This is a genomic window from Sphingobacterium pedocola, from assembly GCF_015209965.1.
Classification (GTDB): domain Bacteria; phylum Bacteroidota; class Bacteroidia; order Sphingobacteriales; family Sphingobacteriaceae; genus Sphingobacterium; species Sphingobacterium pedocola.
Genome location: NZ_MU158689.1, coordinates 1,621,522 through 1,812,301 on the forward strand (window position 1 = coordinate 1,621,522; position 190,780 = coordinate 1,812,301).

Annotated in this window: 164 protein-coding genes, 2 tRNA genes and 2 pseudogenes; 63 read left to right on the forward strand and 105 right to left on the reverse strand. The window is 41.4% G+C overall.

Translation table 11 applies throughout. The annotated features are described in order from the left end of the window. The 4 genes from C4F40_RS06835 to C4F40_RS06850 all read right to left on the reverse strand — a co-directional run. On the reverse strand, nucleotides 1-6,266 hold a 6,266-nt coding region (locus C4F40_RS06835; protein WP_196938597.1), incomplete at its 3' end, for a beta strand repeat-containing protein. Between the two features lie 71 nt (nucleotides 6,267-6,337). Continuing rightward, nucleotides 6,338-6,637 carry a hypothetical protein gene (locus C4F40_RS06840; RefSeq protein WP_196938598.1) on the reverse strand — a complete coding sequence of 100 codons (300 nt, stop codon included), beginning with the start codon at nucleotides 6,635-6,637 and terminating at the stop codon, nucleotides 6,338-6,340. A gap of 516 nt (nucleotides 6,638-7,153) precedes the next feature. Beyond that, nucleotides 7,154-8,059 (reverse strand): NAD(P)/FAD-dependent oxidoreductase, encoded by a 906-nt coding sequence (locus tag C4F40_RS06845; RefSeq protein ID WP_196938599.1) that lies wholly within the window; start codon nucleotides 8,057-8,059, stop codon nucleotides 7,154-7,156. 74 nt (nucleotides 8,060-8,133) lie between these two features. Continuing rightward, a complete protein-coding gene (locus C4F40_RS06850) occupies nucleotides 8,134-8,769 on the reverse strand; it encodes a class I SAM-dependent methyltransferase (protein WP_196938600.1) in 636 nt (211 codons plus the stop codon). Nucleotides 8,770-8,947: 178 nt separating this feature from the next. Between C4F40_RS06850 and C4F40_RS06855 the strand changes: the two genes are divergently transcribed. Beyond that, the gene (locus C4F40_RS06855) at nucleotides 8,948-9,331 is read left to right on the forward strand and encodes a Fur family transcriptional regulator (RefSeq protein ID WP_196938601.1); all 384 of its coding nucleotides are present in this window, start codon (nucleotides 8,948-8,950) and stop codon (nucleotides 9,329-9,331) included. Between the two features lie 182 nt (nucleotides 9,332-9,513). Here C4F40_RS06855 and C4F40_RS06860 read toward each other — a convergent pair whose 3' ends face one another. Together C4F40_RS06860 and C4F40_RS06865 are read right to left on the reverse strand one after the other, a co-directional pair. Beyond that, complete coding sequence (locus tag C4F40_RS06860; RefSeq protein ID WP_196938602.1) at nucleotides 9,514-10,800, reverse strand: sugar porter family MFS transporter; 1,287 nt, start codon at nucleotides 10,798-10,800, stop codon at nucleotides 9,514-9,516. Nucleotides 10,801-10,824: 24 nt separating this feature from the next. Next, on the reverse strand, nucleotides 10,825-11,679 hold the full coding sequence (locus tag C4F40_RS06865; protein ID WP_196938603.1) for an ROK family protein: 855 nt from the start codon (nucleotides 11,677-11,679) through the stop codon (nucleotides 10,825-10,827). Nucleotides 11,680-12,311: 632 nt separating this feature from the next. Here C4F40_RS06865 and C4F40_RS06870 point away from each other — a divergent pair. Beyond that, nucleotides 12,312-13,493 (forward strand): glycoside hydrolase family 76 protein, encoded by a 1,182-nt coding sequence (locus tag C4F40_RS06870; RefSeq protein WP_196938604.1) that lies wholly within the window; start codon nucleotides 12,312-12,314, stop codon nucleotides 13,491-13,493. A 177-nt stretch (nucleotides 13,494-13,670) separates the two neighbouring features. On the opposite strand, the gene C4F40_RS06875 is transcribed toward C4F40_RS06870, so the two are convergent. Further along, nucleotides 13,671-14,660: a LacI family DNA-binding transcriptional regulator gene (locus tag C4F40_RS06875; RefSeq protein WP_196938605.1), complete on the reverse strand. Its 990-nt coding sequence runs from the start codon at nucleotides 14,658-14,660 to the stop codon at nucleotides 13,671-13,673. 221 nt (nucleotides 14,661-14,881) lie between these two features. Here C4F40_RS06875 and C4F40_RS06880 point away from each other — a divergent pair, with 221 nt between their 5' ends. From C4F40_RS06880 to C4F40_RS06905, 6 genes are all read left to right on the forward strand, one after another. Further along, nucleotides 14,882-15,481: a hypothetical protein gene (locus C4F40_RS06880; RefSeq protein WP_196938606.1), complete on the forward strand. Its 600-nt coding sequence runs from the start codon at nucleotides 14,882-14,884 to the stop codon at nucleotides 15,479-15,481. Nucleotides 15,482-15,826: 345 nt separating this feature from the next. Beyond that, nucleotides 15,827-16,648, forward strand: coding sequence for an AraC family transcriptional regulator (locus C4F40_RS06885; RefSeq protein WP_231389951.1), 822 nt, complete (start codon nucleotides 15,827-15,829; stop codon nucleotides 16,646-16,648). A gap of 73 nt (nucleotides 16,649-16,721) precedes the next feature. Then, nucleotides 16,722-17,435, forward strand: coding sequence for a siderophore-interacting protein (locus C4F40_RS06890; RefSeq protein ID WP_196938608.1), 714 nt, complete (start codon nucleotides 16,722-16,724; stop codon nucleotides 17,433-17,435). A 125-nt stretch (nucleotides 17,436-17,560) separates the two neighbouring features. Continuing rightward, complete coding sequence (locus C4F40_RS06895) at nucleotides 17,561-18,397, forward strand: SDR family NAD(P)-dependent oxidoreductase (RefSeq protein WP_196938609.1); 837 nt, start codon at nucleotides 17,561-17,563, stop codon at nucleotides 18,395-18,397. A 32-nt stretch (nucleotides 18,398-18,429) separates the two neighbouring features. Further along, a complete protein-coding gene (locus C4F40_RS06900) occupies nucleotides 18,430-18,705 on the forward strand; it encodes an Atu4866 domain-containing protein (protein WP_231389952.1) in 276 nt (91 codons plus the stop codon). Between the two features lie 18 nt (nucleotides 18,706-18,723). Continuing rightward, nucleotides 18,724-19,638, forward strand: a complete 915-nt coding sequence (locus C4F40_RS06905) for a helix-turn-helix domain-containing protein (protein ID WP_196938610.1) — start codon at nucleotides 18,724-18,726, stop codon at nucleotides 19,636-19,638. Between the two features lie 184 nt (nucleotides 19,639-19,822). Here the strand turns inward: C4F40_RS06905 and C4F40_RS06910 are convergent, their stop codons facing one another. The 9 genes from C4F40_RS06910 to C4F40_RS06950 all read right to left on the reverse strand — a co-directional run bounded on the left by C4F40_RS06910 (nucleotide 19,823) and on the right by C4F40_RS06950 (nucleotide 32,810). After that, nucleotides 19,823-20,245 carry a secondary thiamine-phosphate synthase enzyme YjbQ gene (locus C4F40_RS06910; protein WP_196938611.1) on the reverse strand — a complete coding sequence of 141 codons (423 nt, stop codon included), beginning with the start codon at nucleotides 20,243-20,245 and terminating at the stop codon, nucleotides 19,823-19,825. Then, entirely contained in the window at nucleotides 20,242-20,898 is a 657-nt protein-coding gene (locus tag C4F40_RS06915; protein WP_196938612.1) for an NAD(P)H-binding protein, read from the reverse strand. The genes C4F40_RS06910 and C4F40_RS06915 overlap by 4 nt, the downstream gene beginning before the upstream one ends. A 288-nt stretch (nucleotides 20,899-21,186) precedes the next feature. Then, nucleotides 21,187-22,329, reverse strand: coding sequence for a TlpA disulfide reductase family protein (locus C4F40_RS06920; RefSeq protein WP_196938613.1), 1,143 nt, complete (start codon nucleotides 22,327-22,329; stop codon nucleotides 21,187-21,189). Between the two features lie 2 nt (nucleotides 22,330-22,331). Next, nucleotides 22,332-23,954: a S41 family peptidase gene (locus C4F40_RS06925; protein WP_196938614.1), complete on the reverse strand. Its 1,623-nt coding sequence runs from the start codon at nucleotides 23,952-23,954 to the stop codon at nucleotides 22,332-22,334. A gap of 22 nt (nucleotides 23,955-23,976) precedes the next feature. Beyond that, nucleotides 23,977-25,980 (reverse strand): TlpA family protein disulfide reductase, encoded by a 2,004-nt coding sequence (locus C4F40_RS06930; RefSeq protein WP_196938615.1) that lies wholly within the window; start codon nucleotides 25,978-25,980, stop codon nucleotides 23,977-23,979. An 87-nt stretch (nucleotides 25,981-26,067) separates the two neighbouring features. After that, nucleotides 26,068-27,441, reverse strand: a complete 1,374-nt coding sequence (locus tag C4F40_RS06935; RefSeq protein WP_196938616.1) for a RagB/SusD family nutrient uptake outer membrane protein — start codon at nucleotides 27,439-27,441, stop codon at nucleotides 26,068-26,070. An 11-nt stretch (nucleotides 27,442-27,452) separates the two neighbouring features. Next, on the reverse strand, nucleotides 27,453-30,989 hold the full coding sequence (locus C4F40_RS06940) for a SusC/RagA family TonB-linked outer membrane protein (protein WP_196938617.1): 3,537 nt from the start codon (nucleotides 30,987-30,989) through the stop codon (nucleotides 27,453-27,455). Between the two features lie 22 nt (nucleotides 30,990-31,011). Further along, nucleotides 31,012-32,040 (reverse strand): FecR family protein, encoded by a 1,029-nt coding sequence (locus C4F40_RS06945; protein WP_196938618.1) that lies wholly within the window; start codon nucleotides 32,038-32,040, stop codon nucleotides 31,012-31,014. Between the two features lie 158 nt (nucleotides 32,041-32,198). Beyond that, on the reverse strand, nucleotides 32,199-32,810 hold the full coding sequence (locus C4F40_RS06950; protein ID WP_196938619.1) for an RNA polymerase sigma factor: 612 nt from the start codon (nucleotides 32,808-32,810) through the stop codon (nucleotides 32,199-32,201). Nucleotides 32,811-33,353: 543 nt separating this feature from the next. Between C4F40_RS06950 and C4F40_RS06955 the strand changes: the two genes are divergently transcribed. Together C4F40_RS06955 and C4F40_RS21545 are read left to right on the forward strand one after the other, a co-directional pair. After that, a complete protein-coding gene (locus C4F40_RS06955; protein ID WP_196938620.1) occupies nucleotides 33,354-33,566 on the forward strand; it encodes a DUF4287 domain-containing protein in 213 nt (70 codons plus the stop codon). Between the two features lie 81 nt (nucleotides 33,567-33,647). Next, complete coding sequence (locus C4F40_RS21545; protein ID WP_231389953.1) at nucleotides 33,648-34,769, forward strand: ankyrin repeat domain-containing protein; 1,122 nt, start codon at nucleotides 33,648-33,650, stop codon at nucleotides 34,767-34,769. A gap of 58 nt (nucleotides 34,770-34,827) precedes the next feature. On the opposite strand, the gene C4F40_RS06965 is transcribed toward C4F40_RS21545, so the two are convergent. The 8 genes from C4F40_RS06965 to C4F40_RS07000 form a co-directional block, all read right to left on the reverse strand. After that, nucleotides 34,828-36,141: a Gfo/Idh/MocA family protein gene (locus tag C4F40_RS06965; protein WP_196938621.1), complete on the reverse strand. Its 1,314-nt coding sequence runs from the start codon at nucleotides 36,139-36,141 to the stop codon at nucleotides 34,828-34,830. A gap of 105 nt (nucleotides 36,142-36,246) precedes the next feature. Then, entirely contained in the window at nucleotides 36,247-38,256 is a 2,010-nt protein-coding gene (locus C4F40_RS06970; RefSeq protein ID WP_196938622.1) for a glucosidase family protein, read from the reverse strand. Between the two features lie 9 nt (nucleotides 38,257-38,265). Then, nucleotides 38,266-39,609 carry a M60 family metallopeptidase gene (locus C4F40_RS06975; protein ID WP_196938623.1) on the reverse strand — a complete coding sequence of 448 codons (1,344 nt, stop codon included), beginning with the start codon at nucleotides 39,607-39,609 and terminating at the stop codon, nucleotides 38,266-38,268. Beyond that, nucleotides 39,606-41,288, reverse strand: coding sequence for a right-handed parallel beta-helix repeat-containing protein (locus C4F40_RS06980; protein ID WP_196938624.1), 1,683 nt, complete (start codon nucleotides 41,286-41,288; stop codon nucleotides 39,606-39,608). Before C4F40_RS06980 ends, C4F40_RS06975 begins: the two co-directional genes overlap by 4 nt. Nucleotides 41,289-41,308: 20 nt before the next feature. Next, complete coding sequence (locus tag C4F40_RS06985; protein ID WP_196938625.1) at nucleotides 41,309-42,016, reverse strand: DUF4998 domain-containing protein; 708 nt, start codon at nucleotides 42,014-42,016, stop codon at nucleotides 41,309-41,311. A gap of 27 nt (nucleotides 42,017-42,043) precedes the next feature. Beyond that, nucleotides 42,044-43,237, reverse strand: coding sequence for a DUF5000 domain-containing lipoprotein (locus C4F40_RS06990; protein ID WP_196938626.1), 1,194 nt, complete (start codon nucleotides 43,235-43,237; stop codon nucleotides 42,044-42,046). Between the two features lie 35 nt (nucleotides 43,238-43,272). Then, entirely contained in the window at nucleotides 43,273-45,180 is a 1,908-nt protein-coding gene (locus C4F40_RS06995) for a RagB/SusD family nutrient uptake outer membrane protein (protein ID WP_196938627.1), read from the reverse strand. Nucleotides 45,181-45,227: 47 nt separating this feature from the next. Beyond that, nucleotides 45,228-48,371, reverse strand: a complete 3,144-nt coding sequence (locus tag C4F40_RS07000; RefSeq protein ID WP_196938628.1) for a SusC/RagA family TonB-linked outer membrane protein — start codon at nucleotides 48,369-48,371, stop codon at nucleotides 45,228-45,230. 376 nt (nucleotides 48,372-48,747) lie between these two features. Between C4F40_RS07000 and C4F40_RS07005 the strand changes: the two genes are divergently transcribed. Then, a complete protein-coding gene (locus C4F40_RS07005) occupies nucleotides 48,748-52,692 on the forward strand; it encodes a hybrid sensor histidine kinase/response regulator transcription factor (RefSeq protein ID WP_196938629.1) in 3,945 nt (1,314 codons plus the stop codon). Nucleotides 52,693-52,986: 294 nt separating this feature from the next. On the opposite strand, the gene C4F40_RS07010 is transcribed toward C4F40_RS07005, so the two are convergent. Continuing rightward, nucleotides 52,987-53,181: a hypothetical protein gene (locus tag C4F40_RS07010; protein ID WP_196938630.1), complete on the reverse strand. Its 195-nt coding sequence runs from the start codon at nucleotides 53,179-53,181 to the stop codon at nucleotides 52,987-52,989. 1 nt (nucleotide 53,182) lies between these two features. Beyond that, entirely contained in the window at nucleotides 53,183-53,683 is a 501-nt protein-coding gene (locus C4F40_RS07015; RefSeq protein WP_196938631.1) for a hypothetical protein, read from the reverse strand. Nucleotides 53,684-53,940: 257 nt separating this feature from the next. Between C4F40_RS07015 and C4F40_RS07020 the strand changes: the two genes are divergently transcribed. Then, on the forward strand, nucleotides 53,941-55,131 hold the full coding sequence (locus tag C4F40_RS07020; RefSeq protein WP_196938632.1) for an exo-beta-N-acetylmuramidase NamZ family protein: 1,191 nt from the start codon (nucleotides 53,941-53,943) through the stop codon (nucleotides 55,129-55,131). 34 nt (nucleotides 55,132-55,165) lie between these two features. Continuing rightward, on the forward strand, nucleotides 55,166-57,580 hold the full coding sequence (locus tag C4F40_RS07025; protein WP_196938633.1) for a TonB-dependent receptor domain-containing protein: 2,415 nt from the start codon (nucleotides 55,166-55,168) through the stop codon (nucleotides 57,578-57,580). Nucleotides 57,581-57,607: 27 nt separating this feature from the next. On the opposite strand, the gene C4F40_RS07030 is transcribed toward C4F40_RS07025, so the two are convergent. Continuing rightward, nucleotides 57,608-58,189 carry an NAD(P)H-dependent oxidoreductase gene (locus tag C4F40_RS07030; RefSeq protein WP_196938634.1) on the reverse strand — a complete coding sequence of 194 codons (582 nt, stop codon included), beginning with the start codon at nucleotides 58,187-58,189 and terminating at the stop codon, nucleotides 57,608-57,610. Nucleotides 58,190-58,252: 63 nt separating this feature from the next. Next, nucleotides 58,253-58,819 carry a Crp/Fnr family transcriptional regulator gene (locus C4F40_RS07035; RefSeq protein ID WP_196938635.1) on the reverse strand — a complete coding sequence of 189 codons (567 nt, stop codon included), beginning with the start codon at nucleotides 58,817-58,819 and terminating at the stop codon, nucleotides 58,253-58,255. Between the two features lie 1,427 nt (nucleotides 58,820-60,246). Here C4F40_RS07035 and C4F40_RS07040 point away from each other — a divergent pair. Further along, the gene (locus C4F40_RS07040) at nucleotides 60,247-60,819 is read left to right on the forward strand and encodes a Crp/Fnr family transcriptional regulator (RefSeq protein WP_196938636.1); all 573 of its coding nucleotides are present in this window, start codon (nucleotides 60,247-60,249) and stop codon (nucleotides 60,817-60,819) included. 4 nt (nucleotides 60,820-60,823) lie between these two features. Here C4F40_RS07040 and C4F40_RS07045 read toward each other — a convergent pair whose 3' ends face one another. Beyond that, nucleotides 60,824-61,114, reverse strand: a complete 291-nt coding sequence (locus tag C4F40_RS07045) for a hypothetical protein (protein ID WP_196938637.1) — start codon at nucleotides 61,112-61,114, stop codon at nucleotides 60,824-60,826. A gap of 195 nt (nucleotides 61,115-61,309) precedes the next feature. Here C4F40_RS07045 and C4F40_RS07050 point away from each other — a divergent pair, with 195 nt between their 5' ends. Together C4F40_RS07050 and C4F40_RS07055 are read left to right on the forward strand one after the other, a co-directional pair. Continuing rightward, nucleotides 61,310-61,588, forward strand: coding sequence for a hypothetical protein (locus tag C4F40_RS07050; protein WP_196938638.1), 279 nt, complete (start codon nucleotides 61,310-61,312; stop codon nucleotides 61,586-61,588). A 171-nt stretch (nucleotides 61,589-61,759) separates the two neighbouring features. Further along, nucleotides 61,760-62,092 (forward strand): hypothetical protein, encoded by a 333-nt coding sequence (locus C4F40_RS07055; RefSeq protein WP_196938639.1) that lies wholly within the window; start codon nucleotides 61,760-61,762, stop codon nucleotides 62,090-62,092. 62 nt (nucleotides 62,093-62,154) lie between these two features. Here the strand turns inward: C4F40_RS07055 and C4F40_RS07060 are convergent, their stop codons facing one another. The 3 genes from C4F40_RS07060 to C4F40_RS07070 are packed head-to-tail and all read right to left on the reverse strand — an operon-like array spanning nucleotide 62,155 to nucleotide 69,291. Then, complete coding sequence (locus C4F40_RS07060) at nucleotides 62,155-63,537, reverse strand: RagB/SusD family nutrient uptake outer membrane protein (RefSeq protein WP_196938640.1); 1,383 nt, start codon at nucleotides 63,535-63,537, stop codon at nucleotides 62,155-62,157. A gap of 10 nt (nucleotides 63,538-63,547) precedes the next feature. Next, the gene (locus tag C4F40_RS07065; protein WP_196938641.1) at nucleotides 63,548-66,748 is read right to left on the reverse strand and encodes a SusC/RagA family TonB-linked outer membrane protein; all 3,201 of its coding nucleotides are present in this window, start codon (nucleotides 66,746-66,748) and stop codon (nucleotides 63,548-63,550) included. Continuing rightward, nucleotides 66,745-69,291 carry a thioredoxin domain-containing protein gene (locus C4F40_RS07070; protein ID WP_196938642.1) on the reverse strand — a complete coding sequence of 849 codons (2,547 nt, stop codon included), beginning with the start codon at nucleotides 69,289-69,291 and terminating at the stop codon, nucleotides 66,745-66,747. The genes C4F40_RS07065 and C4F40_RS07070 overlap by 4 nt, the downstream gene beginning before the upstream one ends. A 617-nt stretch (nucleotides 69,292-69,908) precedes the next feature. Here C4F40_RS07070 and C4F40_RS07075 point away from each other — a divergent pair. Then, nucleotides 69,909-70,313, forward strand: coding sequence for a helix-turn-helix domain-containing protein (locus tag C4F40_RS07075; protein WP_196938643.1), 405 nt, complete (start codon nucleotides 69,909-69,911; stop codon nucleotides 70,311-70,313). Nucleotides 70,314-70,337: 24 nt separating this feature from the next. Then, nucleotides 70,338-70,727: a helix-turn-helix domain-containing protein gene (locus C4F40_RS07080; RefSeq protein ID WP_196938644.1), complete on the forward strand. Its 390-nt coding sequence runs from the start codon at nucleotides 70,338-70,340 to the stop codon at nucleotides 70,725-70,727. Nucleotides 70,728-70,926: 199 nt separating this feature from the next. On the opposite strand, the gene C4F40_RS07085 is transcribed toward C4F40_RS07080, so the two are convergent. Beyond that, entirely contained in the window at nucleotides 70,927-71,460 is a 534-nt protein-coding gene (locus C4F40_RS07085; protein WP_196938645.1) for an alpha-ketoglutarate-dependent dioxygenase AlkB, read from the reverse strand. Between the two features lie 56 nt (nucleotides 71,461-71,516). Between C4F40_RS07085 and C4F40_RS07090 the strand changes: the two genes are divergently transcribed. Together C4F40_RS07090 and C4F40_RS07095 are read left to right on the forward strand one after the other, a co-directional pair. After that, a complete protein-coding gene (locus C4F40_RS07090) occupies nucleotides 71,517-72,104 on the forward strand; it encodes a hypothetical protein (protein ID WP_196938646.1) in 588 nt (195 codons plus the stop codon). Then, the gene (locus tag C4F40_RS07095) at nucleotides 72,104-73,066 is read left to right on the forward strand and encodes a hypothetical protein (RefSeq protein ID WP_196938647.1); all 963 of its coding nucleotides are present in this window, start codon (nucleotides 72,104-72,106) and stop codon (nucleotides 73,064-73,066) included. Before C4F40_RS07090 ends, C4F40_RS07095 begins: the two co-directional genes overlap by 1 nt. A 61-nt stretch (nucleotides 73,067-73,127) precedes the next feature. Here C4F40_RS07095 and C4F40_RS07100 read toward each other — a convergent pair whose 3' ends face one another. The 6 genes from C4F40_RS07100 to C4F40_RS07125 form a co-directional block, all read right to left on the reverse strand. Beyond that, nucleotides 73,128-74,087 (reverse strand): AlbA family DNA-binding domain-containing protein, encoded by a 960-nt coding sequence (locus C4F40_RS07100; protein WP_196938648.1) that lies wholly within the window; start codon nucleotides 74,085-74,087, stop codon nucleotides 73,128-73,130. Then, the gene (locus C4F40_RS07105) at nucleotides 74,080-76,755 is read right to left on the reverse strand and encodes an N-6 DNA methylase (protein ID WP_196938649.1); all 2,676 of its coding nucleotides are present in this window, start codon (nucleotides 76,753-76,755) and stop codon (nucleotides 74,080-74,082) included. Before C4F40_RS07105 ends, C4F40_RS07100 begins: the two co-directional genes overlap by 8 nt. Before the next feature lie 63 nt (nucleotides 76,756-76,818). After that, nucleotides 76,819-79,833: a type I restriction endonuclease subunit R gene (locus C4F40_RS07110; RefSeq protein WP_196938650.1), complete on the reverse strand. Its 3,015-nt coding sequence runs from the start codon at nucleotides 79,831-79,833 to the stop codon at nucleotides 76,819-76,821. A 35-nt stretch (nucleotides 79,834-79,868) separates the two neighbouring features. Beyond that, nucleotides 79,869-81,161 carry a restriction endonuclease subunit S gene (locus C4F40_RS07115; RefSeq protein WP_196938651.1) on the reverse strand — a complete coding sequence of 431 codons (1,293 nt, stop codon included), beginning with the start codon at nucleotides 81,159-81,161 and terminating at the stop codon, nucleotides 79,869-79,871. 2 nt (nucleotides 81,162-81,163) lie between these two features. Further along, nucleotides 81,164-82,168 (reverse strand): virulence RhuM family protein, encoded by a 1,005-nt coding sequence (locus C4F40_RS07120; RefSeq protein WP_196938652.1) that lies wholly within the window; start codon nucleotides 82,166-82,168, stop codon nucleotides 81,164-81,166. Between the two features lie 3 nt (nucleotides 82,169-82,171). Beyond that, nucleotides 82,172-84,511: a type I restriction-modification system subunit M gene (locus C4F40_RS07125; RefSeq protein WP_196938653.1), complete on the reverse strand. Its 2,340-nt coding sequence runs from the start codon at nucleotides 84,509-84,511 to the stop codon at nucleotides 82,172-82,174. Between the two features lie 402 nt (nucleotides 84,512-84,913). Here C4F40_RS07125 and C4F40_RS07130 point away from each other — a divergent pair, with 402 nt between their 5' ends. Then, nucleotides 84,914-85,972 (forward strand): hypothetical protein, encoded by a 1,059-nt coding sequence (locus tag C4F40_RS07130; protein WP_196938654.1) that lies wholly within the window; start codon nucleotides 84,914-84,916, stop codon nucleotides 85,970-85,972. Between the two features lie 321 nt (nucleotides 85,973-86,293). Here the strand turns inward: C4F40_RS07130 and C4F40_RS07135 are convergent, their stop codons facing one another. The 8 genes and pseudogenes from C4F40_RS07135 to C4F40_RS07170 form a co-directional block, all read right to left on the reverse strand. Continuing rightward, nucleotides 86,294-86,638, reverse strand: coding sequence for a hypothetical protein (locus C4F40_RS07135; RefSeq protein WP_196938655.1), 345 nt, complete (start codon nucleotides 86,636-86,638; stop codon nucleotides 86,294-86,296). After that, nucleotides 86,628-86,822 carry a hypothetical protein gene (locus tag C4F40_RS07140; protein WP_196938656.1) on the reverse strand — a complete coding sequence of 65 codons (195 nt, stop codon included), beginning with the start codon at nucleotides 86,820-86,822 and terminating at the stop codon, nucleotides 86,628-86,630. Before C4F40_RS07140 ends, C4F40_RS07135 begins: the two co-directional genes overlap by 11 nt. Then, a pseudogene (locus C4F40_RS07145) lies at nucleotides 86,797-86,931 on the reverse strand (hypothetical protein); the annotation flags it as partial. The pseudogene C4F40_RS07145 and the gene C4F40_RS07140, both read right to left, overlap by 26 nt. A gap of 127 nt (nucleotides 86,932-87,058) precedes the next feature. Then, entirely contained in the window at nucleotides 87,059-87,547 is a 489-nt protein-coding gene (locus tag C4F40_RS07150; protein WP_196938657.1) for a hypothetical protein, read from the reverse strand. A 7-nt stretch (nucleotides 87,548-87,554) separates the two neighbouring features. Next, entirely contained in the window at nucleotides 87,555-87,737 is a 183-nt protein-coding gene (locus C4F40_RS07155; protein ID WP_196938658.1) for a hypothetical protein, read from the reverse strand. A 164-nt stretch (nucleotides 87,738-87,901) separates the two neighbouring features. After that, entirely contained in the window at nucleotides 87,902-88,219 is a 318-nt protein-coding gene (locus tag C4F40_RS07160) for a hypothetical protein (protein WP_196938659.1), read from the reverse strand. A gap of 160 nt (nucleotides 88,220-88,379) precedes the next feature. Beyond that, on the reverse strand, nucleotides 88,380-88,850 hold the full coding sequence (locus C4F40_RS07165; RefSeq protein WP_196938660.1) for a hypothetical protein: 471 nt from the start codon (nucleotides 88,848-88,850) through the stop codon (nucleotides 88,380-88,382). 477 nt (nucleotides 88,851-89,327) lie between these two features. Next, the gene (locus tag C4F40_RS07170) at nucleotides 89,328-89,816 is read right to left on the reverse strand and encodes a helix-turn-helix transcriptional regulator (protein WP_196938661.1); all 489 of its coding nucleotides are present in this window, start codon (nucleotides 89,814-89,816) and stop codon (nucleotides 89,328-89,330) included. Between the two features lie 204 nt (nucleotides 89,817-90,020). Here C4F40_RS07170 and C4F40_RS07175 point away from each other — a divergent pair, with 204 nt between their 5' ends. Then, on the forward strand, nucleotides 90,021-91,289 hold the full coding sequence (locus tag C4F40_RS07175; RefSeq protein ID WP_196938662.1) for an ATP-binding protein: 1,269 nt from the start codon (nucleotides 90,021-90,023) through the stop codon (nucleotides 91,287-91,289). Nucleotides 91,290-91,417: 128 nt separating this feature from the next. Here C4F40_RS07175 and C4F40_RS07180 read toward each other — a convergent pair whose 3' ends face one another. Continuing rightward, the gene (locus C4F40_RS07180) at nucleotides 91,418-92,242 is read right to left on the reverse strand and encodes a class I SAM-dependent methyltransferase (RefSeq protein WP_196938663.1); all 825 of its coding nucleotides are present in this window, start codon (nucleotides 92,240-92,242) and stop codon (nucleotides 91,418-91,420) included. Nucleotides 92,243-92,523: 281 nt separating this feature from the next. Here C4F40_RS07180 and C4F40_RS07185 point away from each other — a divergent pair, with 281 nt between their 5' ends. Beyond that, on the forward strand, nucleotides 92,524-93,921 hold the full coding sequence (locus tag C4F40_RS07185; RefSeq protein WP_196938664.1) for a Gfo/Idh/MocA family protein: 1,398 nt from the start codon (nucleotides 92,524-92,526) through the stop codon (nucleotides 93,919-93,921). A 333-nt stretch (nucleotides 93,922-94,254) separates the two neighbouring features. Here C4F40_RS07185 and C4F40_RS07190 read toward each other — a convergent pair whose 3' ends face one another. The 5 genes and pseudogenes from C4F40_RS07190 to C4F40_RS07210 form a co-directional block, all read right to left on the reverse strand. Further along, nucleotides 94,255-95,046, reverse strand: a complete 792-nt coding sequence (locus tag C4F40_RS07190; protein WP_196938665.1) for a hypothetical protein — start codon at nucleotides 95,044-95,046, stop codon at nucleotides 94,255-94,257. Then, nucleotides 95,033-95,995 carry a hypothetical protein gene (locus C4F40_RS07195; RefSeq protein ID WP_196938666.1) on the reverse strand — a complete coding sequence of 321 codons (963 nt, stop codon included), beginning with the start codon at nucleotides 95,993-95,995 and terminating at the stop codon, nucleotides 95,033-95,035. The genes C4F40_RS07190 and C4F40_RS07195 overlap by 14 nt, the downstream gene beginning before the upstream one ends. A 346-nt stretch (nucleotides 95,996-96,341) precedes the next feature. Then, entirely contained in the window at nucleotides 96,342-96,482 is a 141-nt protein-coding gene (locus tag C4F40_RS07200; RefSeq protein WP_196938667.1) for a hypothetical protein, read from the reverse strand. Nucleotides 96,483-96,691: 209 nt separating this feature from the next. Then, a pseudogene (locus tag C4F40_RS21755) lies at nucleotides 96,692-96,892 on the reverse strand (hypothetical protein); the annotation flags it as partial. Nucleotides 96,893-96,991: 99 nt separating this feature from the next. After that, the gene (locus tag C4F40_RS07210; protein ID WP_196938668.1) at nucleotides 96,992-97,228 is read right to left on the reverse strand and encodes an addiction module protein; all 237 of its coding nucleotides are present in this window, start codon (nucleotides 97,226-97,228) and stop codon (nucleotides 96,992-96,994) included. Between the two features lie 487 nt (nucleotides 97,229-97,715). Here C4F40_RS07210 and C4F40_RS07215 point away from each other — a divergent pair, with 487 nt between their 5' ends. Beyond that, nucleotides 97,716-98,144 (forward strand): nuclear transport factor 2 family protein, encoded by a 429-nt coding sequence (locus C4F40_RS07215; protein ID WP_196938669.1) that lies wholly within the window; start codon nucleotides 97,716-97,718, stop codon nucleotides 98,142-98,144. A gap of 548 nt (nucleotides 98,145-98,692) precedes the next feature. Here C4F40_RS07215 and C4F40_RS07220 read toward each other — a convergent pair. After that, nucleotides 98,693-99,607, reverse strand: a complete 915-nt coding sequence (locus C4F40_RS07220) for an Rpn family recombination-promoting nuclease/putative transposase (RefSeq protein WP_196938670.1) — start codon at nucleotides 99,605-99,607, stop codon at nucleotides 98,693-98,695. Nucleotides 99,608-100,152: 545 nt separating this feature from the next. Between C4F40_RS07220 and C4F40_RS07225 the strand changes: the two genes are divergently transcribed. Continuing rightward, on the forward strand, nucleotides 100,153-101,235 hold the full coding sequence (locus tag C4F40_RS07225) for a M23 family metallopeptidase (RefSeq protein WP_196938671.1): 1,083 nt from the start codon (nucleotides 100,153-100,155) through the stop codon (nucleotides 101,233-101,235). Nucleotides 101,236-101,505: 270 nt separating this feature from the next. Next, entirely contained in the window at nucleotides 101,506-102,474 is a 969-nt protein-coding gene (locus C4F40_RS07230) for an alpha/beta fold hydrolase (RefSeq protein ID WP_196938672.1), read from the forward strand. Nucleotides 102,475-102,890: 416 nt separating this feature from the next. Here C4F40_RS07230 and C4F40_RS07235 read toward each other — a convergent pair whose 3' ends face one another. The 3 genes from C4F40_RS07235 to C4F40_RS07245 all read right to left on the reverse strand — a co-directional run bounded on the left by C4F40_RS07235 (nucleotide 102,891) and on the right by C4F40_RS07245 (nucleotide 105,470). After that, nucleotides 102,891-103,958 (reverse strand): pectate lyase family protein, encoded by a 1,068-nt coding sequence (locus C4F40_RS07235; RefSeq protein WP_196938673.1) that lies wholly within the window; start codon nucleotides 103,956-103,958, stop codon nucleotides 102,891-102,893. 223 nt (nucleotides 103,959-104,181) lie between these two features. Beyond that, a complete protein-coding gene (locus tag C4F40_RS07240; protein WP_196938674.1) occupies nucleotides 104,182-105,096 on the reverse strand; it encodes a hypothetical protein in 915 nt (304 codons plus the stop codon). A gap of 173 nt (nucleotides 105,097-105,269) precedes the next feature. After that, entirely contained in the window at nucleotides 105,270-105,470 is a 201-nt protein-coding gene (locus C4F40_RS07245) for a hypothetical protein (RefSeq protein ID WP_196938675.1), read from the reverse strand. A gap of 240 nt (nucleotides 105,471-105,710) precedes the next feature. On the opposite strand from C4F40_RS07245, the gene C4F40_RS07250 reads away from it, so the two are divergent. Further along, nucleotides 105,711-106,109: a GlcG/HbpS family heme-binding protein gene (locus C4F40_RS07250; RefSeq protein ID WP_196938676.1), complete on the forward strand. Its 399-nt coding sequence runs from the start codon at nucleotides 105,711-105,713 to the stop codon at nucleotides 106,107-106,109. Nucleotides 106,110-106,392: 283 nt separating this feature from the next. Here the strand turns inward: C4F40_RS07250 and C4F40_RS07255 are convergent, their stop codons facing one another. Further along, nucleotides 106,393-107,046 (reverse strand): hypothetical protein, encoded by a 654-nt coding sequence (locus tag C4F40_RS07255; protein ID WP_196938677.1) that lies wholly within the window; start codon nucleotides 107,044-107,046, stop codon nucleotides 106,393-106,395. A 71-nt stretch (nucleotides 107,047-107,117) separates the two neighbouring features. On the opposite strand from C4F40_RS07255, the gene C4F40_RS21665 reads away from it, so the two are divergent. The 10 genes from C4F40_RS21665 to C4F40_RS07300 all read left to right on the forward strand — a co-directional run bounded on the left by C4F40_RS21665 (nucleotide 107,118) and on the right by C4F40_RS07300 (nucleotide 113,047). Then, nucleotides 107,118-107,252 (forward strand): hypothetical protein, encoded by a 135-nt coding sequence (locus tag C4F40_RS21665; RefSeq protein WP_262894808.1) that lies wholly within the window; start codon nucleotides 107,118-107,120, stop codon nucleotides 107,250-107,252. Between the two features lie 442 nt (nucleotides 107,253-107,694). Beyond that, entirely contained in the window at nucleotides 107,695-108,123 is a 429-nt protein-coding gene (locus C4F40_RS07260) for a nuclear transport factor 2 family protein (protein WP_196938678.1), read from the forward strand. Between the two features lie 178 nt (nucleotides 108,124-108,301). Further along, nucleotides 108,302-108,499 carry a DUF1835 domain-containing protein gene (locus C4F40_RS07265; protein ID WP_196938679.1) on the forward strand — a complete coding sequence of 66 codons (198 nt, stop codon included), beginning with the start codon at nucleotides 108,302-108,304 and terminating at the stop codon, nucleotides 108,497-108,499. Nucleotides 108,500-108,713: 214 nt separating this feature from the next. Continuing rightward, complete coding sequence (locus C4F40_RS21760) at nucleotides 108,714-108,962, forward strand: DUF3658 domain-containing protein (RefSeq protein ID WP_196939287.1); 249 nt, start codon at nucleotides 108,714-108,716, stop codon at nucleotides 108,960-108,962. 564 nt (nucleotides 108,963-109,526) lie between these two features. Beyond that, the gene (locus tag C4F40_RS21550) at nucleotides 109,527-109,604 is read left to right on the forward strand and encodes a DUF2200 family protein (protein ID WP_231390003.1); all 78 of its coding nucleotides are present in this window, start codon (nucleotides 109,527-109,529) and stop codon (nucleotides 109,602-109,604) included. Between the two features lie 84 nt (nucleotides 109,605-109,688). Next, entirely contained in the window at nucleotides 109,689-110,066 is a 378-nt protein-coding gene (locus C4F40_RS07280; protein WP_196938680.1) for a DoxX-like family protein, read from the forward strand. A gap of 4 nt (nucleotides 110,067-110,070) precedes the next feature. After that, entirely contained in the window at nucleotides 110,071-110,808 is a 738-nt protein-coding gene (locus tag C4F40_RS07285) for a DUF2071 domain-containing protein (RefSeq protein WP_196938681.1), read from the forward strand. Continuing rightward, nucleotides 110,799-111,548, forward strand: a complete 750-nt coding sequence (locus tag C4F40_RS07290) for a methyltransferase domain-containing protein (protein ID WP_196938682.1) — start codon at nucleotides 110,799-110,801, stop codon at nucleotides 111,546-111,548. The genes C4F40_RS07285 and C4F40_RS07290 overlap by 10 nt, the downstream gene beginning before the upstream one ends. Nucleotides 111,549-111,550: 2 nt before the next feature. Next, nucleotides 111,551-111,946: a hypothetical protein gene (locus tag C4F40_RS07295; protein ID WP_196938683.1), complete on the forward strand. Its 396-nt coding sequence runs from the start codon at nucleotides 111,551-111,553 to the stop codon at nucleotides 111,944-111,946. Nucleotides 111,947-112,618: 672 nt separating this feature from the next. Beyond that, nucleotides 112,619-113,047 carry a nuclear transport factor 2 family protein gene (locus C4F40_RS07300; RefSeq protein ID WP_196938678.1) on the forward strand — a complete coding sequence of 143 codons (429 nt, stop codon included), beginning with the start codon at nucleotides 112,619-112,621 and terminating at the stop codon, nucleotides 113,045-113,047. Nucleotides 113,048-113,145: 98 nt separating this feature from the next. Here the strand turns inward: C4F40_RS07300 and C4F40_RS07305 are convergent, their stop codons facing one another. The 4 genes from C4F40_RS07305 to C4F40_RS07320 all read right to left on the reverse strand — a co-directional run bounded on the left by C4F40_RS07305 (nucleotide 113,146) and on the right by C4F40_RS07320 (nucleotide 115,732). Next, entirely contained in the window at nucleotides 113,146-114,543 is a 1,398-nt protein-coding gene (locus C4F40_RS07305) for a hypothetical protein (RefSeq protein WP_196938684.1), read from the reverse strand. Between the two features lie 31 nt (nucleotides 114,544-114,574). Next, on the reverse strand, nucleotides 114,575-115,120 hold the full coding sequence (locus tag C4F40_RS07310) for a hypothetical protein (RefSeq protein ID WP_196938685.1): 546 nt from the start codon (nucleotides 115,118-115,120) through the stop codon (nucleotides 114,575-114,577). Between the two features lie 64 nt (nucleotides 115,121-115,184). Beyond that, nucleotides 115,185-115,382, reverse strand: a complete 198-nt coding sequence (locus C4F40_RS07315) for a hypothetical protein (RefSeq protein WP_196938686.1) — start codon at nucleotides 115,380-115,382, stop codon at nucleotides 115,185-115,187. 2 nt (nucleotides 115,383-115,384) lie between these two features. After that, nucleotides 115,385-115,732, reverse strand: coding sequence for a hypothetical protein (locus C4F40_RS07320; RefSeq protein ID WP_196938687.1), 348 nt, complete (start codon nucleotides 115,730-115,732; stop codon nucleotides 115,385-115,387). Between the two features lie 202 nt (nucleotides 115,733-115,934). Here C4F40_RS07320 and C4F40_RS07325 point away from each other — a divergent pair, with 202 nt between their 5' ends. Then, entirely contained in the window at nucleotides 115,935-116,417 is a 483-nt protein-coding gene (locus C4F40_RS07325; protein WP_231389954.1) for an HD domain-containing protein, read from the forward strand. A 220-nt stretch (nucleotides 116,418-116,637) separates the two neighbouring features. On the opposite strand, the gene C4F40_RS07330 is transcribed toward C4F40_RS07325, so the two are convergent. Continuing rightward, nucleotides 116,638-117,219, reverse strand: coding sequence for a YdeI/OmpD-associated family protein (locus C4F40_RS07330; RefSeq protein WP_196938688.1), 582 nt, complete (start codon nucleotides 117,217-117,219; stop codon nucleotides 116,638-116,640). A 407-nt stretch (nucleotides 117,220-117,626) separates the two neighbouring features. Between C4F40_RS07330 and C4F40_RS07335 the strand changes: the two genes are divergently transcribed. Then, the gene (locus C4F40_RS07335; RefSeq protein ID WP_196938689.1) at nucleotides 117,627-118,814 is read left to right on the forward strand and encodes a GAF domain-containing sensor histidine kinase; all 1,188 of its coding nucleotides are present in this window, start codon (nucleotides 117,627-117,629) and stop codon (nucleotides 118,812-118,814) included. Nucleotides 118,815-118,897: 83 nt separating this feature from the next. Here the strand turns inward: C4F40_RS07335 and C4F40_RS07340 are convergent, their stop codons facing one another. The 6 genes from C4F40_RS07340 to C4F40_RS07365 all read right to left on the reverse strand — a co-directional run bounded on the left by C4F40_RS07340 (nucleotide 118,898) and on the right by C4F40_RS07365 (nucleotide 128,830). After that, nucleotides 118,898-119,707, reverse strand: a complete 810-nt coding sequence (locus C4F40_RS07340) for a response regulator transcription factor (protein WP_196938690.1) — start codon at nucleotides 119,705-119,707, stop codon at nucleotides 118,898-118,900. A gap of 390 nt (nucleotides 119,708-120,097) precedes the next feature. Beyond that, the gene (locus C4F40_RS07345; RefSeq protein WP_196938691.1) at nucleotides 120,098-121,993 is read right to left on the reverse strand and encodes an alkaline phosphatase; all 1,896 of its coding nucleotides are present in this window, start codon (nucleotides 121,991-121,993) and stop codon (nucleotides 120,098-120,100) included. Nucleotides 121,994-122,057: 64 nt separating this feature from the next. Further along, nucleotides 122,058-123,590 carry a SusD/RagB family nutrient-binding outer membrane lipoprotein gene (locus C4F40_RS07350; protein WP_196938692.1) on the reverse strand — a complete coding sequence of 511 codons (1,533 nt, stop codon included), beginning with the start codon at nucleotides 123,588-123,590 and terminating at the stop codon, nucleotides 122,058-122,060. Between the two features lie 83 nt (nucleotides 123,591-123,673). Further along, the gene (locus tag C4F40_RS07355; protein WP_196938693.1) at nucleotides 123,674-126,931 is read right to left on the reverse strand and encodes a SusC/RagA family TonB-linked outer membrane protein; all 3,258 of its coding nucleotides are present in this window, start codon (nucleotides 126,929-126,931) and stop codon (nucleotides 123,674-123,676) included. Nucleotides 126,932-127,003: 72 nt separating this feature from the next. Next, entirely contained in the window at nucleotides 127,004-128,116 is a 1,113-nt protein-coding gene (locus C4F40_RS07360; RefSeq protein WP_196938694.1) for a FecR family protein, read from the reverse strand. 99 nt (nucleotides 128,117-128,215) lie between these two features. Next, nucleotides 128,216-128,830: an RNA polymerase sigma factor gene (locus C4F40_RS07365; protein ID WP_196938695.1), complete on the reverse strand. Its 615-nt coding sequence runs from the start codon at nucleotides 128,828-128,830 to the stop codon at nucleotides 128,216-128,218. A gap of 289 nt (nucleotides 128,831-129,119) precedes the next feature. Here C4F40_RS07365 and C4F40_RS07370 point away from each other — a divergent pair, with 289 nt between their 5' ends. From C4F40_RS07370 to C4F40_RS07380, 3 genes are all read left to right on the forward strand, one after another. Beyond that, nucleotides 129,120-130,355 carry an SH3 domain-containing protein gene (locus C4F40_RS07370; RefSeq protein ID WP_196938696.1) on the forward strand — a complete coding sequence of 412 codons (1,236 nt, stop codon included), beginning with the start codon at nucleotides 129,120-129,122 and terminating at the stop codon, nucleotides 130,353-130,355. 199 nt (nucleotides 130,356-130,554) lie between these two features. After that, nucleotides 130,555-131,391, forward strand: a complete 837-nt coding sequence (locus C4F40_RS07375) for a hypothetical protein (RefSeq protein WP_196938697.1) — start codon at nucleotides 130,555-130,557, stop codon at nucleotides 131,389-131,391. A gap of 350 nt (nucleotides 131,392-131,741) precedes the next feature. Beyond that, nucleotides 131,742-132,833 (forward strand): SGNH/GDSL hydrolase family protein, encoded by a 1,092-nt coding sequence (locus C4F40_RS07380; protein ID WP_196938698.1) that lies wholly within the window; start codon nucleotides 131,742-131,744, stop codon nucleotides 132,831-132,833. A 97-nt stretch (nucleotides 132,834-132,930) separates the two neighbouring features. Here the strand turns inward: C4F40_RS07380 and C4F40_RS07385 are convergent, their stop codons facing one another. The 3 genes from C4F40_RS07385 to C4F40_RS07395 form a co-directional block, all read right to left on the reverse strand. Then, complete coding sequence (locus C4F40_RS07385; protein WP_231389955.1) at nucleotides 132,931-133,812, reverse strand: sugar phosphate isomerase/epimerase family protein; 882 nt, start codon at nucleotides 133,810-133,812, stop codon at nucleotides 132,931-132,933. 30 nt (nucleotides 133,813-133,842) lie between these two features. Then, the gene (locus C4F40_RS07390; protein WP_196938699.1) at nucleotides 133,843-135,681 is read right to left on the reverse strand and encodes a carbon starvation CstA family protein; all 1,839 of its coding nucleotides are present in this window, start codon (nucleotides 135,679-135,681) and stop codon (nucleotides 133,843-133,845) included. A gap of 113 nt (nucleotides 135,682-135,794) precedes the next feature. Then, entirely contained in the window at nucleotides 135,795-136,055 is a 261-nt protein-coding gene (locus C4F40_RS07395; protein WP_196938700.1) for a hypothetical protein, read from the reverse strand. Between the two features lie 228 nt (nucleotides 136,056-136,283). Between C4F40_RS07395 and C4F40_RS07400 the strand changes: the two genes are divergently transcribed. Then, the gene (locus C4F40_RS07400; protein WP_196938701.1) at nucleotides 136,284-136,730 is read left to right on the forward strand and encodes a hypothetical protein; all 447 of its coding nucleotides are present in this window, start codon (nucleotides 136,284-136,286) and stop codon (nucleotides 136,728-136,730) included. A 48-nt stretch (nucleotides 136,731-136,778) separates the two neighbouring features. Here C4F40_RS07400 and C4F40_RS07405 read toward each other — a convergent pair whose 3' ends face one another. From C4F40_RS07405 to C4F40_RS07425, 5 genes are all read right to left on the reverse strand, one after another. After that, nucleotides 136,779-137,195, reverse strand: coding sequence for a thermonuclease family protein (locus tag C4F40_RS07405; RefSeq protein ID WP_196938702.1), 417 nt, complete (start codon nucleotides 137,193-137,195; stop codon nucleotides 136,779-136,781). A gap of 159 nt (nucleotides 137,196-137,354) precedes the next feature. Beyond that, entirely contained in the window at nucleotides 137,355-138,683 is a 1,329-nt protein-coding gene (locus C4F40_RS07410; protein WP_196938703.1) for a MutS-related protein, read from the reverse strand. A 188-nt stretch (nucleotides 138,684-138,871) separates the two neighbouring features. After that, nucleotides 138,872-139,930, reverse strand: a complete 1,059-nt coding sequence (locus tag C4F40_RS07415) for a DUF748 domain-containing protein (RefSeq protein ID WP_196938704.1) — start codon at nucleotides 139,928-139,930, stop codon at nucleotides 138,872-138,874. 215 nt (nucleotides 139,931-140,145) lie between these two features. Continuing rightward, nucleotides 140,146-140,874 carry a nitroreductase family protein gene (locus C4F40_RS07420; RefSeq protein WP_196938705.1) on the reverse strand — a complete coding sequence of 243 codons (729 nt, stop codon included), beginning with the start codon at nucleotides 140,872-140,874 and terminating at the stop codon, nucleotides 140,146-140,148. Next, entirely contained in the window at nucleotides 140,871-141,179 is a 309-nt protein-coding gene (locus C4F40_RS07425) for a putative quinol monooxygenase (RefSeq protein ID WP_196938706.1), read from the reverse strand. Before C4F40_RS07425 ends, C4F40_RS07420 begins: the two co-directional genes overlap by 4 nt. Nucleotides 141,180-141,405: 226 nt before the next feature. On the opposite strand from C4F40_RS07425, the gene C4F40_RS07430 reads away from it, so the two are divergent. After that, nucleotides 141,406-142,635 (forward strand): DEAD/DEAH box helicase, encoded by a 1,230-nt coding sequence (locus C4F40_RS07430; protein ID WP_231389956.1) that lies wholly within the window; start codon nucleotides 141,406-141,408, stop codon nucleotides 142,633-142,635. A gap of 40 nt (nucleotides 142,636-142,675) precedes the next feature. On the opposite strand, the gene pepF is transcribed toward C4F40_RS07430, so the two are convergent. Then, the gene (pepF, locus tag C4F40_RS07435; RefSeq protein ID WP_196938708.1) at nucleotides 142,676-144,550 is read right to left on the reverse strand and encodes an oligoendopeptidase F; all 1,875 of its coding nucleotides are present in this window, start codon (nucleotides 144,548-144,550) and stop codon (nucleotides 142,676-142,678) included. 298 nt (nucleotides 144,551-144,848) lie between these two features. Here pepF and C4F40_RS07440 point away from each other — a divergent pair, with 298 nt between their 5' ends. Then, a complete protein-coding gene (locus tag C4F40_RS07440) occupies nucleotides 144,849-145,247 on the forward strand; it encodes a barstar family protein (protein WP_196938709.1) in 399 nt (132 codons plus the stop codon). A 31-nt stretch (nucleotides 145,248-145,278) separates the two neighbouring features. Here C4F40_RS07440 and C4F40_RS07445 read toward each other — a convergent pair whose 3' ends face one another. Next, the gene (locus tag C4F40_RS07445; protein ID WP_196938710.1) at nucleotides 145,279-146,745 is read right to left on the reverse strand and encodes a magnesium chelatase; all 1,467 of its coding nucleotides are present in this window, start codon (nucleotides 146,743-146,745) and stop codon (nucleotides 145,279-145,281) included. 25 nt (nucleotides 146,746-146,770) lie between these two features. Continuing rightward, nucleotides 146,771-147,892, reverse strand: a complete 1,122-nt coding sequence (locus C4F40_RS07450; protein WP_196938711.1) for a vWA domain-containing protein — start codon at nucleotides 147,890-147,892, stop codon at nucleotides 146,771-146,773. A 177-nt stretch (nucleotides 147,893-148,069) separates the two neighbouring features. On the opposite strand from C4F40_RS07450, the gene C4F40_RS07455 reads away from it, so the two are divergent. Further along, entirely contained in the window at nucleotides 148,070-148,762 is a 693-nt protein-coding gene (locus C4F40_RS07455; protein WP_196938712.1) for a hypothetical protein, read from the forward strand. Nucleotides 148,763-148,970: 208 nt separating this feature from the next. Here the strand turns inward: C4F40_RS07455 and C4F40_RS07460 are convergent, their stop codons facing one another. Together C4F40_RS07460 and C4F40_RS07465 are read right to left on the reverse strand one after the other, a co-directional pair. Continuing rightward, a complete protein-coding gene (locus tag C4F40_RS07460; protein ID WP_196938713.1) occupies nucleotides 148,971-150,539 on the reverse strand; it encodes a RagB/SusD family nutrient uptake outer membrane protein in 1,569 nt (522 codons plus the stop codon). A 48-nt stretch (nucleotides 150,540-150,587) separates the two neighbouring features. After that, complete coding sequence (locus tag C4F40_RS07465) at nucleotides 150,588-153,572, reverse strand: SusC/RagA family TonB-linked outer membrane protein (protein WP_196938714.1); 2,985 nt, start codon at nucleotides 153,570-153,572, stop codon at nucleotides 150,588-150,590. Nucleotides 153,573-154,221: 649 nt separating this feature from the next. On the opposite strand from C4F40_RS07465, the gene murQ reads away from it, so the two are divergent. From murQ to C4F40_RS21675, 5 genes are read left to right on the forward strand one after another with little or no spacing between them, the layout of a single operon-like run. Beyond that, nucleotides 154,222-155,037, forward strand: coding sequence for an N-acetylmuramic acid 6-phosphate etherase (gene murQ, locus C4F40_RS07470; protein ID WP_196938715.1), 816 nt, complete (start codon nucleotides 154,222-154,224; stop codon nucleotides 155,035-155,037). Nucleotides 155,038-155,050: 13 nt separating this feature from the next. Then, nucleotides 155,051-155,662: an RNA polymerase sigma-70 factor gene (locus C4F40_RS07475; protein ID WP_196938716.1), complete on the forward strand. Its 612-nt coding sequence runs from the start codon at nucleotides 155,051-155,053 to the stop codon at nucleotides 155,660-155,662. Nucleotides 155,663-155,685: 23 nt separating this feature from the next. Beyond that, a complete protein-coding gene (locus tag C4F40_RS07480; RefSeq protein WP_196938717.1) occupies nucleotides 155,686-156,699 on the forward strand; it encodes a FecR family protein in 1,014 nt (337 codons plus the stop codon). 5 nt (nucleotides 156,700-156,704) lie between these two features. Then, entirely contained in the window at nucleotides 156,705-158,678 is a 1,974-nt protein-coding gene (locus tag C4F40_RS21670) for an outer membrane beta-barrel protein (RefSeq protein ID WP_196938718.1), read from the forward strand. Next, nucleotides 158,675-159,325, forward strand: coding sequence for an outer membrane beta-barrel protein (locus tag C4F40_RS21675; RefSeq protein WP_196938719.1), 651 nt, complete (start codon nucleotides 158,675-158,677; stop codon nucleotides 159,323-159,325). The genes C4F40_RS21670 and C4F40_RS21675 overlap by 4 nt, the downstream gene beginning before the upstream one ends. Before the next feature lie 67 nt (nucleotides 159,326-159,392). Here the strand turns inward: C4F40_RS21675 and C4F40_RS07495 are convergent, their stop codons facing one another. From C4F40_RS07495 to C4F40_RS07510, 4 genes are all read right to left on the reverse strand, one after another. Then, nucleotides 159,393-159,794, reverse strand: coding sequence for a VOC family protein (locus C4F40_RS07495; protein ID WP_196938720.1), 402 nt, complete (start codon nucleotides 159,792-159,794; stop codon nucleotides 159,393-159,395). Between the two features lie 11 nt (nucleotides 159,795-159,805). After that, nucleotides 159,806-160,255 carry an SRPBCC family protein gene (locus C4F40_RS07500; protein ID WP_196938721.1) on the reverse strand — a complete coding sequence of 150 codons (450 nt, stop codon included), beginning with the start codon at nucleotides 160,253-160,255 and terminating at the stop codon, nucleotides 159,806-159,808. 66 nt (nucleotides 160,256-160,321) lie between these two features. Further along, nucleotides 160,322-160,696 (reverse strand): DoxX family protein, encoded by a 375-nt coding sequence (locus C4F40_RS07505; protein WP_196938722.1) that lies wholly within the window; start codon nucleotides 160,694-160,696, stop codon nucleotides 160,322-160,324. 23 nt (nucleotides 160,697-160,719) lie between these two features. Further along, nucleotides 160,720-161,142 carry an SRPBCC family protein gene (locus tag C4F40_RS07510; RefSeq protein ID WP_196938723.1) on the reverse strand — a complete coding sequence of 141 codons (423 nt, stop codon included), beginning with the start codon at nucleotides 161,140-161,142 and terminating at the stop codon, nucleotides 160,720-160,722. Nucleotides 161,143-161,392: 250 nt separating this feature from the next. On the opposite strand from C4F40_RS07510, the gene C4F40_RS07515 reads away from it, so the two are divergent. Beyond that, on the forward strand, nucleotides 161,393-162,370 hold the full coding sequence (locus tag C4F40_RS07515) for a GlxA family transcriptional regulator (protein WP_196938724.1): 978 nt from the start codon (nucleotides 161,393-161,395) through the stop codon (nucleotides 162,368-162,370). A gap of 101 nt (nucleotides 162,371-162,471) precedes the next feature. Continuing rightward, nucleotides 162,472-162,600, forward strand: coding sequence for a hypothetical protein (locus tag C4F40_RS21680; protein WP_262894809.1), 129 nt, complete (start codon nucleotides 162,472-162,474; stop codon nucleotides 162,598-162,600). A gap of 64 nt (nucleotides 162,601-162,664) precedes the next feature. Here the strand turns inward: C4F40_RS21680 and C4F40_RS07520 are convergent, their stop codons facing one another. The 8 genes from C4F40_RS07520 to C4F40_RS07555 form a co-directional block, all read right to left on the reverse strand. Then, nucleotides 162,665-163,111, reverse strand: a complete 447-nt coding sequence (locus tag C4F40_RS07520; RefSeq protein ID WP_196938725.1) for a DUF1801 domain-containing protein — start codon at nucleotides 163,109-163,111, stop codon at nucleotides 162,665-162,667. A gap of 3 nt (nucleotides 163,112-163,114) precedes the next feature. Next, nucleotides 163,115-163,675 (reverse strand): YdeI/OmpD-associated family protein, encoded by a 561-nt coding sequence (locus C4F40_RS07525; protein WP_196938726.1) that lies wholly within the window; start codon nucleotides 163,673-163,675, stop codon nucleotides 163,115-163,117. Between the two features lie 93 nt (nucleotides 163,676-163,768). Next, nucleotides 163,769-164,161, reverse strand: coding sequence for a DUF1801 domain-containing protein (locus tag C4F40_RS07530; RefSeq protein WP_196938727.1), 393 nt, complete (start codon nucleotides 164,159-164,161; stop codon nucleotides 163,769-163,771). A 354-nt stretch (nucleotides 164,162-164,515) separates the two neighbouring features. Further along, entirely contained in the window at nucleotides 164,516-166,381 is a 1,866-nt protein-coding gene (locus C4F40_RS07535; protein ID WP_196938728.1) for an MGH1-like glycoside hydrolase domain-containing protein, read from the reverse strand. A gap of 45 nt (nucleotides 166,382-166,426) precedes the next feature. Continuing rightward, entirely contained in the window at nucleotides 166,427-167,965 is a 1,539-nt protein-coding gene (locus tag C4F40_RS07540; RefSeq protein ID WP_196938729.1) for a glycoside hydrolase family 43 protein, read from the reverse strand. Nucleotides 167,966-168,101: 136 nt separating this feature from the next. Further along, nucleotides 168,102-169,400, reverse strand: a complete 1,299-nt coding sequence (locus C4F40_RS07545; RefSeq protein ID WP_196938730.1) for a dicarboxylate/amino acid:cation symporter — start codon at nucleotides 169,398-169,400, stop codon at nucleotides 168,102-168,104. A 187-nt stretch (nucleotides 169,401-169,587) separates the two neighbouring features. After that, complete coding sequence (locus C4F40_RS07550) at nucleotides 169,588-169,842, reverse strand: hypothetical protein (RefSeq protein ID WP_196938731.1); 255 nt, start codon at nucleotides 169,840-169,842, stop codon at nucleotides 169,588-169,590. 205 nt (nucleotides 169,843-170,047) lie between these two features. Continuing rightward, complete coding sequence (locus tag C4F40_RS07555; protein ID WP_196938732.1) at nucleotides 170,048-170,407, reverse strand: bleomycin resistance protein; 360 nt, start codon at nucleotides 170,405-170,407, stop codon at nucleotides 170,048-170,050. A gap of 467 nt (nucleotides 170,408-170,874) precedes the next feature. On the opposite strand from C4F40_RS07555, the gene C4F40_RS07560 reads away from it, so the two are divergent. Then, nucleotides 170,875-171,255 (forward strand): DUF1304 domain-containing protein, encoded by a 381-nt coding sequence (locus tag C4F40_RS07560; protein ID WP_196938733.1) that lies wholly within the window; start codon nucleotides 170,875-170,877, stop codon nucleotides 171,253-171,255. Between the two features lie 75 nt (nucleotides 171,256-171,330). Here C4F40_RS07560 and C4F40_RS07565 read toward each other — a convergent pair whose 3' ends face one another. After that, complete coding sequence (locus C4F40_RS07565) at nucleotides 171,331-171,831, reverse strand: hypothetical protein (RefSeq protein ID WP_196938734.1); 501 nt, start codon at nucleotides 171,829-171,831, stop codon at nucleotides 171,331-171,333. Between the two features lie 135 nt (nucleotides 171,832-171,966). Continuing rightward, nucleotides 171,967-172,605, reverse strand: a complete 639-nt coding sequence (locus C4F40_RS07570; RefSeq protein ID WP_196938735.1) for a hypothetical protein — start codon at nucleotides 172,603-172,605, stop codon at nucleotides 171,967-171,969. Between the two features lie 118 nt (nucleotides 172,606-172,723). Between C4F40_RS07570 and ychF the strand changes: the two genes are divergently transcribed. Continuing rightward, the gene (ychF, locus tag C4F40_RS07575; protein ID WP_196938736.1) at nucleotides 172,724-173,824 is read left to right on the forward strand and encodes a redox-regulated ATPase YchF; all 1,101 of its coding nucleotides are present in this window, start codon (nucleotides 172,724-172,726) and stop codon (nucleotides 173,822-173,824) included. Nucleotides 173,825-173,886: 62 nt separating this feature from the next. On the opposite strand, the gene C4F40_RS07580 is transcribed toward ychF, so the two are convergent. After that, entirely contained in the window at nucleotides 173,887-174,201 is a 315-nt protein-coding gene (locus C4F40_RS07580; protein ID WP_196938737.1) for a hypothetical protein, read from the reverse strand. Nucleotides 174,202-174,308: 107 nt separating this feature from the next. Here C4F40_RS07580 and mazG point away from each other — a divergent pair, with 107 nt between their 5' ends. Next, nucleotides 174,309-175,118, forward strand: coding sequence for a nucleoside triphosphate pyrophosphohydrolase (gene mazG / locus C4F40_RS07585; RefSeq protein ID WP_196938738.1), 810 nt, complete (start codon nucleotides 174,309-174,311; stop codon nucleotides 175,116-175,118). A gap of 14 nt (nucleotides 175,119-175,132) precedes the next feature. On the opposite strand, the gene C4F40_RS07590 is transcribed toward mazG, so the two are convergent. After that, nucleotides 175,133-175,822 carry a hypothetical protein gene (locus C4F40_RS07590; RefSeq protein WP_196938739.1) on the reverse strand — a complete coding sequence of 230 codons (690 nt, stop codon included), beginning with the start codon at nucleotides 175,820-175,822 and terminating at the stop codon, nucleotides 175,133-175,135. A 78-nt stretch (nucleotides 175,823-175,900) separates the two neighbouring features. Between C4F40_RS07590 and trpS the strand changes: the two genes are divergently transcribed. From trpS to kdsB, 3 genes are all read left to right on the forward strand, one after another. Continuing rightward, entirely contained in the window at nucleotides 175,901-176,899 is a 999-nt protein-coding gene (gene trpS, locus C4F40_RS07595; RefSeq protein ID WP_196938740.1) for a tryptophan--tRNA ligase, read from the forward strand. A 7-nt stretch (nucleotides 176,900-176,906) separates the two neighbouring features. Then, nucleotides 176,907-177,521 carry a deoxynucleoside kinase gene (locus tag C4F40_RS07600; RefSeq protein WP_196938741.1) on the forward strand — a complete coding sequence of 205 codons (615 nt, stop codon included), beginning with the start codon at nucleotides 176,907-176,909 and terminating at the stop codon, nucleotides 177,519-177,521. Between the two features lie 154 nt (nucleotides 177,522-177,675). Beyond that, nucleotides 177,676-178,419 carry a 3-deoxy-manno-octulosonate cytidylyltransferase gene (gene kdsB / locus C4F40_RS07605; protein ID WP_196938742.1) on the forward strand — a complete coding sequence of 248 codons (744 nt, stop codon included), beginning with the start codon at nucleotides 177,676-177,678 and terminating at the stop codon, nucleotides 178,417-178,419. Between the two features lie 24 nt (nucleotides 178,420-178,443). Here kdsB and C4F40_RS07610 read toward each other — a convergent pair whose 3' ends face one another. Genes C4F40_RS07610 through C4F40_RS07620 form a run of 3 tightly spaced genes read right to left on the reverse strand, consistent with a single transcriptional unit; the run spans nucleotide 178,444 to nucleotide 180,999 of the window. Then, the gene (locus tag C4F40_RS07610; RefSeq protein ID WP_196938743.1) at nucleotides 178,444-179,349 is read right to left on the reverse strand and encodes an aldo/keto reductase; all 906 of its coding nucleotides are present in this window, start codon (nucleotides 179,347-179,349) and stop codon (nucleotides 178,444-178,446) included. Beyond that, nucleotides 179,339-180,010 (reverse strand): FKBP-type peptidyl-prolyl cis-trans isomerase, encoded by a 672-nt coding sequence (locus C4F40_RS21560; protein ID WP_231389957.1) that lies wholly within the window; start codon nucleotides 180,008-180,010, stop codon nucleotides 179,339-179,341. Before C4F40_RS21560 ends, C4F40_RS07610 begins: the two co-directional genes overlap by 11 nt. A 2-nt stretch (nucleotides 180,011-180,012) precedes the next feature. Then, nucleotides 180,013-180,999 carry a glycosyltransferase family protein gene (locus C4F40_RS07620; protein WP_196938744.1) on the reverse strand — a complete coding sequence of 329 codons (987 nt, stop codon included), beginning with the start codon at nucleotides 180,997-180,999 and terminating at the stop codon, nucleotides 180,013-180,015. Nucleotides 181,000-181,118: 119 nt separating this feature from the next. On the opposite strand from C4F40_RS07620, the gene C4F40_RS07625 reads away from it, so the two are divergent. Further along, complete coding sequence (locus C4F40_RS07625) at nucleotides 181,119-182,060, forward strand: zinc dependent phospholipase C family protein (RefSeq protein ID WP_196938745.1); 942 nt, start codon at nucleotides 181,119-181,121, stop codon at nucleotides 182,058-182,060. A gap of 63 nt (nucleotides 182,061-182,123) precedes the next feature. Here C4F40_RS07625 and trxA read toward each other — a convergent pair whose 3' ends face one another. Both trxA and dnaE read right to left on the reverse strand, forming a co-directional pair. Next, nucleotides 182,124-182,444, reverse strand: a complete 321-nt coding sequence (trxA, locus tag C4F40_RS07630; RefSeq protein WP_196938746.1) for a thioredoxin — start codon at nucleotides 182,442-182,444, stop codon at nucleotides 182,124-182,126. Between the two features lie 97 nt (nucleotides 182,445-182,541). After that, nucleotides 182,542-186,960 (reverse strand): DNA polymerase III subunit alpha, encoded by a 4,419-nt coding sequence (gene dnaE / locus C4F40_RS07635; RefSeq protein WP_196938747.1) that lies wholly within the window; start codon nucleotides 186,958-186,960, stop codon nucleotides 182,542-182,544. A 181-nt stretch (nucleotides 186,961-187,141) separates the two neighbouring features. On the opposite strand from dnaE, the gene C4F40_RS21765 reads away from it, so the two are divergent. Then, nucleotides 187,142-187,324, forward strand: coding sequence for a PLDc N-terminal domain-containing protein (locus C4F40_RS21765; RefSeq protein ID WP_390881626.1), 183 nt, complete (start codon nucleotides 187,142-187,144; stop codon nucleotides 187,322-187,324). A gap of 141 nt (nucleotides 187,325-187,465) precedes the next feature. Here C4F40_RS21765 and C4F40_RS07645 read toward each other — a convergent pair whose 3' ends face one another. Together C4F40_RS07645 and C4F40_RS07650 are read right to left on the reverse strand one after the other, a co-directional pair. After that, nucleotides 187,466-188,032 (reverse strand): OmpA family protein, encoded by a 567-nt coding sequence (locus C4F40_RS07645; protein WP_231389958.1) that lies wholly within the window; start codon nucleotides 188,030-188,032, stop codon nucleotides 187,466-187,468. After that, nucleotides 188,025-190,232 carry a glucoamylase family protein gene (locus C4F40_RS07650; RefSeq protein WP_196938749.1) on the reverse strand — a complete coding sequence of 736 codons (2,208 nt, stop codon included), beginning with the start codon at nucleotides 190,230-190,232 and terminating at the stop codon, nucleotides 188,025-188,027. Before C4F40_RS07650 ends, C4F40_RS07645 begins: the two co-directional genes overlap by 8 nt. 184 nt (nucleotides 190,233-190,416) lie before the next feature. On the opposite strand from C4F40_RS07650, the gene C4F40_RS07655 reads away from it, so the two are divergent. After that, nucleotides 190,417-190,489 (forward strand) — tRNA-Gly (locus C4F40_RS07655). Between the two features lie 5 nt (nucleotides 190,490-190,494). Then, nucleotides 190,495-190,579: transfer RNA gene (locus tag C4F40_RS07660), tRNA-Leu, on the forward strand. The last annotated feature ends 201 nt before the right edge of the window (nucleotides 190,580-190,780 follow it).

The following is a 190,780-nucleotide window of genomic DNA, read 5'->3' on the forward strand; positions in this document are numbered from 1 at the left end:
TGAGTTCCCACATCCGTGCGGCTGTTAGTCGTGTAGGCGACGCTTGTTCCAGTAGGCAGTGTACCTGTAATCGCAAGCGATTTCGCAGTGCCGTCATAGACAAACGAATCATCTCCGAACGTTATACCAGTGATTGTAGCTGGCGTAATCTCCAAGTCGGCTGTCAGCAACAGCTGAGTATAGTTGCTTCCTGTAATTGTTGCTGTCACTTCCTGCGTTCCTACATCCGTGCGGCTGTTAGCCGTGTAGGCGATGCTTGTTCCAGTAGGCAGTGTACCTGTAATCGCAAGCGATTTCACTGTACCGTCGTAGACAAAACTTCCGTCTCCTAACGTGATGCCCGTAATCGTAGCCGGTGTGATTGTCAGGTCAGCGGTCAACACCAGCTCGGTATAATTGCTTCCCGATATCGTAGCCGTTACTTGCTGTGTTCCCACGTCCGTGCGGATGTTGTTCGTATAGACGACAGCAGTTCCGTTTGGTAGCGTACCACTGATCGCGAGCGACTTCACTGTACCGTCGTAGACAAAGCTTCCATCTCCGAACGTGATACCCGAAATACCTTTTGATACAATTACAAAATCAGTACCTGTGAAATTGATAATATAGTTCAAACCTGCGCTTAGGCTTCCCAATTGGATTACGTAAGCTCCAACGTCCTCACCTGCTTCTCGGGTCAATAATCCGCTGAGTACGGCATTCGTATCGCCGTTTTCAAATCCTGTCGTCGTGTAGGTCAATATCGGATCAACAGATCCGAACACTTTGTTTTGACCTGCGTTTGCAGTTACTTCCAGTGTTGCTTTGCTGATCTCAAAGTCTGCAGGCGTGAAGTTGATCGTGTAATTACCTCCTGCACTTAGGCTTCCCAGCTGGATTGCGTAAGCTCCCACGTCCTCACCGGCTTCTCTAGTCAATGCTCCGCTGAGGATTGATTCGTCGTCACCGCTCGTAAAACCAGTTGCCATGTAGGCAAAGACTGGATCGGCACTACCGAACACCTTACTTTGACCTGCATTTGCAGTCACCTCCAGTATTGCTTTGCTGATCTCAAAATCGGCAGACGTAAAGTTGATTGTGTAGTTACCTCCAGCAGACAAATTTCCTTGGCTGATTGCATAGAGCCCTACATTTTCTCCCGCTACTCTGCTCAATGCTCCGCTGAGTACAGCATTCGTATCGCCGTTTTCAAATCCTGTGTATGTATAAGTCAATTCCGGCTCGGTATACCCGTACACTTTGGTTTGGCCCGCATCTGCGATGATGGCTAGTGTGGCCGGCGTGATGCTGAAGTCCGCACTCACATAACTCAAAGAATAGCCCGAACCAGGGATGGTACTCAGCGTTCCTTGCTGGATAATATAACCTCCGACATCTTCTCCGATTTCCCTGCTTAGGGCACCTGTCAATACGCTGGAGATATCATCGCCAGGATTCAATCCCGTGTATGTATAGGTCAATACCGGATCGGTATCTCCGTATAATTTGCTTTGGCCGGCGTCTGCGGTAACATTCAATACGGTAACATCTGAAGTCGTGAAACTTACTTCATTTCCATAGACCGTGACACCATTGCTATTGGTAGAATAGGCTTTGGCATAATAGGTCGTAGTCAGCGCCAAGCCAGAGATTACTTCGCTAAATTCACCTCCGACGACAGTCATTACCTCCTTCGAATCTGTCAAATCCGGATTAGGGGAAGTGGAATAGACCACACCTGTTTCAGAAGCGCAGCCAACGTCACCGGAGGAAATAGTGCCTCCCAGCGTTGCGCTAGAGAATGCCACACCGGTGACCGGAGCTGTTGTAAGACTTGCTGTAGCTGGTTGTGTAATGGTCACGTTCAATACTGTACTACAGCCGTTAGCGTCAGTAACAGTTACACTGTATGGCCCAGCGGCAAGACCTGAGGCAGTTGCGCCGGTTCCTCCTCCGCCAGTCCACTGGTAGTCAAATGGTCCAAATCCTTCTTGCACCGTTACCGTCGCGCTTCCATCATTTCCGCCAAAGCAGCTGACATCGGACTGCGAAGTAGTAGCGTTAAGTATGAATGCTCCGCCGATCGTAAAGTTTTTAGTTAGTTCACAGCCGTTCATATCTGTGATAAGTACACTATGATTGCCAGCTGTCAAATCCGTAACGATGGAACTCGTACTGCCCGTCGACCATAAATAGGTGTATCCACCCGTACCACCCGAAGGAGTTACACTGGCTGCTCCTCCGACTCCGCATACGGCATCAATTTGCGAAGTTGAAGCTACCAATGCCGTTGGCTGAGAAATGTCAAATGACTGGGATGCGCTACAGCCGTTAGCGTCCGTCACAGTTACCGTATACATTCCAACTGTCAATCCCGACGCCGTGGCTGTGGTACCCCCCGAGGGTGACCATGAGTAGGAATATTCGCCTGTCCCTCCGGACACCGATACGGTGGCACTTCCGTCGTTTCCGCCAAAACAGGACACATCAGTTTGACCGCCTACAGCGATCAGCAAAGCATCTGGCTCGGTGATAGTAGCGGAAGCCGTAGCTATTTGTCCATTCCCATCTGTCACCGTCACGGAATAGCCTCCTGCGAATAGACCGATCAAATCGTTGGTAGTAGAAGAGGTGCCGGCCACGATAGTACCATTGCTCCACGAGTAGGTATAATCTGCCATACCCCCAAATACCTCCACGGTCAAACTACCCGTATTATAACCGTTGCAAGCCACATCGGATTGAGCTGTGATTGTGGCAGTTATCGGAGCAAGTTTTTGACTCGTATGCGACACTTCGTCGCCGATGTTTCCACTGGGATCGGTGAGGGAGGCATTAAGTGTTATTGTTCCGATAGCTAGGCCGGTCAAATCAATCCCTGCTACCTGTTGTGTCGCAGAGGCAACTGTGCCGCTACCGGACACATTTGTCCCGCCTCCACTGCTGGAGAAAGAATAATTGAATGTCGCCCCTACTTCTGCTCCTGCAAAAGTGAAGCTCACTGCCGTCTGATTTGTGGTAATGATCGGATCTTGATCTATTAGCACCGAATATCCGGAAGGCTTAACTGCGTCTATCACCAACGCTTTATTTGCTCCCAATGATCCGGCAGCTCCAGGGCTTGGCAAGGTAAGAATTACATCATCTCCTGGAATATTTCTGAGCGTAGCTCCGTTCAGCGAAAGCGCTGATGTGGATTGATAATCGAGATCTGAGCTTGCGTCACCAGCAACTACCGTGTAGGTAAAAAGCAGCGTTTCGGTCCCACTTCCAGAGGAATAGGTTGCTTCTCTATCAGTGGCACCAGTTTCCAGCAACAACTTCGGTAGTCCGCCTGCTGTGTTTACAAGGATATTTTGACTAAAAGTGACAGCGATTACAATAGGGCTGTCGACACCATAGGTTCCGTTTACGGTAGTGCTACTCACGTCGGTCACAACTGGATTGACCGAATTGACCATGATCTGAATCTCGTCGGTGTCGGTTAATGATCCGCCGCTTCCGCTATTTCCCAGATCATTCGTCGAGATTTGAACTGCTGCTGCTCCATAATAGCCTGATGTAGGACTAAAGATCAGCCCGTTCAGTGCATTGTTTATGGCGGCAATTGAGCCTACCATCTCCATGGAAGGGTTTGATGTTCCGTCACCATCCGTGAAAACAAGTCCTCCGGTTCCAGAGAGTGTTAAAGCGCCATTAGTTGCGGTAAGCGTTACCCTCACGCTGGATGCTCCTGCGTCCACATCGCTGATGCTGATCTGGTTTCCTCCTCCACCACTAAATACAAGCGGTGCGTCTTGGCCAGTCACTTGTGGGCCAGGTACCGAGTTTACCGGTGCATCATTGACAGCAGCAACGACGATATCGAACTCATCGAATGCAGTTTCGCCAGATCCGTCACCTGCGGTGACGTTGATACTCACCGTTCCCAGGTCTGCGCTCGTTGGTGTGCCAGAGAAGGTTCGCGTGGCTCCATCAAAAGACAGCCAAGCAGGAAGCGCTCCACCACCGACAAGCGCCGCTGTATAGGTCAGTGTGCTTCCCATATCTACATCTTCGAAGGTATTCGCCGCAAACTGGAAGTTGAAGGCAACATCCTCCTGGGCAGTCTGGTGGGGGATCGGGTTGGAGACGACTGGTCCGTCGTTTAAAGGTGTAATATTTACATTGACAGTGCCGACTACTACATCATTTCCACCACCTGCTCCAGTATTCCCATTGTCATTTGCGGTGAGGGTTATTGTTACAGCATTCGGCCCGCTTAGGTTATCCGGCAAAATCAGCGCTATATTGGTATTTATAGTTAAAAAAGACTCAATGTTGGCTGCCGGTCCAGTCAGCGTCAGCGTTGGCGTGTTATGGCCAGACTGACTGACTCCATAGCCAGCCGGATTAGATATCCCAAGAACGCCTTGAGAAGTAACTATCGTCAATGAAACATCATTTGATCCAGCATCTATATCTTGAAATAGGCCTGAAGAAAGCGCATCTCTCAAGTAGGCTGGATATTCATCTTCCACTACGGTGATTGAATTTATTATGCCTGCAAAAGTAGGGTCATCATTCACTCCAGCTATATCAAAAGTCACCAAAGCTGTATTGGAATTAGCCGTACCATCATTTGAGACAAAGGAGATGCTACCCGCATTGGCTCCATACAAATTTGCAATTGGTGTGAAAGTCGCTGCATCCAGTGCGGTATTGATGGCTGCCAAAGTGCCGGAAGCGGTAAAGCTTGCCGATCCGTTGCCCGCGCCACTAAATGTAATACCACTGGTCCCCAACGTCAACGTTCCTCCGGTAACCGTAAAGGTGACCGTTTGGTCATCGCCGTCCACATCTGTAATCTGAATATCATCTGGCAAGCCTGCGTTAAATTCATCCTCATTTACCGCGGGAGCTGAGGGTGCAGTCGCGACGGGCGCGTTATTTGGCAAGGATGGAACAGCCTCGCAGAAGATAAAATTATCGATGGCTAAATTTACAAATCCACCACTGATTGTAAACACGAGTTCATCTACATTGGTATTTTGATAGTTACCAGCACCATCCGTTGCAAAATTTATCGTAAAAAAGCCCCCATTGCTCGCCGTACTGGTAGGGAAGCCGGTGTTTTTGGAGATTGTAAATTGATCCGAACCACCTTTTTTTCCTGTGATTACAATCGTGCCTGAGGCGGTAGGGATTTCTCCATTTGGCTGATCTGAAAGAAATAGATCGACATTACTCATGGTGAATTCTGTCGCGCTAGTTAGGGAAAATGATCCAGTCGTATTGTTATTGGTCACAAAGCCAGCTGAACCACCTGCGCCGAATCCACTTCGATTTTCAATTTCTAATCCTGCGCCTAACGAAAAATTAACTCCGTTACCACTGAAATTAGTGGCGGCATCGGTTTCTGTTTCAAATGTCTCCACAAAGCAAGCTGATACCACGTGGGGCTGACCAGATGTGAAACCCGGAGTTCCTTGGATATCATCTTCGTTGGCGATATTCGTTCCGTTTTTCAGATCCAGGCGGATGGTACCTTCTCCTGATATTCCGTTTACTGCAACCGTATAGCTGCTTCCCGATCCTGAGACGGAGGCAATCGTTCCAGCGGTTCCCGCGGTGGTAAGGACAAAGTCATCACTGCTGACGTTTTTGGCAGTTTTCGAAAAGGTCACCAAGAAATTTACAGAAGTAGCTGTAGACAGGGGAACGCCTATAGGGGAAATGCTGGTAACTAAGGCCGGATCAGAATCCACGGGTATCAGAGCGGGTGCAAAAGCAAAATTATCGATGTAGATATAAATATCCGTGCCTTCTATCGTTACTTCATCTATATCATAAAAATCAGGATTTGAGGCGAAGCTTTTCGCTCCATCAAAGGTGACATTCACAGTTGTGCCTACCTGGCTGCCACTTTTGTATGCCTTTACCGTCCCAGACGCAGACGCATTGATATCCCCCCTTAGTAACCACATGCTGATTAATTGAAAGGGTGAGCCGTCTGTTTTTTTGATTTTCCAGCCAGTGACGCCTCCAATAGATTGATTAATGTCATCTAATGCTCTGGTGCCATTAAATCCATTGTTTGTCGAGCTGACGAAAGCATTTGTATTACTTCCAGAGAAAATTTCAAACGTTACTCCAGAGTTGTTATAGATTCTTGTACCATTCAAAGAGAGGGCAGTGCTTTCAGTTAATTCATTGAATGTAACAGTAGATGTCTGTGCATAGCTGATACTGCAGGAAATCAACAACAGCGCTGTTAAAAAATATTTCATTATAAATAATACTCTCATAATCAAAGTGTTTAAAACTAAAGGGGGAATACAAAAGAATACAACCAACCGGGAATGTTAGTTTTTATAGATCATCCATCTCTCGAAGGAAAAACACCAAATAGGAAAATGATATAATTCAATGCCAGAGAAGGGCTATTCGACAAACCATATTTAGGAAAAAGCACAAAGTCTCCACCGCTGCCGTCCGGCGTAACCAAAAAATTAAACTGTACTCCTCCAACAGTGCGGTTTAAAGACGGTACCCGCGTGGAATTACTTCCGTCAAACGTCTCGATATCGCTTTGTCTATAAGCATTTGCTGAAAAGAAAAATGCTGTTATGAACAATATGAGTTTGACGGCTAGATCGGTTCTGTAAGAATTTTTCATAGTTTAAATTATTGTGATCAGCAGATCAGGGAAGAGTGGTCAATGCTTTTAATTGGTTCAGGAGAAACTGTAGCGTACGTCCGTACAACAATCGTCTTTTCGTCAGAAACGGGAGCGGATGTAACAATATCTCCGTTTTCCTATGGTTTACATATTGGATTTTTATATTCATAGTTCATAGGTCAAAAAAGAAAAGACGACTAGTAAGTGTACACTAGGTAAAATGCAGACTACTCTAAATAACAATTCGACCTCTTTATCAGCAGAATGTTAGCAATTGGCGTCGTCAATCCATTTTTATGTAAATGATAATTCTACCCAATATTCGGGGTATTTATTTGAAAAATCAAGAAATAATTTAATATTATTCAAATAACGGCCCAATTACCATTTGTTGTGGCATTTCTATAGCATTTTTTCAACGGAACATCATGAAAATAATTCCTTATATTAGTTTACGCAAATTATCATAATAGTTGTCAGTATTTCTTCTTAAGAAAATTACCTCAGAGGAAACTAAAACTGTTCAGTCGTTAGCTCACTATTTGCCATGGCTCCGGCCATGTTTCCCGTTGCGACCGCATTTGCGACCGAGCGCATTCCCGAATTATCGCCACAGGCAAAAATCCCGTAAACCGAAGTTTTTTGAAAGCTGTCCACCTTAATGTACTCTTCCTCCGTCAATTCACAGCCCAATTCAACCGGAATGTCTATCTGTTTCTTAAACGGGATGGCTGCATACACGGCATCAAAATCCATTTTGTTACCATCTTCGAAAATCATCTCTTTGATATTTCCGTCCTCATGCACTATTTCCGAAATTTTCTTATCGATTACGTGGATGTTATGTACCTTGAGTTTTTCCAATTGTTCTTCAGTAAATTCCGCTTGTCCTGAGGTCAATATGTCTAAGTTACCAGTCAGGTTATTCACCAAACCACTAAGGTGAAAAGCTCGCTCTCCATTTGCCATTATGCCTGTCTTTTTATCCCGAAATTCATAGCCATGGCAATACGGGCAGTGGATAACTGAGATGCCCCAGCACTCTGCAAATCCCTTGATCTCGGGCATGATATCCTGTAACCCTGTGGCAAAGATAATTTTCTTCCCCACAAATTTTTCTCCGGCCTGCGTCGCAATCGAAAAACCGTCTTCCGTTTTCTTTCCACTAACTGCCAGTCCTTCGTGAAACTGTACCGTCTCATATTTAAGTACCTGCGCTTTGGCTTTCTCCGCAATTACCGCAGGCTTTTCCCCGTCGTGCGTAATGAAATTATGCGAATGCGGCGTCTGCCGATTGCAGGGCATTCCGCTGTCGATAACCAGTACATTGCGCAGCGAGCGTCCTAGCGCCATTGCGGCCGAAAGTCCTGCGTAGCTTCCCCCGATTATGATTACGTCAAAGTTTGTCGTGTGTTTCATAGTATTTAATTTTATATGGAGCTATTGCCCGATGCGTTATCCGAACAGAGCCCTTCACGTCACTGCATCTTGCTTTAAGCCCTTGTATTACTGTTTGTTTTATTACATCTTATAACGTAAAACGGGTAGCTTTCGTTCACTTCTTTTATTTCGATCAAGCCGAATTTCGCAAACTCGCTCTGAACAGACTCCTTATCATAGAAGAATATCTGCACGCCGCCAAACATTTCAAAACGGTCTTTGCTAATCCGCTTTCCCTTCCCATATGTGTGCGCTTCTTTTGTGATCATGGTAAAGACCATGCTTCCAACTTCGGTAAGCTGATCATAGCAATGTTGGATCAGCTTTGCTCGTTCTATTTCGTCTAGGAGATAAATCAAGCCATGACAAAATACGCCATCGTAATGCTTACTGTCAAAAGGCATATCAGTTACCGAACCATGGTGTATCGTCATATCCGTTCCGTAGTGCTTTCTGGCTAATGCGATAGCCGTTTCCGAGATTTCAATTCCCGTTACGTCCATACCATTCTCCCTAAAAATCTGCGCATTTCGACCGTAGCCGATTCCAGGAATAAGTATACTTTTTGCAGCGCGCTCGACGAAGAAGTCTTTTGCCCATACAGCAGACTTCGCCGGCTCAAAACCCCACATTTCCTGTTTGTCTATAAAGCTAGCTTCCCAAAACTCCTTTTTATTATTGTCTTTCATCGTGTTCTCTGTACTATAACTCCATTCAATTATCCTAGAACGCTACCCACAGCAGCTACACCTATCAATCTGCACTAACTTTTTCAAATATAATAAAAGCTTTTTACTATTGCGACTATATCGCAATAATTTAATGCGATTTATTTGCATTAACTTTGTAACGGAAAAAACAGGAATAATGAAACGCAGGAATACCCCATCGAAAGAAGCGATATTAGATTTATTGGCCAAGACCAAAAAGGCCATGAGCCAGGATGCTATTGAGGAAAAGCTAACGATAGCTGTCGACCGCGCTACGATTTATCGGGTCTTAAACCGTTTCTGTGACGACGGACTAGTACATCGGATTGTGGCAGAAGATGGGAAGCAGTACTTCGCGGTATGCATGAAATGCGATGAGACTAAATTAGCCGCCAATCATTTTCACTTTCGCTGCACACGCTGTGAGACCATTGAGTGCTTGCCCGTACCCGTACATTTCGCCATTCCAGAAGGCTATCAGGTTGAAAACGTGAATTGTGTGCTTACGGGAGTTTGCAACGATTGTTCGGTAGCTACATAGATGTGCCTGTAACCTTTACTTATTGACTTCAGCAACGGGGATTTCACCATGCAAAACATCCCCCTCAGCATTTTCACTGAGGGGGATGTTTTTAAAGAAGTAGTCTGCCTAGTCCAGTTTATCCAGCACCGACCTTAGTCGTCCATCTGCCAGCAACACGAGGCCGTGCCGAAGAGCATTAGTTAATGAATCACGCCTTTGATATCTTCTAACGATTTACCCTTCGTTTCCGGTATGAATAGAATGAACACAAAAGATAACACCACCATTATGGCATAAAAAAGGAAAACATAAAATCCTCCCTGCGGTATACTTTCTACAATTACTGGAAAAATCCAAGATATCAGCGCCGCAAAGATCCAATGTGTCGTACTACCCAAAGAGGATCCCTGTGCCCGCACTTCGTTTGGAAAAATTTCGGCCAGAAACACCCAGATCACCGCCCCTTGCGATAATGCGAAGGAGGCTATGAAACCAAGGATATAATACAGCAGCATATCCGAGTTATCTCCTTTCAATCCATAAGCTGTCAATAAAAGAAAGAAAAACATCCCTACAGCTCCTGATAAAAGAAGCTTTTTTCGTCCTATCCGATCAATAATGCTCATACCGATCAATGTAAAAAACACATTGGTTCCACCGATAAATATGGGTTGCAGGTAGCTGAGCTGCGCATCGTATCCAGCCATTTCGAAAATACGGGGTGCATAATATAATATGGCGTTGATCCCTGTCATCTGATTAAAAAAAGCGAGCAAGACCGCAAATAGAATGGGCTTTGCATACCTCAATTGAAACAAAGCCGTTTTTGTATTGAGGTTTTCATTGCTTGCGGATGATCGCGCTTCCTGACCCAAAAATTCAAAAACAGACCTAGCCTGATCCATTCCCTTGTGTAAGGCCAGCCAGCGTGGGCTTTCCGGTATTTTTTTTAATAAAATATAGAATAATAACGCCGGAAGAGCCATAATGCCCAACATGTAGCGCCATGCATCTTCGCCTATACCTGCAAAAAGAAAATTAGTGAGGTAGGCTACGAAAATACCCGTCACAATCATCACCTGAAAAAGCCCCGTGAGCTTTCCTCGGTCCTTGGATGGAGCTATCTCCGAAATATAGACCGGTCCGACAACAGAACTGATCCCGACCGCTAGCCCGCCGAGAAAACGAAACAACAAAAAGACAGACCAATACGTCGATACTGCGCAGCCAACTGCTGAAAACAGATAGAGTAATGCAATAGCGATCAATATCGGTTTACGGCCATACCGGTCTGAGAGACGCCCCGCGACCACCGCACCGATAATCGTACCGATCAGCGATATTGATACGGTGAGACCATGCCAAAAAGCATCCAAAGCCCATAAGCGCTGAATGATCTGCTCCGCACCAGATATTACTGCGGTTTCAAAGCCAAATAGAAAGCCTCCTAAAGAGGCGATCAAGGCAAATTTCCAAACGTTTTTCATCAAAATAATTTTTCAAATTTTAAACTAATCATTTAAATTCCAAGTGGAGGCCATTCCCAAAAAGAGGTTCATTTCATCCATGGATGCTATTTTAACAGGTATAGATTGCCTTTGCTCCAGTTCTTCCAAAAAAAGCCCGTGTGCCTTCGCGATACTTCCCCCTAAGACAATCACATCTGGATACAGCGGCGCAATATACATCCCGATAAAATCCAGTAAGGCAACTGTCAGAAAGGCAAAGGCAGCTGTTCTTTCCTTTTCCTTCCCCCTCTCCTGTACCACTTCTTTCACATTCTTAAACCTGTAGTCGGTTTGTGTACTAAGAAAGTCAAGCACACCGCGCGTAGAAATGTAATCTTCAGCAATTCCATCTCGAAATTTAGCAGAACCATAATTCAAATCCTTCAGCCCCAGCGGACCGTATAGCGCTGATCCTAGTCCCGTACCGAGTGTAAGTCCCACTACCGTTTTATCCCGCCAGCCATAGTGGTACACCTCTCCAAGCAAAAATGCGAGGGCATCATTGAAAAAGAAGACTGTCTCGGGACGGAAACCATACCGGTCAGCGAAATAACTTTTGACATCCATATGCAGCAGCGACTGGTATTTGTGCATGCCATCCATCAGACAAATCCCTCGCTCATAATCAAATGGGCCCGGAATAGAAACAAACACAGCCTGTATTTTGTCTCCAGCCCGATGCAGTGCCTCCGTAATCGCGAGATCCCATTCCATAAGGATATTTTCTTTGGTACCCTGACTATCCACCTGTTCGTGAGCCAGTGCGCCCTTGTGCAAACTCATCGATTGTCTATCCAACACAGCAGCTGTAATATGCGTGCCGCCAATATCTATACAAAGTATCAAGTTATTGTCCATGCGTGTTAGTTTGATTGGCTACCCTTTTTCCCCTATCATTTAGCTTCATAAGCGTATGATTCAGGAGTGCACACTATGGCACAAACAATATAGCTACACAGCGTTCCCAAATAAATTGAAAATTTAAATTTTGACATAAACGACTTATAATGGTTATAAAAAACTATTTGCAAAACCGGTTTTGCAAACAACGTAAAAATATATCATAAAACGTTAACTTCCAAATTTATTTTTTTAAGTGCACTTTGTAGGTCTATTTACAGTAAGATCGCCAAAGCTTCGTATCTAGGCTTCGCGATGACGACGATATTACTATCACAACGACGTTACTACTTACTCGTCAGAACGAGGAACACAACGCGGCAGTCTTTTCACAAAGTATAACGGTAAGATTGCTTCTTCGCTGCGTTCAGCGCGATGACGACGAGAGTACGGGCTCATCGCGATGACGGAATCGTAGTACGGGGCATTAAACCAAATTATTCTTGGAAATATTGATAATATGTCTATTTTTGTTAATATGGCATATTTGCATTGCTAATACGGTTTTGCTTTCCATATATAGATTAAGTTATAAACTTGCGACGCTGTGTGAAAGTCTGGCGTTATTTGACAATAAAAAATAAATATAAATGAATAAATTAGTGGGTTTAGGGATTGCGATGGTAATTACAAGCAGTATCCTAGCACAAGAAATAACCAAAAAATCATTTCTCAGTAAAGCCTCGGAAACGCTTTCCCATATCGAACAGAACTATGCTGTTGAGGATGGCCAACAGCTTTTTCGGGAAACGTATCCGTACGACAATAATTACAATGCCAGCTATCTAGGCGGTGGAGAGAATTCAACTAAATCCAACCTCTACTCTTATCTCTGGCCATTTTCGGGAAGTTTATCCGCTTACGTAGCGGTACTCGAAAAGACCGACGCCCGCAAGACCAAAGCACACATTGACAAATCCGTATTGAAAGGACTTGAACAATATTACGATAAGCGACAACCTGCGGGCTATGCCTCTTATGTGAATAGCGCACCCCAATCGGATCGGTTTTACGACGATAACATCTGGTTGGGCATCGATTTTGCCGACCTATACTTACATACCCGCGAAAAGCGGTATCTGGATAAGGCATTGGAAATATGGACCTTCGTAGCCAGTGGTATGGATGACAAACTCGGTGGCGGCATTTACTGGTGTGAACAAAAGAAAGAATCGAAAAACACCTGTTCCAATGCCCCGGCCGTTGTATACCTATTGAAGTTATACGAAGCAACCAAGCAGAAAACGTATCTCGACGACGCCATAGAACTGTATACCTGGACGAAAAAGAATCTGCAGGACCCGTCCGACAAGCTTTATTGGGATAATGTCAGTTTGAGCGGAAAAATAAGTAAAGCTAAATATCCTTACAATACCGGACAGATGATCCAATCCGCTGCCTTGCTTTACAAGATCACAAAGGAAAAACGGTTTTTAGAAGAAGCACAGGAATCCGCCCAATCCGGACTGGATTATTTTTTCACTGCACCAAACAGCGCGAAGAACAACAGCAGTTACCCTGTTTTAAAAAGAAGCGACAACTGGTTTATTGCCATTATGCTGCGCGGCTATATTGAGTTGTACCATCAGGACAAAGATCGGCGCTATATTGATGCATTCCAGTCCAATCTAAACCATGCGTGGCATGCTATGCGCGACGACAACGGACTGTTTGGAAAAGATTGGTCGTCTGCTACCGCTACTTCCAAGCAAAAATGGCTATTGGATCAATTTGCCATTGCCGAAATGTATGCCCGGCTCGCCGGATTATAATAGTAGATATACCAAAAATGAGGCGGTATCATAAGTCATAAAATCCGTCATTCCGATTGAAGCGTAGCGGAACAGAGGAATCTATAGTTTTGAATTACAAATATTTAGATCCCTCCACTACACTTCGTTCCGGTCGCGATGACGTAAAAAAGTTCTTTTTGATACAGCCTCATTTTGTTATTGAGAGCTATGCCTAATCACTAAATCAGAAGGAATAATCGTTTCGCGAAATGCAGCATCAGGGTTATTAATCTGCGTCATAAGTGTTGTGACCACCTCTTTTGCGATCGCTTCCAGCGGTTGTCTCATACAGGACACCGTCGGATTCAAAAGCTCAAATAATTCATGGTCATCAAAAGATAACATGCCATAGGCTTTATCTTTCTGCAATGACTGAACCACTTTTAGGGTCGATACACACAGGTAATTGGTGCTAAAATACAAGGCATCAAGCTGTGGATTATCAACAAGAAACTGCTTTATACTTTCCATGCGTTCCGCTAGCACCATACGATAAGGCAAGGTAAGTATCGATTTTTCCTTTTGCTGTAATTCGACAATCTCATGATACCCACGTAGGCGGTCTCGCATCTGAGGCTGCTCCGAATCAATCGTAATCATGCCAATTTCGGAAAAACCACGATCAAGGAGATGTTCAACAGCCTTTTTACTGGCCGTATAATTATCGGTACCCACGTAATTCGTCGGTATTTGTGGAATACGCCGATCAAAAATCACCAGTGGCGTCTTACTGCCCAACAGCTGCAATACCTGATCCTCCTGTCCCATCGCGGGCGCCAAAATCAACCCTTCCAATTTCTTGTCTACCATTGCGGTCAGAATTGTACGTGCAAGATCCAGATCGCCCAATGTACTGCTGTACAGCACATGATATCCATAAGGGCGTAAATACTCTTCTATATATAGCGCTATGGGGCCAAAGAAGGAGTCGCCAATATTTTCAACAATCAATCCGATGGTATTAGACCGGCCGGTAGCCAGGCTTTTTGCAAGCGCATTGGGTTTATACCCAATCTCTTCCACATAGTCCAAAATACGTTTAGCCAACGACTGGCTAATACGCGCCTGCTCTGCCTTCCCATTAATGACGAGGGAGACCGTAGACTTCGAAACCTTTAAATGCTTTGCAATTTCATTAATGGACATACCTTCTTAGCAACAAACGAGCTACAAATATAATTAAAACTGTCCACTTGAAAGTTCACTATTTGCCATGGTCCCGAGTGTACAACAGAATGTTTTTTTTCCTTATTCATTTCTTTCCATAAGGCAAGCCTACCCCCTACTATATTGTTTACTTTTGCTAACAGATTAGTCGCACTATGGAATTGCTTTTTATTTGTTTCTCGTTACTAAGTATCACTTTCTTGTATTTATCAGGGAGCATACAGTGGAAGAATATGCTGATTTTTATCCTTTGGCAGATCGTCGTCGGTCTTATCGCCTATTATGAACTGTTTATCGCCACGCCGCCGATCCTCCTAATTGCCATAATACTGTCCATCTTTATAAGCTATCGTTGGTTACTTCGCCGCGCGTCACCCATACTGAATATACGTTGGCTTTTGGCGATCCATCTGATTCGAATACCTGTTGAACTTGTTTTATACCATCTCTATTTAGCGCAGCAAATCCCATCGATCATGACTTTTACCGGCTGGAATTTCGACATCCTTATCGGCCTGAGTGCAGCGATCATTCTCCTATTATCTTTTTTCAACAAGATGATATTAACACATAAGGTCCTCTTCATCTGGAATATTATTGGGTGTCTGTTTCTGCTATTTATTGTTGGTTTAGCCATCCTGTCGTCCCCATTGCCTATTCAACAGTTGGGATTCGACCAGCCCAATATAGCGGTTCTCCAATTTCCATATTGTTTACTACCGACCTGCATCGTACCCATCGTTTTCCTCTCCCATCTACTCCTTATGCGCCCTTATTTCACACGCCATCAAACAGGGTAGTTAACGGATCAGAAAGTCATTCCCTATACTTTTCTAGCTACTTTACTCGTTGTACTGTTATGAGAAGGCCAAAGTTTTTAGCGCGGATGAGCAAAAGGCAATACTTTGCCTTTATCTGGTTTTTTGTCGTTCCATTGAGTATCTTTTTGATCGGGCGATTGATCATGCTTATTGTTCTGCTCTATTTTTAGCATTCTAAGCCTCGTCTGCTATCTTCAAGCTGGCTTCACGAAAACACAATTTGGTACTCGTTATCCTAGACGAGTTGCCGTAAAATCATTACCTTTAACCTCCATATCGTAAAAGTAAGTGGCTCAGAAAAGAAACCCCATTCCGGTACGGTCAATGTCAGAAGTATCCGATCAAAGCATTGTCGTTACCAAGGTCTCTCCCGATAGTTTCGGGGCAGATGAATCCCTGCACCACGCACATCGGCATGATTATCATTTTTTCGTATTGCAGGAAAAAGGTATTACGGTTACCGAGATTGACTTCGAACGCTATGTGATCCAAAAACCCAGCATACTTTACCAATCACCCAATCAGGTACATCGCGCCCTGAAGGTAGAGCAACTAGAGATGTATTTATTGCTGATCAAGGACGAAGACCTCCATCCCGAGTACCTAAAACTGTTATCGACTATTTCGCCTGCCAAACCATTGGAACTCGAAGCAGGAGATCTGCCGATTATTCAACAGGCCTTTTCGCTGTGTACCGCTATTTATGAAAAAACAGCTGATAAGCTATATTTTTCCCTCCTTAAGGACAGTTGCAACACGGTTGTTGCCTTGTTGCTATCACAATACCTCAAACGATCCACCCCCCAATCCAAACCATCCCGCTTTGAAACCGTTGAAAATGCCTTCACCCGATTGTTAGAAGCGCAGTTTACCACCATGAAGCGAGCCGGAGATTACGCGCAGCAATTGCATATTTCCGTTTCGTATCTGAATGAATGTGTCACGAACGTCACCGGATTCTCCGTATCACATCATATACAGCAACGTATTATCCTCGAAGCCAAGCGAGAGCTCTATCATTCGGATAAGTCGGTCAAAGAAATAGCAGCTGTGCTAGGCTATGCCGATTTTGCCTATTTCTCACGCCTATTCACCAAAATAGCCGGCATGTCGGCACTTGCCTTTCGCAGTAGAAACCGCGATTAGTCCAATACCTACACCGCTCCTTCCATTGTTCTGCGCGAGCGTGCCCTATAACTTTGTATAAAATTTAAAGCTTATGCCAAGCGCACCAAAATGGTTATTCGATGTCGTAGATAGGTTGTGGCCAAAATTGCCTATCATGGAAGTATCCGACACGCAACTTCTTTCACCTAGGGTTAAACGGATTAGCTTCACAGGTGATCTTACCGACGTGGTATCCAAACCCGGGTCTTTTATCGACTTTCGGGTGAACGACACGGAAGCCAGGCGATACACTGTATCTGCTATAGATGTTAAACAAGGCGTTATCGAATGCGTCGCCCACCTGCACGGTAACGGACCAGGCAGTCAATATATGAATAAGCTTCAAATCGGCGATCAGCTCCAGATGAATCAGCCCCGCCCCTACAACTACTATCAGGAATCGATTCCCAAGTACATTATTTTTGGCGATGAAACCTCCTTAGGCCTTGCTTGCTCTTTGCAGCCTATATTAAAAGAAAACAAACAGCTCTTCCAGTTCTATTTCGAACTGGATGAAGAAAACAGGTGGGTTCCGAACCTACTGAGACTGGAAAACTATACCCTATTTCCCAAAGATGGCTCCTTTCGGAACGAGGAATGGGTAAGCACTCTACCGCTATTCCAGAAGATCGACTGGTACGACGCCCATTTCATCCTGACCGGAAATGCAAAATCGGCACAGACCTTTCGGAAAGTTATCAAAAAAAACAGCAGCGGCAAGGTCAATCTGCACGGATATTGGCTGGAAGGAAAGAAAGGCCTGTAGTTGATAAAAAAAACTACAAAAACCCGGCATCCACGATTCGGCTACAACCTTCGCGGATTCGAACACATCGGGCAACGGCGTAATGTCCAACTTTGTTTCATCAAAATAGATAAAACAAATTCGTTATGGAAACAAAAAAAGTATGGTTCGTTACTGGCGCTTCAAAGGGTTTAGGTCTTACCCTGGTCCACGAACTCTTAGCACAGGATTATCACGTTGTGGCTACTTCAAGAAGTCAACATGCATTGCTCGAGGCAATAGGCGAGCACACTCACTTTCTACCGCTTGAAATGGATATTACCAACGATAGTGACGTGGCCAAAGCCGTAGAAATTGCGGTAGACACCTTTGGAAAAATTGATGTAGTCGTTAATAATGCAGGCTATAGCCAAATCGGCACACTGGAAGAACTTACCGACGAGGAAGCCAGACGGAATTACGATGTGAATGTTTTTGGGTCGTTGAATGTCATCCGGCATACCGCTCCGCATCTTCGCCAGCAACAATCCGGGCACATTTTCAACATCGCTTCCATCGGCGGCCTGGTAGGAAGCTTTCCTGCTTTTGGCATCTATTGCTCCACCAAATTTGCCGTTGCCGGTTTCACCGAAGCCCTCGCTGTAGAAATGGAACCCTTTGGTGTGCACACCACCTTGGTCTATCCCGGCTACTTCAGGACTGATTTTCTGTCCAAAGGTTCGGTGCAGACGCCTGCAAACCCTATCGATGCGTATACGGCTGCCAGAGCATCCGAAGCCGCACATTTGGATCAAATCAATGGCAATCAACCTAACGATCCACAAAAAGCAGCCGAGCTGTTTATTCAACTGAGCAAGCTGGATCATCCGCCCGTGCATTTCGTGATGGGAGAAGATGCCCATGGCATGGTACAGGATAAAATTCAGTTATTAACACAAGAATCCGAAAAATGGAAAGCCTATTCCCTATCCACCGGCTATTAATTTTCACCCTGATCACCTCGAACATAAGCTGTATGAGCTCGAAAAAAACGATGATGAACGAAACGATAGCCGACACCAAAGCCTATATCGGCATGTGGGTAACCGAAGATGGATACATCCGGCACGAACTCTTGCCTAATAACCGGTATGACGAAGCGCGGGGTAACCGTAAGCATGCTTACCAGGGAAGTTATCAGGTCACCGGCAATCACATTGATTACAAAGACGACACCGGTTTTACAGCCGATGGCGAATTTAAAGACGGAATACTATATCACGCCGGTATGATCTTGTATAAGGAAAATTAATGCCTTAAATTAGCACCAATGGAAAACACCTTTCGCTTTCATTCGCTCACCGAGTTTCACACCTTCTGTGGTCTGCCCAAGCCGGAGCATCCGCTCATTAGCTTGATCGATTACAGCAAGGTAAACTATCCCCTAAACGATATCGAACTGAAATGGATCCAACATTTCTATTCCATCGGTTTGAAACGGAACGTAAATGCCCGGTTCAACTACGGCCAACAACAATACGATTTTGATTCGGGTGTGCTCTGCTTTGTGTCGCCCGATCAATTTTTAAGAATCGAGGTCAACCCCGAGGCCCAGGTTGAACCAACCGGTTGGCTATTGCTTATTCATCCCGATTTTTTGTGGCATACCGATCTGGCCACCAAGATAAAGTCGTATGATTTTTTCAAGTATGCAGTCAATGAAGCATTGTTTCTTTCCGATAAAGAAGAGGAGACCGTAGTAGATATCCTTCAAAACATCGAAAAAGAATATCAATCCCATATTGATAAGTTCAGTCAGGATCTGATTATAAATCAGGTAGAGCGCTTATTGATCTATGCCGAACGGTTTTACGAGCGACAGTTTATCACCCGAAAAAAATCTACTCAGGAACTGGTGGTTCGGTTTGAACAGCTCCTTGCACAACATTTCACAGCAGAGAAGCTCGGCGAGCATGGCATACCTACCGTAACCACTCTTGCTGCGCAATTAAACATTTCGGCAAACTATTTGGGCAGTCTGCTCCGCATCTACACCCAACAAAATACGCAGCAGCATATCCAGAACAAAGTGGTCGACTATGCTAAAACGCGGTTAAGTACCACAGCACTGTCGGTTTCGGAAATTGCGTACGAGCTCGGGTTCGAACATTCCCAGTCCTTCAGCAAAATGTTTAAGGCAAAAACCAGTCAAAGTCCGCTTGAATTTCGGGCGGGGTTAAATTGAATACTTTTTACTCGTCAGAACGAGGATTACGACGCGGCAGTCTTCAATTAATACGCGGTAAGATCGCCACACCTTCGTGCCCCAGGTTAGCGATGACGATGATGTTACTATCGCAATGAACGAAGAGCGTGCTGGCTCATCGAGATGGCGACAATGTTAATACTTGTTTCGCGATAAACGACCTTTAGCTTCCCCATGCAGTGACCACAAGATGTCTAGCACCGCCATAATTGCGGTGTTCGCACAGGTAGATGCCTTGCCATGTACCCAAATTCAACCGGCCATCGCTAATGGGTATGGTTAATGAGCAGCCTAAGAGCGCGCTTTTGAGGTGGGCCGGCATATCGTCCGACCCTTCGTAATCGTGCATATAGTCGGGATCGTTTTCCTTGACGGTCTTGTTAAAAAAAGTCTCGAAATCGGCACGGACGGTTGGGTCTGCATTCTCGTTGATGGTGAGCGATGCCGATGTATGCTGTATAAACACCTGACAGATTCCCATCGAGATCGACTCGATCCCGGGAAGCGCTTTCACCACCTCGTTGGTAATCAGGTGAAATCCCCTAGGCTTGGCTGTGATCCGAAGTGTTTCTTGGTATATCTTCATTTCAATAGCTCTTTGGATTCTTTTATAATCCTTCCAGAACCTACAATCGTGTAGCCTATTGGCGGGCTGATACTATAGCGCACCATCAATGCCGCCAAGCGCCTTACCGGCAGGGGCGCCATGTTGCGAAATAGGCCAATTTTATTGAAAAAAGAAATAACCGAAACACCTATCTTTTCACCCTTACGGTCAGATTGCGGCCTTACTAACGCTCCGGGACGAAACGCAAGGAAGCTTTCGAAGTTTAACCCTTCAATCTCTCGTTCCAATTGCCCCTTCATTCTCGAATAAAAAATCCACGATTTCGGATCGGCGCCCGAAGACGAGATCAGTAAAAAAGTAGAGACGCCGTTCTTTTTCGCCAATTTTGCAAACTCTTGCTGATAATCGTGATCCACCTTAAACTGCGCTTCCTTACTGCCTGCATCTTTTAATGTTGTACCCAGACAAGATAAAGCCACATCACCCTGTATAACGTCACTCCACCGCGACAGATTATCAAAATCAACCACTACCGCGCGGAGCTTTTCATGCGCTATTGCCAGTGGCTTACGAACCAGTGCCACCACTTCCGTAAATTTTTCATTGGCAAGCAGCAGATCCAATACCTCTTTGCCCGTTGCTCCCGTTGCACCTATTAGTACTGCTTTCATATGTATTTATTATTAAAATAAAGTTGATACGTTCGATTTATACTTAATAATGAAACATTCAACCGTCGAATTAGTTTCCATGTATGACCATAATCCACCCGATTTTAACAAAATCGGAAAAATATCGGATACATCAAATCTTATAAGTAGAAACGCGGAACCAAAACGGCCACTCGTTAACCTGGAAAGCAGCCGGAGAAGCGCTTCCTAAACGAAAACGCCGGGGAGCACACGCTATAGCATGTGCTCCCCGGCGCCCGGCAACCTATTCATGAAGTCGGTCTGGTGTTATTCTCCGAATATTTCGTGGAGCTTTTCATCGAGTTCCTCTCCGCGCAAATATTTCGCAATGATCTTACCTTCCGGATCAACCAGAAAGTTCATCGGGATTGCTTTGATATCATACAATACGCCAGCTTCATTATCCCAGCCCTTTAAATCACCTACCTGTTTCCAGGTTAGGCCATCGTCCTGAATCGCTTTTAGCCATTTCGCCTTATCAGCCGCCTTATCCATAGAAACTCCCAAAATTTCAAATCCGTTTTTTTGGTATTTCGCATACGATTTAACCAAATTCGGGTTCTCCCGACGGCAGGGTGCACACCAGGACGCCCAGAAATCGATGAGTACATATTTACCTCGATAATCCGACAAGCTCACCGGGTTACCGTCCACATCTGGCTGCGTGAAGTTAGGTGCCTCTACGCCATCCTGTGTTTTCTTTACCGTAGCGATCCGCGCTGCGAGCTCCCTGCCCAATATGGTATTCTGTATAGCAGGATCCAATGTAGCAAACACCTTCTCCGCAGCCAACGCGTCAAACTCGGGCGGTAAGGTCGAATTAAAAGCCATCAACGCCATGTAACTGCCCGGATTTTTAGCGACAAATGCCATTTTCGCATCAACAGTCTCCTGCTGGATGATTGCCGCACGCTCCTCTAATGTCTGGATGTACTTCGGATCTTGCTGATCCGCCAGCGACTTCGATTTATATTCCGCATCTAGCGCATCGTACTGCGCGTAGATCGGTTTAAGCATGGCATTTACCGCTTCATTTTCGGCATTTAATGGCGAACCGGATATGATCGCATTTTGTATCGAATCCTTAGCCACAAACTTGATCGCTTTCCCTTCGATAAAAAACGGTAAGATATCCTGTTTCATCGGCTTCGCGGGATCAAACGGTTTGTCGTCGTGTATAATCCGCAAGTGTGCCTCCATTGGCGATTGGATCGTCCCTTTAAACGTAAACTTACCTTTATTCATCTCTACCGAGTCGATATGCTCTTTGCCATCGTACTTCAGGCGCAAATAAGCCTTTGCTGGCTTATCCAGCTTCCCCACTTGCCCTTGGAGGGTATAATCTTGCTGTGCCACCGCGAACGTCGGTAAGGCACATGCGAGCATCCATGCCCATGTCATCTTCTTCATCTTCATTTTGTTTTTTGTGTTAATTTCTCTCCAACAGTCCCTACCTGCAATAACGCGCTGTACAGCTTATCGTCGCGCAGCACACGCAGGGCTTCGTTAAAACTCTGGTTAGCCTCGTTTCGAATCCGCGCCATATAATCGCCACCCGTATACAATAGCGAGCCCACCTGTGCTTTAAATTCCACGTCAATCGCGGCATGCGCTGCCGTCTGCTCTTCCGTAGGGATCTCAATAGACAAATTGCGCGCGTAGTCTACGAGTTGCCTGTGCAATTCGACAGGCACCTTAAAACGGCTATGGAACTGATCAAAGTCGGGATAGCTCTGTAATAATGCCTCCCTGTTTTGCTGCACAAATTCAAAGCCGCCCTTGGATACGACACCGTTAGTCATCAGCTGTGACATCCAATTGCTGTATTGGTTGGTGTCGATCGGCACGAAACGATCGGGCATGATTCCGCCCCCGCCATAGACAATTCTTTTGGTACTTAGCGTCGTATATTTCAGCGAGTCCGGAAACTGTACGTGCCCTTCCTCCAAGAGTTCCTTCGATTGCAACCTTCTATTGAAGTCTTCAAAATAGTCTTCCTTTCCGTTACCATAGGGCTTCTGGATCGACCGACCCGAAGGCGTATAGTAGCGTGCGCCGGTCAGTTGCATTTCAGATCCATCCGAGAGCGGCACGGGTCTTTGCATCAACCCTTTTCCGAAGCTACGTCGCCCAATGACCACCGCGCGATCCCAGTCTTGCAAGGCACCCGTCACAATTTCGCTCGACGAGGCCGTAGACTCATCGATCAATACCACCAATGCGCCGTCGTAAAACCGACCATAGCCACCCGTGGCGTAATAATCCCGTCCACCTTCATTTGGGACCGAATAAAACACCATTTTATCTTTTGGTAAAAATTCATCTACCACACCTATCGCCGATTCCACATATCCACCGCCGTTGCTCTGCAAATCCAGAATGAGTTTTTTCATCCCTTGCTCCTGCAGCTTTTTTAAGGCGGCATCGATCTCCGGTCGCGTCGTGCGGTTAAAGATCGACAGTGCGATATAGCCAATCTCCTGGTCTACCATATAGCTTTCACGCACCGACTTTTCCAAGATATTTTCGCGTACGATACTGATCTCCTTTGACACGGTGCTACCCGGCGATACAATTTCTAACACTACGGGCACATCTTTATCTCCACGCAGCTTCAGCATAATCTCCTTGTTCCCAAGTTGTTCACCAACAATAGATTCCCCATCGATGCTGTTGATTTGATCGCCTACACGTATCCCCGCCCGCATGGCCGGCCCGTCGGGATTCACCATGGTAACATACGTTTTATCTGCATTTTTCAAGAACTGGATGCCGATTCCGGCAAAGCTACCACTCATCGCCTGGCGCATCGCCTCCGCTTCCTCCCTACTGGTGTAATGTGAGTGCGGATCCAGATCCGAAATCATGGCTTTTATCGCCGCATCCACCAGATGTTCCTCATTTACCTGATCCACATAGTTCGCTTGAATGAGCTTTAGCGCTTCTTCAAACTTGTATTTCGGATTCATCTGCGCCTGGGTTGCAAAAGCTAGGCCGATCATCCCCACGAGTATTCCCGTTGTTTTTCTATTCATACCCCTTTATGCCAAATGGCTTTTAGTTTTCACTCTTTAATGTTTCAATGGCTAATGACAGTTCGTCCATCAGTTTACTCGGGCTACCCGAATAGCCGCCCGAGCAGTACCGCACGCGTCCATCTTTTACCACAATCTTACGTGGGATAGAAGAATCCCCGAAGAGCGGGACCAATTGCCTGAAGACGAAATCCTGCTCGTTGGTTGCCGGGTTTACCGCGTCGTGTAGTAAATTAAACCGGTATCCCTCACCATGCACGAAGTTGACCGATTTACCTTTGTAATCGCCGGTTTGCATGGTACCAACCATGTATACCGCCACCGAATCGTCTTTTGCGTACTTATCGACCAAGAGCTGCATACCGGGGAATGCCATAATACAGGGCCGACACCAAGTCGCCCAAAAATCGACCACCACAATTTTGCCTTTCCAGTCTGCCGGCGTAACGAAAGACCCGCCCGCATCTTCTAAGCGAAAATCAGGCATCGGATGGTTTACCCAGTGCTGATCGACGTAGGCTTTCATTTCTGCCTTTTGCTCATTAGACTTTAGGCTCGAGAGGTAGTCTTCATAGCCTGCTGCTTCTCTATTATGCTGTGCCAAATATATCGCGTGCAGTGTATCAAACATTCTTGGTGTCATGGCGTTCTGCCGCGCACTCATCTCCAGTAAGGGCAAAATCTGTTTCCGATCGTCCAATCCTTCCAGCACCTGCAGGTTAATTTCATTCAGTTCCGCGTTGCTGTACTTTCCGTCATCGGATAATTCGTAGAAATACGTTCTCGCTTCCTTGTATTTTTTTAGGTCGTTCAACAACGAGATGTGTGTAAATAAGCGATCGTCCAATTGCTTCATCCTATTGGCGTCCGCCATCGCCTTGTCGTCGAAATCACTTAGATAAGAACCGTCGTCTTTTCGCGCGATGAGCTTCGGTAGAATAGCTTCAGCAACCTGATACAAGGTATCTTGCCCTACCAACTTAAACATATAAGCGCGCATGATATTCCAGCGCATCAACTCATTACCCGTGCGAAAATCGATATCATCATACAAGGCAACAAACTTGTCGAACTGCTTTGCATCAAAGTAAGAGGACCCCAGTCCCCGGTAAACCGCATAATAGATGAACCCTTGCTTATTAGGCTGCTTGCGCCATTCTGCTATCGGGAAACGGTGTAGAAAATCTTCGTACGAAGCAATCGCTTCCGCCCGATCCGGGCTACTTCCTTTTGTGTTGTTGTAGGCGACAAAACGCGCTGTGGTCCCCTTCGGAAACTCCTTCCCGATGCGCGTCTCGATGGCAGCCGCCAGCTGTTCATCTTTGAGCCGAAATTTAGTATACTGATAGAGGTCGCCAAGGGCATCCTCGTCCAAGTTTTTATCGGCAAGATACGTTTGTAGCGTTTTGGTCGCATACGCGGGGAAAGCGTCGCCCAAAACCAGCTCTTGCAACTTCATGTACGATTCGAAGAACTTCAGGTACTGCTGTCCAGACAAGCGCATTTCGTTTGCTGCAAGCGTTTCCAGGTCGGATTTAGCTAAGGGTTTCGGCTCTTCGGCATAGTAACCATAAAGCCCCCCAGTCGAAATTCCCGGCACCTGAAAAGACGCTTCGCCCAAATACGCACCAGCCTTGGCATTGCCCTTTGCATCCGCTAAGGCCACGCCATATCCCTTCCCTTCATTATTGTCGAATACATCGGGCTGGTTTATATCACCCTGAAAAAACTTAACCGCTACGAATGCGACCTGTGGCGTTACCGCAAGCGACGCGGTCCATAGTCCGTCCGTATTTTTTTCCATGGGCAGGAGATGACGCTTCCATTCAAAGTTTTCGTATACATACAGCGCGGCCTGTACCTCATCGCTGAATTCTAAATCCTTGTTGCGCGCATCGTACAGGATTTGAAGGGCATTTACGCCTTTTGGCTGTCTCGGCTTAAAAATACTACCGTCGAACCGGGGTTGCGCATACAATGCAACCTGCATAGCTAACAGTAGTATGATAATCATCTGCTTTTTCATCAACTCTATATTTATTTTTAATAACGTAAATATTCATATACACCTATATTCCAACTATCTACGACAGACACGATCCTTTCTTGCACATTATCTCGGACTTTGCCCGATTTCGGGATTAAACTGCAAATACTTATTTGCAACGGGGTAGATATACCGATTGCTGTTAATTGCTAAGACATGTTCTTGATTTTTGAACGATCTCCTGTATTCTTTGGCCAAATCGGCATCGAGGTTAAATCGACGCATATCAAGCCAACGGCGCCCTGAAACAAAGAATTCTCTTCGTCGCTCATTGACGACGGTAAGTAAGGCCTGCTCTGCCGTGTTGGCCGATAGCGCCACGTAATCTTCGGCCTTATATCGTTTCTTGCGGAGCGTATTGACGGCTTCCATGGCGAGTTCAACGTTTCCTGAACGTGCATCGACCTCAGCCTTAATCAAAAGCATTTCAGGTACACTAGGTCCCGCTTCTATACCCGATGCGCCCGTCTGCATAATCGTATGCTTTCTAGATATCTTTGCACCAACGGGCATCTGACTACTATTAAACGGTGTCTGGGTAAATACCGTACCGCGAAGATCAGTGGCATCAAATAACGCCAAAAGCACTGGATTCAGTTGTTCATTGTATTGCTGCCCCACCAGTTTCGAAAAATAAGTTTCGGGATTCGCAAATGTGAGCGGATAGCCAGCTACAGATGTCGCATAGTTTTGGAGATCTAACAGTTCGCTATTATACTGTAGCGCTTCCTCCGCATGGCTGCGCGCTGCAGTAAAATTGCGCATGTGCAAATTAACAATCGCTAACAAAGCATAAACAGCGGCTTTATTGGGGTGTCGCTTATTCGCCACGGTTGTCGGAATATCTACCAGCCCTTCTTGCAGATCCTTTACAATTTGCCCATAAACGTCGGCTACGGACGAACGGTCTAACGGAGCAAATAAAGTAGGTGTTAACAGTAACGGAACACCGATCGCCTCTGTCGCTGTCTCCGGGTTGTATATCGCGCCATATAAATTCACCAATACAAAGTAGTTATACGCACGTTGTACTTTTGCTTCAGCTAACAAGGCCTTCTTTTGCGATTCGGTGCCATCGACACTTTCCATTACACCAGCAATAACTTCATTTGCCGTATAGATCTGTTGGTAAGGACGCGACCAGTTCAAATCTTCTAACTCGTCGTTCACTAATTGTGTAGACCACGTGTAGGCCCAGCCCACAAAATCAGTCTGCTGTTGCTGATAGGCTTCGTTGCTGTACACCAAATCATCACCAGACAAAACTGGCGTATGATATGTCTGGCCAAAAACCGTATTGTTGTTTAGAAGGTATCCATAATCTGTTGTATACTTCAAATTACGCACATTAAATTGTTCAACTTCTACATAATTCCGGCAAGCGTTAAAACTAACACATGACGATCCTATCGCGACTAATAATAAATATTTAGCTTTCATGTTTCTTCTCGTTAAAAAGTGGCATTAATTGTCAAAAAATAATTTTTGGTAGGCGCCAAATTATTATAGGTATTATCACGTACGTACAGTGGATCAATCCCCATCTCATTGGCCTTCCATATGATGCCAAGATTTCGTATGGCGGCATTCACACCCAGTGATTTGAACGGCGTATGCTTTACCATGCTGGCAGGAAGATTGTAGCCTAGTGATATTTGTTGCAGACGGATATGACTTGCATCAATAACATTCAATTCCGAATCCCTATATCTGTTGAAGCTGTTGGTGTTTATATTTTTTAGCCCGGGTATATCAGTTGTTGCTTCATCACCTGGATTTCGCCAGCGATCCACTTGCAACGTATTGGTACCTATTACGCCATACTGTGTGCCTTGATACTGCGGATAATTCGCTAAGGACTGTAACCTTTTAACGTGTCCCGCCTCATACGAAATTCTTACCCCTAGGTTGATCCCTTTGTACGTGAAGGTATTCATAAATCCGCCATAGTACGGAGCCGTTGTGCGTCCCACATAAACTAGGTCTTCACGCTCAAAAAGACCTCTTCCACCTTGTGTACTTTTTATAATATCGCCATTTGCTTTCGCTACTTGCGCTTGTCCTGTCTCATCAAGCCCTGCCCACGCATACGCGTATAAATAGTCGACAGGCATTCCTTCTATATAACTACCATTGATATATTGACTTACATCGGTAATTACAAACCTGGACTCCGTCACCTCATTGGTATTGTACGAGAAATTAAACATGGAATTCCATCGAAAATTTTCCTTTCGTATAATTTCTCCGGAAACACCTAAGTCTATACCATTAGACTGCATCGTACCGCCGTTGAATTGCACAAAGGTCCAACCATAAGTCGAATTAAACGGGAAATTATAAAGGATATCCTTGCTATGTTTTTTATAGATGTCGAAATTAACGTTCAACCGATTATTCAAGATAGAAAAATCCAGTCCATAGTTTTGGGTATATACCTTCTCCCATCCTACCTCAGGATTGGCCGGATTAGCGATAGATGCTGGAATATCACCCGTCTGGTTGTCCCTTCCTTCGATATTTATAACCGTAGCATTAGAACCTCCCGCCGGAATCGTCCCTCCGACACCATAGGTTACCCGAAGGTTTAATGCACTAAGCCATTGCTGTTGCGCTAGGAATTCCTCTGCTTTCAAATTCCACTTTGCGCCAGCGGACCAAAGCGGTCTTGCTCTTTTGGCCCTAGAAATACCCACCATCGTCAAATCGTCGAAACGCGCACTACCAGAAACGATATATTTTCCGTTAAGAAAAGACAATGCGGCATTGGAATAATATGACATCTTGCGTAAGTTAGGCCTTCCAATTGACCCATCAGATACAGAAATACTTTGCTCCCATCCCTCAATCCCCATAAAACTGCCTATTTGATTATAAGAAGCGGAGGTGTACGTGTCTTCGTTAAATCCATAACGTGTCTGCTGATAGTTAATCCCGGTCTGTGAACTTATTTCTCCCCCAAAAAGCATATTTAAGTTTACGAAGTCACCCCAAGATTTATCGATGTTCCCTTGAAGACGTAGATTATACAAGGTAGAATTTTCATTACGCATGACCATTCGTCCTCCCTGAACAAAATTTCGCGTAAACGTATCATCCTGAAAATTCACTGTAGTATAATAATTTAAGAAGTCGCGCATGCTATAGCTGTTCAGTTCGTCTAGTTGACTACTTTCAGCTAGGGTTCTTTGCAACATACCAGACAAGCTGACACTTGCCCAACTATTGACTTTGGCATCCAATTGCGAATTAATACGAAATCTGTTATCACCCGTATTATACCCGTTATAATCCAACTCATCTATCGCATTATACGTCCAATCGTATAAACCTATTTTATAAAAATCAGCTGCTACCGCATCTGTAAATTTTAAGGATCTGCGCATCCTATTTCCATTTGCATCTACCAACAGTTCATATGGTCTTAACGCTTCAGGTCCGTTTCCCAAGGTATTGGCCGCTACTTGATTGGAATAATTCTTAGTATATGTGTAGTTCACCCCAGTAGATAGACGGAGTCGTTGATCCCAAAAATTAGTCGTTACGTTAGAATTCACAAAAAATGATTGTGCTTTATTCGATTTAAAGACTGGTACGTCATTCGAATAATTACCGGATATCATATAAGTCGTGCGTGCATTTCCACCTGATACCGATAGATTGTGTTGCTGCGTAACCGCATTCCGTAACAAGTACTTTCCTATCTGAGAAGTATTATCGATATTAGATAGCCTTTCTAGTTCCGTATCTAACTCTTGTGCGCTAATCTCGTTTTTCTGCGCTTTGTACATCCATTGTATCGCTTCACTGGTAGGTCGATTTGAATTAAATTGCTGCCAGCTGGGGTACCAGATTTCGGGATCCTGCATCCAACCGTATTCGAAGAGTTCCTTTTCGAAATCCACGTAATCTCTGCTCGACATCCTATTGATATTACGTAAATCGGCAGGAGAAGATATACTCAAATTGGTACTAAAAGAGATAGTAGGTTCACTGATGCGTCCCTTTTTTGTCTCGATTACAATAACACCGTTGGCTGCTTGCGCTCCCCAAATAGAAGCTGCTGCTGCGTCCTTTAGCACGGTAATACTTTCGATATCTGCCGGATTGAATCGATTTAAAATGGAGTTATTTGCAAACTGTGTTGTATTTTCAACGAGATTTTGGTCAATTGCGGGAAATCCGTCGATAACAATCAAAGGATTTCTGACATTATTACCTGATCCAAATGTATTAACCCCTCTCACTGTAATGCTATTTTTTACTAAATCAACCTGTACACCTGGAATCATGCCCTCGATGCGCTCTAGAAGATTCACCGCAGGAACCTCTTTTAGTTCCTTTGCCGTAATCTGTCCGAAAGCTCCTGTAGCCCTTTCCTTCGATAATTTCTGATATCCAGTAGACAGCACTTCAACCTCCTCCAATTGATTTATCACCTGTCCCATGGAGACATCAATCTGCGTATCGTTGCCGATCACGCGTCGCTGAGGCTGTAAGCCTACCGAGGAAAACGTAAGCGCCTGTGCTGGCAGCGTTAAGCGCAGCGTATACCGGCCGTCGCTGCTTGTGGACACGCCACTACGGACACCAACCCCGTCCGGGAGAACCGTCACCCCTACTAACGGTTTACCGTTGCTATCTTTCACCGTACCCGTGATTACCTTCCAATACCGATTACCTTCCCCGTCATCTTTCGAACGGCTGTCTCGGATAATGGTATAGTAGTCTCTCTGCACATATAAAAATAAAAAGCCACTGGGGTATAAAATTTCCTTTAACACCGACTCGACAGGCGTATTTTTATTTTTCGGGAGTAGCTCAGCATTTACCTGCGCATCACGTAATAACCCTTCCTCATAGGAAAACTTCGTTCCATAGATCCGGGTTACCTCGTTTAACGCTTGTCCAAGGCTCACCTTCCTTTGGGCATATCCACCGCTGCAGACCAGCAGGAAGATAAAAAGCATCAGTAATTTTGATTTCATAAATGTTAATTAATTGTACTTATTATTTTGAATTGATGGTTATTTCCTTGTCCTTAACACGGATATTGACATCCATCGTGTGCTTCAACACGAAAAGAATATCTTTCACGTTGGTCATCGGAATCGTACCCGTGAGCCTTTTTTCCAACAGGCCGGAATCCGCTAGCACAACCTTATACCCGTAGTTATCTTCGAGCACTTCCACAATATTGGACAAGTTGGCGTGTTCGATATCCAGTTCTCCCCGAGTCCAAGACGATACCTTGGCCACATCTTTCTCTAGCACTGTTTCGGTTTTAGCAGATCTATCGTATACAAATGTTTCACCGGGTTTCAATATTTTTTCGAGGCCATTTCCTCCCGTAATCTGCAAACTTCCTTCGATGAGTGTTACCTCCACGCGACCACGGCGTTCTTTGACATTAAATTTCGTTCCCAGAACGGTAAGAGATAGATCGGCCACTCGCACCACGAATCGATCATTTTCCCGTAGGCGATTGCGCACGGCAGTATGCTTCACTTCAAACATGGCTTCACCGGTGAGCCATACCTCCCTCGGTTTATCCGATTTCCAGTCCCGCACATACGATAGAGTCGAATTGCTATTCAAATCGATCAGGGATTCGTCTGGCAAAAGCACTTCCCGACGTTGACCGAAGCTCGTTTTCGTGCTTTTGGTACCAAATTGATTTACTTCATAAAATAGCATCACCGCGAGGAAGACCGCTGCTGCGGCTGCAGACCAACGTATTACCGTCTGTATACGCTGTACCCTGGCCTGTCGACGTGCATATTGCGGTATCCGATCTTGAATCCCCCGCCAGCACAGCTCCAAGCTACCTTCAGCACGCTTCACGGGCTGCTGTTTTATCAGTACGATCCAGCTTAGCGCCCGGTCCATTTCGGGAAGAAGTTCCGGATAAGCAACGCCCAGCTCTTGCCAGAACTGCTGATCCTCCTCGCGCGGTGATCCTGCGCTTGCGGAAAAAAATTCATCCTGAAAAAAGTCTATCGCTTTAAAATTCTGATATGTCGAAAACGTGGCTTTCATGTGCTGCTTTATTATAGTATACCTGAATGATGAAAATTACCCCAATGAATTTCAATTATTTTTATTTTTTTTCTACGAACAGTAAAAGAATCTCAACGTATCTGACAAAAGATTGTCAAACAGCAAAATCGTAGCATAGTAAGAAGCAAAGTGGAAACCTAAGATTTCAAGATATTCGTCGCCTTCAGATGGCCGATAAGCGCAAGAAGGGCAAGCAGATTTACCTTACCGATGTATTTGCGTAAACTATCCATCGCACGATAAAAAAGTTTGTAGGTGTCTTTGACAGAGAGTCCCATCACGTCCGCAATTTCTTCGTACGTCATTTCTTCAAAATACCGGAGGTGGATTATTTCCCGTTGCCTCGGCGACATTTTATCCAACGCTAGGGCAAGTTGCTGCTGTATTTCGGCGAGCCGCTCCTTTCGCATCAAATCTACATCGACGGGCAGTTCGATGTCAAACGGTAGCTTTTCAGACGTTAGCGTGTTTATGCTGAAGAAACGGTTAGCCCGCTCCAGTTTACGGGATAGCATACGGCGAAAGGATTTAAATAGGTAATTTTTGACCGAGGCCGTAGCGCCTAGTGTCTCCCGGTTATACCATAGCTTTACAAAAAGCTCCTGTACGCAATCATCTATTAGGTTTTCATCCTGCGTAAACTTATAGCCGTAGTTGAACAATAGCGATTGATACCGCTCAAAAATACGTTTGAACGATGTTTCATCGCCCATGCGAAACATTTCCCACCACTGTGATTCATCTTCCATTTCGAAAGTCTAGGACACCCCAATAATTTATTATGATCAGATGATGGTCCATCAAGCCAGCATCTTTTCCTTGTATACGGTTGTTCAAACATATAAAAAATGCTTTGTATTTACGAATTCCGTCTCAGAAAAACAGCAGTTGGGCTACACCTTACCGTGCAACGATCCGTCTAGCACCGTCGGTGCAGGTGTCGTTACCACCAAAAAAAAGCCGTTATCACTTTCGCGACCAGCGTTCTAGCCTGCGGTCAGCTTCCCCATGCGGTAACCACCAGTTGCCGGGCACCTCCATGATCCCAGTGTTCGCACAGGTAGATGCCTTGCAGGAAGAATCTCCACCACATTTTTAGTAATCAGGTGAAATCCCCTGGGCTTAGCTGCGACCCGCAGTGTATGTTGGTATATCTTCATATCGAGTTCTCTGTTTACTTATCTAAGATCGACAAATTTAGAGCGCTCCAAAGCAACAATGACAAACGACATTTAAAAAAATATCTCGTATATTTACTATTACGAATCAAACAACACCAAACATAAATTACAATGTCATTTCAAGCGTATATTGACAACATTCAGAAAAAAACTGGAAAGTCTCCGGAAGACTTCAAAAAACTGGCCGAAGAAAAAGGATTTCTGGAAAATGGCGATCTGACGGTAAAAGCAACACAGATCACCAATTGGCTAAAAGAAGAATTTGAATTGGGACACGGACACGCCATGGCCATCTACGCTTCACTCAAAGGCAAGACCGAGTAGCGCGAACGATGCCCTTCGTTGCCAAACGGACCTGAGGTTTTCAAGGCATACATTTAGTTTTGCATTACGATAATAAGTTTTATGATAGCAATGGCTTCCATCTTCAAAAAAAACAGTACACATAAGATCATGTGCCTCTTTGTGGCGCTGATCGCATCGTCGTATGCTACTGCACAGCTAAAAGATTCAGATAAGGCACATTTCGTTGATACAGCTACATTTCGCGGCCCGTTTTACATTAACTTTTTGAATACCACAGTGGCCGAGTATGTAGAAAGATTAAAGAAAACCGATATTGAAGGAACTGCCGTTGCCATCAACCTCTTGTCGTTAGTTAACCAGGCTCCCAGCAGGTGGATCCAGAAAAAGGAGCTGGCGTACTTGATGAAACTTATCGACAGTGAAGAACCGGCCAAATGCGCCGTCAGCGTACTTGCTTCAACACTGCCTTTAAAGGATTCAGCGACAATTGGTGGTCATGCCATGGATTTGATTGATGCCTACCGATTAGGAAAAAAATACCCCGCTTTCCTAACCAGCTGCCCTAAGACAGATTCGGTGCGAAAAGCCGAAATAAAAACCTGGTGGGAAGCAAAGTTTAGTAACCAAAAACAAATCGCGATGAACACAGCCGAAATTATAAAACTCGTTGAGACCAACGATCTAACTGCCGTACAAAAAGCACTGGAAAACCGTGTAAATGTCAACACAACAGACAATAGCCAACGTTCGCTTTTATTGATCGCTACCAATAACCGACTTGTCGATATGGCCGAGCTACTGGTCGCACATGGCGCTGACGTCAATCAGCAGGCAGACAATAAGGACAGTCCATTTCTATACGCAGGTGCCAGCGGGCAAACCGAGTTGGTACAGTTGTATCTGGAAAACGGGGCTAAGTTTAACGTATTCAACCGTTACCATGGCTCGGCACTTATTCCGGCCTGTGAACGTGGTCATGTAGAAACCGTTCGCTTGCTTGCCAATACCAAAAACTATCCGATTGATCATATCAACCGGTTAGGCTGGACGGCATTATTGGAGGCGGTGATCCTGGGAGATGGCGGTGCCACTTACCAAGAGATCGTACAGATCCTTAAAGATGCAGGCGCTAAGCTGGATATACCGGATCACGATGGCGTCACTTCACTCCAACACGCGCATCGCAAAGGTTTTACGGCTATTGCCAAATTGCTTCAGTAGTACACCGCGCAGGAAGGCTTATTTCCCTCTTACCCAGGTTTGCGTAGAGTTTCGTTCTTTAAATGAATGGCTCTGTGACGATACCAGGCTTTGCCACAGGATAAAAGCCATTTTCATCAGGCAGAACCTTAGGATTAGCCGTCCAGGCATACACATCAGGAGAAAGGTCTATGTTGGATTGCAGAGCTTGATCCCAATTGATCACTTTACCCGTATAACAAGCCAATCGACCAATAATACCTGTCAATGTGCTGTAAGCTGAAAATTCGATATCTTGAAACCTATGCTCTCCTTTCGCGATGGCATCAAATAACTCTACGTGTTCTTGTGCGTACGGATTTGGATCGCCTTTCGCGTTATGTCTGAAAATTTCATTTCCTTTGTCATCCCATAAAATAGCTTGATTACCAGCGGATATATAGGCACGGCCCCTCGTCGCTTGAAAAGTTTCATCTACTCGATTATGTATCCCCTCAAAATGACGGCATTGACTGTACATAACAGAACCATCATCATATGTCAACTCTATCGCAAAATTATCATAAATCTCGCCATATTCCTTACCTGTGCGATGTGCCCTTGAACCCGTACCTTGGATCGAAACCGGATACTTCTGTTTGATCCAATTGGCAACATCCAACTGATGCACATGCTGCTCAACGATATGGTCACCACATAACCAGTTGAAATAATACCAATTTCGCATCTGATATTCCATCTCCGTTTGCTGCGGTTCACGGGGCCTCACCCATACTCCTCCACTATTCCAATACACCTGGCCTGCCACTACATTACCTATTAATCCATCGTGTATTCTTTTTACAGCTTCCTTATAATTATTTTGGAATCTTCGTTGTAAACCAACCACCACGTTCAGCTTTTTCTGTTTCGCCACCTTTGCAGCTTCTAATACGCGACGTACCCCCGGGATATCAACTGCCACAGGCTTTTCCAGGAACGCGTGCTTTCCCTGTCGCACCACCTCTTCAAAATGTAGAGGCCGAAAACCGGGAGGAGTAGTCAATATAACCACATCAGCATCCTGAATAGCGGACTTATATGCATCAAAACCTACATACTTTCTTGAATCGGGAACATCAATCTTGTCACCATACTTCTTTAAAAGGTTGTCGTAAGATGTTTTGATATTTTCCTGAAAAGCATCCGCCATCGCAACCAATTTGACACGTTGGCCAGACTCGAATGCGTTGACGACGGCACCCGTACCTCGTCCCCCGCATCCGATCAATGCTATTTTAATGTGATCATCCACACCTGACAACACCGAAGGTATCGATGCTGTCCCTGTTAGCGATATCCCTGCCATGATAGAAGACGATTTGATAAAATCACGGCGATTAAATTCTTTCATATTGAATAACTTATTTTTTAAAATAACTTTTATTAATCTTGAATACGAATGTTCTGCACTATTTTCACCGCGCCCGAAACACAGTGTGTATCGCAGAGACAAAATTTAAAATGTCACGACAACCTCTTTACCGGCGATACTGCTATAGGTTTTCGTAGGCTTGCCTACGCCAGAGATTATAATTTTCAATCCATTTTTAGTTGTTCTCACCACCTCTATATCATATGGACTATCCGAACAGGCCCACACGTTTTTCAAACTAATGTTGTCCCAGTCCTCCGGCAATTGCGGATTAAGTGTAAAACTGCGAAAACCTGTGGGACGAAAACCGAACATCCCTTCCGTGATGACGCGACAGTATAATCCACTTTCGGCAGACAAATGCCTTTGGCTACCTTCAGGCCAGGCCTCTATGGCATACGGCACGTGATCTCCGAGAAGCCTTTCCGTAGAATAGTGTTTGAGATAAGCCGTTGCAGTATCACTTTCGCCAGCACTATATACCCCACGGAGTGCATACAATGTCGAACGATCCCAAAATGTTTCCGTTCCTGCTTGCGTCAGCAACCCATTTTTTGTCCACAACCGCGGTGAGAACAACGCCTGTATAGACCCCTCTTTACGTTCATTAATTCCAACAGTCAGGGGCACACAAATCCAGGAGCGTAACACCGTATTTCCATCATAATAACGATAGGTTTCAAATCCTTCCACATTGCTTCCAAAGTATTTTTCGATATTTTTTCTCAACGCTACAGCTTCCTGCAGATATCGCTTGGCATATGTCTTAGGCTTTCCCAATTCCTTTGCGAGGTAAGAAGCAGATATCAACGCATCGTAATATAGACTAGAGGTAGACAAGTTTGCCTGCCCTGCAGGAAACCGCCCTTCGAGTTCATCGCTATCCGATGCCACCACCCCATCTTTCGTTATTTTCCGTTTACAGAATTCTAAACACCATTCGATCAAACTCCATAATTCCGCAGCTTCAGCCCTATCTGCCCGCTCCAGTGCGTACCGGGCTGCACCATAGGCAATCATCGCTCCATCGCCCCGGTCGCCCGCCCCGTGCCAAATATCATCTCCCTCAGCAATAATAGAGCTCGGGATGGGTCGATAATCTGTATTCATAAATCGAGCAAAGTGACGAAAGGAATTGATGGCAGATAAATTTGCCGTTCGATACCCCATGAACGGAAAAAGAGGATTTACATACTCTGCCTGATCATTGGCCCATATCGCCGCATAATAAGCCTCACCTCCGGGACCGTGCATGTAGCCTCCCTTGGTCTTAAATATACTTTCTGCCGCTCTGATCTTGGCAAACGCAAACATGGTATTTATCACTTCATCCGGAGAAGTGAATACAAGATTATCCCACATTTGCCGGACAAACGCTTCTCTTTTTTGTTCCTCAACCCCATTGTCTATTTCATCTTGGGCCTGCCCCTCTTTATAAGCACCCACCGAGGTCTCTATAGTAACACTTTCGCCGGCCTTTAATGTATATACACCCCCATTATGAATGGATAAGATCTGGGTATAGATGCCATCTACCCCGTGTTCATTTGGACTTTTGTAAACCCGCTTTTGCATAGGGACTGATAGCATCATCTCCTTATTCGTGATATTTTTGACAATTATACGGTGACATAATACCGGTAAGGTTGTCGATGGAAAGTATCGCTGTACAATCTCGACGCTGGGCTTCTGCTCATTGCCTATGTAAAACTCACTTAAAGCCGTCAATCGTCCATCCAACGAAATAGACTTCACTTTCTCCCGAGAAAACAACTTTCCATCCACGGTAAAGGATGCAGGATAATCTGTCGTATATTTCTGCATCAAACTACCATGTGTATTATTTGGAATTTTACGCAGCAGGGGCCACACCAGCGACATTTCCATTTTAAGCGATCCATCCTCACGTACCCCGTACCTTAATACGGTAGAAACCTGCTCTCCGCTCATCTCAATATGGTCATAATGTGGAATTCGCTCATCTACTTGCCATACAATAGATTTATCATCAGCTATTTTCCATCGTAAATCTTGGGCAGATAACGATAAAGTCAGACAAAAAATCAGAATGAAAACTATGCTATTTTTATACATTTCTAGGTCTTATATATTGTCTTTAATCACCTGCAATTCCTGCTCTGAATACGTTTCCTTCACATCCCTCTCTGCATATTTGCTAAGCGTTTCCAAAAAGATATTGAACTTTTTCCAATTCGTCACGTTGTTAGGATTGGGTTTGGAATAGAACTCCCTGAAGGCCTTTTCAAAAGGCGCCCAGCCAATTTGATTTTGTAGACGTATCAGCGTGTACATCACCGCATCATGCGAATATGTCCCGCGGGCTATTGTATTATCATACGAGTCGCCTCCGTCCGTTTTGAAATATTCAATGGCTTGGGCTCCGTCATAGTATTTTCCCCCATTAGAAAAACGGCCATTTAGTTTATCTAGCGCGTAGTACAATCGGAAGTTGGCAAACATCTCATCATTCCAGTTCCAGTTCGCATCAGATCCATTATACTTTCCATCACCCGAATTAAAGTTATGCCCGATTTCGTGCATCATACCAAAACTCCAGTCATTGTGATCTTCAAAATTACGCAGCATCGGTACCACACCGTTTAATGTCACCCGGATTGGATTACCGGCCAATCCCCAGGCTCCAATGCTTGGATAAGGCGCATAGATGTTTGTTTTTGTTTGACCGTACGGATTAGCTCCAACCAATTCGACATACTGCTCATACACCCTGTCCATCGTTGCCAGCCAAGCATCAATCGAACCCGCCTTGACCGAATTGGCATGTTCGCGGCTGATCCGTAATCGCATGTATTTAGATTCTTGAGCAATATAATCTGCTTCTGCAACCTTAAGATTGCTAAAGTAAACCGTTCCAGATGAGGTCTGCCCATTGATGCCTAAACTAACACACAACCGAGCTACACCGAGATGATCCGTTAGGAATGTTCGCGATACATTAGTCTTTTGTTGCGTACCCTTAACATACTCTGCTGTGTCCCACCATTCGCCCATCAGTGTGATAGTCGCTCCTTTGTCACCAGTTACCCCTAACGTACGGATGTCAGCAGAAAAACGATAAACCGTGTTGGGTTTCAACGTTACCGACAACCAAGAGTTAGAACAGACTGATCCTTTTATCGTCGATACTTTTAATGTTAAATCTTCTGGCGTTTTCTTTTCATTACTCCAAATATACTCGGCTGTTCCACCGTTAAATGTCTCATGTTTCCACTGCTCACTCGAGTAGATCCACACCAAATCCGGATAGTTCTCCGGTGTCATTTCCTTTGTATCCGGCGGTTTTGGTGGAGGCGGCTGCGGTATTTCCGTATCGTTCTGAGGGGTAGATTTTGTACAGGCCGACAGCCCACTTGTTAAAAAGCTAATCGACCATAAGGCATTTATAAAAAACAATAAAACTCTCATTTCTTTTTAATTTTTATATCATTTGATGATTTAATATATACATCCATTTCACAGTTTGATACTGTATTTCCTGTAAGCAAGGCTCCGCTCGTATTACCGATATATATGCCGCAGAGATTCCCTGATCCGACAATCACATTATTTTCGATACGAATGTTCTTATGCAAAAAAGTTCTGCGCGTATTCTTTGCATCAATAATAAACGCGATTCCCGAAGCGCCGCCCTGCGTACCGGCAAAACCACACCCACTGATGACATTATCTCTGATAACTACATTTTCGGAATGCGTACCTTCATTCCACCACGATTCCGCACCAACGTGTATGGCTGTGTTTGAACAGCCGTTGAAACGGTTATTTTCGATCAGTACATCCCGCGTCTTCACGAGTATACCGCGTGCCAGATGACTGTTGATAACAGAATTAACAAACTCCAATCGCGGCAATTTTGAAATATTCATTACAAAATAGTTGGCAGGATCAATTTCAAGTCGACGATCTAAGGTAAGCGTATTGATCAACATCTGCTTGTCTTCAGCAGCATGCTGCACGGTGAAGGTGTCTACCACCTCAAGAGTTTCTCTATTCACGAGTTCCAGGCGATCTCCCACACGTGGGAGATCTATTACCTGGATGTGTGTAAACGTTGGCGCTTCCAGCTTCGTCGTAATTTGATTGTCTTTTGCTGTCAGCACCGTATGGTAATACCCATGTACATTTGTTGCATCATCACCCTGCGCTTCGAAATAGCAGTTGTCAAATCTTAAGAGCCCATCACAACTCGCAAAGTGTGTAGCATCCGTATTCGTCGATTGATAATACCCCGGCGCCGGACGGACTTCTAATTTTTCCAGCAGTATATTACGGCTGTCAAACCCTACTACACCCATCCCTGCCTGTGCATGAATGGTGACATTCCGAATGACCGTATTTACGCTGCGATGTATCAATATAGCTGGGCGAAAGTGAAAGCAATGCAAAACGTTCGCAATTTGCCCCACTGTTTCTGGACTTATTTTTGCGTGAAACCGAACCCTATTATCCCCCAGGAGCTCTCTTTTAGGGAAATAAAGAACATCCGGCGTGAGCTTATCTTTTTGCAGGTCCCAAAATGTCATTCTGCCCAGTATCATCTTATCATCGATGATTCTTTCTTTCGAAAACTGAACTTCAAAATCATGAGGCGATACCTTAACAACCTTACCCGAAGAAAAGGGCTTTTCTGGGTAATCTATCGTTAAACCTTCTACCGTAAAATCGACACAGTCTTCAATAGATATGGGTTCCATCCATCCATAACAGTTAATCTTAGCACCGTTTCCCTCTATGGTAATGCATTGTGAACCCGAAAAATCCATCCCTATTCCATAGGGATAATAAGGTGTAAAAATTACGCGCTCTGGGTTATCTCCCATTTCTCCCCTCATCGCTGCACGTTCCGTTTCGATACCTTGTGTGTTTTTCAGGATATACGCTCCAGGCGAAAAAACCAACACCGTCCCCGGATTATCGCGACAATACTGAGCAGCTTTAGCGAGGGCCTTCGAGTCATCTTTTGCATCATTTGCCATTGCACCAAATTCCGCTATATCTACCCGTTTTTGCTCCAATCCCGACGCCCTGAATGGTAAGCTCCACATCAGCAATAAGAATGGCGCCAGCCATAAATTTATTTTCATGGTTATATTCAATTAGAAAACTATTTTGCTGGAGGTAATTTTATCGGTTCAGACCATTCCGTGTAAAATAAGTCGAGCGCATTTTCTTCAGGCAAGAAATAAGAACGGTAGACAAATTCATCATCCCGCGCCTTGGCATAAGTTCCTACATTTTCAATGTCCCTGACAACTGATAGTTCATTTCCGAGCGCATCAATGTATTTCAATTCTACCTTAACCAGTTGATCCGATGGTGCAGCCCACTCAATTTCAAATCGGTCATCAAAATGTGCTAAACTTTTTATACTTCTATTGAGAATCGAATTTTGAAAATCCGCGCCATACGAATTCCCAAAGGTACTCACCTCCAAAGACCGGTTGCCATGTGAGTCATAGTTAACAATGTAAAAAGAATACGCCGATTCAACTAAATCAGGTATCGTCACCTCGATCGAATCAAGTCCTGCCGAAATATCATATTGCTCCAGATCAACTTTTAAGGAATCATGCTTATCATTCCAATAAATGGTACTGTGCTTGAGATTGTGGCCGTTAAAATACCTCAGCTTCATGGTCACCTTTCCTTTACCGGCAAACACGGTCACCGAATCCACTATAGGAGCATATACACGCTCTCCATCTTTGATATACTCTTGGTGTATATCCATAAAGTTATCACAAGACAAGCTTATTACCAGACATAGCGCAATACCAACTGTACAAACTATACGTGTTATTTTATTTTTCATCACTATTTCTTCATTATAAGTTATTAATTAATTTCCCATTCCCTGACCAAAGAAATCTACTTCAGCCGGGTGGCAAAAGGTCGTCACACTCCAGGTTCCCGTTACCTTCAACCTGAAATATCGAAAAGCTTGCATTTCGAAGGGCACTTCGAAATCAAAAGCTATTCCAAATGCGATATCTTCCGGTGTCACATCAGTTCCTCCTATACCTGATGGCTTGATGATTTCACATTCTTTAGGCGTCTGCAGGGGTGTCCATTCGTCCCAATTACCGTCTGCCGAAGGAGCGTCCACGCGTCCGTATACTTCAAACGTTTTGATGTTGCCCCAGGAGAAAGCATGCCCCCAGTACTCACGATTGGTTACTACAAACCGGCTCATCTTAACCCGCTGTCCCATATCGACGGTAAACGAAGCCGGCATCGTCCCATTGTTCGAATGGCCAAATGTCCGCCAATCGTCGTCAATTAGATATTCCACCCTTCCGCCATGAAAATTAAAATCAGTGTCGTTGTTCAACACGATCATGCGCATGCTGCCTTTAGGTATTTTTTCTTCAAACAGGGGTGTCAATGTTTTTCCGCCCGCTGGATAAATGGTATCGGTAAAATTGTTATACCTGTCTCTTAAAACAATGGCTACCGGAATTTCCTCATCCGGATAGCCCCGTATGGTATGACTCATTTGTTCCGAAGAACTGACCATTATTTTTGAAAGCCTCAGTACACCTGTCGAATCCGGTGCGTACATCTCAAAAGTTATGGGCGCTCTATCTACATTACGCCATTGAAACCGAGGGCCACCGAAGTCTGGAATGATCTGTACCGTTTCTTTTACCGATGTGATCGGAGACTTTTTAGGTGTAAACGAGATGGCAACAGGCTCCGACTCTTCTAGGGCTCTATTTACGGTAATCAACCGTGCCGCCTGTGTCTCTTGGTTATCATACCCCTCCAACACAATGACATTGTCGTACACGGACACAAATGTAGACACCTCTTTACCATTTCTATCGTATACCGCTTTGACGCCCAGTATATTATTGTCATCCGGCATCTTAAACCTCACCTCTGCACCGCCCGGCATCGGTTTTACGGACACATCAGAAACCGAGCCCGGCTTGCCTGTACTCGCTGATATCGGCAGGTTTTCTTTCTTTGCACACCCTGAAAAAGATAAGACTATCAAGGTTAGAAATAAATATATGATTATACTTTTCATACTCAATGCTATTTAAAATTAAAACTTATACCTAACTACCATCCTGGATTTTGCACTAATTTCGGATTGTTTATAATTTCATATTCCGGCACCGGTGCAAAGTAATCCTTGTGTGCGAACTTCTGATTAAACAAGGTTTGCACCTCGTAATATTCTATAGCCTCCTGACGTAGCACGTTCCATCCTTTGAGCGAACGATTATAATCTCTTATCGCCGTTTTCCATCTTCGCGCATCCCAATAGTTCTCGCTTTCCAGGGCCAATTCAATATTTCTTTCGTGTTGTATGATCTCCCGCATGCCGGCTTTGCTCGACGGCTTATTCGGATTTTTGCTATAAAGCCGCCAGCTTTCTTCTACAGAGCGGAGGCCTGCACGGTCCCGCACCAAATCTATCCATTGATACACCTCTGCATCAGGGCCTGATTTAGATTCGTTCAGTGCTTCGGCGTACAGTAAGTAGAGGTCCGAGAGTCTCATCTCCGGATACCCGTAGGATTCGGCCGCAAACCGGTGTTGCTCCGTAAATCCAGAGTTTACGGAAACTAGCTTTTTAGCAAAATACCCCGTAGACGAATAATTATTTGGGTTGTACATCGACGAATATTCATTATATCTGGCTTGGATCGTTGGCGCATTTTCGTCCGATTTTTCCCAATCATTGTGGCCCACGAAATTATACCACTTGCCCCTATCAAAGCCCAACGATGCGTAAAACCTGTTCTCCCGGTAGTAATTCAGCTTAGCTGTTTCCCCGCCGCCGGCGATATTGTAGGTTTTCCATGAAGAAGAATTTGACATTCTTTCAAATCGGCCTTCATAATCAAAATTTGTATCTTCAGAAATAGGAACACCATTCTCGGTATAAAACATCTCGGCAACATTAATCGTCGGCGAATACCATCCCGAGGTAACTCCCTGAGAAACCTGTCTTAGGTGAGGAATCATATAGTCTTGATACGTACCGTTAATTAGGCTCTGCGTATTAGTCCATATGACTTCATGGTTAAATCTTAGGCTCACGGCACTGCGATAAGCCATCTGAATTTTACTATCATCCGATAACGAAAAATTATTTACCACATCATTTGCCATGTATAAAGCGTGCCCCGCATGATGGCAAATATCGATGGCCTCTCTACAGGCATCTGCCGCTCTGTTCCACAGTTCTGGTCTAACCTGTTGATTGAAGAATGGCCTTCCCTCCGAATCTTTAAAGTTGGCGTAATCTGTATTACCATTAAACAACGGGCTTGCCCATGTTACCAGTACCTTTGCACGCACAGCCATGATGACAGGCAACGTTATTCTTCCGAGCTCTTCCCTGGGATTGCTGATCGTGGTGGGCAATGATTTTTCTTCCGCCAATCGATCTAAGATGCCTAGGATATATTCAAAGCATTCATCCACCGTCTGCCGCTCTTGACGAACGACATCGGTATCCTCCGAAACATCCATAAAACTATCTACGGTATGGATCGGCCCATAATACCGTAGTAAAAAGAAGTGATAGTATGCCTTCAGAAATTCGACTTCGGCAATCCATCGTTTTCGCTCTGCATCTGTCAGGTCCATTACTTTATGGATGTTTGCCAGAAAAACATTGCAATTGTTAATGCCATCCCAAAGCTTCTTACCGCCATTTCCACCTCCCCACATATTTATCTGATGATTGGCAGCAGTCTGTGCGCCGCGTGCAATTAGCATACTCGTTTGAAGCATGGCCCTTTGGTGCATAAACTCCCCGGACCCCATATAAGCCGGACTAGCATTTGGGTTTGCCGAGCTTGGCATATACCAATAGCAATTGCCTAAAAAACTTTCAGCTGTATATCGATCAGAGAAAGCATGATCTATTGTAGCAATATTGTCGGGTACCACCTCCAAATAATTGCAGGAAGAACTATACACCAATACGGAGCATATCACTATAAATTTATACATTCGTTTCATTGTAAATATTTTAATATTATGTTGTCAATTATAAAATACTAGAATCCCACGCTAACCCCTATATTGATGACTCGCTGCACCGGATATCCCAATCCATTTCCAGCCATCTCCGGATCCCACAGCTTGAACCTACTGAACGTCAACAGATTCGTTCCATTTGCATACACCCGGAAAGTCTCCATCTTAAGTCTTGAGAGCAGGCCAGGGGGCAACGTATACCCTATTTCAGCAGATTTTAAGCGGATAAACGATGCATCCTGCATGAACCAAGTGCTCCTTCTATTGTTATTTTCGACAACGGTACTAGACAGCCTAGGCCATAAAGCGTATACATTCCTGTTATCTTCCGACCAGTGGCTATCGGCAAAAGCATTTAGTAAAGCATTGCTTCCTGTAGCTCCTTCCGCGTTATTTATAAAGGGAGACACGTTGTTAACATCGATCCAGAACGACTGTCGGCCTGACCCTTGAAAAAACACCGAAAAATCCCATTTTTTATTACCCGTCGAGATACCGAAACCATAGTTAATTTCAGGAGAGTTCGGATGACCGATAGGAACCATATCCAGATCTGAAATTTTTCCATCGTTATTTACATCACGGTATCTAATATCCCCCGCCATATATTCACCAAATTGTACCGGCGAGTTTTTGACCTCATAATCATCCACAAATAAACGCTCGGCAATATGTCCCCACTCCTGTCCAATAGGTTTTCCAATCCGGGAGCGCCATGGCGTGTCGGCATAGTCCGGTTCTTCCCACTTGCTTACTATGGCTCGGGCAAACGTAAAAGTACCGCGCCCGGTAATCCACCAGCTAGGCGTGATATTGTGTTGGTAGTTCAGCTCCATATCCATCCCTTTAGATGTCGCCTCTCCAATATTTGCTTTCACTGCAGGCTCTATGCCCAACGCACCGGGCATAATCCGGGTTAACAAAATATTGCTTCGGCGTTCGGTAAAATAATCTGCAATAACCGTAAAATTGTTTTTGAGTCCCAGCTCCAGCCCAAGGTTCATTTTATATGCAACTTCCCATCCTATGCGCGGGTTAGCGTAGCGAAGCGTCGTTACACCATCGGTGCCGTAGTCCAAATCTCTTCCGAACAAAGCGCCCTTGTCTGGATCATTCATCTTAACACGGGACAGGTAATAGAACCTATCGTCGGCACTACCAATCTGTTCGTTTCCGACAAGGCCATACGTACCCCTGAGCTTTAACATATTGATACCGCTGTTTAGCTTATTAAAAAACTGTTCGTTAGAAACAATCCAAGCCAAACCGAAGGAAGGAAAGAATCCCCATCGATGCTCTTTGGAGAAACGTTCTGAACCATTATAGCCAAAATTTGTCTCTAGAAAATAGCGTGAATCATAGTTGTACGTAAATCTACCCGACAAACCCAAATTACGGCTTGGCAGAGACTTTTGAAGGTCATCGTCATTATTGGTTGTCAGATAATCCCGCATAATAAAGACCAACAGCCCGCTCACATTATGTTTATCTGCGATGGTCTTATTATAATTTGTTGCCGTTTCCAAATACGTCGTACGATTGATAAATCGAGAGCCATTACTATAATCTATCCACTCGCTTCCATCTCTAGGATTTATCCTTAGTAACTCATATTCACCCGTCATTTTATTATACCTTTTATCACTCATGGAATAAAAGAAAGGCTTATACTGTCGCGAAATATCAAATTCTGAGTATCGATTTGTATTAAAAAGAAGCCGGGCAGATAGCCCTTCTGTCCAAGCGCTCAAATCTTGCTTTAATTCCAATTGCGCCGACATCAACGTTTTACTATAGTTTTTGTAACCCTTCAACATTTCTGCATACGGGTTCAAGAAATTTCCTTCGCCATAGTTTCCAAAGAGAATGTGATTGGTGCTTCTATTTGCTGCGTCAGGTTCGTAATATGGCTTAAAAAAAACGGGATTGGTCCGTAGCACATTTCGGTATACTTCCGCCCCGCCCGTTAATGGCCCCGTGTAATCATCAAACGTGCCACTCATCCGCAATACCGCTTCCGTGGTCTTCGTGAGATTCATATTTACATTTGAGCGTAGGGTATATTTTTTAAGGTCGATATTCGAATTGAAATTGTTTCTGGAATCCATCCTAAGATTACCATTGTCTTGCATAAACGATCCCGCAACATAATATCGTGCTATTTTTCCACCACCACTTATACTGGCATTTACGCGTTGGTTCATCGTGACCGGCTTTAGCATGGTCTCGTACCAATCGGTAACCGGGTATAGGTCAGGGTAAAGGCCGCGTTCGGTCATTGTGATCTGTTCCTGATGATAAGGAAGAACAGCGAGCGGATCCCGTGTTGACACAGCTTCATTCCCTAGTCTCATATAGGAGATCGGGTCTGCTAAACCAATTCGCTCTGTAGGAGCCGACCAAGAGTTTTCCATCCTTATATTGAGTTTTGCCTTCCCCTCCTTGCCTTCTTTGGTGGTGACCAGTATAACTCCGTTGGCGCCACGTGCACCATACAACGCTGTCGCGGCAGCATCTTTCATAATAGAGAAACTAGCAATATCGTCCACATTTAGGCGCCCCAGATCATCAGCCCCCAGCTCGACATTATCAATCAGTATCAGTGGGTCTTTCTTCGATTCCGCACCAAACGATGTGATGCCCCGAATAAAAAAGCTCGCATTGTCTTGCCCAGGTTCTCCGCTTTGTTGATAAGAGATCATCCCTGCTATTCGTCCCGAAAGTGCTGTTGTTAAGTTGCTTGAAGGAACCCTCAGCTCTGAAGGCCGAATAGTTGTGATAGCCGATAGCACCGACTCCTTTTTTTGCTTTGCAAAGGCTACAACGGTTACATCTTCGAGTTCATCCGCCTTTTTTTGCATAACGATCTGAAGGGTCCGTTGGTTGTTGACCGGCATTTGTACGGTCTCCAGTCCTAAAAACGTAAACTCCAAAACGGCATTTGGAGAAAGCCTTTCTAAAACAAATTCCCCTTTTACATTTGTCACCACGCCCCCAGATTCACCTTTTGTAATAACTGTTACCCCGTTTAATGGTTGACTATTTTCGTCCACAACTCTTCCCGCTACACGTATCGTTCCTTGCGCCTGTGCTTTTGAAAACTGTAAAAATAGTCCAATCATAGTCAGCCATAGAACTAGCCAACACGATAAATTTCTTTTCATCTTTGATTACTTTTTGGTTAAAATTGTTCACATTAGATCACAGCACCTCTAAATAAGGTACTTTACCAAATCAAATGAATACCTTGTATCCACCCTGATTCTTATACTACATTATCATTCATTCTGCATGAGCTTTTTTTCTCTTGTGAGAATACTACGTGTGGAAATAGGTGTTCTTTCATCATGTTTATTTTAGTTAGTTATCCAATTGGTTATTGCAGAGGTGCATCCTCATGGTTACAAAAGTCCCGATTATTTACATGAATTACGTTCAATATCATCCAAGAATATTGTATTTTCTTCCAAAAAGCAGTATCAAAGGTTATAACAGGACAGATATTATATATATTTGCCGTTAACCAATGAAAATTATGATATGATTAGAAACCTGTATCTATTAATCTGTTTTGTGCTGCTATTTTTAAATCAAAGCACCGCTCAACAATTTTTCCCTAGGTTCAGATACCTTACATCGGATGATGGGTTATTTGCCAATATGATACATTTTATCACACAAGACCAACGTGGCTATATGTGGTTTGCAGCGTATAATGGAATATCGAGATATGATTCGAACAAATTCATCAATTATCTCGACATCGACAGTCACAACGGTGCGCCAACTCATATTTCAACAATTAGCACGATAAACGGGGATTTATGGATAGGATCAGCAGGCTTTCTGTACAAGTTCGATTATATCAAATCCAGTTTCGAACGCCTAGATGTGCATATGCAATCGCTCGGATTTATATCTTCTATTGTGACGGACTCGTCTGGCAACATCTGGATCGGTTCAGAAGACAAGGGGTTATGGAGTTACCATATCAAGTCAAAAAAGCTCACGCATTATGCTGACATAAAAGAAGTACAAAAAGTACTCTGTTACGGAGGGAACGAAGTACACGTTATTTCGCGCAAGGGCAACATCTACATTTTCAAGAGACAACACAGTTCGTTTGAGGAAATTTACAAGATTAACACGCCTACTCCCACGATCACTTCTGCTTCATTAGATCGGCATGGCAATATCTGGCTGGGTGATAAAACGGCCGGAGTCTTTTGTTACCGTCAATCCGACAACAAACACATTCACTACCCTTTAAAAAATAACGGGGTACCCATAGAACGAATCCATTCGATCATCGAGTACGACCAAAAACAAATCATGATCGGCTCAGATGATGGAATAACGATCCTAGACAAAAGTACGGGCAGTCATTTTACGGTAGGTGACAACAGTAAGGCCAATCAATCCCTGGCACTCAATAACCGGTTTGTCTATCCGCTATATAAAGATAAAGATGATGGTGTTTGGATAGGGACGTATTTTGGTGGCGTAAACTATTTAGGATCCAATAAGAATAATTTTTACACCCTATCAAAACAAAAGGCCAGTGAAATAAATATGGGGCAGGTAATCAGTCGCTTTTGTGAAGATGCTAAAGGTAATATCTGGATCGGAACAGATGATGGCGGACTTTACCACTTTAACCCCAAGAGCCATCACTGTCAACGCATATATATTGGCGGACAGAATGAACCACTTAATATCCATGCGCTTTATTGTACGGAAAACACATTATGGGTCGGAACCTATCAGCGTGGGCTTTACAAATACGACATTAAAAGTGGCACCACACAACACCATGCCCAACCAGAGAGCATATACTCTATTGCCGAAGACCGCATGGGACGCCTCTGGATCGGCACCCCGCAGGGACTTTACTTTTTAAAAGACGGGCAAAACCAATTTATCGCTGCTTCAGCTCCAAATGAATTAATCTATGTCGACAATCTCAAAACAGATGAGCAAGACCGTATATGGATGGTATCTGATAACCGCGGGCTGTCAGCCTTAGATATCCATACGCTCCAAATCACTCATTATGACCAAGATCTAAAGGAATATACAAAAAGTTTGGTTGACGTGCAGACGATTCATCATCTGGATGATAAGTTATGGCTCGGTATCGATCAGAAAGGACTAGCTTTCATGGATTTAAAAACGATGAAAATCAGTTCCATTAAATTACATTCGCCCGCTTTTGCCCATGCCTCTTTTCAATATATCACCTCTTCCGACAAGAATAAGTTATGGATCACTACTTCTTCTGGATTATTTCGCTATAAAATCGACAAGAACACCCTCGATCTGTTTAACAAAGATGATGGGTTAGAAACGGAACGCTTCAATCCCAATGCCGGTTTACGGACTGCAGACGGAACCATATACATAGGTGGCTATCAAGGTTTTAATTACTTCCATCCTAAAAAAATCGTTGAAAACGCCGTATTTCCCAAGGTTCGCTTCACCGATTTCCAACTCTTAAACACCGCAAAAGGAGAAAAAAGCCCCTTGCTCAATGAACACATTGTATTGCGAAATACACAGACCATGTTCAGCATCGACTTCTCTTCCATGTACTACGCCTCCCCTTCTAAAATACGGTACAAATACATGTTGGAAGGCTTTGATAAGCAGTTTATTGAAGTGGATCAGGGAAGAGCTCACTATACCAACGTTGCACCAGGAGATTATGTCTTCAAGGTAGTAGCCACAAGTAGCTATGGCCAATGGGATGAGAATTACACTACCATGCGCATTACGGTGCTGCCCCCCTGGTGGAATACACTCTCTATGCGCATCTTATATATTGTTATATTATTGACGTTGGCTTCTTTTTTTATCATCAATAGACAAAAAAAGATAAAAAAACGCAACGACGAGCAACTCCATAAACTACAACAGGAACACGATCAAAAGATCATTGAGTCAAAGATGGAGTTTTTCACAGCTATCGCCCATGAAATCAGAACGCCTGCCACCCTGATCTCCACCCCGATCGAGGTCATCATGAATACCAGTGATCTTCCTTCCGTGATACGCGAGGACATGGAAATCATCTATAAAAACAGCAACAGGCTCATCCAATTGATTAATCAGGTATTGGATTTTCGTAATATTGAATACGGGTACAACCTCATCAACTATACCCAAGAAGATATCGGCAAGTTCATCTCCGAACAATTGGATCAATATAAAAAATACTGTGAGAATCACAAAATTGCGCTTAATCTCTATTTGCCAGAAAAGGATGATCATCTGATCGGGTTCATAGATCAAGATATTGTCGCCAAGATTTTTAACAACCTGCTATCTAATGCCGTTAAATATACCAAAGATACCATTGATGTCTTCTTGGATGACTATGACAGTGGATTTACACTGAGTGTACATGATAATGGAAAAGGCATTGCACGTAAAAATCTTCATCGGGTCTTTGAGCCTTTCTACACAACTTCTACCCAAAAGAGAAGTACTTCCAAGGGGTTTGGGATAGGTTTATCGCTCGTCTCGAAACTCATCGAAAAAATAGGGGGAGAAATTCACCTGGATTCGCAAGAAAACCTGTATACTAGATTTACCGTGATCATACCCTTTGGTACAAGTAGCACTGATAGCGTTGAAAACACAGCACTTAATCTAGAAATAGCGTCGCTAGCGGAGAATCCGACCACCCCATTTGAAGAACAGGAAAACGCTGTTGTATACCCGGATTCGATAAAAAACGAAACGATACTATTGGTTGAAGATGATGAGGATCTCGCATTATATCTAGAAAAACAGATTGGCAAGCGTTATCAGATTCTACGTGCCGAGAACGGTAGAAAAGCACTTGAGATCCTATCAAATCATCCCGTAAACTTGATTGTCAGTGATGTATCCATGAACGAAATTGACGGTTTTGAATTATGCAAAAAAATCAAAGAAGACATCAATTTATGCCACATTCCTATTATTCTGTTAACAGCACAGACAGACGTACACTCTCAAATTAAAGGCGTCGAAAGCGGGGCGGATGTTTACCTTACCAAACCCGTGTCCCTCAGCTTTCTGTATGCGCAGATAAATGGAATGCTACAGAAACGCAAGCAACTCATCGAATTACTAACCAGCAACCCGAAAACAATCTTACAAAGTATTGTTGGGCACGATGAGGACAAGAAGTTTATCAACCGTATGGAAGAAATCATTATCGACAACTTATCCAATACCAATTTTTCGGTCAATGAGCTCGCTCAACAGATGTACGTCAGTAGGTCAAGTCTGTATACCAAGGTAAGCGCCATATCAGATTTAACACCTAACGAGTTTATTAATCTGATCCGACTTCGCAAAGCAGCACAGTATTTAAGCAAGGGAGAGTACAAAATTAACGAGATATGCTACTTGGTCGGATATAACAGTCCCTCCTATTTTACGCGGTGCTTTGTGAAGCAGTTTGGTATTTCACCCAAAGAGTATAAAGCGACATAATCGTACCAGGTCGATCATTTCAAGATCTTGGGAGATGGAGGTACTGTACTCCTTATTTCCTTCTGCCCCAGGCTACGAATGCCGCAAGGAGCAAGACGATGTTACTACGATGTCGCAGATACTTACACGTCAGAACGCCGATTACGACGCGGCAGTCTTTTCACAAAGTATAGTAAGATCGCCACACCTTCGTGCCTCAGGTTCGCGATGACGACAATGTTACTACGATGTCGTTACCACTTGCTCGTCAGAACGAGGAATACGACGCGGCAGTCTTCCCGTCTAAATAAATGTTTATTTCCGATAGCCTATGTTCCACAGCAACAGTCCCGCTCTAATTTCGGCTACACGGCCTTTAGCATCAAATTTGTACTCGTAAGTCGCTGAACCATCTTCAATTGTACTGCCTTCCGATTGCAGTGATGCCTTTATTACATTATTTGTATTAAAAATATCTGCTGCCGCGGTTGCCTGGTACGGATATGGCATTCTACCTGTAATTATACGGCGCTTCGAATGTCCCGTCGGTGATGTTAATGACCTGATCTGCATCCGATAGCAAGCGTCCGGAAAACGTTCCCTTTACCCCGTAATATCCCAATTCGGTTACGCGTAGCTCAAAGAAACCCCCATCCCGAGTTGATGTAAATTCAGCTCCGCCAGCAAAAGTGGCTGACGAGTAGTTCGCGTGCAATTCGCTGTTCGCCGACGTGTACTGCCCCCCTTCCTTTACTTCGTCGTGCACCAGCTGAAAGTCCAGGACCGGCGGCCGGTCGTTCGGTCCAGGTTCTCCCGATCCGTAAATGGTTACAAAATGAACGATCTCCTCAGACGGCGGATCATTTCCACTGACATGCGCATCATGCTTCATCTCCTGACCGTTTAACTTAAAATGGACAAATCCTTTTATACGGTCCGAGTCTTCTCTATCTTTCTTACATCCGAAGAATAACACCGAAAGAAGCACCGTAAAAACTACATATCTATTCATATTCCAAGTATATAAACTATCTTAATATTATCCTAGCGAATTACATGCCATATTTTATCAGTTGATTAACGCGGAATGCCCACATGATCGGTTTTCATGCGTTTTCTTGCGGATTTGATTTTTTATTTCTTATCTTACGGCAGGTTTTGAGCGCTAGTTTAACTCGTCTGTCCGGTTCAGCTACTCATAGCGGGACATAGATATCCTTCTAAAAGAGTGCATTAAGCTGCAAAGACCCTATTTTAAGTACAATAATTATGATGAAAACCCCCTTTTCGATTCTGTTTTGCGCGATCATGCTTATCGCAACCTCCGCCGTTGGCCAAATCCGTACCGGAGCCGAACAGACCTCCGCATACGTGAGCTACCTCAAAGGTAAACGGGTCGGTATGGTCGTCAACCCCACATCACGGATAGGCAATAAATCCATCGTGGATAGTCTTCTGGGGCTTGGTGTCAATATTGTGAAAGTATTCGGTCCCGAGCATGGCTTTCGGGGCGATGTGGGCGCAGGGGTAAAAGTAAGCGATGCCGTTGATCCGCTGACTGGCATCCAGGTCGTATCGCTATACGGCAAGACCAATAAACCGACCAAGGCCATGTTGGCCGATGTAGACGTCATGGTCTTCGATATCCAAGACATCGGCGTGCGTTATTTCACCTATATCGCTACGATGCACCGGGTTATGGAAGCCTGTGCGGAGCACGGCAAAGAACTATTGATACTGGATCGGCCTAACCCCAACGGTTACTTTGTAGACGGAAATATACTCGATATGGCTTTTAAATCCGACATCGGTATGCATCCGGTCCCGATCGTCCACGGCATGACAGTTGGCGAATACGCACAGATGATCAACGGAGAAGGCTGGCTGGCGAATGGCATCAAATGTAAGATCAAGGTGATCCCCATGGCGAATTACAGCCGCGATATGGAATACCTGCCACCGGTAAATATGTCGCCCAATATCAATACGTATCAGGCCATATTGCTTTATCCATCCACCTGCCTTTTTGAAGGCACCATACTCAGTGAAGGACGCGGCACCCAATTTCCCTTTACCGTTACCGGGAGCCCGGCATTAAAGGGGATCTATTCCTTTTCGTTTACGCCCGTGGCGATCAAAGGCATGAGTGCTACACCGATCTATATGGGCGAGGAGTGCTTTGGCTTGGATCTGCGCAATGTTGATCCGAAAAAGTTAAGGCAGTCTAAGAGCATAAACCTTTCCTGGCTAATCGAACTATATCAAAAATATCCCGATCAGAAGGTCTTTTTCGACAAGAAGCAAAGTAAGGAAATCGTTCCCTTTGAAAAACTGGCCGGCGGAAATACGCTCAGGGAACAGATTGAGGCCGGCCTTACGGAAGATCAGATCCGCAAGAGCTGGGAACCCGGTTTGCGCCAATACAATGAAATGCGCAAGAAATACCTGATTTATCGCTAACGTGATCGGCAGGCTTTTATTAACACCTTGCGTGTTGTATTTTTTATTAATTGGTTTACTAACTGTTCTGGCACCGAGTGCTTACGCACAAGGTACTGAACACGTTGTTTCTGGAACCATAGTCGATGAAAGCAGGCTTCCCCTATCTTCCGTCACGGTGGCTTTACAGGATGTAGACCAACAGACGGTGTTCCGCACCGCCACGGATAGCGTGGGCCAGTTTAGCCTTCGCTACGGAATTGCCGGCCGGTACAGCCTCGTCATCAAACACATCGGATACCGGGATTATCAATCTCCGCCATTTGAATTGGCTCGGATCCATCTGGATACGATCCCCCTTTCCGCGGTCGAAAATCGGCTCGAAGCCGTAGACGTAAAGGGTAAGGCAAAGGTATTGGAGATCAATGGCGGGACGATTAGCTACAACGTCGAAAATACGATTGGCGGGCAGGATGTATCCGCATTGGAGGCGCTAAAACGTGCACCCGGTGTACATGTCGAAAATGAAAGCCACATTACGCTGAATGGCAAAAGCGGCGTACAGATCCTGCTGGACGGGCGGCAGACCTTTCTCTCCGGCGCAGAACTCACCGATCTCTTAAAATCCCTATCGTCCAACAATATCAAATCGATCGACATCATCAATAGCCCCAGCGCGAAGTACGATGCGACTGGATCTGCCGGCATCATCAACATCCGCACCAAGAAAAACCAGGTAATCGGCACCAACGGAACAGTAACCACTGCCGTAGCCTATGGGGTTAGTCCGAAGCAGATCCAGAATATCATCCTGAATCACCGGGTAAACAACATCAATGTCTATGGCAGCTATAGCCATACCTTGGGCAACTACAATTACCTATACGGAACCAACCGGACACAAAACGGCAAATCGTACGATAGCCATACGGACGATGTCGACAAGCGCCAAAAAATGTCGACCCAGATCGGTGTGGATTACGTTCTGAATGCTAAAAACACCATTGGCTTTCTGGCGAATGGCAACTTTATTTTTGGAGGTGGGATTACCGATACACATACGGATATAAGAACGCTGCCTTCCAACGCAATAGAAGAATCACTTGAAGCGATCAATGACTACTATGGACAGCGCACCGGCCGTTATAACTTCAATGTCAATTACAAATTTGAAGACACATTGGGGCATGTCTTGAATGTCGATGCCGACTATGGTATTTTCGACAAGTGTAATAAAAACTTACAGTCGAACACCTACCGTGATAACCAGGAGGTGCTAACCAGCCAAAACCTGTACCGTACGCTTAACGGCATAGCGATCAGTTTAAAAGGGATTAAGCTCGATTATTCCATGAACCTGTGGAGGGGGAAATTCGAATCGGGTTTAAAGTACTCGCAGGTAGGTTCCGTTAATGATTCCCGGTTTTACCATGTCGACCAAGGGCAAGATAGCCTTGACAACCGCCGCTCAAACGACTTTCAATTCGACGAACGCATCTCCAGTGCCTACGTGGACTATAAGCAACAAATAGACAAATTTTCGTTCCAAGCGGGTTTGCGGATGGAACTATCCGATTCAAAAGGCAGGCTCACTTATCAGGAAAGCAGTTCGGCGGTAGACGACAACATCAACCGCAAGTACACCAATCTATTTCCCTTTTTCTCCGTTACGCTGCAGCCCACGGAGCACCAGAACCTGTCGCTATCCTATGGGAAGCGCATCGAGAGGCCCGCTTATCAGGATTTGAACCCCTTTATCTATATGCTCGATGAGCTTTCTTTCTGGCAAGGAAATCCATTTTTAAACCCCGAGTTGACACATCGCTTAACCCTGTTGTATTCCTTAAAGAGTTCTACCGTTGTTTCCTTCAATTTCGCCTACACGGATCAATTTAATGCGCGCGTAACCGATACGCTGGAGCGTGATAAAATTGTGATGATCAACCGGAATGTGGGTACACAGAAGCACTCGTCTTTGGCGCTCACCCAGCATGTTACGCCAACCCCCTGGTGGGATGTGACGTTTAATGGCTTGCTGTATTTCATCCAGAACAGCGTTTCGCTCGATCAGTACCGAAATTTCGATCTACAACAGCTCGCGGGGCGTGCCAGCGTACTGCAAAGCTTTCGGCTGCCCTTCAAGATGAAGGCTGAGGTATTTGCTAGCTACAATTCAAACCGGCTTAGCGGCGCGAATACGTTTAGCAGAGCCGTCAGTCAGGTAGACCTTGCGCTGCAGAAAACGTTAATGAAAGAAAAGGCCACGCTGCGGTTTGCGGTGACCGATATCTACAAAGGCAACCAAAGCAGAAGTACCCAAAGCTTTCCGGGTTTTGAATCCGCCAGTTACGGGTATTATGAATCGCGGCAGGTCAGGCTTAGTTTCAGTTATAAATTTAACCGGGGCACATCAAAAGCGCAGCGCACCCGCAACTCGGCGTTGGAAAGCGAAAGCGGACGGATCAAGTAAGCATTCCCTTCCACCCGAAAGCTATCGTTACTTTAGCCCCGCTCCCAGCCACTTCGCTTTATCCAGCAGCTTTTGCCTACTCTTCTCGTCCGAGTTCCGCATCACGCTCAGGTACGTGACGCCTACCGGAGTGACACCGCAGAACTCCAGTACGGCCCGTTTTAGCTGATTGACACTCGGACGGCCAAACATCAACCTGTAGACCCATCCCGGCTGGTCCAACGTCGTGATGATGCGTGCAGACTTACCCTTGAGGAGTTTGTCCCACCATACAGAATTATCGCGGTATCGGAAGGCCATGCCCGGTAGGAATAGCCGATCAATAAATCCTTTCGTTATTGCCGGTAGGCCGCCCCACCACACCGGATGGATCCAGACCAAGTGCTCGGCCCAACAAATCGTTTCCCAGGCACTGAGCAGATCAGGCTCCAGCTCCATCCTTTTCCGGTAACCGTATTGCAGGTTGGGGTTGAAATCCAACTCCGCTACCGTGATTACCCTTACCTCCGCACCAGAAGCTCTTGCTGCGTCTATATAGGCCTGCGCGATAGCTACATTGAAGGCCTCACTATTTGGATGGCCATTTATGACCCCTATTTTCTTTGTCATGCTGTATCTATTTTTAATACAACAAAATTAGCGGAGCAATGCTTCCAAACGCAGGACAAATGTCTAAAACGTCATTTCTTTCCGGATACGGCTCAGATGCCGTTGCGTAACACCGAGGTACGAGGCCAGATACTGTAATGGGATCTGCTGGATGTATTGAGGCTGATTTTCTAGTAGCGACAGGTAACGCTGCTTTGCACCATCCCGTTGGAGCTGAAAAAACCGTTTTTCCAATTCGAGGTACTCGTGTTCTGCATTTAGTTTTAAAAATTTCGTCCAGTTGCTATTATCTGTTACCAGCTCTTCCAACTTCTTTTTGTGGATCACCAAAAGCTCTGCGTCGGTAATGGCCTGCACAGTTTCTACACTCGGCTGTCCGGTCAGAAAAGCCGAATACGGCGCCATCAAGCTATTCGGGAAGCGAAAACAAAACGTATGATCGACCCCTGTTTCAGATAGGTAAAACGATCGGAATATTCCCGAACAGACGAAAGCGATCAGTTTGCAGGGTTCGCCCTCTACGACTAAGCATTCGTTTTTATTTAGCTTTCGGTATTCAAAAAGTCGGGCAGCAGCTTCAATCTCTTCTTCACTAAATAAATTAAAACTGTTGAAATACGTTCTTATCATAAGATCCTGATCAAGAAAAACCAAAGCTAAACATAAGCAACGATTTCTAGGCTTTTTGTTGCTCCGTTCTTGTATGTTTCTTGGTCTTTTGTTGGGTGTTTGTTGTTCATAGACTGGGTAGTGCCTTTGCAGAGACAGGCTTGGGCTTGGGTTAAGCTAGGCTTATCCTTGGGTCGGGCTAGGTTTATTCTTGGGTTGAGCTAGGCTTATTCTTGGGTTGGGCTAGGCTTGTTCTTGGGTTGAGCTAGGCTTGTTGTTGGGTCAGGCTAGACTCTATATAGTTGATGAAATCGAGCGTCATACCTAAGAGATGCATAATAATTTACACATGCACTATTAGATCACATTAATACAGTTAACCAATTGGCATATTGACTATTTAACATATAAATATAGAAATTCTATATCACTTAAAAAGCTTAGTTTAAACACGTTTAAAACGCGGTACGATCAAGTTAAAAAATAATAAAACCAAATTAGTATAAAATTATAAACGTTACATTTATAAATGTTTACAGCACTTCATCTAAACTATTAACATATACACATTCATAAAATAAAGCATAACAAGCCATTTTCGGAGTAATCTGTTAAGCATAATTGTAGTTGCTTCCCCGTCACCTGTCACTTGCATCCATACATCTACTATATGGTTTGGTAACTTCCGCAGAAATCTCATAATCAATCCTGTTAGTTCATTTCCAAATTAGATAGAATTGGCTTAGGAAACATGTAATTTGAATTGAAGAGGCGTCTACTTGAAAAAAGAAGGTCATTCAAATAAAAATTACCCCCCCCGAATTGGTATCTCTAGAGACACCAAAACACGCTATACTCGTTCCCTATCTTTGAAAAGTGAGATCCAAAATTTTCCAAAATGAGCAATGACAAATGAAAACGAAGTAGCAAGACGCAACACTTATTGCATAACGAAATGACTAAACGACCGAATATTGCGCCCCAGGGGCGCAGATTCTCGAAATTTGATTATCTATTTTTGAATAGAATGTTTGACGAGATGGTAAGAGAAATGACTTAAAATGAGACAAAATGCAAAAATGCGTTATAAATAGCATGTTTAAAGCACCGGATACACGCATTTTGATTTCTATCTTTAAAATTCATAAAATGGGTAACAGCTTTCCAAGGATTGGGCAACTATTATAGATTTTTAGTTATCTATTTTTGAGCGGTAAGGTTCGCTATCTCATAAACACGAAAGCAAAGCGATTCAAAAAGTCATCTATGTTGACGTACATTTTGGAATAACCTCACAAGGTAAACCGAATTTTAGGGGTAGGCAAATGGGATTACAGGGGTAGGCAAATGGCATATTGTGGCACTAACTAGATACCCAACAGCAAATTGGTAAATTTGAAAGACAACATAAACAGATATTGAATGGTAGATTTTACACAGAAAAAACTATGGAGCAAACAAAAGTATATCAAGAATTAAAAGCGTTATTAAGCCGTTATCGAAATCCCAGCGATGAATTGTTGCGGGAGATATTTCCTTTCGTCAGTGCCAGAACTTATGAAGCTAAAGACCTGCTTACGCAGGTAGGTGAGATTTCGAACCGGCTTTGCTTAATCACCGAAGGAGGTGCAGCGGCGTACAAAACAGTAAAAAGCGAACGGAAGCTTGTTGCTTTATGGAAAGAAGGTGATTTGATTATCCATGCCCAGAGTGCACTCGCGGTGAAGAAAAGTGACGTGCAGATCGTATTCCTCACACATTCCACGACAATCGAGATCAGCAATAAGGATCTCATTAATCTACGGCAGCAGAACCCCGAGATGAGCCGGTATTTTGATCACTTTCTTGCCGACGATCTGCAAAAGATGAGCGATCATGTCTGCTGGCTTAAAGGCACGAAGGCCGAGCAGCGTGTCATTGATTTTGGAGATAACTATAAGTTACTGGCTACGCTCCTTCCAGAAGAGCAGAAAGCTTACTATCTGAACATGAGCCTACGTTGGTATCAAAAACTAAAGTAATGTTTCATGTATTACTTGCCCGCTTCCGTTCGATGACGTCTATATAGTTGTTATAATTCGTCTTGGTCCATTTCGTCAGGTGGTATCCATTGCAATACGAGCAGAAATATACCCTGCTTTGCGCTATTTTACCGGCGCGATGTTTGAGCCGCGATCCGTCAATCTTATTCCGGCGGATTATCGCAGACCATTTCAGCTTGATGATCGTTAGCCTCGCCTCCGTTTTAGTATCGAACGAAACCTTACCCGTCGCACGGCACTTTCTTATTGATCTGTTTGTTTTCTCTTCTTCCATAATCTAATCGTTTAATGGTTAAAAATTCGCAAACTGCGTTAAAACCTAAATTTAAGGAAAATAGATCGGGTGGCCCTTCCACTATGCATTAATTCATAGCTTTTGTGAATTAATTCATATGATTTATGAAGTAATTCATTAAGGTTGCGCATTTATTCGCTGTTTCTGCATCGCTTTATGGTATACCTTGCCTCCATGAAACGTACCCGATATATCATGCTCCTCTGCATCCGGATTTTCCAGAAGCTCTTTCCACCGTATGGTGGTCGTTCATCCGCGGAATTAAACTTGCGTGTACCGCCTGTGGATCCGGCCCAATCGAGCAGCATCGGTGTCGGTCATAAAAAATCAATTCGGCTGTGGCGAGCTTTTCTCTCATTAGTCGCTGCACCGGTCTATCATATCTTTCTGGTTGTTCATAAAAGGTTTCCAAGAAAGTTTGCCCCTTTCCCGGGTAGGCCGGTATGGATATAAATTATGATACGTGCCGATATACCCCGTAAAAAGTATATCCGGGGCTTAATGATCACTCCACCCCGTTAAAGATGGAAGGGAGATCAATACAATTACAAAGTTTTTTAAGGCAATCTTTTTTTGCTTAAAGTCAGTTTGACGCGTTCATACCGATAAAAAAAGACCACAAAAATGAATATCAAAAATATTCTAAAAAACAATGCAATGGTGCTTATCGCCTTTGCCACTATTACAGGATTTTCAGTTTCTAAAGCTGATACAAACGAATCTGACGGAAAAGTCACTGTTAAAGCGCAGGATGACCTTCATTGGTACGTTCGGGATTCAAACGGACAATATTCAGAATTTACGCCTTCGCCTGGTCAGGAGAACGTAGAAGATATCTGTCCGACTCCGGGCCCACAGATTTGTGCTCTAGGATTTGAATCTGAGATGAATCCGAGTGAACTCAGTGATTCCGATGAAGCCAATTCCGCTGATCAGCGGTACAAACCTGCAGATTAAAATAGTAACATCAGCAACAAAAAGCCCCCTATAAGAATCACATCTTATAGGGGTGTCTTTTTTTAAGGCGAATTGAACGCCCTTACTTCCGGAGGTAGAGGCCATACGTATCGTGCGTCATTAGGAAGTATTTCTATTTTCGTCCCGTTAATCGTTCTGCTTTGAACAATGCCAGCTCCTTCTATATTTAGCCTTCTAATATCTGTCCATCGTAAACCTCTAAATACCAATTCTTTCCTTCTTTCTTCAAATACCATTTCCAACGCCTCTTCAGCCGTGGCAACTTTTAACGGTACAAATGCATCCGTTTTGTTCCAACGCTTCTCTAACAGCCGGTTCAATAAGTCTATACTTTCATCTAACAGTCCCCCTCTCGCATAACATTCTGCTAAGATCAGATAGAGTTCTGATGTCGCAACACCTGTAAAAAAGTAATCGTCACCATTGTAACTTCCTTTATAAGATACCGTACCATTCGAATTGTTTTTAAAAAACGCATCGCGACGCAAATCCCCTGGCTTGTATAGCGTCAATAAATCAGGCTGTACCAAAGCAAAGAAATCTCGAGTCGGATAGCTGGAACCTCTGCTACCCACCATATTGCAGGCAAATATAATCTCTGGATTTTTGAGATGTACAGTACTAAAAGTATAGCTAAGACCGGTGTTTAGGGTATTATAATCCAAAAGTTCATCACCTACACCGAGCGCACTTTCTGCAAATATCCTCGCCTGCGCAAAATCCTGCATCGTAAGATATACTCTTGCCAACAGACCTAGTGCTGCATGGCCTGAAGGTCTTGTTTTAGGAAACCTAACTTGGCTCCCCATTAATTCAACACTCCGTTTCAAATCATCAATGATCACCGTGTAAACTTCTTCCAAACTAACCCATTTGTTTGGCGTATTGAAATCTGCGCTTTCTCGCAGTGGGATTCCGGGTAACGTGCCAGCTTTTTCTGCCTCATACGGGGGGGCGAAGACTTGAGCTAGTTGATAGTAAGCATGAGCTCTATAAAATAAAGCGCTTCCATACAAATAATTGTACTCATCAGTATGGCTTATCGACACATCGGTAGCCTTTAGTTTATCCAATACCACATTAGCATAGAAAACAGACAAATAGGGCCAACGCCAGCTGTATTCTTCCATTCCCTCATACGGTTCTGTACTCCAGCTATAATAATTTTGCATCTGCTTTGCCAGCACGCTGTTAAAGGTTTGATCCGTCACATAATAGCTATCCGCACCAATCTCCCCTAGATTAGGAACAGGGCCTCTCCCAGAGGTTCCCATTCCATTCATGTCCCGATCTTGATCTAGGACAGCCTGTAGTTCTGCTAATGTGGTAGGAACCACATCCGATTTATCGGGTTTCTCACTGAGAAACGCTTCCTTACTACATGAAAAGAAAGCAATAACAACACATATATAAAGAATTCTCATGATTTGATGATTAAAAGTTAGCCGAAACACCTAATGCAATGGTTCTTGCTTGTTTAGGCACATTGTTAAAATACGGGTCAATATCCGCTTTGTTGGCATACCACAGCGTTGCTAAGTTTGATGCATAGATATACAGTCTGAGTTGCTGAAATGGCAACGCACTGCCCGAGCCAGCAAAACTGTAGGAAAGATTCAAGTCCTCCAAACGGATAAGATCCGCACTATGGATATGTACAGATGCATATCTATATACATTATCCCGATTCGCGTTTGCTGGATAGATCATCGCTGGCACGTTGGTGATCTTTTCATCCCCGGGCTGCTGCCACCGTTTCGAAAAATCACCATGTCCTGACCACCCGCTGATAATTCCAGCGTTCGAAACTGAATTAGTTCTAAAATAATGTCCAAATTTATAACTGATATTAAAAGACATCTGAAAACCGCTAACCGAGAAACTGTTGCGCAGCGCACCAAAATGCGTTGGCTGGGTCGGTCCGTGATATACCAAGTCGGATAGCTTTGTATTGTTGTAAATTACATTGAAGTCTGTACTTAATTCGCCATCAACGTATCCTTGAGGAGCTCCGTTATCCGGGTGTAAACCACCCCATTTAAAGCTGTAAGCTGTGTATAGTGGCATGTCGATTATCGGATTTATTCCGTTTAGACTTGTCACATATGTTCGGCCTACCTCGCTTACAGGCATTGTATATTCTAGTACCGTAGCTTTATTGAAGGCATAAACCAAGTTCGTCTCCCACCGCAATCTTCCTTTTGTGTTAACCGTATTCAACTGGATATCCAGTCCCTTACCTAACATCGATGCCGTATTGGCATAAACAGACGTAAAGCCTAAGGTCGGATCAGCCGGTGTCTGCGCCAAAAGGTCAACCGCTTGTTTCCTATAGTATTCAATTGTTCCGTTCACTCGACCACCTTGGACAGCAAATTCCATTGCCAGATTTAGCGTTTTCACCTTTTCCCAACGTAACTTTTCATTCGGAGGTGTGGTGATTGAAATGGCGGGCATATTGTGGGACATTCCATTGTTAAAAAGCGTTCCGACGGCGTACGTGGATGCAATCCGTGAGATATTACCATTCACACCGTATGTACCACGAAGCCGTAGTTTCTCTACGGCACGCCAGTGGTAAAACGGTTCATCGTGCAACTGCCATGCTGCTCCCACCGACCATAAGGGAGTACCCCGCATATTGCTCTCTACACCAAAAAGATTTGCCTCATCTTTCCTCAGGCTTCCGCTCAGCGTATAGCGTTGTTTATAGTGATAAGAGGCGTTTGCATACATGGACAAGAAATTATCCGTTAAGCGGCTAACCCTGTTATTGGACAAGGGTATCTGTGCGGTACCACCCGTATTGTGAACAGGATAACGGGTTATATAGTCAATCCGGTTATTTATAGCTTCATAATCTGCATTGTATCCATAGTACGATGTGCTGTTGCCGGCCGTTACCTTACTCCTTATTTCATAACCAGCGACACCGTTCAGTTGGTGTATCGCATTCCATGATCGATCCACATTCAGCTGTAGCCGTCCCTGATGTCCCTGCATATTCAGATTGTCCAGCCATAGCTGTCCGCCCTGCGGTACCGGATAGCTCAAATTTCCTGTCGTATAATCAATTTGCGTAAATCGGTTTACGGTGTTCCGAGCACCATAGGAATCGGCCTGCGCATGTAGCCGGTCGCCCCGTCCTTGATTTTGATACTGGTATAACATAGTTAGCCCCACACCCGGAATGACGCTATAGTCTGCGGAAAGGTTCATCAGAAGATCTCGAACCTTATTGTCTGTTTTAGTTCGGTGTATTTCTTCAAGCGGACGGTATGTCCAATCCATTAAGTAACCATCGCCGACTGTATTTACGAAACCCTTTCGAAAATTACTATAATATGCCATCGGATTGCCATCAACGTCTGCAAATCGAGCATAAGGGCTTATACCGTTACCAGTTCCTAAGTAATCCGATGCAATACCATCATTATTTCCTTTTTGAAGATTGTTTTGAATAAAACTAATGGTAGTTCCCAAGCGTAGCTTTTCAGTTAATTTGTAAGAAGTTACTGTTCGCAACGTAATGCGTTCTGTTGCTTGCCCGACCAATTGCGTTCTATCGTGGTCATATCCAGATGAAAAAACATAATTCAGTCGATCCTGATGACCACTTAACTGAACACTATGCTGCTGTTGCAGACTTGGTCTATAAAAATAACGACCAAGATCCTCACGGACATCATTCGTCTTCAGTTCGGCTAGTCTTTCTTCAAGATCAGTTGGATTTTCAATCATTAATTCAACAGCTTCCGGAATAGGATTCACTCTACCGGCAAATGTAGTTGCTGCCTGGGCTGCAGTGTAACGACCGTTTTCAAAAAGAAACCTCTCCCATTCCACCCTGTCCGCAGCACTTATCCACGATATATTATAGAGATCGGGTTTACCCCGGAATGAAATATTATGATTGAACGCGACCGATGGCTTACTTGTTCTCCCTCTCTTTGTGTTGATTACAATTACGCCATTGGCTGCTCTAGCACCCCAGATAGAAGCCGCCGCCGCATCTTTCAATATGCTAACATTTTCAATATCATTTGGATTTATATTGTTTATATCGCCATCATAAGGAAAATTATCCAATACGATCAGCGGACTGGCATCAGCGGTTATGGTCGATCTTCCCCTGATCAGGATTGGATCAGTTGCTTGTGCATCACCTCTGTTGAATAATAAACCTGGCGATAAATTCTCTAACCTGCTCAATACATCTGGCGTCACAGATCTGTTAAATGTGCTATTGTCTATTATGTCAAAACTTCCCGTAGCGCGTTCTCTAGGTATATTTTGATACCCTGTGCTAACGACCTCCACGTCGTCAATATGAATATTTGCAGGAAAAAGCTCCACCCGTATATTCTCTGAATGTATACCAACGGCGATCCTGCCCCTTTCATATCCCACATTATTAATTACGAGGGTATCTCCCCGTTCAGCGGTTATTTCGAAAAGACCTGATTCGCTAGTTTTGGTCTGCACTACTTCATTCCGAAGTAGTTTAACGGTGGCTCCAGATAGAGGCTTCCCGTTCGTACCATCCGAGACCGTTCCCCGAACAACTACTTGTTGTCCATATGCACTGCCCATAGCCATGAACAGTACCCAAATAATTACTATTGCTCTATTCATCGTTTGCGTGGATTTTTTAATGTGCCTGTTACCAACTCTTCGTTATCAGCGGCCGCAGAAACTATGAGCATAGCGATCTCTCTTTTTTGGATTGAAATTGTCAGCCCCAGATCCTCAAGCATTCCTTTCAGCTTTTCTGGGTTTTCCCTCCAACTATCGATAAGCTTATTCGATGGTCGTTCAGGCAGATACCAGTCCAAACCCGTTTCATCCAAGAAAACCGGAAGATCGGATTTCCATTCGATCACATAATTCAGCATATCGACCAAAGATGAAAGTGGATACCCTTTCTTATCGTACTTCTGTGGTTTATTTTTATCCAGTACCGATAACACATGGCAATTGACCAGCATACTTTTCCATTGCATTTCCAGGGCGAAAGCATTACTCAGATCGGCAGTCATTTTCCGTTTGATATCTTTCTGATCCGTTGTAGCTGCTGCAAACAACTGATAGCAAAATAAATTTGATATATCTTGTTCCGTATTTATCATCCATGCCATATCCGTAGCGTTTTGCAATTGGATCTCATTGTAGGAGATTTTTAGCGCAGACTTTATGATATCGATGACAGGTCTATTTAGAAAAAAATAAGTTTGTAAGCTGTCATTGGATCGACGACCGCTATTGCCCGTACCTTCAATATACCCTGTAACTATTGACTTGGTAATTAAAGGGGCGTTGCGCTCGATGGCATACTGATCTATAAAATCATACGGCTTAAAGAATACATCGCTTTTATTTTTCAGATCGGGAGTCTCGCCCGTTAAAAAGCCAAGTATGTTTTCGCGGGAGCTTGCTTCTCCACCAGTAGTGATATATAATCGATTTTCCGCTATCCAAACTTGGTGAGGTAAAAATTGGCACGGGAAATATTTCCTAAGCGCAATTTGTTCTACTGCAGTCATAAGCGAAAATTTTTCACTATCAAATTTCTTTTTAACCAGCGATGTCTCTTCAATAGACGAGGGCAATACAAAGAGGTCCTGCTCAAATTCTGGTAAAATATGATCTAACTTATGTAAAGACTTTATACAAGGGCTGCACCACGTGGCCCAAAAATCCAGTATAATAAGCTTCTTATCGCGGTAATCGTTGAGTGTGATGGTGTCTTTACCATCGGGATGGTTTACGACCTGCAATGGAAGGTTCCATAGCGCCTCCGGGATCGTATCCCCTATCTGGAGCGGTTCAATTTCATTCAGCCCATCTACAGTCCGCGTTTCCACGGACTGTGCTTGGGCCTCACTAAACAACACATATGAACAAAAAAAAGATATTAACCAAATCGCAAAAGGTTTACAGAACAGCGTCCTACTCCGATAATATCTTGATGTAATTAACTTGAACCCTAATTGGTTATCACACCATAAAGCTACACAATACTTACTAAAACAATGTAAATTATTCTTAAATTTTGCATAAGCTGCCTGCAACTTGTTACCAACTTCATGGTATACGGTCGGTAGCTTTTTAGTAAGTCTTTGGTAAGTCTTTAGTAAGTCTAAGGTATACTTTTGGTAAGTAACCCGTATACTAACCGTAGCTTTTTGGTATAGCGACCATAGGTGAACAGCACTTTTTCCGCTCGCTGTTCTGACTGTATTCTGCTTTTGTTCTCCCCTACTTCTACCCATGTTCTGCTTTTCCGGCTTCGCGCTCTGATCATTGTCTGATCGCGCTCCGATCGCCATCGGAGCACGAAGCCGGTGCGAAGCCGTACTGAAGCCGTGGCGATCGGAAGCAGGCAGAACTTGGTAGGTATCAGGTAGGGTGTTGACCCGATCTGTTGTATTCGCATAGTACGGGTTCTGTATCGTTGAAGTACCGTTTTTATGTACTGTTGATTTAAAAATGTCGGCTATCTTGTACAATATTGCCATGGCATAAGGCCATCTCACTGCCGAAATCAGGGCTTTTGTACTATATCCCTTTAATACTATATCATTACTTAGCGTATACTTAACACATACTTGGCGAATAGGGAGCACCTGCTCGGGATAAGAATGTACAAATTTGCTTGAAAGCACTTCCCTCACACCTGGCATGTCATGCTGACGATAGGAAGCATCTATTGATAATAACACTCTCCTTTCTTCCACATTGACGGATGTACTAATTAGTTTCTCTACGTTATCCCATTTCTTCGTTTGTTGTTCGACTGCTGTTCGACATTCCTTCGGGTGTTGTTCGAGAGTTCTTCGAGACCGCTTCGACATGTATTCGAGTCTTGTTCGACTGGTCTTCGACTGCTGTTCGACTGCGCTTCGACTGTTCTTCGGCAACGAGTCGAAGCCGACCCGAAGCGCAGTCGAAGGATTGCCGAAGAAAGGGTTACCCTTTCCCGAAGCTGTTAAGGCTCTTTTACGAAGCAACGGTGTAAACGCACCGAACAAGGTCCGAATAAAAGCTACTGGCTTTGGCCGTGCTGTATGTATCTGGACTTCTTTTTGGGCAATGCTTAAGGGTATTTCACCTTCTAATGGGTTGTCTTTTGTCTTGGGGAACAGGACATACCTCTCCCGTTTGCGTAATTTTCGCATTCTTTTAGTGGTTAGTGTAAAAGATTAGCTCGAGAGATGATCTAAAGATCTGACTCCTTTAACCTATCTCCTAGCAGGTTTCTTTTACTGTTAAAAAAATTATTTGTTTATCGGAATGCGGAATTATCTTCATAATTTGAGGTTTCACTCTTCGTCATCAACGCATCCTTCGAGGAGACCATTAAAATGGTCGGCAGCACCCGAGCTACTCGGGACTGCGGATGATGTTTTTAAAAAGTTGTTTTTTGAGATTTTTCATACTCACCTATTTATGTTTATTAGGTGAGTCCCAAAGGTTATAAAGAAACTATAGCGAGCTTCTACAACCGCGCTATAAGGTTTCGACTCCTGCTAAAACGGTATACAGTAGAAGCCCATATGCTATAGAATGTCGCTAAAGTACATAAAATATTCATATGGGCATTAATTATCTACCGCCTCGTTTAGCTTTGTTATGTCGAAATTTATAGCCGAGACTCCTTTATTAATGCCTAAATTCAAACAATAATAAACATAATGTTCTTAAAAAGAATATTACGTACAAAATTTAAACAAAGTAACCACATTTGTAATTCACAGAAACATTTCGTAGTTTTAAATCATTAACTAAATAAGAAATGAAAACTAATAATAACACTAATGATATTTTTTCGACCATCGGAAAAAATTTGCACACCGTCAGACATTCTTTAAAAATGACGCTTGAAGCTGTCGCCTCCCAAGTAGATGTAACCCATCCTGTATTAAGCAAAATTGAAAACGGACGGTATAATGGATTAAGTCTAACTCTTCTGATTAAATTATGCGATTTCTATAACATAACGTTGGCACAAATTTTAGATATTGAGGGACATCAAATTTTTAATTACTCGCAATACATAAATCAACCATCGGGAAATCATACCTTAACAAATAATGTTTCTGATGGTTATGAACAAGCTATCAAGGCATTAAAGGAGCAAATTGATTATCTGAAATCACAAAATCAAGACCTACTAGATAAAATTCTAAAAGTAAAATAGTACATTTGAACCAGAATAACAGATATGATTAACAATAAAATAGATTTAGTATCCTTAATAAGGACTGTAGGACGAAATATTGAAACCCTTCGTAATATAAAAAAAATGTCCTTAGAACTTCTAGCAAATGAGCTTAATTTAACTGTTCAGGAGTTGGACGATATTGAACAAGCAAAAGTCATAGATTTATCGCTAGGTCTGGTTACTAAAATCGCTAATTATTTCCATTGCACCCTTCAACAGATTCTAGATCTTCAACTTATTCAAGTTTTAAATAATAGCCAAAATATCGTAGGTGGAGATAGACAGGTGACTTATACAAATGAGGTCAAAGATGGTTACGAAATTTATATCAATCATCTCAAAGAAGAAAATCTAGAGCTAAAGGAAAAGATAAAATCATTATCAAAATAAAAAGATGTATTCTCCTTGAGATTTTCAAGCCATTTAAAAAATGGCTTGTCGTTTTTAACAGCAAACAGGAGACTAACTCTCCCCTCTATTCCGACTTCAGGAAAAAATTGCTGTGGTAAAGTATCCGCGTGAAGAACTAGGGCTTGAACACTTCTGCCTTTTTTGTAATTATCGACTACGACGACTGTGAGACGGACAGTTAAATCACCCTCCTAAACGTAACACTTATTCTTTCAAAAAAGGTTTCATTTATCCCATCATGCACAGAAAGAACTGAGTGTTTCCATTCTTTTTGAAGTTCACTTGACATGTGGAAAAAAGAATTTGGATCTAAAACTACTTCTATGGTTTGGCTGTCCTTTATGTTTTTAAACTTCATAACTCTCTTTGCACCTAAAGAAAGAATGGTAATACCTGTGTCCTTTTCTAAAATATCAATATTGTCGGAATGGTAGCCCATTTTTGAATCTCTATTATTGTAAAAATTGATTAAACAATTATTTGGCCGATATCCTAACTTAACGTCGATAAGATCTATAATTTCATCAAGATATTCAGGTACACCCTTAAAATCGTAAAAAGTATCATTATAGTTATACGGCTTTCCGTATGAAGCAGTCCATCTTGATCTCATAGTCTTCTCCCATAATGTTTCATTTCTAATAATCTCAAACAATTTAAGGTAATTTATACCATCGAATCGAAAAAATTGCACTTCATCTAAAAATTCCATAGCTTTACTACCTTAAGATTTGATGTAATATATTAATATTTTTTGAATAGACAAAAATGCCGATATTTGATATTAATGGACAGCCATTAGTTCATCACCTAGAATTAGTAAGAGAAATTAAAAACATTGAGTTTTGTGGCGGTACAGGGTTCTTTGGCAAAAAGGAATTTCCTCTTTGCTATTCAACTGATTTAGTATTACCTAAAATGGAACATTTTACTAAATTCCCCGATGATTACGAAAAACAAAGTTGTCATTATTTGGACGGAGTTTGTGATTTTTATAATCCTCCATTTAATGGCAGGACTTTTGACAATATTGTGATTTGTAATCCGTATGAAGTTGGATTTAATGGAAAGTATCAAACGAAAAATTTTCTTTCCAAGGTACAACAGCTATTAGATAAAAACGGAAAATTAACGTTATTAGGTAGTTCAAAAAATCCATGGTCTAAATTTAAGAACTTGAATAAATACTATTATAAGCTAATTGAAGAAGGCGAAGTAACGGATGTTTTTAACATTGATTTACAAAAATTAGAGGAAGATCATTACTATAGATCAAATTACAAATTTTATGTCACAGGACTTGGACAGGAAACAATTCCTGACGAACTAATTATAATTAGAAAAAAAATAGCGTAATGGACATTTTGATTGCTCAAAAAGATATTATTAGAAACATACTCCTAACAGAAAGTTATAGAGCAAAGAGTTATGTCAAAAAATTCAATTATCATATAGAAAGTATAGTGACTACATGCTCAGAGATTATTGGGACGAATATTGCTGAGGACAATGATTTCAAATTAACTAATTCTGTATACAATAGATGCCAAGCAATAATTTTGGAAAGTCTTGATGATGTTGATAATTCAGAATTGGATTGCCAGTTAGATAATCTTGAAGATTTATTGTATGATACTTTAGGCAAACAAGCGCGTAAATCCAATAAGAAGACAGATCAAAATTTAGTTGATACAATGTTAGATTTGACGATTGGTAATATTATTTTGAATTATAAATTTGACTATTTTTCAGAATCTAACAGCTATAATAATCCTTGGAAAGAGGTATCAAAGATTTTATTTGAAAATAATCTCGTATATACATTTTCTGACGATTTAGATAGGTTAAAAGACATAGGACTTAAAATTAACAAAGGTGAAAGCGAACTTCTTACAGATCATATAGTCGGAGTTGTAGGTAAGGGCAATAAAGAGAACTTTGCAACAGGTTACTTTAGAGACCTAGCTTCATTTAAAAATTTATTGTTAAGTATTTTATCAGAAAATAAGCATTTCAGTAATAATCCCATTAAAACCAGAAAGATTATTGAGACAGTTCGAGAATTAGGAATCACTGAAAACGAGTTTACTGACCAAAACATAAAAAATTGGGTAATTGATTCTTTAAAAAGGAGTAATAGATTAGGTTCAAATAATGACGGTTATTTCGTTATTGCAAATGGTGAGGATTTGATAGCATCTTATAAAAGGCATTTGGAAAGTTTTAAAGGATACTATGCCACTCTTGAAAGACATAAAAAAATGGCGGACAAATTTGGTGTATCTGAAGATCTATTGAATTTACACAACCAACGATAGTTTTTAATCCCTCAAAATTTAAATACTTTGAGGGACTAAATCTATAATATGATTTCCATTATTACTGACTTAAAACATTGAATCTTTCTGGCCAATTATTTTTTAAATAACTTGAAACCTCATTATCATTCAATTTTCTCGTGCTTGCCTGTCCTCTTATAAAGAGTACTTGAGAAATTGTTCCATCTGCAGCCGGCATATTAATATATATAGGGGATGAATGTTTACCTTTTACAACTATCTTACACACAGTTTTTCCCTTTACTTTATAAAATTTTATTGCTTCTAAATTAGATTGAAAATCGTTCCCAAATGACGTCTGAACCAACTCATCTAAAAGCAATTTGTATGCATCTTCCTTATCGCCACCAACTAGAGTAGAAAAATCGCCATCTTCCAGCCCACAAATGGATTTATCGTCATTTACACCTAAAAGCAAGACTCCTCCATCAGAGTTAGAAAATGCTGCTAAAGATTTAAGTATATTATGGTGACCAGACTTATTTTTCTTACCATAGAAAAAGTCATATTGCAAAGCAGATTTAAATTCGAGAATCCTGCCCTCGCTATTATCAATCAGACTTAAAATTTCTTTTTCGTCAATTGTCATTAAACGGTTGGGTAATTCCTGATGAAATTCATCTAGTTTAATAAACAGATTATTTAAGCCTGTAGGATCTTTCTTAAAAATAAGCTCTGACTCTGAAAAAATATTGTTAGCATTCGTAAAAGCTTCTTCGTCTCCAGTCAATATAACACGTGGTAAATGCTTGTAATTTCTATCTAAAAAGCTAAGTGCAGCACCAATAAAATTATTATTTTCGATTTCTTGATTATTTGTCAAAAGGCATTTTACATCCAAGATAATAGCAGTAATTTTACGATTGAGAAGGGGAATTTTTTCTTCCAACTCCTGTTTACTTCTACCCCAGGCGGTACGGTAACCTTTACTTTGTGCCTCAATTAAGAATGAGTCTTTAAACTCTTCCTTATCATCTATTAGTAACAAAAACTTATTCATAATCATTTAAAATTGGTATTTCAATTTCTATTTTAACTCCTGTTTTCAAATTTTCTTTAATTCGCAATTTTCCGTTATGTGCGTGAATAACTTTATCGATGTAATACCCCCCCATTCCCGTTCCTCTACTATTTGTTGACTTAGTAGCTATAGATTTATATTCCCTTTCAGTTATCTTAATAGCAGATCCATTCGTGTGGTATTCTAATATTACTACATCAGTCAATAGTTTTATATTGACCATTATCCTCCCATCTCTAATATCTCTAAAACTATGTTCAATAGAGTTACATATAAGTGTTCTAAAAACATCAACTATATGTGACTTAGATAGCTTAACTTCGACATCAGATCCAGTAATTTTAATATCTATGTAAGGATAGCTGCGCGAGACTTCTTGCATAACATCCTTAATTGAATATGTATTTAATTCCAGTTCTAAATGAATTGCTCTCTTCACGTCATCTAAAATTTGATTCAACAAGAGAGTACTGGTATAAGCACTAACGATAACTTCATTTAAAGATCTATTTTCGGCAGCTTCAAATCCTTCCTGCTCTTCCAAAATACTGTCATCAGCCACATACTCTTTCATCTCACCCAACTTATTAACTTCAGTAATCCGCTTAATTTTCTCTACGTGCGTATGGACTGTTGTAAGCATATGTTTGAGTTGATGGGTAATAGTCCTTACCAAATCTAGTTCAGTTTGCTCCTTTTCTTTATCAACATGTTCTTTAGTTAATTTAAAAGCTCCATTTGATTCTTCTTTAAAAATAATCTCAGATTTTTGTTGATCAATTTTATACTTTTGTGCAGCCGACTCCGCGTATGGAATTAAGATCTTCTTTATATCTTTTAATGAAAAGTAGGGAATTATATCACCTTTTCTAAATGAATTAATCTGATCTATAACAAAGAAACTATTAAGTTGAAAATACACATAGTCTAGATTCCAGAAGTTGTCTTGAACAATAATACTAACAATGTTACTTGAAGTTAGTATATAAGGTACTTCTGGTGTTGGGTAATAAATATTTGTCTTTGTTTTCTTACCAACTGTGCTTATCAAAATACATGGCTTAGAAATCGCATATTTGGACAAAGTAAAGTAATCATTTGAAGTAAAGTCGAACTCTCCCTTTACTTTCAACTTAATATCAAGTACTTCTTCATCTAGATCTTCTATTTTGATATACGGTACTCCAATGGGTAACTCTGGCAAATGGGATTTCGGTATTCCTCCCTTAACATCCGCTATAGCTTCTAAAAAAAATGCTCGCCCTTCTTTTAACATTATTTTTCTTATTAAATGTTGAGGGGAGTTCCTTTCAGCAGTTAAATTAAAATCTTCATCGAAGTCATTAATCTCTATAATATTCTGAGCAGTATTTTCATTAAAGTAAAGATACTCTTCAATGATTTTCTCAATATCTACTACAACACTATTTTTACTACTCTCAATCGGCGTTGCGCGAATAAATCTGATTTTATTTCGCAGTCTTTCGGGCTTTCTTTTATTCAAAATCAAGATTGACATTTTTGTGTTACTATAGGGCTTGTATGAGCCAGCAGGTAAACTTATAATAGTTTCTATTATATTATTCATAACTAAAAATCTTCTAGTTTCCTGATCTATACCTCTTTTTGTTAAAAAACTATCTGCAATGGTCACAACTGCTTTTCCATTAGCAGACAATAATTCATAACATTTCGTCACTAAAGAAGCGAATCCTCTTCCATTCGATTGCAAGTTTTGAAAGTAAAAGCCCGTTTCTCCTATATTCTTATATGTGACACCACTAATTGGAAAATCTGCAACAATGAAATCATATCTGTCATACTCCACTTGAAAGAAACTTCTTTCCTGGATTGGCTTATTTTGATACCCATGCAAGTACAAATTAAGATTTCCAATAACCGCAGATTGTATATTAATTTCGGTACCATAAATTTCCACATTTGGGAAACTCTTCACAGTAGACGTCAAAATACCTCCCATACCTGCAGTTGGATCAAAAACCTTCATAACAATCTTTCTGTCCGCAAGTTGTGGAAGAAGATTTCGAATAAATTCAGGAGAGGAATTTTTAAAACTTGACTTCTCTGCAGATAAATTGTAAATAATAAATTCAAAAATTGAGGCAAATCTCTCATCATCATATTGTGCAGTTTCAATATCAAACAGCAAGTTATAAATATCGCTCGAAACAGGATTGCCAAGTCGTTTAAATTGATTTTCTAATTCATAGAAAATTGAATAACCTAATGAATTTGTCTGTTTAAAAAAATCAAAATTTATTAACGAATCTATAAAAGAGAAATTAACTTCTTCTTTATCAGATATTCTCTTGAAAAACAAAAAACTAGCAATTAATAACTGCGTGTTTTCAAATGAAAACACATCACCTAAAAGTACCTTAATTCTGTTAACGCTTTTTACAAGCGTAATTAAATCCTCGTCTCTTACATTAATAACATAACCATTTACGATCTGAAATAGATGAGGGTATTTTCTTATACGCAACACAATTTGTTCAGCATTAGGTTTAGTCAAATCTTTCTTCAGGTAATCCTCAGAAATGACTAACTCTCTTTCAAGTTCCCAAGGAGTCATAGGCACGCCCTTTCTATTCAATACCAATTCAATCGCTTGATGTAAAGTCATTTTAATTATTTTATTATCAAAATAAATATATCCAAATTCAACAGTAAATAAATTACATTTTACCTACCGATCCAAATATCGTTGCGTACTATTCCGGAACTCCTGCTTAAACTGATCATCCATCAACCGCTTAGCAAATTCCATCTGGAACTTACGCATGGATAATGCTACCTCGTCAAATATCTTTTTATAAGCCAATTCTCGAGTGTAGGTATCTGGATTATCCAAATATTTGTTTTGATAATCCGGGTGCTCGGCAATACGCTGGGTGAATGTTTCGTAGACCTGCCGCTTATCCTCTGGTGTGGCATCCCAATCCGCAAACCATCGTTCGTTAAAGTCGTTTATAATCTTGTCCAATGCTTCCGTTTCGTCATCACCATGAGCGCCCCGTGGATTGGCATTAGCCGGATCAAGTACACTTTCGTCTTTATCTAATAATAAAGATTCATTCAAGCGTACGCGTTCTATACCATAGGTCGAAAGATCGACCGCATCTAATAATTCATCAAGTAATTCATCCTCCTTGCGCTTAACAATCATCTTCGGGATCAGGAACTTCAAGAACCAAAATAGTTTTTCCCAAGCCATATTTTCAAAAGTGATAATCGCTGCTACTTGTCCATATACCTTAACAAAGTGCTTGGCTTTGATCTTGAGATCCGCCTTTTGCTCATCATTTAAATCCAATGTATTATTGAATCGAATGGCGGCTTCATCGATAATCGGACTGAGTTCGTCGGCCGGAACATTTTGAAAAAATTTGGTATTGAAAATCTCAACTTCCGACCACTCGTAGACGCCTGAATCGTCCAAAGCATCTTTCAAGTCATGCAGCACATTGACATCAGTCGCTCCACTCAAAGAAGTGGCGGTATAAAATGGGTCAAAGGCAAATTTGATATCGGTACTATCGTTGAAAAAATCTAGCACGAACAGGTTTTCGGTTTTCTTGCCATATTTATTCGCCGATCGATTGAGCCTAGATAATGCCTGCACGCATAATACACCCTGCAATTTCTTATCGACATACATCGTTGTCAACTTCGGTTGATCAAATCCTGTCAAATACTTATTTGCTACCACCAAGATACGATAGTCGTCTTGATCAAACTGTTCTTTAGTATCTGAATCCGGAAAACCATTCAGCGAAGCTTCGCTGTACTCTATACCGTCTACCGTTTTCTTTCCAGAGAAAGCAATGATGATCTTAAATGGATTATCATATTCGGATAGTATGAGCTTCAAAGCCTGGTAGTAGCGGATGGCGGATTCGATACTTTGGGTAACGACCATCGTCTTGGCTTTACCTTTGAGCAGTTTTTTAAAGTAGACCTGTTGCAAAAAATGCTGCAACATAATCCGTGCTTTGGCTTGTATGGTGCGCGGATCTCGTTCTACAAAAGCTTTTAAACGTTTCTGGGCTTTGTTTGTATTAAACTCGGGATTATCGTCGATGGATTTCTTTAGCTGGTAGTAGCTTCTATACGTCGTATAATTTGCCAGTACATCCAAGATAAACCCCTCTTCTATCGCTTGCTTCATCGAATAGAGGTGAAATGGCCTAAATGAACCGTCTGACTGGCGCGTGCCAAATCTTTCTAATGTTGCATTCTTTGGCGTAGCAGTGAAAGCAAAATAGGATGCATTTTGGCGCATCTTGCGCGCTTCCATAGCTCGTAAGATCAAATCCTGTGCGTCGACCTCCCCTTCTTCATTGCTCTCGAGCTTGCCTAATACCTGATTCATCTTATCCGCTGCGGAACCACCTTGACTACTATGTGCTTCATCGATAATAATGGCAAAGCGTTTATCGCTCATATCATCAATATCGTCGAGGATATGTGGGAACTTCTGTATCGTAGTGATCACGATCCTCTTGCCGCTTTCTAATGCAAGCTTTAGATCACTCGATGAAAAAGCTGCGCCGATAATATTCTTTACTTCCGAAAAACTTTTGATATTATCGCGCAATTGCCTATCTAACACCCTTCTATCGGTAACCACAATTACGGAATCGAATAATGCTCGGCCTTCATTATCTTCTACCTCGATCAGTTGAAAAGCCGTCCAGGTGATAGAATTTGATTTGCCTGATCCGGCAGAGTGCTGGATCAAATAGGTGCTACCTGCCCCCTGATCCCTGACATCATGTATTAATCGCTGTACAACATCAAGTTGATGATAGCGCGGAAAAATATAGAATTTCTTATTTAATGGATCACTATCCTTGCCTTCGAGCAACATAAAATGTTGGATAATACTTGCCCAACTTTCCTGAGAGAAAATCTCTTCCCAAAGGTAGGCAGTACGGTGTCCATTTGGATTGACCGGATTGCCTTTGCCCATATTATTACCCTTGTTGAAGGGCAGAAAGAAGGTATCCTTGCCCTGTAATTTGGTGGTCATATATACTTCGTCGGTATCCACCGCAAAGTGCACCAGACATCGACCAAACTGAAGGAGCGGTTGGTTGCTGTCTCGACTGTATTTATACTGATGTATTCCTTGTACGGCAGCCGTCTGCCCAGTCCATGTATTCTTCAGCTCGATGGAGCACAGCGGTATTCCATTAACTGTAATGACCATGTCGATCTCTTCACCGGGATTGAGCGTAGAGTAACGAACTTGCCGGGTTACAGCGAACTCATTCTGCGCAAAGTTATCCCGTACGGATTGCGCGCTGCTGGCGCTTGGTGCTTCGTAAAAAAGTGTCAAATGTGCATTGTCTACATCTAGTCCTTTCTTGAGCACGCGAAGCACACCGTATTTTTTGATCATCCGATCATAACGTTCCAAGATTTTTAGTTTCCAATCGCCATAGACTTGCAGCTTGGCAAGTTCTTTGGTCTGCGTAGCCTGAAGGAAGTTCCAAAAACGGTGTGTATCCAATGCATAGCTCTTGTCAAAATCGAGTGCATCGCCTAGATAGTATCCTTTTCCGGACAGATATTGCCCATATTTGTCATTGGCATCTGCAATATTGGTTCCCTGCTCTTTCAGATCTTCCAAGGATGATCCTGTAAGTGCCTTTTCAATAAGGGATTCTAAAGCTTGTTCGTTATATTTTGAGGTCATACTTTCGAATTTAGATTTAAAATTGATAGCTAAAATTATTGAACTACTTTCAGCTTACCAGTAACTACTTCGTTAATCAAGCTTTTTTTGTATTCTTTCAACTTGATTATTTGTTCTTGCTTTTGAGCAATTGCTTTACCCATTTTTGAGGTTTGTTCATCTAAGTAAGCTACTATTTGACGTTGTTCATTAATTGGAGGAAATGGAACATATATCTCTCTTAATTTAGAAGCGTAGGTATGAACTATTATCTCTCCTTTAGAACTTTTCGCTTTTTCATATTTTGCTCCATTTGTACTCATACAATACGACAAATATTCACTTGAATTATAAACCTGCCTAAAAATAATTACATCTCCACCAGCCATAGTCTTTAATTGTGACTTGAAAACAACACATTTACCTATATCCTCTTTTAATTCCCCCGACCCCGTAAATAACAAGTCATCATATTCCAATTTAACAGCATTATGGCTAGCATCAACAGAGATCAAACGAATTGGATCCAAAATTTTGTAATTATATTTAGTGTATATATCTCCATAAAGAATAGCCGGCACTCCATCTTCCTCAACCAAATCAGCTTTTGAGAAACCACCACCTTTCGAAAATCTTCCTAAGGATGCTAATCGTCGTGTAGACCAATGCTCTGGTATGTCGCCAATCCAATCTATTCCAGAATTCTTCATTTGGACAGCTTCTCCATTAAAATGTTGAATTCCTTTGGTAACTGCATTTTGAATAGTGATTTGCCTTAGTTCACTTAGCTTTTCAATCTGTCGCTCTTTAAGGTGAATCGCTACATCAATTTTCTCACATTTATCGTCAAGAAATTTTGAGATGACTTTTTGTTCATTTAACGGAGGGTACGGTAACTCACTATTAGCAATATTATTAAAATTGATAGTCTGTCGAACTCCGGCCCCCAGTAATTTCATATATGAAATATCATATTGGTGGAGGAGCCATTTATAATAATTCTTATTTAATTGGATTACATCTTGTATCACAATATAACCAGAACTAACAACGACATCAATATCTGACAAAGCAATTCTTAAACTTATTAAATCATAATTTAGATTTAATGGATTGATGAGATAATCTCCTTTCAAAACTTCCTGATACGTTGCTTTAGTAGATGCGGGTATTTTCTCATCATCTTTGAAAACAACTTTACCAAAACTTATTGAACCTGCTGGTAAAAAAAAATTTAGTACTTTCTTTTTTTCTTTAAAAATATGTTTAAGCCTATTTAATTCCCAATGCTCCGGAATCTTACCCAACCAATCTATCCCACTATCTTTATATTTTTCGTATCGCTGCATGTTTACTTCTTATTTTTCCGTTCTAGACTCTTGGCTGTGGTATCAATAAAGGCGACAAAATCCTTCTCCACTTTGGATAGTTCATTTTTAGTCTTCTCCTTATACTTTGCATATTCTACTTCCGCCTTTTTCACTGCCTGATCATGGCTTACTGCTCCGGCATGCTGTAACACTTCATTGCCTACCATACGCAAAAATTCATCTAGCCGTGTTATCCAGTCCTGCATATACATCGGTTTTCGGTTTAGTGCCTGCAATTCAGCTAACTCCAAATAGGCCGTCACTGTACGATTGAGAATATTAAGCTCCTCTTCCGTCAGATAATTTTTAGCAACTTGTATCTCTTGCTTACTTGGCTGCTCGCCTTTGAAGTTGGTTAAACCCAAGTTAAGCTTCTCGGCATCGATACGTTTGTAAATCACTTCGGCAGCAGTATTGCCGTGTGCTGCCCAGTGCATCTTATTCTGTACCGTCTTGAAAAACGTCTGTGAAAGATCTGTCTTTGGGTCGTAATCGATACTGGTGGCATAGATATCTAACACTTTTCGCCAGAAGACTTTTTCTGAAGATCGGATATCGCGGATACGTGCCAATAACTCATCGAAGTAATTGCCCCCTCCTGCTTGCTTAAGCAATTCGTCATTCATCGTGAAGCCTTTGACGATATATTCGCGCAGACGTGCCGTAGCCCATTGACGGAACTTGGTACCCTGAGGACTCTTGACACGGTAGCCTACGGAGATGATGACATCGAGGTTGTAATAGTTTGTATCATAATTTTTGCCGTCTTCAGCAGTTGTCCGGAAATTCCGGACAACTGAAATTCCGTCTAATTCTTCTTCCTTGAATATGTTACTAATATGTTCAGAAATAGTACGTTTATTCTTTCCAAATAAGGTTGCCATTTGCGCCTGTGTCAACCAGACAGTCTCGTTTTCCAAGCGGGTCTCGATACGGATAATACCGTCGTCGCTTTGGTATATGATGATATCGCTTTGCTGCTCCATAGCTTAAAAGTTTAAAATATCATTTAACAAGCCGTCTGCCTGCTCTTCTAGTGCTAAAAGGTCCGCTTTGACTTCTTCTAACGAACGTAGTGGTGTATGCTTGTAGAAGTACTTATTAAACGAAATCTCATACCCTATCTTCACAGAGTCTAAATTGATCCAAGCTTCCGAAACATGGGGCTGTACCTCACGCTCAAAGTACGCGATAATAGATTCATTTAACGGAATCTGCTCACTATCGCGCAGATCGCTTTCTGTTTCGTACAGGGTATATTCTCCTGCTTTGGCTGTCGGAAAATAGCCAAAGAGAGGGAATTGTTCTTCGGTACATCCAAGGTGTCTTATTAATTGCGCTGCCTTCTCACCTGATATCTTCTCCACTTTCTTTATCACCTTCTCTGCCTCGGCATCGTAAGTACTGATCGCTGCCAATATTGCTTTCTTATCTGCCGCGCCTAAGCGCAAGTCACGGCTCTTCGATATTTCATCCACTAATCCGGAAAAAGCATTAAAATCCATAAACACATCGTCGCCGATATGTGCCCATAGATTTAGTGCAGCGTCATGCAAAGCCTTGGGCTTCTGCCAGGTTGCTACTTCTACCAATTTGGCTACCTGCTTTTTGTTTAAGCCCCACTCTTCTTTCTCCGCGCGTTGTGTTATTTCATCAATTTTATTACCTAAGTCAACATACACCAAATCGCCATATGTTTCATAGAGTGCTGCCATTGGCACCCTAAGGGATCGATCAAAACGTAGCTCATCTAAAGCTGCCGCCGTGAACTGCGCTTTTAAGCGTTTTGGTCGCTCGATATTAACTTTAAAATAACCGAAATCTGCGTTTTTAAATTGCTTGATTTGTAGTGGACTTTCTTCTGAAGAATCTGCTTTATTATCGAGATAAGCTTGCACAATTTCTGCTACGTGCTCTGGTGCGAATTCAGAATTCTTATTTCCTAAATTTTTACGAAGCTTACGGTACAGGTTATTGGCATCTAGCAATTGTACCTGCCCTTTACGCGCAGAGGACTTATTGTTATTGAGCAACCAGATGTAGGTGGTGATACCTGTATTATAAAATAAATTATTTGGCATCTGCACAATGGCATCCAATAAATCGTTCTCTATAATATATCGGCGGATGTTGCTTTCGCCTGAACCGGCATCTCCTGTAAATAGCGACGAACCATTATGCACCGAAGCGATACGGCTACCGATCCGATTGGAGGTAGGTGCTTTCATCTTATCGACCATTTCCATCAAGAACAATAGCTGCCCATCGGAACTACGGGGTGTTGCATCTACGGTCTCCCGATTGCCCCAATAGTCTCTGAGCTTAATCTGGAAACGGCTGTCGATAACTTCCTTGCCATCCTTGATGTATTTTTGTTCGGAAGCCCACGATTTACCGTATGGCGGATTGGACAACATGAAATCGAATTTCGTATCGGCAAATTCGTTCGTTGACAAGGTCGAACCTACTCGGATATTCTCTGGATTTTTGCCCTTAATCATCATGTCGGACTTACAAATCGCATAAGTCTCGTCGTTGATCTCCTTTCCGTAGAGATAGACATCTCCTTGATACTTGAATGCGGGATCTTCTATCAAATAGTTTTCGCTTTCGGTAAGCATACCTCCACTTCCACACGCGGGGTCATAGATCGTAATGATATTAGGCAAATTTCCTTTTAATGGCTCAAATACCAAATGGGTCATCAACTGTATGACTTCACGTGGTGTAAAGTGCTCTCCGGCCTCCTCATTATTCTCTTCGTTAAACTTACGGATCAATTCTTCGAACACATAGCCCATACCGAGATTGGACAATGCAGGGAGCAATCGCCCTTCTGGATCATTCTTGACAAATGGAGTAAGGTTGATATAGGGTGAAGTGAATTTCTCCAGAACGTCTAACAAAACATCCTTAGTAGCCATATGGCGAACTTGTGCATGTAGATTAAACTTGGCTATAATTTCCTGTACATTGCTGGAAAAACCGTTTAGATATTCTTCAAAATTGGCAATTAGCTTTTGCTGTGAGTTGGTAGCTGTCCCTTTAAGCTTCTCCATGGTCCAAGGCGACGTATTGTAAAATACATAACCGGATGCAGCACGCAGACCATCTCCATCAAGCTCGACTTCTCCTAAATCTTCTCGCTGATAACGGACTTCTTCTAGTACAGCGTCCTTACTGACTTCTAGAAGCGAGTCGATACGGCGTAAAACAACAAAGGGTAATATGATATCGCGGTACTTGCCGCGGACGTATACGTCTCGTAGGCAATCGTCGGCAATAGACCAAATAAAACTAACTAACTTATTATGAGAATGGTGGGTCATAAATCAATTTGTGATAATAATAGAATACGTGGTAAACACATAGAATGCCCTAAAATACCAATTTTGAGGACAAAAACCGACTGAAATGTTTAAAATGTTTACTGAAATGTTTAAAATGTTTGGACTTAGGGCGCGATGGATGTGGGTGGAGTGGGTTATACATCTTAGAACGTGGGCGTAAAACATCAACTTGACAAGCTTGTCATTTTGGCAAGTTAGGATTGTTAAAGGTTCCCATCGGAATTGCAATTAATATCCGAACTTAAAAATACCCCATCTGGGGTATTGCATAATAAATACAATAGGAGTATTTTAGCGTCAGATACGATTATTCACTAGCCGCATCTATTTGATTATAAATTAATTTAATTCAACCATAATAACCTAATTAACAATATAATTATGAAAAATTTACTCTTTGCATTTTGCTCCTTCTTTGCCTTCCAAATTTCTTTTGGTCAAGATACCTTAGTTTTCGATTCTGAGCGGATTTCGAATCCAAGGTTTGACTCCCTCAACTACACTGTCGGAACGTATCATAAGATACTTCACTACAACGATCCCATTTTATACGTGGGCGTTCTTCCGTATTTTAAATCGGCTAAAACAAGATCGATGCCTCTGACCGATGGCGAAGGCAAAAACGGATATTTATTAGAAGGCAACCTGATTCACCGACTTCCTTTATATAAAGGTCATTACTACAGCCCTGAATGGGCTCGCAGAATGCGCCTAACCTTTGATGCAGGTTTTATGGTTCGGATGACAAGAGACAACTCTAGTCCTTTATTGCCTAGTAATAACAGATTTGGTTTAGGATTGGATTACCTCATAACCTCAGCTGAAAATCAAGATAATGCATTTAGGAATCTGCACGTATGGACATCTCTACAGGTACATCATTACTCCAATGGACAAAGCGACAATGGGTTCTACGAAAGCACATCTCCGCTTAGGAATAAATATAAAAACGGAGACTTTAGTACGAACTACGTCCGTCTTTCGCTCTTTGCTTCGAAAGAAATATTGAACAGAAGTTTGATTTCTGGTAGCCTAGGTTATCAACATGATATGGCTATGGGCGATCTATTTAAGTTAAGTCCTGAGTTGAAGAACTCCTATGGCCTAAATAGCTTGTTATTCTCTATGCAATGGCTTCGACGAGCTGAGTATAGCGTAAAAGACAGTCCCTCGACAAGGACGCGATATATTGGTCAAATACGTCAGCTAGCCTTCCGATCTGAAATGTCATACATCTTGGATTCTGATTTAGATTTATTTCCGGGGTCGAACAAATATCGTTTTGGCATACATAACTATCTTACTTATTACCCATGGGCTAAAGGCACCGTTGGCGTTATAGCCAAGCATTATTTCGGACGCGATTATTTAAATATTCGCTTTGACGACGTGGTAAATAGTTATCAACTTGGGCTGGTGGTTGATATAGGAAGACGATAATACCATGTAAATCCCTGTTCTATGCTTAACTAAGTTAAGCATATGAAGATTTATCCATATGCTTTTTATGCTCTGCCAGGGGATCTACCGTATTCCACCGGCGGATTTCAGTATTTTAGGACCTGGCCGCGTAATCGTACTGTCATCCAAGCTCGCCCTGGAGTTATTTACTTATTTTTCTTTGTTCCGTTATCAACAATCTTTTTATACTCCTCCAAAGTCGGTATATTACTATTTTTAAAGACTTCCTTAATTTCTTCACTCGCAAGTTCCTTGTTCAAATAATAAGCCTGTAACAAATGGTAAATTGCATCTTTTTTTCTAGTTTTCGTCCAAACTCAATTCAGCGCCATCTATTGTGGCTTCCGCAGTCATAATAATATATATATCGAAATGTGCATAGGAACAATTGTACTTTTTTGCCATAAAATATGCATAATAAAAAAATTCTTCCCAATTCTCTTCTGCAAAACGATGCTCCGAAGCTAACCTGTAGGCGTCACAATCTCCAATATTAATTGCGTTAGCTAGTTTTTCGTGCATGCCAGTATCCAACTCTTTTTGCCAATTGCTGACACGTTTGTTCTCATCTATTTTTTCCCTCCAAGAATTAATACAAGAAGAAAACAACAAACAAATAAATAAAACGAATATTCTATTTTTCATATTTCTTATCGCCAGTAAATGTTTTGGGCGCAATCCTGATAACTGGTCGCTTACTAATTTGCTTTCCTTCCCTAAACTTTATTCCCATCCCATCAGAAAAACTACCACCTCCTTCGTTTGTCCATGTGGTCTCACTTCCTGAAGATTTATTCCAAAGATCATTGATAAAGGATTGGGAAAGCATTCCAATCTGGATCTATAAAGTTGATCGGATTGTTATTGGTATACACGTACGGAGAAAATATCCTATATTTTTCCGCCTGTGGATCAATAACATTCCACCGTCCTATCTCCGCGTCGTAGAACTCGCGACATAATTACAACCGAAAGTAGGCATCTTCAGCTATATCGAAGACTGGTACAATAACAATAGGATACATTCTGCGTTAGGATTTATCCTCGGTCATCATCGCTTTCAAATTATGTTTTGTCTTTATATATACCCCAGTTATTATTAATTTTTAAAAATGTAATCTTTTCATTTCTAAAACTATTCATATTTCCGCATTTGTCAAAACGATAACTAATAACTTCTTCAACAGGAAATTTTTCAGACTTTATTTGAAAAGATATTTCATCAAATTTCCCGCAGTTGCCTTTCAAAGAAGTTGAACAAATAACCTTTGAGATTTTTAGCTTTTCCATTTTCTTTGAAATCGTTTCAAGATATCGAATATTACCGTTTTTACTATATTTCTGTTCTACTGTAAATACAATTATATTTTTATCGTTGTCAACATCTATAAGTTTAATATTATCAATTATCTCTTTTTTCAATAAATTAAAATCATATTCATTTCTTTCGAATTCACTTTTTAGTAGAGTTTCATTATTATTACATGAAACTATCATCGAAAAAAATAGCACGTTCAAAAAGGTATTCCTTAAAATCAAAAAATATTTCTTCATCGTTATTTTATAATTTATTCTTTCTTCCAAAGCTCTTGTTTTCAAAGTATTTTCCTTGTTTTAAAAGAATTTTTGCATGTTTACGTCCTACAGATATTGCTTGTTGCTCCCAAGGTTCATCATTTCTGTCACGAGTCCCGTTTTCAGCCAGCCAATTAGGATCAATTAATGCACCATGATAAACTCCCATCAGGATCAATATACCTTAGAGGATTCATACGCATAGCGATAAGGAGACCGTCGTCTGTTCTCGTCCGCCATCGGATCTACTACATTCCACCGTCCTATCTCCGTATCGTAAAAACGCACTTCGTAATCGTAATACTCTACACTTTTTTCATTTGCCTATCCAAATCACTCATAACGAAATGGATTAAATCTATTTGCTATATCAAATCTTGAAGGATATTCTGTTGGATCAATACCTTCTATCTCCATACTAGGAAGAAATTCTAGCAAAAGGTATTGATTAGGCAATACAAATATTGTTCTTACCGAGTATGCATCCGCCCTTTCAGACAATACCTCAACTTTCCTAAAACCTACGCCTAATTTCTTTTTTATCGTCTTGTATTTGTACGGATTGTTATTTATACTATCTTTTGTAATTACCTCTCCATCTACCTTCACTTCTGCATCAATACTATAACCGTCTGATGTTGGTGATGACATGCCCAGATATATGGTCGTCTCAGACTTTAGACCAAAGAGAAAAAAAGTTATCAGCGCCAGAACAGATATCCAAATTATAATTTTTCGTTTCATTGCTATTTATTTACTTGTGCCACAATCCTACATCATTTATATGACCATCATTGGTCACTCTCTAACATCAATCGTATTTAAAATGAATATGGAGGCTATCTAAAGAATTGCCATATACTTTATAAATGCTATCACGCACATGCTCGCTGTCAGGATCCCTCCTTGGCCAGAAGCTTAAAGCGTCGAGCATCTTCCTTCTCAGTTTGGTCTTATTATCAAAGAAAAAGAACAGTTGAAAACCTACATCATTTTTAGGAACACGGAAGGTAGTATCTTTTTCATTGACGCTAAGATGGATAACATTGTTTTCGTCCTTCGACAGCGCAAATTCCTTTATGAGAATATATGTATCAACTCTGTAGTTAGCTATCATGGTGTCCACTAATATTCCCCCATTCAGATAAATCTGCACTTTACTACTATCAATATTCTCAGTACGCGCTCCGTTGTAATAAATTTTGCTGGCCATTTTACCGTTATCACATGAGACGATACCCCCTAAAATGACACTTAAGAAAAATCCAATGTATATATTCATCGCACTCTGGTTTATTTTTTATAGGCAAAACTAAGCTCGGCAATCAGATTTTCTACCGCCTGATAGGTTTCGCTTCGACACCTTGCTCAATTCCTTTCAATAATCCTCGATTCCTAGCCTTCTCCAATTCTATTTTTATTCATTCAGTTTATAAAACGTTACGGGTTTATTTGCCATATCTTCTCAACTGGTAAATGACCAACATAGATATAGTAAAATACAGAATCATTTACTTGCGTTTAAATCTTCAAAATCGGCTTTGATAAATTCCCAATACTTACCTTTAAAACAGATCGGGTCAAAATCGTTATCGGCTTCTTCGAAATTAGTAAGGTTTGTTAGAATTAAATTTCGGTCATGCGAATATGGGTAACGCTGTTCATGAAGAAGTAACATCTCGTTTATAGAATAGTGATGTAATAGCTCATGAATATCCCAAAAATCTTTTTTCCGACCATATGGTAATGCAACATAAATTTATCTTTTTTGTAATGTCATTGGCTCTATCTTATGATCAGCTAAAACCTGCTTTACTTTTTCCGACCCATAAAATCGTGTAATTTCATCTTTTTCAGATTGGTTTCCTCGTTCAAAAACACGTTTTATAACTGCTTTATATTGATTTTCCCAATCAATCTTATCGATATCAGTATCCCAAAAAAGAGCTTTCCTCAGTAAGCTAAGATCAGGAATCTGGTTTTTAAAAGTATTACCTTTGACTTTCTCAATATCATGATAGGTCTGCAACAACGCAAATGTCCCCTCTTCAACTCCTAGGGCTTTATCTACTTTTAAAGACAAAGGGACAGAAATACCTCTCTTGCCTCTGATGATTGCATTAAAAACCTGTCTGTGCGTATCTATTGACAAGGCAAAGGGACTCGGTTTAATTGCCCGCTTTTTTAACTCCCGTTCCAGAATCAGACCGGGATGGATTCCTTTGAACCGTTCAAAACTTCTTTCCATAACACAAATGTAATCAATTTTGATTACAAATAATAGCTATCCTTCAAAAAGCTGCCCTTTGAAATTGAGATATAATACTTGCTAACATCACACATAATAGGGCAAAATTTCAAACAAATAAAAGAACAAAAAAACTATTTTTTTTAGCAATTTCAAAAGTTTAGTAAAAGGATTTTTGTTAGATTTGCTAGAGAGATCCCATTTATGAAGAATAGTACAAAGATAACGAATGCGAGTATAGAGTCGGCTGGCTTACCGAAGGATGCAAAACAGGTCATTGCTGAATATATATGGAATGGATTTGACGCTAAAGCTTCAACAGTATCTATGGATATCAGTAGCAATCAACTGGGCTATATAGAGCGTATCCGTATCTCGGACAATGGTGAAGGTATTGCTCCTGATACCCTAAATTATTCTTTTGGCAACTTTCTAGACTCTTTAAAAAAAGAGCAGCCGAAACGCACGTCGTATACTCGTGGCAAGAAAGGAAAAGGACGTTTTTCTTTCTCACTATTTGCAACACGTGCTACTTGGCATACCGTGGTCGCTATAAGTGATCAGTTGATGGGATATAAACTCCTGATCGATAGGGATACAAAAGAAGAATACGAAAACTCAGAACCACAACCTACTACTGCGTCGAGTACGGGTACCATGGTGGTACTGGAAGGGGTATTTGGTGTGAATGCCGCGACATTGCAGTCTGAAGAATTTGTAGATTTTTTGGCGCAGGAGTTTGGTTGGTTCTTGCATCTCAACAAGGATGCAGGATACAGTATCCAGATCAATGGAAAAGCTATCTCTTACCAACAGCTGATTCAGGAGACGGACGAGACTTCGTTTACGATATACAGTCCCGAAGAGAACTCTTTTGTGTTTAAGGTGAATTATATCCGGTGGCAATATCCTATTGGAGATCGCTACTACTATTATTTTTTAAACAGCCATAAAGTGGAGGTGGCCAAGCAGTTGAGTAGCTTCAATAACAATGCGATTGAATTCCATCATTCGGTGTATGTGAAATCAGCTTTTTTTAACGGGTTTGACCTGTCAGACATGACATTGTCGACTGAAGGAAACTTATTCAGTGAAAAGGAACAGCAGATAGTTTACCGCAAATTATTGTTGGAACTGCGTGAGATGCTTGAGCGTAAACAAAAGAAATACGTGCGCGAACAAGCGGTGGGTGTTAAGCTACAGGAACTGCTACAAAAGAATCTACTTCCACACTACAGTTCTTCTGCTAGCGATCAGAATCGTAAAAATACATTATTGCAACTGATACAGGAACTATATATTGCTGACCCACGAGCGTTTGTGGGTATCAAAGTAGATTTGATCAGAACGTATCTCGGATTCTTGGACTTGTTGCTACAAACTGATCGCAAAACGGAAATATTACCTATCGTAGAGCAAGCCATCCCGCTATCCGACAGAGAACGTGAACGGATCCGGAAGATTTTGGGTTAGATTAAAGCATTTACGTAATTCCCAATGATAAAACTGCTGCGTTGCAGTTTTGAAAAAAGCCCATTCTCTTGCACAGATCGCTGGTTTCTCCGTACAGAATTATTAAAAGTCGAATATTGTGGTAGAAATCATATTCCGTCTACGGCTATCATCATGTGGGGACTAAATGGTAGTAAATAACCATCATTTTCTGTAAGGTGAAGTAGTTCTATCAATGTATCTCTTTTTTTATCATCTGCCATATGCGCAAAAAAATTACTGTCCAGCCAGGTCATACCCTCTACCGCATAAATATTTAAGCAGGTCAACTCCTGCTCGATAAATTCCTGTTTAAGCTGCTCAGGTCTATGATAGAATGCTTCCGCCAATAGCCACGGAAAGCCATCAGCCGGATTGTGCCTGCCTGTTGTTAATTCTTCTTTACACATTTCAAAGAAAGATTTTTTATGGATCAAGCCATTTAGGAGCCCGACTAAAGTGGAGGCTGTGTAGTTTATTGCAAATCCGAGGATGATCCCGTTGGTCTTTACTACACGTCTAGCTTCAGCAATAGTTTTAGCTCTATCTGCTTTCTTCTGAAGATGATAAAGAGGCCCATGAAGTATTACTAGGTCTGCATGATTATCTGGGAACGGCATTTTTTTTGACTCCCCCTGCTGTACAGTATATTTATTTTTCAATTTATTCGCTCTTTGAATGGCTTGATCTACATGTTTTTGAACGGGCTCTATCAGATGAACTCGGTGTCCTTTCAATGACAGCCATTCCGAATACTTTCCGGTACCACCACCTACATCAATTATCGTTATGGAGGGGGAAGAGATGTATTTTTCAATGAGTGATTTTATCCTTTCAAATTCAAATATACCCATGCCCTTATCAAGCCGGGTTTCTTCAGAGGCTCTTTCGTAGAATATCTCTATGTCTCTACTGATTAGCTGCTTACTTTTCATTACATTTTCTTATTAGATACATATCTGACATATGAAATATATGACATGATGATGTATCGCTGATTCTAAAATCAATGATTACTAATTATTAAATAAAATGCTTGTGTATAACTATCTGTGCATTAAAATTGGAAGATTCCTATGCATTCTTAACTCTCGGAAGAGTCCGTCTCTCTTGTCAAGACGCAGATAATATGTTAGACGTAGTAAAACAGACTGCAAACATAAGAATTTTTTAGTAATTTGTGAGTTAATTATAAACTAATCAAATAAGGAGAGATATGACAAATTTTTCGCGAAGAGACTTCCTTTATGCTTTGGGTGTATTGGCAGCGGGAACAACAGTTCACATGCCATCAAAGGCGTTTGGGTTAACAAGGAAATTGCGCGTGACGCTGGTGGGCACTGGTGTTCGCGGAATATCATTTTGGGGACGCAGACTGGTAGAGCAGTATCCAGACTTGCTTGAATTCGTAGGACTTAGTGATATCAATCCCGGTAGATTGGAGTTTGCAAGAGAATACATGAAGGTGGACTGTCCGGTGTTCTTGGATTTTGATGAAATGCTCAATCAGGTAAAACCGGATCTGATCATTGTATGCACCAAAGACTCATCCCATCACACATTTATTATCAACGGACTGAAGGCTGGATGTGATGTCCTGACCGAAAAGCCATTAACGACCGATGAGGTCAAAGCCCAAGCAATACTGGATGCCGAACGTCGATCTGGGAAAAACCTGATTGTCGGTTTCAACTATCGATGGAGCCCGTACATGACCAAAATCAAAGAATTGCTGCAAAACGGTGAAATCGGAGAGGTTACTTCCGTGGATTTCAACTGGTACCTCAACGTGCATCATGGGGCATCGTATTTCCGACGTTGGCATGGATTGATGAAGGATGGCGGATCACTATGGATACATAAAGCTACCCATCATTTTGATCTGCTCAATTGGTGGTTGGATTCGGATCCGGAAGAGGTTTTCGCTTATGGTGCACTGGAACATTATGGAAGCAGTGGCCCTTTTCGCGGTACGAACTGCCGTAGTTGTGATCATAAAACCGAATGCCAATATTATTGGGACATCACCAAAGACAAGCACGCCATGCAGCTATATGTCGCCAATGAAGAGCATGATGGTTATTGGCGCGATGGATGTGTATATCGACATGAAATAGACATCTACGATAAGATGTCAGCACAAATCAAATATGCAAATAACACCATCGTCAATTATTCGTTGACGACGTATTCTCCATTTGAAGGCTGGCGAATTGCATTCAATGGACAACATGGCCGTATAGAAGCCTGGCTGGATATTCCATGGATGAAAAATGAACAGCTAGATCAGGAGAGCCTGCACGCGGCAGAAATGGAGCAAGCAACGCGCGATGATATGATCCATGAGCCGCTAGTGCTTTATAAGAATTGGAATGAATATAAAATCATCCAAGTCGGAAGCGAACGGAGCGGACACGGCGGAGGAGACAGGAGGTTGCATGACAAGTTATTCAAAAACCCGGAATCGGCCGACCCGTACAAGCATTCGGCAGGCATACGTGATGGTGTAATGTCGGTTCTGGTAGGCGTAGCCGCAAGGAAGAGCATTACTACAAACGCACCAGTAAAAATCGCAACGCTTACCGACCTGGTGCCCATGGTGAAGCGGGAATAGCACCCTTTTCATGACCAGACGACATATTCTTGCAGTTATTACCGAAAGTGAGCAAAGTTATCTGTTTAGGAAAGCAATTGGATGGATAATATAGTTCATTGGAGCCTGAGGTAAAAGACGGAGATTTTGCTGACGAGGTACTTAATGTGCCATTTCTTTTGGCAACAAATTTTGCTCTCCCAAGACTTGTGGTAGATGATTGAGTACGTAGGCAATATCAAAACTATATTTATCTCCATCGTGACTCATTATCGTAAATACCATCATTTTCGACCAACTTTGGATATTAATAAAAATCTGATCGGTTGTCGTGTAGTGAATTGGGTAACCTACTTACTGATTTCTACTTCTATAAACCCGGTCCTTTAACTTTTTGATATGATTACTGTCACTCACCATTGGGAAATATGCGCTATTATACTTATTGCGGTAGCTCGTGAAATAAAAAGAGTCTGCTAGGCGCTCCGGATCATCACCAGGGGTGGCAAATACCAGTGCTGGGTTTACCATCCGTTTAAAAATGACTGGATTTGAAAATATGGTATCTAACCTAACTGTTAGATTATTGTTATTCTTTTTGGCAAAGGAATTAGAGGTCAGGCTTTCTAATTTAACAGATGAGCTATCTGTGAGAAACTCGACCGCCCAGGTCTGCCGATTTTCCGGTGTAGTAGAATTGAATACAATATCTCCCTGCTTGTGTAGTTCGCCTTCTCTGATCTGCAATATTTCTCTTACATTAATAAGGTTGCGAGTTAGGTGCACACTATCGTTAAAATTAGGATCAGTTCGTCGCACTAACCTGATGCCTGGTGAAGTAAACCTGTGATAGTAATGGATCGGAGTACAATGAAAGACCTTTCTTGGCCACGTCTGTCCTTTCGCTACGAACAGATAATGAACACCTAGCGTAATCATACTATCGACTAATGATGTTGTATAGCTGATTTCGCCCGGAGAATTTAGAAGGGTGTCATACTTGGCATATACATCGAACGACGCCAATTGAAATGAATCCAGACGCGTGGTCTTAGGCAATGCAGGCACATAATGGGTGGACCTACAAGAGGATACGAAGGACAGGCCTACGAGAACCAAAACAAAAAGAGAATTAATGGTCTTCATGCTGTAAGTGATTAGAAATAAATACCTGAGATTGTACGTATATTGATAACCTTAACTTTGAGTTGTCGATATGAAAGGGCATATTTCTCATATAGTGGATAGCTTTTTGCCCCTGTATAAGTTTCAGATTTGGATTGGTAAGTTTTAGGTTTATATTTCCCATCTGATTATGACCCACCGTAAAACGCCAGTAATCTTCATTGTATCGTATCTCTGACAGGTCCTTGTAATCCACGTAATTGTCTCCAATTTTCTTCGCGGCTTCGTATGCAAGATGGGTATAGCCGGTAAAACGATTGTATGCAAGGGCAAAGTGATCAACCACTCGATGTCCACTTCGATGCCATGCCACCATCGCACTGCTGGTATACCAGCGATCGTACCCATCGATAAGAAATGTAGGCATCACACCGTCGTTCTGATAAAAAATATGTACTTCCCGAATCTTAAGATTGAAAGTGCCTACCCGTTGAAATCTATTCCTGTCACCGGGATTTAACATTAAAATACCTTGGGTACCGAGCGAAATAGAGGAGTAATACGGGTTTTTGATTGCCGGCATACTTAAGTCGGCAAACGCATAAAAGGGCTGACTATATTCTGGCTGGCGATGACGAGATGTCTTCGTATCGTCGTGATATAATGAGACAGGGATCTGTAGGCTACCGAAAAATTGGTGGGACATTTTTTTATCGGCCGTTGAGAAGGTATTCCACTTGAAAGAGTATTGTACCTGTGGAGTTACGCCGAGCCACTTTCCTTGATAAAGATACCCTGCATTAATATTGGCTTCGATAAAAGGTAAGAATTTTTTGACACCGCTGAGATGTAATCCAACGGTGATATTACTTCCCAAACCGTAGGAATTGGCTCCGTTGACGGAATACAATTGTGCATACACCAACGTATTGACACACAATAGGATTGCACAAAACAATATTGATTTCATAATGGGTTAATAACTTGTAATAAAGATATAAAACATCTATTAATTTGTTACCAAAAGATTTTACTTTTTTATTTCAAGCCATAATTGCTTCGTGCGTACAGCGTAACGGCCAAACGAATTCGTCTTAATTATATCTTATCATTTTTCCACTGTAGCTTTGAACTTTGCGGTAAATCAGGGGTTGTACACTCGATCAAGCCGTCACCAAGCAATGGGTTAATTATATTGTTCACTTGTCCAGAGATGCTCCGTTGGTTTAATGCTACAGAAATATCTTTTCTAGATCGTGTTTTTTCTAATACAATATGTAGCCCGCTGCTATACAATGTGGTTCATCCAGCTCTTGTCACAGCTCCTGCTGTAGCTCCTGCTGTAACTCCTGCTGCCACTCTTGCTGTGTTGAAATACCCGTACAAAGTAACCCGGTTGTCGTACTACACAGTGCCGATCCGGAGGTAATTTTATAACCACCTATACAGACTTTCAAAAGTTCTGTGCATTTTTTTCATAGTTCTGTACAACTTTATGATAACGCGGCACAAAGTTTTCAACTTTCTGTACGGCGGATCGTTAGTTCTGTACAGGGAAATGACAAATCTGTACGGGGAAATGGCAGTTTTGCACGATAAACTTAAAGAGCTAATTACGAGGTTAAACCAGCTAAGTAAGGCGATTACAACTTACGCATTTCATAATTTATCTTTTATACTTTTTATTTGGCTTCCTACTTGTTTGAAATATAGACACCACTAAAATTTCCTTTTTCTTGGGGTAAATTTTATAAACAATCAAAAATGGAAAAACCTCTGTAATTGCTTCTCGGTAATTTTTTAGTTTTTCAGGAAATTGTAACGGATTGTTGGCAACATGTATAAAAACAGCATCAATAGCTTGGGAAAATCGTTCTCCTAATCCTTTAGACCTTCTTCATACCAAAGATAGGAGCTTAGGTACTCTTTCTCAGCCGCTCTATGTAAAATAACACGATAGGACATGTCATTTATTCAAAGCCACAGCCTTAGCTTTAACTTCTTCCCAAGTAGAGGCTGTGACTTCTCTGCGCTCATATTCCTCCACCCTACGATCTAACTCTGCCATAAACTGAGCGTCATCCCATGGATTATCTTTCGCAGCAATCTCTTCCTCAACCATCGTATAGATAGCTTTGACCTTTTTTTCCTCCGCAAACCGGATATAATCGTATAATTTCTCTCTAATTACGTTGGTACGCATGATGATCACTCCTTTTTATCTAATACACGAATATACGATTTTTGAACGTAATCCACAAATCGTGGTATGTCGGAAATGCCGACATAATTATGAGCCAATTGATAACTAAGACTGCTTCGTCATACTTCCTCGCAGTGACGAAGGATTACCTCCTGCTCGCGACGAGAACGATAACGTCTCTTATACACATTTGAATCTAGTGATGTAATCATAGCCGCTTTCGCTTCTTTAAGACATGAAAGGCTTAGTAGATGCTGCCGTATATTTTCACCGATTCCTTTTCGGGATTCACCGAATAATTGGAGGTGCTGGTCTAATCGCCATTCCTTAATGGGGACTTCTGCCCTACTTTTGAACCATACAATACGACATAACAACTTTTAAAACATAAAAAAAATGAAATATCCATGTAGCACAGGCTGCACAAATACCCATGAATTCTGTTTGGATATTCCATATGGCAATTAAAAAAACAATTTATATACATATGAAAACAACTATCATCACCTCCATCGCAACAGCTCTTATCTTATTTGCTTCTTCTATGGCATTCGCTACTGAGAAAAACAGTCCTACGAAAAACATGAATGCTATGCGTACCATCGCTACGTATCTAGATGCTACCGCGTTAGGCAATGCACAATTTAACGAGCAATTATTTGCTACCGATTTCGAATACTGCAACACAGCAAGCGACAATAAATACGGCAAAAAGGCGTACACGAAATTCTTAAAAGAAAACAAAGGATTGCAGTACAACTGCAAAACGACTTACGAAATACTGGATGAAAGCGGAAACTCTTGCGTAGCGAAAGCTACAATGGAATTCCAAAATTTCACCCGTGTCGACCACATTACACTGAGCAGCACCAAAAATGGCTGGCAGGTAAGCAAAGTGGTAACGACATACCCCTAAAACTGGGTATTTTTGTTTCAACTTAGGCCTGCAGGAGTGCAGGCCATTTGTGTTTAAATTAACCTTGCCCTTTTTATTAGTCTTAGCACTTTGCGTTTGACGTTGCGATTACCATCTTTTTGAACTGTCACGGAATCCTTGACAGTTCAAAAAGGTTCTAGTCATCTTTCATTAAGATGCTTAGTGGTTAGTGCATTTTTTGCAACAACCACTCCTTTTTATAATTCACGAGCATCAAAAATATCTTTAAATGTCTTCATATACCAAGCGCCTAATACGGACGTTGAAATTATAGGGATCTTTATTCACCCCAAGAGCAGTCTACTTCGAAATCGGGAGGAATATTTACTCTCCACTGATCAAATCATACGGACTTTGAGTTCTTGTATAATAGCCCGCCCCTCTAGGGTGGCTAAGAAATCTTGGGGGAAATTATTTTTAAAAGCGCGCAGCAACATTGAAAAATGCTCACTATCTTCTTTAAAGTAAACTTTAAGATCCGGATTGACTATTTGATTGCATATCTCATTATTTAAAGCAGGAAATATCTATTTGTTGTCCTTGACTAACTCATTACGCACCTTCTCGACAAAATCAAGGGATACTTCAACAAAATCTGCAATAGATGCATCAGACCAATCATGTTGGACAATAAGTTTTTTTACAATCTCATAATTTTTAGTCCCCATTCCTTGTTCAATTCCTTGTTCCAATCCTTCCTTACGAGCTCTTTCTTGTTCAATGATAGCCGTTTCCCGGATTGATTCCGCGTCCCATTTACGTTTTAAACTCACATCGTACATAGCCTTTTCCTCCTTGCTTAATTTACTATATTCAGCTATACTGAATAATTTTTCAAAAATAGGCTTACGCAGATAGCGGGGTAATTTATCCATCACGGACATATTCTTCAATACATATAACCATCTATCCAAATCGTTGGACAACTCTGCTTCACCTTTGGTAAAGTTAATCAATTCTAAGTAAATAAAACCAAGATCTTCGTAAAAAACTTCACCTGTCTCCCTGTTACACAAGCAAATATCGTGCATAAAATCTTTAGAACCATTGCCTCCCGGAATACGAAATCCATCCATCAGTACGATAACATACACCTCGCTGATAGCATAATTCCACTGTTTTCGATTTCCTTTAGGAGCCTGATCGGCGATCAATTTACTTCCGTAATACAGCAAGCGTCTTTTGAGATTAATCTGGGAGCTACGCTGGACTTCGATTATAAATTTTTCTCCATTTGTAGCTGTACAAGTCAGGTCAAAGATTACGCCTCCTGTGTCTTCAGTGTCTCCGACATGTTCATTCCTATTGTAAACAATATCTTCGATATCTTTACGTCCAAGAAATACACCATTGAGAAAAGCTATCAATAGGTCTCTATGCGGCTCCATTCCGAATATCCGTTTAAAACCAAAATCGGTGGTTGGGTCTATATATCTATGCATAAATATTTTGGATATAACTAGTTATTACTGTCAAAAGTACAAAATACCGATCATTAAAACTAATTTTTTTAGTAAAAAACTAACGATTACTGACCGCTTTAATTGCTTACAATTTCAGCGCTATATATACTGTCTATCTATACACGATAATTATCATTATTGTACGTGGTGAGCTAAACTAAATTGTTTGCAATAAAACCTATTAAGCGTTTCATTGTAAAATTCCCGAACAACAATTGTGAGGTATCAACGTTTAAAAAATTAGAAACTATGAATTTAATTGAGCAATTTCCAGTTTAATTAGGCAATTCTCCCCGGTGACAAAACTGCTATAGTCTACCATAGGAGGTTTATGGATCAGCACTCGGCTTTAGATTAAAAAACATCTGGCAAATGGAAAAAATGCTGCTGGGTAAAGAAAGGTTAGCAAGTAAAAAAGTCTCTCATTTTTACTTGCGGTTGCAGTTCCGATAAATTGGTCCAAATCAAAGATCTCACCGACAGGTCTCAAACCTTATGCTATTTCATTTGTTGATAAGTTGCTTATGAAGCATTGGCCCATATACATCATACTGCTCCTCCTAATTAGTGCCTGTACGCATATACGAACGTTGTTACAGCATACCGAGCGTGGCAAATACGAGAGCAGCTTCCCAAGGAATGACAGTCTCTTTGGGCTGTGGAAGGCTTCGCACGAGAGGGCGATGGCTGATCCCCTGCAAATCGAACTCCCTTATCTCGCTACTATACAAATCGGGCACCCTGATGCCTCTGCCATCGTATACGCCGTCTCCGTCAAACAGGGCCAACAACTGGTGGCTGAACTGAAAAGGCCTTCGGACGGGGTAGGCTTCTTATTGGAATTTTTTAACTCAAACACGACCCCGTCGAAAAAGCTGCTGGCAGAGCTATCTAGCGCATCAAGCACGGTTGAATGGTCGGCTCATGATGACGATAGTGTTCGAATCAGTCTTCAACCTTTGCTAAATGATTCGGCAGTGTACCATGTAAAGATCTACACGCAACCTGCTTATCATTTTCCGGTTATCGGTAAGGATAATGGCGCAATCCAGAGTTTTTGGGGAGCGGATCGAGATGGTGGTGCACGTCGCCACGAGGGTATAGATATCTTTGCTGCACGAGGCACTCCTGTACTGGCGGTCTCCGACGGACGGATCGACTTTGCTGGAGAAAGGGGAACCCTTGGTGGGAAACAGATATGGCTAAGCGAAAACAAACTGGGTTTCCGTGTATACTACGCTCATCTTGATAGTACGGCTGTCCACAGCGGCAGACAGGTGTTACGTGGAGATACCGTGGGATTCGTAGGCAATACGGGAAATGCCGCAGGTGGGCCTCCACATTTGCATTTCGGCGTATACGGACGCGGTGGTGCGGTAGACCCACTCAACTTCGTTAAAAAATTTGCTATTCCCACCGACTGGGAATATGACACATTACAGCCGAAAGCCTTGACAGAACGTATGCTATTACGTGCTGGGCCCGGCACTTCTTACCCTACTCGCTTACAGCTCGACAAAGGCGAACCTGTTAAACTGTTGGCTCAAACGGGCAAATGGCTGCATGTGGTAGCCAGGGATACGATAGCGGGATTTGTGAGGAGATAGTACTCCACCACATTACATCTGCCGACCTCCGGATCATAGGTATCTTGTCCCGCAATCGTACTTTCACTCCAGTGTATACAAACTTCCCCTTGAATGCATACCTCCCCTAAGCTCATCCTGAAGTTCCTACCATTAAAAGCACCGGCAACATTTGCTCCGCGGAGTATCCCTTACCGGAATTCGATAGATGTACGAATACCATCGTGCCACTGACATATGGCTGTCACTTGGCGGGCATAAGTTTGCATCATTAATTAAATCTTCTAAAGAATGAAAATGACAAACGAAATTAATTCTATGCTTGACGCAAGCAATTTTTACCAACCTGCTCTTATTTCAGTAAACGGTGTGATACTGGAAGTATTTGAAGCGGGTAAACAAAATGCTGGAAAACCTATTGTACTCTGTCACGGCTTTCCAGAACATGCTTTTTCTTGGCGTCATCAGGTGCCTCCACTTGTTGCAGCTGGCTATCATGTCATCATTCCAAATCAGAGAGGGTATGGCAACTCATCCAGTCCGACCGAAGTAACTGATTATGACATTGAACACTTGACGGGTGACCTCGTTGCACTACTCGAGTACTTTGGATATGAAGATGCTACTTTTGTTGGTCACGATTGGGGTGCAAATGTAGTATGGAGTTTGGCACTATTGCATCCTGAACGGGTAAATAAAATAATAAACTTGGCTTTGCCTTATCAAGAGCGTGGAGAAAGACCATGGATTGAGTTTATGGAAGCAATATTTGGAGGAGACTTCTATTTTGTTCACTTCAATCGACAACTAGGGGTAGCTGATGCTATAATGAATGAAAACGCATACCGGTTCCTCCGTAACATATTCCGCAAAAACGTACCTCCCATACCACCGGAACCTGGAATGCTAATGATAAATCTCGCAAGAGCAGAAAAACCACTTGGGGAACCATTAATGGAAGATAACGAACTGTCTGTATTTGTTTCTACCTTTGAGGCATCTGGGTTTACAGGAAGTATAAATTGGTATAGAAATCTTGATCGAAACTGGCACTTAATGGCGGACATAACCCCAATCATTCATCAGCCGACTCTTATGATATACGGTGAACAGGACACGATCCCAAAATCTGGAAATCTAAAAAATATCGTTCCTAATCTGGATATTATTAGTCTGGAGTGTGGTCATTGGATTCAACAGGAAAAACCAGAGGAAACTACCCAATCGATTTTAAAATGGCTAGAACAACAAAATGTTTAATAGGGAAATAGGTCTCTAGATGGGAGTCTTTTACGACTTTAAATGATCTCCACAGTGTAGAGACAATCACTTTAAATTCCGTTGAAAGCAGTTGGTCGGATATTCCGACCAACTGAAATTCTGAAAACCATAATATGCGGTGAGTGCTTACATAAGGCCGACATGATACAAAGTAAACTCTATATCAAGTAAGACAATTAACCTCGCAGGATAACTTAGCATAGGTAGATAAGACTGCTTCGTCATACTTCCTCGCAGTGACGAAGGGAATACTTCCTGCTCATGACGAGAACGATAACTTCCCTTGTACACATTTGAATTTAGTGATGCAACGATAGCGTGATCTTTTGCGTCTTTAAGACATGAAAGGCTTAGTAGATGCTTCCGTATATTTTTCACCGATTCCTTTTCGGGATTCACCGAATAATTGGAGGTGCTGGTCTAATCGCCATTGAAGCGGTTTGTTCATGAATAGACATGGCAGGCCAGGCACTATCCAGCTTAATCTTCTCTAGAGGTATATTTGTCTGGATACCACCATTCCAGTTATCACGCGTTACCGTCTCATTTCCTGCTATTTCATTGCCAGCTATATACCACTTTCCATGATCGTCATCATTTCGTTGTGAGGGGTTGGCGATACGGTAAGCTACTTCTCCAGGCTGGGTTGCGGGTCCTGGTTTATAATAGTTATTAACTATATTAAAGAATGCGATATTTAACTTATCGTTACCGACCTGTTCTTTCTCGCCACCATAACAGCTATTGTACCCCCAATTGTAAATGACATTATTTCGGTAATCGGTATAGCCTGCGCCCGATGCCATCCGTGGATTGCGACTGGTGTGATGGGCCAGTAGGTTGTGATGATAGGTGCTGTGGTTTGACCCCCATATACCGCCGAAGCCATGTGTACCTTTAACGTGATTTGACGCGTACAAGCTTTCGGCAACGATACACCACTGTACCGTAATGCTATCGCAATGATAAATGGACATTGTTTCATCGATACTCCAACTGGCAGATACATGATCGAGTATGATGTTCTTGGTGTACCTGCTCGACACCGCATCGTAATCTATTCCGGACACGTCGCCGGGTCTTACACGAATATATCTGATTATTACGTGATCAGCATCAATGCTCAAGGGATAGTTCTTGAGGCAGATACCATCACCTGGGGCAGTCTGTCCCGCGATGGTGATATATGGATTTTTTATCTTTATCGGACTTTCGAGTTCAATGTTGCCAGAGACTCTGAAAACCAAGGTTCGAGGACCCTCCGCATCTACGGCCATCCGAAAACTTCCTTCACCACGGTCATTGAGGTTCGTCACTTCATAAACGGCTCCGCCTCGGCCTCCTTTCGTATATTTTCCATAACCTTCGGCTGTTGGAAATGCAAGCTGTTGAGAATGGACCGCTGAGGTAAATATAATCTGAAGCACTAGAATCGGGAGTGTTAGTAGTAATATCTTTTTCATAATTTCTTGCTGTCGCTTTCGTTATATTCAGTTCGTAGATGTTTAAATAATTGATGACGTAAAGATATAAAACCGCGTTACGCTGTGCAACACCAAAAATTGCTGGTAGGTAAGCAAAATGAACAACTTATGACACAATTAAATCATAATGGACAAGGGTAAATTTATGCTGCTCGATTTAATTTGCATTAATTTCACGCTTTTTTTTGTATGCTATGGAATTTTAACCATCGTAATCTCCACAACTGGCTTTCTGAAATTTGTCAGGCTGGAAAGTGTAAAAGCTCTTCAGATCATTACCTACATAATTATTAGGAAACTTACCTTTCAATACTTTCATGTGGTAGATTTTCCCATTTTCTATTTTTTGAAAACTAAGTTCTAAATCCCGGCTTGAAACAACCATTTTATCGTCATCAACTTCTAATTTATCAACCTCAATATGGTATTTATTTTTTATATCTTTAAAAGGTATCTCTTTATCACAGTAATTAAAAATTATCAATTCTTTAGTATCTTTATTTAAATATATCGACGGGGAATTACAGTTACAGATAGTTGAAAAATCCATTCCGTATTTTTTGTAAATATCAGGTTCTTGTGAATTTACAACTGATAGTCCCGTAAGCCGCATATTAAACAAAGGCATAAAATTTTGTCCAAGCGTATGGATTTTCTCTGCTGATTCGATTGCTTCTTTTAAAATAAAAGTAAAGAAATATCCATCGCGAGAGACAACTACATATTTGTCGTCTATCAACGTCAGTTTTTCAAATGGAAAATTGGCGTTGGTTGTAATTATTTTAATGCTATTATCATTTTTCAGATTTAAATTTTCTTTTATACAATTCCATTTCTCCGGTTCAAAAGCTGAAAATGCGTCAGACTTTATTCCATTCCTTTTATCAATTTTTATAACTTTATCAGCATATAAATCATCTGCCTCTTGCTGTGAAAAATATCCTATTTCACTATTACAAAATCCGAAACTTTTATAAAATCCAAAGCTGTTGTGCCGGTTTTCGACTGTGTTAGTATGCTCGGGCTTCTTTCCGTGAGATGGCCTGGTACTTTGTTGGCATGAAAGCGACAGAAATACCAATAAAGAAATTGAAAAGTACTTAATTTGTTGACTCATAAATATTACTTTTAATTCAACTTCCTTTTCTAAATATCACAACTCTTGGAAAAAGAAAATCGAGCTGAAGGAAATCAGGAATAAAACTACAAAAGTTTAGCCAATTTCATCCGTGTAGACCACATTACGCTGAACAACACCAAAAATGGCTGGCAGGCCTCAGCTTTAACTTCTTACCAAATAGAAGCTGTGACTTCTCCGCGCTCATATTCCTCCACCGTACGATCTAACCCTGCCATAAACTGAGCGTCATCCCATGGATTATCTTTCGTAGCAATCTCTTCCTCAACCATCGTATAGATAGCTTTGACCTCTTTTTTCTCCGCAAACCGGATATAATCGTATAATTTCTCTCTAATTACGTTGGTCCGCATGATGATCACTCCTTATTTATTTAATACAGGAACATATGATTTTTTGAACTTAATCCACAAATCGTGGTATGTAGGAAATGCCGACATCTACTGCATTAGCTTGAGCTTGACAATAATTCTATTGTAAATCTAGTAGAGTTTTAAAACAATTTACATTCCACTTATGTTAACGTAAGTAAGCCACCGTATTAAATATGCTCGCTGTGAGCTATTTAATTATCATGTAAAAAATCAGAAACTATGAATATCACATTAGATCAGGCAGAGAAAATAATTACTTCTGCTAAAGAAAGAGCTGCATCAATTGATACAAAAATGAACATTGCAGTAGTAGACGCTGGAGCTAATCTACTAGCCTTCGCGCGTATGGATGGCGCGTGGTTAGGCTCGTTGGACATCTCGATTAAAAAAGCAAAAACAGCGCGTTTCTTTGATATGGACACGGGTGCGATTGGAGAATTATCCCAACCGGGCGGTTCGTTATACAATATTGAGCATTCAAATCGCGGACTGATTACTTTTCCCGGAGGCATTCCGGTCAAAAATTCATCCGGAGAAATAATAGGAGCAATTGGGGTGAGTGGAAGCTCTGTCGAAAATGACCATGATGTTGCCACTGCAGGTGCAAATGCACTTTAAGCGATTGACTTTCTTAAACTTAAGATGCACTTGGATTGTATTTGCTTGATGTGAATGCACCGTAAATTTAAAAATTGTGGTGTGTTGGTAATTCCGACACACCACTTTTTTAGGATGCCTTGCCATTAACTAATGTTAGCCCTATTATAAAATCAGTAACCTGACTAATAATTGCACAAATTGATTTGTCTTAAAGCAACTAGCCTTTCAAGAAATTATTTCAGTCATCGTCAACAAGATTAATGTCGGCAATATATCATCCAATAGGATCACTAACGTAGTTTTATTCCAAACATCCTGCTGTTGGCAAACCATTCCGCTCGATCAACACGTTAAAAGCAGTTAGAATTGTCATTGGTTCTGGGCAATCCACTTCCTGACTATCTAGCGTTTGGGGGTTGTGATTGTCCTTGGATTGTGAACTGATGCTGTATTTTTTTTCCAGACATTGTATAGGATGGTTTTTGCTCATGTATACACGCCTTTCGGTGACATCATCTGTGGTGGCCTGTGGTACTCCGGATTCGAAATGCCAAGCGGTGCCCTTTAGAAAAGCAAAATACAGCGAATCATTGGCAAGATAGTATTCGTCGGTAGCCTCATAATGATCATATTCGTTATATTGATGGGTTACCAAAAGAAGGTCCCCGCTTTGCGAGTAGTAGGTTACCCGACCTTTTTTCTCTTCGTGGCAGTTGTACTCAAAAGATGCTGTATCGAGTCTATTTTGGTCGATCAGTGATCGTGTCGCGGCATACAAGTGCTGAATGTGCTCGACGCTAAGCGGCGCTACACCAAAATTCGCAGTATCCGGAGCTACAGAAGGAATACTGTCCGCTTGCACTGTATTGATTGTCTTTTCTTGGTTGTTGTTACGCTGATCGCAGGAGGCAAAGCCTGCCATGGAGAGTGCTATATAAATAATAACCTTGTTCATATCTGTATTGATTGTTGCGACGTGTTAAAGAGAACACGCGACAGCGGGCCTTTGTTTTCAATAGTTGTACTATGTCAAAGCAATCGACTATATACAACGAATATGGGTTGAATTACGTGGTAGGACGAGTCTATAATTTGTTGGGAAAAGAAACACCTTGGTTACCGCAACAGGTTTACAGTCGTATTGGAGGCAATTATGGATAATGTATTTCTAGCTAAACTGTAAGTACTACGGCATGGGAAATAGAAATACACTAAAATTTGTTTTTTAATGTGTCGCCATGATGCAAAGTAAATTCTTTATCAAATAAGGCAATTAACTTTGGAGGACGACTTTACGTTCGTATCTAAGACTGCTTCGTCATACTTCCTCGCAGTGACGGAGGAGGCTCCTGCCCACGATGAGGACGATAACTTCCCTTGTACACATTTGAATCTAGTAATGCAACCATAACGTGGTCTTTTGCGTCTTTAGGACATGAAAGGCTTATTAGATAGTGCTGTATATTTTCACCGATTCCTTTTCCGCTTTCACCGAATAATTGGGGGTGCTGGTCTAATTGCCATTCCTTAACATCAGCTTATGCCCTACTTTTGAATCAAACAATACGACATAACAACTTTTAAAACATAAAAAACTACGAACATGAAAACAACCATCATCACCACTATCGCAGCAGCTCTTATCTTATTTGCTTCTTCTATGGTATTTGCTGCCGAGAAATCAAACCCGTTAAAAAACATGAACGCAATGGGTATCGTTGCGGCCTATCTTGATGCTACAGCGCTGGGCAATGTTGAACTTAACGAGCAACTATTTGCTGCCGATTTCGAATACCACAACACAGCAAGCGACGATAAACACGGCAAAAAGGCATACACGAAATTCTTAAAACAAAACAAAGGGCTACAGTACAATTGCAAAACGACTTACCAAATACTGGATGAATGTGGTAAATCTTGCGTGGCGAAAGCGACGATGGAGTTCGAAAATTTCACCCGTGTAGACCACATTACACTTTGCAACACCAAAAATGGTTGGCAGGTAAGCAAAGTGGTAACGACATACCTCTAAAACTGGGTATTTTTGTTTCGATAGGCCTGCAGGAGTGCAGGCCTTTTTTGTATAGTTGTTTTTATCTAAGTTTGTCTTCTTAAATTTACTATATTATGAGTGCCGGTTTATTGCAAAAATAACAATTCGCATTGATCTACGACAGACATTACGAGTCTCAAAACAAATCCAACTAATCATGAACAAAAGGGTTCTTCATATTGTATATGGCTTTACAGGAAAAGCGTTATTGCACCAAAGCCAATTCATAAACCCAGTTGACGGAGACATACTAGAGCTTTCTGCTCCTCTTTCGGAAGGTCCTCTTTGCGATCTGGATGACCGACCAAGCACAGAGAGACGAAAACAATGGGTAGACAATGTATTTGGTAGATAACTACTGCAAGAGTACTGTACCATCTTCTGAAATCGTCAATCCTAGTTTATCAGGTAGATTTTCGAAAGCAACTTTTGTAAATACAGTCGGAAAAACAGTTGTTTCCAAATCGCTAAATGTATTAAGTGTAGAAAATATCAAGACGAATGAATGGTGCTTTGAAGAAATAAGCGAATCTGAAAAACAGAGATTTGCGTTACTGTGGAAGTAGTTACTGGTTGATGACGCTGTATTTCGTGTTTTTAATAAAGAGGGAGCGGGTATTATAGGCGATGAGACATTTTATGATCGCTATCTACTGAATAGGTGCTCCAAGCGGTCCCAACTCTCTTCGAGAATAGTCGGCTATACATTGATGGATATTTGGGATGAGTTTGGCATAGGGGACGGTGCTGGAGACAGCTACCTATATTATAGACTTAATGTACTTGGTGAGATGGGGAAAGTGTATCTGAGGTCTTAGCCCACCACGTTCGACTGTCAAAAAGCAAAGTGCATAAAATGCACACTGGTAGTTAAGAAAAATCGGAAATTCCGATTTTCATACAAACATTATAAATACTCGCTGTTCTGAATTTCCGAACAACCACCGCCAATACCGAACCCGACTGTTCTTACAGCGGGTTACTAGATCTCCGCGTACTCGTATTGCCGTGCTGTGGCAGGTAAGATAATGAGCCCCTTCTCCTTGCCGCAAATAGTCACTTTCATGCAGCTATTGATACACAAAAATATTTTTTTGCTAGATATAATATCGGCTTAAACTTCGACGTTATATAAGTAATTTCATAATTTAGGTTAATAATTGGTTTGGTAAAATCCCGTTGCTCCCCGCTACGGGATTTTCTATTTGATTGTTGAAATATAAAATGAATAGAAAGGTATTTTTTTCTATTTTAGTGAGAAAATGAGATCGGATTACCGAGATTTAGGATGGGAGGATACGATATGAAAACAACTCCGAAACACGATGAACGAATTGCAAAAATGACTTTTGCATCGGTGTATCCGCACTACATCACTAAGGTTGAGCGCAAAAGGCAGAACAATAGAAGAATTAACTCAGGTCGTCGAATGGCTGACAGGATTTGATGTACTTGAATGACATGAAGCTATATAATTGAGCGGATTCTTATGGAAACCACTGTTCAGCGAGATTTGGAAATAATCAGCAACTACACAACCAACGATGAGAAAGTCAAGAATTAACCAGATACTTACCTATTTTATCGCGACTGTTTGGATTGCAAACGGACTTTTTTGTAAAGTTCTAGATCTTGTTCCAAGACATGAACAAATTATTGGAAGAATATTAGGTGGCGGTTTTTCTAGACCATTGACAATTTTAATTGGACTTTCGGAAATCATAATAGCTGTCTGGATTTTAAGCGGCTACAAGAAAAAGTTTGTCGCTATTACCCAGATAGTGGTGGTGGCGACAATGAATACTCTTGAATTTATCCTCGTTCCCGATTTATTGCTTTGGGGCAAGTTTAATTCACTATTTGCACTTATTTTTATTATAATTGTTTACTACAACGCATTTTATCAAAAACAATTCAAATAACTCAATGCTAGCATTTTTAAAAGATCATCCATTTGCAGTTGAAGCGTATTTTGAAAGCTCACTTGTCTTAACTTTTGCCGTACAAAAAGAACAGTTACAAAATCTTGTTCCAGAATGTTTGCGATTGGACACATTTCAAGATGAATGGGCTTTTATCGCAGTTGCTATGGTCCAAACAAAGGACTTGAGACCAAAAGGTTTTCCAAAATTTATGGGCAATGACTTTTTTCTTATTGGTTATCGTGTTTTTGTTCGCTATACGAATAATGCGGGCAAAAGTTTACGTGGCTTGTATATTCTGAAATCAGAAACCGACAAACCGAAAATGGAATTTTTTGGCAATATATTTACCCATTATAACTACACCACGACAGACGTAAAGCAAATCGACCAACTGAGGGAAAAAGAAATATCCTCCATTAAATCAAAATTCCAAATCAGGATAGATCATACGGAAGAGCAAATTTCTTTGCCTGAGCATTCACCATTTGCAGACTGGAAAGAGGCCAGAAGATTTGCGGGACCGTTGCCTTTTACATTTACTTACAACAAAGAAACCAAAGAAGTTTTGATAATTGAAGGGGTACGACAAAACTGGCAACCCAATCCAGTAAAAGTACTCGATTATAATTTTGATTTTTTAGATACGTTGAAACTTGAAAATCCAATATTAGCTAATGCTTTTATCATTAAAAACATTCCATATTATTGGAAAAAAGGTAAAAAAGAAATATGGAAATAAAGAGACGAAATTTTCAAGGTGTATTGAATATATTAAGTTTTAACCGGCACTTTTATGTGTTTGGCTTGATTGTATTGACACTAATTGTTGGGAGTAAGTTTATTTTTAATTGGTATGACTGTTTCTACTGGTTTGTAATCTTGGCATTCATTTATGGTTTAACGATGCCATTGATTGTTTCTGCCTATGTTTATGATTTTTCAGGTTTTTATACTTTCGAATGGTTAGCGAAAATGAAGATAAAAGATGCCCAAGATCAAATCAATCTGAACATTAATGCTGGCTTTGACGAGACTAGCTTTATTATAAAAAAGATATTACCGCAATCTACTTTGCAGGTGTACGACTTTTACGATTCCGAACAGCATACTGAGCCTGCAATAATTCGAGCCAGAAAAGTGAGTATGGTCTATCCGAATACACTGCAGATCAATTCTAATGCAATTCCATTACATGACCATGCTGTCGATAACATCTTTTTACTCTCAGCGATTCACGAGATACGGAGATACGATGAAAAAGTGATGTTTTTAAAAGAATGTCGCAGAGTATGTAAGCCAAATGGAAATGTGATTATGGTGGAACATTTGAGAGATTTTCCAAATTTTGTGGCATTTACAATCGGCTTCGCGCATTTTTTCTCGAAAAAAACTTGGAAAATGGCTTTTCTAGAAGCGGGGTTTACATCATTTGAAGAAAAAAAGTTTACACCGTTTATGTCCATATTTAGTTGTAAGTGAGGATGGACATACATCTTAAAATAGTGGGTGTATTACTGATTGCTTTGGCATCGATACACCTTGTATTTCCAAGGTATTTTAATTGGGCGGAAGAACTTAAATCTTCTAGTTTAATCAATCGGCAAATGATGACGGTACATACGTTCTTCATCGCTTTGACGGTATTGTTCATGGGGTTGCTTTGCTTGACATCTTCTACCGAAATAACTGCGACCAACCTAGGTAAAAAAATAGCGCTTGGACTTGGTTTATTTTGGACTGTTAGACTAATCGTTCAGTTTTTTGGTTACTCAACGGCCTTGTGGAAAGGAAAAAAATTTGAAACGTCTATGCATATTGTGTTTTCGATACTTTGGACATATTTAAGTGTCGTATTTTGGATAACATATTTCAGTTGACAGAGACAGTCTAAATCTGGAAGTCGTTTTATATACACTTAATCAGAAACATTTTGGCATCCATTTCACACGTAATGGAATACAGCTGATAGGATACGATGGCATCAAAAGGCTACGCAATAGACAAATTTGGCTCAGTACTGAGCCGTTTGTAAAGTTTTCTTCCATCGAATTCCAGATCCGCATCATATTTCTCGACGTCTGCGTTCCCCGGTTTTATCATTGATCCTCAAGGAGAAATTAAGAAATTATTGTTTGTAATTCATATATAATCTTAAGATCGAGTTCGCGCAGTTAATGTGTCGCCATGATGTAAAGTAAATCTATATCAAGTAAGGCAATTAGATTTGGAGGACGACTTTACGTTCGTATCTAAGACTGCTTCGTCATACTTCCTCGCAGTGACGGAGGAGGCTCCTGCCCACGATGAGGACGATAACTTCCCTTGTACACATTTGAATCTAGTAATGCAACCATAACGTGGTCTTTTGCGTCTTTAGGACATGAAAGGCTTATTAGATAGTGCTGTATATTTTTCACCGATTCCTTTTCCGCTTTCACCGAATAAATGGGGGTGCTGGTCTAATTGCCATTTCTTAGCATCAACTTATGCCCTACTTTTGAATCAAACAATACGACATAACAACTTTTAAAACATAAAAAACTACGAACATGAAAACAACCATCATCACCACTATCGCAGCAGCTCTTATCTTATTTGCTTCTTCTATGGTATTTGCTGCCGAGAAATCAAACCCGTTAAAAAACATGAACGCAATGGGTATCGTTGCGGCCTATCTTGATGCTACAGCGCTGGGCAATGTTGAACTTAACGAGCAACTATTTGCTGCCGATTTCGAATACCACAACACAGCAAGCGACGATAAACACGGCAAAAAGGCATACACGAAATTCTTAAAACAAAACAAAGGGCTACAGTACAATTGCAAAACGACTTACCAAATACTGGATGAATGTGGTAAATCTTGCGTGGCGAAAGCGACGATGGAGTTCGAAAATTTCACCCGTGTAGACCACATTACACTTTGCAACACCAAAAATGGATGGCAGGTAAGCAAAGTGGTAACGACATACCTCTAAAACTGGGTATTTTTGTTTCGATAGGCCTGCAGGAGTGCAGGCCTTTTTTTGTATACTTGTCTATCAGCGGCGTTTAAGCACGCTGTATTGATACCGAATTAATTCGCTCCCCCTTCCCGCCACTCGGACTCGGTCATCGGTTCATTGTCCCGGCCCCAAGGACCGTTATATTCGCCATCTACATAATATTCATCATAATCGGCGGCGTCCCACCACTCCCTGAATTTCTGCAGGCCGAAATAATGATTGTCCTGTAGTATCGTTCGTTCCTTTTCGTTGAGCATTAACCGTAACCTGCCCATCATCCGATGATCCGACAACTGCAGACTATTGTCTCTTTTCGTATATTTGTACTGTTCGGCGAAGTAGACCATATTCGCCAGTATTTCTACCCGCTGCCTATCTGTTATTGCCACACGAGGCTCATAAGCTGCATAGCCCATCATATATTCGAGATAGGACTGGATGTCGGACAATAACCCACGGATCTCTGACGTTGCAGTTGGTACATAGCGTTTCTGTAAGAGTTTGAAAGTATTGGCATGTATCGTTATCGATCCGCCACAGTTCCATTTCCAAAATAAACTACCGAAGGCATCGGGATGAACTTTTTCAAAAGGTGTTTTGAGCACTACCTGATACAACAGATCGTCATGAGCTGTCCAGCCAAAACGCTTGACAAGGCTTTCCATAAAAAATCGGTCGTACTCCATAAGCCATTGCAAGCGGGTATTTTCATTTTTAAACAAAAACCTGTTACGGTTCAGTATAAGAAGTCTGTTGAACTTCCTTTGTTGCTCAAGGTTATATTCGTCTGTTCGATTTTCGAGATCGTTCCACTTCTCCCTATTTACATCTGCCTTGTGTGCCGTACTCCAATAGGTTGTTGGCAGTTTTTTTTCGATTTGGGCCAGATCGGAATGTTGCGAGCGGTAATCGATAATTTCCGGAAGGTAATAGAAGTCCGTAATAAAGTTTCCCGGTGTTACGATAAAAAAGCCGTTGTAATCAATACCGTTATTACGATAGTAAATAGGTTTATAAGTACAATCCTCTTCGAGAAGATTGACGTAACGAAATTGCTCGCTAGTGTCCGTGGGCAGCTGTATACCAAAAATTTCCTTCACTTTCTTAACAAAAGTCATTTTTTCAACGTCGCGGTATCCATTGTCCCAGAGCACATTGAACAGTTCGAATGTAACAGCCCGAAGCTCGTCCGTGTCGAAAGGTTCTTTTGGAATATCGGTAACGTCATTGTATATATTCGCCCCTTCCCAAAGCTGTTTTTCCAGCACCTTTTTACCTTCCGCGATCCTTCTTTGCAAATATTCGTCTTTACTATAGGGATCGTATACATCAATCTGCACTACTGAGTTATTCAGTATAGTAGATACTGTATCCTGCTTATCGTCAGCGGATCGCCCCGACGAACAGCCACCACAGGATAAAGTAAGGCCGGATGAAAATAGGCAGAGGATACTGAATAGCTTTTTCATTTTCTGTTGATATGAGGTAAAGGACATCTATCTATTTCTTAACGGGTTCGTATTCATGAATGGACCGTCCGGTTTGGCTTGCTCCGAAAAATAAGATCCACAAGCTTTCGTCATTATAGCGATAGATACCTATACGATTATTCTGCAAAGGCGCTAATATCGTCTTATCTTCTTTTACTGAGAAATAAATAAAAGGAATCGGGATGATACGGGTTTTGTTTTTGAGAATGAGATACTTTCCTCGCTTGCGAACCGGTATTTCAAAACTGGCTACAGATCGCCGATTTTCATAAGCGACAACCTTTAAGGTCTTATTGTTTTCCAACGATAAATGGATAGTTGCATTTTCGGAAACCTGAGACAATGTCTCTATCTGCGACCTGTACGGAGACAATTTGTTCCACAACGACATATGTCGATATAATGCGGTCGTGTCTACGGAAGAATTGGCATAACGGGCATCGGCAAACTGCGTGTTGATAGCAACCGGCTTTACCGAGAACTTTCCGGAAAGAATTCGCGTAGAAGTGCATCCTGTAAGCGATGAGAACGCAAGTATGTAAAAAAACCACCTCATTCCTTTTTTGTATGTTACCTACAAGATACGGAAGATCATGCGACTTAACTAATCCTTTTAAAATTTACCGACATTGGATTAAAATTTGTATACCTCCTCTTGAAATCGGAATATACGTGGTACGGAGGTCCCTCCCATCTTTTTGGATACGGATATGAGCTTTATTACCTAACAGGATTAACCTCTCCATACTGATGATACCCGAGATCAAGTGAGGTCCATCAGAAACATAAGAACGTTTAGTCTTATCTGTGTTGGACATGATTATGGACTTTCATGTGTACGTCTTTTAATCTTTACGGCACCTACAATGACAAATAGGACATAAAAAACAGTTAAAATAACTATAAAAAGCGCTATTATATCCAAATCGGAGGACCAATGTTCTTCAAGTACAAAATCCCTATAATTATAATAGGCGGCAGCCTTTTCTGATGGGTAATCCTGTGGCATATCCTGCATCGAAAGTGGTGAACTAAAGTAGTATTGGCAAGTGGGACGATGTTTTAAGAAGATATTGTATTCTCCATAAAACTCGTCATCAGCTGATAAACCGGTCATCAGCCAGGTCACTAAAATCAACATCGGTGATAGGTAGAAATGCTTTTTCATTCTATATGGCGGCGTACAATCTTATGTTTACGTCGTGAATATAGCTTAAAATAAATTGTTAAAATAATTTAAATTATGTAACGACTTCCCCTTAAGGCTGAGTATTTTTGTTTCTTAGGGATCGATAAAAACTAGTAAGCGTTTCACTGTAAAATTCTCGGACGACAATTCTGAGGTGCCAACGCTTAAAAAATTAGAAACGATGAGTATATATTATGAAGATGTATTATATGGAAACTTTAAAATTGAGGGGATTTTAGAGGAACTCGTTCATACAGAACCCTTCCAAAGACTAAAACGGATTCATCAAGGCGGTGCTATTATCGTTGCCCGACCTGATTTGAATCAAACACGGTATGAACATTCAATCGGAGTTATGAAACTAATTCAGATTATGGAAGGTAGTTTAGCAGAACAGATTATGGGTTTATTACATGATATTTCACATACGGCCTTTTCACATCTTATTGATTATGTTCTTGACCTACCAGAGGAGAACTACCACGAACGAATTTTTGCCGAAGTGATCCAGCATCCAGAAATTTTAGGAGTAATTGAAAAATATGGATTTAGTATGGAGCAGTTTTTAACTCCAGACAAATTTACTATTCTGGATTACCCATTACCAAGTTTATGTGCTGACCGAATTGATTATACACTTGTCTTACCGTGCCGTGGCAGGTGAGATAATGAGAACGTCCTTCTTACCAAAAGTAGTGACTTTCATGCCACCTATTGATACAGAAAAATATTTCTTATTGCAGATAATATCGGGTTAAACTTGGACGTTATATAGGTAATTTCATAATTTAGGTTAATAATTGGTTTGGTAAAATCCCGTTGCTCCCCGCTACGGGATTTTCTATTTTGTACGCATATTTCATGGAGGTTCAGGACGTGCCTTTCTATCGTAAGTGCGTCGGTTTTAGATTCTGCTTTGCACTGTCAACAATTTCAGCAATTCGTTTTTGCCTTGTCTCTGTTGTTTTGGCAAACACAAGCCAAGCCAAGATTGTTTTCCGTACGGATTTGCTTAAACTTAAAAAGAAGTCTTTTGAATTAGGTTTTTCAGCGAACTTTTCTTCCAAGTCTGCCGGCACAATTAATTCTTCAACTTCATCCAAAATTGTCCAGGAACCATTTTGTTTTGCAGTTTCTATGCTTGCAAAGCCTGCCTCTGTCATTAATCCATGCGCTATAAGTTGCTCAACTTTGTTTTTGTTAATTTTTGACCAAGTGCTTTTCGGCTTGCGCTTACTGAAAAACTGATGTGATGTTTCTTCGTCAATTTTAATTTTCTTACTATCTATCCAACCAAAGCAAAGGGCAACATCTACAGCTTCGCTCCAGGTGATAGACGGATTTTTGGATAATTTAGCGTAAAAAACAAGCCAAACAGATTGTTTTGACAAATGATTTTTTGCTAACCATTGTCGCCATTCTGTTTTACTTGTCGGATAAAAAGTTTCTAGTTCCTTGTTCTGCATATCTATTTCGTTGCTACTAATATAATACAAACTTGAGAATAAGTAATATACTCCATTTATAATACCAATTTGCGGAACGTTGATCCCTGATTACCTACTTTTATTTTTCTGATTATTGACATATACAAACACATGGCTTGATAATATTTTGACGGGAGGGATCTCCGGTTCCATATTGAGTCTAACCCGGAAGAGTTTTCCATCCATCTTTTCGACATCGGATCTATGATGGAAAACCACCTTAGGATTCACCATAAGCGGACATACACGAGTTTCTTAATTTATTATAGGTTTAAAACTGGTTACAGAATAACGCGATGCCATAATTCGGCGATGGCGCTGTTAATTTTCGGTTAACATACATTTCATTAAAATTATTAGATTTGACGGAGAAACACAATCTTTAAATGAATAAAGAATTAAGCTTAGAACTTCAACGGGATATTGAAAATATTGCAAATAACAGTTCTATCAGGTCAATACTGAATGTGATATGTAAAACAACTGGGATGGGGTTTTCTGCGGTTGCAAGAGTAACTGATGATAAGTGGATTACCTGCTTATCTCAGGATGAAATTAATTTTGGGCTCTCTTCAGGGGATGAATTAACGCTCGAAACAACTATTTGCAACGAAATTAGGCAACACCAGAATCCTGTTGTAATTGAAGAAGTTGCTGAAAGTTCACGATATTGCAATCATCATACCCCTGCACAATATGGATTTCAAAGCTATATTTCTTTTCCTATTTTCAGGAAAGATGGTAGTTTTTTTGGTACGTTATGCGCAATTGATCCGTCGCCAGCAAAATTAGAAACTGAGCAGATAAAGGAACTATTTACCCTTTATACTGAGCTTATCACTTTTCACCTTGACAAAATTGATGAAATGGAAGAACTGTCCTCCATTTTACTAGAAGAAATAAGGGTTGCCGAACACCGTGAGACATTTATTGCCATATTGGGGCACGATCTACGAAATCCCATCGGAATAACCCGGAGGTGCGCAGATACACTTTTGACAACAGAACTTTCCGCATTTGCAAAAAGACAGGTAAGTTCGATCAAGTCCGCAACATACCAGATGCAGTTACTGATCGATAATTTATTAGGCTTCGCAAAGGGTCATCTGGGGGATGGTATTCAGTTGAAATTAAGAGGCAATAATCGCGAGCTTAAAAGGACATTAATCCAAGTTGTTAGGGAATTGGAACCAATATACGAAGGGTATGAAATTAAATTATCGATAACTCTAGATAAAGTGGTGGTTTGTGATCCGGATAGGATAAGTCAATTATTTTCAAATTTAATAGGAAATGCCATACAACACGGAACGCAACGGCAGCCCATCGAAATTGAAATTAAAACTGCATTAAATAAATTTCTGCTCAAAGTTTCCAACAGAGGAGAGAAAATTCCTTTGCAGACGCAAGCTAATTTATTCAAGCCTTATTTTACGACGAACGCTGAAACCAATAAATCGGGATTGGGCTTAGGACTTTATATATGCTCTGAAATCGCAAAGGCACATGGGGGCGATATAGTCGTTCAATCCACAGATCAGCAGACATCTTTTGAGTTTACCATGCCTATTTAAATGCAGCACAACTGTAAAACGACTTACCGAATACCGGATGAATGCGGTAGATTGCCACTCTAAAGATAGACATAACTGCTACCTTATATCCAACCTTCGACCAAAGCCGTTTTAACGACTTCGATCATATTTTTGCATTTCATCTTCTTAAGGATGTTTTTACGATGTGTGCGTACGGTATGTTCACTCACAAATAGTTTCTCTGCGACTTCCTTGCTTTCCATTCCCTCTGCCAATAAGTCGATTACCTTTAGTTCGGCTGGGGATAATGTGCTTGGGAAACAGTCCTTGTATTCCTCTTTATGGAAGACGGGTATGCGCTTGGGGTTTTCGGGATCACTTGTGTCCACGATATAATGGCTGTATTTCCTGGTCGGTTGCATACTACTGATATCCGAATAGATATTCAACATGTAGATGGGTTCCATATTTTCGTTAAACAAAACAGGGATACTTTGTGCCAATACAAACATGGTTTTTCCGTCTTTGCAAACTAGGTCGAGGGTCCTATTCACCTTTATAAAAGGTCGATTTTGAGGCGCTTGATCATATAGGTATTTAAAATACCGTGTCCCTCCCCTTACACCACGAACTACGTCTTTTAAGTGATGTATCTTTAACATCAAACCATAACCATTTTTAATAACTTCTTCTTTGCTGTACCCGATAAAGTGCTGTATCGGACCGCCTGCATCGATGATCGATAAGGTAGTAATATCTGCCAACGAATAAAAATAGGTATCGAAGGCATGGAAAACACGTAGGTAATTGTTCAGATCAAATTCCTTTTTCCGCTGCAAGACATCGCGCTTTCCATGTGCTGTCTGCGAATACCTGCTGAATTCCTGAAACGATTCCGATATCTTTCGAAATAAGAATTGGTTAATGCCCATAGTAATCAGTTTTTTTATGCTAATTCGCTTATCCAACCTATCGGCATGTGAATTAACAAAATTAGCGCAGACCAAAATATGAATTTTCGTAATATTTCCAAAATAAGTACTCCGGCAGATCGCTATAGATTTGCTAACTGCGAATAGGTGCCGAATCGTTTTTCTTTCAGGAAGAGCACGCGAAGAAATACGAGGACGCTAAATATGGAGCCATTCAGGACGACTGTGTGGGCTGTCTGCACCGTTTAGTGATTTTGTGAAATGTAGAGACGACTGCAAAATCAGCAATTTACTCGCTCGTATGTGCAGGTAGATCAGCGCTTTTGACAGGCTTGAATTGGAATAGCAACTTGAGTAACACTTAGTCTCAGTTGCTATTCCAAAACAAGGCTATTTTGTCGGAAGGTTGAGCACGCGATAGATCAGCTTAGCAATATCTGCATTGTCTAAAAAACCTTGGAACAAATCTGCTCCGGGACCATAAGCCATCAGCGGTACAGGTATGCCCGTATGATCTGTAGTTGCAAAATTCCCTAGCACATTACCCTTGTCTTTTTCAGCATCTAGCAATACTAAACCGCCGGTCTCGTGGTCGGAAGTAACGAGTACCAAGGTCTCTCCGTCTGCATCTGCATAACGCAGCGCCTCACCCACCATACGATCAAAACTCAAGTATTCTGCTATGGTAAAGGGGAGCGAATTGCTGTGACCACCCCCATCAATCTTCGCGCCTTCTACCATTAAAAAGAATCCGTTGTCTGCAGCTCTTTGCTTCAAAAACTGCACAGATGGTGCGAACGTATGTTCAATTAATCGATAATCGGTTTTTGTATCATCTTGGTCTTTCTTCAGCTTATCCCACTCCCGATCCACCTTGTCCTGCGCAAATACAAGTAAACGTTCGCTTTTGGAATCAGCAATATGTTCTGCGTCCAGCATAATCTCCACTCCCTTGGCCTTTAGTCCACTGAGCAGTGTGCTGTCGGCTTCAGCAAAAATAGAATGAAAGCCACCCACCATAAGTGACAACTTTGAATCTACGAGCTGTGCAGCAATGCTGTCTGTCCGGTTTCGTTCGCTAACATGCGCATAGAAAGACGAAGGTGTAGCGCCGGTAATGCGATCGTTGGAAACAATACCGCTCACCATGCCCGCTTTCGCTATTTGGTCGGGAATGTTGCTAACGCGATTGCCCATAGTGTCTACTCCGATGTACCGGTTTCGGGTCTTCACTCCTGTCGCCAAAGCGCTACCTCCTGCGGCGGAATCGGTATGGTAGTTGTCGGTAGAGCTCGTCACCAGATAACCGGTGTAAGGCATATTGAGCACATTTAGCTGCCCCCGATTGGCCATTGCGGCTGCCCAGAGCTGCGACAGTCCAGCACCGTCACTAATGAGCAGGATCACGTTCTTCGGGTGTACAGACGATGTACTCTTTTCCCGCTGGGGCACATAGGGCGAATAAAAGTCAGCATTTGTATGGCTATTCTTCGGGTAGGCTTGTACAAACTGTGCAGCTGCCATGGGTTGGTCGGTGTTGATGTAATCGACCCCCATTTTCATCCATTCATACCAGGTGGTTTTGGTATCTGGAGCTGCCCAAAATCGAAACTTCTTGCCCAGGTTATGGACCGAATCCACCGCGCTCTTAACACGTCTATAGTCGCCATCGGTCAACCTTCCTAGGCCATTCCATTCGGAATACTTTGGAAAAGGTGCACTAAATAATCCGACCCTCGCTAGCTGCGAAGCGGTATAGTGTCGTTGGAGTTCGCCGTCGAAAAAGAAAACTTCATCGTAACGATGAAAGTCTTCGGGTGCCGGCCGATCACCGCTGATTAGTAGCTTGACCGCTTTCGGGTTGTTTTTGCTATCAAAAAGTTGCCGATGTGGTTCAATCTTCTTGAGCAGCGCTTCCAATATACCTTTTCCATCCGCTTTTGGATCGATCAACAGCTGTAGCTGGCCGCCTTCAGGATACAAATACCCCTCTTTGCTATCGGCGAAAGCCTTCAGTATTGGTTGCAGGTACAAACGGTCGAACGTGTTTGCCGTGGTGATCTCCTGCTGCTCGTGCGCTACGTAAAGTTCGCCATCTTGTAAAAATAAGTCGACCTCAATCGATCCGAAGCCTAGCCCATAGGCCAGTTCAAACGGATGATTTCGGGTGTAATCGTTATGCGAATGCAGATTTTGCAGATAGGCCGTGGGCCTGATCTGCGCAAACGTGGGTGTAGCGAACAGAAGTGCCGCGCCCACAAATTTTGATAATAGTATTTTCTTCATTTTATAACTAGTGTGTAAAATATACAATCCATATCAGCCACCCTAACTTCGGGAAGCACATGTTTTAGGGTTGAAACCAGACTTTCACGTTATGATCGGGCATCTTCCCGCCCATATGCTGCTCTACCCATTCCATCAAGCTGGGATTATTCTGTTCATTATCCGAATATACGTATCTTACGGGTATCTGTGCCAATACCGAAGGTCCGGGTTTAATCTCGGGAATACCTGTACGACGCCATGACGCCCAACCCTCGAAACCGTTCAGGAAGCTGTCCATAAAATATTGCTCGGCGATCATGCGGAGTCCGTTTGCCGGTTGGTAATGGTTTGCTGCGTTTTCCCAATAGGCCTCACGTTGGCTATCACTGATAAAGGGGTTCTGTGCGTGCGTCTGACTTCCCACTTGCTTCCATTTATCGAATGATGCATTTACAGCCTGCTTATATACGGATTCGACCTCGCCGGTGACGCCCATGTTCCGTTGGATGGCTTCCGCTTTTAACAGGAGCAACTCCGCGTAGCTCATCAAAAATGCTCTATTGTCCTGACGGATACGACGACCAATGACAGAAAAGTCTGCTTCCCCAAATCCGCTACTCGCATAGAATGCTTCTTGCTCTGCAGCGCTTAAACCTGTCGCCTGCCCGCGGTATTCCAGCGGCTTAGCGGGATCGTTCGCATTTGCTAAAAAAGAGTTCCTGGTGGGTGCCGCGTATACGGTAAGACGTGGGTCAGCTCCCTTTTTTAGCAGATCCATCATAACAACGCTCACTCGGGCATTATCGGAAAAGTCGACCCCACTACCGTCTGAAAACGGATTTTGGATATACCATCGGTAAAAATCGCTTGAATTGTTGTATACCAGCGTGGCAGCATCCGTCACGTCCGTAAATACGGGATAACGATTTGCGTCGTTGAAGATCGCCGCCACCTGCTGTGCAACGTCTGCTTTTGCGGACTGCCGCATCAAAATCCGTACTTTCAACGAATTCGCAAACTTTCGCCACTTTTGAAGATCACCGTTATACAAGATATCCCGGCTGATGGAAGAGCCGGATGGCAGGTTAGCTAACAACCCGTTGGCCGTCTCCAGATCTGCTAACATACGCTGGTAGACTTCTTCTTGTTTTTGGAACGTTGCGAACTCGAAGCCATCTACATTGCCCATACCAGCTTCATCGTATGGAATATCTCCATAAGCATCCGTTACCAATGAAAGGATGTACACCTTATTGATATGTGCCAAAGCCAGATATTGTGGCTGATTGGCCTGCTCGGCCAGAACCTTCATTTGATTAATGTCTTTGACGAGCCGGACAGCTCCGTTCCATTCTTCACGCCAATTGGCTCCCGTGAGGTTGTATCTCCCGTCACTCTCACTGGTACCTCCTGGATACGCGAGGTGTTGTACATACTGCCCTGCTCGTGTGCCACTAGCCACCATCGTGCCGACACCGCCACTGATGATGGGTGGCAGTAGCATCTGTACGGGTACTATTGCTGGGTTATTGGGATCTACATTGATTTCTTCAAAGTCTTTGCAAGACTGCAACGCTAAAGCTACAGCGGCCAGACAAACTATATATTTTTTCATGGTATATACTCGTTGTTTTTCGTGTTTTAATAATTATTGACAAGCCTAAGCGTGCGACGCTATAAATGAAGGCATTCATCGATTTAGAAGGCCACGCTTAACGACATTCCTAAATTCCGCATGGAAGGCAATGACATCGCTTCTACGCCCACAAATTGACCATCATAAGCAGAGACCTCGGGATCTATGTGCGGTACATCAGACCACAAAAGCAGGTTTCGGCCAATAAAGGATATCGAAGCGCCTTTAACGGGAGTCCGTTTAAGAACCTGCTGTGGCAATTTGTAGCTTACTTTCAATTCCCTTAGTTTGATATAAGAAGCATCAAAAGTAGCAATGCGATCATTGTCGTAGTACGCTCTCCAATAGTCCCTTACTGGCACAGCTACGGTATTAGGCTGACCTGTATCTATATCCATTCCTTCCCCCACGATCGTACCAGCACCATTTTCAGCACGAAATGGCAAAGATTCCGGCAAACTTCCGGCTTTGATCCCATCGATATACGTACGCGAGTGTACCACCCCTCCTTTTTGCCCTGCAAACAAAAAGCTTAAGTTCCAGTTTTTATATTTAAAGTCATTGGCTATGCTTCCAATCCACTTGGGGTTAATGTTCCCCAAGTATCCCCAGTCTCCATTCTCTTCCTGAGGCTGCCCATTACGGTGTGTCAGCTGCCCATTGCCATTATAAATCAGATAATCACCATACAGCGAGCCTGAAGAACCATCACCTTTGGTATTTTCCGTACGTAGCTCAAGCGACGCCCAACGCTCCAGTTGACGGATACGCGATATACCCTGATCTTCGGCCAATGAAACGACTTTATTCCTATTGAACGAATAGTTTACAAAGATATCCCAAGAGAAGTCCGCGGAACGCACGGGTGCGACGCTCAACATTAACTCAAGGCCGCGGTTGGTCATTTCACCTACGTTCATCAATTTGGTATCGTAACCCGCCGATGGATTAAGCGTTACGGGGATGATGAGATCTGTCGTTCTACTCTTATAATAGGTAAGGTCTATACCTAAACGGTTGTTAAAAAGTCTGGAGTCGAATCCAAATTCGTACGACACGACCTTCTCTGGACGGATGTTTTCGTTCGGATAATTATTGTTATGAATGGCGACCGTCTCGCCTCCCCAACCTTGGGTCACCAAGAAATTTGGGAAGGTACGGTAAGGTTCGAGATCCCGTCTTACGGAAGAAGTGGCCCCTCTTAATTTGAGCAGGTTGAGGGTCTCACTGGTCCATCCAAACATATCGGATGCGATCACGCTCAAGGAAGCTGCCGGATAGAAGTAGGAATTGTTGGCTTTGGGTAACGCGCTGGACCAATCGTTTCTCCCCGTTACATCCAAGAACACCATGTCCCTAAAACCGATTTGCGCGGTCCCATATATCGAGTTGATTCTTTTCTCCTGATAGCTATTACCGGCGAGCAAAGGTGCCGCATTATTCGTCAGGTTATACACGTTGGGTATGGCCAGACGAGGGGCAATACCGCCTAGGCGCTTGGAAACCTGCGACATGAGATTACCTCCCAATGAAGCGTCGAAGGTAAAATCTGAATTTAACGTCGGATTGTAGCTTAAGAGCAAATCGTGATTGGTCTCGATGAAGTAAACGTCATCCTCTTGGTAGTAGCCATTTTTATACTGGCTGGAAGACGTAGCATGGCGCATTGTACGCTTGTCGTTGTAAAAATCCCTTCCAGACCGCAACATTAATTTCAAATCATCACGAAAATCGTATGTTACTTTGACATTACCATATACGCGGTCGCGGTTATTGCCGTTAAGATTTTCGTTAACTACGAAATACGGGTTATTCCAGATCGTGCCGTTCATATTGAAGATCGGCGAGTTTTGCTCGGAGTTGTTGGATCCTGATCGCCAGTAGTCTTTCAACGAATGAATCGCTAAATTGCGTGGCATGAACAAGAACATCCGCATGATGGATTCATCATTTTTGGCTCCATAGCTTGCTCTATTTTTACTTCCGCTATTCACCCAGTTCATAGACACATCCAACCTTAACTTGTCGATGATCTGATAGCCGGCATTTATCCCTAAGGAATTACGGTTCATATCGGTGTTGGGTACCATTCCCGACTGGGACAGGTTGGTGTATGAAAAACGATAATTAAGTTTATCACTACTATTGGATATCGATAAACTATTGGTAAACGTCTTACCGGTCTGCAGGAAATCTTTCAGCTGATCGCGGTGTGCTACAAAAGGCGTGGCGACGCGTTCGCCGGTCTGCGGGTCTATCGGTGAATCCCATTGTTTGATCAATTGCCCGTTTAAAGCCGGCCCCCAGTTTTCCATGATATTATCAAACTTATTGGATTGCGTACCAGCTCCGTCCACATACTCATAAATACCGTAGCGTCCTTGACCATATTCGTATTGGTAATTCGGCAACTTCAACGGTGTACCGAAATCTGCGTGAGAATTAAAATTGATTCCGAGCCCCTTAGCGCCTTTACCTGATTTGGTGGTGATCAATACAACCCCGTTAGAGGCACGCGAGCCGTATAACGCGGCTGCATTGGGCCCCTTGAGGACAGAAATGCTTTCGATATCGTTGGGATCGATTTCGCCTGCAGCATTACCGTAATCTACCTCTCCTTCACCGCCTGTAAAGTTTGGATTGTTAAAGTCCTGACGCCCCGTGAATGCACGGGTGGACTGTTCATTATTGTTACTCACGGGAACGCCGTCTACGACGAACAGCGGCGAATTGTTATAGTTGTAACCACTCACAAAGTTTTGACCCCTGATCTGTATATTGGAGGACGCACCAATGCCACCCGAAGAGTTGGTAATTTGGACACCCGCTACGCGGCCACTCAACGTATTGACTAAGTTGGTTTCATGTGCTTCTTGAATTGTTTCGCCTTCAACTTGCTGCACGGAGAACCCTACGGACTTCGATGCCCGGGTAATTCCTAGCGCTGTGACGACAACTTCCTCTAATTCTGCTGTCTGCTCGGCAAGACGGACCATTAGCGAATTGTTGTCGCCAGCAACGACCAAAAAATTATCTTCTTCGTGGCTTTTGTATCCCACAAGTGAAAAGGTGATCTGATAGCGGCTACCCGTCTGTAGATTACTGAGCAAGAAGACACCATCGTGGTTGGATGCAGTGGTACTTATTTTCTGTTGGTTAATTTTGGCCGACACAGATACCCCTGGCAAGGGATTTCCACTCGGATCGAGCACCCGCCCTTTTACCTGTCCGGTTTGCTGTGCATGCAGTTCGCCCATTCCAAAGTAGAGGCAAGCTACCCATAGCCACGAGAAATAAAGGAAAAAACTGTTTTTTTTCATGTCCTGATTTTATTATTTATTTGCGTAAAAAATTAATGGTATTTAATGAACTCATTAGACCCGAATTGGATTTTAGTTGTGCGGATGCGATTTGATGGCGATCGTATCCGCGTGATTGCGCAGTACAGCGGTCTTCAATCGGATGATGATGTTACCTTCCGATTCCCAGTGCTGTTCGAGATCATTTACGAGACAGATGGTCTGTAAAATAGTCATGAGCTCATCGGCGGCTGCAAACTCCCCTGTGAAAGTAAGCGTGCGTGGAACTTCCTGATCAAGTGCGATAGGCGTGTTAAACTGTGCTGCAATCCGCTGGAGCACCACTGTTAACTCTTCCTTATCAAATCGAAGGTTGATGCGTCTGTTGTTATTCGCTGTAAGCTGTTCAGCTGGTTTCTGTGCAGAAGAGACTGGGGAAGATGGCGCTTGGCTCCGAAGTGCTGTCCGAAGTTTTGCATCGATATGGAACACTTCCCCTGCCAACAAATAGGTATCTTGGATCGGCATCTTAGCCGCTACCGTAGCATGAACCATGATTTTTCCGGATAGAAGATGTACACTGGTGTGGTCTTTCTGGCGACCATCGACAATAAATTCGGTTCCGAGCGCGGTGGTTGTAAATCCATTTGCTGTTACTTCAAATGGCAATGATGTATCACGCTTTACGGCAAACTTTCCTTCGCCGTTCAGCGAGATCGCGCGGTTGTTAAGACCATAGTGACTGTCGTAGTGAATGGTTGTATGCGGCGAAAGTGTCACGACCGATCCATCGCTCATACGATGCCGCATGGAATCCCTTCCTGAGTGAACGTTATAGTTGATAGGACTACTCCCTACAGTAACTAAGACCTCCTGTTCGGCCGAGGAAACATACTGGAGCTGGTAAAGGATGCCAATAGTTCCTATCAGTAGCAGCACAGCTGCTGCTGCCAACCATTTGTACGGATATTTATTTTTTATTGTAGGTATGCCAATTCCCGCCTTATCACGAATCGTCTGCAAGAGTTTATCCGACTGGCGCCGACTGAGCATTGGAAGACTATCCTCCTCAAATTGCTTCTCGAGTTGCTTTTTTATAGCCAGCTCTTCCTCGTTTAAGGTATTGAGCAGCGTCTTAGCATCTTCCTTTCCCATACTTCCTTTCCAAAGGGACTGGATCATGTTTTGAATTTTGTTTCTCATCATAAATAAATACGATGGGAATCATCAAAAGGGAATGGTCTATTCGATTAACAAATTATTACCAAAATATCAAGATAAAATGAAGTGGCGCGTAGTGGCTTTTTAGATATACATCGCGGATGCAACAAGTAGTAGGACACCGTTGCCGTACTCATAGGGCGAATGGCCAGCAATATATTGTTTGATACTCTTATTCGCCTGTTTGAGGTATTCTGTTACGGAGTTGATGGATAAATCCAACGCTTCGGCCACCCGTTCCTTGGAATATCCTTCATACCGGTAAAGTCTGAATACTTCTTTTTTCCGTGGCGAGAGGTGGTCAATAGCTTCCTCTAAGATACGTATTTGCTCCGCTACGATCTCATCGGTCTCCTCCACGTCTTGGATATCCTGAAATAGCGATTCGTAATCTGCTACAAACTCGATATGCTCTCGTAGCTTCTTTTTCACGAAGTCCATAGCTTTATTGAAGCTCACGACAAAGAGCCAGCCCGCTACTGGTTTATCCTTATCGATGCGATGCCTGTTTTGCCATAAACTCAGAAAAACATCCTGTAGGATCTCCTCTGCATATTCGGGGGATTGCACTACCCGTAGGATATTTGCATAAATTTTTTGATGATACCGGTAATAGAAAATCGAAAAGGAGTCTTCACTACCGTGATTTAGCCGGATGATCTCGTCGGTCTCGTTACGTTCATTTATGTTGCTATTCATTGCCTTGTCGACTTTCGCAATCTTAAAAAAGGTGTTTAAGTGGAGCAAAATTATCTTTTCGAATAGCAAATACCACCAAAAACATATTATGTTATTGTTAAATTATGTAGAGTAAACTTAAAACTCATCGTCTTCGAACTGCCTTTGTGAAACGACAGTCATTACCAAACTTGCTCGGCAAAAGGAAATACCATTCGCGTAAAGTTAACTACATAGAAAAGGCTATCTTTACGCTTATTTCATGATCACCGGTAATTTATATGGTCAGCACATTTAGTGAAGAAATTTTATGAGAACGTTATTTTACCTCTTACTGCTATTTTTATCGCCCTCTTTTTTCGGACTTTCCGTCCAAGCGCAGGGGAAACAGGTCTCTTGGGATGATTTTATATACACCTCAGCGTGGGGATACCTCTACCCCGACGCTAAGGATCGATCGCAGCCCTTGGGGGTATTCGCAACCCATGCGGCCGTCGTGGTGCTTGATTCTACCGCTTCTTACTATCAGGTCGTGGTCAGCAATGGAGATATTGGCTATATTGACCGCCAACCGCTGATCCGTCGGCTATTTGCCCATAAATACTACGGAGAACCGTCAGCATATTTTTACCGCGGCAGAGAGGGCTCACAATCTCCGCACCAGTATGTACAGGTTGCTGACCTTCGTGTACGACGTGGACCATCAACTGAAAGTGGCGTAGTGGGCAGGACCGCTATTAACGAAATGGCATTCTTCGATTACTGGCCGCTATATGTCAATGGCTGGGTATATTTTGGCGACACACGACACCACCAACCGAAATATGTACAGGCCAAATATCTGGGTAAAGAGCTTGGATACGATGACGTATGGCAAGCGTACAAAGCTGTAGAAGGAAAAGATTTGGAGCAGGAACTGATCTTCGTAGGAAGGCTTCGGGAGATTGCATGGAAAAACAATCATAAACATCTGCCACAGACGCTCCGACTTTATCAAGAAGTGTATGATCGTGCCGGGCAGAAACACCCCCAAGTCGATGCCGAACAGGAACTATTATTGGCGGAACAGATGCTGCTGAAACCTGATTATAGCGAGTATCTAACGGAATGGAACAGCCTAGATCCGCACTACCGGATCCACGGAAAGGTACTACACGACGGAACAATATCAGATCGACAGGCGCAACAGATCGGCCTAAAATATGCCAAGACTATTCCGGACGCTCCTGAATGTGGATGGGAGCCTCTACATTTTTATCTGGATAAAGATGTCGTCATAGCCTTCGAAAAGTATAACGGTAGTAAGATTACAGGAAGCATTTTTAGCATGGCATTCGCAAGCGACAACGCATGGATAGTGGGAAAAGAAATCATTGATGCGTCGTACGATGAAAACGATTTTATCCGAACATTCGGACGCTTCTCCGATGTGGACAGACTATTTGCACCCCATGTTTACCGCATCATGTTGGCAGATGCTGGCTTTTATGAGGTAACCTTCGAAAATGGTCGCCCGGTGTTGTTCCAATGCTTTTTTTACTGCTGATAGATCCACCTGGTTGACAACAAATTATTATCAACGTATTATTAATTGTTTTATTTACCCAATATCATCAGATGATGTCCTCGCGGTAAAACTGCGAAGTTAGCAATTCCGGATTAACCCTTAAAACATGAACTCCGTCGGAATTATATCTATCGGCATATTTATTGATGTTAGAAGCGTTAACAAAATAATGTAACCAATGCGGAAAGATTTTCAATGTGTAATTAAATATCGAGCTTTACTAACACTATTTGCTGTAGCACAGTTTGTCGTCCTATCTTGTACTGAGACTGGTCAAAAACTTAGTTATATGCAAGTGCCGGTTACGAAACAGGAGATGGAATTTAGTTCCCCGACTATCTCCGGAAGCGCACATGATCTTGCTGATACGGCGGTCCGTAGGCCAGAATTGGAGGAGTCAATTCATAAGGACTCGTTATCAAAAGATAATCCATCATATCAACAGGAAATGGAATTTGTCGAATACAACGACGATGGAGATTATTACATGCTGTTAGCGAAAGACAAAGATAGTATGCATTATTTCGTTAATAATGTGATAGAAGACCGCAGTTTGAACCAGGGGGATGTGATTAGGATAATATGGGAAAATGGTACTATAAGCATTGCGGGAGATGGCGAGACTCCTGCCCCAGCTGAAATTGTTACTGCTATTAAAAAGATCAATGATGGCAAAGTTTCACAATTCAGAAAGTTTTATAAAAAGCAATTAACGTACGTTCCGAACGAAAAGGAAAAATACAGCGCATATTACGCGGATAAAATTTACCGGAGTATAGAATATTATGTAGTCAATACGGTTAACGAGGATGTGAAAAAAGCTATTTCGGCAAAGGACGACATTATGTACTCGATTTCGGAGGAAAAGAGAAACGCTAGATCCTTCCTCGTCGCTACGATATCGGTCGCTGGAAAACGTTTGCCGATAGAATGGCTATATATCGATCAGGAAAATGGTAAGCTATACGAGTGGGACGGTGTAAAAAATGTTTTAAAAAATGAATTTAACCCGTAACGATGAAAATCGGTTCGGAGAAAAACTATTAAACTTTAGCAGTAAATATTGTGGGATAATTGTATTACGTGCCGGAATTTCAACTGCCTGGATCGTATTAGATACGATAATTGTAAGCACACTTTACCTAATAGTACGTCCGGTAAATATAAAAATAACAGTAAATATAAATTGTCTGACGTTATTCAACTCGTACAATAAAAGTATTTTGATGAAATATCGATAACTTTATTGCGGGTTAGAAAGACACATCATACGCTAATATGGAAGACTTTACGTCGAATGCAAATTGTATTTTAGCTTGGAGATGTCTTTTTAATGTTTTAATATATACATCTTGTTAAAAACATATGGTTCGATTCAGATCTTTTTCCTTAACAGCTTTTTTATTGACGCTCTTCGCAGCTAATATATCCGCACAGCAAAAAAAGCCGCTTCGCTTTACCGATGCGCATACTCTTACCATTACTGGAAAAGCCTGGGACAGCGAACCATTCTATCACCGGCTGGACACCGCAAGGTATGCCGCACTTTCCGGTACGCTCAAACGTTTGGCAACGCATTCTGCTGGGTTGGCAATCAGCTTCAAAACCAATAGCTCCACCATATCGGCAAAATGGCAAACAAGTCCAAAGCGCCCGAGTGATAATATGACCGGGATCGCCTATGAAGGCTTAGACCTTTACATCTTACAAGATGCACGTTGGCAATATGCTGGTGTTGCTAGGCCATCCACCCATGATATCTCGGAAACAACTATAGTAGAGAATATGGCAGATGGAGAGAAAACATGTCTATTATTTTTACCGACATACGATGAGATTCTCTGCCTCGAAATCGGGATCGATGCCGAGGCCTCTATCGTGCCCAATACCAATCCTTTTAGAAAAAACATTTTGATCTATGGCTCGAGCATCGTACAAGGCGCATCGGCTAGCCGGCCTGGATTAGCTTATCCTGCGAAGTTATCCAGACAGACGGGATATCACTTCATCAATATGGGATTCAGCGGTAATGCGAAAATGGAAACCGCTGTAGCAGATATGATCGCACCGCTCCCCATGGATGCTTTTATATTGGATTGTGTACCCAATCCCTCAGCCGAAGAGGTATTGGAACGCACGGCCAATATGGTAAATACCATACGGCGATACCACCCCAATGTACCCATCATTGCCATTCAAAGTGTTGCGCGGGAGAAAGGAAATTTTGATCAACACATTGCGAGGCGGATAAAACTAAAAGATCAGTATTTCAGGCAGGAAATTGAAAAATTGCAGAAAGATGATGACAACTTGTATCTGATTGAGGCGGAAGGTCTATTGGGGGATGATCAAGAAGGAACCGCAGATGGTATTCACCCCAACGATTTAGGATTCGAACGAATGCTACAAAAAATCCGCCCAACAATCTTGGAGATATTCGCCAAATACGGGATCTAAGGAAAAGGACCAAAAGAGCCAAATTACGTACAATCAGGCTCTTTTGATCCATGTTACCGTATTCTTTATAATTAAAGAAAAGAATACTTACTGTACATTATTGTGCAGGGCTAGAAACAAACCTTCTGAAATTTTGTACACTTATCCGTACATCTTCCGCATTATTATCCCAATTGTATTCGTATTCTGCGGCAATCATACCATCGAACTGCTGGCGTTTTAACTCCGCGATCACTGCCGCAACATCGGCAACGCCGTTTCCCCAATGTACGTCATGCGCTTGTTTATTTGCCTTGTCGTTTAAATCTTTGAAGTGCAGGTGAAATACCTTTCCTTCCAATTTTTTCAGGCATTCGAGTGGGTCTAACCCTGACTTTAACCAGTGCCCGATATCTCCTGCGGCACCCAGTTTTTCACTTTTTCCGGCTATGGCTTCAAGCACCGTTTCTGGTTTCCAATAATAGGATGGACTTGCGTGATTATGAATGGCTGCGCGGATATTAAACTCATCACAGAGCTTGGAAACATCGTCGATCATATCTATGTTTGGCTCGCAGGTAATTGTCTCAATGCCCATGCTTTTCGCAAATTCAAATACTTGCCGCCACTCCGCAGGATCTTTAGCCTTTACCACTCCATATGCCGACCAATGTATACCCTTTTCTTTTAATAACTTCTTGACATACTGTAGGTTCTCCGGAGACATCCGGTGATCTATTTTTGCGGTCTGTCCTCCTCCGATTTCCTGCCCGGGATAAGCTTCTACATAGCGTAAATCACAACTTGCTATCTTTTCTATTGCTTCGGTGAAGGTGAATTTTTTAAAGGTATAGGCCTGCGCACCAAGCTTCCAGCCTAATGCTTCTTCGGGAAAAGCATTCTTTTCTGCAGTTCTTTTCGGCGAAGAACACCCGCTAATCAGGATAGACAGGCCGATGAATAGGACTGCAAACATATGGTCTCTCATTTTATTTATCATAATTTATTTATTTTCAAATTAAACTTCTATTTAGGAAACTATTTCCTTTACCTGTTCGTGATAGGGATCTGTTTTATCGGCCGGCATCCGCATTAATCCAGACCACTTCCAAAACGCCGATACAAATACAACGGCCATTAACACCATTGCGAGCACAGCCAATCCCGCCAGTAAATACTGCCCTGAAGGCAAATAGATATCAAATACCTGCAGATAACCTGCCCAAAATGTAATGACAGCCATAAATACACCGGGTACAGCTGCGCAAAGCGCATATTTCTTTCTGTTGAGCCGAATTAACATGGTGGTACAGACAATTAGGCCGCAGGCCGCCAGCAATTGATTGCTTATCCCAAATAAAGGCCAAATACTGCTAACATTCCCCGTATATACCAAATACCCCCATGAGAATGTAAACAAAAAGCTCGCGATCCATACGCCGGGCATCCAGTTTGGATTTTTAAATCGTGGTATTACTCCGCCTAACATTTCCTGTAAGAAAAAGCGACCAACCCGTGTACCTGCGTCGATTGCAGTGAGTATAAAAACGGCCTCAAACATAATCGCAAAATTGTACCAATAGGCCATAACCTCATCCATAAATGGAATACTGTTAAAGATGTGCGCCATCCCTACAGCCAACGATACAGCGCCACCTGTACGTCCTTCCAAGGCGACACCTATTTTATCCGCAAAAGCGGGAAGATCTACCTGATGTAAATCAGGATGGGCAGCCAAAAAGCTTTCATAGGCAAATGAAGGTGTATTGATAGCAAAATAGTCACCAGGCATAAGGGTACATGCGGCAATCAATGCCATGAGTGCCACAAAGCCCTCCACCAGCATAGCACCATATCCAACAAATAAAATCTCTTTTTCGTTGGCCAACATCTTTGGTGTGGTTCCTGTCGCAATAACGGCATGGAAGCCTGATATGGCACCGCAAGCGATCACGATAAAGATAAAGGGTAATACCGGGCCGCCGATAATGGGACCTCCGCCATTGACAAACTGCGTGAGCGCAGGCATCTGCAAGGTAGGGTGTACAAAAACAATCCCTATCGCGAGCAATAATATGGTGCCGATCTTCAGGTAGGTAGAAAGATAGTCACGAGGTACCAGCAATAACCACATCGGCAGTACTGATGCGAAAAATCCGTACGCCGCGATAGCAATCGAAATGGTTTGGATATCCCAGTGAAATAATTCATTCATCGCATCATATTGCATTAACCCGTGCCCTCCCACAATAGTCGCTAGCAAAAGTACGCCGCCCAAGATACTTGCTAGGGTGACACTGTTCTTCCTGTAGCGCATGATTAGCCCCATCATGACGGCGATAGGCATCGTAGCAACGACTGTGAACAGCGACCAAGAGGCTTCATGCATCGCGCTAATACAAGCTAACGATAGCCCGGCCAGCGTCAAGATCAAAATGAACAATACGGCCACACCCGCAATAGTTCCTGTGACAGGGCCAATTTCTTTGGATGCGATAGTAGCCAAGCTCTGTCCTTTATGGCGGACAGAAGCAAAAAGCACCACCATATCGTGTACTCCACCTCCCAATACGCAGCCGATCAAAATCCATAGTGCGCCTGGAAGATAGCCAAATTGTGCGGCCAGTACTGGGCCTACCAAAGGACCTGCTGCGGCTATTGCAGCAAAATGATGCCCGAACAATACTGTTTTATTGGTCGCTACATAATCACGGCCATCGGCCATGGTCACAGCTGGGGTTGCATTCTTCGCATTTAACCGCAACACTCGATGTGCCAGAAAAACTCCATAGAAGCGATAGGCGATCGCAAAAATGAGCAAAGACGCAAAGACGAGGGTCAGCGCATTGATTTCGTCAAAGAACTCCATACTATTCGACAGATAATATTGGTATAACCAAACATAACAATAGCTTCTTCATACTTAATATACATTGATTTTTCATTGAACTTTTTAAGGTAAGATACTTTTGATAATATGCTTTACACCCCAAGAAGACCACATGCCGTCTTTGCCGGCGAGTGAATAACTGACCACCTCATCGCCATTCGCTTTTTCAGTTCATTGGCTACAGGGCGCATCCATGCATCACCACATGCGCCACTTGAAAGGCTAGTGCCATAAACAACGACATGTCGTGATTGTCCATTCTGCAATCGCTCGACCAAACGACTTTGGCCAAAAAACACTCGTGTCAATAGTAGACAGCATATTATTCCAATTATCCGCATTGATTTACTCATTAGGAATCGCTTCACGGTTTATAACGCGGGAATAAATATATAAAATTCTTTTGAATTATCAATTTTTACAATATTGGTTAACATTCAAATAAATTATCAATAGTAAAGGAGAGCCGATAATTTGCTTAGCGCAATTGTAATTGCGCTAAGCAAATTTATCTAAGTTTGAAACTAAACGCGTAGCTGTTCGTTGACTATAGTAAGGATGACAAACGAAAATATTTTGAAATGAAAACATTTACGAACTTGATAGCCGGAACCGCTGGTGCGCTCGTGCTCAACATAATACACGAGGTGGCCCGCAAGTGTATAAAGCAGGCACCACACATGAATGAGGTTGGTGAAGAAGCACTAGTGAAATCAATAAAGTTTATTGGCGGAGAACCACCGAAAGGCTATACGCTCTATACTAGCACATTAGTGGGCGATTTTATAGGAAACGCATTGTACTATAGCGCCGTTGGTAAAGGAGAACCCAAGAGCATCTGGTTACGGGGCATCGGTCTTGGTATCACTGCTGGCATCGGTGCCGTCACGCTACCTGATAAACTAGGGCTCAATGACGGACCTGTAAACCGTTCTCCAGTAACACAGCTCTTGACAGTAGCTTGGTATACCCTTGGAGGAGTGGTAACTTCGGGCGTTGCACAAGCTTTACAGCGCAAAATTCGCTAAAATATTGATGCGAAAACAAGTGGTCGGTAACTGGACAAGATATTTTTTTTACTTCCAGAGTCCCACTTTATTTGCTCTGGCTGTCTGTTGAGCATCGTAGAATATTTCTTCGAACATGATATTGGGTGGCACTGTCATTAATACAGCGTAGCCATTTCTTATCAATTGCTCGTTGATCATGGTGCCGTCGCTTAAATAAGCATAGGCTAAGGTACGGCCATACTGATCGAGAGAGTCAACATCAAAGGTTAGCTTAATGTATGGGTTTTGAGTCAACATATCGTCCAGATACTCTTTAGATGCTAATCCAAAGGGATGCTTCCTTTTTTTGAATGCATTTCTAGTTTCTGGGGCATCAATACCGATAAGCCTAACTTTAAGTTTTTGACCGGTTTGATTTAAGACCCAAAACGTATCGCCATCTACAATTTTGTCGGTCTGGAAAATATCTGAGTCTTGGTGCATAGACTTTTCAAAATCTCTTCCGTCAAAAGCAGTTAATCTTGATGCAGGTCGTGAGTCGCAACGAATAAATAAGAAAGAAACTAAAATAAATCCTAGTTTGATAAACTGAAATATCATTTGATTAATTAAGATATATAAAGAGTTGGTAGTAGGTAAACTTTATGGCATATTCTTCAATCTTGCAATGGATTGAAAGACACCGCTCTTTTGTAACAACCACATGCCTAGTTTTTCTTCGGCGACCCCTGATACAATCGTGTACGTGAAGCGAGGATCTCCCTGCTCGCCACTTTCGATATTCATTTTATAAAAATCTACTAAAGGAAGGGATTGTAGTCTTGCTGCCAGATCGGTAATATGCGAGGACACGATTACATAAGGACCATCGGTATGGCTGAGGTGCTCTATAATGTCAAAAATAGCGTTTGAGGCATCAATATGGTTGGTACCCTTAAAAAGTTCATCTAAAATAATAAGTGCATTCGTGTTTTTGTCAAGCTGATCTACAATCTCCTTGAGCCGGATCGCTTCTGCATAAAAATGGCTATAACCGAGTTCGAGGTTATCTTGCAAATTAATGCTGGTAAATACACCGTCGATCAGGTCGGTTTTCACGGAACTTGCGGGAGTCGGGAAACCGATGTGGGTCAAGTACAATGCTGTAGAAATAGTTTTGATAAAAGATGATTTGCCTGCCATGTTAGCGCCTGTCAAGTACCATATCCTCTTCTCTCTGGTCATTTCGACCGTATTTTTCACTGGATGTTGATGAAAAATATGATAGACATCTCGCATATGAATCTTACCGGTATAATTCTTTGGGTAAATTTCCGGATAACAAAGCCCATATTCCTTTGCGGTTCGGGCTATGGCGAAATGTGCATCAATCTCATAGAAAAAAGCGACTGCCCGTTTGATCTTACTCGCCAGCTCGTATCGAATAAGACGATCATATGCATCGAGGTTGAATCTATTGATATTCAATTGTTCAGGATTATACGGGCGACCGTTAAATATCGTGGACAAACAATCTTCATGAATTTGGATCATCTCTGCGATATCCTCGTACGTCTGATGGGCATTTACTTTTTTATAGAACATCTGAGATTTCAACAAAAAGTCGCACGTCTCGATGATCGAACTTACCTTATAATAATAGATCGGTGCTTTGGCCACAAAAAGATCCAAAAGGCCCCATCCTGATCGCTCTCCCGAATGGGATCTTTTGATGTACTTCTCTATATCCATAACGACCATCCGGTAAAATGGAAAATCTTCTTGAACGACTGCTTCCAAACGACGTATTTTTAGCTGGCGGTCCTTAATCGCGTCAACATCCGATAAAGGATTCAAAAAAAGTCCGCGCAGAAAATCTTCACCTCCCGTTGTGATGGCATGATTGAAAAACCCCCAAATGGAACGGCTTGTCTCTTCAAGGAGTTGAATATCTCGTGTGGTCTGCGGATCGATTAAAAATCTGTTGCTCATAGAAGGTTAAGATAGCAAAAAAAGAACCAATGAACTAAATGTGGTATTTTTTTTAGCTAGAGATAATATTGGCACCAACTTTTGCGTTATATAGGTAATTTCATAATTTAGGTTAATAATTGGTTTGGTAAAATCCCGTTGCTCCCCGCTACGGGATTTTCTATTTATAGCGAAATTGTCGCTTATCATTAATCTTGATTTAACGACCCTTCGATTCCTTGATTGAAGGCTTTGATGAACGCGTTTTTTAATATACCCAGAAATGCTGCCCAACTACTTGTATCAGGATCATTCACATTACCTTTAATATCAACCTTTGTAGCAATCGTTTCGCGCTTCGGATTTTCCACTACTTTGCCAAATAAACCGATTACAGCCTCCTTAGCCGCTCGAAGGAAACCACCCTCCTTCCGATCTTTCTCCCAGTTGAGAACCTTAAGGTTGGTGATAAATGGTTTTGCGTACCCATCTAGCGAGCCGTCTATCAATTTAAGTTCGCTGTATAGGTTTAGGGATCCCCGCTCCACATCGAACTTACCATATGCTTCTATAAAGCCATTGAGACTGGTCAGGTTTACGTCTGTCAATTGCATATCCGTATCAAAATCAGGCATTTTCTTTAGAATGTTCAGTTTCATGTCCGCTTTTAATTTTCCGCCACCTATCGATGTTCCTGTCAGCGTCACTGTGGAAGGGAGGAGCTCCGTTTGCTCATCCGCATTTGCCAGATTGTATGCCGTCAGTTGCAGACTATCCATAGAAAGATTCACTTGGGGACTTGCCTGTCTATCTAAATATTTAAAGGTACCTTGATTCACCTGAAGTCTATTGATCGTGATCGGCATTAACGAGTTCACTGTCTCGGTCCAATGTTCTTGAGACGGTTCCTTAGAAAGGTCTGCCGTTTCCTTCAATATATGAATTGTCGGCCTGTCCAAAATAATTTCACTGACGAGTTTCCCTTTCCATAGCGACTTCCATTCTACGGACAAATCGCAGTGCGCGATCTGCAAAAAGGGATAACTACTCGTGTCTGAAAGCTTTTTTAGGGTTAGTTGATCAATAGCATATGCGCCCCGCCACAGGCTAATATCGATATCCTCGACATGCCCTGTATATCCGGGAAGTTCGTTCAACTGCTTATTAACATACTGCTTGACTATCGAAGGCAGAGCGAGACGGATAACGAAAAGCAGGAGAAGGATCCCAATTATGATCTTGGTAGAAGTTTTTAATGCCTTAAACATATCGTATAAATTTCTAATCAGATAGGTACCCAAATTTCACCTCTTTATCATTGCGGCACCGTTTAAAATAGATTTGAGTAAATCCATTTACTGATATATGTTACATAATATTAACAGGCTACGGTACACAATGTTTAAAATGCTGTTATCTTCGCCCTTTTTCGAGCTTTAACCGTTAAAGCGTAGGGGAAACATGCGACTGGTTTCTCCAACATTCAGATTTTGTGATAAACTTCGTTAAAGGGAATTCTGAATCGTTCACCCCAAATCCCTTCATTCCCCTTTCTTATACCACAGGACACTACCATATTGATCTCCGCACCACGAGGTAGTTTAAGAAGTTTTTTGACACGTTTGCTATCGAATCCTTCTAAGGGGCAGGTATCGTATCCCTCATTTGCCATAGCAATCATAAACGTTTGTGCAGCTAACGCACAGCTTTTGTGAATAACTATACGCATATCGCTTTCTGATACCTGATATACTATGGGACGGAAAATACCGACTGTACTTACCGCCAACTTCCGGACAAAACCAAACACACCGAAAAATTGGGAATAAAGGAATGGCATCAGCTTTCCATAATACAAAAGTCTGTCTTTGATTCGTTTTTCTTGGCGTTCCTCGGGACTATTGCGTTGGATATTATCACGTTCGAATGCTATATTCGCATCAGCGCGTTTTGGATATAAGTCCTGACGGGTCACAAAAACAACGAGCTGCGAAGCTGTTGAAACACTTGTCTGGTTAAGACAGGCCTTTGTCATCTGATTTAAAGCACTGGGGGATAGTATATGATAAGCTTCCCAGAGTTGCATATTGGAACTATTAGGAGCCAGCGTGGAAAGTTCGATGCAGTCCTTAACAATATCTGCATCTATATTTTTTTCTTTGTCGTAAACCCGTACCGAACGACGATAATTTAAAACTTCTCTTAAATTCATATCGTTATTCCTGAACCGCCTAGAATTTCAATTTCTTGACCTTTTATGGGTTGAGCACCTAAAAGCGGTATTGCACTCGCAATTAATTCTTTTACACTTTCAACGTTCAGAGCGTTGTCATGATCCTCCTTAGTATCCCATATTTCCGTTACGTAAACTGAATTTAAATCGTTTTCATCTTTACCAATAACATATAATCTGCATCCCATTGCAGTGGATACAAATTTAGATGCGTCTAATAGGACATCGGCAAGTCGACCGACTTGCCCATCTTTAGCTGTGAGTTTTCCGTGTAGTAAATACATACGCTCTAATTTATTATTTTTTTTGGGGTATTTATATTTTTAGGGATTTATAATTGATTATAAGAATGGATTTACCGGAATGGAAAAAAAGTATTGATATACTAAGATAACGGCTCTTAGTTGTAACACCAATTATATTTTAGTTAACTTTGCAGCTTGATATTCATTTAACTATTCAGCAGTGTCCTTAGATAAATTAAAGCTTAATAAACGTCTCCATGCGTCCATGAATGATTTGGGTTATTTTACACCAAAAGAAATTCAGTTAAAATCGCTTCCCCGAATAATCGGTGGACATAGTATTATCGGCATTGCACCTGAAGGAGCTGGAAAAACAACGACGTACGTTCTCGGGGTGTTGATGCGTTTAAAATATACGCAAGATGAGGCTCCCAAAGTATTGATTTTAGCTCCTAATGAAGAAAGAATTGCTGAAATAGTTGATCGTTTTCTGACCATCAGCAAGAATAGGAACCTCCATATCATGGGGCTTAAAGCTAGCGGAAGTATAGAAGAGGAAATGGAAGACCTGATCCGTGGGGTAGATATTGTAGTAGCAACTCCAAACCGTGCTCGTGCTATGTATCTAAAATTGGGACTTAACTTAAATCGTATCCAGACCTTTATCATTGATGACGCTGAGGAAATGGTGAAGCAAGGAATGCAGACTAATGTAAGGGAACTAGCGCAAAGCTGCGGAAAAGTCCAGTATTTAGCATTTAGTACTGTCGAACATGAAAAACTGCATTTGATGATTGATGATTTTATGCCTTTTGCTGCGCTGATTGAAACGGAGGAGCTTGGTGAAAAAACTGTTGAAACACATGAACTCATGCTGTATCAAGTTCCTAATTTTACCACGAAAATTAATTTGCTGAATGGTTTGTTGAGAGACGATGACGTATTTGATAAGGTTGTGGTATTTGTGAATAGTCGACTTACCGCACAAAAAATAGGTCGAAGTCTGCATGCTAAAAATGGAGAGGTAGCTGTATTACACCCGTTGTTCCACGATGATGCTGGTATTGATGATATCAACGATTTTAAGCATATTCCTGAATGTAGAATACTCATTATTGCAAATGAAGGCACAAGTGACATCGATTTAAGTGGGATCCCTTTTATATTTTATGTTGAAATACCAGAAAATAGGGAGGTTTTCGTACAACATATGCAAAAAACTTCAGACGACGAAGTTATTGCCATCACATTTGCCACGGACATTGAACTTCCGGAGTTCAAAAAAATAGAACAATCTTTAGGGAAAAAAGTCCCTATCATGCCTCTTCCAGATGATCTTGTTATCTATCGCCCATCTAATAATCCTAAAGAAAAGAATGAAGCGGACGAATCACACGGTGGCGCTTTTCATAAAAAGAAAGAAAGCAATAGCAAGACCTACAACCTTGGCGCTGGTGTGAAAGCCAAAATGACAATGAAGAATAAGAAAAGGTAATATCATAAAAGCCGTAATAATACGGCTTTATGATATCAACTTATTTACCCATTCTCTTCAGAATGGTTTCCATTTCTGCCATGACTTTATTGATCTTAGCAATGGTCAGATCAAAAGGTTCTGAAGTATTCATATCCACACCTGCATCGACAAGTAGCTCTACCGGGTATTTGGTGCTTCCGGAAGCTAGAAAATTGAGGTATTTTTTACGATCCTGATCTGTTCCACGCAGTACTTTTTCGGAGAGCGCAGTAGAGGCGGTGAAGGACGTCGCATATTGGTACACATAAAAATTGTAATAAAAATGCGGGATGTAAGACCATTCGGATTTGACATAGTCATCGACTATACAAACATTTTTATCATGACCGTAGTACCGTTTGGTCAGATCAAGATACATGTTGTCAAAATCTTCACCAGTGAGCGCTTCACCCTTTGCGACTTGTTCGTGGATCATTGATTCGAATTCTGCAAACTGGGTCTGACGGAATAGAGTCCCTTTGGCACCTTCAAGATAATTTCCGAGGATCGCAAGACGTGTTTTATCGTCTTTAATCTGTTGCAGCATATAATCGTTTAACAACTCTTCATTCAACGTGGAAGCCACCTCAGCGACAAAAATTGAATAGTCTGCATTTGCGAAATGTTGCTGTTTATTGGTCAGATAACTGTGCATGGTATGGCCCAATTCGTGGGTCAACGTAGTCATGTCATTGTACTTCCCGTTATAATTCATGAGTATATACGGATGTACGTCGTATGCAGACCCGTTGGAATATGCTCCGGATCTCTTTCCTTCATTTGGATACATATCAATCCATCTTTCATGGAATGCTCTTTTTGACACGTCCACATAATGGGTACCCAAAGGTTGTAAGGATTTTAAAATATTCTCAATAGCTTCTTCTACCGAATACTCTAAATCGACCTTTTCAACCAAAGGAGCATACAAATCATAATAATGCAGGGTGTCTAACCCCATCATACGTTTTCGGAGGTTTAAATAGCGGTGAAAGGTCTCCAGGTTTCCATTCACATTTGTAATGAGATTATGAAAAACATCTGTCGGGATATTGCCGCCATCCAGCGCCCTTTTTAACGTACTTTCGTAATTTCGGGCTTTTGTCGTAAACAGTGCGGCATTGATATTGCCGTATAGCTGCGCCCCGAAAGTCCGCTGAAATTCATTCAATTTACGAAAATAAGTGGCAAACACCTTGCTCCTCACTCCCCTATCTTCGCTCGCTCGATACAATGCAAAATTTGCGGAATTAAGCTTTACACGCTCACCGTTTAATTCAATTTCGGGATGCGGAAACTCAGCATTAAAAAATGTACTGAATATATTTGCGGCATTGCCAGCCATTAATGCCGAGTAGGCCATCACTTTTTCCACTTCTTCGGAACCTCTGTGGGCTCGCTTGCGGATTAGATCCGTAAGGTAAAATTTGTAGGTTACCAGTTCTTTTTCTTTCGCAAAAAAGGTGTTGAGCTTGTCTTCATCTAGGGTTAATAGCTCGGGTTCCATGAAAGATGTTAATGCGCCATATTCAGAAAAAAGCTGTTGTAGCTCTTGCTTCATGCCGGCGTACTTGGTTACTCTGGTATCTTGATCAGATTTCATCGATGCATAGGATGAAAGGCGAGACATTTCCTTAATGAGTGCGCTATTGAACGTTAGCGCTTCCAAAAGTACGGTAGCGGATTGGGTAAGCTTACCCTTATAAGAGGCTGCTTTTTGCATATTCTGTTGAACCTTTTGTTTTTCTTCTTTCCAGGTATCGTCTGTAGCATAGAGATCGGACAGGTTCCACTTATATTTTTCAGGAAGCTCTTCCCGAACTTTCATCTGACTTACAGCAACCGTTGTAGAAAATAGCATCATGGCGGTGATTAATTGTGCTTTTTTACGCATGTTTTATTGATATTAATAGTATGCGCAATTTACAAAAAAGATCTCACTGATTGGCTTAATAATACAGCGAGCGACATTAGATACAGCAAAAGACATACACGAATCCTCGGGACAAAACAAGGGGTTGCAGTATATCTGTAAGACGACTGATAAAATAGTGAATGAATGCGGCAACTCCTGTGGGCAAGAGCGACTATGGCGTCCAATTTTACCCGCATAGACCATATTACGCTGAGCAAGTAAAGTGGTAACAATATACCCTTAAAAATAGGTATTTTTGTTCCTTTCTTGATCTTAAATGAAAAAAACATTATCTATATCCATAGATGGTACTGCAATCAATGACATTGCTTCATTCTATGAGGTTATCAATCAAACACTGATGGTGGGTGAAGACTGGAACCTCGGCAACAGCCTGGATGCTTTTGACGATTTACTATATGGAGGCTATGGTCTGTTGAAAGACTACGACAAGTTAGAAATTATATGGAAGAACATCGAGCACAGCAGGAAAAGCATGGGCGTTGAAGCCACTCAGAAATATTACTTGGATAAGCTGAACAGCAATCTGCCTTACAACAAATCACTCCTTCACCAGAAACTGAAGGATCTGGACGCTGGCAAAGGCCAGACCTATTTTGATGTTTTATTGGAAATAATCGATTCTCACAAGAATGTTCACTTATTGCAATTTTAATTGCAATAAGTGAACATTCTTATTAATATTGCTATATATTATTCCTGAGGTATCCCTGAAAGTTATCCTGAAATTGTAACCCATTGTCCAATCTGTATTTACTCAACTTATTGTACAAGGTCAACCCCCATAACACAAACTCACTGAGAAAATAGACATCTTCCCTCCTCGTATCCGGCTGGTATTTCTGTATCAAGCTACGGATGGCATCTACTTGGTCCAATGTATGCTGATAATCTTCATCATTAAGTTCATCCGGTAGTTGAATACCATCCGAATTTAAGAACCATCGTACAATTTCATCGTAGGGGTATTGTTCATTCTCCTTTTCCAACTTCTCTATCTTAGGAAATAGGGTTATGAACAATGTCTTAACCGCACTTTCTATCAGTTGTATTGCTACAGCTGCAGCGCCTTCTTGCTCGCCTTCGTACACCAACTCTACTTTCCCCGTAATAGCCGGAACGATTCCGATGAAATCACTTAGCCGTACTGCTGTAGCCGTATCTCCATTTCTCAGCATACGCAATTCGGCAGTACTCAGCAGATTTTGAAATGCGGTAATGCCCATTCTCGCGCTAACACCACTTTTTGCATCAATGTATTCGCTATTCCGAGCTTCAAAACTAATCTGTTCCAATATGTCGCGTGCCAGTTCAGGTACATAGATCTGTTCCTTTTGCCCGGCTTCCAAACCTGCTTCCTGCTCGGTGATCGCTTTGGCTACTGCCACAGAGGTAGGGTAATGTGTGAGAATCTGAGAACCTATACGGTCTTTCAAGGGTGTCACGATGCTTCCTCTATTGGTATAATCTTCGGGATTGGCCGTAAAGACAAACTGCAAATCCAGAGGCAACCGCAACTTAAATCCACGGATCTGTATATCGCCCTCCTGCAGTATATTGAAGAGCGCGACTTGAATCCTGGCTTGCAAATCGGGCAATTCGTTGATTACAAATATCGAACGGTTGGCACGAGGGATCATCCCGAAATGGATTACGCGATCATCCGCATAACTTAGTCTCAAATTCGCTGCTTTTATCGGATCTACGTCGCCGATTAAATCTGCTACGGTTACATCAGGTGTCGCCAGTTTCTCAGCAAACCGTTCGCTCCTGTGAAGCCAGCTGATTGGTGTATTATCACCTTTTTCTTTCATTAACTCCACAGCATAGCGGGAAATAGGTCGGTATGGATCGTCATTGATTTCAGAGCCCTCCACTGTCGGGATATATTCATCCAACAGGTTCACCATCAGTCTGGCCAACCGTGTTTTTGCCTGGCCACGAAGCCCCAACAAATTGATGTTATGCTTGGAGAGGATAGCTCTTTCCAATTCGGGAATTACCGTATCTTCATAACCATGCACACCTTCAAAAACGGTCCCGCCGCTGCGTATTTTCTCAATTAGGTTCTGACGCAGTTCCTCTTTTATGCTTTTGGGCGTATAGCCTGCATTTTTTAACTCTCCAAAAGTCTTGATCGTCGTATAATTCATTTACTGATGTTCTTAAATTAATAGTTTATCGAATCCTCTTTTTACGATTGTCTTCGTAATCTTCAAAGATCATTTCGCCTAAGTTACCAAGTCCTGTATAGTAAGCCTTTCCACGGTTAGAAGCCGTAAATTCATCAACAAACTCCTGAAGGTATGGATCTGAAGTGATCATAAATGTAGTAATCGGGATCCCAAGCTTTCGGGCTTGTGCCGCCATGCTGTAGCATTTAGTGGTAATGAAAGGATCTAGTCCCATAGGATTTTTATAATACGTCCCGTCCGGCATGTTTAAGCAGCTCGGTTTGCCATCTGTAATCATGAATATCTGCTTGTTTGCATGGCGCTTCCGTCTTAATATATCCAAGGCTAGTTGCACACCTGCGACGGTATTGGTATGAAATGGTCCCACTTGCAGGTACGGAAGATCTTTGATCGCTATGGGCCAAGCATCATTGCCAAATACAATGACATCCAATGAATCTTTGGGATAGCGGGTGAGTATCAGCTCAGACAGGGCCATAGCTACTTTCTTCGCGGGTGTGATACGGTCTTCGCCATATAAGATCATGCTATGGCTAATATCAATCATCAAAACGGTGCTCATCTGCGACTTAAATTGCGTATCCTCGACTACCAAATCATTCTCCGACAAGCTGAAATCACCTATTCCATGGTTGATCTGCGCATTTTTCAAACTCTCTGTGACGGAAATTTTGTCAAGACTGTCTCCATATTGATAGCTTCTGAAATCTCCGGTGTTCTCATCACTCTGTCCACTATATTTGGTTTTGTGATTTCCAGACTTACCTTTACGCATCTTCCCAAAGATCTGATCTAGCGCATTTTGCCGTAAGGCTTTCTCCATCTTTGAACTGATGTCCACTTCACCATCTCCACTAACACCTATACGCTCGACGATGTACCCCTTATTCTTCAAATCTGCTATAAAATCGTCAATGGTATATTCAGGGGTGGTCAACTTAAACTCTTTGTCCAACTGTCGCAGCCAATCGATAGCTTCATCAAAATCGCCGGAAGTATAAGTAATGAGTTCCTTGAATATCTCAAACAACTTATCAAAAGGTGTCTGAAAAGGCTCTTCATATTGTTTAAAAACAAATCCCTTATTTCTGTCCGAATTTTTCATCCGTTAAATTTAAGGTATAATAATCTTTATTCCGCTTCGGAATATCATAATACATTCATTTCTTTTCGTATTTTCGTAATTTCAAGACGAGGTGATTAAAAGTTAATGAATACTGTAGCAGCATCCACCGGTAAACGTTACACAATGGATAAATGTTATACAATTATAATTTACATTATGAAACGAAGAAAAATATTATTTTCCGTTACTTTACTTTCTATTTTTTTATTTTCTGGTTGCGATAAAGGTGGGGAATCCTATGAAGAGTTTTCAAGGCTTGCCGATCTGAAGATTCAAGAGGCTGTAAAACTGACACGAGACCATCCCTGTAGCAATCTCGACGAATGGCGTGTTGACACACTCTATTATACCTACGTCCCCGTACATCCGAGCTTCGAACCTGCGTATCAAAAACTTTTAGGGGAAGCCCGAGATCTTCAGACAAGAGCACATAAAGCATATAACGGTCCTGAACGCCATGATACCAGTCCTGTAAGCCTTCCGCCACATTTCGGATTGCGCTGTATCGATGGCAAGGTAAAGGTTGCAAATGCGATTGATTTAGATTTAGATGAAATCAACGAACGCTTAAATCTCCTATTTACGGAAATAACGGAATTCTTCGACGATGTTACTTGCGACGATGCTAGTAAATGGCACGTAGCGACTATACGCAAAGACTGCGAATTTGTGTCCATCGTATTCACACAGACTAACAATTTCTGGGAGTTTGGTAAAAAAATGGAAGAATACAGTCACTTATATGCTGCAAAAACACATTTGGATACGACCCTTGACTGCCCTGTGGAAAACGGCAAGCCCGCTAGGGGGATAACCTGCGAGAATGGTAAACCTAAAGTAGAATACTAGTATCTTTAACTGCAAATTATAATTGCCGTTGCAAGAAAAAATGCAAAATAAAGAATTAGAAAATTGTTAGAGAAAAACCATATTCCTAAGCGAGCGGTGTGAATTTCTTTTTACACTAAGCGTCCAAAAAAAATTTCACTTAGCGTGATGCTTTAGTAAGACTGTCCCCATAAGTTTCGAGACAGTCTTACGCATAAAATTAAATTACTTAATAGCCCGTATGCTGCGTTAGATTAGGATTGACGGCGATTTGTTGGCTCGGTATTGGATATACGAGGACCTTTGGGTCCGAAGCAGGTTTTTCCTGCCAAGCTTGCAAAAATTTACCAAAGCGGATCAGGTCCTGCCTTCTCCAACCCTCCCAGTACAATTCGCGGGCGCGCTCGTCTAACAGATTATCGAGTGTTAAAGAAGTAAAAGCAGTAACGCCACGATTGATTCGAATACTATTTACCAGATCAAGAGCGTCGGATGCTGTACCGCTACCGCCTCTTAATATCGCTTCTGCCTGCATGAGCAACACGTCAGCATAGCGATATACCACCCAATCGTTATTTCTCTGACCGACAACACCGTAATCAAAAGCATATTTCATGGGTCGGATACCCGCGGTTTCCAGTGTAGCACCAGACGTGCGAATAGTAACCTCCCTTGTAAAAAGTAAAGAGGCATTGGCCGGGTTCCGAGCCTTAAGTGGTTCGTTGGTGGTCCAATCGTACTGCTGTCCGGCAAAGAAACCTACATTCTGCCGATGATATTTCTTGGTTCGGTTTGACGTTGTATCCGCAGAATATTCATAATAGATACCTCTCCTTTCGTCATCAGCTGTAAACTTATCGTAATAATCTGACAATGTGCACCAACCATTCCATCCTCCAGGTCTCATGTTGTAGTGCGCAATGGTATTCCATGTTCTATCCACATTACCACCTCGCTCACCATTTTCATTATAAAGCGTATAGATATTTTCGGTTGAATTTTCGTCATTGTCTGGTGCGAAATTATCGAAATACTTTCCCGTCGTCGATACATCATAAACATCTGTAGCCGTAATTTCATTGGCAAGGGTAATAACTTGGTTCATATCTTCTGCCTCAAATGTGGGGGATTGCCTATTCAAAAATGTGCCTTTGTTCAGGTAGATTTTCATAAGCAACACCTTTGCCGCATTTCTATTGGCAATATAGGCCTGTTTAGGTCCATTTGCAGGTAGACTACTCATGATTTCATTCAGATCTTTTACCATGTAATCTATGGCGGCCTCCGGCTCCAACACTTCAGGTGCTATTCGGAAATCTTCCATGGAGGCCCCCTCTCTGATAGGTACGACGCCATATAGATCCAGCATATCAAACATCGTCAAAGCCCGTATAAATCGTGCTTCTGCTCCTTGTTGTGCACTGGGATTATAACGCAACACATTGGCGGCATTATATATAGCGGTACCTAGACTAACAAAAGTATTGTTCATATAACCGTTGTCAGCATTCCAAGTATGGAGATGAATTGCCCTGTGCATACCATTGTCATCCCAGTCGCCCCCACGGGTGGGAGCCATTGCTGCATCTGTTGACACTTCCTGCATTACCCAGCGTTGCTCCTGCTGATAGGGTGTATTTAACGAATTATATGCTGTGATTAATAAAGCCGCAGGGTCTATATTCGATGTACCCTCTTCCAACTCGCCCCTAAACTCTTCGTTCAGCTTCGTACAGGAGTATGTAGCCGCAACAAGCGAGCTAACTATTGTAATATATAATAATGATCTTAATTTCATCTGTTTATTTTTTTATTGTTATCAATCCGATGACATTTTCTTGTACAATTACAGTGAGAAATTTACTCCTAACAGGATATTTCTCGATGGTGGATAAGGCAAATATTCAATACCCAACGAAGGAATGCCATTGTTGGCACCGTCTGTATTGACTTCAGGATCGAAACCTGTATATTTCGTAATGATAAAAAGGTTCTGTCCTGTAACTGAAACATTGAAATTTTTAAGTGTATTTCCGATATTACCCACATTGTAACTTAAGGTAAGGTTGGCCATCTTCAGATAGTCACCTTTTTCGAGAAACCGTGTAGACGGCGCTGCCGAATTAGAGGTAGATTCCTTCACATCGGTATTAAAGAAAGAAGAGCCGATGTTTCTAGAAGACAGATTACTTAATCCAAGCGTGGTGGCCGCGGTATTATTAAAAAGATAATGTCCCATAGCTCCATTCATATTGGCCGCGAGAGCGATTTTTTTGTAATTGACATTTGTGGAAATCCCCAGTAAGGTCGTCGGATTAGGGCTATTCATATAAAATTTGTTGATAGCTGGATCGTTGGCGCTGCTAATGCTTCCATCTTGCCCCAGATACATACTCATACCTGTCTGCGGATCTATGCCCTCATATGAAGCTAAATACCAAACATTCAACGGTTGATCATTTACCATTCGTTGTCCCAATACACCTGAGAACCCTTGTCCTCTTAAAGCTCCGGTCTCGTAGTAACCCACTAAGCCGCTTACGCTGTTTTTGAGGAAAGTAGCGTTACCGGTAAGATCCCATGTCCAGTTGTCGTTCTGAACGATAGTGCCCGTTAAAGCAATTTCAATTCCTTTGTTGACAATTTCACCGTCCAGATTTACCCAGATCCGACCGGCAGGTGCGGGTTGAGCAAGGGTTTGTTCAAAAAGTGCATCAGTTGTCTTTTTATTGAAATAATCGATCGAACCATAAAGGCGATTGTTTAACACGGCAAAGTCAATACCCAAGTTAACGGTGGTTGAAGTTTCCCACTTGAGATCATCATTACCATAATTGGCCTGGCTAACACTTTGGTTAGCAAAAACAAATCTGTTCAAGGATGCACCTGAAGGGAATTCTTGATTACCGGTTTTACCCCAACCCAATCTTAATTTCAATTGATTGAAACTGGCGTTCGACTTGAAAAATTCTTCTTCGGCAATATTCCAAGCCACAGCCACTGAAGGAAATGTTGCATATTTGTTATTTTCACCAAATTTAGTTGAACCATCCCTCCTTACGGTAGCTGTAAATAAATAACGATCCAAATAATTGAAACCACCGCGTGCGAAAAGTGATTGCAACTGATTGGTCGGACTTCTATAGGAGGCAAGCTCTCGGGTAGAAACCTGTGAGTACTGCATATAATCGAAGTAATCGAGCCCCATAAAGTTAAATCCACCGCCAAAAGAGATATTATTATTGTAATTGTAATCCAGATATTCATAACCGACAACTGCGTTTATGTTCCAATCTGGGCTAACCTGCTTGTTGTAGGAGAGCATATGGGTCATTTGCAGATTAGTTTCGCCGTTATTCGAAATAAAGGCCTGCTCATTTTCAGATGCGGAGGGATCGATGAGACCCGCTCGGTACATTCCTTCACGGCTACCTGTCTGCCGCATGGCACTATAGATGAAACGATACTCCAGATCATCTGTAATCTTATAATATGGCGCTACATTTACCACCATCGTGTTTGTTACTGCCTGATCTTTAAATGCCTCGATACTTGTTAAGGGGTTACGGGTCGTACTACTAACAAAAGTCAGGTTGCCCTGCTCGTCCCGTATGGTTCGTGTAGGGTTCCATTGGAGTGCCTGAGAGATTACATTCCCTTCCGAACCTACCATGGCATTTATCGGTGCATATCTGTTATTCAGTTGTGTAAGAAATACCGAGAAATCAAGTCCTAGTTTTTTGCTTTCTAAAAAGCGAAAATTGCCGGTAAAGTTGGCCGTATATTTTTTTAATTGCGAACTTCGAATGATACCGTGTTGATTTAAGTAACCACCGGATAAACGATACTTCCCGTGCTCGGTACCTCCCGAAACATCACCGTAGTAGTTCTGTGTGACTGCGTTCTGGGTAATAGCCCTAAATGCATCTTCATTGCCTCCAAAATCTGCATCGGCAGCTTCAGTAGGTGTATAATAGTCTAGAGCTTCCCTAAACCTAGCGGCATTCAATACATCTGGATATTCGCGCATACTCGAAATCCCTGTCGAAGCACCTACAGCAATCTGTGGAGATCCGATCTGCCCTTTTTTGGTGGTAATGATCACCACACCGTTGGCCCCTCTTGAACCATAGATAGCTGTTGCCGATGCATCTTTTAGGATGTCCATACTGGCGATATCACTCGGATTTAAATAAGTCAGTGGATTCCCTCTATCTGAGGAGAAGCCTCCACGGCCTTCTGGCAAAGGCGAATTACCCGACATCGGAACACCATCCAATACAAATAATGGATTATTACTCGCGCGAATGGACGAGTTACCGCGGATGCGAACAGTCGTAGCGCCACCCGGTTGACCGGTATTATTAATCACCATCACGCCGGGTGTTTTACCTTGGATCAACTGATCGGGACTCGTCATGAGACCTTTATTGAAATTTTTTACACCTATCGTTACCAGCGAGCCGGTAAGATCTCTTTTTCTAGCAGTGCCGTAACCAATAACAACCACTTCGTCTAAACCTTGGTCAGCGTCTGGCTGAAGTTGGATGATCATATCGCTACCGACAATAGATTCTTCCTTCGTTTCATAACCAATAAACGATACTTCTAACGATGTGGCGTTAGCAGGTACGTCTATTGAAAAGGTGCCTTTATCCCCAGTAGTCGTAGCGGAGGTACTTCCCTTGATTCTTATCGTAGCTCCTATTAAAGGGTTTCCTGCATCGTCGACCACGCTGCCGGTCAGCGTTTTTATCTGGGCAAAGCCAATCATGGATGTTAGGAGCAGTGTCAGCGTCAAAACGCCTTGTACAAGCAATTTATTTTTCATACATGTTAGAATTGATGATTTTAATTTATTTATTTATTACTCTACTGGGCAGCTAAACTTGGCGGTGCGGCCAAGAGATAGGTGTGATTAAAGGTAGAATCAGTAACATCATACTGATACGATAAGGTACGCCGATAGGCGTATGTTCGAGAAACGAGTATCCAGGTTTCCTCTTGCAAAATTTTGAAGCGAAACATATGTTTATATTTTGGTTTTTAACTAGATAAAATCGGTAAATAATCTATTAACTAGATCGAGCGATTCAATCTTATATCATAATGTATTAAGAACAACCTTTTCTTCTTTTTGTTCATTTCCATTAAAAGTAGTTTCAAAAAAAGCATTTTTTGAAACTACTGACCAATAACTACTTGTATAATCTCATATGGTTCAAATTTAATTACAACATTATTCGCCGACTTTAAACAGGATATTAAGGCGTTAGATGCGAAAGGCTACTATACATGGATAAGGGCCTTAAGATAAAAGATCACAATACGTATTCTAACGTTCTAATTTAAGGTTGTAGCGCCGCGGTAAACCAGTTATAACTACACGCGGTTAGGTGGGATCAGTTCCACAAAAAATTATTTTTAAAAGCAGTGAGTAGTTTTTTTGAAAAAAGTGTCTTTATGTTTAAAGCATGCATATGATATTACATACCGAGCAAGAGTCGGCGTATAACAATCTAGATCAGTTGTCGACGGAAGATATATTGAAAGCAATCAACCATGAGGATCAACGTGTTGCTTCAGCCGTTGCAGATTGTATTACTGCTATCCATCATCTAGTTGACAGGCTAGTTTACAACTTAGCACAAGGCGGACGGTTATTTTATGTCGGTGCAGGCACAAGTGGCCGGCTCGGAATTTTAGATGCTTCCGAATGTCCTCCTACGTTCGGGGTGAACAAAGAAATAGTGCAGGCCATCATCGCCGGTGGTGATCAAGCGATTCGCAATGCAGTAGAAAATGCCGAAGATAATGTAAATGCGGGATGGGAAACGCTCACGGGCTTACAGATAACTTCTAATGATTTTTTGATCGGCATATCGGCATCAGGTACAACACCGTATGTATTAAAAACATTGAAATACGCCAAGCAAAATGGTATCTTAACGGGCTGTATTGTTTGTAATGCCAACTCACCTATAGCTCAAGCTTCGTCCTACCCTATAGCGATTCATACTGGTGCTGAATTTCTAACCGGTTCAACACGTATGAAAGCCGGCACTGCACAGAAAATGGTATTAAACATGATCAGCACAACAGCGATGATACGCTTGGGGAAAGTGATGGGAAACAAAATGGTCGACATGCAATTAAGCAATGATAAACTCAGAGCTAGGGCTATGCGTATTTTAGTAGAAGAAACAGGATGTTCTACCACAAAAGCACAGCAATTGATTGAAAAACATCAAAAAGTAAGATTGGCGATGGAAGAACTTAAAAGAGAGCTAAATTAATAAAGGTGTCTACATGAACATAAACGATTTGAATATGAAGGAGCTTTTTGAAGCCATTGCAAATGCTGATCGAAATGCATTCACCCGTTTACATCAAAGTTCTTTTCGCACCTTAAAGCAATATGCCTTTATCATTTTAAAATCGGAGGAACTAGCCGAAGAAGCCACGTCGGATGTATTCATGAAGCTTTGGACCAGACGGGAGAATCTACATTCAATAGCTAATCCTAAAATGTATATTTTTAAGGCGTTGAAAAATATCTGCCTAAATAAGCTTCGTGAAGATAAAAATAATTTCCTAAGAACAGTGGAATTAGAAAGCAATGACTTAGCCGTCAACCTCTTTGAAAGTCCGTCGGATATTATGGAGAACAAAGAATTGTTTACGTTGCTGGACGCGATGGTCGAAGCACTACCAGAGCAACGAAAAATTATCTTCAGACTTGTCAAGGATCAAGGCTTAAAACACAAGGACGTAGCGGAGCTCTTGAACATTTCGATCAGAACGGTAGAAAACCAACTTTATAAAGCGGTAAAGCAACTGGCTCAGCTTATTGAGGTCTATTTAGGTAAAAATCCTACACAGAAGAAAAGGAATAATCGCCTACTATTCTTTTTTATCTAAACGGTTCAAAAAAATTATTGGTTATGAACAAAGAGGAATTTTTAATATTACTTTCGAAAAAGATATCAACTGGACTTGGTCAGCAGGAACAGATCGATTACGATCTATATCTGCATCAACAGGTGGATTATAAACGCGTAGCAGATAATCTTATTGCGTACGTTGAACACCAAGAACTGACCGTAGATCAAGATCAACAGGCGAATCTGCAAAAACTATGGATGAAGCTCGGAGAAGTTCCGTCGCCGAAGAAGATGGCAACGTACAAAAAGTCGCGTATAGTTAAATTTGCCAGCTTCAGTGCTGTGGCTTGCATGCTATTATTTGCAATTTTGTATGTTGGGAAGGACGAGCTTAATCCGACTACGATAGGATTAACTTCCTTTACGGAAATTCACAGTGGTTCAAACAAATCCTTTGTTTCGATGACAGACGGCACGACGGTGACATTGGATAAAAATGCGACTCTTTTCGTGAATGCTGATTTTGGCCAGCAACAACGACAATCTAAGTTAATAGGTAATGCTAGATTCGACGTGGTAAAGAATACCAATATTCCCATGCTTGTCTATTTAAATAATTGGGAAGTTGTGGTAAAAGGAACTTCCTTTGCCATCATACAGGATCCTGTGTCGGATCAAAATGAGCTTAGCTTATTTGACGGCGTAGTAGAGTTGAGGCCAATGAATTCGTCTGAAAAGACGCTACAAATACTTCCCAATCAAAAGGTAAGTTGGAAGTCTACTAACCAACACATTAGTGATGTGAAGGTTAGTCAAATGTCTGCGGGTGAACGTATTGACAACCAAAACCAATTTCGGGATAGTATCGTGTTTAAAAGCCAACGGTTTATTGATTTGGCTAAAAAAATACAAGAAATATATAGTATAAAAATTTCTTTTGAGAATAAGGAGCTACAGCAAAAGAGGTTTAGCGGTGTGTTATATAGGATGTCTTTACAGGAATTTTTGGACGCGTTAAAAACGACATATCCTTTTGAATATGAACGTCAGGATTCAGTGCTCGTTATCCGATAATACAGATGAAAAGAGCTTTCACATTAGTGGTGTTATTGGGCACAATGCTTTGCTGCTACGGACAGCAAAAATCGGTACGGCTGACGAAGGGTAAATTTGCAATAAAGGAGATATTGGAACTAATTCAAACACAGATCGGGATCATTATGTTCTACAGTGATGAAGTGGTGACGGATGAAATGTACTACCATAGTGTAGGGGAAGAAATTGATTTCCGTATTCTCTTGGATCAGAGTTTGAATGAGACTGGACTGACCTATAAAAATATGGGTGATAAGATAATCGCTATTTATCCAGTTAACGCGTTGCAACAACCAAAGGCTGAAATTTCGGGGCGCATTACGGATTCGACGGGCATCGCTGTCGAGTTTGCTTCGCTTAGACTGTTTCAGGGAGACCGATTAATTTCTGTTTCCAGTACAGCGCAAGACGGAAGTTTTGTACTAAAGGAGCCACTCAAACCCGCAACGACGTATACGATCCAGGTTTCCTCGATGAGCCATGTACCAAAAACGATCCGATTTGTATACCCTGATGAAGAGCAGCTAAACCATATTGTTTTATCCGTATCACAAATACGGCTAGAGGCTGTATCCGTTAAGGCCTTAAAGAACCCTTTTGAAAGGGTTGCGGATCGATTAATTGTGAATGTCGAGGGTTCTCCGTTAGAAAGCGGACTTTCTACATTGGAAATTTTACAGCGTTCTCCGGGGCTTTGGGTTGATCCTAACGGTAATATACGTATTCGAGGCAATCAAGGTGTGCAGGTTATGATCAATGATATCGTGCAACGGATGTCGGCCGATCAACTGGCCGAATATTTACGGAACCTACCCTCTGAAAGCATCAGTAAAATCGAAATTATCCCCAATCCCGCTGCCGAATATGAGGCGGCTGGTACCGCTGGTATCATACGGATCGTCCTTCGAAAAAATGGCTTAGATGGATTCAGGGCAAACTTAATGGCTCGCTATCTCCAACAAGTTAAGGATCCGTATTACAACGTGGGGACAATTATGGATTTTAAGAAATCAAATCTCTACTTGACAGGTGTAATCGGTTATTTACGGAATGATGAATACATCATAGCAACAAACGATGTGACGTATGCCGATAATAGCACCTACCATAGCTTAACAGATCGCTTTCGGGAAAGCAAAAGTTACAACGCGCGATTGACTGCGGTTTATGACATCCAAGATAACCAGAGTTTGGGGTTTCAAGCACTCATTAATAAAAACAATACGGATCAGAATTTTTACACCGATAACACCCACTTTAGGGCAAATGATACGCTTTATAAGCAGACTTCGAACAACTGGCTTACTGATCCAACCCAGTTCAGCTCGACACTGAACTACAACTGGAAACGTGATTCATTAGGTTCGTCGTTAAAACTGTTAGCGGATTTCGTATCCAATAACCATCGGGAAGAAAACAATTACATCCTAACGGATTTCAATACGGGTGAAAATCAACAATATGTTAATTATTCCCCCAACAATACGCAGATCATCAGTGTGCAATCGGATTGGACACAATATTATGAATCAGGATTGAACTGGCTCGCAGGATTAAAATTCATTACTACAGAACGAAATAATGAGGTATTACGTAACAACTTAATTGGGAATGCCTGGATAAAAGATGAAGGACTAAGTAACGAGTTTACGTATAACGAGCGACTCTTCATGGGTTATGCAGCAATCAATTACAAAAGAAACAAATCGTCGGTGAAGGCTGGCCTGCGGACAGAATACACCGATGTGAATGCGCTGTCCATCACTTCGGGGGAACGGGTTCCGCAAAACTACCTTAATTTTTTCCCTTCTGTTTTTCTATTGCATGAATTGGGTGATAGTAAGAATGCACTCTTTTTGAACTATGCAAAACGGATACGAAGGCCTTCTTTTAAAGATCTAAATCCGTATACCTTGCAGATTGATGACTTTATTTTATTGCAGGAAATGCCGCATTGACACCCGAGTTTACGCATCGGGTACAGACTGGCTTTCAATTTAAAAATGGTGCCACAACAGACCTTTTTTTTGCCTATAATGTAGACAAAATTGCCTTATTCACCGAAACAATAGACAATAAAATACTGGCTTATCAGTCTAGAAATTTTGATCATAGCGTAGATTACGGAGCCAATTTCTTTACACCTTGGAAAATTTACACTTGGTGGTCTGGACAATTCAATGCAACGTGGTATAAAACAAACTTTAAAATCGATGGCATAGACCTATCGCAACGGACTTGGGAAGCGAGTGTGTTTCAATCCTTCAAAATTAAGAAGTGGCTCGATAGCTCCTTATATTTGGGCTACGCCTCCCCGACTATTGCGGCGAACACCAAATTTGCAGATCAATTCTATTCTTCTTTGGCACTATCTAAAAGGATCGCAAAGGATAAAGGAAAAATTACCCTGCACTGGAATGATATTTTCAATACTGCCCGGGAAAGGGAATGGACAGCAAGAAATGGAACATCTATTAACTTCTATCAGAAAAGACCCACACAGGTGTTCGGTGTCTCGCTGACATACACGATCTCAAAAGGTAAAAAAATTGAAGATAAGAACCTAGAAGAGAGTAGCAAGGAAATCAAAAGTAGAGCCAACTAAGGAAAGCGGCAACAACATGGGCATAAACCAGTGCATTTTTTGAGATGACGTGAAGTGGCTGTTACCGCTAAACGCTCAATAGCCACCTCACGTCAAAAGCATCTGTTACTTCAATTAGCTTCTGGTCATCAAAATTCTTCGCAAAAACAGTCTTCGGATTAAATTCAAGTTTTTTAATTAACTCTTTTCTGTCGCTGGTATTTTCACAATGTAGGAAAATGGAAATATAGTTCCCGATTTTCCTTCCTTCGTTGTGTACCAGGTCGGAACCATGGATAATTAACTTATCAGATACTAACGATCCATTAACGACAGGCGTTTCGGTATAGCCTTGCAGGTCTTCTCCAAAAGTTTCAAATTGCAACGTACCACCAAAGCAACTCTGGTAAAATGTGAGTGCCTTCTTACAGTTACCAGAAAATGTGATGAAAACAGCATTGATTACTTTATGATTACGATGCTCAATCATAGTAGACGAAATTAAGCGTCGGGAATTTCTGGTTGTACAAGCTTTATCAATTTCTCTAACGATTCTTGCCAACCTAGATAGCACATTTCGGCCGGTATTATATCAGGAATCCCTTCTTGTAGCACCTTAAGTTCGGTACCACACGAGACTTTATTTAGCTGTATAGTTGTAGTCATCTCTCCGGGCAAACCGGGATCGTCAAACCTATCTGTATATTTAATAAGTTCGTTGGGTTTTATTTCAAGATATTCTCCGCCAAAAGAATGTCCATTCCCTGTGCTGAAATTTGAAAAAGTCATCTTAAACCTTCCCCCAACCTCAAAATCCATTTGTTGTACGGTACATAAAAAGCCATAAGGTGGCAACCACCATGCATGTGCTACTGGGTCTGCAAATGCCCGGAATACCTTTTCGGGGTTTGCATTAATTATCCGATGTAAAGAAACAGAGTTATTTTTCATTTTATTAAAATTTAAATGGTGATGAATCAATTATTTACGCGTTACTTCCGAGTGCTATAATTAGCCTTAGCCATTAGTCTTCATTTTTCTATTATAGATATAGGAAACTGCAAGAATACCTAACACCACGAGTGGCAACAACATAAACCCTATATTTTGATCGACATAGGCGTGACTGATGAATGCAAAGATTAAATTAAATGTAAGCCCCGCATAGGCCCATTCTTTTAACTTATCCGGTATTTTAGGGTATGAAATCGCGAATACGCCCAATACTTTAAAGACAATCAATGCATAGGCAAAGTAGTCGGGATAGCCCAGCGGTTTTGTACCCATATTGACATATTCCGGTGTAAATAGCATGGTGCTGAGGGGCATTATTCCTTCCCAAAGTATTATAATACTAGTTGCTGCCCAAAAGATCGTTTTATTCTTTCTCATATCATTTATACATAATTGTTATGTTAATTGTTTGACTCGGTGTATTTTGCAAAATTGTCCAAGATAGCTTGCCACCCTTGTTTCTGCATCTCTGGCTCGTTTTCCGTTTCGGCATCAAATATAGTTTCTACCTTGGTCTTTCCATCTTGTTCTGTAAACAGCGTGGTAGCCTTTCTTCCGTCACCCATGGTGTACGTGATTTCTTTATGAAGTTCTACTTGATCGTAAACGCCTGCAAAGTCAAAACCAAAACTGCCATCTTTGGCTTCCATTCTATTTTTGAATTTACCGCCTATTCTCAGATCATTTTCGCTACTTGGGGTATGCCAACTCGGATCAGGGCTGTTCCATTGAATAATGTCACTAGGTGTATTCCAAATGTTCCAAACTTTTGCTACGGGTGCATTTATCGTTGCTTCTACCGTAATTCTTGTTACTTGTGCCATGGTTATTGATTTAACTTGTTTTATTAAAATCTACTATTCAAAGATACGAGAGTGTGTAAAATTCTGTCTATTGTAAAAACGACAAGTTTAGGGGTGAATTATGACAAAACTATTTTTTATCTTGCGGTTAGTATCGATGGTTGATATGTAAACCATCACGCTTTTACAAAAGCCCGCAGCGGCAAGGATTAAACTGAGCTTGCGAGCTCATTGATGCCAATGAGAGGCATCATTGATAAATAAAGAAACGATGAAAATTTCAGTTTTTGTACCTGAGTACGGGGTAATTGAAGCCGTTACTCCCCCTTTCAGAACCTTTCATACCGCAAATGACTTTTTAACCGCATTTGGTAAAAAACCCATTTTTGAGGTTGAATATGTTGGCTTAAGAGAATACGTACCCGCTAACAACGGCGAGTACACCATAAGAACTGAGAGATTGCTCAAAGATGTAGCCGAAACAGACTTACTAATCATACCACCTACCTTTGGTGACATTACCAAAGGAATCCAGGCCAACGCTGCAGCGATACCTTACTTCAAAAAATTGCACGAAAAAGGTTCAAGTCTTGCCAGTTTGTGTATCGGCGCTTTTCTTTTGGCCGAAACGGGTTTACTAGATGGTAAAAAATGCTCTACACATTGGGCGTATATCAATGAGTTTAGAGAAAAATACCCCGACGTGGAAGTTGAAGATGGAGCAATAATAACAGAACACGATAATATTTACAGCAGTGGTGGGGCAAGCAGCTTATGGAATTTAATATTATACCTGGTGGAAAAGTTTGCTGATAGAGAAACTGCAGTATTGATTTCGAAGTATTTTGCATTAGATATTGGAAGAGACAGCCAATCGCAATTCGCTATATTTAAAGGCCAAAGAAATCACGGAGATGCTGACATTAAAAACGTACAAGAGTACATTGAGAAGCACTATGAGGATAAAATAACAATAGAAAACTTAGCAACGTTAATTAACACGGGTCGTCGAACATTTGAAAGAAGATTTAAAGAGGCGACAAACAATACGCCGATAGAGTATATACAAAGGGTAAGAATAGAAGCTGCCAAGAGCTTTTTTGAAGCGTCCAGAAAGAACGTTACAGAAATCATGTTTGACGTAGGTTATACGGACACGAAAGCATTTAGAGATTTATTTAAAAAGATCACGGGGCTTACTCCTATTGAGTATAGAAATAAGTTTGCAAAGGTGGCTAACGAGGTGTAGTCTGAATAAGATTAGGCTGTTTTTTCTCAACATCGAATAACGAAAACGAAGCCACTGCTTATCCCGTATTGAAAAGAAGTGACAACTAGTTTATTGCCATTATGCTTAGAGGATATGTAGGGCTGTATTACCTAGACAAAGATAGTCAGTTTATTGATGCCTTTAAAGCTAATCCGGATCACGCATGGAATTCGATGCGTTATAAAGTTGGGTTCTTTGGAAAAGATTGAAGATCGGTCTATTTAACTGGATAAGTAAATCATAATCGTGTTCATGGGTTTGGGTACTGCATTTTTACGTAGAACTACCTTGACAACAGTTATTTCCATATTTTGACTTTAAAAAATCAATGGTTTCTTTTATCAGTGTTTTCAAAACGGCTTGATCGATGTCGGATAATTTTCTAACATAAATACAGGCTTTCCCCCTTTTAAACTTTCCGAGATCTTTAAGCAAATGGGTATGTTCTGCTAGTCCGGTAAAAACGTACATAGAAATTGCTGCCTTTCTCGGAGAAAAGCCAATAAGTGGGGCATCACCTTCGTGCCCGCTTTCATATTTGTAGTGATAATTTCCAAATCCAATAATAGAAGGGCCACAAATTTTCGGTTCGTAACCCGAACAATCCTTCATTAGCTTTAAAAGCTCGAAACTATCTCTTCGCTTTTCTTCGTTATTCGCAAAAGAATGGATAAACTCTACGACGTCTTCATCAGTTTCTATGGTTTTGTTTTTTGTCATCGCTTATTTGTATTTGTCATTCAACCCGATACGTCGCAATATCAGTGGTTTTATTTTTTCAACACGCCCTATTTTAGTCGCTTCCTGCTTGGCTTCATCAATATATATACTATACTCTTTTTGTTTCCCTGAGGTCAGTTGTTTAAACGCGTCGTTAAGATCCTTGTCTTGATTCAGCGCCTCGGTTAATAACCAGGGAACTGGAACTGGCTGATGCTTTTGAGGTTTTACCCGCAGACCTTTTTCCGCAATTAAAATGGCTTCTGTAATATAGGCTAAAATTTTCTTTTCATCAATTTCATCTATCGACGTAAATCTCCACTGTCTTAACGATTTCGTTTTACCTTCCTGTGCATTAATTAAAACATCATACTTATCTTCGAGAAACACCCCATTGTAAAACCAAAGTGTAAAAAAATGTTTGAATCCCCCATAGCTTACAATATTCTTTCCGTTGTATGTATAAACTTCTACTCCCCATTTGACAGTTACGTCAAGATTGGCTTTTTCAAGAACAGATTTGAGCTTCTCTAATTCTTTTGTCCATTGATCTATTTTGTCCATATTTTATTTTTCAGGAAACCTATCATCGTGTATCTAACCCGAGCATTGTGTTAGACGTTGTTGCTACATACTAATTCTCTTCCACCTATACCTCTATTGTAGTTTTTCTAAAACTCCTTTTCTTTTGAATATGTTTTTATAATCCCACTGAATAGCACGAGATTTTTCGAGCCAGCGTTTTAAATCACTTATTTCGATATCGGAAACTAAGTTATAAAAAGCAGAGGCGTCTTTGAATTTCCCCCCTTTTACATGCAGATTTTCTTCTTCAAAATCAGCACCGCTCCAAAACATCAGTCTTATTCCCGCTTTCTGCTTGCTGTAGCCCACAATCGGATTTCCGTTTAGAAACCAAACAGGATGTGCATGCCAAATTCTATTTTCAGCCTCTGAGAGTTGGGTAGAGATTTCCTGCATTAGCAAATCACAGATTGCTTTGTGTTCAGGAGTCTGTTTGTCGTTGTAGGTTTGAATTTCAGGATTCATATTTAAGCAGTTACTTCGTAGGTTCGTAAACGCAGTAATTAGTATGCTTCTGCTGCTTCAGTCGCAAAGCATCTGCATTATAAATCGCAATTTACGGCATTTCTTCGTTATACCACTTCTCATAGGACAAGAAAAACAAATTTATTGATCACCATATCATGATAAATGCGATTGACGGTATGGTACATGATTAACAATTCGAGCAAAGTAGTTGTTTTTTAACAAATAAATATGACATCAAAATATGTTATATCTATGTTGAACATTTACAGGCGTACAATTCGTGGTTAAGCGTTGGATTTTTTAATCCATGGGGTCTTTATATACTGTTTTTGAAAGAGAATTTATGCCCTATTAATCTTTTAAATCTATTACTAGCTTGCTGCTAAGCTTCGGGCTCTTACCGACTATTTTTTTATCGACCCACACGCAAAGCATACTTTGATTGCCTGCTTGTTGCGGATCCCAATCCTTCTTCCAGATAATATCGACATCATGGTGATGATAACGCAAATTACCTAAGAAAAAGTAATCCCACTTATTCTCGGGCAATAAAGGTTCTATGGTGAATTTATTCTCATGAGACGCCTTAAATCCTAAAAGATCCTCAATGATAATATCTGGAAAGTTAGAATGGAAATAGTCCTGCTGTCCTCCAAACGCTTCGCCGTAACTGGGAATATACCATTCGCCAATATTTAACTGTGCTGTACCATGCATATGGCTCAGCTTTTGGATATAATCATATAATAAATTCTTATCTGTCTCACGTATCTCTTTTTTATAATGACGCAGGTAGTTTGCATAAGCTTTATATACGATTGAGTTCTGAAATGGCCAACCACGTCCGTTCCAAGCATATGCCTGTTCGTTATAATAAGGGTGTTGCCTTTCGGCAGTCGTCATTCCCATTTGGTTGTAAAATCCCTGAGGTGAAGAAAACATGTCCCATGCCTTCTCATATTTATGATGAGCCTGAAGCGGGATCATATTAAAATACCATGGCGTATATCCTACAGATTCCCGCACCCTCGCCTCATAATCACCTATTCCAAATTGGTTATCGCCTGCACTATAGCTATTAAAAAACTGATCCTCCTCATTCCATAAAACATTTAAAACGTTTTGCTGTAACGCTTGAGCCCGTAATTCGTACATTTTTATCTTCTTTTGGACGGCGTCATCATGAGCCATATTGCCATCCAATTTATACAAGTTGGAAAGCGACCGCATATTGGCATAAGCATACGCGTTAACGGACGGACGTACCAAATAATAATTTGGATACCCCTTACGATAGGCCTTTGGAAATTGTTTAGCTTGAACAGATTGGCTTGCTTTGTCCGTTGTTTCCCACCCCAGATAATAATCTCTCCAATTTTCGTGTGTATAGACATCATAAGCGCCTTTACTTTCAATCAATCCTAAAACGGCTGAAAGGCTAAACTCCATCCCGTCATATAAATCCAAAATCTTGTACATGCCGGCTGTTTTGGAGTCGGGTTTATGAACAGTAAACAAACTATCCCATACCTGTTGATGTACCTCCAAATGAGGCAATATATCATTAAGCCAGGCTGTATTGGGATGTATCTTTAAGAATGCTTCCACGCCATCAATCATCCAGCTCGAAAAATGATGACTTTCGGGACGGCTTAAATATGTGAGGAAGTTGCCGTTTTCCCGTTGATTTAATCGAGAGGCAGATCCCTTCATAAAATAGTCGGCATAGGAATTCAAAAACTGAGGGTCTCGCAACCACCTCACATCGTAAAATTGATGACCTGCTGGACACGTTATGGCGCCACTTCGGGAGGCCCAAGCCGGTACTCCAAAGAACTCCGTAATAACCCAGTAATTTTGTTGATCTTCCGGATCATTGTATTCTTTCAAATGTTTACTGATCATCCACCAACGGTAGTTATAGACTTTAGTAATCGCATCATCCGAACTAACAAATAAAGGGATATTCTGCTGTAAAAAAGCTTTATTATTAGATGCGTTAAATGGGCCATCAGATTCTGGACGGTCAGTATAATTATTGAATTCGTCGACGTGTGAAAAAAGAATTTCTTTTGAGGCTATTCCTAAACGCTGTAATTCTCGTTCGTACAATACCTTTTGAGGCGTAGAACAGGATATGGAAGAAATTACCGCGAACAGTAATATTCCTCCAAGAAAGGAAAAACGGATATGGATCTTATTCCAAATTATTATCATTGTGGTTTACAGTAAATTCATGGGTTAATATAAATGCGTGTAGCGTTACGGTTTATTATTTAAATACACACGATGGAACACTGCACTCTCATCTTCTGTACCTTGAAAATGAATCCCTGGTCTAGGACTTCTATCCCACGGGGAAATACCACCAATACGTGTAAGTCCGCGGTCCTCTGGCACGATTTCAACCCAAGTGGACGATCGTTTATAAAATGCACGACATTGTAAGTCTGCGCTCAATTCCAGTTTTAGTTCTAATGTTGTTAAAGCTTTGGGAAGTTCTTCCTGCTTGATCTGGGATTTCTTGCCATCTTTCACCGACCAAAATTGTATCTTATTTCCGATAATTCCTACACCTATTGATCGATCTTTATCACCATAAATAACGACGCCTTTTTGGGCGGCATCACTGCTGTTGATCAGATTTACCACGGCTCCCAATTCATACACTACTGAATTTGGACGCCATGTTAATGCTATACCTGTCGGATTATCTGACGGGATTCTCCCTCCTAGCCGAAGCCCCTGTGCTATATAGCTGAACTCCGGTTTTGCATACCGGAAATCCCATTGCCAATATGGATTTATCTTGGAATCACCGCTGAGGTCAAGCTGTATATTGTGTTCCTTATTTAAACTGGAGGCAGGTATAAACATGAAAGAAGGTTCACCCGACGGTGACCATCGAAGTTCGGCCAATAACCCTTCCCTCCCGGTATAGGTGGCGCCTACTTTATTGTATCCGTGAAACAGGTAGTACATTTTTTCGTCCTTTCCCTCGACAAATGTACCATGGCCCATGCATTTCCAGTCCGTATTTTCGCCGAGGAGAACTTCCGTACCTATTCGCTCATAAGGACCTTTAAGCGCTCTGGAGCGTACCGCTTGTACGTGATAATCACATTCCACACCGCAACAGTTTCCGGCCGAATAGAACATATAATAATATCCGTCTTTTTTTAGGAAGCTTTGCCCTTCTATCCCCACAGCAGCAGTATCCAACAGCAAAGAGAATGGTTCCCCTTCCAGTCGAAACCCATCGGCGGATAATCTACTGCCAATCAACTCTATAGGTCGATCGTCAAGTCCGTACGCTTTCCAAGTCATATAGAGTTCGTTACCTTCTCTAACCACAAAAGCATCGATGGATTCCGTACCATAGTCTACCACTATTCCATGATCTACGAAATCGCGATCAGGGTAACGCGAAGTTGCTACACCAATGCATGAGACCCCATCTTTCTTTCTTTTTGCTGAATAATAGACGTAATAAATTCCGTTATGATAAAGGTATTCCGGTGCCCAAAACGCCGATTGTGCCCATTCAGGAGGTGATGAAAAAACGAAGCCTGTCTGCTTCCAACTCAGCAAATCCTCAGACGTATAAATCGGAAAATGCGGCCCCCATTCACTGGATGTACCAATACTATAATATTTACCCTCCGCGTATAGCACAGTAGGATCCGGAAAATCACCGTTGATCATCGCGTTTTGTTGGCCAAAGGTTAAACAGGAAATGAACAAAAAAGAAAGGAACAACCCAATGTGAGAAAGCTTCTTTTTCTGGTTTAATCGTCTCATAAATCGTTTTAACATAGTAGATATGCAAAATACAAAAAAATCTTATTTTAATCAACTACGCTTTAAGTCGCCCTATCTATATCCAAGATCTACAGTTGATTTATCAGATCGTATCCTAATGGAGAGCGTCGAGAAATTACGATACTTTATGCAAGGTTGCATTAAGTTGTTCTGCATCTAGTTGATTTTCCCATTTTGCTACCACAACAGTCGCCACTGCGTTACCCACCAAGTTGGTAAGCGCCCGACATTCGGACATAAACTTATCTATACCTAATATCAGTGTCATACCTGCTATAGGCACCTCTGGCACAACAGCTAATGTAGCAGCTAGCGTGATAAAGCCAGCTCCAGAGACCCCTGCTGCTCCCTTGGAACTCAGCATTGCGACCAATAACAACAGGATTTGTTGTTCAAGGCTGAGATCAATATTACACGCCTGGGCAATAAACAATGCTGCAAGTGTCATATATATATTCGTACCATCTAAATTAAAGGAGTAGCCAGTGGGAACAACCAAGCCAACTACTGATTTCGCACAGCCTGCTTTTTCCATTTTCTGCATGAGGGACGGTAGGGCCGATTCTGAAGAACTGGTTGCTAACACCAATAATAATTCGTCCTTGAGGTATCTTAATAATTTGAAAATTGAAAATCCATTGTATCTGGCTACGCCCCCCAATACGACAGCTATAAAGAACGCTGAAGTAATATAAAATGTAGCAACTAGCATCATCAGATTACCCACAGAACTTAACCCGTATCTCCCAATGGTAAAAGCCATTGCGCCAAAAGCACCAATAGGGGCCAACTTCATTAAAATACTGACGACCTTAAATATGGGATGCGCTAGTGCGTGTAGAAAATCGAGAACAGGCTTGCTTTTATCCGATGTTAACGAAATACCTATACCGAATAAGATCGCGGTGAACAACACTTGTAATATATTGGTACCAGTTAAGGGGCTTATGAGTGTTTGAGGGATTATATTTAACACAAAATTTAACAAACTTGAGTCCCTCGCATTGGCCACATAATCCGAAACGCTATTGAAGTCTAATGTAGTGGGATCTATATTCAATCCCTTACCAGGTTGCACTAGATTGCTTACGATTAGTCCCACTATTAACGCTAATGTTGAAAATGTGATAAAGTAAATGAAAGATTTACCTGCAACACGTCCAATTTTTTTCATGTCACTCATGGATGCGATACCTGTTGAGACAGTGATAAAAATAACCGGAGCAATAATCATTTTAATCAATTGTATGAAACCATCACCTAGTGGCTTCATTTGTTCTCCTAAAGCCGGATAAAAATGTCCCAGTGATACACCAATTGCTATGGCGAATAGGACTTGAATATAAAGTAATTCGTAGAGCTTAGGCTTTCTTTTAGGTTCTATTGGTGTTAAGGGTACATTATCAATTATCATATTGGTTAGTTATGGACTTTTTTAATCATTTTAATCCATCTCTAAAGAAACGTAAAAATTTTAATACTGGCAACTTCACAAAAATATTCGTGTGCTATCAAAAAAAGATATCATTCTCACAAATTTCAACAGTACAAGGAGATGGAGATGGATCAATCTTTAAATTGGATAGTGACACTTTAAAAAACTAATGCACAATTGTTTCTTCCACGCTACAGTTTTTCGCTACCCATTCTAAATCGAATTCCGACAATTCTCTTCGCTCTCCTTTATAAATAAAATAAGATGTTGGTTTGTCTTCTGTATCGCTATCTCGAATAGTAGGCATCCTGTTGACTATTTTTTCCTCGGGACAGTCACGCAGTAGCGCGATATGTTGTTTCGGTGCGCTGCAACCTGCTATTAACAGCGGTGCAATCAGGATAATTAATTTCTTTTTCATCTGTATAAAATTATATTTTATATCCATGTTTTGCGTAGCGTAACTTCCCACATGACACAACAGGGTGTATAAAAAACAAAATAGTTGTTAACTTTATGTATATAAGTCCACTCATTTAACAACACTACATTGAATAACGTTAAAACGCCACGGATTGTTCGGTTTTATTTAAGATTATGCATCGTAGCAAACGCAATATGGGCTTCTAACATATACTTTGACCAAACGTCAGTAGATTATTATCGGGATCCAACACCGAAAATTCCTTTTGTCCCCACGATTTCATTTGTAAATCTCCCGCTGGATGCACAGTTACCTTGCTCTCCAACATAGACGCATACAGCCCATCAATATCATTTGTGCGTATATATACCTGGCCGTAATTTTCTTTTGGATCAAGTTCTTTAAACTCGAAGAAGTGGATTTGTATATCGTCTTTTTGCACCATCAAGTAACCGTTATAATCCGCATCTCCAAATTCATAAAATCCTAATTTATTCAGGTAAAACTCCTTTGTATCTGTTTTATTGCGCATAGGCAATTTGGGGTTGATATCTGTCAGCATATTGATAAGATTATGTTGATTTTTCGAAAAATAAGCTCTCGTTTCGCTTTTCTGTGAGTTTGGTTCTATTGTTCTATTGTGAACAAATTTAAAATTATCATTTGAACTGCAAAAATCAAACAATTTCGACTTCTTATTCTTGCAAAATTACGCCTATTTAGGTAGACAAATTGTGAAACGACTAGTCTAAAATGACTCAAAGCGTAAGGCTCGTTGTACAACAGCGTGAACGTTCTTTTTAAAATAGCACAACATTTAAAGAAGTTATACGTTAAGACTTATACAAAAGCTTATTTGTTAGCTGTATGCAGATTAGTTGCAGACTAGGTGTATAGGGTATAATGAATAACTTAAAAACAGGAAGCCCAAGACGTGAATCTTGGGCTTTCGAATTACTAACATCTGTTGAATGCGCGAGGATAGAAACACATTTGTACCTTGTAGCATTATATTTAAATTTCACGAATATGGAGGGAACAACCGGAGTCATTGCAATGGTATTAATAGCGATAGTAGCCATAGAACACCTGTATATTCTATGGGTAGAAATGTTTGCTTGGGAAACCGTCGGAAAAAAAACATTCAAATCACTACCAGAAGAACTGTTCAGGGCTACCAAAAGTCTCGCCGCAAATCAAGGTTTGTACAATGGTTTTCTGGCAGCCGGACTTATTTGGTCCTTGTGTATTGACAACCTGGAGTGGCAACGCTACATTGCACTTTTCTTTCTCGGATGTGTGATCATCGCTGCTATCTTTGGATCTATAACTGCATCGAAACACATACTGGTAAAACAAGGTATTCCGGCCATAATAGCCTTAGTTTTCGTTTTACTTACCTATACGTAATCTCTTTCGTTCCAACGGTCTACTCAACTTTATATCAGATAGCCTTGGGTGTGGGAGTTGTTTCCCACACCCGGTCTATCTTCTGTTTCCACGGCCGTTGTTATGTTTACGTTTATTTTCCTTTTTATTATACTTTCTTTTCGCATCATGCCTGCGATCATCTCTCTTGTAATCATCTCTCCGATATTCTCGATCTCTACGTGCATCTCGAAGCACCACCTGCGAGTAATTATTGGCGTATCTCGAATAAGAAGTACGATGTGTACGGTGATGCTGCCATGGATTACGATCATTTAATACAACTTTATAGGTACGGTATAAATTAAATTTCTTGTACCTACCCGGAAGCTTTGATTTGGTAACCCATCTATTCCCCTGGTAATACGTATATCGTCTATGTACTACATCATAATATACATCAATTTCGGGTATGTAATAATACCGGGCATAGCTATGACCTACAGGCCCCCAAAGCGGTTGGCTTCCTACATTGATACTGACATTGACCTGAGCCTTACCAGTCTGCACAAAGCCAATTCCTAAAAGTACGATTGCGAAGTAAACAATTCTTTTCATAATAACCTCCTTTAAATTAAATGTCCCTAAATCATAAATGACGACAAATTTCTATCTAAATTTATTATTATGACTGCATAGTATAATAGAAGGATTAACAGGTCAACGTTAAAATTTGTAAAGAAAATGCGACACTTAAAAGGTTAATCCGACTTTAAGCCCCCAACTAAACAGATTCAATTCTTCTTTACGCTGAGCCACTGCGTCGCCATCAGTTCGTTCAAAAACCTGTCTTTCAGTTTGTTGATATTCAAAATATGGACCTGCAACGATTCCTAATCTATTTCGGAAACGAATACTAACTCCAGTAGACATATCAGCAATAAACCCGGATTTGAATCTTGCATCATTTGAGTCAAAATTAACTCTGTAAAAATCTTTAACGTCAGAATCCAAATTTACCCCAAACGCATATCCCAATGATGTATTAATAAAAGGAGATGCTTTCTTATCCAAAAATCGAACTTGCAGGTGACCATATAACGGGATCATTAATTCTTGATTAAAGTCGAAGTCGAACCAATCATTTCCAGAGGCAGAATAATCAAAATCCAAGTAATGCCGGACACCAGTACCTGCTCCCAAGGATATGTACGGATTTAAGGCAAACTGACCGATGTAATCAAACTTTAATTGCATCATCTCTATTTCTTCGTCTAACACCGTGAAACCCGAGCCAAATGTTACTTTGCTTTGAAAGCCAGGTATAAAACCGGTTTGACCAAAAGTTGTAAAAGAAGAGAAGATCAATAATAACAAGAAAAGTTTCTTCATAATTCTATTTTTTGTTGATAAAGGTAGTTTTTGTTGAGGAAATATCAAATATACTTATCCTATTTAATTGGCATCATTTTCCTATCTTTGTGGAATTTTAAAATTATCAGCAAAACTAATGGCTTTACAATGTGGTATCGTTGGCCTACCAAATGTAGGTAAATCAACATTATTCAACTGTTTGTCCAATGCAAAAGCGCAGGCGGCTAACTTCCCTTTTTGTACTATTGAACCCAATATCGGTGTCATCACGGTTCCTGATGCCCGTCTAAATAAATTAGCTGAATTGGTAAATCCACATCGTATTGTACCCAATACAATCGAAATCGTGGATATCGCAGGTCTGGTAAAAGGTGCTTCCAAAGGAGAAGGGTTAGGCAATCAATTTTTAGGTAACATCCGTACGACAAATGCGATCATACATGTACTGCGGTGCTTTGACGACGGTAATGTCATTCATGTCGATGGATCAGTAGACCCTATTCGTGATAAAGAAATAATCGACACAGAGCTTCAACTAAAAGACTTGGATACCGTGGTAAAACGTATCCAAAAAGTGGAGAAAATGGCAAAAACAGGTGGGGATAAGGATGCAAAAAAGACTTTTGACATTCTTTCTATTGTAAAAGAACACCTAGAGGCTGGTAAATCTGCCCGTACGGCCACAATATCAGAAGAAGATTTTGAATACATTGAAGACCTGACTTTACTAACCATCAAACCCGTGCTTTACGTATGTAATGTGGATGAAGCCTCTGTAAATACAGGAAATGATTACGTAGCACGTGTCAAGGAAGCGGTAAAAGATGAAAATGCAGAGGTATTGATTATTTCTGCGCAGATCGAATCTGAAATCGCACAACTGGATAGCTATGAAGAGCGTCAGTTGTTTTTGGATGATCTAGGATTATCCGAATCGGGAGTACACAAGTTAATTCGTGCAGCCTATTCGCTATTGGATCTAGCCACTTATTTTACTGCCGGAGTACAAGAGGTACGCGCTTGGACAATTGAGACAGGTTTTACAGCACCTCAGGCGGCAGGCGTAATCCACACCGATTTTGAAAAGGGTTTTATCCGTGCTGAAGTAATTAAATACGAGGATTTTGTGAACCTTGGTTCGGAAGCAGCCGTGAAAGAAGCGGGAAAACTCGCTGTGGAAGGAAAGACATATATCGTAGAAGATGGTGATATCATGCACTTTAGATTTAACGTGTGATCCGACATACGGTCTTTACTAAAACGGGAATGAGAAGTCATTCCCGTTTTAGTAAAGACACGTTATAACTTATTTTGAGCTTGTTTGGAACGAATTTCTAAATTGACAATTATATCGCGTTTGCGTCCTTCGATCAATGATAAATTTCCGGCCACAAATACTCCTTTGTTACCCGAAATTGTATTCCGTATTCCATACACCGATGACTCGTCGCTAGGGTCGGTTATTCCTTCATACCGGTATAAATAGTCGATCGTAAAATCATCAGATTCTGAAAATAATTCATCAAATTTCTGATTGTAATCGATCGTGTACCCGGCTTTATTTAATTTTTCTAATGCTATGACAGGTGTGTCATAATTAAAAATAGTCTCCATAAATTTTGTCTTAATATATATTTATAACAAACAATGGGGCTTTAGGTTTCTTAAATCTGTATTTTTTAAAAATTGCTGTACCTTTGCACTTAACTAATATGCATAGCATGCCACATACACCACCCGAAACGAAACATACGTCTTCAGAAGCTTTTGATCGATTATTGCAGGTCCTGCACACCTTACGCGAAGAATGCCCATGGGACAAAAAACAAACGATGGAGAGTCTTAGGCTCCTTACAATAGAGGAGATGTACGAACTGACCGATGCTATACTGGATAAAGATACAGATGAAATCAAGAAAGAACTCGGCGATGTTATGATGCATCTGGTCTTTTATGCTCGTATCGCAGAAGAACAAAAGCGATTTGATATTGTAGATGTACTAAACGCAGTATGTGATAAATTAATCACGAGACATCCCCATATCTACGGTGACATCCAAGTTGCGAATGCCGAAGAAGTAAAACAAAATTGGGAGACAATCAAGCTAAAAGAAGGTAACAAATCTGTATTATCTGGGGTTCCGAACGGACTGCCATCCCTGGTAAAAGCTTACCGCATACAAGACAAGGTACGTGGCGTAGGATTTGATTGGGAAGATAAAACGCAAGTCTGGGAAAAAGTAGAAGAAGAGCTTGCAGAATTTAAGGCAGAATTCAACCTGGAAGACGAGACCGAAATAGACCATGATAAAGCTGAACTAGAATTTGGCGATCTGCTTTTTTCACTGATCAATTACGCCAGACATGTGGGCATCAATCCGGAGAACGCTTTAGCACGAACAAACAAGAAATTCATCTTCCGGTTCTCCCATCTCGAAAAAAGAGCAGGTGAAAATGGGCAGCAACTGAAAGATATGACGCTGGCCGAAATGGACGTTTATTGGAACGAAGCGAAGAGCTTAAAATCATAAAATAGCTACTGTTATCATGGTTCATCGCAATCTAGCGTCTCCAACCTAACAAACAGCTTTTCAAACGCCTGAGATTGACGCCCATCATACGAAATATGTGGAAGTTGATGATTTACCGCATTCCACCAACCATATACCAAGACATAATCGAACGCCAAGTCATACTTATTGGCTTGCGCAATATTGAATTGATAGTTGTCCCAAAGCCTCTCGGGATCGCCATTTGTTTCCATCTGTTTCTTTGTTAAGTACGCATATGACTCCAACAACTTAGTTTCTCGGTCCACTAATGCTTCAGCATACTGCCTTATCTCTGCATCGTCTTGGTATAGGCGCAGTAGCGCACGGGGGTTATCCTCCGCTTCTAATTGGATTAATTTTGCTTCATAGGTCCTATCAAGATAAAGAAGAGTGGAATCGAGCAGCGATTGAAAGAAAGGTTCTTTTACGATGGATAGAGTCGCTAACTTATTTTTGATTTCCGCATAGCTATCTTCCATTTCTTCTTTATCGCTGTTATAAGAAAAAAATACACCTTTTATTAATTCGTATGTGTCTTTTAATTCGTTCTCGGTATACTTACCGCTGTCGTAGACGCCTTCATACGTGCACAACTCATCCGCAAAAACAATCGACTTTTCCTGTGCATAGACAAAATTTAGCATGGTGCTAAATAATATAATGTATATAAATTTCGATTTCATTATTTCGTATTATATTGATACATCTAAATATAAGTAAGATTAATAAATTAACGAATTAATACGTAAATTCGCAGGTATATGGAAACTGTTGTCAGCGGTATCAGAAGTACCGGAAAATTACATTTAGGAAATTATTACGGAGCGTTGGGTAATTTTGTTAAGATGCAAAATGAATACAATTGTTTCTTTTTTATAGCGGATTTACATTCTTTAACAACTCACCCTACCCCACAGGACTTACAATCTACTGTTCGGCAAGTGGTAGTGGAATATCTAGCGGCAGGAATCGATCCCGAAAAATCTACTATATACGTTCAATCGGATGTACCGGAAGTCGCGGAATTATACCTTTACATGAATATGAACGCCTATCTAGGTGAATTAGAACGAGCGACTTCTTTTAAAGATAAAATTCGTTCGAACCCAAATAACGTGAATGCGGGGTTACTAACTTATCCAGTATTAATGGCCTGCGATATCTTGCTACACCATGGCGTAAAAGTACCTGTGGGAAAGGATCAAGAGCAGCACCTCGAAATGACGCGGACATTTGGAAATCGTTTTAATCGCATGTACGATGTAGATTATTTCAAAGAAGCATTTGCATTTAGCTATTCTGACAAACTTGTAAAAGTACCTGGATTAAGTGGACAAGGTAAAATGGGTAAGTCCAACGGCGAAGGCGATTGTATCTATTTATCTGATTCACCGGATGTAATACGTAAAAAGATAATGCGTGCACAGTCTGATTCGGGACCTACAGAAATGAACCAGGTAAAACCGGAATCCATTCAGAATCTCTTTGACCTTATGAATGTGGTGTCGACTGCAGATACGCTACAACATTTTGATGATCTCTATAATAACTGTGAGATACGTTACGGTGATTTCAAAAAACAACTAGCGGAAGATATGGTTTTAGCTACGGAACCCGTTCGATCTCGTATAGCAGACATATCTAATGACAATGATTACATTAAGAAAGTAGTCAGATTAGGGGCCGAGAAAGCGCAAGCCAGTGCACAGAAAACCATTAAAGAGGTAAGAGAGATTATTGGACTTAGAAAACTATATTAATTTAAATATGCATATAGCAATAGTAGGAAATATAGGTGCGGGAAAGACAACATTGACCAAATTGTTGGCACATCATCTGAAATATGAACCTCAGTTTGAAGCCGTAGACAACAATCCCTATTTGGAAGACTTCTACAGCGATATGAAGCGTTGGGCATTCAACCTTCAAATCTTCTTTTTAAATAGCCGATTTAGACATATCGTTGAATTACAAAGTAAAGGTATCAAAATGATTCAGGATCGTACTATATATGAAGACGCTTACATCTTCGCAGAAAACCTGTATGACATGGGACTAATGAGTGCACGTGATTTTGAAAATTACAGCAATATTTTCCAAAGTATCATACACTATATCAAACCACCCGATCTCTTAATTTACTTAAAAGCTTCTGTACCTACTTTAGTAAATAACATCCAACTTAGAGGAAGAGATTACGAATCGGGTATTCGCTTGGATTATTTATCTAAGTTAAATGACAAATACGACAAGTGGATAGGCAGTTATGACGAAGGCAAATTGTTGGTATTGGATAAAGACAATCTAGATTTTGCCGCTAATCCGGAAGATCTGGGAACGATCATTCAAAAAATTGAGACGGAACTGTTTGGGCTTTTTTAATACTTATTTTTGATTTTTCACTTATAACATTTGACTTTGATGAAACCGAGATGGCAATAATACTGACACACAAGACAATGATTATCTTCGATGAGCTCGCAAGCTCGGTTATTGCCATCGAGTTCTCATCAGCCATTAACAAAAAAATAAATAGATGAAAATAATAGGAATAATTCCGGCTCGATATGACTCCTCTCGCTTCCCAGGTAAGCCTTTGGCAGATATTGGGGGTATATCTATGATCCAACGGGTATACAATCAGGCAAAACATGCTTCCGTGCTTAATGAAGTAATAGTAGCGACAGACGACCAACGCATTTATGATCATATCAAAAGTGCTGCTGGTAACGTCGTAATGACCAGAAAAGATCATCAGTCTGGAACAGACCGCTGCGCTGAGGTGATCGCGTCACTTCAGGGCTTTGATATCGCCATCAACATTCAAGGCGATGAACCTTTTATTGACCCGCAGCAAATCAATTTATTAGCCTCTTGTTTTGAAAATCCGATGACGCAAATCGCTACCTTGGTACATAAGGTATCTTCTAATGAAGAGCTATTGAATGAAAACAAACCAAAAGTGGTATTAAATAAAAATGGAGAAGCTATTTATTTTTCCAGACAAGCTATTCCGTTTTTAAGAGGAACAAAAACTGAGGATTGGTTGACTAAGAGACCATTTTACAACCACATAGGCATCTATGGCTACCGAACGGAAGTTCTGAAAGAGATCAGTGCATTGCCTATATCCGATCTCGAACAAATGGAAGCTTTGGAACAGCTGCGCTGGCTGGATAATGGCTATAAAATTCAGACGGCGGTATCTGCACATACTAACGACTCTATAGATACACCCGAAGATCTAAAACATATTGCAGACAAATACTTTAATAGTTAAGCGTCCATAACAAAATGCCCACTGTTAACTTAAGTGGTCGGTATAGTGAATGGGCCGCAGATCAGTCAAAAGCATGCTGAAATCTTGATCTCGCAGCTTTTCCAAATCACGCCAAGCACGCCAGAGCCCATTCATCTGATTGTGTGTACGTATCCCTACCACAGCGCTGGCAACCACATCATGTTGTAATACGTATGCTAGCGCAATAGCTTGTTTAGATACCTCAAGTTGTCGGCTTAGCTCTTCCATATCGGCATTCAATAATTCAATTTCCCCAGGTTCATATCCCAGATAAGGCTTAGCCTTTTTATCCAGTAAAAGACCTTGCGCCAAACTTCCCCTGGATATTATACCCGTATTATGGGCTTTAAATATTTCAAAATATCGTTCAGGCCTCCGGTCGAGCAAACTATATTGCATCATATTAGAAGCAATATTTGACTTATTAAGATACGGTGTAAAGACATTGGGACGGATGGACGAAATTCCATAATATTTTATTTTCCCTGCTTTGACTAATAGTTCGAATGCTTCAATGACTTCGTCTATAGCATCTTCAATCGTGCCTCCATGCAATTGATAGACATCGATATAATCTGTTTTAAGCCGTTGGAGAGATTTATCTGCCATACGCAAGATGTAATCTTTCCGCGGATTCCAATCCCATCCCGACCCGTCGGCACGCCATTCATTTCCTACTTTAGTCGCTAAGACGATCCGGTCCCGGAAAGTATGGACAGCTTTACCGATCAACTCTTCGTTAAGTCCTTTATCATACAGATCTGCTGTATCAAAATAATTTATTCCATGATCAAAAGCTTCGGAAATAAGATCAATATTTGCTTTGGAAGCACCGCCTTCTAAAGACATGCCTCCAAAACCTATTTCCGAAATTTTTAAATCTGAATGTCCTAAATTATTATACCGCATTCTTTGCTTTGATTTCTAAAAGTTCGACCTCAAATATCAATGTACTGAAAGCAGGTATTTCACCGGATCCACGCTCGCCATACCCTAAGTTATAGGGAATGTAAAACTTATACTTCGAACCGACTTTCATCAGCGGGATACCGATCTTCCATCCTTCTATCACACGGTCGAGTTCTAAATTAATAGGCTGGCCACGATCGTACGAACTGTCAAACTGTTTGCCATCGATCAACGCGCCTCTATAGTGTACAACGACTTCATCTTCAACGGTTGCCTGTATACCATCCCCTTGCACTAAAATTTCGTATTGTACGCCTTCGGGTGTTACCTTTATATTGGGATTGGCTTTATTTTTGGTTAAAAAATCTTCCCCGGGCTGTCTCAACACCGCATTACGTTCATCCATCAACTTTTTGACAGCCCCTTGTATAATTTGCGAATTCTGTTCTTCATTGAATAAACCATCTTGTTGTGCCAATGAAGATGAAATGGCCTGACTAAGTATCTGGATATCTATATCAAAACCGGCGTTTTTAAGCGAGTAACCAATGTCTCTACCGAGGGCATACGACAGCGAATCTTTAGGTGTCACCAAGCTCTGGGCCTGAGTTGCGGAAGCAGCGAAAGAAGTTATAAAAATTAGGTTCAAAAATTTGTTCATATTTATTGATGTTTATTGATAATTTGTTCAACGACTTGTAGTGTATTATCGCGGTAATCTACTTGAGCAGTAGCTTTGCTATTAAGCCAAAGCGCTATATCGTATTCGTATTTCTTTTTTAGACTTTGGATCACGGGTACCCCCATTTCTTCCAATGCTGCAGAATTCAGATGCTGTTCGTATTGATTTTTCATGGGAATGACCAGTAATTTTTTCCCAAGGTACAAAGCTTCTGCCGGAGTTTCAAAACCAGCTCCACACAATACGCCTTCTGAGGAAGCCATACTCTTCACAAAGGCCTCGCTATTAATAGGATTGATAGAGATATTTTTATAGTGTATCGGCCTCACGTTGTGCTTCGAAAATACTTCCCACTTAATGTGTTGGAATTTTGAAAGATGTTTGAGGATATGCGCATCATCATAAGAAGGCAAGTATACTGTATAATGCCCTTCGTTTGTCGGGTCCAACTTTCGAATAGGTTTACGGATAACGGGGGTAAAAATATCTTCGTGATAACTTTTGAAATGGAAACCATATGGGTGCGTACAAGGAGCATAGTTTTTCATAATAAACTTCCCCATCATATCACTTTCATCCGGTTTCGGGCTGTCTTTATGCATGGCGCCGATCTGATGGCTCAATCCGACACAGGGTATGTCTCGCGTATGGCAAGCCCAAGCGGTAATAGGTTCGAAATCATTAATTACCAAATCATATTTTTCTACCGGAATAGAATTTATCTCTTGAATGAATTTACGGACAGTAGAGCTCATAAATGTTTTCCAAATATCAACTCCCCCAGATTTACCGAAAATAAAACTCATTCCATGAAGGCGATATTTGATCTCAAAAGGAAGACAGATGTCTGCCTGAATACCACTGATAAGCACGTCGACCTCACCAAATTTTTGAAGACAAGGTATCACATCCATTGCCCGACATAGGTGTCCGTTTCCAGTACCTTGAATCGCATAAAGTATCTTCATATGTCCCCAATAAATTCATTCGAAAGTAAGCATTTTTTTTAAAATGATGCGGTTAAAACCTACTTAAATAAAATTTAGTTAACTTTAAGATTTATAATCAACTATTATAAAACACACCTATGAAACCCGTCGCGATTACACTTCTTGGCTTAACCCTCTTTCTACTGCTTACATCTTGGGGTTTCTATGCACACAAACAGATAAACGAGAACGCCGCCTATACATTACCTGCATCTCTAGCTAAATTCTACAAAAAGCATCTTAAAACCATAACCGAAAAAGCAGTAGATGCCGATAAGCGCTGCTATGTCGATACTTTAGAAGGCCCTCGTCACTATATCGACCTAGATAGGTATGAAGAAGATATGGATTCCATACCCATCCATTGGAGCAAAGCGGTAGCAAAATTTAGCGAACGCAAATTACTTGCCAATGGGGTAGTACCGTGGCAAATATGGCGAACTTATCAAAATCTAGTGAAGGCGCTTAAAGAGCGAGATCATAACCGTGTCATTCGATTTAGTGCCGATTTGGGTCATTATGTGGCAGATGCACATGTTCCGTTGCACACGACCAGCAATTACAACGGTCAGTTTTCGGATCAAATAGGGATCCACGCATTTTGGGAAACAAGGCTCCCTGAGATGTTTAGCCACGAATATGATTATTTTGTAGGGGCTGCCGCTTATATCGACGACCCGGTACAATTGGGTTGGCAGATTGTTAAGGAAAGTAATGCATTAGTCGATTCTGTCTTGCATATCGAGAAGGAGCTTTCAAAAACCACAAAGAAAGCCGACCAAAAAAGTTATATTACACGCAATAATCAACTTACATTAAACTATTCGGATACCTATGCTACCTCCTACCACCGCGCCCTAAATGGCATGGTAGAAAGGCGATTCAGATCTTCTATATATTATGTAGGATCATTGTGGTATTCGGCATGGATTGATGCAGGACAACCTAATCTTGTCCTTAAGACTGATTCAACAGAAATAGCAGAAGATAAAATTGAATATTCTGACAAAAAGATACTAGGCCGAGAAGAGTGGCATTAAGAAAAGTATACAGCACAAAAAAGAGCGAATAATCGCTCTTTTTTGTGCTGTTAAATAAACTAACTACGACAATTGCTTTTCTAGTTTCTCTACCAATACAGACTTAGGCACAGCCCCGATTTGTTTATCTACAATTTCCCCATTTTTGAAAAACAATAGTGCAGGAATATTTCTGATACCAAAGCGAACGGAAATATCTGGATTATTATCCACGTTAACTTTTCCTATTACTGCTTTGCCTTCATACTCATTTGCGATTTCGTCAACTAATGGTCCTACCATGCGACATGGTCCACACCATTCTGCCCAAAAGTCAATTAATACGGGTTTATCTGATTTCAACACAACCTCTTCAAAGTTGCTATCTGTAATTTCTAATGCCATAATATATTCTCTTTTAAAATTGATAAAATTTATATACAAATATAAATAAATCCATACAAATGAATTCTAATTGCGATGTAATAATATCTATGCCTTATCAATTTAATCTATAGTTCACCCCTTCCATTTCTTCCAAACCATCTAATAGTTCATTGGTTATATGGATTCTTGTGCTCTTTGCTGGCATCTCTACTACAAACTCGTCCTGAATATCCATTACCTTAAACTTGAGTAGGCAATTTGCCGGATTTGTTTCATCAAGAGTCGATTGTACTAAATTGTTGATTTCGTCAACCATCTTATTATTTAATTTGTGTAATGCTATCTGAATGGTAAAACTTTTCGCTAACTTATCGCGGAGATCGGACAGCAACTGAATACCTTTAAGCTCGAATCCCCAGTTCCCGATCTGCTTAAAGCGCTCTTGAACCAAGCCTCTAATCTGCACAAAATAACCTTCTTGTAAGTAACTTTTAAATTTGACGTAGTCTTCGCCAAAAACCGCAATTTCATACGAATCATAGTAATCTTCGAGGATAAAAGAACCGAATGGTTTGCCAGATTTAGCTACTTTATGGGCCGCAACGGCTATAATACCACCAATGATAACCTCTTTATTCTTGATGCGGTTAAAATCCAACAATACCTCTTGTTCAACTTCAGAAGCTTTCACTTTATTAATTAACTGCAAATCAGTAACATTATTCTGACAGAAGTGTTTAATTTCAAACTTATAATTATCCAATGGATGGCTAGTCAAATAAATTCCGATAACATCTTTTTCGTATTTCAGCTTTTCGATCAATCCCCATTGCGGACAAGGTGTCAAAATAGGTTCTGGTAGGTCAGCTGCTGCACCTCCACCAAATAAGCTCGCCTGAGCCGATTGTTCATTTTCTTTGAAACGCTGACCAAATTTCACTGCTTTCTCTATACCCGTCGAACCATCCCCGTCCCTGAAGAAATACTGTGCACGATGGGTATCGGTAAATCCGTCAAATCCGCCACCATATGCTAAACTTTCGAATGCTTTTTTATTCGCCGCGCGAAGATCAATCCGTTTGGCAAAATCAAAAATCGACTTATAAGGACTTGTAGCCCGCGTTTGCACGATTGTATCTACGGCACCAGCACCGACCCCTTTGACAGCTCCTATTCCAAATCGTATCGCACCCTGCTCATTTACCGTGAATTTATAGTGGGATTCGTTTACATCAGGGCCAAGTACCTGTAATCCCATCCGTTTACATTCTTCCATAAAAAATGTAACCTGCTTGATGTCATTCATATTATTTGAAAGTACTGCTGCCATATACTCTGCAGGATAATGGGCTTTTAGATACGCGGTTTGATAGGCAACCCATGCATAGCAGGTAGAATGTGATTTATTGAAAGCATACGATGCAAAGGCCTCCCAATCCGTCCAGATCTTTTCTAAAACCTTTGGATTATGTCCCTTTTCTGCAGCTTGTTCAACAAATTTCGGCTTCATTTTATCCAACACCGCCTTTTGCTTTTTACCCATTGCTTTCCGCAATACATCGGCATCACCTTTTGAAAAGCCCGCTAGTTTTTGCGATAAAAGCATTACCTGTTCCTGATATACCGTGATACCATATGATTCTTTCAAATATTCTTCACATGCATCCAAATCGTATATAATGGGTTCTATTCCATGTTTACGCTTAATAAATGATGGAATATATTCGATGGGCCCAGGACGATACAGCGCATTCATGGCGATCAAATCCGCAAATACAGTAGGTTTTAATTCCTTCATGTACTTTTGCATGCCGGGAGATTCGTATTGGAATACACCTATCGTCTCACCTCGTTGAAACAACTCATACGTCAATATATCGTCTATCGGAAATTCATCGGGATTCAATTCGACACCATGTCTCAATTTTACATTCGATACCGTATCCTTGATCAGGGTCAATGTCTTTAATCCTAAAAAGTCCATTTTCAACAAACCTGCACTTTCTACGACAGAGTTGTCAAACTGCGTGACATACAGATCAGAATCCTTTGCCAACGATACAGGAACAAAATTAGTAATGTCGCTCGGCGTGATGATCACCCCACAGGCATGGATACCGGTATTACGCATGGAGCCTTCCAGCACCCGCGCCTGCTTAATAGTTTCGGCTTCTAAGCCTGCCCCCTCTGCAAGCGACTTTAACTTGTTGACCGCTTCCAATTCATCCGATCGTAACACTTCCTTCAACGCTTTCTCTTCGAGAGAGAAAATTTTGCTCAATTTGAGATTCGGAATAAGCTTCGCTATTTCGTTGGAATCCTGCAAAGGCAAGTCCAACACACGTGCCGTATCTTTTATGGAAGATTTGGCAGCCATGGTACCGTACGTAATGATCTGCGCTACCTGAGATGCGCCGTATTTATCAATCACATACTGCATAACTTTCCCACGACCTTCATCATCAAAGTCAATATCGATATCGGGCATGGATACACGATCTGGATTTAAGAATCGCTCAAAAAGTAAATCATATTGAATAGGATCTAAATTTGTGATTCCTAAGCAGTACGCTACTGCCGATCCGGCAGCTGATCCACGGCCAGGGCCTACGGACACGCCCATACCTCTGGCCGCAGCAATAAAATCCTGAACAATCAAAAAGTACCCCGGATATCCCGTGCGCTCGATTGTCGCCAACTCAAAGTCTAATCTCTCACGGATTTCATCCGTAATCTCTGCATATCGTTTTTCCGCCCCAACGTAAGTCAAATGTCTTAAGAACGCATTTTCTCCTCGCTTGCCACCATCCTCATTGTCCTCTGCGTGTTGAAATTTTTCAGGAATCTCGAACTTAGGGAGTAAAACATCACGATTTAATGCATATATTTCAATTTTCGCCAGTACGTCTTCTAGATTGAGAATAGCCTCGGGCAAATCGGCGAAGGCTTTTTTCATCTCATCCGGAGATTTGAAATAATACTCTTGATTAGGCATTCCAAAACGAAACCCACGCCCCCTTCCTACTGGTGTGGTTAATTTCTCACCATCTTTAACACAAAGCAAAATATCATGTGCATGCGCGTCAGCTTTATTCAGATAATAGGTATTGTTCGTCGCGATTAACTTGACATCGTGCTTTCTGGCGAGTTGAATTAACGATTGATTTACCCTATCTTCATCTTCTTGGCCATGGCGCATTACTTCCATATAAAAATCTTCTCCGAATAAATTTTTCCACCAGATTAATGCTTCTTCTGCCTGATTTTCACCTATATTAAGAATTTTATTCGGAACTTCTCCTTGCAGATTTCCGGATAATACTATGATATCTTCTTTATACCGCTCCACCGTCTCCCGGTCAATACGTGGCACATAATAGAATCCTTCTGTATACGCTACCGAAGCCATTTTTGCTAAGTTATGATAGCCATTCTTGTTTTTTGCTAACAGCACAACCTGGTAACCGTTATCTTTCCTTGACTTGTCTTTCCGGTTTTCACAGATAAAAAATTCACAACCTACTATCGGCTTTATCACCTGTTCAGTTGGTTGCTTCCCCGCTTCGATCAGCTCTTGATTCCTTGCTTCAACCTCTTTATTATGACCAATCACTTTACTTACAAAATGAAAAGCACCCATCATATTCCCATGATCTGTAAGCGCTACAGCAGGCATATTATACTTCGCAGCAGCCGACACTAGTCCTCCTATTGAGATCGTAGATTGTAAAACAGAGAACTGTGAATGATTATGTAAATGTGCAAATACAGCGTCTTTTAAAGCTTCTGCGGCTTCGCGATCTACTACATGAGTTACCTCATCTTTCTTTTTACTTCTTATTGCATCGGAAGCCGCTTTGAGATTGACATGCTTTAATCCGACAGTTGGGATTATAGCCGGATTTTCTCTTCGAAATTCAATAAAATATCCTGTATCTACCTGAAGTTCTTCAGATTTAAATACTTCGCGACGCAGGAGCTCGAAGAAGCAGCGTGTTGTAGCCTCCACATCGGCAGTCGCATTATGCGCTTCAGCAAACGGCACGCCAAACAAATACGAATGGAGTTCGGTCAGGGTGGGTAATTTATATCTTCCACCGCGACCTCCGGGAAGCTGAAGCAACTCGGCGGTAACTTCCGTACACGTATCTAATATAGATTTATCATTCAACGTAGTCTCTACCCCGTAACGATAATATTCTGATCCCATGATATTGAGATCGAAACCGATATTCTGACCGACTACAAATTTCGCTTTTGCCAAAGCTATATTGAATTTGTCTAATACCTCCACTAACGGTACACCTTGTTCTTCAGCCAATTCGGTGGAAATACCATGAATTTTTTCGGAATCGTACGGAATATTGAAACCGTCGGGCTTAATCAGATAATCCTGATGCTCGATAAGGTTGCCCATTTTATCATGTAGTTGCCAAGCTATCTGAATACAGCGTGGCCAATTGTCGGTATCTGTAATCGGTGCATCCCAGCGTTTTGGCAATCCTGTCGTCTCCGTATCAAATATTATATACATGCATCCCTTCTTTTAGAACACAAATTTAATGAATATAATCAAGTCATTATCCACATTATTATTACAATCTAACGTGAACTTGACAATTCAGATTATATTTATTAATTTACATCGATAACTTAAAAAACAAATTATGATTGCCTTTGGTCTTGGAACACAAGAAATAGTATTGATACTTGTAATGGGAATAGTGTGGGTTATTCCCCTTGCGCTAATCATCTATACGTTAATAGATCTCTTTAAAAGGAATTTTACGAATAAATCAACCGATCGGATCTTAATTATATTTTTAATTGCTTTCGTCCCGATATTAGGATCATTGATCTATTTATTGGGACTTAGAAAAGAGTATCCACTAAAATAAAACCGTCATAAATCCCATAACGTCAACAGTTATGAAACACATACTAATATTCTTGCCATCCCCTGACACTTTCTTATAAAAAATAAGCAGCAACATATTGAACATGTTACTGCTTACTTATAGGCTATATTTTTTCTGGAATTAGTCTAGAATAACCACCTCTACTCTCCTATTCTTTTGCCTCCCTTCGGGAGTCTTGTTATCTCCTACTGGTTTAGTTTGTCCTAGGCCTTTAATGGAGATCCGTGAAGCGGAAACACCCGAATCTTCTAAAAATGTCTTTACTGAGGTTGCTCTCTTTTCAGACAACCACTGATTATATCCGGCTTCACCTGTAGCGTCGGTATGACCATCAACCCTTATTTTTTTCTTGCTATCTTCTTTTAATATCTTCGCCAGTTTACTGATTTCGACTTTCGCCTTTTCCGTCAAGTACGAAGAATTGGAAGGGAACAATAAGTCAGAGGACAAGGTAAACTTAATCCCTTCATCGACACGTGCCGCATCATCAAATTCCGATTTAACATTTTTTAAACCATCATCAGTGCCGTCTTTTGAAAGAACGGCTCCAGGCAATGCCGTTATTTTTTGTTGTTTACAGCCTGCAAATCCTAAGGTAATAGCCGCGACAGATAATAAAAGTACTTTCTTCATATACGTTAGATCATTAATCCGCATAAAGATAAACGAATCTTTTAAATTATTCATTAACCGGTTCAAGATTTTTGACAAATAGACTTTCCCGTACAGCTTTTAATTCCGGGATTTGCGCATATAACTTCCAAATCAAACCCGAGCGATAATTTTCCAGAGCGATGGATATCGTCGACTGATTAACGGCCAAGTACTCATCCGAAACGTCATCATTGCGTAGATCCAACCAAGATCTAAATCCATATTCTGTAAACAGCACATTTCCATATTGATGATAGAGCGCTAACACTGACAGCAATCCCACCTCTTTGTCCACAAAAATAGCCGCAGACGCGATAGATGGATTTATTCGGTAATTACCTACACTATCACGATGTTGATAAAATCCCCAAATATCGCTATCCGTAGAACCAACTCCCATTTCGTTATCACGTCGCTTTACAAAATGAACATAGGAATTTAGGACTTCTTTAAAATCAAGAATCGTATCCTGCACCAGTTCGGGTGGTAGTGTTAAAAAGGGTTTATATAGCTCCATTAAACTTCGATTATATTCGCCAAGTTTGAGCGGGCTACCGTATAAAAGCGTATCCTTCAAAATTGATGTCTGAATAAAAGTATCTATTAGCGTCATGAATTTCGGACTTTCTGGAGACAACAGTGTGTCGATATCTAAACTATCGGCATATATATCCACCTCACCCTCCTTTATCTGCTCAGGCTCGTAAGGACTGTAGTTGTGATATACAGCATTGTAATAGCTTGTTAATGGCAACGGAAATTTAGGGGCAGCCATAGCCAAAAAATAGGTATTGATCGATTCGTTAATACCATGCAGTGTAGGTTGAAAAGATATATTTAAATCCTCTACAGCTGGCAACGACGATCGCAAAATATCGTCCGTTCCTTCTAAAGTAAGTTGTTGCCAATCAATACTTTCATAAAGTTTAGTAATCCGCTTTCTCAAATCTACTTCTTCGGCCGAGTCGCCTGAAAAATATTCCCGAGCAATCAACAATGCTTCCAATACATTCGAAGTGGCAGACACATCATATTTAGGACGATCGCTTCGATATTCGGGAACTCCTCCTCTCCCATTAAAATAGGAAGGGAATATACCTTTATTATTTTGAGCTTTTAGCAGAAAATAGACAATTTTTGACACCCGTCCATATACAGCTTGTCGCGAAATAAACTTACGTTCCGCACCGATCAATAATGAAAGAATAGCTCCCCCGGTCTCCTTTGTAGATACAACGGCCTTGTCTTTCATCCGGAAAGGCATGTACATCCCACTATTGATATCATAGTTTTCGATGAAATAATTAACATGTGCCAATTGAATCAAATCTAACAATTGATTCTCATCTAACTCCTTGGTTACAATTTCCTTTACCGCAGAGAATGGCGACTCTTGATAATTGTAATCAACCCAAGCGATTTTGTAATAGTATTTTCTTCCCAAAACCGGCACCATATCCAAACAAGACTGCATTTGAACTGGACGTATTCCAACAGGCTTAAAATTTTCACCATCTTCCGAGCGATAAATTTTAACATAATGAATACTCGGTGTCAAGGGCAATTGCCATTTCAAATGTACCTGCTTATCATAAGGAACAGCATCAGTCAGGATTGCCGGTGAAGACAGTTTTACCTGTGGGTAATTCTTTGCCAAAAATTCGATCTGATCAATAAAAATATGCTGTATACGATTCGAACCTTTGTGTTGCTGAAATCCGATAGCACCAATAGGTTCATCAAAATTAATGTCCCTAATTGCATTGACAGGAATCTTCACTTGGATCCATTTATTGACCTCGTAATCTTTAATAAATTTTCCGAGTGAAAATGATATGGAAGTGCTATTTCTTTGCTTTACATATAGTTTTGGTAAATCATCCAATTCCGTTTCCGCGCTTTTCACAAAAATCCGAATACTTAAGAAATCATCTTTATCAAATTTATAGTGGTATTTTTGGCGGCTATATCTAATTTCGGCATTCCAGTTTCCCTCTTCTGCCGAAATATATTTCAACGACAGAGCATTACCGGGGGTAAAAAAAAGCGTATCAGATACTAGCAAATGATGGTTTACGTTTTCTACCCAACTTTTTCCGCCATAATTCACCGTGCTTTTTGCATAGACACCCTTTACCAAACTATTGTCAAAAATGACTTCGGGATAGGTATCTGCCACAAGTACCACAGGCATTAACAGAAAAAACGAAAATAACAATTTAAAAATCTTCATATGATCAAAATGGTTTAACGGCAAAAATAGGCAAAAACAAGACCAAATCCGCTGTCAAATGACATAATAGTGTAGAGATTAAAAATTAATTTACACAGATTGAGCATTTTACCCCAGCATAGCACAAAATAAAGTACAATAATTTTAGAATTTAATTTTTCTCCCTATATTTGCAGCACGTCAAGCGAAAGTAGCTCAGTTGGTAGAGCACAACCTTGCCAAGGTTGGGGTCGCGAGTTCGAATCTCGTCTTTCGCTCAGTTGCCTAGGTGGTGGAACTGGTAGACACGCAGGACTTAAAATCCTGTTCCCGTTAAGGGAGTGCGGGTTCGATTCCCGCCCTAGGTACAAAAGTCTCGCTATCACATAGCGGGACTTTTAAATTTACATGGGATCTTATATCGTTAAAAATCTAGGGGATCATGTACAAAAGTTGTGGAGGGGATAAAAAATAATTAGATATTTGTGCTTTGATATTTATACAGATGCACGATTCGTTTAACGCTTTAATGCCCTTAATTATTCCCGAAGGAGTTTCCGATTATTTTG

Bases quoted from the DNA above. Each gene is read 5' to 3' on its own strand.
- C4F40_RS07400 (WP_196938701.1), top strand. From the start codon at position 136,284: ATGAAAACATTTACGAACTTGATAGCCGGAACCGCTGGTGCGCTCGTG.
- C4F40_RS07410 (WP_196938703.1), bottom strand. From the start codon at position 138,683: ATGAGCAACAGATTTTTAATCGATCCGCAGACCACACGAGATATTCAA.
- C4F40_RS07560 (WP_196938733.1), top strand. From the start codon at position 170,875: ATGGAGGGAACAACCGGAGTCATTGCAATGGTATTAATAGCGATAGTA.
- C4F40_RS07480 (WP_196938717.1), top strand. From the start codon at position 155,686: ATGAACAAAGAGGAATTTTTAATATTACTTTCGAAAAAGATATCAACT.
- C4F40_RS07255 (WP_196938677.1), bottom strand. From the start codon at position 107,046: ATGAACAAGGTTATTATTTATATAGCACTCTCCATGGCAGGCTTTGCC.
- C4F40_RS07645 (WP_231389958.1), bottom strand. From the start codon at position 188,032: ATGAATAATTTAAAAGATTCGTTTATCTTTATGCGGATTAATGATCTA.
- C4F40_RS06865 (WP_196938603.1), bottom strand. From the start codon at position 11,679: ATGGACAATAACTTGATACTTTGTATAGATATTGGCGGCACGCATATT.
- C4F40_RS07455 (WP_196938712.1), top strand. From the start codon at position 148,070: ATGAAACGAAGAAAAATATTATTTTCCGTTACTTTACTTTCTATTTTT.
- C4F40_RS07650 (WP_196938749.1), bottom strand. From the start codon at position 190,232: ATGAAGATTTTTAAATTGTTATTTTCGTTTTTTCTGTTAATGCCTGTG.
- C4F40_RS06920 (WP_196938613.1), bottom strand. From the start codon at position 22,329: ATGAAGAAGATGACATGGGCATGGATGCTCGCATGTGCCTTACCGACG.
- C4F40_RS07500 (WP_196938721.1), bottom strand. From the start codon at position 160,255: ATGAAAAATAACTCTGTTTCTTTACATCGGATAATTAATGCAAACCCC.
- C4F40_RS07545 (WP_196938730.1), bottom strand. From the start codon at position 169,400: ATGATAATTGATAATGTACCCTTAACACCAATAGAACCTAAAAGAAAG.
- C4F40_RS07340 (WP_196938690.1), bottom strand. From the start codon at position 119,707: ATGGGCATTAACCAATTCTTATTTCGAAAGATATCGGAATCGTTTCAG.
- ychF (WP_196938736.1), top strand. From the start codon at position 172,724: ATGGCTTTACAATGTGGTATCGTTGGCCTACCAAATGTAGGTAAATCA.
- C4F40_RS07115 (WP_196938651.1), bottom strand. From the start codon at position 81,161: ATGCAGCGATACGAAAAATATAAAGATAGTGGGATAGATTGGTTGGGT.
- C4F40_RS07520 (WP_196938725.1), bottom strand. From the start codon at position 163,111: ATGACAAAAAACAAAACCATAGAAACTGATGAAGACGTCGTAGAGTTT.
- C4F40_RS07505 (WP_196938722.1), bottom strand. From the start codon at position 160,696: ATGAGAAAGAATAAAACGATCTTTTGGGCAGCAACTAGTATTATAATA.
- C4F40_RS07315 (WP_196938686.1), bottom strand. From the start codon at position 115,382: ATGTCCAACACAGATAAGACTAAACGTTCTTATGTTTCTGATGGACCT.
- C4F40_RS07285 (WP_196938681.1), top strand. From the start codon at position 110,071: ATGCTAGCATTTTTAAAAGATCATCCATTTGCAGTTGAAGCGTATTTT.
- C4F40_RS07150 (WP_196938657.1), bottom strand. From the start codon at position 87,547: ATGAAGAAATATTTTTTGATTTTAAGGAATACCTTTTTGAACGTGCTA.
- C4F40_RS07445 (WP_196938710.1), bottom strand. From the start codon at position 146,745: ATGAATTATACGACGATCAAGACTTTTGGAGAGTTAAAAAATGCAGGC.
- C4F40_RS07095 (WP_196938647.1), top strand. From the start codon at position 72,104: ATGGACATTTTGATTGCTCAAAAAGATATTATTAGAAACATACTCCTA.
- C4F40_RS06930 (WP_196938615.1), bottom strand. From the start codon at position 25,980: ATGAAAAAGCAGATGATTATCATACTACTGTTAGCTATGCAGGTTGCA.
- C4F40_RS07570 (WP_196938735.1), bottom strand. From the start codon at position 172,605: ATGAAGAAACTTTTCTTGTTATTATTGATCTTCTCTTCTTTTACAACT.
- C4F40_RS06945 (WP_196938618.1), bottom strand. From the start codon at position 32,040: ATGAAAGCCACGTTTTCGACATATCAGAATTTTAAAGCGATAGACTTT.
- C4F40_RS21765 (WP_390881626.1), top strand. From the start codon at position 187,142: ATGGGAATAGTGTGGGTTATTCCCCTTGCGCTAATCATCTATACGTTA.
- C4F40_RS07170 (WP_196938661.1), bottom strand. From the start codon at position 89,816: ATGGAAAGAAGTTTTGAACGGTTCAAAGGAATCCATCCCGGTCTGATT.
- C4F40_RS06845 (WP_196938599.1), bottom strand. From the start codon at position 8,059: ATGAAACACACGACAAACTTTGACGTAATCATAATCGGGGGAAGCTAC.
- C4F40_RS07055 (WP_196938639.1), top strand. From the start codon at position 61,760: ATGAATATCAAAAATATTCTAAAAAACAATGCAATGGTGCTTATCGCC.
- C4F40_RS07120 (WP_196938652.1), bottom strand. From the start codon at position 82,168: ATGGAGCAGCAAAGCGATATCATCATATACCAAAGCGACGACGGTATT.
- C4F40_RS07460 (WP_196938713.1), bottom strand. From the start codon at position 150,539: ATGAAATTAAGATCATTATTATATATTACAATAGTTAGCTCGCTTGTT.
- C4F40_RS06900 (WP_231389952.1), top strand. From the start codon at position 18,430: ATGAGCTCGAAAAAAACGATGATGAACGAAACGATAGCCGACACCAAA.
- C4F40_RS07510 (WP_196938723.1), bottom strand. From the start codon at position 161,142: ATGGCACAAGTAACAAGAATTACGGTAGAAGCAACGATAAATGCACCC.
- C4F40_RS07035 (WP_196938635.1), bottom strand. From the start codon at position 58,819: ATGATAAGAACGTATTTCAACAGTTTTAATTTATTTAGTGAAGAAGAG.
- C4F40_RS07240 (WP_196938674.1), bottom strand. From the start codon at position 105,096: ATGAGTCAACAAATTAAGTACTTTTCAATTTCTTTATTGGTATTTCTG.
- C4F40_RS07125 (WP_196938653.1), bottom strand. From the start codon at position 84,511: ATGACCCACCATTCTCATAATAAGTTAGTTAGTTTTATTTGGTCTATT.
- C4F40_RS07530 (WP_196938727.1), bottom strand. From the start codon at position 164,161: ATGAATCCTGAAATTCAAACCTACAACGACAAACAGACTCCTGAACAC.
- C4F40_RS07110 (WP_196938650.1), bottom strand. From the start codon at position 79,833: ATGACCTCAAAATATAACGAACAAGCTTTAGAATCCCTTATTGAAAAG.
- C4F40_RS06870 (WP_196938604.1), top strand. From the start codon at position 12,312: ATGAATAAATTAGTGGGTTTAGGGATTGCGATGGTAATTACAAGCAGT.
- C4F40_RS07015 (WP_196938631.1), bottom strand. From the start codon at position 53,683: ATGAATAGATATGTAGTTTTTACGGTGCTTCTTTCGGTGTTATTCTTC.
- C4F40_RS07155 (WP_196938658.1), bottom strand. From the start codon at position 87,737: ATGGGAGTTTATCATGGTGCATTAATTGATCCTAATTGGCTGGCTGAA.
- trxA (WP_196938746.1), bottom strand. From the start codon at position 182,444: ATGGCATTAGAAATTACAGATAGCAACTTTGAAGAGGTTGTGTTGAAA.
- C4F40_RS07610 (WP_196938743.1), bottom strand. From the start codon at position 179,349: ATGCGGTATAATAATTTAGGACATTCAGATTTAAAAATTTCGGAAATA.
- C4F40_RS21665 (WP_262894808.1), top strand. From the start codon at position 107,118: ATGTCAAAGCAATCGACTATATACAACGAATATGGGTTGAATTACGTG.
- C4F40_RS07370 (WP_196938696.1), top strand. From the start codon at position 129,120: ATGAGAACGTTATTTTACCTCTTACTGCTATTTTTATCGCCCTCTTTT.
- C4F40_RS07245 (WP_196938675.1), bottom strand. From the start codon at position 105,470: ATGCGGACCAACGTAATTAGAGAGAAATTATACGATTATATCCGGTTT.
- C4F40_RS06970 (WP_196938622.1), bottom strand. From the start codon at position 38,256: ATGTATAAAAATAGCATAGTTTTCATTCTGATTTTTTGTCTGACTTTA.
- C4F40_RS07305 (WP_196938684.1), bottom strand. From the start codon at position 114,543: ATGAAAAAGCTATTCAGTATCCTCTGCCTATTTTCATCCGGCCTTACT.
- C4F40_RS07185 (WP_196938664.1), top strand. From the start codon at position 92,524: ATGACAAATTTTTCGCGAAGAGACTTCCTTTATGCTTTGGGTGTATTG.
- C4F40_RS07135 (WP_196938655.1), bottom strand. From the start codon at position 86,638: ATGAAAAATAGAATATTCGTTTTATTTATTTGTTTGTTGTTTTCTTCT.
- C4F40_RS07100 (WP_196938648.1), bottom strand. From the start codon at position 74,087: ATGAATAAGTTTTTGTTACTAATAGATGATAAGGAAGAGTTTAAAGAC.
- C4F40_RS07625 (WP_196938745.1), top strand. From the start codon at position 181,119: ATGAAACCCGTCGCGATTACACTTCTTGGCTTAACCCTCTTTCTACTG.
- C4F40_RS07265 (WP_196938679.1), top strand. From the start codon at position 108,302: ATGAACAAAAGGGTTCTTCATATTGTATATGGCTTTACAGGAAAAGCG.
- C4F40_RS07295 (WP_196938683.1), top strand. From the start codon at position 111,551: ATGGACATACATCTTAAAATAGTGGGTGTATTACTGATTGCTTTGGCA.
- C4F40_RS07085 (WP_196938645.1), bottom strand. From the start codon at position 71,460: ATGGAATTTTTAGATGAAGTGCAATTTTTTCGATTCGATGGTATAAAT.
- C4F40_RS07215 (WP_196938669.1), top strand. From the start codon at position 97,716: ATGAAAACAACTATCATCACCTCCATCGCAACAGCTCTTATCTTATTT.
- C4F40_RS07045 (WP_196938637.1), bottom strand. From the start codon at position 61,114: ATGGAAGAAGAGAAAACAAACAGATCAATAAGAAAGTGCCGTGCGACG.
- C4F40_RS07220 (WP_196938670.1), bottom strand. From the start codon at position 99,607: ATGCATAGATATATAGACCCAACCACCGATTTTGGTTTTAAACGGATA.
- C4F40_RS21670 (WP_196938718.1), top strand. From the start codon at position 156,705: ATGAAAAGAGCTTTCACATTAGTGGTGTTATTGGGCACAATGCTTTGC.
- C4F40_RS07620 (WP_196938744.1), bottom strand. From the start codon at position 180,999: ATGAAGATACTTTATGCGATTCAAGGTACTGGAAACGGACACCTATGT.
- C4F40_RS06995 (WP_196938627.1), bottom strand. From the start codon at position 45,180: ATGTATAAATTTATAGTGATATGCTCCGTATTGGTGTATAGTTCTTCC.
- C4F40_RS07190 (WP_196938665.1), bottom strand. From the start codon at position 95,046: ATGAAGACCATTAATTCTCTTTTTGTTTTGGTTCTCGTAGGCCTGTCC.
- C4F40_RS07335 (WP_196938689.1), top strand. From the start codon at position 117,627: ATGAATAAAGAATTAAGCTTAGAACTTCAACGGGATATTGAAAATATT.
- C4F40_RS07090 (WP_196938646.1), top strand. From the start codon at position 71,517: ATGCCGATATTTGATATTAATGGACAGCCATTAGTTCATCACCTAGAA.
- C4F40_RS07310 (WP_196938685.1), bottom strand. From the start codon at position 115,120: ATGAGGTGGTTTTTTTACATACTTGCGTTCTCATCGCTTACAGGATGC.
- C4F40_RS06965 (WP_196938621.1), bottom strand. From the start codon at position 36,141: ATGAAAGAATTTAATCGCCGTGATTTTATCAAATCGTCTTCTATCATG.
- C4F40_RS07405 (WP_196938702.1), bottom strand. From the start codon at position 137,195: ATGCACCAAGACTCAGATATTTTCCAGACCGACAAAATTGTAGATGGC.
- C4F40_RS06940 (WP_196938617.1), bottom strand. From the start codon at position 30,989: ATGAAATCAAAATTACTGATGCTTTTTATCTTCCTGCTGGTCTGCAGC.
- C4F40_RS07475 (WP_196938716.1), top strand. From the start codon at position 155,051: ATGAACATAAACGATTTGAATATGAAGGAGCTTTTTGAAGCCATTGCA.
- C4F40_RS07040 (WP_196938636.1), top strand. From the start codon at position 60,247: ATGGAGCAAACAAAAGTATATCAAGAATTAAAAGCGTTATTAAGCCGT.
- C4F40_RS07590 (WP_196938739.1), bottom strand. From the start codon at position 175,822: ATGAAATCGAAATTTATATACATTATATTATTTAGCACCATGCTAAAT.
- C4F40_RS07555 (WP_196938732.1), bottom strand. From the start codon at position 170,407: ATGCTGACAGATATCAACCCCAAATTGCCTATGCGCAATAAAACAGAT.
- C4F40_RS07325 (WP_231389954.1), top strand. From the start codon at position 115,935: ATGAGTATATATTATGAAGATGTATTATATGGAAACTTTAAAATTGAG.
- C4F40_RS07290 (WP_196938682.1), top strand. From the start codon at position 110,799: ATGGAAATAAAGAGACGAAATTTTCAAGGTGTATTGAATATATTAAGT.
- C4F40_RS21560 (WP_231389957.1), bottom strand. From the start codon at position 180,010: ATGAACAAATTTTTGAACCTAATTTTTATAACTTCTTTCGCTGCTTCC.
- C4F40_RS07225 (WP_196938671.1), top strand. From the start codon at position 100,153: ATGAAGCATTGGCCCATATACATCATACTGCTCCTCCTAATTAGTGCC.
- C4F40_RS07395 (WP_196938700.1), bottom strand. From the start codon at position 136,055: ATGAGTAAATCAATGCGGATAATTGGAATAATATGCTGTCTACTATTG.
- C4F40_RS07415 (WP_196938704.1), bottom strand. From the start codon at position 139,930: ATGTTTAAGGCATTAAAAACTTCTACCAAGATCATAATTGGGATCCTT.
- C4F40_RS07005 (WP_196938629.1), top strand. From the start codon at position 48,748: ATGATTAGAAACCTGTATCTATTAATCTGTTTTGTGCTGCTATTTTTA.
- C4F40_RS06955 (WP_196938620.1), top strand. From the start codon at position 33,354: ATGTCATTTCAAGCGTATATTGACAACATTCAGAAAAAAACTGGAAAG.
- C4F40_RS06895 (WP_196938609.1), top strand. From the start codon at position 17,561: ATGGAAACAAAAAAAGTATGGTTCGTTACTGGCGCTTCAAAGGGTTTA.
- C4F40_RS07210 (WP_196938668.1), bottom strand. From the start codon at position 97,228: ATGCGTACCAACGTAATTAGAGAGAAATTATACGATTATATCCGGTTT.
- C4F40_RS07450 (WP_196938711.1), bottom strand. From the start codon at position 147,892: ATGAAAAATTCGGACAGAAATAAGGGATTTGTTTTTAAACAATATGAA.
- C4F40_RS06905 (WP_196938610.1), top strand. From the start codon at position 18,724: ATGGAAAACACCTTTCGCTTTCATTCGCTCACCGAGTTTCACACCTTC.
- C4F40_RS07495 (WP_196938720.1), bottom strand. From the start codon at position 159,794: ATGATTGAGCATCGTAATCATAAAGTAATCAATGCTGTTTTCATCACA.
- C4F40_RS07030 (WP_196938634.1), bottom strand. From the start codon at position 58,189: ATGACAAAGAAAATAGGGGTCATAAATGGCCATCCAAATAGTGAGGCC.
- C4F40_RS07175 (WP_196938662.1), top strand. From the start codon at position 90,021: ATGAAGAATAGTACAAAGATAACGAATGCGAGTATAGAGTCGGCTGGC.
- C4F40_RS07260 (WP_196938678.1), top strand. From the start codon at position 107,695: ATGAAAACAACCATCATCACCACTATCGCAGCAGCTCTTATCTTATTT.
- C4F40_RS07580 (WP_196938737.1), bottom strand. From the start codon at position 174,201: ATGGAGACTATTTTTAATTATGACACACCTGTCATAGCATTAGAAAAA.
- C4F40_RS07070 (WP_196938642.1), bottom strand. From the start codon at position 69,291: ATGCGAAAATTACGCAAACGGGAGAGGTATGTCCTGTTCCCCAAGACA.
- C4F40_RS07465 (WP_196938714.1), bottom strand. From the start codon at position 153,572: ATGAAAAATAAATTGCTTGTACAAGGCGTTTTGACGCTGACACTGCTC.
- C4F40_RS07180 (WP_196938663.1), bottom strand. From the start codon at position 92,242: ATGAAAAGTAAGCAGCTAATCAGTAGAGACATAGAGATATTCTACGAA.
- C4F40_RS07160 (WP_196938659.1), bottom strand. From the start codon at position 88,219: ATGTCATCACCAACATCAGACGGTTATAGTATTGATGCAGAAGTGAAG.
- mazG (WP_196938738.1), top strand. From the start codon at position 174,309: ATGCCACATACACCACCCGAAACGAAACATACGTCTTCAGAAGCTTTT.
- C4F40_RS06850 (WP_196938600.1), bottom strand. From the start codon at position 8,769: ATGAAAGACAATAATAAAAAGGAGTTTTGGGAAGCTAGCTTTATAGAC.
- C4F40_RS06935 (WP_196938616.1), bottom strand. From the start codon at position 27,441: ATGAAAGCTAAATATTTATTATTAGTCGCGATAGGATCGTCATGTGTT.
- C4F40_RS07280 (WP_196938680.1), top strand. From the start codon at position 109,689: ATGAGAAAGTCAAGAATTAACCAGATACTTACCTATTTTATCGCGACT.
- C4F40_RS07380 (WP_196938698.1), top strand. From the start codon at position 131,742: ATGGTTCGATTCAGATCTTTTTCCTTAACAGCTTTTTTATTGACGCTC.
- C4F40_RS06915 (WP_196938612.1), bottom strand. From the start codon at position 20,898: ATGAAAGCAGTACTAATAGGTGCAACGGGAGCAACGGGCAAAGAGGTA.
- C4F40_RS07230 (WP_196938672.1), top strand. From the start codon at position 101,506: ATGAAAATGACAAACGAAATTAATTCTATGCTTGACGCAAGCAATTTT.
- C4F40_RS07420 (WP_196938705.1), bottom strand. From the start codon at position 140,874: ATGAATTTAAGAGAAGTTTTAAATTATCGTCGTTCGGTACGGGTTTAC.
- C4F40_RS07060 (WP_196938640.1), bottom strand. From the start codon at position 63,537: ATGAGAATTCTTTATATATGTGTTGTTATTGCTTTCTTTTCATGTAGT.
- C4F40_RS07430 (WP_231389956.1), top strand. From the start codon at position 141,406: ATGAATGATTTGGGTTATTTTACACCAAAAGAAATTCAGTTAAAATCG.
- C4F40_RS07355 (WP_196938693.1), bottom strand. From the start codon at position 126,931: ATGAAAAAAAACAGTTTTTTCCTTTATTTCTCGTGGCTATGGGTAGCT.
- C4F40_RS06885 (WP_231389951.1), top strand. From the start codon at position 15,827: ATGTCAGAAGTATCCGATCAAAGCATTGTCGTTACCAAGGTCTCTCCC.
- C4F40_RS06910 (WP_196938611.1), bottom strand. From the start codon at position 20,245: ATGAAGATATACCAAGAAACACTTCGGATCACAGCCAAGCCTAGGGGA.
- pepF (WP_196938708.1), bottom strand. From the start codon at position 144,550: ATGCGTAAAAAAGCACAATTAATCACCGCCATGATGCTATTTTCTACA.
- C4F40_RS07165 (WP_196938660.1), bottom strand. From the start codon at position 88,850: ATGAATATATACATTGGATTTTTCTTAAGTGTCATTTTAGGGGGTATC.
- C4F40_RS06990 (WP_196938626.1), bottom strand. From the start codon at position 43,237: ATGAAAAGTATAATCATATATTTATTTCTAACCTTGATAGTCTTATCT.
- C4F40_RS07525 (WP_196938726.1), bottom strand. From the start codon at position 163,675: ATGGACAAAATAGATCAATGGACAAAAGAATTAGAGAAGCTCAAATCT.
- C4F40_RS07010 (WP_196938630.1), bottom strand. From the start codon at position 53,181: ATGCCATATCCGTACCAGGCAACCGCGGCAGCAGATATTTTTAATACA.
- C4F40_RS06985 (WP_196938625.1), bottom strand. From the start codon at position 42,016: ATGAAAAATAAAATAACACGTATAGTTTGTACAGTTGGTATTGCGCTA.
- C4F40_RS06975 (WP_196938623.1), bottom strand. From the start codon at position 39,609: ATGAGAGTTTTATTGTTTTTTATAAATGCCTTATGGTCGATTAGCTTT.
- trpS (WP_196938740.1), top strand. From the start codon at position 175,901: ATGGAAACTGTTGTCAGCGGTATCAGAAGTACCGGAAAATTACATTTA.
- C4F40_RS07565 (WP_196938734.1), bottom strand. From the start codon at position 171,831: ATGAAAAGAATTGTTTACTTCGCAATCGTACTTTTAGGAATTGGCTTT.
- kdsB (WP_196938742.1), top strand. From the start codon at position 177,676: ATGAAAATAATAGGAATAATTCCGGCTCGATATGACTCCTCTCGCTTC.
- C4F40_RS06875 (WP_196938605.1), bottom strand. From the start codon at position 14,660: ATGTCCATTAATGAAATTGCAAAGCATTTAAAGGTTTCGAAGTCTACG.
- C4F40_RS07440 (WP_196938709.1), top strand. From the start codon at position 144,849: ATGAAAAAAACATTATCTATATCCATAGATGGTACTGCAATCAATGAC.
- C4F40_RS07360 (WP_196938694.1), bottom strand. From the start codon at position 128,116: ATGATGAGAAACAAAATTCAAAACATGATCCAGTCCCTTTGGAAAGGA.
- C4F40_RS07515 (WP_196938724.1), top strand. From the start codon at position 161,393: ATGAAAATTTCAGTTTTTGTACCTGAGTACGGGGTAATTGAAGCCGTT.
- C4F40_RS21545 (WP_231389953.1), top strand. From the start codon at position 33,648: ATGATAGCAATGGCTTCCATCTTCAAAAAAAACAGTACACATAAGATC.
- C4F40_RS07385 (WP_231389955.1), bottom strand. From the start codon at position 133,812: ATGATAAATAAAATGAGAGACCATATGTTTGCAGTCCTATTCATCGGC.
- C4F40_RS07390 (WP_196938699.1), bottom strand. From the start codon at position 135,681: ATGGAGTTCTTTGACGAAATCAATGCGCTGACCCTCGTCTTTGCGTCT.
- C4F40_RS07235 (WP_196938673.1), bottom strand. From the start codon at position 103,958: ATGAAAAAGATATTACTACTAACACTCCCGATTCTAGTGCTTCAGATT.
- C4F40_RS07375 (WP_196938697.1), top strand. From the start codon at position 130,555: ATGCGGAAAGATTTTCAATGTGTAATTAAATATCGAGCTTTACTAACA.
- C4F40_RS07020 (WP_196938632.1), top strand. From the start codon at position 53,941: ATGATGAAAACCCCCTTTTCGATTCTGTTTTGCGCGATCATGCTTATC.
- C4F40_RS07080 (WP_196938644.1), top strand. From the start codon at position 70,338: ATGATTAACAATAAAATAGATTTAGTATCCTTAATAAGGACTGTAGGA.
- C4F40_RS07350 (WP_196938692.1), bottom strand. From the start codon at position 123,590: ATGAAAAAATATATAGTTTGTCTGGCCGCTGTAGCTTTAGCGTTGCAG.
- C4F40_RS07195 (WP_196938666.1), bottom strand. From the start codon at position 95,995: ATGAAATCAATATTGTTTTGTGCAATCCTATTGTGTGTCAATACGTTG.
- C4F40_RS07250 (WP_196938676.1), top strand. From the start codon at position 105,711: ATGAATATCACATTAGATCAGGCAGAGAAAATAATTACTTCTGCTAAA.
- C4F40_RS07600 (WP_196938741.1), top strand. From the start codon at position 176,907: ATGCATATAGCAATAGTAGGAAATATAGGTGCGGGAAAGACAACATTG.
- C4F40_RS07365 (WP_196938695.1), bottom strand. From the start codon at position 128,830: ATGAATAGCAACATAAATGAACGTAACGAGACCGACGAGATCATCCGG.
- C4F40_RS06950 (WP_196938619.1), bottom strand. From the start codon at position 32,810: ATGGAAGATGAATCACAGTGGTGGGAAATGTTTCGCATGGGCGATGAA.
- C4F40_RS06890 (WP_196938608.1), top strand. From the start codon at position 16,722: ATGCCAAGCGCACCAAAATGGTTATTCGATGTCGTAGATAGGTTGTGG.
- C4F40_RS07540 (WP_196938729.1), bottom strand. From the start codon at position 167,965: ATGAGACGATTAAACCAGAAAAAGAAGCTTTCTCACATTGGGTTGTTC.
- C4F40_RS07075 (WP_196938643.1), top strand. From the start codon at position 69,909: ATGAAAACTAATAATAACACTAATGATATTTTTTCGACCATCGGAAAA.
- C4F40_RS07320 (WP_196938687.1), bottom strand. From the start codon at position 115,732: ATGAAAAAGCATTTCTACCTATCACCGATGTTGATTTTAGTGACCTGG.
- C4F40_RS07140 (WP_196938656.1), bottom strand. From the start codon at position 86,822: ATGCTTTCCCAATCCTTTATCAATGATCTTTGGAATAAATCTTCAGGA.
- C4F40_RS06925 (WP_196938614.1), bottom strand. From the start codon at position 23,954: ATGAATAGAAAAACAACGGGAATACTCGTGGGGATGATCGGCCTAGCT.
- murQ (WP_196938715.1), top strand. From the start codon at position 154,222: ATGATATTACATACCGAGCAAGAGTCGGCGTATAACAATCTAGATCAG.
- C4F40_RS07345 (WP_196938691.1), bottom strand. From the start codon at position 121,993: ATGAAGAAAATACTATTATCAAAATTTGTGGGCGCGGCACTTCTGTTC.
- C4F40_RS07050 (WP_196938638.1), top strand. From the start codon at position 61,310: ATGAAACGTACCCGATATATCATGCTCCTCTGCATCCGGATTTTCCAG.
- C4F40_RS07300 (WP_196938678.1), top strand. From the start codon at position 112,619: ATGAAAACAACCATCATCACCACTATCGCAGCAGCTCTTATCTTATTT.
- C4F40_RS21680 (WP_262894809.1), top strand. From the start codon at position 162,472: ATGCTTAGAGGATATGTAGGGCTGTATTACCTAGACAAAGATAGTCAG.
- C4F40_RS07550 (WP_196938731.1), bottom strand. From the start codon at position 169,842: ATGAAAAAGAAATTAATTATCCTGATTGCACCGCTGTTAATAGCAGGT.
- dnaE (WP_196938747.1), bottom strand. From the start codon at position 186,960: ATGTATATAATATTTGATACGGAGACGACAGGATTGCCAAAACGCTGG.
- C4F40_RS07065 (WP_196938641.1), bottom strand. From the start codon at position 66,748: ATGAATAGAGCAATAGTAATTATTTGGGTACTGTTCATGGCTATGGGC.
- C4F40_RS06860 (WP_196938602.1), bottom strand. From the start codon at position 10,800: ATGAAAAACGTTTGGAAATTTGCCTTGATCGCCTCTTTAGGAGGCTTT.
- C4F40_RS07425 (WP_196938706.1), bottom strand. From the start codon at position 141,179: ATGTATTTACTACACGGAAAACTCACAGCTAAAGATGGGCAAGTCGGT.
- C4F40_RS06980 (WP_196938624.1), bottom strand. From the start codon at position 41,288: ATGAAAATAAATTTATGGCTGGCGCCATTCTTATTGCTGATGTGGAGC.
- C4F40_RS07535 (WP_196938728.1), bottom strand. From the start codon at position 166,381: ATGATAATAATTTGGAATAAGATCCATATCCGTTTTTCCTTTCTTGGA.
- C4F40_RS07105 (WP_196938649.1), bottom strand. From the start codon at position 76,755: ATGACTTTACATCAAGCGATTGAATTGGTATTGAATAGAAAGGGCGTG.
- C4F40_RS06855 (WP_196938601.1), top strand. From the start codon at position 8,948: ATGAAACGCAGGAATACCCCATCGAAAGAAGCGATATTAGATTTATTG.
- C4F40_RS07130 (WP_196938654.1), top strand. From the start codon at position 84,914: ATGAAAAATTTACTCTTTGCATTTTGCTCCTTCTTTGCCTTCCAAATT.
- C4F40_RS07000 (WP_196938628.1), bottom strand. From the start codon at position 48,371: ATGAAAAGAAATTTATCGTGTTGGCTAGTTCTATGGCTGACTATGATT.
- C4F40_RS06840 (WP_196938598.1), bottom strand. From the start codon at position 6,637: ATGAAAAATTCTTACAGAACCGATCTAGCCGTCAAACTCATATTGTTC.
- C4F40_RS07330 (WP_196938688.1), bottom strand. From the start codon at position 117,219: ATGCAGAACAAGGAACTAGAAACTTTTTATCCGACAAGTAAAACAGAA.